Consider the following 230,686-nt stretch of genomic DNA (forward strand, 5'->3'; position numbering starts at 1 on the left):
GTTATGAAAAAATTATTGATTGTATTAGCGTTTGCCGGCATCTCGTTCACAGCCGCAGCGCAAGAAAATGAACCCGTACAGAAATACAGTGTCTCGACCAATTCCTTTTGGAGCAACTGGTTTATTCAAGCCGGCGGCGAGTGGCAAGCCTGGTATTCCAATCAGGAGCATGGCAACGGGTTGGCAAGAAGTCCGTTCAAAAAGTTCCGTTCGAACCCTGGCGTAGCTGTTGCAGTGGGCAAGTGGTTCACTCCGGGTCTGGGTCTTCGCACCAAACTGCAAGGCTTCTGGGGCAAAACCGTAGTAGACGAAAAATACAGCGGTGACAACAAGTTCTGGACACTCGATGAACACATCCTCTTCAACGTGAGCAACATGCTCTTGGGTTACAATCCCAAACGTGTTTGGAATGTGATTCCTTTCCTGGGCGGTGGAATCGGCCGTAGTATGACCTACAATTTCTACGCCATGAACCTGAGTGCAGGTATCCTGAACACGTTCCGCGTGAGCGATCGCGTTGCCGTGAACCTGGAATTGGGATGGAACCGCTACGAAGAAGATATGGACGGAGCTTCCTTCAGCAAGACGAACCGCCGCGGTTGGGAAATGAAAGACAACCTGCTCTATGCAGAAGTGGGTCTTACATTGAACCTCGGAAAAACGGGTTGGAACAAAACTCCCGACGTAGATGCTATCAAGGCTCTCTCACAGGCACAGATTGATGCACTCAATGCTCAGCTCAACGATGCCAATGCCGAGAATGCCCGCCTCCGCGACATGCTAGCCAATCAGAAACCGGCTGAAACTAAGACCGTAAAAGAGTTTATCACCACACCGGTGTCCGTCTTCTTCAACCTCAATAAGACCAACATTGCCTCGAAGAAAGATCTCGTAAACGTTCAGGCTCTGGCCAAATATGCTAAGGAGAATGGTTCGAGTATCAATGTTACTGGTTATGCCGACAGCGCAACAGGTAAGTCTGACTACAACCAACGCCTGTCTGAAAAGCGTGCTGAGACTGTAGCCAACGAACTGGTGAACATGGGTGTAAACCGCGATAAGATTACAACTGCCGGCAAGGGTGGCGTGAACGAACTCTCGCCCATCTCTTTCAACCGCCGCGCAACGGTTCAGATTGCAGAGTAACCCTCTCATCATAAAGAAATGCCATTAACTGTTGGAGGTGCTTCCGCAAGGGGGTGCCTCCTTCTTTTGTCATTAAGCCGTCAAGAGAGCAGTCGGTTGGAGGTATCTCCTACAGTCATTTCAAAATAAATTATTGAAGCGTGCCTTTTTGCCCCGTGACGAAAAAATAAATTATTTTAGCGTCAATTGGCACGCAGCGGCCGAAAAATAAATTATTTTTCCATGTCTTTTTACTCCGCGGTGGAAAAATAAATTATTTGAGCACCAATTGAGTCCCAGCGGCAAAAAAATAAATTACTATGACGTTTTTAGTTCTAAAAGACCGTCATAAATTATTTTTCCTGGCCTCATCTCCATTCATCTTTCTATCAGATTCAGCCTTGTCAGAAACATCAAGACTAACCGTCGGGATAGATTCTTTCATGGCATGCAGAGTAAAACAAAAGCGACGACTCTCCTTTTAAATGGAAAATCGTCGCCGATTCAGTTTGCTATCAATTGGAATAATTGCCAATTATCAATTCTCAACCATCAGTGATCAAATAGAATCGATGGTCTATTATCAATTGTCATTCTCAATTGTCGATTATTTTAGAACTCTGCCGACTTCGGTGTTCTGGGGAATGGGATGACATCGCGAATGTTCTGCATACCCGTAACGAAGAGGATGAGCCGCTCGAAGCCCAAACCAAAACCGCCGTGAGGACAAGTGCCATAGCGGCGAGTGTCAAGATACCACCACATATCCTTCATCGGGATCTGTCGTTCCTCGATTTGTGCTACCAGCTTATCGTAGTTTTCCTCACGCACACTACCGCCAATAATTTCGCCAATCTGAGGGAAGAGCACGTCAGTGCCCTGCACCGTCTTCCCGTCGTCATTAAGTTTCATGTAAAAAGCCTTAATGCCCTTAGGATAATCGGTCATGATAACAGGTTTCTTGAAATGTTCTTCTACGAGGAAGCGTTCGTGTTCGCTGGCCAAATCCATCCCCCAACTGATGGGGAACTCAAACTTCCGACCACCCTTCACGGCTTCTTCAAGAATGCGGATTCCGTCGGTATAGGTGAGGCGGACGAAATCTTCGCGCACCACACCTTCGAGACGGTCGAGCAATGTGGGGTCGATCATCTTGTTAAGGAACTCAAGATCATCCCGACATTTCTCCAATGCCCAACGCACGCAATATTTAATGAAATCTTCTTCCAGGTGCATCAAGTCGGCCAGTTCGATAAAAGCCACTTCCGGCTCTATCATCCAGAACTCAGCCAGATGTCGTGGCGTGTTGCTATTCTCTGCGCGGAAAGTCGGACCGAAGGTATATATCTGTCCAAGAGCCGTTGCACCGAGTTCGCCTTCGAGCTGTCCGCTCACCGTCAGACTGGTCATCTTCCCGAAGAAATCGTCCGAATAGATGATTTTTCCGTTCTCATCTTTCTCCAAGTCGTAGAGATTCTTCGTCGTCACCTGAAACATCTCGCCCGCACCCTCTGCATCGCTTGCGGTGATGAGCGGCGTGTGGAAATAGAAGAATCCGTGTTCGTGAAAGTATTGGTGAATGGCTATTGCCATATGATGCCGTATGCGCATGACGGCTCCGAAAGTATTGGTGCGCAGACGCAGATGAGCGTGCTGCCGCATATATTCGAAGCTCTGACCTTTTTTCTGCATCGGATAGTCGGTAGCACAACCGCCGTAGAGCGTGATGTCTCGGCATTGTATCTCGGAGCTCTGTCCCTGCCCCTGACTTTCCACCAACACACCCGTCGCACTGATACAAGCACCGGTAGTGATTTGTTTCAGCAGTTCGGCATCAAAGTGTGTCGGGTCTACCACCAACTGCACATTCTTAATGGTCGAGCCGTCGTTGAGGGCGATAAAATCCACCGCCTTACTGCTGCGATGCGTCCGAACCCATCCTTTTACGTTCACGTCTGCCCCGAAATCGGTGCGGCGCAATACGTCTACCACCTTTGTTCTCTGAAGTTTATCCATTCTAATTTTCATAAAAGGAGTGAGAAACGGTTGTTTTCATCGCACCTCATCGGACAACATCCAATCGGCACAGACCTTTGTCAAGGCGAGAAAACGCACCTCCTGAGGGATAAGCAGAGAAGGAATGAAGACAACTGCTCGTGGATGCCTACTCGCATACTGTTCTGCCAGGACTATCGTTGTGGCACTGCCCACAGCAGACCTTTGTCTTCATTCCTTCAACTCCCTTCCTCTTTCGCTCCTTGTTTAATTATTCAAAAGCACCCATTCTCAGCATATCCACCTCTTTTTCGGTGAGGAAACGCCAGTCGCCGCGACGCAGATTCTTCTTCGTGAGTCCGGCAAACTGCACACGGTCGAGTCGTACCACCCGATAACCCAAGTGTTCGAAGATGCGGCGCACGATGCGGTTCTTCCCGCTATGGATTTCGATACCCACCTGCGCCTTATCCTTTTCGTTGGAATATTCGATGGCATCGGCATGTATTTCGCCATCCTCGAGGGTGATTCCGCTGGCAATCTGCTGGCGGTCGTGTTCGGTGAGCTCTTTATCGAGGAACACATGGTAGACCTTCTTCTTCAAGAACTTGGGATGTGCCAGCTTACTGGCCAAGTCTCCGTCGTTGGTAAGAAGCAGAACGCCCGTGGTATTGCGGTCGAGTCGGCCTACAGGATAGATGCGTTCAGGGCACACACCCTTCACAATGTCCATCACCGTCTTGCGTTGTTGCGGGTCGTCGCTGGTCGTTACATAATCTTTAGGTTTGTTGATGAGTACGTATACCTTCTTTTCCAGCGAGACAGGTTGTTCGTGGAAGACGATTTCATCGCTGCGAAGCACCTTCGTTCCCAGTTCGGTCACGACGTTTCCGTTCACCTTCACCATACCGGCCTGTATGAATTGGTCGGCCTCCCGACGACTGCATATACCAGCATTGGCCAAGAATTTGTTTAAGCGAAGCGGTTCGTTCGGGTCGATATGTTCCTCCTTATATTCTATACGCTTCTTCAAGCTATACTTAGCATTGGGGTTATAGCCCGGCGTGCGCTGCTTTTGGTAGCCACCCGGCTGATAACCACCGCGAGGTTGATAGCCACCGCGGGGCTGATAGCCACCCGGCTGGTATCCCCCATGCGGTTGATAACCGCCGCGAGCGTTATTATTGTTATAGCCACCACGGGCGTTATAGGGCCGGGGTTGATAACCACCATGCGGCTGATAGCCACCTTCACCCTCAGCGCCATTATTGAAGTGTGGCCGATAGCCACCCTCTTGGCGCGGCTGATAGTTGGCTCGCGAAGTGTAGCCGCCCTCTTGTTTGGGTTGATAGCCACCCTCCTGACGCGGCCGATATCCGCCTTCAGGACGCGGTTGATAACCACCGCGAGGCTGATAGCCATTCTCCCCCTCGGCGTTGTTATTGTAGCGCGGACGGTACCCACCCTCCTGACGCGGCTGATAACCGCCGCGGGCGTTATAGCCACGAGGTTGATAGCCTCCATTTTCGTTGTTGTAGTTGTTGTACCGCGGGCGATAAGGCCTTTGTTGCGAAGCACCTGCACTTTGCAAACCCGCTCCGAAGCCCTCGGGACGGAACGCGCCCTCGTCGTCTCCACCATTATGGCGACCGGCCGAGTAAGCCCGCTGTGTGTGGATTCTTGGTCTTTGCGGTTTAGCACCGTCATTTCCATAGGTTCGGGAGTAGCTCCCTGCTGTTGCACTGTAGCCTTCACGGCTCTCCTCCGGCTGTCCTGCGGACGCCTCTTGAGGCTTCTTTTCCAATTCTGATTCCATAATTTACTTCTTTTTTAACCTCACGGTTTCGTGATGATTCTTTATTTTAGAGATGTAGGGATGAAAGATGCAAAGATGAAAGACCGTTTTTTCTTCTTTTCTTATCTCTCTTACGGCATTCCATTGATCAATTTTCCATCCCGATGATTTTATTTTTTCGCTTCAACACTTATATTCCCGTATAATTCCACGGAGTGATCGCCATCAGTTCCGCCTTCACCTCGTCGCTCACTTCCAGGCCCTGGATAAAGGCATGAATCGTTTCTGCCGTCATCTTCTCATGGGTTCGGGTGAGAGCCTTCAAGGCTTCGTAGGGATGCGGATAGGCCTCTCGGCGCAGAATCGTTTGAATAGCCTCGGCCACAACAGCCCAAGTATTCTCCAAATCGGCGGTCAATTTCTCCTCGTTGAGTATCAGTTTACGCAGTCCTTTGAGCGTACTTTGCACGGCTATCAGCGCATGCGCCATCGGCACTCCTATGTTGCGCAGCACCGTAGAATCGGTCAAATCGCGTTGAAGACGGCTCACCGGCAGTTTGCGAGCCAAGAACTGCAACATTGCATTGGCCACTCCGAGGTTACCCTCGCTATTTTCAAAGTCGATAGGATTCACCTTATGGGGCATCGCACTCGACCCCACCTCGCCGGCTTTTATCTTCTGTTTGAAGTAGTCCATCGAGATATACATCCAGAAATCGCGGTCGAGATCGATGAGGATGGTATTGATTCGGCGCATCGCATCAAAGACAGCACCCATGTGATCATAGTTGCTGATTTGTGTGGTGAACTGCTCTCGCACCAGTCCCAGCCGCTCGGCCACAAACCGATTGCCGAATTCTTTCCAGTCTACGCCAGGATAAGCCACACGGTGTGCATTATAATTACCTGTTGCCCCGCCGAATTTAGCCGACATCTTACAGGCTTTCAACTGTGCCAACTGCTCTTCCAAACGATAGACAAACACCTCTATCTCCTTGCCAAGACGCGTTGGCGAGGCCGGTTGTCCATGCGTTTTGGCCAACATCGGCACCTCTTTCCATTCCAGAGCATAAGCCTTCAGTTGTGTCACCAACTCTTCCACCTGCGGAAGATACACCTCCTGCAAGGCCTCTTTCAGCGAAAGCGGCACGCTGGTGTTATTGATATCTTGCGACGTGAGCCCGAAATGAACAAACTCTTGATAAGCCTCCAGTCCGCCAATAGCATCGAATTCTTCTTTAATAAAGTATTCCACGGCCTTCACATCATGATTTGTCACCTTCTCGATGTCTTTCACGCGCTGCGCCTGCGCCTCGTCAAAGTGGCGATAAATATCTCTCATACGTTCAAACAAACCGCAGTCTACCCCGGCAAGTTGCGGCAAGGGCAATTCACAAAGCGCAATAAAATATTCCACTTCCACGCGCACGCGATACCGAATAAGAGCATATTCTGAAAAATATCCCGCCAACGGAGCAGTCTTGTTCCTGTAACGCCCGTCTATGGGCGAGATGGCGGTAAGCAAATCAAGATTCATAGATCGATATATACTGATGAATTGCAAAATTAATGTTTTTTGCCGAGAGGTTACACCTTATTAGATATAAAGATATTTAAAAAACAAATTCCACAGGTTTTTTACCTGTGGAATCTCTTGTGTGGGCGTTGACGGATTCGAACCGCCGACCCTCTGCTTGTAAGGCAGATGCTCTAAACCAGCTGAGCTAAACGCCCGAGGCTTTCGTTTCAAAAGCGATGCAAAGGTATTGACTTATTTTGAAACCTCCAAATAAAAACAAATATTTTTTTCATTTTTCGGAAAAATATTTTTTCAACTTCCCTTTTCAGCATATCCTAGGACCCCGTTCTGCCCGCTTTATATAAAATAGGTATATAGGTTTTACAAATAAGAAATCGCCATCGTAACTATTTGAATATCAGCTTACTATCCTACCCGTTTCCAAAAGCTAAGAAAACAGTCTGCATTCTCTTAGCTTTTGCGCGCCAAAAGCTAAGAAAACAAACATCGAAAGCTAAGAGATCAAAAACACTTTTATCCATCAGGCAAAATCAACACTTCCTAAGAACGATTGATGGGGACAGAAACCGCATCGACATCCATCCGCAATTCGCCACCCAACCCTCCCCCATCAGGCGTTCTTTGCGAATAACTTTCGCCCGAATCACTATTATTAAATTGTGTAAATTCCTTTGGAACTTACGGCATAAAGGCTTACCTTTGCATCACAACCATCGCGCGGAAATAGCTCAGTTGGTAGAGCACAACCTTGCCAAGGTTGGGGTCGCGAGTTCGAGTCTCGTTTTCCGCTCCACATGACCTTTCGTCTGGGATGCCGCAATGGTGGAATTGGTAGACACGAGGGACTTAAAATCCCTTGGCCAGTAATGGCTGTGCGGGTTCGAGTCCCGCTCGCGGCACGCTTTCTAAATACTTTATTAATTATGAAGAGAAATCTAATCCTCACCTTTTCAGTTGTTTCCTCGTTGGCGTTGACCTCGTGCTCAAAGCTGGGTGCTTTGTCTGCCGATAACTTTACCGTAACGCCCACCCCGTTGGAAGAGATGGGTGGTAAGGTGCCGGCTACCATCGACGCAAGGTTCCCGGCCAAGTATATGAAGAAAAAAGCCGTTGTCACGGTGGTGCCCGAACTGCGTTTTGCCGGCGGACAGGTGGCAAGAGGCGAGAGCTCTACCTTCCAGGGAGAGAAGGTGATGGGTAACAACCAGTCTGTAGCCTACAAAGTGGGCGGACGCTACTCGATGAAGACTTCGTTCAACTATGTTCCCGACATGCAGAAGAGCGATCTCTATCTCGCTTTCGACGCACGCTTGGGTAAGAAAAAGGTGAATCTGCCGGCCGTGAAGGTGTCTTTCGGTGTGATTGCCACCTCACAACTCTATAAGCAAGCCCTGCTTAACGACGGTCTTTGCCTGGCTCCCGACACGTTCCAACGCGTAAGAGCTCAACGGCAGGAAGCTAACATCAAGTTCTTAATCAACCAAGCCAACCTCCGCAAGAGCGAATTGAAAAACAATTCGGTGACCGAATTTGTTCGGATGCTGCAGAAAATCAATGCCGACCGCGAGGGATTGAACCTCCGCAACGTAGAGGTGAGTGCCTATGCATCGCCCGAAGGTGGCTTCAATTTTAACGACAAACTGGCCAACAAACGCCAAAACACCGGCGAGGGCTACGTCAGAGATCAACTCAAACAGAACAAGGTGCAGGCGAATGTCGATGCCCACTACACGGCACAAGACTGGGAAGGCTTCCAAAAACTGGTTCAGGCCTCTAACATTCAAGACAAAGATGTGATTCTGCGCGTGCTCTCTATGTACAAAGACCCTGAAGAACGCGAACGCCAGATACGTAACATGAGTGCCGGTTTCCGCGAGTTGGCTACGGGTATCCTACCCGAACTGCGCCGCGCACGCCTCATCATCAACTACGAAACGATTGGTCGTAGCGACGAACAGATTCTGCAACAGTATGCAAGCGATGCTTCTCAGCTGAGCGTCGACGAACTGCTGTATGCCGCAACACTGGTGAACAATGACCGCGAGGCGATGGACATCTATAAGAAAACAGCCGAACTGTATCCTACCGACTATCGTGCACTGAACAATGCCGGCATCTTGGCCTTGCAAATGGACAATGAGAACGAGGCGCGCAGCCTCTTCCAGCGTGCTCTTTCAAAGGCCAACAACGCACCGGAGGCTCAAGCCAACCTCGGTCTTTTGGCTCTGAAAAACGGGAATTTGCAGGAAGCTGAAAACTTGATTGCCAAGGCTTCGGGTGCTAACGACTTCAACAAGGCCGTGGGTGCTCTCAATATCGCGAAGGGAAATTATGCTCTTGCAGAACAGAATCTGAAGGAGTATGACACCAATATGGCTGCTTTGGCTAAACTGTTGAACAAGAATTATGCGGGCGCAACGGCTACGTTGAAAGACGTGAAGAAGGCCGATGGACTCACTGATTACCTCCTGGCCATTGTCAATGCTCGCCAAGGCAACAACAGCGCGGCTGCTACGGCTTTGCAAAACGCCATCCGCAAAAATCCATCGCTGGCTTCTTATGCTGCCAACGATTTGGAATTCTCTAAAGTAAATCGATAAACCGGCACTGTAGGCAGGCTCTCTGGTCTGCAAACAGTCAAAATATTGCCAAGTTTTTGAGTCTCTATCCCATGTTGTTTTCTATGGTTCGATACATATTTTACACCCTGGCTGGAACTCAAAGGCTTGGCAATGTGTTTTCTTATATCTGCCTGAAAGCCGTTGTGGGCTTGCTGCTGTTTCTCTTCGTTCTGACTTCTTGCGGCGTAGACGGCCATCGATTCAAGGTGGAAGGTCGCTTTCTCAATCTCAATCAGGGCGAGTTTTACGTCTACAGCACAGATGGAGCGATAGACGGAATCGACACCATCAAACTCGAAGGCGGGCGTTTCGTCTACGAGATTCCCTGCACCCAACAGGGAACCCTTGTGGTGGTGTTTCCCAATTTCTCCGAGCAGCCGATCTTTACACAACCCGGAAAGAGCGTTGAAATGGAGGGCGATGCTTCGCACCTCAAAGAGATGACCGTGAAGGGTACGAAAGATAATGAATTGATGAACCGATTTCGCGAGTCGATTGTCAATGCCTCGCCTCCCGAAATGATGAAGTATGCCGAGATGTTTGCCAACGATCACGCCGCATCTCCCGTGAGCACATATTTGGTTCGCCGGTATTTCATCGCCACACCCACCCCCGACTACTCGAAAGCACTGCGTCTGGTGCAGACGCTTTTGGCAGCTCAACCGAAGAATGGGACGCTGGTTAAGATGAGGGAAGAATTGCAGGCTCTTGTCAAAATCAAAATGGGAAGCCCGCTACCAACCTTCTCTGGCATAGCGACCAGCGACGAAAAGGTGTCGCAAGCAGCTCTCAATAAAGCTCCCATTGCCGTTGTCAGCGTTTGGTCTACCTACAATCCAGAGAGCACTGAAATGCAACGTATGCTTCAATCGAAGTTCCGCACATCGAAAGGTAAGCTCAAACTACTGAGTATCTGCATGGATGCCAATCGTCGGGAATGCACCGACATGATGAAACACGACAGCATATCCTGGCCCAATATCTGCGATGGCCGAATGTTCGAAGGAACTGTCGCCAAGCAGTTGGGCATCTGTACCGTTCCCTATCACATTGTTCTGAAAAACGGGAAGATTGTGGCAAAGGGGCTCAACACCAAACAATTGCAAGAAAAACTCGAGTCGATGCTCTAAAAACACTCCGTCTGCCATGCTTGTAAAAACCTACTGCGCTGCGGTGAATGGCCTGGACGTAACCACCGTTACCATCGAAGTGAACCTCGTGAAGGGCATGATGTACCATTTCACGGGTCTTGGTGACGAGGCCGTTCGTGAAGGGCGCGACCGCATCTCGTCCGCCATTCAGTATAACAACATGCGCTTTCCACGAGCCGACATCACGGTGAATATGGCACCGGCCGACCTCCGTAAAGAGGGTAGTAGCTTCGATCTCCCGTTGGCCATAGCCATCTTGGCGGCCGATAGTCAGTTGCCCATCGAGCGACTGAACGATTATATGATGGTGGGCGAACTGAGTCTCGATGGTACGTTGCAACCCATCAAAGGTGCATTACCCATCGCTATCCGAGCTCGAGCCGAGAAATTCAAGGGACTTTTAGTGCCAAAGGTCAACGAACGCGAGGCAGCCGTGGTGAACCATCTTGATGTTTACGGCATGGAAAACATCGTCGATGTGGTGAATTTCCTTTCAGACAAGGCTACATTCGAGCCCACCATCATCGACACCCGCAAAGAGTTTTACGAACATCAATACCGCTTCGACCTCGATTTTGCCGACGTCCGCGGACAGGAAAACGTGAAACGCGCTATGGAAGTGGCTGCGGCCGGGTCGCACAATTTGATCATGGTGGGTCCGCCGGGATCGGGTAAGTCAATGATGGCCAAGCGTCTGCCTTCTATTCTGCCACCATTGTCGCTGGGCGAGAGTCTCGAAACCACACAGATACACAGCGTTGCGGGTAAATTGGGCAAAGGGATGTCGCTCATTTCGCAACGCCCGTTCCGCACTCCGCATCATACCATCTCCGAAGTAGCCCTTGTCGGCGGTGGCACAACGCCCCAACCGGGCGAGATTTCCTTAGCTCACAACGGTGTGCTCTTTGCTGACGAGCTGCCCGAGTTCAACAAAACGACACTCGAAGTGCTGCGTCAGCCGCTTGAAGATCGGCATATCACCATCTCGCGAGCCAAATACACGATCGAATATCCCTGCTCGTTCATGTTTGTAGCCTCAATGAATCCCTGTCCCTGCGGTTATTACGGCGATCCCACTCACCATTGTGTGTGCACGCCCGGGCAGATTCAGCGGTACATGAACAAAATTAGCGGTCCGCTGCTCGACCGTATCGACATCCAAATAGAGATCACTCCCGTACCCTTTAAAGACATCTCAAAGACGGCACAGGGCGAACCGAGCGCCGACATCCGAGAGCGCGTCATCCGTGCACGGCAGATTCAGGAAGAACGATACAAAGATATCAAAGGCGTTTACAGCAATGCGCAGATGAGCGAACGGATGATTCACCAGTTTGCCGAACCCGATGCCGCGGGCATTACTATGTTGCGCACGGCGATGGAACGCTTAAGTCTCTCGGCTCGTGCCTACAACCGAATTCTCAAAGTAGCCCGAACCATTGCCGATCTGGCCGCCTCGCCCACCGTTACATCCGACCATCTTGCCGAGGCCATCAGTTATCGAAACCTCGATCGGGGCGACTGGGCCGAACGTTCGCTCTAATTCTCCTGCTCAAAACCAAGCAACAAAAAAGAAGACTGCCGTCTTGCTATAAGCAGACGGCAGTCATCTTTATGTTTCATAAGGCTCTACAACTAAGAGAAGAACTGTGTTCCGTCTCCGTGTTCAGAACCTGATGCGAATTCTTTTCTTCTTTAAACCGGAACGTTGACACGTCCGTAGTTATACATCTTCAGTACGTTCACGCAATATTTATTAAACTTATTGCTCGTAACAATTTTCTTAACCATCTTTCTCATTGTTTCTTTCCTTTCTATTTTTATATGTTATCCTTTGACGGGTGGAGTGCATCTTCACACTCCGAAATCCTTGAAAACGATGCAAAGTTAGTGCGCACTGTTCACCCTCGCAATACTTCGGGGGCAGAAAGGTACATTTTCGGGCTTCTTTTTGACGCACGTCAACCTACTTGATTCACATCAATGGCGTGGCTTGACCTGTATCAATCAAAGGAATTGACTCATATCAATCCTCGCATTAGATTCGTCTCCGCAGTAAAGACAAACCTTGTCAGCCGCGTTGCATCACCTCGCGCAGTCGGCCGTATTCGTCAAACGAAGCGCGATGGGCCAAATAGAGCGTGACAATGAGCGAGAGCATCGGCGCACAGAACGTAATAAAAACGATGAGCATCTGATAGCGTACGGCAACATCAGGCGTAGCTCCACCGAGAATCTGACCGATCATCGTTCCCGGAAAACTCACCAATCCCATCACCGCCATATTGGCCACGCACGGAAGAAAGGCTTTCTCGATAGCCCGACGAATAAAGGGCGTAAGTGCCTCAAGCCGTGTTGCCCCGTTACCCAACAGATAATAGTAGAGCTGATGTTCACGTTGCAGCCCTTGATAGAAAGTGGTGAGCGAGAGAACATTGCCTCCAAGCATATTACCGAGCAAGATACCCATCAACGGAATGAAATAACGCGCATCAAACGGATTGTGCAAACCCAACACACCTACCAATGCATACAATCCCACGACGAGTGCCCCCGTCGCCAGTCCCACAGCCACGGGCATCAGCATCAGGCGAGCCCGTAGTCGAGTTCTACTTACTGCCGTACTGGCTGCAACCATCACCATCACACAGAACCACAGAAAATTTACCCAACCGTTGTTCAGCGAGAAGAGAAACTCCAGATAAACTCCGATGAGCGACATCTGCACCACCATTCGCAACGTAGAAATGAGTGTGGAGCGGATGAGCGAAACGCGGAATATGCGGAAGAAATAAATCGGAACAAGTACCAGTAAGAGTGCCAGCAAAAGTCGGAAAATAGAGATGGTTATCATTGTCGGTCAAGGTTTAAGATTCTGTCGCACTGCCCTGCAAAGGCTCTATCATGACTCACAGCTACTACTGTTGCCCCTCTTCGGGCTACGCCCTGCAAATATCCAGCAACCAGAAGCGATGTCTCCTGGTCGAGTGCCGAAGTGGGCTCGTCTACAAGCAGCAATTGCTTTTCGAGCATCGCCGCCGAGGCCAAAAGGATTCTCTGTCGTTCGCCGCCACTCAACTCTCGCAGTCCTTTGGTATAAAGTGTTTCCGGGATCCGTAGCTTCTCCCATTCGGTCATGAGCGCAGTTTTCGAGAATTTATGTTCGCGATTAGCGCGAAGCTGGTAAGGCAAGCCCACCAGTTCCTCTACCGTGTCGCAAGGCAAACCCGCTTCTTGTGGCACATAGGCCATCATGCTGCGCAGAAACTCGGCCGAGGATACTGTCATTTCCGTTCCGCCCCAACTGATATGCCCCTCGTCCAATGGTTGAAAACCCAATATACAGCGCAGCAATGAAGTTTTTCCACAGCCCGTCTCGCCCATGATGCAAAGCATTTCTGCACTGCCCACCATCTGCGTGAGACGATAGAAAAGTGTCTTTCCGTCTATGGCGAGTGTCGCATTCTTTAGTTCGAGTATCATACGTTTTCTCTTTCCTTATTTTTTCTTGCAAAAATACAAAATATCCGCAACACCCTTTGCAGATGTTGCGGACATTCGTCTTCATCGGTCTTTGTGCCAAAGCGTGTTTCGTGCTTCAGTGGTTAGCGCAATTGATGCCCCTTAAAGGCAAAGAAGGCGATGTAGAGGAAGCAAGGAAGACAAATCCAGTAGGCGTTTTGCGACCCGAAATGGTCTTTGAGGAGACCGAAAAGAACGGTTACGACTGCTCCACCAATCAATCCCATCGTAAGAACTGACGAACCCGACTTCGTAAATTTCCCCAAGTCCTGCATCGACAGCGGCCAGAAGGCAGGCCACATCAACGAACAACCCAAGGCGATAATACCGATGCTGAATACACTCGACGCGCCAGGCAGCAGCACCACCAAAAGCGTTCCGGCCAAGGCGATGAGCGTGCAGACCTGAAGAGCTCGAGTCTGCGACAGGTATCGGGGGATGAGAGCCACACCCGATAGATAGCCTATGCTGATGCACAGGGGCGTAATCCAGGAATAGTTCTCTGCGTTTTCAAGTCCGAGACTCTTGGCATAGTCTATCAGCGTGGCCAAGGCAATCGTCTCGGCACCCACGTAGAAGAAGATGGCCAGGGCTCCCAACACGAGATGCGGAAACTGGAAAACAGAACTCTTGCTGTTGGCGTAGGCCGACACCTCCGCATCTTCGGTGTTCGCAGAGGCCTCGCTCTCGTCTTCGCCTGCCGCTTTTACCTCGGGCAGCGGAGCCATCAACGACAACACCCCTAACCCGATGAACACGGCAATGATAATAAAGAAAGGTCGGTCGAGTTGACTCACCATCAAGTGTTCCCCTGCCACCCAGGTGATAAACAGCGGCGAGATAGGCCATGCCAGTTTGTTGGCAATGCCCATGATGCTGATGCGCTTGGCCGCGCTCTCTATCGGACCGAGAATGGTAATATAGGGGTTGATGGCCGTTTGTAGAAAGGCATTGGCCGTTCCGCAACAAAAAGAGGCAATCAGGAAAAGAAGAAAGCTCTCCTCTCGAGCCGAAATAATAAATACGCCGAACGAGAGGGCAAACATCAAAAAGGCCACTGCCATCGTGCGTTTATAGCCAATGGCTTTCACCAACTGCCCGGCAGGATAACCAAAGATGAGGAAGGGGATAAACGTTGCCCCAATCAGCAGGTAAGCTCCGGCCGATGGCACGTTGAGCGATTCCTTCAAAACAGGCACCAACAGGGAGTTGATCCCCAAGGCAAAACCACAAGAGAAGAACATCAAACCTAAGAAGGCAATAGGTACAAGATAGTTTTTGTTTTCAGACATAATTGTTATTGTTTTTATGGATAATCAATCTTATGATCGTTCATCGAGTTGCTTGATGAAAGCATCGATACCAATGATATCTACCCGCGGGAAGTCCACTTCCTTCAGAGCTTCGAAGTGCTTGTCTTCCGTCACGATAAAGCGTGCATTCGCAGCAATGGCACAGTCTACGAATTTATTGTCATCGGGGTCGGCAGCAATTAGGCCGAACTTGAAACAAGGCGTATAATGGAGCGTATGATCGCAGACATCAATTATCTTCATCACATAGTCCACAATTTCCGACCCCCAAAACCGACCGATAATCTCCGCATACTCCATCAGTATTTCATTAGAAACACATAGTTGATACGTTCCTTTCAGAAAAGATTGCCACACCTGATGGTAAGGGCTCTTTTCTGGCAAACACAGTATCAGGCAGTTCGTGTCAAGAACAATCCGTTCCATTAATTGCCGGTATGAATTCTGAGATGCTCACGTTTGATTTCTTCCAGCCTCTCAAGAGTTATCACTCCTCCATCCCAAAGCGCATTGAGCCTTTCGTTTAGTTTCTTTTGGTAGAATTCCATCAAAACACCCTTTAGCTCGTTGAGACTTTCTTCCGAATCATTCTGAGCGAACAACTTCAGCAGATACAATTGTGTAGGGTTGAGTCCCGCTTGTTTCTTGATCATCTTCTTATTTGCATTTATGGGCAAAGATAGCACATTTCTGCCTACTCGCCAAACCCTAAGAACTCATAGCAACTTTTTTATGTTGTGTCGGCAGCACGAAGCGTTTAGTCGTCAATAAGAAAAAGGAGCCACATCGCGTCCTTTCGGCGTAGATGTGGCTCTCTTTGTTTTGCATCGGCAAGTGGCTATTCCTTCTTCTTTTTCTTGCTGGGCTTTTTCTTCATCAGTTCGGCAGTCTTGGTAAACTGCACCTTGTTCACCAGCACATTGCGGCGTATGTTGTGCGAACTGTCTTTTTCGGTCTCGGCCTGAAACAGCACGCGCACCGCCTTAATGTTTTTGTCCACCGAAAAATCTTTTTCCGTCAAAGCGGGCAATGATCTGATGCCCACTTTAAAGGCTCCCAGCCCCTCGATTTTTACACGGTAGCCCTCCATCAGCAGAGTTCCCAGCACCTCCGAAAACTCGGTGAGCACAGCCAGCACATCGCTGCGTTTCATACTCGAGTTGCGTTCAATCACTTCGGCAATGTCGCGAAGATTTTTCGTACCGATGGGTTTTACATGCGCGTAAAAAGACCCTTTGTTTTTACTGCTCTCACGATTGTCTTGATAGAGCTTAATGATAACACTCATAACTTTAAATTTTTAATGAAACATAAATAAAAGATTAACACAATGATGCTCTGCCGTCGTCTGCCTGTCGGGACTTGCGCCCCTTTAGGTGGAATTGTGCCGGGCATCGTTTTCATTCGTTTTTGTTCTCTGCCTCCCTCTCCGCCAGTCTCGCTTCGTTCTGCAATTTGCGTTTAGGTTTGCATTTCTAACAAGTGCAAAGGTAGCACATCCCAGCAGCCATGTCAAGCTTTGATGGGATAGACTTAGGGATAGTTTTTGTATAGAGCTGATGCAGAGTAGGTTGGAAAGATAAAAGGGAGCATCTCCTACAAACGATGCGCTGCTTGCACCCTCTCCACACAGATACAATTCTCGTTGTAGACACCACACCTCCTTGTCCCGCTCATCCTCTTCCTTTCATCGGGAGATGCCCTCCTGGCACACGGGAGATGATCTCCCGATACGCAAGAGGTGGCCTCCTGCACATCGGGAAGCCACCTCTGTTTTCGTAAATGATAACTACGCACAGTCCTATCGCATAACGATTGATTTGTTGACAACTTATTCAGAACAGATGCCAAACACCCCTCACGCCAACAACCGCGTAGCGGTTGGTCTGTTGGTAGAGCAGGGTTGGCGAGTGAAACGAGCCTACCCTGTTTACGACGTGAAAAGAGAAAGCAAGGCCGTAGGTCTTAGTCTGTTTAAATCCCTTAAGTGAGGCGGGTCGGGGAGATGTTTTGCCCTCTTGAGTTAGAGGGATTTTCGATAAAAACAGACCAACCCCTACAGGGTTGTTATTGGTGAGTACCTCTTAGATAGGGTAGACTCGCTTCGCTCGTCAACCCTACCCTGTAGTGTACTGAATAAGTTGACACCTTTTCAACCAGAAAGGATTAAATTTTTATGTCTCAGTACACTGCATCAGAGAAAATTCTGTTATTACATCAGTATGTAAGAAGTGGTTTAACCTTGCATGAGTTCTCTTCTCGTCATGGTATCCCTTTAAGCACTTTCCATCGTATTTATACCGAATATGGCTCACCCGACGTCTCGTCAGTAGCATATCTTATGAAAAAAGAAGATATCCCCGTTCAGCTCGAAGAACTCCAAGCGCAGCTATTACGCGAGCGCAAGGCTCATGCAAAAGAAATCAAACGTCTTGAGAAAGAATTGGCCGTTGAAAAACTTTATGGTTTGGCCAACAAGACGATGATCGACCTTGCCGAGAAGAAATACAACATCCGTATACGAAAAAACTCCGCTGCCAAGTAATCAAGACCTTGTCGCAGGGAGAAGAAAGACAGGCTCTGGTAAGTCATCCTGTCAGTTTACTCTGCGGTTATCTTGGCATAAGTAGACAAGGGTATTACCGTCATGTGGATCGTTCTTTGGAGTTAGATGTCCTGCGTAGCAGCATCGTGTTCTATGCGCAGGAGCTCCGCACCTCTTTACCCAAGGCCGGCATACGCATCCTTTACGAGCTATGCCGTCGCAAGTATGCAGATAAGTTTACCATCGGTCGCGACCAATGTTATGAGCTTTTCCGCTCCAACGGACTATGCCTTCGCCGTCGCAAACGCCCAAGGACGACCAACTCCAATCACCACTACCACATTTATGAAGACCTTCTCAACACAACGCCCAAGCTACATCCGACTCGTTTCGGCGAGCTCTGCGTTACGGATATCACCTACGTAGCAACCTCTTCAGGCTGGGCTTATCTCTCCTTAGTAACCGATGCTGCTTCACGCCTGATCGTGGGCTGGTGTCTGCATCCAACCCTTGAGAGACAAAGTCCGATGAACGCCCTCTCTATGGGCATCGACTTCTACAGAAAGTATAATGTCGAACTCTCGCAGCTCATACACCATTCTGACCGCGGCGTGCAATACTGCGGCAACGCGTATGTCAACAAACTCAAATCTCTTGGTATACAAATCAGTATGACACAAACCGGAGATCCATTGCACAACGCTCTGCCCGAGAGAATAAACAATACGCTCAAGAACGGCTGGCTCTTTAGTACAGAAGATAAAAGTCTGCAACAGGTCAGGCGCCTTACAAAGAAGGCCATCGACCTATACAACACGTTTAGACCGCATCAGAGTCTATAGATGAGAACGCCAATGGAAGAAGTCGAAAGGTTGACGGCATAACTTCCTTGGCACACATTATTAATGTCAAACAATAAAAGAAGGAGGCAGAAACAACCACAACTAGAAAATAAAAGAGTAATTTTGCAATTAGAAGACAACTGTCAACTAATTATGTAGTTAAGAAAAAACGGCGACAAGCGTAGCTGAACTTAGCGAATAAGCTTGTCAAAGAAGAATTAAATTAAGAACCAAAGTTGTCAACTAATTCTAGGACATTGCAATCTTTTTGCAAAAACGTATATACTTTTTTGATAAAAGGTATATACTTTTTTTACTGAAATGTATATACCTTTTTATGGAAACCTATAAAGGTTTGCACGAAAAGGTTTATGTGCGTCGTAAAAATCTTATACGGGTTTATTTGTACATTCGGATTTTTTCACTATATTTGCATGGTACGACCTGGGTGTAAGTTCTGCGAAGTGTTCAGACAACCACACTTCTGTCGTGCAAAAACCATATAAAACACATAATATCATGGATTATTCTTTGAATAAGCGAAAGGTGAACATCGGTCCGAAGAAGGGCAAGGAAGTGTTCGTGGCAAGCCCGGTTTGCCAGAAACAGCGCATTTCGTTCGACAAACTCTGCGAGCGGATGGCGGAGGACAGTACGGTGGGCGACGCCGACGTGGCTGCCGTGTTCTACAAGTTCCGCAAGGTGCTCAACGAGTATTGCTCGAAAGGCTACATCGTCGATGGTGGTCCGCTCGGGACATTCCGACCCACGTTTTCGTTGAAAGCTGTGGAGAAAGAAGAAGATTTCAAGCCCGCGGAGTGCATCTCGAAGACGCAGATTCTCTTCACGCCTACGGTTGATTTCCGCCAACTGAAGAACGTGGAGTTCTACCGCGTGGCGAAGCGGACGAAAGATGGGAAGATGATCATCGGGGGTTAATACCCGCTGAAGACTTAAAAGCCTCCCTCTTGTTTTGATGCAGGAGGGAGGGGTTTATAAAATGTGTTGTTATTAAAACCAAATACTAAAAATATAAAGGAAACGATGGAAGATATTAAACATACGTATACCATACAATGGGTCGGACCATTGTCATACGAAGAGTATCGGGCGTATATCAAAAGAGATGACACCATTATGTCGGGTTATTTTAATTTCTATTATTTCGAGACTCAAAAAGACAAGCGGTATAGAAGGCACCGATATATGGGAATTCGCAAGAAAAATGATGGGATTGAGAAACGCTTGAATACACATCACGAGCATCTTAAGAGATTTATGGATTGTAAAGATGTTTGGATTTGGATAGGAAGTCTTGCTAATCCAAGTCTTCAAAAAGACAAGAACATAGATCTTATTGAGACTTTGTTTATCCGCGCATATAGGAATATGCTCACAGTGAATACCAGGAAGAAACGGATGAAGATCTCTTCATCTGTTTGTGTCATCAATATGTGGTTTAATCAAAATGATGAGATGCAGACCTATCGGGTTGAAAGGCCCTGCTTTGATGATGTCATTCTTTATTATCATGAAAAAAATCTGTTTAAACGTGGAAATTTATCAAGGATACGCTACGATGATGAATAAAGAGTAAATGTAGTTTTCCCGTCACCACGCGAGCCTTTCTTCTTCGACTTCATGAACGAAGCCGAGGAGCGCAAGCCAAAACCGATAGCGGAAGTCTGAAAGGAGTTTGACGCTTCCCCGCGCCCTTTTCTCTCTTCGCCGGACTCACACCTGAGAGACGGCTCCATTGTCGTACAGAAAGGTCAGGTGGGGTTTCTTTCTGACTTAAAGCGACATCCAACCTTTAACCCAATGGATTTGCCGTATGCCCAGCTCTCCCGTCTAAAAAGTTATATTGAGATACGGGAGTGCTATCATCGTCTCTATGACTACGAGGCGGAGAACCGGACAGAGGACAGGGAAGACCTCAGTAGGCTCAAGCACCTGTATGATGACTATGTTGCACGCTGGGGCTACTTCAATCAGAAGGCGAACACCGACATCATCAAGATGGATGCCACAGGCGTGGAAATGCTCTTCTTGGAACGCTCCGAGAACGGCAGGTACGTCAAGGCAGACATCTTTGATCATCCTACGGCATTTTCTACTACGGAACTGACCGTTGCCGCAGACCCGATGGAGGCACTGGGCGCATCGCTGAACAAGTACGGTACGGTGGAACCGAGATCGCCCGCCTCTTGTTGCTGACTGATATTGTCGTCGGCACAAGAGCCGATGGACAGACAGGCGATGCCGGCCAGCATGGCGGCAAGGCATCGATGAAGAATGGAATAGGAATGTTTCATTGTTATTATTCTTTATTGGGGGTAGCGCGCTTCGCCCTACCACATCTCACCGCTATGCGGCTGTGATCGACGGTGATGACCCGCGGTTGTTAGCGGAGAGGGCGTGAAGCGACTACTTACTACTTTACTACTTACTTCTTACTACCTTTACTACTTACTCCTCAATGGTCTCCTCCTCTTCCCAGAGCCATCCGCTCCAGGGTTTGGCACCGGCCACTTCCTCTTCGTCGGGGTCTAAGGGTTTGACACCGATGTTACCGCTGCCGCCCCCTCCGGGCTGCACCTGGGGACTGGCGGCCAGGAGGCCGGACTCCTGTTGCAAACAAATGATTTGAATTTGGGGCGAGCAGTAGGCTCGGCCGCTGACTTGATTTCTTCTCATAACACAATTAATATTTATAGATAAAACATATGGGGAAAATACGATCAATTATGCCTGTATGGGATAGACTGGGAATGCTCTCTGGGGCCAACAATCGTTGTGCGGCAGAGAGGAAACAGACCAAGACCTATGGCCTTGTTTCCTCTCTGTATGCTGTAAACAGGGTAGGCCCGCTGCGCTGGCCAACCCTGCTCTATCAACAGACCAACCCCTACAGGGTTGTTGCTTATCTTGAGCCGACGGATGGGTTCTGTGCATGATAGAATAGGCTACTTGTAGTAGGGGCTGTTTCTGAGCACGAACCGGCGTATGATTTTGTCTTTCGCTGCCGTGGGCAACGGGCACGAAAAGAGAAGCAAAGGGAACTCCGAAGAGCCCTTTGCTGGTAGGGATTGCGCTCGCTTCGCGCGCGCGTAGAGAAAAGTAAAAAAGTCTTACACTACCAATAGGTGCGCATATGGTGTGTATGTAAGGTAGCGAATTCCTGCGACACTACCAAACAATGGGCGTTAAAAGATGCAGAAAAGTTCGCCCTTTTCTGCTCCGCTACACCTTGTTGATATATACACGCACGTTGTTGCATAGTTCGTCTGAAGTCTCTTCTATTCTTCTGTCTAATACCTATACTACTGTCTACAGACAGCTACCTTTCTATATGAAAAGCGCGGCAAAGGTAAGCAATATATCCTAAACGGGCAAGAAAAGAAGCGAAAAAGGCCGACTTGGGATGCTGGAGAAGCAGGCGAAGAAAGGGAAAGGCAATAAAAAAAGCGATTCCCCCTTGTATGGGAGACCGCCTCTGTTTGAAACCTAAAAACAATGCTTTCTCTACGTAAACGGGGTAAAGGTTACTGCCTTTGATTCTCCCCCCCTCCGCCGAGCCCATTGCAGCAGATGCTGCAAAAGGGCGTTCATCAACAACTTTCTTTTTTTACCTTCTTAAACTTCCTATCGAAGCTTTCTCTTTCTTTTGTATTGGCTTTATGTCAAACCGTTATTGCTTTGAACTTGATATGTTGTTACCTTACTTCCAATCTTCTTTTTTCTCTTGCTATTTGTTTCCTGAAAACTTATGCTCTCTATTTTCGCATCTAACGTCTCTATCTCTGTTGTTATCCTTCCTAACACAATCTTTATTGCCTTGAACTGATACCTTGTCATTAAACACCTTTATGGGATTGACAGCCAAACAATCTATTCTTATCCTCTATATTCAAATATGTTTCTGTCTTGACCTCTCAAACTTTCACTACTGTTACTTTATTGCTTATGAGATATGGCTTCTTGGCCATTGACGATGCAAAGGTAGTCTTGTTTACAAGAAACGGCAATACTCTTTGGTCGGTTTTTCCACAAAACGCCTAAAGTTTTGACGTACATCAAGAAGATGTGTCCGCACACAGTTAAGGCGTATACGTTAAGAAAAGGGAAAAAGGGAAAGCTATCAACGGAGCAAGAAGCAGAAAGCAGCGCGGAACCTATTCTTATTGATCCACCCAACTGCCGAAAGCTTTGGCCGAGGCTCCAGGTACTTTCTGACCGGCACGATAGAAGGAGACGAGCGTGAGGCGATAGATAAGCATGGAGTGCCCGGGAATGCTCACTTTAGTGCTCGTGGCGGGGGCAACGACGCCACTACCCGCAGCACTGCCGAAGCCGAGCTGATAAGGGACGTAAACCATCCACTCGTCGCCCACACGCATGTGCAGCAAAGCGGTTTGCAGACCAGGCACAACGGCCGAAACAGCACGTTTGGCAGAAGATGCCGTAGCGATGTTGAACGTGCCGACGTAGGTTTGTTCGAACACTAATCCTTCAGCATGAGAGGTGGAGGGTCTGATGCGGCCTTGGAGGTGCACTCGCACAGAGTCGGTATAGAACGGTGTGGCGGCAGTACCCGTTCCGGCTTTCATCACTTTCACCACCACCTTATCGTAGCTGTGGGTAGCAACGGAGGCGTTGTAGGACCAGTGATTGAGGATCTTCCAGGTTTTGTCTGTAGCCGAGTCGGCCTTCGCCTGGTTATAAATACTGTCGAAGTGAGCTTCGTTAGCAGCTTGCCAGTTGAGATATTCGGTAGCGGAGTTGTCTATTTCGCTGCAAGCGATGAAAACAAAAGCCAGAAGGGCGGCGATGAATAAAAAGGGAGTTCTCTTCATTGTTATTGCAGTTTTTTAAGCAGAGCGGTGATGCTCACTTTGTCTTCAATGATGTTTTCAAGTTGGTCTATGTTCACGCGTTCTTGCTGCATGTTGTCGCGGAAACGCAACGTAACGCAGTTGTCGGTCAGCGTGTCGTGGTCGACCGTTACGCAGTAAGGCGTACCAATGGCGTCTTGTCTGCGATAGCGTTTGCCGATAGTGTCCTTCTCGTCGTAGTGCGTGTTGAACTTGAATTTCAAGTTGTTCACAATCTCGCGAGCCTTTTCGGGCAGTCCGTCTTTCTTCACCAACGGCATCACGGCCAACTTAACAGGGGCCAATGCGGCAGGCAGTTTCAGTACGGTGCGTGTTTCGCCGTTCTCCAATTTCTCTTCTTCGAAGGCATGGCACATCACCGAAAGGAACATACGATCTACGCCGATACTTGTCTCGATAACGTAGGGCGTGTAGCTTTCGTTGGTTTGTGGGTCGAAGTATTTGATGCTTTTGCCCGAGAATTTCTCGTGTTGCGAGAGGTCGAAGTCGGTACGCGAGTGTATGCCTTCCACCTCTTTGAAACCGAAGGGCATGCGGAACTCGATGTCGGATGCGGCGTTGGCATAGTGCGCCAGCTTTTCGTGGTCGTGGAAACGATAGTTTTCAGCACCAAATCCCAATGCTTGATGCCATTTCATACGCGTTTCTTTCCACTTGTGGAACCAATCGAGCTCAGTGCCGGGCGTAACGAAGAACTGCATCTCCATTTGCTCGAACTCGCGCATACGGAAGATAAACTGGCGTGCCACAATCTCGTTTCTGAACGCCTTTCCTATCTGTGCGATGCCGAAGGGCACTTTCATGCGGCCCGTTTTTTGCACGTTCAGGTAGTTAACAAAGATACCCTGTGCCGTTTCGGGGCGCAGATAAATCTTGCTGGCGGCATCAGACAGCGAACCCATTTCGGTAGAGAACATCAGGTTGAACTGACGAACGTCGGTCCAATTCTTTGTTCCGCTGATGGGGTCTACAATCTCCTCGTCCAGGATAATTTGCTTCAGCTCTTCCAAGTTAGGTCCTTGCATGGCCTGTGCATAGCGTTCGTGCAGTGCGTCGCGCTTGGCTTGATGTTCCAAAACGCGTGGATTGGTTTGGCGGAACATAGCCTCGTCAAAGCTGTCGCCGAACTTCTTGGCAGCCTTAGCCACCTCTTTATCTATCTTTTCCTCGTATTTGGCAATTTGGTCTTCTATCAGCACGTCGGCCCGATAGCGTTTTTTAGAGTCGCGGTTATCGATCAGTGGGTCGTTGAAAGCGTCCACGTGTCCGCTAGCTTTCCAGATGGTGGGGTGCATAAAGATGGCCGAGTCGATGCCCACGATATTCTCGTGCAGCAGCACCATGCTCTTCCACCAGTATTCTTTAATGTTGTTTTTCAATTCAACGCCGTTCTGTCCGTAGTCATAAACGGCTCCCAGCCCATCGTAAATGTCGCTGCTGGGAAATACGAACCCATATTCTTTGCAGTGCGAAACTATTTTCTTGAAAACGTCTTCTTGTGCCATTGTCTTTTTCTTATTTACTTATTTGTGGCGCAAAGTTACACATTATTTCCGATAGCGGACGATTGGGAAACGCAAAATAACCTTTCACAATGGGCATCCGAATGCTTACGAGTAACTCAGAACGATCTGTAATCCTCGTGGGGAACAACCAAAAGAGCGGAACAGACATGAACGTCCGTTCCGCTCTTTTAATAACAAAGCCCGTAGGGAGATTTATTTCTTGTTGGACTTGCTGGACCTATAAGGTTCCTCCTTGATGGCCTGCATGATTTTGGCTTCCAACTCTTCGCACAACTCAGGATTATCTTTGAGCAGGGCCTTAGAGGCATCGCGGCCCTGCCCCAGCTTCGAGTCGTTATAGGAGAACCATGAGCCACTCTTTTTAATAATGTCGTATTCCACACCTAAATCGAGAATCTCACCCACCCTTGATATTCCTTCGCCGAAGGGGAGTTCAAACTCGGCCTTCCGGAAGGGCGGAGCCACCTTGTTCTTTACTACTTTCACTCGCACCGGACTGGCTATAGCCACCTCGCCATCCTTGATGGGGGTACCCTTACGGATATCGATACGAACACTGGCATAAAACTTTAGGGCGTTGCCACCAGTGGTGGTCTCAGGACTACCGAACATTACACCAATCTTCTCACGCAGTTGGTTGATAAAGATGCATGTGGTGTTGGTTTTGCTAATGGTGGAGGTGAGTTTGCGCAGAGCTTGGCTCATGAGCCGGGCTTGTAGACCAACGTTGTTGTCGCCCATGTCGCCCTCGATTTCCTTTTTGGGCGTAAGAGCAGCTACTGAGTCGATCACCAAAATGTCGATAGCAGAGGAGCGGATGAGTTGGTCAGCTATCTCAAGAGCCTGCTCGCCGTTGTCAGGCTGCGAAATCCAAAGGTTGTCCACATCTACGCCCAGCTTCTCGGCATAGAACCGGTCGAAGGCATGCTCGGCATCGATAAAGGCTGCAATACCGCCGGCTTTCTGTGCCTCGGCAATGGCGTGGATAGCGAGCGTGGTCTTACCCGACGACTCGGGACCAAATATCTCAATAATACGACCGCGCGGATAACCACCCACACCTAAGGCAGCATCCAGTCCGATGCTACCCGTGGGAATCACCTCGATGTTAGTCACCTGCTCGTCGCCCATCTTCATGATGGCACCTTTGCCAAAGTCTTTCTCTATCTTGCTCATTGCTGCCTGAAGAGCCTTGAGTTTGGCTTCTTCAGGCAATAAGGGTTTGTTTTCTTCTTTTGCCATTGCTTTTTATTTTTAGGAGTAAAGTTAAAGAGTGAAGTCAAGGAGTAAAGGAATTAAAGAGTGAACCTCACTTCTTTCTTCCTAACTCCTTTCTCATCCCCGCTTACAAGTCCAAATTACCACCGAACTCTTCGTGCCAGGGAAGACCCTGCATGTTCAGCTGTTCCATGAAGGGATCGGGGTCGAAGTCTTCCACATTCCACACGCCCGGCTTGCGCCAAAGTCCCTTAAAGAACATCATCGCACCAATCATGGCCGGCACACCCGTAGTGTAGCTCACACCCTGCATACCCGTTTCACGGTAGGCATCTTGATGTTTGCAATTGTTATAGACGTAGTAGGTGAGTTCCTTGCCGTCCCTCACGCCACGGATGCGGCAGCCGATGGAAGTCTCACCCTCGTAATTGGCTCCCAGTTCCTGCGGATTGGGCAGTACAGCTTTAAGGAATTGCAGTGGAACGATGTTCACTTTCACCCGTTTGCCCGAACCATCGGCCAGCGGAGCCTCGTATTCCATCTCATCGATACGCGACATTCCGAGATTCTGTATCACGTCAAGGTAGGTAAGATACTGCTGTCCGAACGTCATCCAAAAGCGGGCCTGACGAATCGTGGGAAAATTTTTCACCAAGCTTTCCAGCTCCTCGTGATGCATAAGATAGCTCTCGCGCGGACCGATATTAGGATAAGTGATAGACTGATGCACAGCTAAGGGTTCGGTCTCGAGCCATTCACCATCCTTATAATATAGACCCTTTTGGGTGATTTCACGAATATTGATTTCGGGATTGAAGTTGGTAGCGAAAGCCTTATGGTGATTTCCGGCATTGCAGTCTACGATATCGAGATAGTGTATCTCGTCGAAGTGATGCTTAGCAGCGTAAGCGGTGTAGATACCGCTCACGCCCGGATCGAACCCACAACCCAGAATAGCCGTAAGACCAGCCTCTTCGAAGCGTTGTTTGTAGGCCCATTGCCAGGAGTATTCGAAGTGCGCCTCGTCTTTGGGTTCGTAGTTGGCCGTGTCTAAGTAGTTGCAGCCGCAGGCCAAACAAGCCTCCATGATGGTGAGGTCTTGGTAGGGCAGAGCCAGATTGATAACCAGTTCGGGTTTGAAATCGTTGAACAACACTTTGAGCTGTTCAACATCGTCGGCATCCACTTGCGCTGTCCGGATGTCCATGTCGTAACCTTTGGCATGAATGGCATCAACCATCTCATCGCATTTTTCCTTGCGACGACTTGCAATCATCAACTCATCGAAGTGCGCCCGGTTTTGTGCGATTTTAAATGCGGCCACAGTAGCAACGCCACCTGCGCCAATCATAAGAACTTTTCCCATATCGTTTTTATTATTTCTGTTTGATTCATTAGAGAAAGGAAGAGAGAGAATCATTCCGCGGGGATTTCGTCGGAGCGGATGCCCAGTGCGTTCATCAGCGAATAGCCCAGAATCTCCTGTCGGAAGCCCCCGCCTACAAGCGGTTGCATACCAAAGACGGTGATGCGTTTTTCGTCATCTATATTGCGCAAACCATGACGGATGTCATCACAAAAGGCCTTATTTTCAGTATCGGCCACGAGCATCACCCGCCGAACTTCTTTCTGTGTGCAAACGGTATGCAGGATGTCAAGCAGGAAATCTTCCTTGTTCACCATCTCTTCCACGGGAAGAACGCTGATAGCAAACTCGCCCAAATGGTCTTTGAAGGCCTTCCCGTCCAGCTGCGAAGCATAGTCGGAAGGCTGAAAGTTGTCCATTCTGTCCCGATCTTTTTCATGTACGAGAATCACCTGCACCTCGTTTTCGCCTTCGCGCAGTCCACCATCAAGAGCGATACAGTCGAGCCAACGAGCCAAATCGGCCGGTGGAATACGCCGACCGATGATGCGTTCGAAGTTGACAATGAGGTCGAACGTCACCCGATCTACATAATCTGCGTCTACGAGAATGACATTTTCACTCCATTTTCCTGTTGCCGTTTGTTTTTCCATTGCGTGCAAAGTTAGCAAGAACTTGCCGAAAAACGGCGATGACAGAAGCGGAAATTCACGTTCTTCGATAGGAAAGGAACACCCAGGTGTCAGTCTATCGTAATCTCGTCTACAAACACCCAGGCCGACTTACCCGCATTGGGATGCCAGGCCGGCATCTTGCGCTCGGAGAGCAGTTTGAAACGCACATAGCGAGCCTTTTGGGGCATGGGTAGCAACACATTGTCCGTATCGATATAATCGGCCTTATCGGCAGGCATCGGATCGGCAGGCAGGTCGTAGATGTCCTCGAAGTACTTACCATCTGTCGAAATCCAGATATACAGTCCACGGTGAGGCATGATCCATTGGCTGGGACTGACGAGCGTACGAATGCTGAATTGTCGCACCTCCATCTCTTTACCCAGATCGATAGTGAGGTCGAGATCGTTGTCGCACCAGCCCACCCATCTGCCTGAGTTGAAGAGAAGATTGCCTTGCAGCCCGTTGGTGAGCTCGCAAGGGCTATCGCCTGCATATTTCGCCGCAGGTGCCACGTTGAACTTGACGGGGCACATCGTGGCCTTACTCACCACCAACTTCTCCGTCGACTCCTGCGTAGTGAAGCCCGGATAGACAGCGATGGCGCGCAACAAGCACGAGCGATCCACCTCAAAAGGTGCCGCATAGAGCGGCGAGGCCTTCGTAGGCTTGCTCCCATCGAGTGTGTAATGAATCTGTGCTCCCTTCCGCGCGGCGAGTTCCACCTGCACGGCATGTCCTCGACTGGCCCCCTTTACACGGATATCCACGTTGAAAAGATGCTTCCCGTAACGATAGTGCAATTTGTCATAAAGGCTCAGCAACTGCGGTATACGATTGGCAAAGTCGTCGAAGTTCTTCTTTTCGGGCATTGTCCACTGCACTTCGCAGGCCGCAGCCAAGCGCGGCAACGCCATATACTGTACGTGCGGGAAGTTGTCCATATATTCTGTCCACAGATTGGCTTGCACACCGATGATGTGTTGCGCCTGTTGCGGTGTGAGTTCGGGTGAAACGGGGTTGAAGTCATAGGTCTTTTCGATAGGAATAAATCCGTTGAAAGCCAGCGGTTCCTGCTCGCGGTCTTTCGTAGGATAGTAGTCCAGGTAGAGGTGCGACACAGGACACATCACAGCATCATGTCCCAGCCGAGCCGCTTCCACGCCGCCCTCCATGCCACGCCATGACAACACGGTAGCATTGGGTGCGATGCCACCTTCGAGAATCTCGTCCCAGCCAGCCACACGGCGTCCGTGGGCGGTGATGAAGCGGGCCATCTCGCTCATGAAATAGCTTTGCAACCGTTCCTCGGCCGAGTGTTTCCCATCGGCTTTCAGGCCCTCTGCTTTGATTCGCGCCTGACATCGAGGACATTTCTCCCAACTTGTCTTGGGGCATTCGTCTCCGCCGATGTTGATATACTCGCCGGGGAAGACGTCCATCACCTCTGTAAGCACATCCTTAGCAAAGGTCAGCGTTTGAGGATTGCCAGCGCAGAGCACGTCATGAGCCACACCCCAGCTCTTAAGTACCTCGTAAGGACCGCCCGTACAGCCCAATTGCGGATAGGCTGCCAGTGCAGCCACCATGTGTCCGGGCATATCTACCTCGGGAATAACCATGATATGGCGATCGGCCGCATACTTCACAATCTCTCGGGCCTGCTCTTGAGTATAGAATCCGCCGTGAGGTTTCCCGTCAAACTGCCCCGTATTGCGTCCAATGACAGTCTCCTTGCGGAAGGCCGACACCTGCGTGAGCAGCGGATATTTCTTGATTTCGATGCGCCAACCCTGGTCGTCGGTGAGGTGCCAGTGAAAACGGTTGATGTTATGCAGGGCCAACATGTCGATGAAAGTCTTCACTTCGTCTACGTTAAAGAAGTGGCGAGCCACGTCGAGCATCGCTCCGCGATAGCCGAAGCGGGGATAATCGGTGATTTCTACAGCGGGAAACGTGAACGGTTGTGCCCCCGTCTGCAGTATCGCTTTACGCAATGTCTGGATGCCATAGAACGTTCCGGCGGCCGAAGCACCGGCAATGACGATGCGATCTTTGTTCACCGTCAGACGATAAGCCTCGGTATTGGCATGATTCAGACCGACTGACAGCGCGATGACGTTTTGTCCCGCCATCTCGGTGGTGAGAGCCGGACGGATGCGAGTGGCCGTTTGCAAATATTCGGCCAGCAACTGCGCATCGCGCTTCAACGTCTGGTTGCCTTGGGGATAGGCGATGCGCGTCTGAGCGTTGAGTGTAAATCCCTGACCGGTCTTCATATTGATTTCCTGCGGCAGCGGCACCACGCGGTAGTTGGCCGTCTGTTTCACGCCTTGTGCCAAGGATACGGCAGTGCCCAGCAACAAGGCGATGGCCGATAAGATGTTTCGTCTTTTCATTGTGATGTTTCGTTGTTTGGGTTTTGCTCGCAAAATTACATTTTTTTGTTCTATCGTCCAAATCCTCTTTCCACCTTATCTATATATATAAGCTCAAGTTCAACGTCAACTTCTTTTTCGTTAACAACTGCGACAGGGTTGTTTCCGATTAGGTGCGAGATAACGAATGGGCCTGGTGTCGTTCACGCACAAAATTTGAGTCGTATCTCGACGTATTCCCATCTCTTAGCTTTTGGCATGCGAAAGCTAAGAGAATGCAGGCCGTTTTCTTAGCTTTTGAAGTGCATTTTCTTAGCTTTTGCAAAAGGCTTCGAAACCCGTATCAGACACTTATCCAATCTATGCCTTTTCTCTTACATTCACTTTTTATTCGTAAGAGCGAAGTATTTTCTAAAGAAAAAGTGTTAGCTTTGCAGCCTGTTTTTACAGAGAGTTATCAACACATGGTTCAATCAAACAACATTTTCTGTATGAGAAGATTATTTACTCTATGCGCTTTGGCTCTGTGCTCACTGGCAGTCATGGCAACAACGTACAACGGCAAACTCACGGTGAGCATCAACGGCGAGGTGCAAAGCAGCAGTCAGGCGGCCATCGACGTGGCTGATCAAGGCAATGGGAAGTTCGATCTAACCCTGGCCGACTTCATTACCACCATCGGCGGAAACGAGATGCCGGTGGGTACCATCCGTATTGCTGCCGCCGGAACGGCGCAAACGGGCTATACGTTGCTCTCGGCCGACCAGAATATCACCATCGAGAACGGCAGCAATAGCGGTAAGATGTGGGTGGGTCCCACGCTGGGGCAGGTGCCGGTGAAGCTTTTGGCCAAGCAAACGGCGCAACAGCTGTATGCGGTCATCACGATTCAGTTTGGCGGAATGGACATCCGCGTGCAGTTTGGCGAGGGCTATCAGGTGCCGAATGCCGACTTCGAACGCTTCACTGCCAGCAACGGGGAGCCCGACCGCTGGCATTCGTTCATGAGCGTAACGGGTACATTCGCCTCTTCGGCTAAGGCCAACGCTGCCGTCAGCAGCACGGACACTCGGCCGGGCTCGACAGGAGAGAAGAGCTTGCTGGTGAAATCGCGTAGCATCGACTTTTGGTTCTTCAAGGTCATTGCTAATGGCACTGTGACGACAGGCAGACTGATGGCCGGCTCGTCGACAGCATCGAACACGAAAAACAACTCGTTCCTCGATCTGACTAAGACGGACAAAGATGCCAACGGCGATCCATTCTACACCGAATTCAGCGGTCGGCCCGACCGCATGGTTCTCTGGGTGAAATTCAAACAGGGCGAGAAAAAGGCCGATCACCCCTATGCCACAGTCAAGGCAGTGATTACCGACGGAAGCTATTATCAGTTGCCCGAGGACAAGACCTACACCAACAAAATGGCACAAGCCATCGAAAACAAAATCGCCGATACCCAGGGAGCATGGAAGAAGATCTCGATTCCATTTGACTATGTCAACAAGAACGTAACGCCTAAGGCGGTGCTGGTGACGATGTCTACCAATGCCGATGCCGGCGAGGGAAGCGGGTCGGACGAACTCTATGTAGACGACTTGAGTTTGGAATACGATTTCGGCGTAGATAAGATCACCCTCAAAGGCACCGAACTGCCGGGCTTTGCCGAAACGACCACTACCTATACCTACAATGGGACAACTCTCACGGCCAACGACGTGGAAGTGACGACGAAGGGAGCTGGTACGCTCGTGGCTAAGGAGGTGAAAGACGGGCAGGTGAAGATTCTCGTGGCTTCGGACGACTTGTTGCAGAGCCGGGTTTACACCATCAACGTGCCTACGAGCATCAAAGGAATTTCTTCTCACAACGCAGCGACAGGCAACGACCGAACAGAAGTGTTCGACCTCAACGGCATTCGCGTGAAGGGCACTCCTGGCAAGGGCATCTACATTATTAAAGATGAAAAGGGACAGACTCGCAAGGTGAGGTTGTAATTGGACGAATCAACACAACTGAAGTCTTCGATTCTATCCCTCGGACAAAATCTCAAATCAGTCCCCGATCCCTCTAAATGAGAGAATCCGGGGACTGTTTTGTTAATGAGTTGACCAATTGACGAGTCGGCAAGTCAACGAGGGCACAAGACCAGAATCCGCATCCATACCATTCCATACTCGCATCATCCTTTCGGTTCAACCTGTGGCGGGTTATTCGTTTTTAACCTATCCTCATCTAAACGGTCATCGTTTTCCTCCGTTTTTAGCCTGTTCTGCCAATACCGTAGGGCGAGCTGTTCGTCAATTCTCCAGTTTTCCTTTGCCATCAAGCAAAAAAGCAGTACTTTTACGGCCGACAATTCACATTATTACTAATATAAAATCTATGAGTTTAAAAATCGTTGTACTTGCCAAACAAGTACCAGACACGAGAAACGTGGGCAAAGATGCCATGACGGCAGAAGGCACTGTGAACCGCGCTGCCTTGCCCGCTATCTTTAATCCAGAAGACTTAAACGCATTGGAGCAGGCTCTACGCCTTAAAGAACAACACCCAGGATCTACCGTTGGTGTGCTGACAATGGGCCCTCCACGTGCAGGTGAAATCATTCGACAAGGGCTTTACCGCGGAGCAGACACTGGTTGGCTGCTCACCGATAAGCTTTTCGCTGGCGCCGACACGCTAGCCACATCCTACGCCTTGGCTACGGCGATCAAAAAGATTGGCGATGTGGACATCGTTATTGGTGGACGACAAGCCATTGACGGCGATACGGCACAGGTTGGACCACAAGTGGCACAGAAATTGGGCCTTAATCAAGTTACATACGCCGAAGAAATACTCAAGGTTGAGGATGGCAAGCTAACCATTCGCCGACATATCGACGGGGGTGTAGAAACTGTTGAGGCTCCCATGCCTTGCGTGGTGACAGTTAACGGAAGTGCTGCCCCATGCCGTCCTTGCAACGCTAAGCTGGTGATGAAATACAAAAACGCACGCTGCCCCATGGAACGCAACGGCAAAGAGCCACATCCCGAATTGTTCGAACTGCGTCCTTACCTCACGCTTAACCAATGGAGCGTGGCCGATGTGGATGGAGATGCAGCCCAATGCGGACTTAGCGGGTCGCCCACAAAGGTGAAGAGCGTGCAAAACATCGTGTTCCAAGCCAAGGAAAGCAAGACGCTTACGGCCGCAGATGCCGACATCGAGGCGATGATGAAAGAATTGTTGGACGAAAAGATTATCGGATAAGTGGACGAGTTAATATGTTCGGCGGCAGCAAAACAAAGAAACTCGAACACGTAAGAACTTTAAAAAAGACATGAACAACGTATTTGTATATTGCGAGATAGAAAACACCACGGTGGCCGAAGTGTCTCAAGAATTGCTGACCAAAGGTCGCAGTCTGGCCAACGAGCTGGGTGTGCAACTCCATGCCGTGGTTGCTGGCTCGGGCATCAAAGGCCATGTTGAAGCCCAGATTTTGCCTTACGGCGTAGATAAGCTCTTCGTCTTTGATGCCGAAGGGCTCTTCCCATACACGTCGGCACCACATACCGACATCCTCGTGAACCTCTTCAAACAAGAGAAACCGCAAATCTGCCTGATGGGCGCAACCGTTATCGGTCGCGATTTGGGACCGCGCGTTTCGTCGTCGCTTACTAGCGGACTTACCGCAGACTGCACCCAGCTGGAGATTGGCGACTATGACGACAAGAAAGCAGGCAAACATTACGAGAAACTGCTTTACCAAATTCGTCCCGCCTTCGGTGGAAATATCGTGGCAACGATTGTCAACCCCGACCACAGGCCACAAATGGCAACGGTAAGAAGTGGCGTGATGCAGAAGAAGGTGTTGGACAACAACTATAAGGGAGAAACCGTTTACCCCGACGTAGCACAGTATGTACAACCCGAAAGTTATGTGGTGAAGGTGCTCGACCGCCACGTTGAAGAGGCCAAACACAACCTCAAGGGTTCGCCCATCGTTGTGGCTGGCGGCTATGGCGTAGGCAGCAAAGAGGGGTTCGACCTGCTTTTCAAGCTTGCCAAGGAACTGCATGGTGAGGTGGGAGCAAGTAGGGCCGCCGTAGATGCTGGCTGGGCCGACCACGATAGGCAGATAGGACAGACGGGCGTTACCGTTCACCCCAAGGTCTACATCGCTTGCGGCATCTCTGGACAGATACAACACATCGCCGGAATGCAAGACAGCGGCATTATCATCTCTATCAATACCAACCCCGATGCACCCATCAACAAGATTGCAGACTATGTTATCGTGGGCACGGTAGAAGAGGTGGTGCCGAAGCTGATTAAGTATTATAAGAATAAGTAAGCAGAAAAGAAATCGCATAACTAAACAAAGCCCAGCCTCAGACTTTCCTCACAGATCGAGGCTAGTTTAAATTTGAAAACATGGCAAATTACTTTTCGGACTCTCCCGAGTTGGAGTTCCACCTTCATCACCCGTTGATGAAAAGAATTGTTGAGCTGAAAGAGCGCAACTTTGAAGATAAAGATAAATACGACGACGCACCCGTTGACCACGAGGATGCCATCGAAAACTATAAGCAACTGTTGGAAATAACGGGCGACATCACCGCTAACGTTATCGAGCCAAACAGCGAATCGGTTGACGAAGAGGGTCCACACCTCGTTGACGGACGTATGGTGTATGCCTCGAAAACGTTCGAAAACCTCGACGCCACGCGCAAAGCTGGCCTGTGGGGCATCTCTATGCCTCGCCGTTACGGAGGTTTGAACCTGCCAATAACGCCTTATTCGATGGCATCTGAAATGATGGCGACGGCCGATGCTGGCTTCCAAAACATCTGGAGCTTGCAAGACTGCATCGAAACGCTGTACGAATTCGGAAACGAAGAGCAACGTGAGAAGTACATCCCACGCGTTTGCCAAGGCGAAACGATGTCAATGGACCTCACCGAACCCGATGCGGGTAGCGACTTACAAAGCGCAATGCTTAAGGCTACTTATTCGGAGAAAGACGGATGCTGGCTTATCAATGGCGTAAAACGCTTCATCACCAATGGCGATTCAGACATCCACCTCGTTTTGGCACGTTCTGAAGCGGGCACGAAAGATGGTCGCGGACTGTCGATGTTTATCTACGACAAGCGTCAGGGTGGCGTTACCGTGCGTCATATAGAAAATAAGCTGGGCATACATGGTTCGCCTACGTGCGAGTTGGTGTACAAAGACGCAAAGGCCGAACTATGTGGCGAAACGCGTTTGGGCCTCATCAAGTACGTGATGGCACTGATGAACGGTGCCCGTTTGGGTATCGCAGCACAAAGCGTTGGCGTGTCGCAAGCCGCTTACACCGAGGGTCTGAACTACGCTCGCGAACGTAAACAGTTTGAAACAAACATCATCGACTTCCCCGCCGTGTACGACATGCTCTCGCGTATGAAGGCTAAGCTGGATGCAGGACGTAGCATTCTCTACCAAACAGCACGCTATGTTGACGTTTATAAAGCACTCGACGACATCGCACGCGAACGTAAACTGACGCCCGAAGAACGTACCGAACAAAAGAAATACATGCGTTTGGCCGATGCCTTCACACCGCTGGCAAAGGGTATGAACTCTGAATACGCCAACCAAAACGCCTACGATGCCATACAAATTCATGGTGGTTCGGGCTTCATCATGGAGTATAAGAGCCAACGTCTCTATCGCGATGCGCGTATCTTCTCTATCTACGAGGGTACAACGCAGCTGCAGGTGGTGGCCGCCATTCGCTATATCACCAACGGAACTTATCTCGGCATCATGAAAGAGATGCTCGAAGAAGAGGTGGCCGAGAACCTACAACCACTTAAAGAGCGTGTGGCCAAGTTGGTGGAACGCTACGAAGAGAGCGTGAACAACGTGAAAGAGTGTGGCAACCAAGACAGGCAAGACTTCCTTGCACGCCGCCTTTACGAGATGACTGCCGAGATTTTCATGTCGTTGCTCATCATTGCCGACGCCTCAAAAGCTCCCGAACTCTTCGAAAAAAGTGCCAACGTGTACGTTCGCATGACAGAAGAAGCCGTTATAGGAAGCCATGCCTTCATCGCCAACTTGAAGGTAGAAGACTTGGAAAGCTATAAGGCACGCTAAAAAGAACTCACCCCCAACTCCTCTACTAAGGGGAGAAGGGGGAATGATATGCCCTGTTTCTTGGGGTTTGAACTATCAGTTCACACAATGCTGAACAACAAAGGGGCGTGTTACCATTGATTGGTAGCACGCCCCTTTTTGTTTTTATCGACAAACAAAGTTTTTCTTTTGAGTTGTCAAGAGACTGCTTTACGATTCTCCGAATTAGCTCAATTCGTCGCGCCCTATCTGTTTTGAATCGCTCATCTATCCCTATACACCTTATTATATAAGATTGATCAGATACATCACGTTATTCATCAACTGGCGCACTCGTTAACAAAACAAGCCTTTGCCCCCTAACTTAGGAGGTTCACCCTGATCAACTCACCCACTCTATTCCTTTCTACACCAGATGTCCAATCAGCTCTTCCCTATCACCTGGCAACATATCGATAACAGGAATCTCAACCATGGTATAGCAACCAGGTTGCAAACGCATAGAAGCCCGAGCCACATTCACCAACACCTGAGCCGTTAATGCGGGATTATTGATGCTCATATCGAAAGAGAAATGTTGGTTTTGGGTCTTTCCGCTAACGCCTTTGCGCACCAAATGCACACCATGTCCCATGTCGCGAACCTCGTCTACAGAGCCAACGGCAAACACATGCGTCTCGTCGTTAGCAAAATATGGGTCGGCCTTTATCTCTGCAGTCACATCTTCCAGACGTGCGCCCTCTTCGAGTTCAACATACACCATCCGTCGATGAATGCCCTCACCTTGAGGAATCGTCATCGAGAGCGCATTCTTCACCCCTTTCTTACTGCGCACGCACACACTGTGCCCCATACTCATACCCGGACCGAAGTTCGTATAGGTCAAACCCTTAGGTGCCAAGCCCTGCATCAGCGTGCGAACGATAGAGTCCGACCCCGGATCCCAGCCCGCCGAGATCACGCTCACCCGTTGATGCGCCTTGCACACCGGCATCAATTCGGCCCGATAGTTCACAATACCCGTATGGATATCGTAGCTATCCACCGTGTTGATGCCCAGTTCCAGGCATCGTTTCGCATATTGGGGACACTCGCGTGTGGGCAAAGCCAATATCGCCACGTCCACATCGTGCAGGCAGGCGAGATCTTTCACCACCTCGTACGGGGCGAGTTCCATCGGTTTGTCTACTGCACCCTGTCGTCTAACAATGCCTGCCACCTCGAAATCGGGAGCTGCCTCCAAAGCCTGGATGGCATACTGCCCAATGTTACCGTAACCCACTACGGCTGCTCTAATCTTTTTCATATCTCTATTGTTTAAATTTTTATCCTGACGAACGTTGCAAAAGTACGCCATTCGGATGGAAAAAGAACACAGAAAAACCTTTTTTCTTGTAAAAAGACAGGAAAGAACAGGATGCAAGACGAAGGAAAATGCGAGTGTGCCAACTTTTTCCAACTGTTAAAACGGAGCGTTGGGAAAGAGCACATCCTTGCCGTATTTCAAAATTTTTCTTCCTACGGCAGCAAATATCGCATTCTCGCACAGTTTTCAAAAATAAAGATAAACATCTGATAATCAACCGTTTACATTTTAAAACATCTAATGAAAGAACTCGATACACCCTTTTGAGAAGTCAAAAAGACCTTTTTGGGCAAACAAAAGACATTTTTTGAACATGCAAAAGCTTAGTTTTTGCAAGGCCATCTCTTAGCTTTTACCTTCCGTTTTCTTAGTTTTCATCATTTTATCCCTTGTCTTTTGCATTTTCAAAGCGAGTTGGATCGATTTCAGACAGTTGATTTTCTCTCTTTCAAAGAAAAGGGCATGTTAAACCAACACTGATTTTTTAATCTTTTTTCGCACATCTGATTCATCAGAGATACAAAACGAGTATATTTCCTATCTGCTCTTTGAGCGATCATTTCGTTCTTTTCGAGACATGAAAGGCACCCAAAACAGGATAAAAAAAGAAAGTTTTACAGAAGAAGACAGATTCTTTTAGAGATTCCTTGCTCATTCTCCCGTTTTTCGGTATTTTTGCATCAAAACATTCAAACGGCACCTAAATGCCACGCGAATCTAATTCCGCATACGATACCCTCTTTAGAAGGTTCTACCCGCGGCTCTTCTTTTACGCGCAGAAGATAGTGGGTGAAGACGACGCCGAAGACGTTGTCGAAGAGGTGTTTGCAGACTTATGGAGGCGAAAGGACGAAGTCGAGTTCGGCGAAAAAGTTCAAGCCTTTCTCTATAGGGCTGTTTACACGCGTTGTCTCAACGTGCTCAGGCGTAGAAACGTAACGACTCGGCACTTGATCTGGGCCGACGAACTGAACGAAAAGCGACTGGAGATGCTCTCCTACAGCAATAGCGAAAGTCCATTCCACCGCCTGGCCAACGAAGATTTGCACCGCATCTTGAAACAAGCCATCGACGAACTGCCCGAGAAATGCCGGGAGGTGTTCCGCATGAGCTATCTCCAAGACATGCACAACGAGGAGATCGCCACCACGTTGGAGGTATCGGTGCGCACGGTAGAGGCCCATATCTATCGCGCGCTGAAGTATCTACGCGCGCGCTTAAAAGATGTAGACTAACGAAAGAGAAGAGAAAACCAGAGATGATGGAAAATCAACAGGGGCGTTAAGTGTTTCTCCCTTCGACCGTGTTCTATAGATAAACCCGAAGAAAAGACAAACGACAACAAATGATGATAGGGCGCATTGTAAGATGGATTACGGGTCGAAGCACCGAGAAAGATCTCGCACGCATCGACCAATGGCTCGAGAACGACGGCGAGAATGCCCGCACGCTGCTCGAGCTGGAGCAGATATACGACCATCTGCACAATGCCTCGATGCCTGCCCGACGCATCGATAAGGCCTTAGAAAGGGTGCACAGAAGAATTGAAGAGGAAGATCGCGCTGGGCGCAAGATCCGTTTTCTGCGCCATGTCTACCGCTATGCCGCTGTCGTTGCCGTACTGGTGGCTTCGGCTGCAGGCCTATGGCTGTGGCAGAAGAGCACACTTCCGGCCAGTCCTTGCTGCGAATACGTCTTGGTGAGAGCCACCGGTGATCATCCCCGAAAGGTGACGTTGCCCGACGGAAGCCGAGTATGGCTCAACCGAAATGCTGCCTTGCAATATCCCAAAAACTTTCAGGGACAGATCCGTAAGGTGACCTTGCGAGGCGAAGGCTACTTCGAAGTGGCCAAAAACAGACACAAACCCTTCGTTGTCGAGAACGAGGCCATGTGCGTAAGAGTGCTCGGAACGGTGTTCAACTTCAAGAGTAATGCCGCCGAAGGGAGCTCTACGGTGAGCCTGATTGAGGGTTCGGTAGAGGTGAAAAGTCATCAATCGGCCGACCAAATGGTACTCACCCCCGGTCAGCGGGCCAACATAGACCGACAAACGGGGCGCATCACCGTGGAGGAAACCGACCTGAATATGGACGTGATGTGGCACAGTGGCATCATCCGCTTTCAAAATGCCAACATCCGTTCTATCGCTTCCATCCTCGAAAAGGTGTATGGCGTGAAGATCGTCATCGATGAAGGGGTGGACGAACGGCGCACCTATTCGGGAGCCGTACCGAAAAAGGAACATGTGGATGCGGTTCTTCTGCTGCTGAGAAACACCTTACCGGTGACCTACCGGAAGGCAGGAGGCCGTTTCCACATCATGCCTTGACCACCCGACACACTACCTTTTGACAAAAGAAACAAAAACAATAACTAAAAACAATGACACGAAAAGAAAAACATGGGATGTGCAGCAAAAGGCTGTGCATGGCTCTGCTCTTGATGCTTTCCTTCGGATTCGGAGGACGGTGTCTGGCACAAATCACCCTGAAAATGCAAGGTGCGACTCTTGGTGCGGTGATTCAAAAAATCCAATCGCAACAACACTATCAGTTTTTTTACGACGATGCGCTCGCCCAACTCCCGGTAAATGCCATCGACGTCAACAACGAAAAGGTAGAAAAGGTGCTCGAACTCCTACTCAAAGGCAAGGGCGTGAACTATAAAGTGATAGACAACGTTGTCTATCTGAAGCAGAAAGAACGTAAACCTGCCGAAAAACAAGCGGCGGAAAAGAAAAAGATAACGGGCCGGGTGCTCGACGAGAGCGGACAGCCGATGACCGGTGTCACCATCAGCGTGAAGGGAACGACAGATCGTGCCGTGACTGACATCGACGGAAACTATACCCTCTACACGGCAGAAGGTAGTCCTGTGCTACTGTTTTCCTACCTCGGATATCGCTCGAAGGAAGTGAAGGCCGCCCATCTCACTACCGTCAACACCACGCTCGACGTCGACTCGAAGGCTTTAGATGAAATCGTGGTGACGGCCTTGGGCATCAAACGCGAAAAGAAAATGCTGGGATATGCCGTTCAAGACATCAAAAGCGAGGTGCTCAACACCACCGGCGACCCGTCGGTCACCAGTGCCTTAGAGGGCAAAGTGGCGGGTGTACAGATGAATACGGCCAGCACCGGACTGGGCGGCTCTACCAAAATCACTATCCGCGGCAACTCTTCGCTCACCGATAACAACCAACCGCTCTGGATCGTAGACGGTGTTCCCTTCAGCGACGAGCAGACTTCTACGGCCTCTGCCTATGGCGGCTACGACCGTGGCGGCACTTCTTTCGACATCAATCCCGAAGACATCGAATCCATCTCGGTGCTCAAAGGCCCCAATGCAGCGGCTCTATACGGATCGCGAGCAGGCAATGGCGTCATCCTTGTCACCACGAAGAAGGGCTCGCACAAAGGAGGTTTCGGCGTGAACTATAGCGGTAGTTTCACTTGGAGCAAGGTGGCGCAGGTTCTCCCGATGCAAAATCTCTACGGACAGGGCAGCAGCGGCAAGATCGGCTACCATCTCGACAGCAACGGCGACCCTATCGACATCAATAGCGAACAGGCCTTTGGGCCACGGTTCGACGGACACCAGGAAGTGGACTGGGCAGGCGGCAGAAAACCTTATCTCTACGATGGCGACAAACTGAGAAACTATTTCAAAACGGCTTTCTCGCAGTTTCACACCGTGGCCGTGGGCAATGCCACCGACAAATCTCACTTCCGGTTGTCTGTAGGCTTCAACGACAACAAAGGTTTGTTTAAAGACGAAACCTTGGACAAGCTCTCCATCGACCTGAATGCGGGCACGACGGTGAACAAATATCTCTCCATCGACGGTAAGGTTTCGCTCTCTCGGATGAAAGCCAGCAATCGACCGCTGGCGGGTTTGAATGGCGAAGTGGCGCAGCTGCTGCTCATTCCGGGCAATGTTCGCCTCGCCGACCTGAGAGATTACTGTACGTCCGACACTCATCTGCACCGCAACTGGTTCGGTCCCGACCAGCATTACTCCAATCCTTACTACGTGAGAAAACGCTTCCGCAACAGCGACGAACGCTGGAGAGCTTTCGGCTACTACAGTGCGAACCTCAATCTGGCGGCCTGGTTGAAGTTCAACGCCAAATATTCTTTCGACTATTATCGCACCCGCATTCAAACCTGCGACCTCGGACTGGCCGATCAGGCCATCACAACGCCCACGCAGTCGTGGCAGGAAAAACTCACCAACGACTATATGCAGCACAGCGAGGAAAACCATTTCGAACACAACCTCTCGCTGATGTTCATGGGCGACCAACTGCTTTCTGAGAAGTTCCGACTGGGCTACACGCTCGGTTCGAACACGATGTACCTGAAATACGAGTCGTTCAGCGGTGGCGTGGAAGACATGCTCGACAAAAACAACTGGATTTACAACACCGGTCGACGTTTAGTAGACGGCGGAAACAATGGTTATAACCGCGCTATGTACTCGGCTTTTGCCTCGGCACAGCTGGCCTTCGACGAATATCTCTCGCTCGATCTCACCGCCCGCAACGACTGGTCGTCCACCCTGCCCCGGCAAAACAACTCGTTCTTCTACCCTTCGGCGAGCCTCAGCTACGTGTTCTCCGACTTTATGAAGTCCACAGGCCATGCTCTGCCTGCCTGGATGACGTTTGCCAAGGCACGTTTGTCGCTGGCACAGGTGGGAAAAGACCCCAGTCCGTACAATCTTTACAACACTCGCAAGTTCGTTTTCGAAGGGGGCATCCGCAAACCGCTGGTCAACACCATCAAGATGAACAACAACCTGAAGCCCGAAATCAAAACCTCATACGAGGCTGGTGTTGATATGAAATTCCTCGACAACCGTTTGGGCTTCGACTTCACCTATTATTATAACGTCACCAAGAACCAATCGATGCTCGTCGATGCTGCTGCACCCTGGTCGCAGCAGTGGGTCAACGCCGGAAAAATCACCAACTCGGGCGTCGAACTGATGATCTACTCCACTCCCGTGAAGACCCGTCACTTCACTTTTAACCTCAACCTCAATCTGGCTCACAACCGTTCTATCGTCAAAGAACTGGCCGACGGCGTGAACAGAATCTACTTCAGCGGCGACCCGAATATGCCCGTGCGCGTCGGAGCTGTGGCCGGCGGCAGACTCGGAGACATCTATGCCAACAACCTCATCAAACGCGATGCCCGCGGAAACATTGTCGTAGATGCTCACGGACTGCCTCAACCCGAAACCGGAAACGGTAATCTCGAGCAACATCTCCTCAGTCATCCCATCGGAAACATTCAGCCCGATCTGCTCATGGCACTCACACCCTCGTTCGTTTACCGCGGCATCCACCTCTCGGCGATGTTCGACATCAAGGTGGGCGGCGACGTTGTATCCGTCTCCGAAGGCATGGCCACGGCTGTAGGAACCTCGCAGCGCACGGCCTATCGCGGTGAATACAAGGAAATCAACGGCGTGAAAGACTTCTACATGGTCGTTCCCGGCGTAAAAGAAGACGGATCGGTGAACGACATCCCCGTGAGCGCGCAAACCTATTACTCCACCATCGGACTCTATAAATCGCAGAAAGGCTACGCCGAAGAGTTCGTTCACGATGCCTCTTACATCAAGCTCAAAGAACTCTCCCTGGGCTACAGTCTGCCACAAACCCTTCTGCGTCGCACACCTTTTGCCGCCGTGAAACTCTCTTTCGTAGCACGCAACCTCTGCTTCCTGATGAAGCGCACGCCCGGAAACCCCGATGGCGGATACGACACCAGCATGTTCTCTCAAGCACTCGATTTCGCCGCTGTGCCCTACACCCGCACCTTCGGCCTCTCCATCGAAGCAAAATTCTGACGAACCTACCCCACTCTACACCGATATTAAAACAGAAAAGAAGATGAAACACCACTTCCTACTCCGCACCATCCTCTCTGCCACCGTCGTGCTCACGGCCGCCGGTTGCTACGACCTCGACGAACTGAGCCGAAGTCCTTACGAACTGCCCGACAAAGGCTCCTCCTCGCAAGAGAAACCCAAGGTAGAGGATAACACCAAATACGCCGACATCAACATCGACTTCGTCATCAGCAAAGAAGATTCGGCCGAACTCAAGACCAAACTCACCGACGCCCCCTCGCGCTTCCGCAACTTCCTTTACGAGGGCTACTACAACGACTACCAGCTCACCACCAACCTCACCCACGACATCTACGGCGGATTCGTCGCCAACAACCAACCCAAGCACGCCGGAAAAGCCCCCGACTACAACTACAGCGACGGATGGTCGGGCACCCGCTGGCGGCACTTCTACGACGAGCGAACCGGCGAATACCGCGACCTCCTGCGCGCCTTCAAGTTCAACCCCACCCCCGCGCGCTACCGCAACATGTTCTACATCACCCGCATCTACTACGTCTTCCTGGCCCTGGCCAACACCGACACCTACGGAGCCATGCCCTTCCGCGAGTACGTTCGTGCCCGCGTGCCGCAGACCAACAACGTGGCCTACGACACCCAGGCCCAAGTTTACGACGCCATGTTCCGCCTCCTCGAGCAAGCCACCGACAGCATCAACCCCGAAGACGCCACCCAATATAAAATCGACCGCGACGACATCTGCTACTTCGGCGACACCTACAAGTGGCTCCGCTTCGCCAACACCCTCCGTCTTCGCATGGCGCTGCGCATCTCCAACATCGACCCCGCCCGCGCAAAAACCGAAGCCGAAGCAGCCCTCAACAATCGGTACGGCCTCATGACCAGCAACGCCGATAACATGCAAACCGTACCCAAATACGCCCCGGCCGCCCTTGGCGGAATGGATGCCGGCGGAAGCGAAAACGCCCTGGCCATGTGCAGCGTAGCCTTCAACGGCGAAAGCGTCATGAGCTACGACCTCGAACAATACTACCGCAACCTCAGCACCGGCGGCGGAACCTACCGCATCAAAACCGGGCGCACCAGCTACCAAACCAAAACCATCGATCCCCGTTGCCTCGTCTGCTGGTATCGCGGCGGAATGACCAGCCTCACCCTGGCCGACTCCAAAGAAAGCCTCCGCGACGACTTCCGCGGCTGCCACCGAGGCGCACAAGCCCCCGACATCTCCATGAGCACCCTGGCCTACAGCCTCACCCGAACCCACGCCAAACCCAACTCGCGCGACCTCGACCCCAACTACTGGTTCAACTACGCCCGGCCCACCGTTTGGCTCAGCTACGCCGAAAGCCTCTTCCTCAAAGCCGAAGCCGTTCTGCGCGGATGGACGGCCGAAGGCCTCAAGCTCAGCGTCGAAGAATACTTCCGCGCCGGCATCCAAGCCTCGATGGACTATTACATGATTCCGCAGCCCTCGGCCCAGTCCTACATCAACGGGCTCAAGTCGCTCACCTCGGGAACCTTCACCAGCGGCAACCGCGAGCAAATCCTCGAAGCCATCATCACTCAAAAATGGATGGCCCTCTTCCCCAACGGCAACGAAGCCTGGGCCGAATTCCGCCGCACCGATTACCCCCGCCTCGAAAACCAACTCACCAACCGATCCGGAGGCGACATCCCCGAGGGAAAGACCATCAAGCGCATCTACTATCCCAACTCCGAGAACAGTAACCGACAATTCAGCCAGAACCCCGATCTGGTCAAATCCAATCGGCAGTCCGCCCGCCTCTGGTGGGACGTAGCCGACACCAACGACGATGCCGGGCAACATCTACAGCCCAACAACTTCCGATAAATCATCACCCACCTCGTGAACGGAACCACCGCATCGCGGTCCGTCTATCTCCCGGCAGGGTGAAGAGTCATCGCTCTTCACCCTGCCTCGATTTTATAGGTGAGAAACACCACCCCCACCATCTGTCCCTCTCCCTTATGATAAGAATAAAGATTTTTCTTTCGCTTTTCCCCTCTCCCATCACATTCCCATGCTTCCGCGCCGCGCAGAACCTGCTTCACAGTCTGTTCACCCGATTCCGCGCCGCGCAGAACCTACTCCACAGTCTGCCCACCCGCTTCCGCACCGCGCAGAACCTATTCCACAGTCTGCCCACCCGCTTCCGCGCCGCGCGGAACCTACTCCGCAGTCTGCCCACCCGCTTCCGCGCCGCGCAGAACCTACTCCACAGTCTGCCCACCTACTTCTGCGCCGCGCGGAACCTATTCCACAGTCTGTCCACCTACTTCCGCGCCGCGCGGAACCTATTCCGCAGTCTGCCCACCCGCTTCCGCGCCGCGCGGAAGCAGGAGAAGAACAAGCGAAAATAGAAAAATGAAGTGCAATAAGATTTTTTAACGCAAAAACACTTGACACGACTCCGTTTATTGCCTAAATTCGCAAAGTCTATCATCCGCAACACAATGCTGCGCCTGAAACACACTCTCATCAAATACCTCAACAAAACCCAATAGCTATGAACGAGAAAGATCTACTCAAAATGGTGATCATTGAACGTTGCAGCTACAAGCATTTCTCCAATGCGCTCCATGTGCAATATCATCGCGAGGCCTACCAACTCATTTCTGCTATCGATAAGAAGAAACTCCATCTTACGGATGGCCTTCTGCAATTATGGAAAAACCATATCGACTTAGAAATACAGCAAAACAATGAAGCTACTGGTTCTGTCCACACCGCTAAAATGGCTTCGATCGATGCCGAGCGTGATAAAGTGCTCGTGCACCTCTTCGGCTTGGTGCGCGCCATGATCTCCTCGCCCGAGAAGAGCCTCAGCGAAGCGGCCCAGCAGGTGCACATCATCTTCAAACCCTACTACGGTATTCATCGCGAGGGTTGTGAAGCCGAAAGCGGCCACATCGTCGGACTGCTGGAAGACACCCGCAAATGCCAGGCCGAACTCACGACGCTGGGGCTGGCACCCGTCATCGGAAAGCTCCGCGACTTGAATCAAGACTATGAACGAATAAGCGCGATACGCCGAAAAGAAATCGCTCAAGCCATTCTGCCCAGTGCTTCACAGGTTCGGCCCGATACCGACAAAGCTTTCGAGTGCGTTTGTCAGCATATACAAGCCGCCTACCTCTATGCCGCCACGGCAGACGACGAAAAACTCATTGCCGACATGGTGGCCCACCTCAACCAAACCTCGGCCGACTTTAATACCACCTATCGCGCCAGTGTGGCTCACCGAAAAATCGCGGCAAAAAAGAAGCCTCAAGGCGAGAAAAAGAAACCCCAGGAGGCTGCGCCCGATGCCCAGGAGTGGCGCAAGGCTCTTGAGCCGTTGCTCCGTCAGTATGAAGAGGAGAATGGCTTCTCGCCCGGCGCGCTGGCCTTAACCGGTCAGCAGAAAATCACTCCGCAGGGCGTGGCCTATGAGCTGAGCGTCAAAGACACGGGGCAAACGCTGTGGGTGGTTCAGAAAGAAGACCGAATATGTCGATATACAGATTAGATTTATAATTGCATTTAGGTTCCTCTCATCTGTATCCGTGTCGACATCAAAGGATGCAGGTTGGCTCTGCTGCCGCGAGGCAGCGAGAGGAATAGTCACAGCGATTGAGCGCAATCGCACGACACAGGGAGAAGAGCCCAGCTCGGCTTTATCCGTTTGAATTCGATTAAAATATAGCCTAAGAGCTGTCTACCTGTGCCACTGGCGGGAGAGCGACTTTGAAAAGAAGTTGCTCTCCCGCCTCCTTTTGTTGAGCGGCATGCCGCACAAAAAAAAGCCGCATCTGCATCCCGCAGACACGGCTTCCATCCATGATTGAATTTAAAGTATTATGAAAGATGTAAAATTTCTTCGATGGCTTTGTCTACCGCAGCCGGCAGAGCGTCGAGGTCTTTGCCGCCAGCTGTGGCATAATGAGGCTGACCGCCTCCGCCACCCCGGATGAGCTTGGCTGCCTCGCGCACGATGGTTCCGGCGTTGAGCTGATGGGCCTTGACGACGTCGTCGCTGAGCATGATGCTGAGCAGAGGTTTCTCGCCGGCCGTCGAACCGATGACGCACACCAATTGCTGGGGCATGGCCTCGCGCAGTTTGAAGACGAGGTTTTTGGCCTGGTCGGCTTCGATGGGCAGAACGGCTTTCACCACCCGCAGCTCGCCCACCGTCTGGGCATGTTCCAGGAGCTGGGCCTTGAGACGTTCCACAGCCTGGGCCGAAAGGCGTTCGAGGTCTTTGCGCATGGCGTCGTGCTCTTGGATGTAGCGTTCCACCACTGCCTTCAGGTCTTTGGCATTGTTGAAGAAGCTGCGCACATCGCGTAGCGTGTCTTCCAGCAGATAGATGGCCTCTTCGCAACGGCTGCCCGTGAGGGCTTCCACACGGCGGATGCCGGCGGCCACACTGCTCTCGCTCGTGATCTTGAAGAAGCCGATGCGCCCGGTGGAGGCGGCGTGGATTCCTCCGCAGAATTCGCAGCTGGGACCGAAGCGCACCACGCGCACCGTATCGCCATACTTCTCGCCAAAGAGGGCTACGGCTCCCATCTCGCGGGCTTGGTCCAGGGGCAGGTTGCGGTGTTCGTCCAGCGGCAGGTCTTGCCGGATGAGCTCGTTGACGAGCCGCTCTACCTGGCGGAGCTCCTCGTCGGTGACTTTCTGGAAGTGGGAAAAGTCGAAGCGCAAGGTGTCGGGCGAGACGAGCGAGCCTTTCTGCTCAACGTGCGGGCCGAGCACTTGCTTGAGGGCGTAGTCGAGCAGGTGGGTGGCGGTGTGATTGGCGGCGCTGGCGGCACGTTTGTCGGTGTCGACGCAGGCCATGAAGGGTGCCGAGGGGTTCTTCGGGAGGTTTTTGACGATGTGGATGCTTTGGTTGTTCTCGCGCTTGGTGTCGAGGATGTCGATGGTCTCTTCTTCATTGACGAGCACACCGCTGTCGCCCACCTGTCCGCCCATCTCTCCGTAGAACGGGGTGTGGTCGAGCACGAGCTCGTAGTGGCTGCTCTTCTTCTGGGTGACCTGTCGGTAGCGCAGGATGCGGCATTCGTACTCGGTGTAGTCGTAGCCCACGAAGGTTTGTTCGCCCTCGTGCAGCACGGTCCAGTCGGAGTTCTCGACAACGGCGGCGTTCCGAGCCCGCTGTTTTTGCTGTTGCATCTCTGCATCGAACTGCTGGGCATCGACAGAAAAGCCGTTCTCCCGACAGATCAACTCGGTGAGATCGAGGGGGAAGCCGTAGGTGTCGAAGAGACGGAAGGCTTGCCGACCGTCGAGGGTGGTTTTCTGCTCGGCTCTGAGTCGGCTCATCTCGTCGTTGAGTAGTCCGATTCCCTTCTCCAGGGTTCGCAGGAAGGAATCCTCTTCTTCTTTGATGACGCGACCAATGAGCTCGCGTTGGGCTTGCAACTCGGGATAGGCCTCGCCCATCTCCCGGATGAAGACGGGGAGAAGCTTGTAGATGAAGGCCGATTTCTGGTCGAGGAAGGTGTAGGCATAGCGTACGGCGCGGCGCAGAATGCGGCGGATGACGTAGCCGGCCTTGGCGTTGCCGGGCAACTGACCGTCGGCAATGGAGAAGGCTACGGCTCTGAGGTGATCGGCAACGACGCGCATGGCGACATCGATCTTCTCGTCCTTCCCATAGGATTTTCCCGAGAGGCGCGCGATTTCTTGTATGACGGGCTGGAAGATGTCGGTGTCGTAGTTGGAGGTTTTGCCTTGCAAAGCGCGGACGAGGCGTTCGAAACCCATGCCGGTGTCGATGACGTGCATGGGAAGTTTGTCGAGCGTGCCGTCGGAGCGACGATTGAATTGCATGAAGACGATGTTCCAGATTTCGATCACCTGGGGATGGTCTTTGTTGACGAGATCCTGTCCGGGCGTTTGCTGCTTCTCTTCGGGAGAACGGGAGTCGAGGTGTATCTCGGAGCACGGACCGCAGGGGCCGGTGTCGCCCATCTCCCAGAAGTTGTCGTGCTTGTTGCCGTCGATGATATGGGTAGCGGGTAGGTGCTTGGCCCAACAGGCAGCGGCCTCGTCGTCGCGGGCGATGCCTTCTTCTGGGCTGCCTTCAAAGACGGTGACGTAGAGGTCGGCGGGATCGAGATGGAGAACGTCGACGAGATATTCCCAGGCATAGTCGATGGCTTCGCGTTTGAAGTAGTCGCCGAAGCTCCAGTTGCCCAACATCTCGAACATGGTGTGGTGATAGGTGTCGTGGCCTACTTCCTCGAGGTCGTTGTGCTTACCGCTCACGCGCAAGCACTTCTGCGAGTCGGCGCGACGGCGAGGTTCGGGGTCGGCCGTGCCGAGAATGATGTCTTTCCACTGGTTCATACCGGCGTTGGTAAACATCAATGTGGGGTCGTCTTTAATCACCATCGGAGCCGAGGGAACGATTTTGTGGCCTCGCTGCTCGAAGAATCGCTTGTAGGATTCGCGTATTTCGTTCGCTGTCATCATCTTGTTTCTTATGATTTTCTTCTTGTGGTTGTTGTTTTTATGGATGCAAAAGTACGATATTTTTTCAGAATAGCCGTACTTTTGCAGTGGACAATGGGAAAGGAATCGCTCGTAGCTATGGGGACATGGCCCGATAGCCATTCTGCAAGCGTCGGTTGCCTATCTCTACTTGTCGATTCCCAATTCTCTATTGTTAATTCCGAATCCCTAACGGTCAATGATCAATTAAAAAAATGGTGCTCAAGACGGACAGAAACTTCAAGCTGTATTATTCGATTAAGGAGGTAGCCGAGATGATCGGGGTGAACGAGAGTACGTTGCGCTACTGGGAAACAGAACTCCCGCAGCTGAAACCGAAAACGACTGCGACCTCGAAGATCAGACAATACACCGAGCGAGACATCGAACTGCTTCGCAATATCTATACACTGGTGAAGATTCGGGGCTTTAAGATTGCCGCGGCACGAAAGATGATTCATGAGAATCGCGAAGGGACCGACCGAAGTAGCGAGGTGCTCAACACACTGGTCACTGTTCGCGAAGACCTTCAAGCCCTGAAACGAGAACTCGAAGGTCTGGTGTAGAGTTTTTAATGGACAAGTGAACGAGTTGACAAGGAGCTAAAATTAAAAAGATAGCCTCCTTGTCAACTCGTCATTTTATAAAGATCTTGCCAACTAAAAAGATCTTATCCATTCAGACTGGCCAAATACCGTTCGGCCTCGAGGGCAGCTTTGCATCCGCTACCGGCAGCTACGACAGCCTGACGGTAGACCGAATCGGCGCAATCGCCCGCCGCAAATACACCCTCGAGATTGGTTTTGGGCGTTCCGTCGAGGGTTTTGATGTAGCCCACCTCGTCCAAATCGAGCCATTCTTTGAAGATGTCGGTATTGGGTTTGTGACCGATGGCGAGGAAGAAGCCATCGATGGGCAAATCATAGCGTTGCTCGTCGGTCTGCCCCATTCGCTTGACGAGATGTGCACCCTCAAGACCATTCTCTCCGTAGAGGCCTAACGTGTTGTGTTCGTAAAGCACTTCTATCTTCTCGTTTTGCTCTACACGACGCTTCATCACGTCTGAGGCGCGCAGATAAGGCTTACGCACAATCATATACACCTTACTGCAAAGGCCCGACAGATAGATGGCCTCTTCGCAAGCCGTATCTCCGCCGCCAACAACAGCCACCACCTTCTTGCGATAGAAAAAGCCATCGCACGTAGCACAGGCACTAACACCCTGCCCACTATACTTCTCTTCGTCGGGCAAGCCTAAGTATTTGGCTGATGCTCCGGTGGCGATGATAACGGATTCGGCCTCGATTTCGAGTCCGCGGTCGGTTGTCAGGACGTAAGGTTTCTTGCTGAAGTCTGCCTTGACGAGTTCTCCGTCACGGATGTCGGCTCCGAATCGTTCGGCCTGTTGGCGCAGGTCGAGCATCATCTGATTGCCATCTACACCTTGAGGATAGCCCGGAAAGTTTTCCACTTCTGTGGTTTGCGTGAGCTGTCCGCCCGTTTGCATTCCGCAGTAAAGCACGGGATTGAGGTTGGCGCGGCCCGCATAGATGGCCGCAGTGTAGCCAGCCGGTCCACTGCCCACGATCAGACAGCGGGTATGTTCTCTTGTCATCATGTTGAATGGGATAAAGTTGATGGAATGGAAGGAAAGGAAATGAAAAAACGGAAAAGAAGGATGAAGGTTGACTTGCTAAAACAGCCACGAGACATTCATCCTTCTTTTTTCATTCTTCATCTCGAAACATGCCTTGTTTACAGCAATGCTTCGATTTGTTTTGCCACGTTCTTCAAATCTTCTGTGGGTTCGAAGCGGGCCACGACAAGTCCTTTTTTGTCGACAAGAAACTTAGTGAAGTTCCATTTGATGTCAGATTTCTCTTTATAGTCAGGGTCTTCTTTCGAGAGCATCTCTTCGAGCACCGGCGTGAGTTTGTGATTCGGGTTCCAACCGACAAAGCCTTTTTGTTCTTTCAGATACTGATACAGCGGATCGGCATCCTCTCCGTTCACCTTAATTTTCTTGAAGCGGGGAAACTCCGTGCCGTAGGTCAGCTTGCAAAACTCGTGAATCGACTCGTCTGTTCCCGGTGCCTGCTGCCCAAACTGATTGCAGGGAAAGTCGAGAATGGTAAAACCCTGTGCGTGGTATTTCTTGTAGAGGGCCTCCAACTCTTCATACTGCGGCGTGAAACCGCACTTCGTAGCGGTGTTCACGATCAGAATCACCTCGTTGGCATATTCTCTAAGAGAAACTTCGCCGCCTTTTCTGTCTTTAACAGAGAAATCATATACTGTTTTCATCTTCTGATTTTGATGTTTAAAAATTCTTTTCTTCGTTTTATTTCACTGTTTGCAAAGGTAGCAAATAATGCCCGAAACGGTCGGTGGCAACATCTTTATTTAACTTATTTAGGGAAATCCCCAACCGACTTAGGTATTGCCCTATTCACAAATAGACAAACAACCCCTACCTACCCATACCCGAATTGCTATCTTTGCAACAACAACCCAAAAACGAATCACAATGAAAAGGATGTATACGCTATGGGCTTTGGCCTTGTTGATGGTGGGAACAGCGTTTCTTACCGGATGTGAAGTAGACAACGGTTATGATGCCGATGATTTTTATTACGACCGATATGGCTGGTGGAACGACTCCTATCGCAACCCCAGCAGCGAGCTCCTGGCCATGGCGCAGACTTTGCGCGGACATTGGGAGGGCCGTTTGGAGGCACGAGGAAGGGATGCCGACGGCAACTATGGACAGAAAAGCTACTTCACCGACATGGAATTCGATCAGTATAACTCCAACGCTATCTATGGAAGAGGCGTACAAGCAGACTATCTGAGCTCAACCGACCGCAACCCGTTTACCAGGCGTTTCTCCTGGCACATCGACTCCTGGACGAAGGCCATTCATCTCGACTACGACAATGGCTACTCGATGACGATTGCCTGGACCGATTTAGACCTCACCGACAACAGTTTTTCGGGTACGATGAGAGGAGAAAACGAGACCGATCGCTTCAGCTTCCGTCGCTACACTTTGGCCAAAAAGGGATGGATTGACCTTGAAGAGGAGACCGATTCTCTGCCTACAAAATAAACCGAGGCAGACCGTTTGACACGACTTGTGTAGCAGATGGAACGCTCAACGACACAAAGCCTACCACCGTCATAGAACAGCTAAAACCGGCTTTGTAGCAGATTGATCATCAAAAATTTAGAAAGCTCTTCTCAAAAGCTAAGCTTTCGCACGTCAAAAGCTAAGAGAATGCAGGCCGTTTTCTTAGCTTTTGCTTTCCCATCTCTTAGCTTTTGGAAATCCGTCTTGTATCTTTCACAAAATGCACCCTAAACGATGAGGTGCCAGACGATGAAAAGTGCAAAGAAAAAGCCTTGTCGAAAAGCCGTCGAAACGGCCCCTTGACAAGGCTGCATTGGGGGCGTTCTACTTGAGTCCCCACAGATTCGTGTTCACCGAAGCAGCCTCCACCACACGCTCTTTGTCGTCGGGCAAGTTGCAAAAGAAGTCGATGCCGGTTTTCTTTTCCAGTTCTTGAATGCTCACGGCATACTTAGCCAGTTGCCGGTCGTTGTTTGCCTGGTGTTCCACCCAGAAGCCAAAAGCATTATAAACGCCGTTCTTGACACGCATAATGGCCATAAAGAAATATTGGGGAACAATCAGTCCTCGCCCCGTCTTGGTGTATTGTGCCTCGTTGTCTATCGTTCCGCCCTTGCACACATACAGCGTATCGCAGAAGCTGTAGCCGTTTCTTTTGGCGATTTCTCTCACGGCCGACTCCATATGCTCCCACACGCCGGCATTGAATTCATGATTTTGGGGCTGCATATTGGTCATAAAGAAGGTTTGATAGTTGGCCTCTGAGGTGTAAAGGCGGTCGTTAGAGGGACAGATATGCCCATGGTCGTAACCCGAACGCCAGTAAGGGTCTTGTGCAAAGCGAAGAGCCTCGGGCAGAAGCGGGTCTTGCGGATACTGATTGGTTGTAGACCGATAGCGTTTCACGCCCGATCCTTTCACCAGATTGCTTGGGTAGAGCTGATAACAGCTCCACCGCTGCGCCTTTTTGGCATCGTTCCACTCTACGGCATAATTCATTTGGCCGTCTGCCGTGTTGTGAATCAACACGCGATTGCCTGCTCCACGCAGTCGGGGGAACTCCAATCGTCCATATTCAGCTTGTTTTGCCGTGCTGTTGGCATTGGCATTGTTGCGCTTTGTGTCGGTTTTGGCCAGGTCGTTATCGCCTTTACAAGCTGCTCCTAACAAGAGGAGCGTCAGCAGAAAAGTTGTTTTCTTCATCCTGAATGATTGTTTTATTGAGATGGTTGTTTGTTTTTTATCCCGGGATGAGCCGCAAAAGATGCGTTATCGATATATAAAAAGTGCGTCCTTAACGTATATGCAACTACGCTAAAGGACGCACTTTGTGGGGTTCAATATATGCTTTAAGAAAAAGATATATTACTTTTTGATCTTACCATAGCGGTTCATGAAGCGGTCTACACGACCTGCTGTATCGACAAGCTTGCTCTTACCCGTGTAGAAAGGGTGCGAAGTGCTTGAGATTTCAATCTTTACCACAGGGTAAGTTTCGCCTTCAAACTCTACTGTATCATTTGTTTTGCAAGTAGACTGAGAAAGGAACATATCGCCGTTGGACATATCTTTGAATACGACGGGGCGATAGTTGTCGGGGTGAATACCTTTTTTCATCTTTATTTTTTGTTGTTTAATTGTTGATTCGGGCTGCAAAAGTACGAAGAAAATTACAGTTTGCCAAACATTCCTCTTGTTTCTTACTTCACCAACAGGTTCTTTAACTCCCACATTCCGGCCTTTGTCGTGGAACTTATATACTGAAAAGCAATGCGTAGGTTTTTCTTTCCAGCATACGCTGTGAGGTCGACGGTAGACTTCACAAAGGTGAAATCGGTATTGGTGGGATAGGTATCGGGCGTGAGCGTTACCCATGTGGCCGTCGAAGGCTTGCCGCTGGTGTAGTTTTCGGAGATCTTGATGAGTATCTCATCTTTCATTGTGCCGAAGAATTTGCCGGCCTGTTCGAAGCTGAGCGTGGCTGTTGTCACCTGACTTAGGTCGATTGCTGGAGAAATGAGCCAAGCGTCGGTGGCATAATTCACCTTTTTCACTGAGGCTGTGGCTTTCATATGCTTGTACCTTGTGTCGAAAGCCCACACGTGAGAAAGGGCTGCCGGCAGCGGCGTCTCATTCTCAATGGTAAATGCTCCTTTCGATTCGGCAAAGGTTTCGCTCAAAATGGCGTTTGCCAAAGCCTGGGGATCTACTCCATATCCCTTTGTGCCCATCTTGGCATAGCTGACTGCTTTCAGTCCTTTGACCCCGAGATAGGTGTCTAACGAGCCATAGAGCAGCACTTCGCTCTTGAGGGTGGCCTTATGATCTGCTAAGTTAATGCCGTTTCGAACGGCACCTATTGGCAACTGAATCGTTGCACATTTGCTCTTGTCGGTTTCGGTTGCATCGGCTGCAATCAGGATGTTGGTCTTCACAGTGCAGGTGTCCGACGAGAAGCGTGCTCCGCTTATCTCCCTCCCATAGACGTAACCCACGATGAAGCCTTTGACGTAAGCGTGTCCCGTTTTCTCTATCGAGAGCAGGTCTTTCACGGTATAAGGCTTGGCCACAGTTCCGTCTCCTTCGGGCACATAGGGTGTTGTTCCACCAGAATTTTCTTTCTTCCCGTTCAGCGAATACAGGTAAGACTTATTGGCTTCGCTCTCCGGTGTCTTGCCTTGAAAGTTGACAAACGAACCCTTTACCACAACTTCGTCGCCCGCTTTGATGGCGTCTTTGCTGGTAAACTTCTGATTGCCGAGTGCTTTGCTGCGATAGATGAGAAGCTGATTTTTATCGGTTCCGTCTACCGAAATATAGTAACTGGCATTGCCAAACTTATCCGTATCAATCTCTTTCACCGATACGACCTTGCCTTTTACAAAGATCTCACCCGTATTTTCACCGCCTTTCAGCGTCTTGATTTTCTCTAAAGCAGCGATCACATTATACGGATCGGCTTCCGTTCCCGTTCCTTCCTTTATGTCCGGGGTGGTTTCTTCTTTCTTATTGTTGGGGTTATCGTATGGTTCAGGTACGTCACTGCAACTTGTAAACACGATGGCCGATACAGCTAAGGCCAGAATTGAATAAAGAATCTTTTTCATATCGTTTTTCTGTTAATTACTTATTTCACTTGCTGAACATCGCTTTCCTGGCGGATAAGGATTTGCCAGGTATTGCGAAAACGGGTAAAGATGCCGGTGATGTTGACCTTTCCCTGTGGCAAAGGCAGAGCGGCAAAGTCGGCATAGGTGCTGGTGCGCACCACAATTTGCTGCGCGTTGTAACCCTCCAGCGCTCTATTCACACTATTGGCAGCATCTTTCTCCTGAGCTGTTGCATACATTTTCTTACCGTCGGCACCTGCAAACTTCACGCCTTTGATGGTCATCAGTCGGCCACTATGACTGGCCAGATAGTCAGCATCGGCTATTTTCGCCAGATTAAATTCCTCTGCCGTCACCTGAGAAGCATCCGGAACGCCGACGTAACTGAAGTGTTCGTTCCACAAATAACGGTTCATCCGGCTCACATAGGTCACTCCGCGTGCATTGGTAAAGGGCGTTCCGATTTGCGCTTGAAGGCCGTAGCTTCCCACATAAAGATCTTTCAAGTTGACCAATATCTCTTGTCCTACGGGCAGATACGAGAAAAGGCCGCCTTGTGCGATGCCAATCAAGATGCCGCCTGTACCATCCGAGAGGGCTATATTATTGTATATGTTGCCCTGAATGTCGTTTCCCGTGATGCGACCTTTGATCTGAATATCGGCATCTATCTTCTGATAGGCATTCGATGTGGCCGCAATCACATCTTTATAGTCCTGCTTCAACTGTGCAATCGTAACGACATGGGTCGCCTTGATGCTACTGTTGCCATAGGCGTCGCTACGATTCGGGTCGTTCCAGTCTTTGTCCATACAAGCTGTAAAGCTCATGCAGACAAGGGCGAAGAGTGTATATCCAATTTTTCTCATTGTTTTATCATCTTTTATTTCCTTATGAAACAAGTTCCGTTCCTTGGCAGAACGGGTCAGAATTTATAAGTAACGTTCAGCATTCCATTCGTTCCATAAGCATAGAACAACTTAGGATTGCGTGAGAATTTGTAAGCTCTGCCATTGCCCGAAGCGGTGAAGTCCGACCGGCTTTGTTCATAACCGCCCGTCACAATCTTACTGTTGTTCAGGATGTTGGTGAGCATCAGATTGATGGAAAGCGATCCATGCTTCAAGTAAATGTTCTTACCCACCGAGCCATCGAGCATGAATCCACCCTTGCCTTCTTCTTGCGGGATACGCAGAACGTTGCCTTCACTGTCTACATTGCCGCGTTTTTCGCCCACGCTCTTGTAGCGATGGTAGATCGACGGACTAAGATAGATGCGGTCATAGTAGTTTCCCGACAGGTCGACAAACCAGCCGTTCCGGTGGTAACTCAGGATGATACTGGTAGCAGTGAGGGGCGTTCCCGATTCGCGCATGTTTTTATTGAGCAGCACATCCTCTTCATAAGTCCCCTGTGTAGAGTTCAAATACTTCACGTGAGCATCGTTTGTGTTCTTCGCTTCGCTCACCGTTCCGATGAATTTCACGTCGAAAGCCGAGTTCACCTTGAACTTAACAGCTGCCTCCGCACCATAGTAAGCCTTTCGGTTACCCGTTATAGAGACGTAGGAGAACGAGTTGATGTCGTCGAAATAGAAGCATTGCCAGTCGGTTACATCGCTGATGCGACTGTAATAGCCACTCAAATTAACGTGGAGACGTGCCGACTGATACTGATAACCCAACTCACTGCTGAACATCCGCTCATTTTTCAGATTCTGGGCGAAATCGTTATTCATCTCAGGAGCTGCGAAAGACACATACGGTGTGGGTGCATTAAGCTGATAACCCGCCCCTAACGACAACGTATGTCCGCGTCCGATGCTGTAGGTAAGGCCTGCTTTCGCGCCTCCTTCGAGAAAACGCGCCGTGCCGCTTTTACCAAACGAGTTGTCGGCAAACAGTCCGTTGCGCATCTTTCCATTGCGTTGCATGCTCACTCCGCCTATCTTTCCGGCTGCCATCAGGTTGAAACGACCCATCAATCGACTGTAACTCGTCCAAGCCATCGCCTTGTTTACCAGCACGCGATAGTCGTAACCAAAGACATCTCCCTTACCAACCAGCGCGTTGCGGTTGTTCAAATCATACTGCACCTGGTCCGAATAAGGTGCATAAGTGCCAACGGCATAAGTGTTGATGTTATGATAAGAGGAGGCTCCTAACAAGTCTTCCATCGTTTGATAGTGCCGAGTGTTATTGGTGGCGAGTACATAACCCAAGTTCCAAGCCGACTTTTTATCGAGCTGTAGGTTCAGCGTCGAAGCCATCGAGAGCGTCAACGCGTTGTTGCGACGAGCCTGAACGAAGTACATTGCATCAGCTCCTTGCGCCGAAACGCTGCGATTGGCAGCATACAAACGGTCCCAATTCACTTGTCGGTTGGCCTTAGCCGCAGTAAGATAGCTGTAAGCCGTGTTCCAGTCGGCCAAGGCTTGATCGGTTCGAGCCATGCTGTTGGTTGCGTCCCACACATCATAATAGCTGCTGGGCAACATCTTCCAGTAGTCTGGTTGAGGATTATCACTATTATTATAGTTCAGCTTTGTGCTCTTATATAAACTGTATCTACCCAACAAGGACGTCGTCAGTTTCATCCTGTCGTCTATCTTCCAGTCCCACGTCAGCACAGCCGACGGAGCGAAATCGTTCACCACTCGCGAGTTGCGTTTTTTTTCCATTCAGGTATCCCCAGTAAGGGTTATACTGGTTGTCGTTAGCTATCCAGTAGCTCTCTTGTGTGGCTGCGCCCTGCGTTCCGCGTTCGGTGGGATTGCCCCAAGTGCTCAATGCCAACGAGTGTTGCGAGCGTGTGCCCAGCACTTTCTGAACACCAAAGAAGTAGGAGAGCGAATGATAGAACGTGCCCTCTACATATCCCTGATGCGCCCAGCGATAAGTCAGATTGGCCGAGAAAGCCCAACCCTGCTTATTCAGACCGCTGTTGAAGGTGTACATGCCACGGAGCGTATAGTTGCGGTTGGCCCCTCCGATGGCGATTCGGTGCCCGGCAGGTTGATTGGCAGGGCGAAAATCGTAGTTATTAGAGCCTGCCATACCGGCCATGGCAAAGGTATTCATCTCGAAAGGCAGAGCAAAATCGGCATTTCGGGTCTGCTGATTGAGTCCGCCCACTTGTGAAAAGCGAAACTGTCCGCTCTCCGCATCGTTCAGAGGGATGCCGTTTACATACACCTCATTGTATTTCTGATTGAACGCTCTGTATCTGAATCGCACCGGCGAGAAAAGATAACCCACCTGAGATGCGTAGAGATTGGTGCCCGAATTGATGATCGTGACGTTCTGCGTGCTATTTTCATTCTCGCCCAATTGAGACTCCGTGAAAGTAAATGCCGACTCATCTACTGCGACCGGCTGCTGTGTTTTGTTGTCTTTAGGTGTTTGTGCCTGTGCCAACGCCGAGCAACACAGCACCATCAGTGCCATTTTCAGCCTTGCTTGCATATTGTTTTTATTCTTTGTTGAGGGTAATCTTGATCTTCTTATTTGCAAAAGTAACGATTTTTTCTTGAAAACGCCCCTCTCCCCATTGATATAATGTATAGGAGAAGCGGCCGCATTCTGCTATCAATCGTCTGCAAACACGGGGTCGTCATAAGGCAAGAGAATGGGTTTCTGCGCCGATAGCTTCTGCCACTCTTGCGGAACGAACTGCCGATCCACCACTAAGCGGAAGAAATAGTCGTTCCACCAGTCATTGGTCATGATGAGATAGCCCTTTTGTCCATTGTCCGGGCCCCAGCTATTTTCCACTTTCCACTTCAGCGGCTTACCGTTGGCATCGAGGTCTACGGCCGTCAGCGTCATGGCATGTGTCGATCCGCTGTCGAAAGTGGCTATTCGGTCGGCCTTGTTCATGGGGAAAGTCGTATCGAAAAGCGTAGCATAGTCGAAATTGTTCAAAGCCAGAACGCCGCGATTGCGGTCAAGCTGCTTGCCCACATCAAACGAGCTGTACATTTTATGTCCTGCCTTGATCGAAGCGATGGCCAGCCGCGCCACATCCTCCATGGGCAGATTGAGGTATCGCCAGTTGTGTCCGTCGTAAGAATGTCTGTCGTGCGTCACCTCATACACCTTGTAATATTCGTGTCGTGGGTCGTTCATCACCATCATCGTGGTGGCATTGAGCGATCGGCCCACCGTCTTTTCGTAAAACTGTTTCGGCGTATACGTCTCTACAGGCGTCACCGCTTTACCAGCACTATTCTTGAAAGCATAGGCGAAACTCTTCACCGGCTCGCCCAAGGTGAGAGCCAACATTCGATAGACGGTGGCCAGCATCTGTGTCTTACGGGCCTTTATCTCGGCCGTTTTCTTACCGGCAGCCACCATGCGGCGCAGTTCCAAACCATATTCGCGCAGTTTCGACGACACCAATCTCGACATGCGGTTGGTGTTTTCCGAAGAAAACGTCTCGGGCATTACGCTCTTTGGCACCAGTCCATACTTCTCTGCGAGGTCGGCCACGCCACAGAACGTTCCGCCATCGTTGAGCGGATGCTTAAAAAAGAACTGCACTTCGGGGTCTCCGATGGGCTTTTTGGCACAGTTGACCACGGCTTGCAACATGAGATTGGCCTTCTCCAACTGATCCCAGAAGAAGAGGTAGGCATGCGAAAACTCCACCCGCAGCGAATCGTTCTTCAGAGCAAAGTCGGCACGGAGCACGTTCAAACCCGTAAACATCCAGCATCGACCCGAACTTTTCTGATTGTGTATGTTTTGTTTGGGCGTCTCCAGACTGAAGTAAGTGTCCACTTCGCCTCGACTCTCGGGCGTCCGTGCCAGTTCGTCGATAGAGTTGGCAGCAATGGCATTGACCAATGCGCGTTCGGCAGGTCCCTGTTTGCCTCTCTGCTGTATCGTTTCTAACATCTGCAACGATATTCCTCCTTCTTTGTTTTGGGCGTTTACGCTGCCGGCAATGGCCAAACAGAAGCCCCATATCAGTGCGTTCTTGTTCATGTGAGGTTTAAAATTGATAAGTTTGCACAAAGATACAAAAAACTTTTGATCAGCCAACGGAAAGCACGGAATAAGAGGGGACATCACAAAACAGGGCGAAAAGAATCACAAAGATTAACACTTTACACCTACTCGATTAACACTTCTCTTTTGCTCCATTTAGAAAATGAAATACGCAAAAGGGACATATTTATGTAAAAAGAAATCAACTATAACGAAGGAAAAGATGGTCTTTTGACAGTCAAAAGACCTGAGATTGAAACTCAAAAGACGGTCTTTTGATGATCAAAAGACCGTCTTTCCAAGCAAAAAACACATCCTTTTGCAGGAGAAAAGTCCTCCTTTTCTTCCCTTATCTCTTGCTACTGAATGTATAAAAGCTGATAGATTTTCTTTAATTCTATGATTATCAGAGACTTAAAGAATTTCCTGCAAAACCTCGTGAGACGGCGTTCTACGCGCCAAAGGCGGCAAACTTTTCGTAGAAACGATTCTCGTGCAGTTTTCAAAACTTATTTTTAACAATCCCGTTTCTCTGTTTGTTTATTTTAAGAAACCAGCTTCCAGCGTGCTTCTCTCTGCCTTCAGACGTTCTGTAAGTGACCTTCTATAAGTAGAAGGCACGCGTGCCCTTGCACGTATCGCCGTCTATAGACTTAGTTCAGCACCTCTCCGCCGATCTTTTCTGCCAGAATTTCTTCGGTGCCCCGCCTCACATCGCCATTCTTTGCTACGAGATAAAAGCCCGTTCCAGGGGTCCATTCTAAGCAAAACAGGTCCGTCGGACCGTTGTAACCATAGTGTTTGATGCGACTAAGCACCCAGTCGCGAGTTCGATTGCAGTGCATCAGCGTGCTGTCTACGATGGCTCCGTTATTCACCAGCAGGTAAGACTCCGCCATTTTCCCCACCTCCGACACCGTCACAGACCCGTTGGTTTCAAATCTTACGTCATCTACGTCGAACATAGAGAATACGCCTTTCTGTCTGAGTAGCAGTCGGAACTGTTCCATCTCTAAGCTGTTGCGCTTGAAAACTTTGAAGTTCAGTACGCCGTTCTTCACCAAATAAACGCTGTCGCCCTTGATGATGCGCCGCAACAGGGCCGAGCGCATACAGAAACGGATGAAGAGATTGAAGGCCGTCCACACGGCTAAGGCAAAGAGAATGTGCCAAACACGCATGTCGGGATTGTAAATCACGCCTCCGACAAGGGCACCGATCACAAACGCACTCACCGTGTCGAGCGGCGTGAGCTGTGCCATCTGCGCCTTTCCGGCCACGCGAAGAAAGAAAAGTATGCCCACCATGCCGGTGATTAGCTTGAGGGCGATGTCAAAATACTGCATTTAGGTGCTATTATTATTGGTGGAATGTATATATATTTCTGCCACTATCGACTATGCAAGCGTTGCTCCGAGACCTATCAACAGCAGCAACCATCTGTTGATAGAATATTTTTCCATTCGTTCTTGATGCCATCTCGGGTTTTCATCTCATTGAGAAAACCCGTTTGTAGGAGTTAAATACGTTTATGGTTGACTTTATTTTCGATCGGAATATAAGGATGCAGCCCGAACACGCGACAGGGTTTCGGGCGTCATTTGCAAGTAGTTGGCCACATAAAGCAGCGGTGCTCGTAGCACCACTTGCGGCATGAGTTTGCACAATTTGAGGTATCTGTCTTGCGCTGTTTCGAATCTTAAGAGGTCGGCATGCACTTGAGAGATAATCAGACTCTCTTCCAAGATCTTTCGAAACAGTATCTGAATGTTCACATTATGCAGTGCCACCTCTTCCAATCTGCGCTTAGGCAGAGCGTAGATAAGGGTAGGTTCGAGGGCTTCTACTTGTAGAAGGGAGGGTTTTTCCTGAAAAAGGCTCTCAATACACATAAAGATACTGCCTTCTACACCAATGTGTTCGGTCAGTTGTTTGCCATTTTTGAAATAGAATTGTCTGACCAATCCACGTTCGATATAATAGATATGCTGGCAGGTCTCTCCCTCTTTGAGAATCATTTCGCCCTTAGCGAACTTCATCGGCACAAGCACACTCTCGAGAATATCCAACTCGTCGTGCGTCATTGTGCTGTATTTGCGTGCCAATTCGCGAGCAATATCGCGGGTAGAGTTGCTAAGTTCTTTCATAAGGTAGACATCTTTACTGTTAGGTTCTTTATTATAATAGGTATCAATCCAGTTTGAGAACAGCGAGGAAAGCTTTCTGCGGAACCTCCACATTGCCGATTTGCTTCATGCGTTTCTTTCCTTTTTTCTGTTTCTCCAGCAGTTTTCGCTTCCGGCTAACGTCGCCTCCGTAGCACTTGGCGGTCACGTCTTTACGGACGCACTTCACCGTTTCGCGTGCCACGATTTTAGCTCCGATGGCCGCCTGAATGGCTATATCGAACTGCTGACGCGGGATAAGTTCTTTCAGTTTCTCGCACATTCTCCGTCCAAAGGTAGCCGCGTTGTCATGATGGGTGAGCGTTGAGAGCGCATCTACGGCTTCTCCGTTGAGAAGAATGTCGAGTTTGACAAGCCGAGAGGGCCGGAAACAATCGACATGATAGTCGAACGAGGCGTAGCCTTTGGAGATAGACTTGAGTTTATCGTAGAAATCGATGACAATCTCTCCCAGGGGGAGCATGAAATGCAGTTCGACGCGATTGCCGCTCACATATTCTTGATTGATGAGTTCGCCCCGTTTGTCGATGCAGAGCTTCATGATAGGCCCGATGAAGTTGACGTTGGTGATGATAGAAGCCCGAATATAAGGCTCCTCGATGTGGTCGATCAGGGTAGGATCGGGCAGTCCCGAGGGATTGTGCACTTCGCGTTCGTTGCCCAATTTGTCGTAAACCATGTACGACACGTTAGGAACGGTAGTGATGACGTCCATATTGAATTCGCGGTCGAGCCGTTCTTGCACAATCTCCATGTGCAAAAGGCCCAAAAAGCCGCAACGGAACCCAAACCCAAGAGCCACCGACGACTCTGGCGAAAACGTGAGCGAGGCATCGTTAAGTTGCAGTTTCTCTAACGAGGCACGCAGGTTTTCGTATTCGGAAGGATCAATCGGATAGACGCCGGCAAAGACCATGGGTTTCACTTCCTGAAATCCGGCAATGGCCGAGGCACAAGGCAAAGCCTTATGGGTAATGGTATCGCCCACCTTCACTTCCTTAGCGTCTTTTATTCCGCTGATGATATAGCCCACTTCGCCCGTGTGCAATTCCTGTCGGGGTATCATGTCCATCTTGAGCACGCCCACTTCGTCGGCCACATACTCCATACCGGTATTGAAAAACTTCACCTGGTCGCCCTTGCGAATCACGCCATTGAGCACTTTGAAGTAGGCGATGATGCCACGAAAGGAGTTGAACACCGAGTCGAAGATCAAGGCCTGAAGCGGCGCATTGTCGTCTCCCACGGGGTGTGGAACCCGTTCTACCACGGCCCGGAGGATGTTTTCCACCCCCTCGCCCGTCTTTCCGGAAGCCCGCAGGATGTCTTCTTTCTTGCATCCCAACAGTTCGACAATCTCGTCTTCCACCTCTTCGGGCATAGCACTGGGCATATCCACCTTATTAATGACGGGAATGATTTCCAAGTCGTGTTCAATGGCCATGTAAAGGTTGGAAATGGTTTGCGCCTGAACGCCCTGTGTGGCATCTACCACCAGCAATGCGCCCTCGCAAGCGGCGATGCTTCGCGACACCTCATACGAAAAATCGACATGCCCCGGGGTGTCGATGAGATTGAGAACATATTTCTCTCCCTCATGCGTATATTCCATTTGGATGGCATGACTCTTGATGGTGATGCCACGTTCTTTTTCCAGATCCATATCATCGAGCATCTGTCCGCCCGTCACTTGGATAGTTTTGGTGTATTCCAAGAGGCGGTCTGCCAGAGTGGACTTACCGTGATCGATGTGTGCAATGATGCAAAAGTTTCTGATATGATTCATGAAAGGGAGATCTTTTGAAATCGCAAAGTTACTGATTTCAATCGGGATTTCGCGGTGTTTTTTATAAATTTCGCAAAATGTAAGTACCTTTGCGCGCAAACAAAGATGGATATGAAACAGATTTTATTGGCCCTTTTGAGTGTCTTTGCCCTCGCCTCGTGCCATGAAAGCATCGAGGAGCGTGCCCAAAGAGAAGCAAAGGCCTACACGGAAAAGTATTGTCCCACGCCGGTGAACAATTTTACGCGCACAGATAGCGTTGTGTTCTACCCTGCGACAAAGACTTATCACTACTTCTGTACCTTTAATGGACGGATGGACAACGCCGAAATCATCGCTCAAAACGAAGCCGCCATTCGCGGACAGTTGCTGAAAGCCATCAGCGAGTCTACCGAACTGAAAGCCTACAAGGATGCCGGCTTCGTATTTGCCTATACTTGCCACTCTGAAAAGCATCCGCGCCAAGTGCTGTTCGAGGCGAGATACACGGCAAAAGAATATCAATAATCGCCCCCGAAGAGACTTTTCTGCAACCCAATAGAGCCATACGCCAGGGTTTGATTCGTACGAATGAAACCTAAAAGGCTCTTTGCCGTTCCTTAAAAGTGCGTTTTCTTTTGCCATTACCTTTGTCTTGACATAGAGAAGAGAGAAAGATTTGCAGCTCCACACATGGCCTTTTGAGAAAGAAAAACGGGAGTCGATATCCTGATCTCTTAGCTTTTGCATGTCATTTTCTTAGCTTTTGACGTGCAAAAACTAAGAAAATGACATGCAAAAGCTAAGAGTTGGGGAAACACTTTGTAAGAACCTGATTTTCAAAACGTTATACAAACAAGAAAAATCGGCGTTTTTCTTCGTCTCTTTTTCGCCCAAAGTGTCCGTAAAAAGGGGGTGGCCTTGGGTGAAAAGAGGACTGCGGAGAAGGGATGCAGAGAGGGGTTGTTTGACGAATAGGCTGGCAACAAAGGACGAGAACTGATTTTTTCTTTGTAACTTTGCAACAAATCGACAAAAAAAGCGTTCTCTCTAAAAGATGGGAAGACAGGCCTCGCCGGTCGTCCTCCTCCTTATCAATGCCCCCTTGACGACACTTCGACAAGGCAGAGGCGCGCAACTGACAATAGAACAATCCAACAACGCAAATGAAAAGATTCCTTCTCCTTGTGCTCTTCGCGGCACTTTGCTTGATCGACACGCAGGCCCAATCGACAATGACAGACAGCCAGGTGTTGCAATTCGTCATGAAAGAACACGAAGCTGGCACTTCCCAGTCGCAAATCATCACCAAACTGATGCAACGTGGCGTGGATATACAGCAGATTCGACGGGTGAAGAAAACCTATGAACGCGTGGCCAAGGACAAGGGACTGGGTCAAATAAGTGCCGGAACCGAGAAAGAAGCCAGCAACCGGATGCGGAAGAACAACGGGGAAACCAAAGCCGAGGCTACAACCAGTCACAAGGTGAAGGGTCAACAGGTCATCGATGGGGCGAAACCTTACTCCAAGACCCATCCGGAGTTCAAGCAGATGGAACAAGAACTGGACACATTTCTACCCGACTCCGTGGCTTTTGACGGGGAAGAGATGCCCAAGGTGCATCTTGATCAAAAGGAGAAAAAAGTGTTCGGCCGAGACATCTTCAACCGAAAGGATCTCTCGTTCGAACCGAACATGAACATTGCCACGCCGCAAAACTATCGGTTGGGCCCCGGCGATGCCGTTATCATCGACATCTATGGTGCCTCGCAGAAGTCGGAACAGCTGACGGTCTCGCCCGATGGCGATGTGACCATCGAGGGATTCGGCCCCGTTCAGGTGAGCGGACTCACCGTCGCAGAGGCCAATGCGCGGCTTCGGGCCACGTTAGGGGCACGTTACAGCAGTTCGCGCGTGCGACTCACCGTGGGGCAAACGCGTACGATCTTGGTGAATGTAATGGGCGAGGTGAAACTGCCCGGCACCTATACGCTCTCGGCTTTCGCAACGGTGTTTCACGCTTTGTATATGGCCGGCGGCATCAATAGTCTGGGTACGCTGCGCAACATCAAGGTGTATCGGCACAACAAACTCGTCACCGTGGTGGACATCTACGACTATATCCTCAACGGGAAACTCACGGGCAATGTGCGCCTGGCCGATAACGACGTGATTGTCGTTGGGGCTTACGACTGCATTGTCAACATCACCGGTAAGGTGAAGCGGCCTATGTACTACGAAATGAAACGCAGCGAGAGCGTGGGTACCCTGCTGAAATATGCCGGTGGCTTTACGGGCGATGCTTATACGAAGGCGGTAAGACTGGTGAGAAAGACGGGACGGGAATTCTCGGTGTACAACATCGGCGAGTTCGACCTCAACACGTTCCATCTCTCCGACGAAGACTCGGTGGGCGTCGACTCCATTCTGCCGCGCTTTTCCAACCGCGTTGAGGTGAAAGGGGCTGTGTTCCGCCCTGGCATCTATCAGGTGGGAGGAACGATTAATAGCGTTCGCACGCTGATAGAACATGCCGAGGGCCTTACCGAAGAGGCGTTTACGGCGCATGCTGTGATGCATCGCATGCGCCCGGACAGAACGTTGGAGGTGGTGCCCGTCGACGTGGAGGGGATCATGAGCGGTAAGACTGCCGACATTCCGTTGCAAAAAAACGACGTGCTGTTCATCCCCACCAAAGCGGAAATGATGCAAGAGCAAACGGTTACCATCCATGGCGAGGTGCAATATCCCGGCATCTATCGATATGCTGCCAACGAAACGCTGGAAGATCTCGTGCTGCAAGCAGGTGGATTGCGGGAGACGGCCTCTACGGTGAAGGTGGATGTGGCTCGACGCATCATCAATCCCAAAGCATTGACAACAGACTCGGTGATCTCGAAAACCTATACCTTTGCCCTGAAAGATGGCTTTATCATCGACGGTCAACCCGGTTTTACGCTGCAACCTTTCGACGAGGTGTATGTGAGAAAGAGTCCGGGATATAACGAACAGAAGAATATCGAGGTGACAGGACAGGTGATGTTTGCCGGCACTTACACTCTGACGAGCAAGAACGAACGACTGAGCGATGCCGTGAAACGGGCCGGAGGCGTGACCGATTTGGCCTATGTGCGCGGCGCACGACTGGAACGCCGCATCACACCCGACGAGCGTTTGCGTATGGAAACGGTGCTGGGCATCGTGCGGATGCAAAGCGGAAAGAAGGATTCGGTGGACGTCAAACAGCTCAATCTGGGCGATACCTATTACGTGGGCATCGAACTGGACAAGGCTTTAAAGGAACCTGGAGGCGATGCCGACCTGGTGTTGCGCGAGGGAGACAAGATTATCGTGCCCGAATATAACGGAACGGTGAGAATCAGCGGCAATGTAATGTATCCCAATACGGTGGCGTATGAGAAGGGAAAACGCCCGGCTTGGTATATCGATCAGGCCGGTGGATTCGGCAATCGGGCCAAAAAGGGTAACACCTATATTATATACATGAACGGAACTGTGGCTCGTGTGGGACACAATGCTAAGATTCGACCCGGCTGCGAGATTGTGGTGCCCACCAAACCCGAAAGCAGCGGCAAAGGACTTGCTCAATGGCTCTCCATCGGAACTTCCGTGGCCAGCATCGCGACTATGGTGGCCACAATCGCGAATTTGACGAAGTAAAGTATAGAGGTTAACATTCCAGTAATATAATGAGCAACAAGAATAAAACGATTGACATCGTCACCATAGCCCGACGTATCGGTAATAAAAAGAAACTGTTTCTCAAAGTGAGCATTATCACTTTCATCTTATCATGCGTTATCATTCTTCCCGTACCTCGCTATTATGTCTGCGAGGTGGAACTTGCACCAGAAATAGGTGTGGCTGAGGGTGGTAGCAGTCTCTCGGATTTGGCTTCTACATTTGGATTGAATATAGGAAGCGGTATCACTGGCGATGCCATTTCACCCGATCTCTATCCTGAACTACTTAAGTCGAACGACTTCATCTATAATCTTATCACTTGTCCCATAAAAACAACGGATGGTAAGATTTCGACAACATATTATGATTATCTGCTTAAACACCAAAAGAAGAATCCGCTGACGGCACCTATTCGCTGGATTGGCGGATTATTCCAGAAGAAAAAAGAAAGCAAGCCTATCAAAGCTATCAACAAGTTCAATCTTACAGAAGAAGAGTCTAATATCTTCGGTAAAATAAAAGATCATATCAGTTGTCAGATTGACTTGAAGACAAGGAAAATCACATTGTCGGTAGAAGACCAAGATCCTTTGGTTTCAGCCACTATGGCTGAACAGCTACGCAGAAAGCTGCAAGAGTTCATTACACGATACCGCACCAGTAAGTCGCTGCGTGATTTGGAGTATTACACCAAGCTGAGCCGACAAGCAAAGGCAGAATACGAGAAGGCACGGCAGAGATATAGCAGTTTCTCTGACGCCAATATGGATGCTATTCTCGTTTCGTATAACTCGAAAAAGGATGACCTGGAAAACGAAATGCAACTGAAGTATAACGCCTACACTGCGCTGAACACGCAGATGCAGACTGCAAGAGCCAAGGTACAAGAGACCACCCCAGCTTTTACTACGATCAAAGAAGCGTCGGTACCCTTGCTGCCTGCTGGCCCAAAGCGTATGGCTTTTGTGGCGGCAATGCTCATTCTCTCATGGATAGTGACTGCCTTTTACTCTTGTCGCGATCTGTTTGTAAATAGTTTCTTGCATGAGGAGTAAAAGATGGCAAAGGCATTATACTTATTGGCAGTACTATGCAGTATGGTCTCTCAGATACCTGCTATTCTAGATTCTGGGGGCGATCAATATCTCAAAGCTGTTTGGGTGTTGCCTTTTGTTTATCTGCTGCTCTCCAATCCTCGTTCTTATCTGAAGAACGAACTACTGTTCTTCTATTTTTTCGTTTTTATCTTCGCCTACTACTGTTTTGTATGTGAAATGTTTGCTGATGGGAAGTATTTTACTGAAGACTTGTACAATACTGCCATCTCATTATTGATGACGATTGTGTCATTCAATTTCTGGAAAAACCATGGAACCCATAACGTTCTGCAAGCTATTTGTCTCATCTTTGCGGTTTCAGGTACACTATTGGCCTTGAATGTATATGTCAATTTCCTGCAAGGCAGCAGCCTTACCTCGGCAACCTATACTTTTAGCGATAAGAACTCTGTTGCCCAAATTCTGCTTTGTTGTGCCACCTTTGTTTTGGTTTTCAGTCGGTCGCGTATCAGACTGACACTTTGGGCGAATCGTTTGCTAGCATTCATAATGATTCTCATTTTAATATTGCTACGTTCTCGAGCTACGTTTGTTAGTGGTCTTGTTATTATAGGCTATTATATTTTTAAATCGGAGAATAGGCGAGCACGCTACTGTTTTTTTATTACGGTTGCCATTGCCATGATTTACATAGCATCGCATACCAGTGCGTCGGACATCGTTTACAATGGTATTATCATGGGTGGACGTGATGCCAGTGACGTTAATGACGTCAGTTCGGGACGGGTCTTTCTAGTGATGATTGCGATCTCTCAGATTCCAGAACACCTCTGGGTTGGTATCGGTGACTATTACGTAGACTGTATGCCCATCAATATCTTGCTTCAATACGGAGTTGTGGGTCTGGTCATTGTCTTTACCTTTCTCTTCTATCTTTTCCGCATACTTAAACGACACCACAGAGCAGGGGGTATTTCCTCCATGGCCTACATCATCTATCTCTCATTTTTAGTAAATGCTCTTTTTGAAGCGCGGCCCCCATTCGGCCCTGGGGTGCGTAGTTTTACGCTTTGGATGTTGGTGGGTTTTGCTTTGGCTGAACTTTGCAAACGTACCGAAAGCAAAAAAATAACGGAACAACCTATTCTTCCTGTCATTAAAACTCTTAATTCATGAAATGGCTTATCCACAAAGTGAATATTCTAAGGCAGAGCAGTCTGGCTAAAGATTCGTTTTGGTCGGTCTTCGGTAATGGATTGGGTAATGTGTTGTTGTTGCTCACCAGCATGTTAGTAGCGCGTATGTTGGAGAAAGATCTTTTCGGCGAATATGGAATGGTGAAAAATACAATGTTTTACATCGCAGCTTTCTCTACTTTCGGATTGGGGTACACCTCGACTAAGTTCATTGCACACGCCATTGAAGAACGCCGAAATGATGTGTCGACCATCGTACAAGCAGCTACAATCATCACATTGGTTTCAGCTTTGGTTATGAGTGTGCTGTTGTTATTGTTTGCAGAGCAGCTGGCCCAATACATCCAGGCACCACAGCTGGCTCAGCCCTTTCGTTTTTTGGGACTCATTCTCATCGCTAAGGCTTTCTCAACCACACAAACGGGTATTCTCGCGGGCTATAAGGCCTTTCGTGCATTGGGGATAAACACCATTCTTTCGGGGATTGTGCTATTGATAGTTAGTTTGCCGCTTACCCATTGGATGGGCGTACGTGGAGCTTTGTTAGGTTTACTTTGCTCGCAATTGGCTTTGTGCCTGGCTAATGGTATTATTATCCGCCGTATTACAAACAAACAGAACTGTTCCCACGTAAATGATCTTTCGGTCTACATCAAGGATATTCTGCGTTTCTCGTTTCCTGTAGCACTACAAGAGCTCTCTTATACCATTTGCAATTGGGGGGCGATGTTGCTCATTACAAAATATGCTACGATTGGAGAGGTAGGTCTCTACTCTGCTGCTACGCAATGGGGAGCCATCATCCTATTTATCCCCACTCTCTTGCAAAGCGTCATTCTTTCTTATCTCTCAGGACTTACGCAAAACGAGCATAGCCACAACCGCATCTTATGGCGAATGATGTCGGTAAACTTGGTTTGCTCCATACTTCCTTTCCTTGGTATTTTGGCTCTCTCCGGAATCATCACCTCATTTTACGGTAATAGTTTCACCGGTTTGCGTATTGTTATCAATGTTTATGCGTTTGCCGCAATTCCGATATGCCTTACGAGTGTATTACAGGCCGATCTGTTGGCTAAGGGACATAATTGGATGCTCTTCGTACTACGTACAATACGCGATGTTGTGATTGTGGGAGTTGTATTTTGCCTATTTTCTAGTCATCCCGAGCAGAGCACTGCCCTCAATCTCTCACTAATCAATGTAGCTGCATATAGTTTGTCTGCGGTATCACTCTTCATTTTTCTGCAACATGTTTCAAAGAAAAGTTCAAATAGCCCAAGGTGATAACCCAACATTATCAAGAATAAGACGATGAATCCTATTGTTTCCAAACCGCTTTGTCTTATTACAAACATTGGTTCACACTACCGTTTCCCCATCTTCAGCGAGATGGCCAAAGCCTTTGCGTGCCATTTTTACTTGGGCGACAAAGTAGCAACACCAATAAAGAAGTTCGATTATACCCAGCTGGAAGGCTATCACCAAACATTGAAAAATGTTTATTTCGGTCCGTTCTATTGGCAACGTGGTTCGGTAAGGTTGCTTTTTAAGCCCTATCGTTATTACATCATTGATGGCGAGCCCTTCTGTCTTTCCTCATGGGCCATATTGTTATTAGCCAAGCTTACCCGAAAGAAAACTATTGCATGGACACATGGATGGTATGGCAGGGAGGGAACAATAAAAAGACTGGTAAAAAAGCTCTTTTTCTCCTTGCATTCCGCATTGATGGTTTATAGCGAATACGCCATTGCCCTGATGCAGAAAGAGGGAATACCCAGGCGAAAGATGTATTGCATTGCCAATTCGATGGATTCGGACAAAGAACGCGCCATACGAGAACAACTTGCTTGTAGCGACATCTACCGCCAACATTTCCGTAACGACAACCCAACTGTCATCTATTGTGGAAGAATTCAGAAAAGTAAAAGGTTAGAATTGCTCATAGATTGCGTTGCCCAATTGAAGCAAGAAGGCCACCCCATTAATGTTGTCTTCGTTGGTAAAGACGTTGAACAGGTTCATATCGACCAGTATGCCAAAGACAAGAACGTGGCTGATAGCGTTTGGATGTATGGCCCTTGTTATAACGATGAGGTGCTTGGGCAATTGTTCTACAATGCCCATGTCTGCGTTTCGCCTGGTAATGTAGGCCTTACAGCCATTCATTCGCTTACGTTTGGATGCCCCGTCGTTACCCATAACAACTTCGCTTACCAAATGCCAGAGTTTGAATCCATACGTCAAGGCGAAACGGGAACATTCTTCGAACAAGGCAATGCCAAGAGCCTGAAACAGGAAATAGAATATTGGATCTGCGCAGACGTAGGCAAACGCGAGCAAACCAGGCGGAAGGCTTTTGACGAAATCGACCGCAAATGGAACATTCATTATCAATTAGAAGTCATAAGAAAAGTGCTCAATGAAACCTAACTCCACCCTATACCAACGTCTGCGCGGCATTGCCCGAGAAGAAATACTGAACATTCTTGGTGCCTGGGCAACTCCAGCTCCAGGTATCCACATCTTAAACGGCCACAGAATAGCAACCGAAAAAGAGCCCGACACCTTTCGGAACTTACTGGAAAACCTGTCGCACGATGTATGTTTCATTCGAATAGAAGAGGCAGTAGAGTGCATTATGCGCAAAGAATGTCCCGACAAACCACTGGTAGCTTTCACGTTCGACGATGGTTTTATGGAGTGTTACGACATTTTCGCTCCTCTTTTGGAAGAGTTTGGCGTAAATGCTCTCTTCTTTGTCAATCCAAATTATGTGGAAGGGGACGACGCCTACATTGAATATTTCAACAACCACACAGTACTTACCGAGGGAAAACAGCCTATGCGTTGGTCGCATCTAAGCGAATTGGCCAACCGCGGACATATGATAGGGGCACACACCTTGGACCATTACATGATTAACACCGACGATGAAGACACGCTCCGTCACCAAATCGTAACTTGCAAAACAGTAATAGAACAACAGCTACAACAGCCCTGCCACTACTTTGCCTTTCCTTATGGAAAACTTACACATGCCAATCAGCGGTCAATAGACATCGCCTGTAAAGCTTATAAGTATGTCTTCTCGCAATCCGATTACAAACATTACTTCTCTTTTAATGGGAAAGTTCTCAATCGTAGGCATTTCGAACCTTTCTGGCCCATTCAGCACATTAACTATTTCATCAGTTGCAATAAAACCTACGAATGAAGAAGCTGCTACAAATCAACATCACTGCCAACTGGGGTTCACATGGAAAGATAGCAGAAGGTATAGGTAAGGCGGCTATCAAGCAAGGCTGGCAAAGCTACATCGCATACGGAAGATGGGCCAATCCCAGCGCATCCAATCTCTTCCATATCGGAAACAGATGGGATGAAATGCGCCATGGGTTGGCTTCACGACTGCTCGACAACCACGGCTTAATGTCTCAGAAGGCCACCAAGTCGTTACTGCAATTCGTCAGAAACGTCAACCCCGACATTGTACACCTGCACAACATACATGGCTATTACCTCCATTATCCACTGCTTTTTCAATACCTACGCCAACACGACATCCCCGTGGTGTGGACGCTGCACGACTGTTGGAGCTTTACAGGCCATTGCGCGCACTATGAATTTTGTGGATGTGAGAAATGGAAAACGCATTGTGCGGAATGCCCACAAAAGAAAGCATATCCTAAGAGTTGGCTGTTAGATCGCTCGTTTCGCAACTTCGAACAAAAAAAAGAGACCTTTCTTTCTCTCAACCACCTTACACTCGTACCCGTAAGCCAATGGTTACAGCATCAGTTACAGCAGTCGTTTTTCAAACATACGCCCATCCACCTTATATATAATGGTATTGATACGAATGTTTTTAGCAAGCAGACGGAAGTGAGCTGGGTGAAAGAGAAGTATGGCATCCCTGCCCATTGTGCCATCGTTTTGGGGGTTGCCTCCAACTGGTATCGAAAAGGTTTACCCGACTTTCTTCAGCTTGCATCACTCTTGCCCCCATCCATCCGTATCGTTCTTGTGGGTCTGAACAAACAAGAACAAAAGTTAGCTGCTCGCGCAGGCATTGTAGGCATTAGTCGCACAGACAGCCAACGCGAACTCTGCTCACTCTATTCGGCTGCCAGCGTTTATTTCAACCCCACTTGGGAAGACACTTTTCCCACAACCAATCTTGAGGCGATGGCCTGTGGAACACCTGTCGTTACTTACAATACAGGTGGAAGTCCCGAAGCCATTACGGCAGAAACGGGTGTCGTGATAGCGAAAGGCGATATACAAACAGCCGCCACTAAGATAGAACTCTTATGCCAACAACCTGCCACAACTTTCGAAGACGCTTGTAGACAGCATGTCGTTCGGCATTTCAATAAGGAAGAACGCTTTTCAGAATATCTCGAACTATACACCCAACTTCTCAAGAAAAACGAACAAGAAGGTGCATCCCATCAGGCCTTCACGACAAATACATGCATCAAAGCCTAAATTCCAATACCTTATAAAAATACTTCAGGCAGATCAGCAACGGGTGAGTGTAGAGGCCATTCTCTCTGCATGCACGCGCGTCCTCGCGCAATAGCGTCAGTCGGCTGCCCATATTCTTGGTGCTAACACCGCCTGTGCGCATCGTAACAAAGTCTATGTTCAGGTATTTTGCCCTAATGTTGAACCGCTTAAAAAGCCTGACCATCATCTCAAAGTCGCCGCCAATTTGATAATCCGTCTTGTACAGTCCAGCCTTTTCAAACACTTCTCTGCGTACATAGAATGAAGGATGAGCCGGCATCAGACCGAAGCGCAGCCACCAAGGGCGAAAACCTGCCGATGAATAATGCCGCACGCTATGCGTTAAGTCGGATTCGCGAACGAAATGCACGTCGCCATAAACAGCATCCAGCATCGGGTCGGAAAACGCTTGCGCCACTTTCTCCACCACATCTGTTGTCGTAAAGAAGTCGTCCGAGTTCAAAATACCCACCACATCGCCTGTAGCCATGCGCAAACCTTTGTTCATGGCATCGTAAATCCCGGCATCTTTCTCGCTCACCCAGCGCATTCTGCCCGCAAATCTTGGTTCAAATTCGCAGATAAGACCGATGGTGTTGTCGCTCGACAGTCCATCTACGACGATGTATTCGATGTCAGGAAAGGTTTGATTCAACACCGACTGCATGCAACTCGCTATCGTCGTGGCACTATTATAGGCCACTGTAACTACCGTTACCTTCATATATTCAGCATCAGAAGCATGCCGTCTTTTCTTTTATCTCACCTGTTTGTTTTCAAATAGCCCCACATTTGGATTGCATCACTTCATGTTGGTGTAGACGGTTTGCACGTCGTCGAAGTCTTCGAGCTTCTCCACCATCTTGTCAATCACCTCGCGTTGTTCGTCGGTCACCTCTTTCAAGTCATTCGGAATGTAGGTAAACTCGGCCCCGGTCACCTCGAATCCCTCTTCTTCCAAATGTTTTTGTATTTCTCCAAAGCTGGTAGGTGCACCGTAGATCGTGATTTCTCCCGTCTCGTCGTCCTCATCGTATTCGTCTTCTACACCGTAATCGATGAGTTCAAGGATCAATTCGTCCATGTCGAGTCCCTCCTTTTTCTTAAAGGTGAAAACCGATTTATGGTCGAAAAGGAACGAGAGCGATCCCGTCGTACCGAGGTTTCCGTTGAATTTATTAAAGACCGAGCGCACATCTCCCACCGTTCTTGTGGTATTATCGGTGAGCGTATCGACGAAGATCGCCACGCCGTGCGGGCCATATCCCTCATAAGTCACCTCCTTATATTCGCTCTGATCTTTGCCCATCGCATTCTTAATAGCCCGTTCGATGTTGTCTTTAGGCATATTTTCGTGCTTAGCATTGGCAATGATGGCCCGCAAAGTGGGATTGTTTTCCGGTTCCGGACCGCCGGCCTTCACGGCAATGGCAATTTGTTTACCAATCTTTGTAAATGTGCGGGCCATGTGTCCCCATCTTTTTAGTTTCGCAGCTTTGCGATATTCAAAAGCTCTTCCCATATTTAGTTGTTCCGTTTATAAGTGTCCATTTCCAACCATCGATTCTCGATGGTCCATTATCTCAACTCCGCTCCCAGCTTTTCTTTCAAGGCACGGATCAGTTTCTGCATGATGGCCTCAATCTGTTGATCTTTGAGCGTAGCGTTTTCGTCTTGCAGAATGAAGTTCACGGCATAGCTCTTCTTGCCCTCGGGAAGATTTTTTCCCTCATAGACATCGAAGAGCTCGACCCTTTTGAGCAATTTCTTCTCGGTTTGCATCGCCAGCGTCTCGATAGATTGGAATTCCACCTGCTTGTCAATCAGCAGTGCCAGGTCGCGACTCACAGCCGGGAACTTACTAATTTCGCGGAACTCCACCTCTTTTCGTCGCGCCACCTTCATCAAGGCCGACCAGTCGATATCGGCAAAGAACACCTGCTGGCTTAGATCGAACCGTTGAAGAAGAGAAGAAGCGACGAGTCCGAGCTCGGCTACGCGTTTGCCACCGCGGTTTTTGAAGACGAGCGACTGACTGAAAACGTTATCGTCTCCTCTCTCCGTAACGAGCATACCGGCAGCCACGCCCAAGCGTGCAAAGATGTTTTGCACATAGGCCTTTAGCTCTGCAAACGAAGAAGCCTCGTCGGCATGTGCCCAAGAGCCCTCAATGCGTTTGCCGGTGAGCCAGAGTCCGAGGTGCATCTCTTCCGTATAGGCACGAATCGGGCAGTCTTCGCCGGCCTTTTCGGGATGATAATGATAGCAATTGCCCAACTCGAAGAGTCGCAGATTGGCGTTTCTACGGTTCACGTTGCGCTGAATGCTCTCCAAACCGCCAAAGAGCAGCGTCTGTCGCATCATGCCCAAGTCGGCACTCAGCGGGTTCATCACCCTCACACACGTCTCTTCGGTATAATGGTTCAGCCCCTCGTAGTAGGCCACCTTTGTGAGCGAATTGTTCAGAATCTCATGAAATCCACAGCCCACGAGCTGTTCTCCCACCAGCGTTTCCAGCTGATGTTGCCGGTCTTCCTCGCTTGGAATGGTGAGCGAGCTCTTCAATTGCGTGGGAATCTCTACATGATTATAACCGTAGATGCGCAGAATATCCTCCACCACGTCGCAAGCCCGCTGCACATCCACCCGATAGGGCGGCACTTTGAGCAGCAACCCTTCCTTGTCTTCCCGTAGAATCTCCATCTCGAGCGTCGAGACGATGCGTTTGATGGTGTCGTTGCCAATCTGTTTGCCGATGATACGGTCTACATAGTCATAGGACAGACTCACTTCAAAGCCCTCGATGGGCTGAGGATAGACATCTTTTATCTCCATCGACACCCGTCCGCCGGCCAGTTCTTTGCACAAGATGGCCGCCTGTTTGAGGGCATATATCACGCCATTGGGGTCGATACCCCGCTCGAAACGGTAGCTTGCATCGGTGCTGAGGCCATGTCTGCGGGCACTTTTCCGAATCCACGTAGGATGAAAATAGGCACTCTCCAGCACCACATTACGCGTAGTGTCATACGTACCGCTGCCTTTCCCGCCAAACACGCCGGCGATACACATCGGCTCCTCTTCGTTACAGATGCTCAAATCGGTAGCGCCCAGCGTGTGGGTCTCGCCGTCTAAGGTCACAAACGGGGTTCCTTCGGGTTGCGTCTTAACGATGATGTGTCGCCCCGTCACCATATCGGCATCGAAACAGTGCATCGGCTGCCCGTAGGCCATCATGATATAATTGGTGATGTCTACGATATTGTTGATGGGACGCAAGCCAACGGTGCGCAATTTGTTTTGCAGCCACTCCGGACTCTCCTTTACCTCGCAGCCCATGATAGAAACGCAGGCATAACGTCTGCATGCTTCGGTGTTCTCTACGGTCACTTCGATGGGCAGATCGTGATTGTCCACCTTGAAGGCACTCTCGTCCGGCCGGTGAAGAGACGTGGAATAGCCATTCTGAACCAGCCAGGCATACAAGTCGCGGGCCACGCCATAGTGGCTCAAAGCATCGGCCCGATTGGCCGTTATATCGATTTCGATGAGCCAGTCGCTTTCCAACTGGTAATATTCGGCTGCGGGAGTGCCCACCTTTGCCTCGTCGGGCAGCACGATGATGCCCTCATGCGAGGAGCCCACCCCTATCTCGTCTTCGGCGCAAATCATGCCGAAGCTCTCCACGCCGCGCAGTTTCGACTTCTTGATGACAAACTCTTGATCGCCGTCATACAGCACACAGCCGAGATCTGCTACGATCACCTTTTGTCCGGCGGCCACGTTTGATGCGCCGCAGACGATTTGCGAAGGTTCGTTTCGGCCGAGATCGACGGTCGTCACGTGCAGATGGTCGGAGTTGGGGTGTGCTTCGCACGTCAGCACCTGCCCCACGAAGAGCCCTTTGAGTCCGCCTTTCACGGTTTGCACCTCTTCGATGCTGTCTACTTCAAGGCCACAGGAGGTCAATACGTCGGCTGTTTGCTGCGGGGTAAGGTCGAAATCGACATACTCTTTCAGCCATTTGTATGAGATATTCATGAGTTATAATATTGTATTCGCTATTGAAATGATGCGCAAAATTACGAAAAATCGGGCACTCTTACAAAAGAAAGAAAGTCTCTTTACAGCTTTTCTGCCATTTCCATATTGCGTTTCATATCCTTGACTGCGTCTTCCGAGCTCATCGACCACCGCTTGGATTCGGCTATTTTCTTTCGCTTCCTCTCCACGGCTTCTTTGTGAAATCGATTCAGATACTCCATGTCTCATTTATTTCTTCTACAAAAGTAAACGATATTTCTATGATCGCCAAATCCCTCATCCTGCAACTTCATACTGTGATGAAAAAGAAAAAGAAGAGATCTTTCTTTTCGCTCTTCCCATCTCTTAGCTTTTGCACCTCAAAAGCTAAGAAAATGCCATGCAAAAGCTAAGAAAATGGAAGCCGAAAGCTAAGAGATGGGATGACAGTTCCATTTCACCGACCCGTAAAAGAGAAAAGAATGGCGTGCCAAGATGTCAATTGATTGAGTGTAGACACGATTGGAAAGGTATCGTCTGCGTGACAATTGCTGGGTTCAGACTGAACCTTCAGGCAAAGAAAACGGCATTCAAACAATTCCTTCATAGGTGTTTGAATGCCGTCAAGGGCCTCTCTTAGAGGCACATTTCGCTTTCGCCTAATGCTGTACGTTGCATTGTCCTGCAACGTAACATTTTGTTCTGCAGATCATATTTGCAAATCCTTAGAAGGGGTTATATACATCTTCATCGTCAATTCTGAATACAGGCATAGCTATCCTTCGGACAGTCGGACGCTGTACAAATTGGTATGTTTTACCGAAACCAAAAGCAACTGCAACAGAATACGTATGACCACCGAGAGTAACGACTCCTGAAGCAGACGAAGAGGTCCAAAACTGCGCATAGAGTCCTACATACATAAACATTGTTTGCTCTTCAAAACGCCCTTGATAGGAACCGAAAGCAGGAAGGAAAAAATATTTGCTAAGGTCTGTCGGGAGCGTCGTGGGAAGACTGCCACTGTGCTCATATAAGTAGGTGTTATCCAAACCGGATAGATCCGTTCTGCGATCTTTCCCGTCGGGTGCTTCTTCGTGAAGGTTTTTTCCTGGATGTTCGGTTGCAATGGTGCTGAGCTTCTTCAGCCAAACGCCACCTGTATAAATTCTACCAAAGACCATATAAGCAATACTTTCATCCCAGCGGGCATCTCCATGCTGCATATACCACAATACCTCATTGGTGTTGGGTGCTTTTTGTGCACTTTGGGTGGCTTGCATGGGGAAAGTCGCTTCATTGTACCAACGACTGTCAGCAGAGCTCAGAGGCGCATAGGCCTTATTGGATTCTCCATCCTTCTTAGGTTGATAGCTCTCATAACCTTTCCAAAGATGTCGGCCAGAGAGTGCATCCCATAAATAATATTCCGGATGGTATTCCCTGATTTTCAATTGCTGGGTTATTTTTTTGTTCTTCCCCGCCGTGAATGTTACGCTCGGATAGGTCTTGGTAAGAACAAAGGTAGAATAGTCATTGGGATTGTAGAGCTTATATGATACAGTAAAGTTATGATAGGTACCTGGCGCAATAACCATCGTAGTTGCGTTTGCTGCCGGATTGGCTGCAAATTGAGGAATAGAAAAATTGCCTGGAGAACTAAGGGTCATGGTAATGCTACTCGAGGGATTCGTGATACCAGACAAATTCCCCGCATCATCAATGTCATAGGTCCCAGCCATGTGTTCATTGGCCTTTATGGTGATTTCTTGTAACTTAAATCCGGCTATCGTTGTCTGCGCGGTATAAGGTAGGAAAGTGGCATAGGCTGCTTTATGTTCCAGTTCGAATTCATATCTTCCAACTTTTCTCTTAGCTGTAGCCACGCCAAAGTCTCCGTTTGCCCCCATTTGATCAAAGGCATTGGGATAGTTCTGAGATTGCATGTCCCGAATTTGAACTTTATCTGGCGAACCGCTACCACCTGTGTAGCGCAAACTATATTGCGGTAAAGTGTAATTACCGGCAAAATAGAAGACGGCTTTTTCCGCTCGCTGCGCAGCACTGGGTGTATTGGAATTGGGCCTGAGCGATGCGCTAATGTTACTTTTACTACACGATTTCAACCTCGATGCCAGAGGAGCAGCGGGGTCGTTGATCCAAATGAGGTCACCAAGAGTCCAATAAAAATTAAGTCCCGAACCATCATATTCCGCCGTAGTGCGGCTTTTCGGAGTGGTCTCTTTCTTTTCCACCATAGCAAATGCGGTGAGTCCTGTGGTGTCGAAATCCTCTTGCTGCTCGCCTTTCTCTGCCGCATACTCGTTATTGGCGCAACTTGCAGCCAGTAAAATACTCAAGAGAAAGGTCGAAAGTTTAAAAAATACTTTTATCTTCATACGTTATCTCTGTTTTATTCTATTGTCAACTTTGTTTTACTTGGTTTCATTCTTCAAACTCCTCTTCGTCTTCTTCCTCAAAAAATCCCTGTCGGGCATTGAGTTCGTCGCTGTCATCGCCCACTTTCTTGTGACCTCCATTGTCACGAAACGAGAGTTCCATAAATCCGATATGATTTTCCATACCGATGATTTGAATTTCCGGCACTATGTATGTCCGGTTTGTTACTTGATTTTTACTCATATTAAATCTATTGAAATGATAAATTTTTGAAATTATTTTCTTGTTCCAATTCTCGCAGAAAAGACATAAAAAGAAAGACAAAGGGAACCCCGGAGAGCCCTTTGTCAATGCGGAATACACACGCTTTACGCGCGCGTAGAAAAACGTGAAAATATCTTACACTACAATAGGTGCGAATATTGTGTGTGTGTGTGTGTGTGTGTGTGTGTGTGTGTGTGTGTGTGTTAGCAAATTATTTATCTCTACCAAATATAAGGCGTTAAAAGATGCAGAAAAATTTGCTTTTTTCTGCCCTACCGTTATGCCTATATTTGTATGCACGCTACACATTATATAATATATCCTTTGTTCTGTTGCCTTTAAAGACGGCGACAAAGGTAGTAGAATCTTTTGATACAAACAAATTAACGTGCTATATTTTGCGTGTATTCTCTTATAAGGAAACAAAAACTCCTCCTGTCGCAGAGCGTATGCAGACAGGAGGAGAACTGTTGGGGCAACGTGAAAGAGCCTTTATTTCAGCTTCGGCAGATGCGAAAGGCCTTGTTCGATCTCTTCATCGGAGAGTGTGTAGTTGCGCAAATCGCCGCTAAGATACTGGTCGTAGGCCGTCATGTCCATCAGTCCGTGCCCCGAGAGCGAGAAGAGAATCACCTTCTGCTCGCCGTTCTCTCGGCATCGCCGAGCTTCACGAATGGCTGCCGCGATGGCATGACTACTCTCTGGTGCAGGGATAATACCCTCGGTACGCGAGAAGAGGATGCCCGCCTCGAAAGTTTCGAGTTGGGGAATGTCGACGCCGCGCATCAATCCATCTTTGAGGAGCTGCGAAACGATGACGCCGGCCCCATGATAACGCAGACCGCCGGCATGGATATGGGCCGGTCGGAAGTCGTGTCCCAGGGTGTACATCGGAAGAAGCGGCGTATAACCGGCCTCATCGCCGAAGTCGTATCCGAATCGACCGCGTGTGAGCTTAGGACAACTGGCGGGTTCGGCTGCGAGAAATTCGGTGGTTTTCCCCTCGAGAATGTTATGCCGCATAAAGGGGAAGGCCAATCCACCGAAATTACTTCCACCGCCAAAGCATCCAATCACCACGTCGGGATATTCGCCGGCCATCTGCATTTGTCGTTCGGCCTCGAGCCCAATAACCGTCTGGTGCAGCGTCACATGACTGAGCACCGACCCAAGCGTATACTTACAGTTGGGCGTAGTAGTGGCCAATTCCACCGCTTCGGAGATGGCCGTACCGAGCGATCCCTGGTGCATCGGGTCGCGCGTGATGATATCTTTCCCTGCCCGAGTAGACATCGAAGGCGAACCAGTCACCTCGGCTCCAAACGTACGCATCACAAGCGAACGATAAGGTTTCTGCTTCATCGAAATCTTTACTTGATAGACCGCCGCCGAGAGCCCAAACACACTGGCTGCATAACTCAGCGCGGCTCCCCATTGCCCAGCTCCTGTCTCTGTGGTCACGTTGGTCACGCCCTCCTGTTTGCAATAGTAACACTGGGGCAAAGCCGAATTGATTTTGTGCGAACCCAACGGATTGGTGCTTTCATTTTTGAAGTAGATATGCGCCGGCGTGTCGAGAGCCTCCTCCAAGGCATAAGCCCTCACGAGCGGCGTGGCGCGATAATAGCGATATTTGTCCTGCACCTCTTCGGGAATATCGATCCAGGCGTGTTCCATATCCAGTTCCTGCCGCGAGCACTCCTCACTGAAGATGTGCGCTAAATCTTCGACAGTAAGCGGTTCTTGGGTTGCCGGATTCAGCGGCGGAAGCGGCTTGGTAATCATATCGGCCTGAAGGTTATACCACTGTGTGGGGAGTTCGTTCTCCTGTAATAAGAATCTTTTTTGTTTGCTCATCTTCTTGTTCCTTTTACCTATGTTTGTTCTTTTTCTTGAATGAAAAAGGGAATGTGATGTTTCACATTCCCTTTAGCGGTGCGTACGAGATTCGAACTCGTGACCTCCTGCGTGACAGGCAGGCATTCTAACCTACTGAACTAACGCACCTTTATGGTGCAAGACGATGTTTTGAGCGGTGCGTACGAGATTCGAACTCGTGACCTCCTGCGTGACAGGCAGGCATTCTAACCTACTGAACTAACGCACCCTGAAAAACATCAGTCTTATTTGCGGTTGCAAAGGTAGGGAAAATTATTTTATCGCCAAAACATTGACTGCTTTTTTAGAGAAATAATTGCATGAAACAGGCATTTTCATGCTTGTCACCTGATAGAAACCAGTCGTGAAGGGTGGCAGTTTGTCGGAATCCCTGCTGAGCGAATAGCTGTAGGCAGGGTACATTGCGCTCCGAAGTAACGAGGTAGAGCTGATGAAGATGAAGCATCTTGCGGGCATAAGAAATGAGTTCTACCAAAGCTGCCGAAGCGTAGCCCTGTCGGCGATGGGGTTTCATGATGACGATTCCAACCTCGGCACGACTGTTTTGGGGAGAAAAACTGGTGAGATCGATGATTCCCACGGTTTCGTGGCACTCGTTTTCAATCATCAGTCGCACCTGTTTGTCGGTATAGATGTCGTTGGTACAACTTTCCACATAGGCATGCAGAGCGAAACGAGAATAGGGTACATTGGTGGTGCTGACGCCCCATAGTTCCGGATCGTTTTCGATTTTATAGAGCGCATCGAGGTCTTCGGGTTCAATGGCACGTAAAAAGATTTGGGGAGATTTCATTGGATGACTTCGCGATGAGTGATGAGGATTTCCGTATCGGGATTGAAGGTGCCGAGACTAACATTCTTCATCGGTTGGGAGGAGAAAAGACTGAGCATCCTTTCGTAGCTGAACGAAGACGTGTCATAGACCACGAAACTTTCTTTTTCGGGGAGACTTGCCAGCGAGAGATGCCCGTCAGGGAGCGACTCCTGAGTGCCCGAGACGAAATCGGCCTCCAGTCCCTTACTCTCGGCCAGCGCACGAGACTTTGCCAACATATCGTTGTCGCCGATGAAGAGATAGAATGGGTCGGGACGGCGTTTCATTCCCAAGGCCAGTGTTTTGCGCAACAGTTGCGTCTGAATGGAAAGCAGGGAAGTGAAAGCTTTGGTATAGATGGCGGCTTTGATAGGAAACGAGAGCCAGAAGCGCAGATGCTGATAATGTTTCCGAAAGAAGATGAGCATCGCCTGATAGAAAACGTGTACATAGCGAAAGGATGTTTTCTGGGTGCTCTCGCCCTTATAGTGAAGAATGCGACAGGGGAGGAACCAGTTCTCGAAGCCTGCTTTGAGAATGCGACAAGAGAGATCGATGTCTTCGCCATACATAAAAAAGTCTTCATCGAGGAGTCCGATGCGCTCAAGTACGCTACGTCGAATGAGGAAGCAGGCCCCGCTAACGACCTCGATCTGCGCAGCCTCGTCCCATGGTAGATAGCCCATGTAGTATTTGCCGAATCGCCGACTCCGAGGGAATCGTGCACAAAGGCCGCACATCTTGTAAAACGATACCATCGGACTGGGCACGCCGCGTCTCGACTCCATTGCTCGCTGCCCGTCGGCCCCGATCATCTCGACCCCTATCCCGCCAATCCGATCTCGTTGCTCTACAAAGGCAAGCATCTCGCGGATGACATTCTCGCCCACAATGGTATCGGGGTTGAGCAACAGAACAAATTTTCCTTGGCACTGCTTGAGCGCCACGTTATTGGCATGGGCGAACCCATTGTTGTGTGCGCTGGCAATGATCCGCACCTCGGGGAACCGCGCCTGGAGATAGGGCACAGAGCCATCACGCGAGTGATTGTCTACGACGAAGATCTCGGCATCCACTCCCTCGAGAGCTCTATGAAGTGCGTGGAGACATTGCTCCACATAATATTTGACGTTGTAGTTGACCACTACCACCGAGAGTTCCTTGCTCATCGCTCCGTCGATTTGTCTTGCGAAGTAAAATAGGCCGATTCTTTCTCAAACCGTTGCCGCGTAGGCCTCACAAAGAGGATACTCAGGAAGAGGATGATGCCGAGATAGCCGAAGGCCACGTTGAGAAAAGCATAGTAGAGCAGCGTATTGGCCACGAGCGGCAGAGCCAACAAACTCAGTCGCAAGACGGCCCGACGGGCATACCCGCCACGCCCGCCGCCCGGACGAATCAAAGCGAAGGCCACCGGAATGCCTCCTATGGTGAGCAACTGCATGAGTGTGGCCCAAAGGAAATCGGCTTCTTTCCCGTCAAGGAGCCATCCTGCGGGCAGCACATCGCTCTCGAAGAGCACCACGAGGGCGAAGGCTACGAGGACGGAGCCATAGAATTCTGTTTTCAGGAGTGTTTCTATTTTTTTCATCATCATTCGTTCATTGCGGTTCGGTTGAGAATGGATCGTCCCAGCGTCACCTCGTCGGTATATTCTATTTCGTCGCCCACGGAGATGCCGCGTGCGATGACACTCAGTTTCACCCCATAGGGAGAGAGTTTTCGGGAGATATAAAAGTTGGTAGTGTCGCCTTCCATCGTACTGCTCAAGGCGAGAATCACCTCTTTGATTCCGCCGTCTTTGACACGCTGTTCGAGCGAATCGATTTCGATGTCGCCGGGTCCCACGCCTTCCATCGGCGAAATGATCCCGCCCAAGACGTGGTAGAGTCCGTTGTATTGCTGGGTGTTTTCGATGGCCATAACGTCCTGCACGTTTTCCACGACGCACACGGTAGAGGCATCTCGCCGAGGACTGGCGCAGAGGTTGCACACATCGGTGTCGCTGATATTATGGCACACGCGGCAATATTTCACATCGGTTCTCAGACGATGCAGGGCCTGAGTAAAAGTTTCCACCTCGTCTACAGACATTTTGAGCAGATGCAACACCAGTCGCAGGGCCGTTTTTCGGCCGATGCCGGGGAGCAGACTGAATTCTGAAACGGCTTTTTCGAGAAGTGCGGAGGGATAGGGTTGTTCCATTGTTATTGTTGAGTCGTCCGAAAATTCAAGCCTCCTAAGTTGAGAGATGGAGGACTCTTAAATATATTTTTGAGCTTTCCGAACCCTCGGAAGCTATTTATTTGTGTTTGGAGAGGGAGGCGGAGAGATTCAGGAGCGACTTAGCGTTATCTATCGCTGCCTCGGAAACATTGCTACCGCTGAGCATTTTAGCGATTTCGACCACTCGGCCCTCGTCGTCGAGACGCAGCATGCGGCTCACGGTGCCATGATCGGTTTCCTGTTTCGTCACCTGGTAGTGGGCGGTGCCTCGGGCGGCAATTTGGGGCAGATGAGTGATGGCGATCACCTGCCGTTCGCCCTGGGCGATCTGTCCCATGATGTGGGCCATCTTCTCGGCCACGCCACCGCTTACGCCGGTGTCTATCTCGTCGAAGATGATGGTGGGCAGCTTGACGGCATGACTGACGAGGGCTTTGAGCGAGAGCATCACGCGAGCTATTTCGCCGCCCGAGGCCACTTCGCTCACGGGCAGCATCGGAGTGCTGCTGTTGGCACTGAAGAGGAAGGAGAGGCGGTCGTGCCCGGTGGCGGTGAGTTCTCGCTGGTCGATGGCGATTTGGAATCGGGCTTTGGGGATGCCCAAGTCGACGAGCATCCCCTGTAGGGCGGTTTCGAGGCGGGTGGCGGCTTCGCGCCGGGTGAGGGTGAGCTGTTGGGCCAGCTGTCGGCACTCGTCTAAGAGTCGGTCTACCTGCGCTTGGCATTCGCGGAGCTCCTCGTCGCCATGATCGATGCGTTGAAGCTGGCTGCGCAGGTTGTCGCGCAGGGCGAGGAGTTCGTCTACCGTTTCCACTCGATATTTTCGCTCGAGCGAGTAGAGGGTGTCGAGCCGACTGTTGATGGTCTCGAGGCGGGCGGGGTCGAACTCCACCTCGTCTACCTGCGAACCGAGTTCTCGTGCCAGATCTTTGAGCTCGATGTAACAGTTGTCGATTCGCTCGCCGGCTTCTTTTGCGCCGGGGTAAAGGGTCTCGATGTCGTGCAGTCGGGCGGCAAGGGTGCGCAGGGTGGAGAGCAGACTGGTGTTTTCGCCGTCCAGTTGATCGACGGCCAAATAGAGAGCGGCTTTAATTTCCTCGGCGTGCGATACGGTCTCGGCCTCCTGTTCGAGTTCTTCTTGCTGGCCGGCTTGCAACTGCGCTTCCTCAAGTTCGCCACACTGAAACCGGAGATATTCTTCGCGTTCGCGACTGTCGGCGAGTTGGGTTTCGAGTTCCCGCAGATGGGCCTGTGCAGCTTGATACTTGCTGAAGACCTGGCCATAGTCGGCAAGCTGCGGGGCGTTCTGGGCGATGAGGTCTACCGTGCCGAGCTGAAAGTCTTCCTTGCCCAGGAGCAGGTTTTGGTGCTGACTGTGGATGTCGACGAGCCGCTCGCCTAACTCTTTGAGCGTGCCCAGAGCTACGGGCACGTCGTTGACGAAGGCGCGGCTCTTGCCCGAGGCGTTGATTTCGCGGCGGAGGATGCAGTCGGCGGGGTCGTAGTCGATGTCGTTACGCTCGAAGAAGTCGGCCAGGTCGTAAGCCTCGATGTTGAAGTGGGCCTCGACGGTGCATTTCTCCGTGCCGTGCTTGATGGCTTTCACGTCGGCGCGTTGCCCCATCACCAGGCCCAGAGCTCCAAGGATGATGCTCTTTCCGGCTCCGGTCTCGCCGGTGATGACGGAGAATCCGGGCTCGAAGGGAATGTCGAGTTCGTCGATGAGCGCAAAATTCTTAATATATAGTTGTGTAAGCATTTTTCTGTTGTTTTTGTTGTTGAAAGAGGATTCCCCGCCGCGGGGAAACGACTGCCGGCACCCAGAGATGCTACTGAACTGTTCAAAACCGCCACGGAGACCAAAATGATGCTACTGAACTGTTCAAAACCGCCGCGGAGACCAAAATGATGCTACTGAACTGTTCAAAACCGCCACGGAGACCAAGATGATGCTACTGAACTGTTCAAAACCGCCACGGAGACCAAAATGATGCTACTGAACTGTTCAGAACCGCCACGGAGACCAAAATGATGCTACTGAACTGTTCAGAACCGCCACGGAGACCAAAATGATGCTACTGAACTGTTCAGAACCGCCGCGGAGACCAAAATGATGCTACTGAACTGTTCAGAACCGCCGCGGAGACCAAAATGATGCTACTGAACTGTTCAGAACCCATATCTGGAGAGAACGATCAACTGCAAGACATTCGTCTTCACTCCTCCTCACTCCTTTACTCCTTTCACTCCTTTACTCCTTTACTCCTTTCACTCCTCCAAAGCCCTCACTCCTTGATCTGATTCCAGGCGTTGCTCTGACTGGCGTTGAGGCGGAAAAGCAGGTCGTAGATCGATTCTTTCTCCTTCTGCGTACCCTTCCGCCGGTAGATCTGTACGAGTTCGTCGCGTTTATAATCGGTCCAAATCTGCGGCAACAGACTCAAAGGTTTGTTCTCATACGCCTTTTTCAAATCATCCAGTAGGGCAGTGGTGATGTTGGCCCGTCCACGCTCGGCGTTGTTGGCCATCTCGTCGAGCCCGTTGCGATAATAGTCGTACTGCAACCGGCGGAAGGGCTGCATGCCGCCATCGAGGTAATCGTTGATGAGGGCGAAGCGGTTGCGACTGTTCTCAAAGGCCTTCCAACCCGGGAAAGACAGCGTCTGCGCATTGTTCACCAACGTGAAACAGCGTTGCAGCACGTCTTCACCGCCCATAGGAGCGAAACTGTCAAGGTTGAGACCGATGAGGAGATAGGCGTAGTAGGCCACGAGAGCGGTGAGCTGATGGGAGAGGTTCTCTTCGTTGAATTCGAGTTGGTCGTAGGGTGAGAACTCGAAGTTGAAATCGGCATCGACGTTATTGTACAACACCGACGAATAAGCGGAGTTGTAAACGGGGCGATTGGCCTGTATCAGAGCCTTACAGGTGAAGAGATGGGACTGGCTGTCGTACTTCTGCACGGTGAGGTTGAAGTTGCAGACAATCCGTTCGTTCTCGCGAAACTGTAACGGTGTCCACTGCCGGGTGTTGACAAACTGCTCCAAGGTTTGTTGCAGCTGTTCGAAGATGCCCGTCTCGCTGGTCTGCACCTGCGTGTGGTTCACCGTCACCTTCGCCCGTAGCTCTTGCCCCAAGGCTCGCAGGGCGAGCAGGAGACCGAGAAGAAGTATCGTTGACTTGCGCATATCGGAAAATGCCGTGTGGGTTGTTCTACAATCGCGCGCAGAGCTCGTCGACAATGTCGCCGGCCACCTGCGTTTTGAGTTTCAGAGGGAAGGATCGTTGACCCGCCTCCGAGAAAATCGTCACCTGGTTGTAGTCGCCCCGGAATCCTGCTCCGGGGTTGCGCAAGGAGTTGAGGACGATCAAGTCGAGATTCTTTCGACGCCGTTTCTCCTGCGCGTTCTGCTCTTCGTTGTCAGTTTCTAAGGCGAATCCCACCAACACCTGCTCCGAACGTTTCCGACGACCGAGCTCGGCGGCAATGTCGTGCGTGGGAACCAATTCCAGAGCCAAGCTCTCGCCCTTTCGCTTGATTTTTCGGGCAGCAGTCTGAGCGGGTTTGAAGTCGGCCACGGCAGCGCAGAGGATGGCGGCATCTGCATCGGCAAAGGCTGCAAGACAGGCCTCGTACATCTCTTCACTACTCTCCACGTCGATGCGACGGATCGAGGGCGAACAGCTGATTGCCACGGGACCGGCTACGAGCGTCACCTCGGCTCCGCGAGACCGACATTCCTCGGCCAACGCAAAACCCATTTTCCCGCTCGAATAGTTACCCACGAACCGCACAGGGTCGATCCGCTCGTAGGTGGGCCCGGCCGTAATCAGTACGCGCCGCCCCTGTAAATCGCCCGCAGCTGTATCGGCTCTCATTCCGTCGGTAGTCGTGTTCTCGGCCGAATCGGTCGTCGCTTGCTCCACGGCAAAATATCGTTCAAGTTCGGCCACAATTCGACCGGGTTCTTCCATTCGCCCCTTCCCCAAGAGGCCGCTGGCCAGAAATCCGTCTTGCGGTTCGATGATGTGATGCCCCATCTGCCGGAGTCGGTCCAGATTTTTCTGCGTGGCGGGGTGGGCGAACATGTCTAAATCCATAGCCGGAGCCACGAACACCGGGGCTTTCATCGAGAGGTAAGTTGTGAGGAGCATATTGTCGGCAATGCCGGCGGCCATTTTCCCCAGGGTGCTGGCCGTGCACGGAGCGATGAGCAGGGCATCGGCCCAGAGTCCCAGGTCGACGTGTGAGTGCCAGGTGCCATCGTTGGCTGAGAAGAATTCGCTGACAACGGCTCTGTGCGTAAGGGCCGAAAGGGTGACGGGCGTTATAAATTCTTTGCCCGCCGGCGTGATAACGACCTGCACCTGGGCTCCGCGTCGCACGAGTTCGCGGATGATGAGGCATGATTTATAGGCGGCGATACTGCCCGTGATACCTAAAACGATGTTCTTTCCTTGAAGCATGACTGGGGGAACCTGAGAGGAGAATTATTGATTGTTGAACTCGCGGAGCCGGATTCGCGTGAGCACTTGCTTGGTGTTGTTGGTGAATTCCGCACCGAGCATCCAACTGTAATAGCCCGGGTCGCGTTGCAGCACCTCGGTCACGGCCATACCCTTGTATTTGCCGAAATTGAAGTATTCTTTTTTTATCACCCGTCCGTCGGGTCCCACCACCTCCTGTCCTTGGGCATCAAGAAGAGGTCGCCACACGATTCGACCGGCAAAATCCACGTTGTCGTCCGTCTTGGAGAAGTCCGATAGGAAGTCCATGTCGTTCTGTAGGCGTCGTTCTTCTTCCTCTTGATTCTCGGCCGAATATTTGTCGAGTTGCCCCATCAGAACGCGATAGGTTGCTTCAGCATCCTGGTCGGCTCGGTGAGCGGCGAAGTCGTCCGCCATCTTCCGTCCACAGTAGAATTGATAGGCAGCGGCCAGGTTTCGTCGTTCCATTTTGTGGAAGATGGTCAAGGCGTCGATGAGCCGGCAGGCGGAGAAGTCGAAGTCGATTTCTGCACGCAGGAATTCTTCGGCCAAGAGGGGCACATCGAAGTGATTGGAGTTGAATCCGGCAAAGTCGCATCCACGGAAGGCGGCGGCCAAGTCGGCGGCCAGTTCTTTAAACGTGGGGGCCTGGGCCACTTGTTCGTTGGTGATGCCGGTGAGCTGAACCACTTCTACAGGAATAGACTTGCCGGGGTTCACCAACAAGTCTTTTCGTTCTTCCCGTCCGTCGGGATGGATTTTAATGTAGGAAATCTGAATGATTCGGTCGTTGACAAGATCAAGCCCCGTTGTCTCCAGGTCGAAGACCACCAAGGGGCGTTTCAGGTTCAATTTCATTGTTTGTCTTTTTTGTTTGAGGTGGCTTTTCCACCTTTTCCGTTCCACGTAGGATGGAACGTTGTTTTCTTCTTTTTGCTGCTTCTGAAACGCTCAGAAAGCTTCCACAAGTCTCGCGGATCATTCTGAACATTTCAGAAGCAGCAGGGAGTCTCCGCAGCTCAATCGTTGAGAAGCATGGGCATGATGAGCATCAGCACGTCTTCGTCGGCTGGCTGCACGGCGGGAACAATGATTCCGGCGCGACTGGGGTCGGATAGTTGAATCACCACATCGTCGCTGTCGAGATTGTTGAGCACTTCGGAGAGCGAACCGCCCTTGAAGCCAATGTTCATCGGCACACCGGTGTAGTCGCACACAATGTTCTCTTTTGCACTCGTAGCAAAATCGACATCTTCCGAAGAAAGCTCCAGATTACCCATCTCTACGTGAAAACGAATGAGCTGACTACCTTCGCTGGCAAAGGGAAGCACACGACGCAAGGCGGAGATGAGCCCCTTACGATCGATGGTGATCTGATTGGGATTTTCCTGCGGAATCACTGAGTTGTAGTTGGGATATTTCCCCTCAATAAGCCGACACGAGAGCATCCCGTTGGGGAAGGAAATCTCGGCATTGCGCTCGTCGAACTTGATTTCCACCAACGTAGCATCCTTTTGCAACATGTTTCGCAAGAGCGTGGCGGGCTTCTTGGGTAGGATGAACGAGCGAGCCTCGGATGACTTGATGGCCTTGTTCCGATTCCGGACCAACTTGTGCCCGTCGGTAGCCACAATGGCGAGCCCGTCGGTACTTAGGTCGAAGAAAACACCGTTCATCACCGGTCGCAACTCGTCCTGTGCCGTAGCGAAGAGCGTGCGCACGATACTGTTGTAAAGCACCCCCGACTCTATTTGAATACTTCCCGCCGTGCCTTCCATCTCTTTGCCCTTGGGATATTCCACCGCACTCTGAGCCGTGAAATTGTAAACGCCGTTCTGATAGTTGATGCGTACGGCCAGGGAATTGAGATCGATGTCGAAAGAGAGGGGCTGCTCGGGCAACTCGCGCGTGGCATCGAGAATCGTTCTGCTGGGAATGGTGAACCGCCCGTTGCCATCGCACTCGTCCAACGGCAAGGTCGTCGTCATCAACGTCTCACTGTCACTGGCAGTGAGAGTCAACACGCCATCGGTCACCTCGAAGAGAAAATTGTCGAGAATAGGTAAAGTGGTCTTACTGCTTAACACCTTGGCAAGATTCTGCAATCTGCCGCTGAGGGCTGAACTTGAGATTGAAAATTTCATCCGTATCTATACTTTATGAGGTTGATTTTTCTTCGCAGTCCCGCTCCGGTTTCGCCCATCTGCAAAGGCTGACCGGAGCGGAGATTTTGCTTGCACAAAAATACGAAAAACATGCCTTACGCCAAAAAAAAAGATTGAAAAGTTTAGTTTTCAGAACTATTTTACTAATTTCGCGGAAGCGATTCGGCAGCCCTCCCTGTTGCCCGCACATACGAAAGATTATTCAATCAAATTCATTTTATAAAAACAAAAACACAATGGACATACAAGGTAAAGTCATTGTAGCACTCCCCGAGAGAACGGGCGTATCGGCCAGAGGCGAGTGGAAAGTGCAGGAATACGTCATCGAAACGCACGAGGCGTATCCGCACAAAGTGGTATTCTCTGTCTTCGGGGCCGACCGACTGGCAAGATTCAACATACAAGTAGGCCAAGAAGTGATGGTTTCTTTCGACATCGATGCTCACGAGTATAACGGAAGATGGTTCAACAGCATCCGCGCATTCGAAGTGCGACAGGTAGACCCGGCCCAGTTCGGTGCACAACCCACAGCGGCTCCGGCTCCCAATGCCATTCCGCCCCAACAGCAGGCCGCACCCACAGCCGGATTCGAAGCTCCCGCTCAGGAATCGTCCGAAGAAAGCACAGACGATCTCCCCTTCTAATCCCCGGTCCAAGCGTCCTCTTCCAAAGAAGTCACAATATCCTACTTCCGCCCCACAACAGGCCGTAGTAGGATATTTACTTACCCAGCATCGCTATCCTCGTCACACCTGCTGTAAAACACCATTGAATCCTACTCCCCCTTATTTCACGATCCTACGATGAAACATCTTTTCCAACTACTCCTCTCCGCAAGCCTCTTCCTCCCTCTTGCCATCACCAACGCACAGCGCGCCACCTCACCCGTCGTCGCAACAGAATCAAAGACGGAGAAACCATCCCAGCACATTCAGACAGCCGACAACATCCATGCCTTCATCACCGCGGCCAACACGCTAACCACAACAAAACTTCTCTTAAAATCCGCACGAGTGCTGCACGTCACCCCGAAAGAAGTCTACCTCCAAGACGCTACCGGCTGCGTAGGCATCAAATGGAAAACCGCCCCAACTCTTCTCCCAGGCGACCAACTCGACGGATTCATCCTCGGCAAATTCCTCCGGAACATCGTTCCCCTCATGCTCCCCGAAGACGAAAGCCTCGCAACCCTCCACATCAGCCATCCCGGAGAAAAGCCCATACCCAAAGAGCTATCGCCCGACGACGTCGAACCCTATGGCTGCCGATTCGCCAAACTCGTCAACGCTCTCGTAACCACTGTCGACAAAAAGAAAAACAGCTATAACCTAAAAGTTGCCGGACACCGCATCAAAATCCGCTTCCTCTTCAAAGGCCAATTGCCATCGTTCCATGAAGGCGACCGTCTCTCCCTCACCGGACTCCTCACTCGCATGAAGCAAGATCCCCTCGACATCTCGCTCTTCTCCCCGCAAGACCTCGTCCGAGAACTCACCTGGAGCGACCGCCGTTCCGATAACCCCATCGAGCCCTGCACCGACACGCAAGTCTCTCTCCACCGAAACCTAAAAGCCCATCGCTGGAACACGCTCTGCCTACCCTTTTCGCTCAACGAGACCCAACTGCTTCAAACCTTCGGACCCTTCACCCTCATGCAGTTCAGTCATGCCACGGGCAACACGCTTTATTTCTCTCCGACAAGAGAGATCGAAGCCGGGAAACCCTACGTCATCCAGGTAGCCCAATCGCTGTCCGTCCTCACCTTCCCTCATGTCTCCATCACTCCCATAACCGAGCAAACCGTTTCTCACAACCAATGCGCCTTTATCGGAACATACGCTCCTCACAGTCTATCCACCGACCGCTCCGAACAATTCCTCCACCAAAACCGTCTCTCTCCTCCCCTCCCCACCGACCACAAGATCCCCGGCTTTCGCGCCTACTTCCGGTTCTCCGCTCCATCCGCACCCGCCAAAACCTTACAAATCCTCTTCCAGTCGAACACCACTCCCATCCATCTTCCACTCATCGCTCCTTCCCCCTCTCGCGTCTACGGAATCGACGGGCGTCCTCTTCCCGACAATTCCCTCCCCTCGGGTCGCATATATATAAAAGACGGTAAAAAATACATCCAACCATAACACACCCATCCCTCGATCCGATCGATCTCCATCAAAACCAAATCACACCAAAATCCATCAAAACTCAATCACAACAGATTCTTTCAAAAACCAAATCACATGAAAAAAAAATATTCCTCACCCCAAATCCTCCTCATTCCTCTCACCCCCGCATCCGCCCTCAATGCGGGTAGTCCCTTGGGATTCTCTGCGGGAAGCGAGCAAAAGGGAGCCTCTCAAGCCGATTCAAAAATCTTCGACGATTGGGAAGAGGAGGATGCCTCCTCCTCTCCTACCTGCTCGGAATCCTTCTCTGACATCCAGCAGCCGCTCTAAATTCTTCGGAAAACCATTCCTGATTCCACTGGGTTACTGAGTCACTCAATTTCATCAAATTACTCTCCGCGGCGTTACTGAGTCGCTCAATTGCACCAATTTGCTCTCCGTGGTGTTATTGCGTCGCTCAATTGCATCAAATTGTTCTCCGTGGTGTTACTGAGTCGCTCAATTCCATCAATTTGGTCTCCGCGGCGGTTTTGAGCCACTCAGCAACTCGATGTCGTCATTTCTCTATCAACTCTTCTGATTTTCAGATCTCTACAAAGCACCTTTCATTTCCTTAGCTTTTGCATTGCGTTTCCTTAGCTTTTGCACGCCGTTTTCTTAGCTTTTATCATGCGTTTTCTTTGTCTTGGCATCTCACTGCTCCTTGTCAACTCGTTAACTTATCTCCTTGTCAACTAAAAAAGGAGGATGCTCCCGCTTCAGGGGGCATCCTCCAAGGAGGGTTTTTGAAAGGGGGCGGCCTCCTACTCTCCCGCATTGCATTGCAGTACCATCGGCGCAAGCGGGCTTAACTGCTCTGTTCGGAATGGGAAGAGGTGGAACACCGCCGCAATAGCCACCCAAAAGGGGTTGGCGCATTGTACAAGCTAAGATGCATGAGTCTTCATCGAGATGCTATATTAACGATTGCCTCTCTCATGCCATTCGGCATCCATCAGGGATGACGAAATACACAATTTCTGATGTGGCGGAGGATGGGGTAGAAAAGAAGCTTTCGGGCAATTAGTAGCACTCGGCTTTGGCGTCGCCGCCTTTACACCTGTGCCCTATCGACGTCCTCGTCTTGAACGGCCCTGATGAGGAGCTCTTATCTTGCGGCCGGCTTCGCACTTAGATGCTTTCAGTGCTTATCCGATCCAGACTCGGCTACCCGGCGGTGCACCTGGCGGCACAACCGGTAGACCGGAGGTCTGTCCATCACGGTCCTCTCGTACTAGTGACAGAGCCACGCAAAGCTCCAACGCCCACGATAGATAGAGACCGAACTGTCTCACGACGTTCTGAACCCAGCTCGCGTGCCACTTTAATGGGCGAACAGCCCAACCCTTGGGACCTTCTCCAGCCCCAGGATGTGACGAGCCGACATCGAGGTGCCAAACCACCCCGTCGATGTGAGCTCTTGGGGGGGATCAGCCTGTTATCCCCGGAGTACCTTTTATCCTTTGAGCGACGGAGTTTCCATACACATCCGCCGGATCACTATGCCCCAGTTTCCTGCCTGATCGGCATGTCTGCCTCCCAGTCAAGCACCCTTTTGCCATTGCACTCTATGAGGTCGGTTACCAATCGACCTGAGGGTACCTTTGGAAGCCTCCGTTACGCTTTTGGAGGCGACCACCCCAGTCAAACTGCCCACCAAGCGATGTCCCCACAATAAGCGGGTTAGACCTCGGACAGCCAAAGGGCCGTATTTCAAGGATGGCTCCACACAGGCTGGCGCCCATGCTTCAAAGCCTCCGGCCTATCCTACACATCGGATGGCCAAGGTCAACGCTAAGATGCAGTAAAGGTTCACGGGGTCTTTTCGTCCCATCGCGGGTAATCGGCATCTTCACCGATACTACAATTTCACTGGGATCATGGTTGAGACAGTGTCCGGATCATTACACCATTCGTGCAGGTCGGAACTTACCCGACAAGGAATTTCGCTACCTTAGGACCGTTATAGTTACGGCCGCCGTTTACCGGGGCTTCAATTCAATGCTTCCCATTGCTGGTGACATCTCCTCTTAACCTTCCGGCACCGGGCAGGTGTCAGGCTGTATACTTCATCTTTCGAGTTCGCACAGCCCTGTGTTTTTGTTAAACAGTTGCCTGGACCTATTCTCTGCGCCTCATATTGCTATGAGGACCCCTTATCCCGAAGTTACGGGGTCAATTTGCCTAGTTCCTTAACCATGAATCTCCCAACGCCTGAGTATATTCTACTCGACTACGTGTGTCCGTTTACGGTACGGGTACCACAGAGATGATGCTTAGCGGATTTTCTCGGGAGTTTGATTACCCACGCTATTGCCTTTCCCCGAAGGGAAGGGCATACTTTCGGAGTTCAACTCGGAAGGTGGATTTGCCTGCCTTCCTCTACATCTACGTCCTTCAACGGAGCAGTCCGTCGCTCCGCGGTGGTGTCACGCCTCCGTCTCCGCGTCGCTCCCTGAGGTAGTTGCGGAATATTAACCGCATCTGCCATCGGCTTCGCCGTTCGGCTGAGCCTTAGGGCCCGACTAACCCCGGGGTGATTGACATTGCCCGGGAAACCTTAGTCTTACGGCGGGAGGGAATCTTACCCTCCTTATCGTTACTTATACCTACATTTGCTTTTCCATGCGCTCCAGAAAGGGTCACCCCTCGCATTCTACGCACATGGAATGCTCCCCTACCGATACTTTTAATTTACATTACTATCCCGCGTCTTCGGTGTTTGCCTTATACCCGATTATTATCCATGCACGTCCCCTCGACCAGTGAGCTGTTACGCACTCTTTGAATGAATGGCTGCTTCCAAGCCAACATCCTGGCTGTCACCGGGAACATACTTCGTTAGACTAACTTAGGCAAAACTTCGGGACCTTAGACGGCGGTCCGGATTCTTCTCCTCTCGGGGACGGACCTTAGCACCCGCCCCCTTACTGCACAGCTTCTGTCCACAGGCATTCGGAGTTCGTCAGGTCGCGATAGGCGGTGAAGCCCTCTTGACCTATCGGTCGCTCTACCTCCTGAGGAGAACACTGCACGCGGCACCTAAATGCCTTTCGGGGAGTACGAGCTATCTCCAAGTTTGATTGGCCTTTCACTCCTACACACATCTCATCGGGAAGCTTTTCAACGCTTATCCGTTCGGACCTCCATCCCGCGTTACCGGGACTTCATCCTGGACATGTGTAGATCACTTGGTTTCGCGTCTACCACTACCAACTTAAACGCCCTATTCAGGCTCGCTTCCACTACGGATTCAAGTCTCATGACTCTTAACCTTGCTGGTAACGGTAACTCGTAGGTTCATTATGCAAAAGGCACGCCGTCACTGCTAAAAGCAGCTCCGACCGCTTGTAGGCGCATGGTTTCAGGAACTATTTCACTCCCCTCATTGGGGTGCTTTTCACCTTTCCCTCACGGTACTATTTCACTATCGGTCTCACAGGAGTATTTAGCCTTACCGGATGGTCCCGGCAGATTCACACAGGATTTCTCGTGTCCCGCGCTACTCAGGATACCGCTATGTCTTAATTGTCTTCGAATACGGGATTATCACCCTCTATGATCTCTCTTTCCAAAGAGTTCTTCTCAACAAATAAGTACAACAACGCGGTCCTACTACCCCGGCATTGCAAAAATACAACACCGGTTTGGGCTTTTCCCACTTCGCTCGCCACTACTAAGGGAATCATTTAATTATTTTCTTTTCCTCGGGGTACTAAGATGTTTCAGTTCCCCCGGTTTGCCTCACTACCTTTGCAGTGATACCTGTCCTTCTAACAGGTGGGTTGTCCCATTCGGAAATCTGCGTATCAATGGCTATTTGCACCTACACGCAGCTTATCGCAGCTTATCACGTCCTTCATCGCCTCTGTGAGCCTAGGCATCCGCCATGCGCCCTTATCTCGCTTCTTTAAAAAGTACTACCTTAAATAAAATCAAGATAGATACCCATACTTCAGCTACATCATCTATTATAGGCAATCATTTGCCTCGTCTATTCATGCAGTCTTGCTTGTATCAATATGCCAAAGAACTCATGCGATATATACACATCGCAAAGTGGAGAATAACGGATTCGAACCGTTGACCTCTTGCATGCCATGCAAGCGCTCTAGCCAACTGAGCTAATCCCCCTAAACAGGGTTATCCGAAAAGTCCGAATACATTTCCTACATACACATTATTAATGTATAACAGTATCCTATCAGGTAATTTTCTTCAAGAATATTATTCTATAATGACATTTAAATCATTCACCCTCCATCGATACACATTATTTATAATAGTGTTTTTAAGATCCTCCTCTACCTCATATTATTCATATGAATGAGCTGTCTTACAGTCTTCACATCACCCTATCGAGTCAGATGTAGTCCCAGGCAGACTTGAACTGCCGACCTCCACATTATCAGTGTGGCGCTCTAACCAACTGAGCTATAGGACTCAGGAGGCTTAACAAAATCTATAACCTAAAGACTCTGAGGAACCTATCGGGAAAGAAAGACAATAGTAGAGGCACAAGAGCTAAGAACAAACAAAACCCAAAACCATCTCAAAAAAGATGAAGGTAAGCCCATCCAGAAAGGAGGTGTTCCAGCCGCACCTTCCGGTACGGCTACCTTGTTACGACTTAGCCCCAATCACCGGTTTCACCCTAGGCCGACCCTTGCGGTCACGGACTTCAGGCGCCCCCGGCTTTCATGGCTTGACGGGCGGTGTGTACAAGGCCCGGGAACGTATTCACCGCGCCATGGCTGATGCGCGATTACTAGCGAATCCAGCTTCGTGGGGTCGGGTTGCAGACCCCAGTCCGAACTGAGGCGCGCTTTCAGGATTAGATGCTACTCACATAACACCAACTCGCTGTACGCGCCATTGTAACACGTGTGTAGCCCCGGACGTAAGGGCCGTGCTGATTTGACGTCATCCCCGCCTTCCTCACACCTTGCGGCGGCAGTATCTACAGAGTGCCCGGCATTACCCGATGGCAACTATAAAAAGGGGTTGCGCTCGTTATGGCACTTAAGCCGACACCTCACGGCACGAGCTGACGACAACCATGCAGCACCTCCGCAGCAGTCCCGAAGGACCTCATCATCTCTGAATCGTTCCGCTGCAGTTCAAGCCCGGGTAAGGTTCCTCGCGTATCATCGAATTAAACCACATGTTCCTCCGCTTGTGCGGGCCCCCGTCAATTCCTTTGAGTTTCACCGTTGCCGGCGTACTCCCCAGGTGGGATGCTTAACGTTTTCACTTGGTCACTGATATAAAAATACCAACAACGAGCATCCATCGTTTACCGCGTGGACTACCAGGGTATCTAATCCTGTTCGATACCCACGCTTTCGAGCATCAGCGTCAGTTAAGCTGCAGTAAGCTGCCTTCGCAATCGGAGTTCTTCGTGATATCTAAGCATTTCACCGCTACACCACGAATTCCGCCTACCTTCAGCATACTCAAGCCCCCCAGTTCGCGCTGCAAGTCAGATGTTGAGCAACTGAATTTCACAACACGCTTAAAAGGCCGCCTACGCTCCCTTTAAACCCAATAAATCCGGATAACGCCCGGACCTTCCGTATTACCGCGGCTGCTGGCACGGAATTAGCCGGTCCTTATTCATGCAATACCTGCAATAACCCACACGTAGGCTAATTTATTCTTGCATAAAAGCAGTTTACAACCCATAGGGCCGTCGTCCTGCACGCTACTTGGCTGGTTCAGGCTTACGCCCATTGACCAATATTCCTCACTGCTGCCTCCCGTAGGAGTCTGGACCGTGTCTCAGTTCCAGTGTGGGGGACCTTCCTCTCAGAACCCCTACCGATCGATGTCTTGGTGGGCCGTTACCCCGCCAACTAACTAATCGGACGCATCCCCATCTATTACCGCAAAACCTTTAGTCTACTGCTGATGCCAATCGAAGACCACATACGGTATTAGTCCGACTTTCGCCGGGTTATCCCGTGGTAATAGGTAGGTTGGATACGCGTTACTCACCCGTGCGCCGGTCGCCATCATCGGTTGCAAGCAACCAACATGCTGCCCCGCGACTTGCATGTGTTAAGCCTGTAGCTAGCGTTCATCCTGAGCCAGGATCAAACTCTCCATTGTAAAAATGACGTTCGCATTTAAAATGCATTTCCCGATTGGACTATACCTATAAAACAATAGAAAGCCTTACAGCTCACATCGCTTTATTAAAAGATGCTATCAAGCACCCAGGTCTCATCGTCCATATAAAGTAACGCCCAAAAAGGCGTCACCCGCTCTTGTACTACTACTGTCTATCAATACTTTCAATGAACTCTTTTCAATACGCTCCCAAAGCTAAAAAATAACCCGAAAGCGGATGCAAAGGTAAAACAAAAAACAACCACACACAAGAAAACACAAAGAAAATATTTTATAACTATCTATGTTTTTATAATTATTTACAACACAAGACCAAAAGAACAACATACACCTTATATATATTATACAACCAAAAGAAGAACATGAAAAATCAATCAACGCCGATTCAGCAACCAGCAAACCACACAATCCATGAAAGTCGATAATTGTTCATCGACCATCCTCACATGAAAAGATATCGCATCAGCCCTCATCCATCCGTCACAAAACGCCCTTAAAACCCGCCATGTAGCCTCCTCACCATCAACCATTTACAAAACCTACCCTCATCTCTTAGCTTTTACACCTCAAAAGATAAGAAAACGACAGGCAAAAGATAAGAAACCAAACGGCAAAAGATAAGAGATGGAGGTTCGAAAGATCAATTTTGCATCCCGATCTCTTTTTCTTTTATTAAACAGGAGAAGTTTTCTGTTAAGATAAAAGAAGCATTCTACTATAGTAAAAATGAGTTGAACTAAAATAAAAGGAGAATTTAGCTAAAATAAAAAGAGATTTTCACTTCAAACAAAACGAGGATTTGAAGGTAGGAGAAATGGGAGAGCATGTTAAAAGAGAGGAGTTGGTGTATTAAAGAACATTAAGGAGTTGGACTTTGAAATCAACTTTATCCACCTTTGCAGCAACAAAAAAGAATGCTTCCGTTTAGTCTAACAGACAAAACTAAGTTTGTTTGAGCTTTGGCGTGACAAGAATACGCACTTTTAGGATGCAAAAAGATGTGTTTTCTGCTCGGAGAGACGGTCTTTTGAGGAACAAAAAAGAATTGATATGAGAAGAATGATTGGCGTGTTGGTGCTGTTTGGCGTGGCATCGATGACATGGGGAAAAGGAGGTATCACCGGTAACGGACTAAGGATGCCTCTGCTTTTTGGCAACGGTATGGTGGTGATGCGGAACGAACCTTTCCAAGTTTACGGAACGGCAAACGCCTTACAGCAAGTGTTTATCGAGATCAACGAACAGAAGCGGCAGACACCGACGAAGAATAACGGGCGAGGAGAACGGGCGACGACCCAACAGAACAAACGAATAGCGGTCGAGCCGGGCGGGCGGAAGCAGTGGGTGCGAGCCGACCGGAACGGCCATTGGGCGGTAGAATTTCCGCCCTTAGAAGTGGGAAAGACGTATGTGCTCACGGTGACGGCGGGGCAGCAGAGGCAGCAATTCAGGGAGATTGTGGCCGGCGAGGTGTGGATTTGTTCGGGGCAATCGAACATGGCGTTTCCGCTTTCGCAGGATGCCGATGGACGGGCCATGCTGGAGCAATCGGCCGACAGTCTTTTGCGTTTTTTCCATCTCACGCCGCGCTGGGAGACCAACGATGTGACATGGAGCGAGACGGTGCTCGATTCGGTAGACCGTGGACTTTACTTCGCCACCGAGGGTTGGCAAAAGAGTTCGCCACAGACGGCAGGTAGGGTATCGGCCGTGGCCTATTATTTCGGAAGAATGCTGCGCGACAGTTTGCACGTGCCCGTTGCGCTGGTGATGAACGCCGTGGGCGGGAGCACCACCGAGGCGTGGATCGACCATGCGACGTTGGCAAACGGATTTCCCCAGTTGCTCGACGATTGGGCCGACCGGCATCTTCTCGTGATGGACTGGGTGACAGCCCGCCTACGCAAGAACACCGAGCGCAGCACTCATCCTCAGCCCCGTCATCCCTACGCCCCGTCTTACCTTTATGAGACGGGCATCGAGCCATTGGAGAAATTTCCGATAAGCGGTGTGATTTGGTATCAAGGCGAGTCGAACGCGCACAACATCGAGGTGCACGAGCGACTCTTTCCGCTGCTCGTCTACTCGTGGCGCGCCCACTGGAACCGCCCTCGTCTGCCTTTTCTCTTCGTGCAGCTCTCCAGCCTCAACCGCGCCACGTGGCCGGCGTTTCGCGACAGTCAGCGTCGGCTTTCCCGCGAAATTCCCTTCACGGCGATGGCGGTGAGCAGCGACGTGGGCGACTCGCTCGACGTGCATCCCCGGCAGAAACGCCCTGTAGGCCAACGTCTGGCCCGGCTGGCTCTGCACGACGTCTACGGATGCAAGCAGATGACGCCCGCCGGACCGATGGTTGAACGGGCTGTGAGAGACGAGCGAGGCGTGACCGTCTTCTTCCACTGGGCCGACAGCCTGCACACCTCCGATGGCTGTCCGCTACGCACGTTCGAATTGGCCGGCGAAGACGGAGTGTTTCATCCTGCCCAGGCCATCCTGCGTGGGTCCACCATCTGGGTACATGCACCCGAAGTGCCGCGCCCGATGTGGGTGCGATATGGCTGGCAACCCTTCACACGAGCCAATCTGGTGAACAAAGACGGTCTGCCCACCTCCACTTTTCAGATGGGCGTAGAGCTCTGAACGGCCTCTGCCTTCGAATCATCCTCAAAGGCAGAGGCCTTCTCGTTGCAAGAGCCATTGCTTGCGTTCCAGGCCACCGGCATAGCCCGTCAGGCTCCCATGGGCGCCCACTACGCGGTGGCAAGGCACGATGATGGCCACCGGATTGCGTCCTACGGCCTGCCCCACGGCTTGCGCAGAAATAGTTTTCATGTTTCGTTCCGCGGCCAGTTGCCGAGCCAATTCGCCGTAGCTGACGGTAGAGCCATAGGGAATAGCTTGCAGCAACTGCCACACGCGGCATTGGAACGGCGTTCCGTGCAAGCGAAGTGGCGGAAGAACGCCTGGGCACTCGCCCCGGAAGTATCGATCGAGCCAAATGCGGGTCTGGGAGAAGATGGGCAAGTGCGGCTGGAGACGAGACGTAGGAGGAAAGCATTCGTTGTCTGTCGGATCTTCGAACAACAGGTGAGTGAGTGCAGTTCCGTCGCTCATCAGGTGAAGCATTCCGAGAGGAGAAGGATAAAGATCGTTAACATTCATTTTTTTCTTACCTTAATAATATGGCCTACAAAACTACATCACTTTTCAGAATCGCATCGGTTTTTTGCCTTTAAAAATGATCCTTTCTTTTGATCACCCTCCAATTTAACTCTAAAAATGCCGCAGTTTAGGAGGCAAAAACTTTTTTCATGCACAAAATGCCGCAGTTTGGGACTCAAAAAAGTTTTTCATGCACAAAAGGTCGCCTTTTTGGGCTTAAAAAATCTTTTCTGATAGCATGCTCAAGAAAACAGGGGGCTGATAGGGGAAGATGTTGTTGAAGAAATATTCGCAGATGGAAAGATACCTAAAAGGGAGGATTTTTGTTTTACGGTCGCATTTGTGACTGATGGGAAATGGGAGAGAACTGTAATTTTGGCGACCAATTGTAAGAAAGATGATGTCGTTTTTTTCGTCTTGCCCCCCAAAAGGAAAATGCTACAGACTGAAGCGTCTGGCGTTGCTGGCAGTGAGTGTGGCGGTCTGCGCGCAGGCGCAAGGGACCGACTCGCTGGTCGTGGCTCGACGAATGGCAACGGATAGCACGGCACGGCAGACACGGCCCATCCTCCTGCGCGAGGTACAGGTGTATGGACAGCTGCGGCTCACAACACCGACGGCGGCGCAGGCTGCGGGCGAACTGCGGAGAATCGCCGGTAGTACGTCGTTGGTGGAGATGAGACCCGACGTTGGGCGACTCTCTACGCTCAAGGAGGCCCTGAGGATGCAGCCGGGCGTGATCATTCAGGAGTTTTTCGGACTGAACGATCAGCCTCGACTCAACATTCGTGGATCGGGCATACAGAGCAATCCGCAGCGACGGGGCGTGTATCTGTTGCAGGATGGGATTCCGGTGAACTTCGCCGATGGGTCGTATGTCATCGGTGTGCTCGACCCGATGACGGCCCAATACGTCGAGGTGCTCAAGGGAGCCAATGCGCTCAACTTCGGCGCCAGCACGCTGGGGGGCGGCATCAACTTCGTGTCGGCCACGGGGACGGAAGACGGTCGGCGGGGGGCTGCACGACTCAAGGTCGAGGGCGGGAGCTATGGATTCCGCTCGGTGGCGGCTTCGGCAGGAAAGAAATGGGGGCGATGGGATGCGCATGCCGATGCTTCGTATAGCGGACAGGAGGGCTTTCGGAGGTATAACCGGAACGACCGCGTGAGTCTGTCGGTGAACATCGGCAACATCAACGAACGGGGAACGGTGGAGCATCGCACGTATGGGGCTTTTACGTATTTGAAGTTTCAGTTCCCCGGTCCGCTCAATCTACAGCAGGTGATGGAGAATCCTCGAGAGGTGAGCGCAGGTGTAGACTTGCCTTTCTCGATGGGACCGGACGTGCTGCGCGACCGACCACGACGACGAACGCGGATGTGGCGACTGGCACACCGATCGGGCGTGAGGCTCGGGCCGCAATCGAACGTGGTGCTCTCGGCTTATTATCAATCTGCCGACGACCAATTTGTGTTTCCTATTACTATCTCTATCCCGCATTCGCTGCACAACGATGGCGGTGTGACGCTGAGCTATCGACTCGCTACGGGGCGGCATCGCATCCGGGGCGGTGTGCTGGCTTCGTATGGAAAGATCGACCGGCGAACGTATATCAACCGCGACGGACGGGAAAGCTTGGTGTTTGCCCACGATGACTTGCGGGCGAAGAATCTGACGCTTTTTGCCGAGGAGGATCTGAGGTTGACACGGGGCCTGAATGTGGTGGCGGATGTGCACTGGGTGTACAACGAACGCAACAGTAGGGATGTTTTTCCGGAGGGAGATTTGCGGCCGTGGTTCAGTCAGATGACAGGCAAATACCGCTATTTCTACTCGCAGAACATCTCGCTGCGTCAGCGATGGCGGGCTTTCAATCCGCGGTTGGGCGTAGTGGGGACGCTCGATTCGAGGGGAGAGGTGCGACTGTTTGGTAATGTGAGCAGGAGCTATGAGCCGCCTACGTTCGACGAACTGGTGGGCACGGAGGTGGGTCCGAACATCCATACGAGTCCGAAACGACTCTTCGCCATCGAACTGGAGAAGCAAACGGCTACGACGGTGGAGGTGGGCTCGACGGGTAGAAGCGGCAGATGGTCGTGGAATGTGGCGGGCTATTGTTCGTGGGTGCAGAACGAACTGCTCGAGGTGAAGGATTATGTGCGCGGCATCAAACGCACCGAGAATTATCCCCACACACTGCATCAGGGCGTGGAGGCGGGCGTGAACGTTACGATTTTCGACCGTCCGTGGGGATGGAATGCGGGCCGGCTCACGCTGGGCGGGGTGTATAACTACAGTCGGTTCCGATTCAGCGGCGGGCGATATGCTGGCAAACAGTTGGCGGGCATTCCCCGTCACTTCGCCACCGCAACGGCAGACTATGAACATCCGTGCGGTGCAAGCGTGTCGGCCTCGGTGGAATGGAAACCCGGAGAAACGCCTATCGATCACACAAACACGCTCTTTCAACCGGCTTATTCGGTGTGGAACCTGCGGGCGACCTATCGACTCAACGCGCATCTGAGCTTCTATGCCGAGTTGAAGAATGTGGCGGATCGGCGATATGCCTCAAGCTATATCATCAGCGACGAGATTCATCATCCGCCCATGCCTTTCCCCAACTTCACGGCTCGGCAGATGACGTTCTTTATTCCGGGTCAGCCGCGGTGTGTGTTCGGGGGATTGACGTGGAAGATATAAGACAGGATGAACTCTTTTCACTCCTAAAATTAAAAAACTAACAACAATGACCGAAAAGAAAATGAACATGGAGCAAGGCCACTGGGTGCTTGCCAAGTTAGGAAAACGCGTGTTGCGGCCGGGCGGACAAGAGCTCACGAACCGGATGCTGGAGGCTATGAACATCACAGAGACCGACGATGTGGTGGAGTTTGCTCCGGGATTGGGCTACACGGCTCGACTCACCGTGGCGCGGAAGCCGCATTCGTACACCGCCGTCGAGCTGAACGAGGAAGCCGCCGAACGCGTTCGGAAGAACGTGAGCTATCCCGCGATGAAGCTCGTCGTGGCCAATGCCGCTCAAACGGGTCTGCCCGACGCCTGCGCCACGAAAGTATACGGCGAGGCGATGCTCACCATGCAGAGCGCACCGCAGAAGAATGCTATCATCAAAGAGGCGGCCCGACTGCTCCAACCGGGCGGACTCTATGGCATTCACGAGATCGGCATCTATCCAGACGAGGTCTCGTCGGAGGTGAAACGCGCCATCGAGAAAGATCTGGCCATGGGCATCAAGACCAATGTGCGCCCACTCACACTTCACGATTGGCAGCAAGTGCTGCAGGAGAACGGTTTCGAGGTGATGCAGGTGATCCAAAATCCGATGCACCTCTTGGAGTGGCGGCGCGTGGTGGCCGACGAAGGATGGGGCGGACTGCTGCGCATTCTCTGTCGACTGCTGCGTCATCCCTGGGCACGGCGGCGCGTATTGGAGATGCGTTCCATCTTTCGCAAGCACGAGCGTCACATCAACGCCATCTCGATCGTGGCGCGCAAACGGGGCGAGGGAGCCAAGAAGGAAGAACGATGAGCCAACTGTTGCAGGCATGGCAGATGGTGATGATCACGGCGAGTCTGCTGCTGACGGTCTCGTGTGGCGAAGATCTGCGTTCGCCCGACTACGATCGAGCCGATCAGCTTCTGCCCCGCCGCCGGGAATACACCGACTCCGACCTCCACACCCGTCCGTTGGCCGAGGAGATGGCTGGCGTGTTCGATTCGCGTCTGTCGATGATCTACTACGACGCCCAACGCACAACGCCGCAGCTCTACTTCACCGCCGGACAACAAGATGTGCTCCTGAGCGTGAACCGCAACGGCTCCATTCATCTCCACATCGACCGATTCCACACCCAGTTCATGCCACTCCACCTCACCGTCGACATTGATGTGCTGCTCGAAGCCGCCGCCACCGACACCATTCGCCTATCCGGTCATGACGGAAAGGTGAGAACCGACGACGGCGGAAAGACCATCGGGCTGCCTCTTCCCGAAAGCGACGACGCCCAGCTCACGGGCTTCTATCTCCGCTCCAGTAGGCAACTGCACGTCCTCGTCGATCTCATGCTCCCCATCCCCATGAAGATGCGGTGCGAAGGGAGTCGGCCATAGGAATCGTTCAACACAGTAACCGTTTTTGATGAGAACGAAACAAAAACAGCAACACGGTCGTCGTTTTCGCCAGAACGGGCAAAAGACAAGCCTCCCCGTCCATCATTCTCGGCAGAATGGGAGACAGATGGGCCTTCTCTGTCACTGTTTTTGGTAGAGAAAGAGAAAAACAAACTTTCCCAACATCGGGAAATCCTAAAAATAACAACATCAATTCAACCCGTATATCGGGATTATCAAAAAGAAAATGAAAGCAATCACAACCCCCAAGGCATGGCTCGTAGCAATGCTGCTCGTGCTGTGCGCAGGCGCATTCACCGCCTGTTCGAATGACGACAACCACACTTCCGCCGACGCCACCCAGCTCATGGGTCTCTACGACGTCACCATCACGCCCTCCATCGGTCAGCAAAAGATGGCCCAGGGCTCTCACACGCTCTACGCCGAACTCACCGTCGAGGGTCGGCATCGCCTGCGGATACACTGGGAAAAGTTCAATGCGCCGATGTTTGGAAAGGACGGTCAACTGAGCACCACGCAACGAATGCCCTTCGACATGACCGTAGACCTCGTTCTCGAACTGCAAAAGAACAACGACGGCGAGGTGACAATGCAATCGGTGAGCGGTCGATTCAAAGCCGAGCCTCATGCCGGCACGCCCGTAGACCCATCGAAACTGCCGGGCGGCATCGCCATTCCCAATCCGAAAGGTTTTGAAACCGATCGCGCCACTGCCACTGGACGCTACAAAGACGGGCGGCTCTGGCTCAGCGTTTCGCCTCAGATTCTGCCCATTACTATTATCGTAGAGGGCACAAAGAAACGGAATTAGTACGCCTCGGACCCGTCGGACGGAAACAAGCCTGAAAGCCTTTGCACGACGACGACTTGCCCACGGCGATGCAAAAGCTAAGCTTTCGCACCCCGATCTCTTAGCTTTCGCAAGTCAAAAGCTCAACTTTTGCAAGTCGTTTTCTTAGCTTTTGCGCAGCCTTCGCTCGACGCGCTGAAAATCAACGATCCATTCATCAAAATAATCCTTTTTAAAAACAACATGCAAACCCTACACAACCCTCCCCTCGGCCATCGCCATTGGCCGCTTGCTTTGCTGCTGGGCCTGTTGCTCTTAGGCTGGAGCGGCTGCACCACCACCGAGCTCGACGAGAACGAACGGGCCTTGGTGGCCAAACAACAGCTCACCGAGAAGTTCGATCAACTCTTTGAACAGGCTTTCACCGACCCCGAGAATGCCGACAAAGCTTTCCAAGAACTCACCTTCAACGATCTTATCTCGGGCGACAAAAATCTGCTGGCCGACCAAGAAGTGCGCGTCTTCCAAACCTTCGTCAGCGTGGCCGTGAGACTCAATCGCGACCTGCGCACCTTGAAAGAGAAGATGGCCCGCGGCACGCTCTTCGACAGCTACATCGCTCGCAACGAAGTGATGATGGCGGCGCGCAGCACTCTTTACGAACTACCCTACCGTGTGCGTAGCGGTAAGAAATATGAACGCGTGCGGCAACTCGTGGCCGAGATGGACGCACAAAGCCGGAAAATCATCGACGACAGACGCGCAGCTCTGCCTCCTGCTCCTGCCGAACTCACGGGCACGGAGTGGTTCTGGCGGCTCCCTCTCACGCAGGATCTGGAGCTGACTATGCCCGACCTGCTCGCAGGAGCTTACAAAGGACTGAAGGATGTGCAGTTCGACTTCATCCTCCAACCCGACTATACGATGAACACCAAGCGGTTCTTCCTGCTGCCGTCTCAATCGGATGGACTGGAGGTATACGACGCAGGCGGCGACTGGAGTCCTGAAAAGGCCGAAGAACCGACCCTGCGCTATGCCGTGTACGACGGGAAAATCTTCTTCCGCATTCCCCTCAAAAACAACGCAGATATGGTGACCGGAAAGGGCGGAGTGGAACGGGAATGGTACTATGAGTTCAGCTATCGCAAAGTGGGCAACAAGCTTATCCTGTCGCAACCGCGCATCGGCAACTTCATTGTGATGATACAAGTCGTTACCAACAGCGACACCGAGAACTTCAGAAACAATTATCCCGTACAGTTCCAAGAAATCACCCTAACACCCAAACCATGAGACTTTCACACCTATCGGCTCGCATCGCGCCTGCTATGTTCGTAGCCCTGCTGCTGGCATCGTGCATCGGACGCGAGTTCGACGACAACGATCTCTATCGCCATGCACAGGCCACAGAGATGGCGGCAGACAACGGCAGACTGCTCTCCAAAATCTTTATCCTCGACGAGAGCAAGGCCTATGTGTGGTTCGACGTGAACAACGAGGTGGCCAACTTCTCCAAACCCGAACTCGTTCTGCCCTTGGAGGAGAACAGCGTGCGCAGCACTCGCCGCATCCCTCTGCGCGGTCTTCTCTACGAATACCGAGCTGAGACGGGCGAACTCACCTTCAAGCGCATTCCTGCCAGATTCGTTCAGATGGGCAGCGAGACGCTCTCTATCACCTTTTTTCTCCATCAAACCGAGGGAACGGGGGCTCTTCTGCCCGGCGGCAAAACGCTGCCCGGAACGAAGAAGGCCTTCAAGTTGGAACTCAAACGCGCCGTCATCGATGGCGACGGGCAGGCCTTGGAGATAGGTCGGAAGGTGTATCGCGGCGGTCGTTCGTACAAATTGCTGCCCTTTACGGCTCAACTCACCCTGATTAACTGATACTGCGATGAAGAATCTATCCTTCATACTATGGTTAGCCCTCTGGGTGGACCCGACGAAAGTTCTCGCACAGACTTCTGTTGCAGATACCACTCGCACGCATAAGATAAAAGAGGTGGTGGTGAAGGCCGACCGCCGACAAAAGAAAATCGGAGCCATCGTGCAGTCGGCCGAGCAACTACGTGTAGAAATGCCTGCCGATATGAACGATCTCGTGCGCTATATGCCCTCGGTGGGCGTGTCGATTTCGGGTTCACGCGGCGGCATGCGCGGTTTCGCTATCCGAGGGGTCGAGGCCAATCGGGTGGCTGTCAGCATCGACGGAATCCTGCAACCCGAGATTCAAGACAATGTAGTGTTCAGCTCGTATGGCCTTTCCAACGCCTCACGAATCGACTTCGACCCTTACTTTGCCTCGTCGGTAGAGATACAACGAGGGGCCAACTCGTTTGTATCGGGTACGGGTGCACTGGGCGGAACAGTAAACTATACCACCAAAGAGGCCCGCGACCTCATCGGCGAAGGTCGGCATTGGGGTGCGTTCGGGCATGTGGGTTATAACGGAAAAGAAAATCTGCGTACCTATCTCCTGGGTGGAGCCGTGCGCTGGAAAGGCCTCGAGGCTCTCTTGATGGGAGCTCGGCGCGATGGAAATCAGCTTCGCAACTTCGGCTACGGCAAGCTCACACGCAATGTCACCTCTACACAGGTAGACCCGATGACCTTCCATCAGCTGGCCTGGCTGGGCAAACTGACTTATCAACCCAATGACCGCCACCGGCTGGACTTCACGTTCTATGCGATGAACAGGAAGACTGATGCCGAGATTTGGACGCTCGAACCCATCGATGCTTTCACAGCCGACGGCAAGCCTTACTACTATTCGCACGACCAATCGCTATGTCGGTCTTACTCGTTTTCTTATCGATGGTTGCCCGCAAAGGGGATTGTTCGTAAGTTGACGGCGAAGTTGCATCATCAGGAATCTTTCCTCGATGCCAGCACCTGGACGGAGTATTACCGTCCCAACTTCGACCTTGTGAACAGCGACATGACACTGCTCTACGAGGGAAAACGCGACAAATATCGCGGACAAGACACACACGACGGTTTCGCTCGGTTGAGTCTGGACAGTCGGGTGTTCGACCTCGGCCTCGCCGGTCGGCATCTCTTCAACTTCACAGCCCTCTCCATGCTGCGCAAAAACACCACACGCAACGTGGATGTAGAGAATCCTGTGGCGGCAGATCCTATCTATGGTTACACCGTTCGTATGGGCAGAGTGTATCACCTGGGCGAGGCGATGGGCACTTTTGCACAAGCCTACTCGTTCCTGAACCCCATTCGCCGACTCAACATCGGAGCGGCTGTGATGGACGATATCAGCTTCGGACGCAAACTAACGGTGAAACTCGGAGCACGATACGACTTCTTCCGCACCACAGACGATGCCGGAGATAACGCTCGAAGCCGCGGATACATCGACTATCTGCTGCAAAACGTGCAGGGGGCAGCTATGGATTTCTCGCCCATCCGCAACACCGAACGGGGCGTTTCGTTCCTGGCCATCGCCTCGTATGCCCACAGCGAGTGGCTCAACGCATCGTATAAGTTCTCTACCGGCTTCCGCGTGCCCAACACGGAGGAGAAGTTTTTCCAGTATTATAGCACGTGGCCATCGTTCGTCGTACTGGCCAACAGAGACCTGAAGCCCGAGAAATCCTACAACCACGAACTGGAACTGACGGGCCGAGGCAGCGGTCTGGGCTATATGCTGAGCCTATATTACAACCAATATTCCGACTTTATTGAGCTGAAACAAGGGGTGCTCACCGTGAACGAACCGCTGATGCAGCACCCGAAGCGGCTGGCTTATGTGAAGAATGTCAACCGCGAGTCGGCTCATCTCAAAGGCTTCGATGCTGCGGTGCAGGTATATCCGAGCGAATGGATAGACGGATTGCGCGGACTAATGGTGTCTTCCGCCTTCAGTTATGCCGATGGCAAATCGTCGTCGGGCATGAGTATGCTGGGCATTCAGCCTCTCACGGGCAACGTCGGACTGGAATATACGGGGAAGAACGCTCGCTGGCAGGTGAATGCGAAGATGAATCTCTACTTTGCCAAGCCCGTGGCGCAAACTACGTTCTGGGACCGAGACGCATCGGGAAGAGACCTCATTCGTCGCTATCCGGCCTCGTTGATGGAGAATGCTTACATCTTCGACCTCTTCGGTTACTATAAGTTCGGTCGGCACATCACACTGCGTGCCGGGGTGTACAACCTTTTCAACACACGCTATCACCGGTGGGACGACCTGCGACAACTCACCAATCCGGCTCTGCTCTCCAACATCAACCTCTTCTTTCAAGACGGACGTAAATCGCTAAGTCGCTTTACTCGCCCCAAGCGATATGCTTCGGTGGCACTCGAAATAAAAATTTAAACCTACTCCAAACGATATGAAGAAAATATATTCTTTAGTCATCCTTGTAGCAACCTTGTTGCTCTCGGGCTGCGATCAGCGCAACACCATCGACGTGTCGGACATCAACAGCGTGCCCGACCTGAGCAATCCTGTCGTGCAGAAGCTTACCAACACGATGTGGTATAAGTCTGCCAACATCAATTACAACAATTTCATTTGGAACACCGTACGCTTCCAGGCCAAGACTTCTGCCGCCATGGAGGGCATTCTCTACACTACGGCCTGGGTGGGAATGGAACTTCGCCGCGACGGAACATCGACGCTGCTCTTTAAACCGCCTTTCAACAAATACAGCTATGTGACTTGTCAGGGGCGATGGGCGGTGTCTACGACCGACGAGAACACCGTTGTCTTAGACAGCAAAACGCCCGTTGGCTACGTCAATATGAAAATTAAAGTGCGCGACATTCAGGCCAAAGACAATGTCAGCACCGTGGCAACGTATGTCGATTTGGGCGACAAGATGATGGTGGTAGACTTTATGAACTCATCGTCTTACTACGACGACGATACCAATGGCGAACTGCCCGACTTCAAGAACGTCGTTTCTTCCTGGTTCGAAACCATGCCCGTGAGCACCGCCCAACTGTCTGCCGACGAGTTTTCCAACACCGCTTGGTCGATGTCGAGCTATAAAGACGAGATCAAAGACTTGCTGGAAAATCCCGCACAATGCGCCATCCGCACGACTTATGTGAACGACTTGCTGACCAAAACCCCGGCTCTGCTCTTCGGAGCGCAGTTCGCATTCGGCGCAGACGGCACGGCCTACATCGATGTTCCCTCGTATATCAAAGCCTCGGCTTTCTTTTCTTTCCAAGAGCAATTGGGCGAACAGCAAATCGTGGCACGAGGCAAATGGCGCATCTACGGCAATAAAATCATTGTCGAAACCAACGAACTGCCTGCCATCAGCATGGCCGAGGCGATGTTCAGTCTGAAAATCCAAAATCCACAAACCGAGTTCCTGCCCATCAAACAGGAGGGGCAGGGCGTCAAGGTGTGGAAAAATTACTTCTATGTCATCGAGGTTATCAAACGCACCGCCAAGGGAATGTGGGTACGAATCAGTTCCGAGCAGGAAACCCACTACCTCTTCTTGCTCAAACAGGACATGCCCGACGAGACCAAGACCTGGGGCGTAAGAGAAGCCGTTAAAAAACTGAACTAACTTTTTTAAGCTGAAGATAAAGATGAAAAGACAAATAAGCACTTGGGCGGCTCTGCTGCTCACCGGCGTTTTCGCTGCCTGCGAGAAGGGCGACTTGCTCAATGTCACCACGCAAGACTTAGACCTAAACGAAAATACAGCCGAGTATCAAGAATATATTAAAGAAAGAATCACCGACTATTCTAAGCTCTTCCGTTTTGAAGAGGCTTACCGAACCCTGCCCAAACTCATCGATCCTAAGGCCAAGGCCGAGGCCATAGACGTCATCAAGAGCTATCATGCGCGGGCTTTGAAAGAGGGTTGCGGCTACATCCTTGCCTCGGGCGACACGCTGTTTCTTCGGGTGAAAGACGAAGACGAGACGCCTGCCTTGCAGAGAACCGCGCTCGGCACGTTTGTAGACTATCCCAGTTTGAAGAACACCAACAAGGAGGTGAAGTTCTGGGGACTGGCCAACTTCCCGGCATTGGAGGATCTCTACCTCGACCAATGCTTCGTTTCCGAAGTGTTGGACTTGGACAAGCTCTCACACTTGCGCCGCCTCACCATCAAGGCCGAGAAACAGACGTTCGACTCTTGGTTCATCAACCGCACCTTCAAACCCATCGATCTATCCGGCTACGATCTCTCTAAGAACGCGCAATTGCAGAACTTGCTGCTCACCGGAACCGACATCACCCATCTCAAAGCTCCGTCGCACGCTCTGCGCAACATCGAACTCAAGAACGGCATCTACACCGCTGACGTGCTCAATCGGGTCAAGTCCCAGCGGTTGTACATCGAGGACTCTGACTTCTCGGGCGAAAATCTCGTGATAGACAACAACCACATCGATCGCCTATCCATCCACACCAACACGGCCGAGCATAAAGGGCCGAAGCTCGTAGACATCAGCGGGACGCGCATCAAGCGGTTTTACTTCAGCGATAGCGGCGAGAAGAACATCACCGCCGAGAAGATTGTTCTCAACCATTCGTTAGACTCCCTACGGCTTCATGGTGGCGCCTGGCGTATCGACGCCCCTGCGAGCCAAGTTCAGATCGAGGGCTTGAAAGCCAACAGCGGCTTGAAATCGTTGTCCTTCAACTCGCTCTTCGTCTTGCTCCGGCCCACCGACATGCCGCTCTCCTTGGAGGAAATCGAGATGGGAGGGTCGGGTGTTGGAGAGTATCCCTCCAACACGGTGTTCGACTTCCGCCCGTTCACCCATCTGAAAACGCTCAACTTCGACCAGCTCATCACCCCGAATCTCTACCTGCCCACCGGTCTGGATTCGCTCCATATCCGCACCACGCAGGCCCTCAAGCCGCTCCAAGAGCTCGACCTGAGCCATATCCATCTGCGCGCTTTGTTTTTGGAAATCGGTTCGTTATATCTCTCTAAAAGAGACCTTACGCAGATGAACCGCCCCTTAGACAAGGTGGTTCTGCCGGCAACGCTCGAGCGATTGGAGGTGAACAGCGTCAGTACCGAGGTGCTCGACCTGAGCCGATGCTCTAACTTAAAATATCTCAGCATCAGTGCCGAATATAACACCGACGAGCGATATGTCAAGAAGATCATTTTCCCCGCGAATCTCAAGCAGAGCAATTTCAAAGGAGAATACGACTTCCTCGTATGGGTAGACAAGCAGAAAGTAGAACTGGTGAACTATCCCTCGTGGGTGGTCACCCGCGAAGGACGCGCTGACACGGCGCACTAAAGACCGAGCTCTACGCACCGATCATCTTCAAAAAACAAAACGATATGAACACAAACGTATGGAAAAAACCTCTGGCTGCCCTCTTCTTCGTGGGTAGCCTGCTCGGGGCTTCGTGCTCGAGCGACGAGCCCAACGACGCTCCCTTCCCCGAACCCAAAGTCCAGGTGAGCGTCGACGCCCCGACCGGCACGGCGCAGATTGCCGTGAGTAGCACGCCCGCCGGAGCCACCGTGCAACTGGTTTACGACACGCCGCGCGGACAGATGGCCGCCAAAGGCACGGCCGATGCTCAAGGCACCTGTCGCCTCAGTATAGAACAGCTTGCGGGCTACGAGCAAAACCTCAAGCTCGTCGTCACCCAAGGCGAAACCTCTAAGCGACTCGTGCTCGACAAGATTCCGGCAAAAGCCGAAACGCTGACTGAGGCTCAAATCGCAACCGGCCTCAAGAAGCACACTTGGAAGTCGGTGGCGAAGGGTTCGCGCGTACTGATTACGAACAGCAGCATCCGTCCCTACAGTCTCTTGGCCACCGTGGCGCAAAAGTATTTCACCTTTGCCGACGGCGGAAAATTCACCTTCGAGGTCACCTCGCCTCAACAGTTCAAACACGAAACGGGCACTTGGACGCTCTCCGCAAAGCGTCTCGACATCCGCACGGCCATCCCGCTGGGAGCGATACAACTCAAAAACGTGCGCATCCAGTCGCTCTCCGACACGCAGCTCGCCCTGCTCGCCGAGATCGAAGATGGCCTCTTCCTCCTCCGTTTCGAGGCTCAATAACAGGGCCTGCCCTCAAAAAGCGGATGTGCCACTGTAGCCTACAGTGACGCCACGGAGATCAAAATGAGGCTACTGTACCCTACAAAACCATCATCCGAGACCCAAATGGCGTTACTGTAGCCTACAATGACGCCACGGAGACCAAAATGAGGCTACTGTACCCTACAAAACCATCATCCGAGACCCAAATGGCGTTACTGTAGCCTACAATGACGCCGCGGAGACCAAAATGGGGCTACTGTACCCTACAGTAACACCGCGGAGACCCGAATAGGGTTACTGAACTGTTCAAAACCGCCACGGAGACCCGAATGGCCTTACTGAACTGTTCAAAACCGCCGCGGAGACCAAAATGGCCTTGCTGAACTGTTCAAAACCGCCACGGAGACCAAAATGGCCTTACTGAACTGTTCAGAACCGCCACGGAGGCCCAAATGGCCCTACTGAACTGTTCAGCGACCTCGCTCTCCCCGATTTTGCCCCGCAAAAGCAGAGAATCTCACCATTTGTAAGTATTGCACGAGAAAGGAATGTTGCCTATCTTTGCTGCCTCAAGCCAACCTACATGGATCCACTCATCCTCGATTCTCTACAGAAATCTACCCTCTTTGCCGGAATGTCCTCCGCCGAGATAGAAGCCGCACTGCATGCGGTGGACTTCTCGATGAAGGAAATTCCGGCAAAGAAGGTGTATAGCTATCAAGGAAAACTATGCGACGAAGCCGTTGTCATCCTGCAAGGAGAACTGATGGCACGAATGTCCGAAGCCAACAACCGAGCCCTGACCGTCGACTATCTCAAGAGCGGCAGTCTCATCGCCCCCGCTTTCCTCTTCGCTCAAGACAAAGCTACGCCGGTAGACCTCAAGGCCGTGAACGGCGATGTGCTGCTGCTTTGCATGTCCATCGCCGGATTCCGAAAGCTGATCGACCGCAACCGCACCGTCCGTCGCAACTTTCTGCAACTGCTCTCCTCCATCAATCTCTTCCTGCTCCACAAAATCAAAACCATCTATCTGGCTCCTCTGCGCCAGCGATTGGCGCAATATCTCCTACTCATGGCCCGTAAACACGGATCGAACACCATTCCCCTGCGCCACTCGCGACAGGAACTGGCCGACTTCTTCGGCGTGCAAAAGAGTTCGCTCATTCGTACCTTGGCCGAACTCGAAGCCCAAAACGCCATCTTCGTGCGCAGAAAAGAAATTGTCATTCTCGACGACAAACGGCTCCGCAGTCGATCGTCCGGCCACCCGAACGTGATTCCATAGACAACCGTTCGCGATCCACTCTGAATCATTCATTCTATAAACAGTCCACCGCTTTTGATCAACCGCAAACCGTTCCCCCTGAAAACGAAAAACCGGACGCACCCTGTGGCGCGTCCGGTTTTTGTTGAATACTTCCCTGCGGGAAATTTAGTCGAGTTGAGCAAGCTTGTTGTCAGAACCCAACACCTGTTTGATTTTGTGCTCATAGAGCTCTGTCATTAGATCGCGAGCCGGACCGCAGTATTTGCGCGGGTCGAATTCGGCAGGCTTTTCTGCAAACACCTTGCGAACGGCAGCCGTGAAAGCCAAACGCGAATCGGAGTCGATATTGATCTTGCAAACGGCACTCTTGGCAGCTTTACGCAGCTGCTCTTCGGGGATACCCACAGCATCGGGCAGCTTGCCACCGTATTGGTTGATCATGTCGACATACTCCTGGGGAACCGACGAAGAGCCGTGGAGCACGATGGGGAAGCCGGGCAGCTTTTCCATGATGGCGTCGAGCACGTCGAAAGCCAAAGGAGGAGGAACCAAACGACCGGTCTTCGGGTCGCGGGTGCACTGCTCGGGAGTAAACTTATAGGCTCCGTGAGACGTACCAATCGAGATGGCCAACGAGTCGACACCCGTTTTTGTCACAAAGTCGATCACCTCTTCGGGCTTCGTATAGTGCGATTCAGCTGCTACGACGTCGTCTTCTACGCCGGCCAAAACACCCAATTCGCCTTCTACGGTTACATCAAACTGATGGGCATAGTCTACCACTTTCTTCGTCAGAGCCACATTCTCGTCGTAGGGAAGCGACGAACCGTCGATCATCACCGAAGAGAAACCTGCATCGATACAGCTCTTGCAAGTCTCGAAGCTGTCTCCATGGTCGAGGTGAACCACAATTTCGGGATGGTTGCAGCCCAGTTCCTTTGCGTACTCTACAGCGCCCTGTGACATATAACGGAGAAGAGTGGGGTTGGCATAGTTGCGTGCACCTTTCGAAACCTGCAAGATAACAGGTGACTTCAAGTCGGAAGAAGCCTTGATGATGGCCTGCAACTGCTCCATGTTGTTAAAGTTGAATGCCGGGATGGCATAACCGCCATTGATGGCTCTCTTAAACATCTCGCGGGTGTTTACCAAGCCTAATGATTTGTAATCTACCATAACACTATATTTTTAAATGAATAATGCCTTTATTTATACGGACGCAAAATTAACGTTTTTAATCGGGCAGTGCAAAACCTGGCCCCTTTTTTTGCCCGTCTCCCTGAATGAATTAAACTTTATTGCATCTTGTCGGGCTGTCGTTTTCCCGTTTTGTCATATGCATATAGCAGTTGGCGCATCGTCAAAAACGGAAAGTCTCCCCCGTTCAGAAGCCGTCATATTCAGAATGCATACAGCAACGGCAATACAAACACCATGACAATGCCAATGGCAAGTTGCAGAGGCAGACCCACCTTCACATAATCCATAAAAGTGTATTGCCCGGCTCGCATCACCAAAGCATTAGGAGGCGTGGAGAACGGAGACGCAAAACACATGCTGGCCCCCAGCGTAACAGCAAAGAGAAAGGCGTAAGGGCTAACACCCAACTCGGTAGATGCCGACAGCGCAATGGGCGACATGAGTACCGCCGTAGCTGTGTTGCTGATGAACATCGTGAGCAACGACGTGGTGAAATAGATGCCGGCCAGCAACGCCGTGGGGCCCATCGACCCGAATATATCCACCAACGTATGCGAGATCAGGGCCGAAGTGCCCGTCTTCTCTAAAGCTATCGACATGGGCATCATCGCCGCAATGAGCACGATGCTTTCCCAATTAATCGTTTTATAGGCTGCCTCCACATTGCGAAAACAACCCGTGAGCACCATCAATAGGCCTGCAATGATGACAGCCGTTACCGGAGCAATGGGGATAAAGTCGAACACCATCATCGCGATCATCAACAACATAATGCCACCTGCCAGCGGTGCTTTGTAGTTGAGTGTCACTTTCTGTGCCTGTTCTTTGGGTTGACCCAACACCACCCAGTCGTTCTCGCCTGCCAGTTGTCCGATGTTGGCCCACGAACCCTGCACGAGCAGCACATCGCCCGAGTGAAGACGCTCTTCGGAGAGATCTTTCAAGATGTAATCGTTGCTGCGACGAATACCCAGGACGTTGATGTTGAACCGCTCACGCAGTTCCGAATTCTTGAGTTTCGTACCGTTGAGCTGCGCCGTAGGTATGAGCACAATCTCTGCGATACCGATGTCGTAGAAGTCGATGCCCGTGTCGTCGAGCCGCTCCAGTTGCATCTTGTTGGCAAAACTCTCCATTCGTTCCTTATCGCCGGTGACATAGAGGATGTCGTCGGCCTGAAGAAGACTGTCGGGTTTGGGCACGCTCTGCTTCACATTGCGGATGAACCGACCGCTGCGGGCAGCCTTTCTCCTGATCTCCATGATAGAGATACCGTAGCGGTTACGCAGGTCGAGCTCGGCGATAGTCTGTCCGGCAACGGGCGATTGAGCCCCGATGCGATACCGCCTGAGCTGATGTTGCAAGCTATACTCTTCCACCAACTGTTCCAAAGTCTTACCGTTACTTTTCGTCCGCTTGTCCTTCTGCCGCGTCTTTCCTAAGAACAAGCGCGAGAGCGGCAGCAAGACAAGGATGCCAATCGTGATCACGATGATGCCGACGGGAAAGAACGAGAAGAACGAAAGCGGCTGATAACCGGCTCCGGTGAGTGTCTCCTGAATCACAAGGTTGGGTGGCGTACCGATCAAGGTGAGCATTCCGCCCAGACTACTGGCAAAGGCCAAGGGCATCAGCAGTCGTCCGGGATGACTCCCATTCTGAGCTGCCATACTCACAATAATAGGCATCATCAAGGCCACCGTTCCCGTATTGCTCACAAAAGCCCCAATGGCCGAGGTGGTGAGCATCACCAAAAGAAACATACGCAGGTCGTTTCCTGCGGCCAACTTCATGATTTTCTGACTCGCCACCTTAGCCAATCCGGTTTGAAAGATAGCTCCTCCCACCACAAAAAGCCCCACCATCATGATGACCACCGACGAAGAGAACCCTGAAAGGGCTTCTTCGGGCGTAAGAACATGAAACATCAATAACGCCGCCAAGGCGCAAAGAGCTACGACATCTGCCCTGATGCGACCGATGATAAACATGGTTACCGTGAGAATAAGGATGATGAATGTAACGACCATACCTAAATATTATAAAAAAAAGAACGATTTTACAGCCTCTCGATCCACCCGATTGAAACTGTTATCCTAAATGAAAACGTTGTAAAGTTACGCAAAACATTCCGATTTTCGCCGAAAAACGGAGTATAGAAAGAGATTATTAAAATCTTTTAAGGTAGCACATGAACCCACCGACAACCATGGTTTAGAAACCGACCCTATCCAACAGGAAACCAATCCTACCCAACAAAACGGTCGGATTTGCATCCAATACGCCATCAGAAGCCACAAAATCCAAACATCTTTTAGACAAAACCGCTTGTAGGTTCTGTCCAAAAGATGTTCCCATTTTACCCTCTTGCAGAGGGCATTCTCTGTGTTGACAGAGAAAAAAGGTCTAAAGTCTATCTTCCCAAACGAGCTTTCAGCAACGCCGGAATCTCGCTTGTCTCGCGTGCCACGGGTATTCCGGCAGCTTCGAAGGCAGCCACCTTCTCTTTCGCCGTGCCCGAACCGCTGGAGATAATGGCTCCGGCATGCCCCATCTGTTTACCTTTCGGAGCCTCGCGCCCCGAGATAAAGGCCACAACAGGCTTGGTGACATGCGCCTTGATGTATTCGGCGGCACGCTCTTCGGCATCTCCGCCAATCTCGCCAATGAGAGCAATGCTATCCGTAGCAGGATCGTTTTCGAACATTTCGAGCAAATCCTGAAAGTAAAGGCCCACAATAGGGTCGCCACCAACGCCCACAGCGGTAGACTGTCCCATGCCGTTCTGCGTCAGATTATACACCACTTCATAGGTAAGCGTCCCGCTTCGACTGATCACCCCGGTGCCTCCTTTCTTGAAAATACCCGTGGGCATGATACCCACCATGCTCTCTTCGGGCGAGATGAGTCCGGGACAGTTGGGCCCAATCAGCTTAGCTCCCTTCTCTTTGATGTAATGATAGGCCTCCACCACATCGAGAGTGGGCACACCTTCGGTGATGCAGACAATCAGTTGGATGCCAGCATCGGCGGCTTCCATCATCGCATCTTTGGCAAAAGCTGCCGGAACGAAAATCACCGACGTATTGGCCTGTGTTGCTTTCACGGCATCACGCACGGTGTTGAACACCGGAATCCCGCTCACCTCTTGTCCCGCTTTGCCCGGAGAGGTGCCTCCTACGACGTTGGTGCCATACGCTTTCATCTTGGTGGCATGGAAACCACCATCGCGACCGGTGATTCCCTGCACGATAAGCCTTGTATTTTTGTTGATTAGAATACTCATTTTAGGATGTTTTTAGTTGATAAGTGTATTGTTCACTGCTATTTGATGCACACACATCGCAGCGTGTGGCACGCGCGCTTTGTTGCCTCTGCTCAATAGCCTGCAGCCGCAACAGCCTTCTTACCGGCCTCGGCCATGGTTTGTGCCACGATGAAGTGGGTGCCTTTCAGCAGTTCACGGCCTTCGGCCTCGTTGGTTCCCGTGAGACGAATCACGATGGGCATATCGGTTTTGAGCTCTTGAAAGGCCTCGATCAGACCTTTGGCCACATCGTCGCAACGGGTGATTCCGCCAAAGATGTTGATGAGAACCACACGCACATGTTCATCGGCGAGCAGCAGTTTCATGGCCTCGACAATCTTTTGCGGGTTAGAACTACCTCCGATATCGAGGAAATTGGCCGGATTTCCGCCATAAAGTTTAATCATATCCATCGTTGCCATGGCCAGTCCAGCACCGTTCACCATGCATCCGATCTCGCCTCCGAGGTTCACATAGCTAAAGCCCTTGTCTTTGGCGGCCTGCTCTTTCTTCTCGTCTTCGGTAGGTTCGAACATGGCGAAGATGTCGGGATGACGATAGAGTGCATTGTTGTCGAAAGTCATCTTGGCATCAATGGCCTTCAGCTGGCCCTCTTTTGTGAGCACCAACGGGTTGATTTCGGCCAACGACGCATCTTTTTCCACAAACAAGCGGTAGAGTTTTTGGAACAGCGGAGCCGCTTGCTTCACCTGTGCCATATCGTCGAAGAGTTTGAAAGCAGCCTCGCGCGCCTTGAAATCGGGTAGTCCGATAGAAGGGTCGATAGGAACTTTGAAGATTTTATCGGGCGTTTCGCGCGCCACCGTTTCGATGTCCATCCCGCCTTCTCGGCTCATCATGAGGATGGCTCCTTTCGATTTACGGTCGATCACGATGCTCACATAATATTCGGCAGCAATATTCACGGCCTCGCCCACCAGCACACGGTCTACGGTAAAACCTTTAATATCCATGCCCAGGATAGCCTCAGCATGCTGTTTCACCTCCGTTTCATCGGCAGCCAGCTTCACTCCGCCTGCCTTTCCGCGTCCGCCGGTGTGCACCTGTGCCTTCACCACGCACCGTTCAACGCCCAATTCGCGGTAGGCCTCTACCGCCTCTTGTGGTGTTCTGCAAAGGATGCTCCGGTCTACAGGCACGCCATAACTCGCAAAAATGCCTTTTGCTTGATATTCATGAACTTTCATAGCTTGATAATTGTTTAGTTGTATATCAGTTCTATGTGCAAATATAGTTTTTTTGTTTTTACCCTTGTCGCTCTCCTTGCTGTTAATTTTATTTTTATACTTTCTTTAACAGAAACTTCATCGACAAGCGATTGCTATACCTTATTATATAGATCGCCCTTGAAAAAGCAGGAGAACAGGTAGACAGAAGAAACTCTTTCCCAACGCACTTACATCTTTCTTCAACAGCTTTGCAAAGCCTTACTCCCTACTACTCCCCTCCTTACTACTTACCAGTCTCCTCGTTTTGATACGACTTTTGATAGACCGCACGCTACCAGGACTAATAGCCAGGATATCACCCACTTCGGTTTCGCTTTTGTTCATTCGCCCCGTAGCGATGAGGAATAAGTATTGGCGTGGCGAAAGATTGCTATACAGCTGGTCGAGTTGGGCCACATAATCGGGATCGATGAACTTAAAGTAGGCCAAAAAGTCGAGAAAATCTTGTCCGCTCCAATGAATGGTATTGTGATTCTGAACAATACTCTCGTAAAGCAGCTTACCATTGCTCAGCGTTTGCACCTCCTTGTCCTTCATGTTGTCCACCCGTTGCCGCAGAGAAGTCTGCTCTTTGTGCGCCTCGTGTTGTGAAAGAACGTTCTCATCCAGCCGACCGTTGCATTCGTTCAGCAGCAGATGTTTTTCCAAGAGCGTGCGTCGGGCCCTGGTCACCTTATATTTATGGTAAAGCATCAGCACAAGAACCGAAAGGACAAAAACCAAGAATAACGCCCCGAAATAGAGTTTGTACTGTTTGATTTGCCTTTCGCTCTCAGCCTTGTCATAGCGGCTTTGAATCTCGTAGATGTTGTTTTGTTGCCATTCCCTTTGCTGTCGTTCCTTGAATTGCAACAACGTGTCGGCAATTTGTGCGGCTCCGCGATAGTCGCCCGTGCTTTGTCTCAGCCGGAAAAGGTTGTAGAGAGCCTTCTCCTGCGTGTAAGCATCGGGACTTCCCAAGGCCTTTCGCAGCAGTTCGTAAGCCTTTCGGTGCTCGCCTCGTTGGATATAGAGATCGGTCAGAATAGCGTAGGTATAACTGTCAGGGCGTTCTTTCAGAGCCTTTTGTATGTAAACCGCAGCACGAACCGAGTCTTTGCGCTGATTATAAGCATCGCTGATATTGGCCAGCAGCACCGATTGATTGTCGGAACTGAGATATTGATAATATTGCAAGCTCTTCAAGAGATAAGTCAGATTGCTATCAGGCTCTGCCAGTCCGCTGTAAGCATTGGCAATATAGGTCAAACTATAGGCAATCCACATCTTATTACCCGTCTGTCGGCCCAAGTTACAGGCCAGGCGGGCATACTTCAGTGCCGTGTTATAGTTTTTGTTGAGCAAGTTGACATAGCAGATGGTGGAATAGATTTTGTGTTGCAGCACCGCATTGTTACTGCCTCGCACGGTGTTTTCCGCCTTTTTCAGCAGCGTGATGGCCGCCATCGTATTGTTGCGGTAAAAAAACTGGATGACACCTTTATAATAATACGCGCGCGCGAGCTTGTCTTTCGGTCCCTTTTGCTCGTAGTAGAACATCGGGTAGTCGATCGAATCGTTGTTGATGGGCAAGCGTTTGCGATAGCAAATTTCTGTCTTCAGCAGGGTATAGTAGGCCACTTCCGCACGGTCTTCTTGCGGAACGGTGGGCAGAGAGTGTAAATAGAGGTAGGCAGCATCTACATTTCCCTGCACAAGCAGCGAGTCGATTCTTTCGAGTTGCCCCTGAACGGCCTCTCCACATCCGCATAACAAAAGGGCGAACGAGAAGAGTAGCAGGGTTACTGTTTTAGAGATATAGGTCATTTCTTGTTGGTTTCGTTGACAGATGCATGGCCTACAGAGCCACGCGGGAGTATCTTTTGGTAGCCCCTTTTAGCAGATAAAACTATTGCAAGGCAGTAACAAAATTAAGAAAAATATATTGTTTTACCTCCTTTTTTGAAGAAAAAGTGAAAAAACAATGCCAAAAGGGCTGTTTCATGAATAGGAATACCACACGCTATATCCTGTTTTTGTCTGAAAAACAACAGTAGACAGATGCCTCACGCCTCTTTTCGGGATATTATTTTACAAAAAAATGCCCCCGAAAAGCGATTATTCGTGTAAAAAATGCTTTGTGTTGATTTCAAACGGGTATGGTTCTGGAAAGAAGGCATGCTACAAACTGTTTTACGATCACTTAGCTTTTAGAATGCAAAAGCTAAGAAAACGACGTGCAAAAGCTAAGAAAATGCAAGACGAAAGCTAAGAGATGAGAATTCATTTTGTAAACCAATGTTTTTCATTGAGTTACAGAGCTCGTCCAACTGTCTCTGCAAACATCCTCTATTCATAGTGAAAACAGATAGGGGAAAAGTGCGGCGGCCCTTCCCACTCCACTAAAACTGCAGGTCGGCAACATTCAATTGCCTGACCACTCCGCTAAAAGCTACGGGTCGGCAACATTCAATTGCCTGACCACTCCGCTAAAAACTACGGGTCGGCGATTGATAATTCTCGTCATGACAATGGGCAAATTCACTTACTTTTTGTTCGCTCGACTAAATAAAAGCGTTGCAAATTGACACCGAAACAGATTTCAACAATCTCTCGCAATACCTTTGTTTATCGCATTGTTGCACTGCAACACCTTAAAAAAGAATAAGATTCGAAGTTTGGAAGTAAACATAAAATAATCTATATTTGCAAAAAGCAACCCCTAAATGACTATCCACCGAAACATCGTGAGTTAAATATATAAAAGTACTAACTCGAAAATTGTAATACCTATGCAAAAAAGCTTATCAACATCATGGCAGGTATTTGTCGGGATCGCACTCTTGCTCCTGGTCAATATCCAGAGTTATGCACAAAAGCCAGAAGACGGAGGCGACATCGCTATCGAAGGTGTCGTGGTAGACAATGGCACAAACGAACCCATTGTCGGTGCCACTGTGAAAATGAAAAACGGGCCACGGGGCACCGTTACCTCTTCCACCGGTCGGTTTAGGCTGGAGGGTTGCAAACCCACGGACGTGATTCAAGTGTCGTTCGTCGGCTGTAAGCCACGTTCCTTCACCGTGGGTAAGAAACGAAACTTCACTATCTATCTTGAAGACGACGCCACACAGTTGGACCAAGTCGTGGTGACGGGATTTCAGAAACTGAAGAAAAACAGTTTCACCGGTTCGGCAACAGTAGTGACGAGCGACGAGTTGAAAAAGGTGAACGTGAAAGATGCCGTTAAAGCTCTTCAGGCTTTCGATCCCTCTTTCCGCATCATCGACCGGTCGGGATTCGGTTCCGACCCCAACCAACTCAACGAAATCAACATCCGCGGAGCCTCTAACATCCAACGACAAGAGTTCGATGCCAACGGACAGGCACTGACCCGACGCACCAATCTGCGCGACAATCCCAATATGCCTATCTTTATGCTCGACGGATTTGAAGTGAGTGTGCAGAAGATTTACGATATGGACATCAACCGCATCCAGAGTATGACCATCTTGAAAGATGCCGCTGCAACGGCACTCTATGGTTCGCGGGCGGCCAACGGCGTTGTGGTAGTAACCACTGTTCCACCGAAAGTGGGCGAGATTCGTATCGACTACAACACCAGTGTCGAACTGACGTTCCCCGATCTTTCTGACTACAACCTGACCAATGCCGCCGAAAAGCTACAGGTTGAGAAAGATGCAGGGCTGTATACCGCCAACGACCCTCACACACAGATCGATAAGGACATCGAATTCAATAAAAAACTCAATGAGGTGCGCCGTGGTGTCAACACCGACTGGCTGTCGCGCCCGCTACGCAACGTAGGCAACTGGCGCAACGACATTTCTCTTTCGGGTGGTGTCAACTCGCTGCGCTACATGATCAACCTCAACTATAACAAGAACGGAGGTGTGATGAAAGGCTCTTACCGCGACCGTTGGGGAGCAGGAATGATGATCGACTATCGCCTGAACAACTGGTTGCAGATTCAGAATCAGGTGACCTTGAACCGCACCACCTATCAAAATTCGCCTTACGGAGACTTCTACAACTATAGCTCTTATATGCCTTACGAGGCCATTTACGGCGAAGACGGCAGTTTGTTGCGCGCCTTGCCCATGACGGGTAAAGCCAATCCGCTGTGGCAGGTGCAAAACCTGTATAACTATTCGGGCAGAGGCGGCATCACCGATATTACCGATAACTTTGCGGTGAACCTCTATTTTACACCTACTTTCTATCTACGCGGAACGTTTAGCGTGAGCCAAACGCAGACGGAAACAAGCGATTTCAAAGACCCGAAAGACCTTTCCTTCCAAAATGTCTTAAGTACGAAGAAAGGATCGCTCAAAATATCCAAAGACGATCAGCTGAAATGGAATGCAAAAGCCGAACTGCATTTCAATCAGCGACTGAACGAACACTTCTTCAATCTTACCGGAGGTGTAGATCTTCAGGAAACGATCACCCATCCTGTGGGCTATGAATATCGGGGCTTCAGTCTGGGTACGCTGAGCAATCCCATCTATGCGGCTACTCAAGAAGGAAAAACGGGTGATACCAAACAAACGGTAAGAACGGTCGGTTTCCTTGGTGCTGTGAACTATACATTCCAGGAAATCTACCTGTTGGATGCTTCTTTCCGCCTCGACGGCTCTTCTCAGTTCAGCTCGAACCGACGTTTTGCCCCCTTTGCATCCATCGGTCTGGGTGTGAACCTGCACAACTACAAGTTCATTAAGAATCTTCCGTGGATCAATACCCTGCGTGTCAGAGGAACTTACGGTAGTACGGGTAAAGTGAACTTCTCGCGTTTCGATGTGATTAGCAGCTACCAGGTAGACACTTCTTCGTGGTACTACACGGGGCCCGCTACCCGCTTGGCCACCATGGGCAACCCCAATCTGACGTGGGAACTGACCAAGACGCTCGATTTAGGTTTCACCATCGAACTCTTTAAGAAGCGCTTTTATCTCGAGGCAGCCTATTATCACAAGGCCACCGACCGCACAATCGATCAGATTGGTATTCGTCCTTCTTCGGGATTCACCTCTTATAATGGAAACGTGGGCGGCGTATTGAACAAAGGTTTCGAACTCAAGACCAACGTAACGGTGTATAGTAGCCGCGACCTCTCTGTGGTGCTCAACGCTAACCTCGGAGCCAATAAGAACCGAATCACCAAACTCAACGACGCCATAGAAGAGTATAACGAGAAAATTCGGAAAAATAACAGAAGCGAATATGGCCACACCGGCGGTTCGTTGCCTCCTGTCTTATATTATGTTGGAGCCTCTACCTCTGCGATCTATGCCGTTCCCTCTCTGGGAATCGACCCGGCAACCGGTACCGAGCTCTTCCTCAAGAAAGACGGAACCGTGACCAAAGAATGGAACTATAACGACATGAAGGTGTGCGGAGACGCCAATCCTGATGCACAAGGTACCTTCGGCATCAATGTGGCTTACAAGGGTTTCTACCTCAACACGACGTTCCTGTATGCATTTGGTGGACAATACTATAACAATACCTTGATCTCGAAGGTGGAAAATGCCAATATCAAAGATAGAAACGTTGACCGCCGCATCATCACGCAGCGTTGGAGAAAGGTGGGTGACGTGTCTCCCTACTACGGAATCAGAGAAAATGCCACCACAAACGCTACGTCGCGCTTCGTACAGAACGACAATTATGTGCACTTTAACAGCGTGGCACTGGGCTACGACTTCGGAAAACGAATCACCTCTAAACTCAAACTCAGTGCGCTCTCGGTGTCGTTCAATGCCTCCGACCTTGCCAAATGGAGCACCGTGCGGGTAGAACGCGGACTCTCTTACCCTTATGCGCATACCTATAGCATCAGTATTCACGCAAGTTATTAACTGTTTCACTTTAAACAACTACGAGTTATGAAACGTACAATATATTCAATCATCCTATCGTCTGCTCTCGCTGCCATGCTCATCAGCTGCAACGACTGGCTTACAGTGCCTGTAGATGGAAGGTCTACGTCACCGGAACTGTTTGAAACTGGCGACGGATACCGCTCTGCTTTGAACGGTCTGTACAAGGGAATGGTGGATAACGCTCTCTATGGAGAGAACTTGCAATATGGCGTTATCGACTTCTTCTCTAATCAATATCGGTTGAATCTTTCTCAACAGGAACTCGGAAGCACGGCCTTAATTGCTGCCGGAAAACGCGATTTCAAAGAGAAAACGCTGCAACCCATCATCAACGCTATTTGGTTGAAGGCTTATAACAATATCGCTGCTACCAATAATCTGATTCAACACATTTCGTCTGAAAGCCCAAGTAAGTTCAAACGTGGGCAAGAAGAGAAGGACGTGATTCTCGGAGAGGCCAAAGCCATAAGGGCTTTCTTGCATTTCGACATGCTAAGGCTCTTTGCACCGGCCCCGATCGGCGACGATGGGAAGGTCTATATCCCTTATGTGAGCGATTTCCCGAATGTTCTTGCCGAGCATATCTCTGTGAAAGATGCCCTCCAAAAGGTAATAGCCGATTTGGAAGAGGCACGCGATTTGCTGAAACCTTTCGACACTTCGGACACTGGAATGAGTGCCAACGCATCAGGGAAAACCCGGTTCTACAATCAACTTGAGTCTGGAATGGAAGGCTATGCCAAGCCGGAAGAGATCGATGAGTTCTTTTATGGCCGGGGTTATCGCCTCTCCTATTGGGCCGTAATGGGTCTTTTAGCTCGGGTTTATCAGTATAACGGCGGCTTCGATGCCTCTTTCTATGCCAAAGCTAAGGATTGTGCAGAAGAGGTTTTCAAAGCAAAGTGCACCGGAATGCAGGGAGCTTCTTACACACCTTTCCAGAATGAACGTTTCGATTTCGCATGGACCGAACAACCAGAACAGATGATGGACGTCCGGATGATCGATAACTTGCTCTTCGGTTTGTATCGAGACAACGACGGAGAGAAGTTGATCGGTGCAATGGAAAGCCAATTTCCACGTGCCATTAAGAGCCCTGGAAACTATAATCTCTGTGTGGTGAACGTCAATGGACAGGACATTTTCAAAACAACCGACGGGATAGACGAGGCCGAAAACGATATTCGCTCGAAGCGTCTTCTGTATATTCCCACTGACGGCTACCAGATTTTGATGTCCGTCAAATGGTATGTCAAAGAGAAAAATACGGCAGAACGCGACAAAACACTCAACATCTTCCCGCTGTTACGCACCTCAGAGCTTCGCTATATCATTGCAGAGACTGAAGCAAGGAAGGGTAATTTCACGGAGGCTTACAAGATATTGAACGATATGAGAGACAGACGCGGACTTCAAGGACATAAATTGCCGGTTCAAACTACCTTCGATGCGTTTGTGAAAGACTTGGTGCGCGAGGGTCAACGCGAATGGATCAGCGAGGGACAGCTCTTCTATCTCTATAAAAGACTCAATGCTGGCGTGAAGCGCGACGACGGAACAACCGTTCCTTTCTCAAAAGAAGAATGCGTTTTGCCTATTCCTACAGAAGAAAATCGATAACCCTAAACGACAAAAGATTATGAAACAACTGTTATATCTGCTGCCTTTGGCGGCATTCTCACTGCTTTCGTCCTGTCAGGAGGAAGCTTTGAAAACCTTTGGGGACGAACATTACATCTATTTCGATAAGTTTTATAAAAACGCTTCTGCACCAGGTAAAGAGACTGCGGACTCTACTCTCGCCTCATTCTTCTTCTTTACCGACGACGTCAACACAATAGACGTTCCTGTAGTGGTGCATATGGCAGGACGGGATTTGGCTCACGACGAGACCTTTCAACTCAAAATGATTCCCGAAATGACTACGGCCACGGCTAACGAATATAAATTGGACGACCATTATACCTTCCGTGCACGTCCGGCAGCTGAGGGAGCGACCAACCGAAGCGATACCATCATCATCAAGATGTTCCGTTCTGCACGCCTTGGCAGTATGCCTCACGGTGTGAAACTCACTGTAGAACTCGTGCCGATGGGTGGTTTACGATTAGGACAAACCGAGCGTACGCGGGCCATTTTGGTGCTGACACGCGACGCGATCAAGCCTAAATGGTGGAACAGAGAGGTCACCGACAACCTCTTAGGCGAATATTCGAGTCGCAAATACAAGCTCTTCTTAATGAATGTAGACAAGAAAGCCAAGTTCAACGGCGATCTTATCCGCACAGCTCCACACAAAGCGATAGAGCTGGTCATGCAGTTTAAAAAGTGGTTGGCCGACCATCCCGCCGAAGCCGTTGAGGAAGATGGAAGCAAGATGACCGTTAAAGTATAACCGTTAAAAATCAAACATTATGGGAAAGATAAAATATTCCATTGTAGGATTGCTGATACCGTTGTTAGGTGCATGTTTCAGCGATGATGGTAATTACAACTACGAGTCGCTCAAACCGCCCACATGGCTGAGAGATGTTGTGGCTCGGCCCATTCAGATCGTGGTTCGTGAAGGTGGAAAGGTGAGAGTAGACGGCTCGAAATACTTCAACTGGGGAACGATGGATTCCTTACAGCGAAGCCAGGAAGTGCGTTACGAATGGCGTTATAACGGAAAACTGTTCTGCGAAGAGCTCAAAGCTGAAATTCCCTACGAGGAGTTTATGCGCAAAGTGGGCGAAGAAGAGATTCCAACACACTATCAAAGCGGTGATTTCTCTATCATCGAGAAGTCTTCGGGTGTGTCGTTCAAAGGTAAAATCACCTTCTTCTTCTATCCCAGAATCGGCGAAGCCGACTTCATCGTCTACTCCGAGAAGTCCACTTCCACGCCCAATATCGGTACGCTTTCCGTTTTACAGTTAGGTTATAAGCGCGATAACAACGGTCGGTTCACCATTCCCGACTTTGCATTAAGGCCGCATGAGTCTGCCGACATCCCCGGAACGCCTAAACAACTGGACGTAGCCGTCGCTTTAAATGTAAGTGCCATCGGCTCAGTGACGGCCATTACCGAGGAGGGAGACGCCTCTGTGTTCAATGCCAGCAACCTAAAAAAGGTGTGGGACATGAGCGAACTCTTTGCAGACGGCACTCCGCCGAACTTCAAGGTGAGCTCTCGCAAAGACCAAGAAGTGGGCGGTTCCGAATCACCAGCTTTCACTTGGGTGGCCACACAAGACGGACGGGTGTTTACACGAAAGTTTTCCAAGAACTATTTAGGTGGAAAGTTCATCACCGAACCCTACTATCTGGACGAGAAAGGCTATAAGATCACCAAGTTCGGACACACTTGTTGGGGCATTACCAACATACCTTGTTACGACGAAAAGAACCGCCGTGTGGTGGTGGCCACTTCCTTAGAAGGCGAGTGGGGCAGCTATCGCAGCTTCATGACCACGCTTCATCAGGATGGATGGACCGGCGTACCGGTGATGGAAATGCCGGCCGACACGAAGGTCTACTTCATCACCTGCATGGACGGAGCCCAGTATTGGGACCGCAACAACAGCTGGTTCCAGGTGTATTACAACACGGGTGGCAAGTCGATGGTCGGCACCTTCACGATCGACAACCGCGGACGGCGACTCAACACGCCGAATGCCTACTTCATTCCTTATGAAGTAACCGGGCATTTATTCAACGATGACACCCGTTTCCTCGTAGCTGCCGGAGAACGATTGGCCTACAGTTCGTCGAAGGCTTACACCGATCTCTTCTCCGAAGGCACAGAGGTGTATGCCATCAAGAGGCAGACTTGGCCGGGAATGGTAGACGTATCGATCAGCAAACTACCTCTGACCGGCATCACGTCGAAGATTACTTTTATGACCTACGACCGTGACGACTATTATCTCAGCACCTCCAACTACCAGCATCTCATTATCGGTTGCGAGAATGGAGACATCCTTATCTATAATGCAGAAGAGCTGGCTGTGCCGCAGTTCCTCAAAAAATATAATGTAGGCGGAAAGGTTGTTGCCGTGAAGCAGTTAGGCCTTGTGCGGGCAACCGTAGATATGTATTAATCATCTTTTTAACGAGGCGGCGGCAAATCCATGCCCATCATGCATTTGTCGCCCCTCTTCAACGTATTCACAGATAGAAAATCAAAACATGGTTTCAAAGAAATTGATCGGCAGCATCATGATGTTGCTCATGTCGGTGTTTGCCCTTGAGGTGGCAGCCCAGAACGAAAAAGTAACGCTCAACGTCAGTATCAACGCGCCAAAGACCGGTGCTCCTCTGCTCACGCTAAAGAAATCGCCCGAGTGTAAGAGCTATTGCCTCGCCCTTTTCACGTCAGACATCGCCGGAATCATTAAAGACGAGGTGGTGAATGGCTATTTCACGGGGCAGAAAAAGCCGAAATTCTTAGAAGACGTAAAGGGAAAGAAACTCGTCGACTATGGATTGGTGGTGGTTCCTGAGAAAGAATACACCCTGATTTGCTTAGGTTACGACAAAGACGGCAAGCCCGGTACAGTGCAACGCGTCCATTTCACGGCTCCCCGCCCGCAAGGCTTCTCCTCTCCGCAGGTGATGTGCCAGGTAACGGCTTTGGGACCGGACAGCGTCACCGTGAAGTTCACCCCCAATGCAGACGTGGCCGGCTATGCGCTTTGTCAGTTTGAGGCAGGCACCATCGACAAAACCGTGCAGGAACACGGACCGATGATGGGCTTCTCCAATGCCTACGACATGATTAAGCAGTTCAGCGGAAAAGACTATACCACCGAGAAAAGCTACACCTGGCGAGAGATGATTCCCAACACGGGCTACGAACTCTGCGTGCTGCCTTGGGACAAGAACGGCATTTTCCAGGAAATCACCAAGGTGCCTGTTACTACTCAGAAGCTGGGAGGCCCTGGCGAGGCGACGGTAGACATCCAGATAGGCGAGTTTGGTGGCAGCAAAGCTACCGGATACTTCCAATTGGTGATCTATACGCCCAACGATCAAGCTGCGCTTCACCGTGACATCATCATCACCGAAGAGGCCTTCAACAAACCTGATATGGGTAATATCGGCGTCATCAAGATGCTTCAGGAAGAGCATCCCAAAGATATTTACTGGAATCAGTACCGAGTGGACAAAGCACAATGGAACGCAACGCCCAACACCACTTACTATGCCTGCTCGCTGGCCAAGAATGTAGACGGCAAATGGGGTGCGTTGAAGAAGGTGAAGTTCACCACACCGGCTGCCGCTAAGTAATTTCTACGCCGGGTCCGGACCGTTTTCCGCATCCTTTGAGACAAACGCTTGCCTCCTGTCTTTGTCCGTTCTTTAGGCAAAGGCGAAGCAAATCGGTTTGCAAAAGCTTAGCTTTCGCATGACGAAAGCTAAGAGATGGCACGCTAAAAGCTTAGCTTTTACAGTGCGAAAGCTAAGCTTTTACGTTCTCCTTTGTAAGCATCTGATTATCAAGAGACTTGCGAAAGGGAGCACAAAGCGGGAAGATGCCGTTCGACCGGCTTCTTTTTTATTTCATTATGAACCCCTTTTGACAATGAACAACCTAAGAAAAAATCTCCTGGGACTTTTGCTTCTGATTTCTTGCAGCATGGCTGCGCAGATGCAAGCACCTCCCATTCCCGTAGACACGGCTGTGCGTATCGGCACACTCGACAACGGATTGAAATATTATATCCGCCACAACAACTGGCCCGAACACCGTGCCGACTTCTATATCGCGCAGCGTGTAGGGTCTATTCAGGAAGAGGAGAGCCAACGCGGACTGGCTCACTTCCTCGAACACATGTGTTTCAACGGCACGAAAAACTTCCCCGGCAACGACCTCATCCGCTATTTGGAGACGCTGGGAGTAAAGTTTGGCGGCGACTTAAACGCTTATACCTCTATCGACCAAACCGTTTACAACATCTCCAACGTGCCCACCACACGGCAGAGTGCGCTCGATTCGTGCTTGCTCATCTTGCACGATTGGGCCAATGCGCTCACTCTCGACCCCGCAGAGATCGACAAAGAGCGCGGCGTGATTCACGAAGAGTGGCGCGAACGCACAGGGGCCAGTTCGCGAATGCTGGAGCGAAACCTGCCCACACTGTACTCCGGGTCGAAGTACGGCTCGCGTTTCCCCATCGGCTTGATGAGTGTTGTCGACAATTTTAAGCCTAAAGAGTTGCGCGATTATTACGAGAAATGGTATCATCCCTCCAACCAAGGCATCATCGTTGTGGGCGATATCGATGTCGATCACACCGAGCAGATGATTAAAAAACTGTTCGGGGGGATTCAGAATCCTGCCGATATGGCCGCGATTGTAGACGTTCCCGTGCCCGACAACGAGGAGCCTATCGTGGTGATAGACAAAGATAAAGAGCAACAAAACAGCGTAGTCGAGGTGTCGTTCAAGCACGAAATATGGCCCGATTCGCTGAAGAAGAATGTAGACTATCTCCTGGCCAACTATGCCAAAAACATGGCCTTGGGTATGCTCAACGATCGTTATGCCGAGGCTTCGCAGAAAGCCGATTGCCCGTATCTGGGGGCATCGGCAGGCGATGGATCGTTCATCTTCGCCAAAACCAAGGGGGCTTTCACCATCGCAGCCAGTCCCAGAGACATGGCCGGCACGGCAACGGCCCTGCAAGCTGCCCTCGTAGAGGCGCACAGAGCAGCCGAATTCGGATTCACACCCACCGAGTACGAGCGTGCCAAGGCCAATCTGCTGAGCGGATTGGAGAAAGCGTTCAACGGCAGAGACAAACGTTCTAACAGTTCGTTTGCCGACGACTACAAGGGGAATTTCCTCTCGCAAGAACCCATTCCTGCCTTTGAGGATTATTATGAAATCATGAAACAATTGGTGCCCAACATCCCGTTGCAAGACATCAACGCCATCCTGCCGCAACTTTTGCCCAAAACCGACCGGAATATGGTGGTGGTTTGCTTCAACAACGAGAAAGAAGGGGCCGTCTATCCCACAAAGGAGGCTTTACTGGCAGCCGTTCATGCCGCACGAGAGGCAAAATTGACGCCCTACGTAGACAATGTGAAAAACGTGCCACTGATGACCAAACTGCCCAAGCCCGGCAAGATTGTGAAAGAGAAAAAGAACGTGGCTTTGGGCTATACGGAGCTAACTCTCTCTAACGGAGCTACGGTGATACTCAAGAAAACCGACTTTAAGAAAGATCAGGTGAACTTCGCTGCCAGTGCCTATGGTGGCAAATCGCTCTACGGACCGGCAGATTATATGAACCTTGCCGTGTTCGACGACATTGTTGGAATCAGCGGATTGGGCGGCTTCCCCAGTATGGAACTACCCAAGATTCTGGCCGGTAAGATTGCCGGTGTGCGCCTTTCTATCGGCGATAAGTACATGGGCATGTCGGGTTCGTCTTCCCGACGCGATGCCGAAACGATGTTGCAGCTGACCCATCTCTACCTCTCGGGCGGCATTACCAAAGACAACGAGGCTTATGCCAGTTTGATGGAGTCGTGGAAAACAGCTCTCAAGACGCGCCATCTCTCTCATGACATCGCCTTTAACGACTCGCTTGCGGCTACAGTCTATGGGCATAACCCGCGCCTGCGCCCTGTGCTCGAGGCCGATTTGCCTGCCCTTAGCTACGACCGAATCCTGAAGATAGCCCGCGAACGCACGGCCAATGCGGCAGCATGGACGTTCAGTTTCATCGGCGACTTCGACGAAGCGCAACTGCGAAGCCTCATCTGTCGCTACATCGGTTCGCTTCCGCGTCAGCCCAAGATAGTGAAAGGCCATTTGGTCAGCTCGTTCCAAAAAGGAAAAATCGACAATATCTTCTACCGAAAGATGGAAACACCCAAGGCCATGGCTTGCGTGATGTGGCACACTACACATGTGCCCTACAGCGTGGAGAATGCCATTCGGGTAAACATGATTGGTCAGGTGCTGAGCATGGTCTATCTGAAGAAGATTCGAGAGGAGGCCAGTGCGGCTTATTCTTGCGGTGCTGAGGGCGGTTCTACCATCGAAGGCGATTATCACGACTATTCTGTCTTGGTGACTTGTCCGATGAAACCCGAGAAAAAAGACACGGCTCTACAGATTATTTACCGTGAGGCCGAGGAGATGACACGCTCTTGCGACGCTGAGATGCTCGACAAAGTGAAAGAGTATATGCTCAAGAGCGTCACCAGTGCAGAGAAAACTAACGCCTACTGGAGCGGCGTTATCAACATGTATCGTCGGCATGGCATCAACTTGCACAACCGATACAAGGACATGATTAAGGCGCAAACGCCGCAAGACCTCTGCACGCTGATGAAGCAGATTCTGGCCGATGGCAATTGCATCTCGGTGGTGATGCTACCGCAAGAAGAAGGAGCCGCATCTCAACGTGCTTCTCAACAAGCCCGATAGACACGGCTATTAGCTGACACGCAACACCGAACAAACACGTTCCCATTTAGCTCAACGACATCGTTTTATCTCTGTTCGTTTGGCTGAATGGGAACGTTTAAAATGGACAATTGATCAAATCGGTAAAGTGGAATAGACCAACCCCGATGGGGAAGTTATCGAGGGGCATCGCTGCAACAGGGCAAACGCGCTTCACTTGCCAACCCTACCCTACCAACAAACCAACCTTTACAGGGTTGTTTTTTATTTGAACAGACGTACCACTCCCCTCCTCACATCTTCTTCATTCTCTCTGTCCTACTCCTTATTTCTTTCTTTACTCCTTACTACTCCCCTCCCTACTTCCTACTACCCCTCTCCTTACTGCTTACTACTTCTCTTCTTACTCCCTACTACCCTCTCCTTCCTACTTACTACTCCTCTCCTTACTCCCTACTTCTCCCCTCCTTACTACTAAAAGCTAAGCTTTTGCAATCCATTTTCTTAGCTTTCGCCGTGCGTTTTCTTAGCTTTTGCACCTCATTTTCTTAGCTTTTGCAAAACAGTGGATAACGAAGCCTATTTTGAGGACTTTTCTTTCGTGTCCGAAACACTCTGAGAACTCATTTTAACGGGTAGAATTTTCGATGACCTTCAAATGGCGAAAGATTCCAGCGGAGACTCTGAATGGGTAAAAATAAGAGGGTAAATCAACTCCATTAATTTCCAAAACTGAAAACATCGAATAAGCTTCAAAAATAAAAAGTTTCCCGTTTTAAATTTCAATCAATTGATAATCAGGCAATTAACAAATATTAATCATGAAAAAGTTATCCAAAAAGTACATCGTATCATTATTTGAAGTAACTTTGCAGAAGTAATCCGAGACAGAACGGATCAAGAGAAAGCAACAGTCAACAATCTAAAATTTTAGCGAAATGATACAAACGGTGGTAAAACGCGATGGCCGCATCGTGGGCTTCAACGACCAGAAAATAATGGCCGCTATCCGCAAGGCAATGCTCCATACAGACAAGGGCGAAGACGAAAAACTGGTTCAACAGATTACAGACCGCATCGGATTTGCCGGTAAAGCGCAAATGACGGTGGAGGGAATACAAAATCTCGTGGAGATGGAGCTGATGAAAAGCAGTCGGAAAGACGTGGCGAAGGCATACATTGCCTACCGCAATCAGCGCAGCATTGCCCGAAAGGCGAAAACGAGAGATATGTTTCTCGAAATCATCAACGTGAAAAACAATGATGTGACGCGCGAAAATGCCAACATGAACGCGGATACACCCGCGGGAATGATGATGAAATTCTCGAGCGAAACGACCAAGCCCTTTGTCGACGACTATCTTCTTAGCGAGGAAAGCAGGGAGGCCGTGAAGCATAACTATCTGCATATACACGACAAAGATTATTATCCCACAAAGTCGCTCACCTGCTGTCAGCATCCGCTGGACAACATTCTCGATCACGGTTTTACGGCTGGCCATGGCTCTTCTCGGGCAGCCAAGCGCATCGAGACGGCCAGTGTGTTGGCGTGTATCTCGCTGGAAACAGCGCAAAACGAGATGCACGGCGGACAAGCCATTCCGGCTTTCGACTTCTATTTGGCCCCTTACGTCCGATTGAGTTTTATCGAAGAGCTGAAGGCACTTGAGGAGCTCAACGGTGAGAGCTATGCTGCGCTCTATGACCAACCGCTGGACGACTATCTCAAACGCCCGCTCGAGGGACTAAAAGGCGAAGACCGCATCGTACAGCATGCCATCAACAAAACGGTGGCAAGGGTGCATCAGGCCATGGAAGCCTTTATCCATAACATGAATACGATTCACTCACGGGGAGGGAATCAAGTGGTTTTCTCGTCGGTCAACTATGGTACGGACACGTCGGCAGAGGGGCGTTGCGTGATGCGCGAACTACTGAACAGCACCTACGACGGTGTGGGCAACGGCGAAACGGCTATCTTCCCGATTCAGATTTGGAAGAAAAAGCGGGGCGTGAACTATCTGAAGACCGATCGCAACTATGACCTCTACCAACTGGCTTGCAAGGTGACGGCACGGCGTTTCTTCCCCAACTTCCTCAATCTCGATGCCTCTTTCAATCAGAGCGATGCCTGGCGGGCAGACGATCCTAAGCGTTATCTTCATGAAGTGGCCACGATGGGTTGCCGCACGCGGGTGTTCGAGAATCGGTTCGGACCGAAAACGTCGGTGGGTCGAGGCAATCTCTCGTTCTCTACCATCAACATCGTTCGCTTGGCTATCGAATGCCGAGACACAGACAACCGCGAAGAGCGCATCAATCGTTTCTTCGCCAAACTCGACAACATGCTCGACATCACGGCTCATCAGCTCGTCGATCGCTACAACTTTCAGAAGACGGCCTTCGCCAAGCAGTTTCCACTGCTGATGAGAAGCCTTTGGATAGGCGCAGACAAACTCGGGGCGGACGAAAGCATCGAGTCGGTCATCAATCAAGGCACACTTGGCATCGGATTTATCGGACTGGCCGAGTGTCTCAAAGCTCTCCTGGGCGCGCATCACGGCGAGAGCGACGAGGCTCAGCAACTCGGTCTGAAGATTGTCGACTACATGCGGCAGCGGTGCAACGAGTATTCGGAAACCTATCAGCACAACTTCAGTCTGCTGGCCACACCGGCTGAAGGACTGGCCGGTAAGTTTACGAAGCGAGACCGCAAAGACTTCGGCGTACTCGAGGGCATTACTGATCGCGATTATTATACCAACTCCAATCACGTTCCTGTGTACTACAAGTGCAGCGCGCGGCATAAAGCCGAGGTGGAAGCCCCCTATCATGCAATGACCAGCGGCGGACACATCTTCTATGTCGAGATAGATGGCGACGCAACACACAATCCCCAGGCTATCATGAGCGTGGTCGATATGATGGACCGCTACAATATGGGCTACGGAAGCGTCAACCACAACCGCAATCGATGCATGGACTGCGGCTATGAGAACGCCGATGCAAAGCTGGAACAGTGTCCCCAGTGCGGCAGTCGACACATCGATCGCCTACAACGTATCACTGGCTATCTCGTGGGAACGACTGATCGTTGGAACAGCGGTAAACTGGCGGAACTCAACGACCGAGTGATTCATCGCCTATGACCGCGATTCGTCTGCTTTCCATCGTCGAAGATACGATGGTGGATGGCCCGGGATTCCGCACGACCATCTATTGCGCGGGTTGTGAGCATGCCTGTCCGGGCTGCCACAACCCGCAGTCGTGGGATATGCAGGGAGGTCGCGACGTGCCGATAGCCGAAATTATGGCCGTCATTCAGTCCGATCCCTTTGCCAATGTCACCTTTAGCGGCGGCGATCCGATGTTTCAACCCGAAGCCTTTACGGTCTTAGCGCGAGAGATTAAGCTCAAGACGAAGAAAGATATATGGTGTTATACGGGCTTCACGTTCGAGAATTTGCTGACAGATGCTCGCCGCCGACCGCTTCTCGAAGAGATCGACGTACTTGTAGACGGGCCTTTCGTCCGCTCGCTTCGCGACCCATCACTCCCCTTCCGCGGCAGTTCTAATCAGCGTTTGATTGATGTTCCCGCCTCACTCCACGGCCCACTCACGCTCTGGCAGGGCTAATCTCCTCTTTTTCTTCATCGAACACGTTCCCCTATTTGACAGAATGGGTGCGAATATACCTATATATAAGGATGCAAAAAAGGAGAGACGGGGAGGGGCGAATCGGCATTTAGTTGTAACTTTGCATACAGATTCTGCGGGGCTTCGACGGCAGAGACCTCCCGGTTCGGAAGACGATGACCGACCAATTATCGGGATGCAGCACACTCCCGACAAGCGGTGTATGGACAGCTTTCGATGGTCGACAGTAGAATAACAGACGGAGGCTGAAGCACAAACCGAAGAAGACGGATGCGGCTTGAAGAAGAAAGAAGCAGAAGAGTTTAGAAACCGATTAGCAGGAGGAACATACAGTGGCAACCCATTCTCAACACATCCCGGGCATTTTGTCGGCGGCAAAAGGCCTTTTGGGCAAACGCGACGCGAAAGACGTCAAAGAATTGCAGGAAGATTTCCTCAAAACGCTGTACGAACGGGGCGGAAGTCTGTCTTTAGAGGAGGCCCATCGGGAGGCCGAAGGGCTGAATGTCAGTGCAGAAAGCCTGGCTGCGATGGTGGGCGCACTGATTTTAAACGGCGAACTCACCGCCGACCGCCGACTACAGCTCACCGATGCCGGACGAAAGCATGCTCTTAAACTCATCCGAGCCCACCGCATCTACGAGCAATATCTGGCCGAACATTCGGGCTATGCTCCGCCCGAGTGGCACGAACGGGCCCATCGCATGGAGCATCGCATGAGCGAGGCCGAACGGGAACGCATTGCCTCGCTCCTGGGCAACCCGCTCTTCGACCCTCATGGCGACCCAATCCCCACCCCTTCGCTCGAGATTCCGGCACAGGAACGGAGCGGAAAACCGCTCGCGGCACAGTCGTGGTGGCGCATCCTGCATGTAGAAGACGACGACCGGGCACGCTTTGTCGAAATTACCGACAAGGGACTCACCAAAGATTCGATCCTCTTTATCACTCATATCGACAACCTCGGCTTCACGTTCCGCTACGAAGGCGAGCGGTTCTCATTGCCTATTGACGCGCTCTCGGCCCTCAATCTCGAAGCAATGACGACCGAAGAGGCTGCGCTTTGTCCTGAGACAAGGGCTCGAAGACTGGTGCATCTCGAGACGGGAAAGACGGTGAGAATCGTCGGACTGTCGCCCTCCTGCCGCGGAGCTCTACGCCGCCGACTGATGGACTTGGGCTTTGTTCGTGGCAGCAGGGTAAGCATCGACATGGCAAGTCCGTTGGGTAATCCCGTAGCCTACGTGGTTCGGGGCACCGTTATCGCCCTCCGGCACGATCAAGCACGGTATATTCTCTTCCAATCCGACGAAGAGGGGCAAACGGAAACACCCCTCTCCGCACCCGAATCGACACACGAACGATAAGAAACGCACAATGAATCCATCCTCCCATATCAACCCCTGCGCTGCTTGTCCGCAGGCAGCGATGCACAGTTTGCAACGTCGCGGAACGCAGGCCGGTGGCGAACGCTATGTCGTGGCCCTGGCCGGAAACCCCAATACGGGTAAGAGCACTGTCTTCAATGCCCTTACCGGACTGAAACAACACACTGGCAACTGGCCCGGAAAGACGGTGGGAAAGGCTGAGGGCTTCTTCAACTACGAGGCAGAAACCTACCGCATCGTCGATCTTCCCGGCACTTATTCGCTCTCATCCACCTCGGAAGATGAGGAGATAGCCCGCGACTTCATCCTCTTCGGTCAGCCTGACGTCACCGTGATGGTGGCCGACGCTACACGTTTGGAGCGCAACATGAATCTGATTCTCCAAGTGCTGCAAATCACCGACAAGGCCGTGCTCTGCGTCAATCTGCTCGACGAGGCCCAACGTAACCACATCGACATCCATCTCAATGCTCTTTCGCGTCGATTGGGAATCCCTGTCGTGGGCTGTTCAGCTCGTTCGGGGCGAGGCATCGACGAACTGCTGTCGACGATTCGCGCCGTGGTCACGGGCCAGTATGTGTGCCATCCGCACCGTGCCAGTCGACTTCCGGCAGCAACAGCGGAAAAGGTGGCGGTGCTCACGCAACGCGTTCGGCAGACCTATCCCGACCTCTCCAATGCCGAATGGATTGCTTTCCGCCTCATGGAGAATGATCCCAGCGTATGCGAACGCTTCGGCAATGAAACACTCAACGCCCTGGCCGAGGAGATTCACCTCCAAATCAGCAACAACTTTCACGACCAATGGATGGAAGACATCTACGCCCAGGCCGAGGAAATCTGCCACGAGGTGGTGACACAAGCCGGAGAACGAGGCCGACTGCCGCTCGATGTCAAGCTCGACCGCATCCTTACGCATCGCCTCTGGGGCTTTCCGATTATGATTTCCTTGCTGGGCGTGGTGTTTTGGCTCACAATCATCGGCTCGAATTATCCCTCCGACTGGCTCAATCGTCTCCTTGTGGGATTCGTTCATCCTGTCCTGCGCGAGACTTTCGTCGATTTGCACGCGCCATGGTGGGTTACGGGACTCTTCGTCGACGGCATCTACCTCTCCACGGCTTGGGTCGTATCGGTGATGCTACCGCCGATGGCCATCTTCTTTCCGCTTTTCACGCTGCTGGAAGACTTCGGTTATCTGCCGCGTGTGGCTTTTAATCTCGACGAACTCTTCCGCCGTTCGGGTGCACACGGCAAACAAGCCCTGACAATGAGCATGGGATTCGGTTGCAATGCTGCAGGAGTGGTCTCCACACGCATCATTGACAGTCAGCGCGAACGGCTCATTGCCATCCTCACTAACAACTTCTCGCTCTGCAACGGTCGCTGGCCCACGCAGATTCTTTTGGCTACGCTCTTCATCGGGGCCGCCGTTGCACCTCAATACAGTAGCATCGTGGCCTTAGTGGCGGTGATGTGTATCGTGCTTTTGGGTGTTGGAGCGATGTTCGGCAGTTCGTGGCTGCTCTCACGCACGCTTCTTCGCGGCGAGGTGTCTACCTTCCACCTCGAACTTCCGCCCTATCGGCCACCGCAGTTTTGGCAAACGCTCTACACCTCGCTCATCGACCGCACACTCATTGTTCTTTGGCGTGCTGTAGTTTTCGCGGCTCCGGCCGGCGCTATTATCTGGCTTTGCTGCAACATCGAAGTGAGCGGTGTAAGCATTGCCCAGCATCTCATCGGTTGGTTTGAGACGCCTGGTTGGCTCATGGGCCTCAACGGCGTTATCCTTTTGGCTTATCTCCTGGCCATTCCGGCCAACGAAATCGTGATGCCCACCATTCTTATGCTTACCCTTTTGACGCTGGGACAGAGCGATGTGGCTGCGGCAGGCGTACTCATGGAGGGCACCGAAGCACAAACCCGCGAGATTCTGACGATGGGCGGTTGGAATCTACTCACGGCTCTCTGCCTGATGGTATTCTGCTTGCTACATCATCCCTGCTCCACCACCCTCTATACCATTTATAAAGAGACTCACAGCGCGAAGTGGACTACCGTTGCCGCCCTCTTGCCTCTAACCTTGGGCATCGCCGCCACTATGCTCCTCGCCTTTGTATGGCGAATGGTGTGAGAAACAACGATGGCAATTGAGGCCAAATGAAATCCGGCAATACAATCGCGCCAGTACGATTCGATGAAATGAACTCCAGCAGTGCAGTTGTACCGGTATAACAAAAAAGAGAACTGATCGCATGGTGTGCGATCAGTTCTCTTTTTTGTTGATCCTTCGTTTAACCGCCTTATAAGTTTGTGCGGCCCCTTCGTCCTACTCGCCCAACAGTTCCAAAGCCTTTCGAACAGTGTGATTTTCTTCATTCATCACCTGGAAATACTCGCTCATATCCCACAGGTCGCGGGCCACAAGAGCCTTGATTTGATTCTTCACCAGGGGCAACGTGCGTTCCCACTCGGCCTTATCTTTCGGTCGCAGCTTCTGTTGTTCGGCCTCAGCCAGCAACTCGTCCACCAAGCTTTGCGGCACTTCGTATCGCCGATAAAAGTCGGAAAAAGCGGGATAGAGCCGTTTGAGCGTCTTGCGCTGACGGTCTACGTAGCGCAAGGTGGTATTGATGAGGATGCTCTTGGCGGCCAATTGTCGGTGGAAACGAGTGAACTGCGTCGTGTCTAACGGCACGAAATAATCCGGCATGATACCTCCGCCGCCATAAACGGTTCTTCCTCGGCGCAGGGTTTTAAACTTCAGCGAATCAGGCAGATGAATACTATCCGCGCTATAGAGTTCGCCGTGCTGGTATCGGGCATCGATCTCGCGCTCATAGCTGGCTGCATCGCCCTTGGTGTAGGGCTTTTGAATGCATCGACCGGTAGGAGTGTAATAGTGAGCGATGGTGAGACGTATCATACTTCCATCGTTCAACTCGATGGGACGCTGAACCAATCCCTTGCCAAAACTACGCCGCCCCACCACCTCGGCTCGGTCTTGATCTTGCAATGCACCGGTAACAATCTCGGCTGCCGAGGCCGAAAACTCGTTGATCAGCACCACGACGCGCCCCTCGAGCAGGTGTCCGTTGCCATGAGCAAAGAACGCTTCGCGCCGAACACTGCGTCCTTGCGTGTAGACAATGAGATCATCGCGCTGCAAAAACTCGTTCGCCACTTGCACGGCAGCCTGAAGATATCCGCCGCCATTGTCCTGTAGGTCGAGAATCAGGCGGTTGGCACCCTTCGATTGCAGGGTGGAGAGGGCCTGCATGAACTCCTCATAGGTGGTGGCTCCAAAACTGCCGATACGGATATAGCCCACTCCGGGCCGAATCAAATAGGCTGCATCGAGGGTTTTGACGGGGATTTTGTCGCGCGTAACGACGAAGGTGAGCACACCGCCGATACCTCTTCGCAAGATGCCGAGCTTCACTTTCGTTCCCTTTGGTCCGCGCAGACGGCGCACCATCTCGTCGCGCGACATCTTCACGCCGGCAAAAGCCGAGTCGTTCACCATCACAATGCGGTCGCCAGGCAGCACACCCACCTTCTCCGAGGGGCCGTTACTGATGGTCTGAATCACGAGAAGCGTGTCTTGCACGATGTTGAACTGCACGCCGATGCCCTCGAACGAGCCTTGTAACGATTCGGTCATGGCCTTCGTTTCCCGAGCCGAGGTGTAGGTAGAATGCGGATCGAGCTTCTCTAACATGCCTCGAATGGCGTCCTCGGCCAGTTTATTCTCATCCACCGGCTCGACATAGAGACGGCTGATGGCCATCTCCGCTATCTCCAATTTGCGCAACGGACTGTCTTTTCCGGTGTCGACTCGTAGTTGTGCCATGGCCGTTTGCCAGGTCCAAGCGGCAAGAAACGCCAGCATCAAGTGTTTTCTTTTCATTATGTTGTTTAGGTTGAGGGCTGCATCAGGCAGCCTATGAATAGTAATTTCTTTGAATATGGCCCGACGCAAGGGCCCGAAAGCCTTTCTCAAGAACACCTCTCGGCAGGCGGTGCGCACAGAAAGCATCCAACTAAAACAGATCGTCGGTCTCTACGACATCCTCTTCTACGACGAGGTTTTCGATGATGAAATTCTGCCGTTCCATGGTGTTCTTGCCCATATAATACTCCAACAGCTTCTGCACTTGGTCGTTTTTGTGGAGCGTTACCTGTTCGAGCCGCATGTCAGGCCCGATGAAATGAGCGAATTCTTCGGGCGAAATCTCGCCCAGACCTTTGAATCGGGTGATCTCCGGGTCGGGTCCGAGCTCGCGAATAGCCGTCTGTCGCTCCTCGTCGCTGTAACAATAGCGAGTGATGAAGTCGGTTTTGCGTTCGCCTTTGCGTAAAGAGGCATCGGCTTGGGCCAGCACTTGCCGGTCTTTGATTTTCGTTCGGCGGTTGCGCACTCGGAAAAGCGGAGTCTGAAGCACGTACACGTGTCCCTTTTTAATCAGTTCGGGGAAGAATTGCAGAAAGAAAGTGATGATGAGCAGACGGATGTGCATACCGTCAACATCGGCATCGGTAGCTACAATCACCTTATTGTAGCGCAGCGTATCGAGACCTTCCTCGATGTCGAGAGCAGCCTGTAGAAGGTTGAACTCCTCGTTCTCGTAGACCACTTTCTTAGTGAGTCCGAACGAGTTGAGGGGTTTTCCGCGCAGTGAAAACACCGCTTGGGTGTTCACATCTCGACTTTTGGTGATGCTTCCGCTGGCCGAGTCGCCCTCGGTAATAAAGATCGAACTTTGTTCTTTTCGGTCGTTCTTGGCATCGCTGTAATGAATACGGCAGTCGCGCAACTTGCGATTGTGCAGGTTAGCCTTCTTAGCTCGTTCGCGAGCTATCTTCGTTACGCCGGCCATCGCTTTGCGTTCGCGCTCATTCTCATCGATTTTGCGTTTCAATTCTTCAGCAACGTCGGCGTGGATATGGAGATAGTTGTCCACCTCCTTTTTGATAAAGTCGCCCACATATTTGTTAACGCTCTCTCCATCGGGACTCATCGTGAGCGAACCGAGCTTGATTTTGGTCTGACTTTCAAACATCGGCTCTTGAATATTGATGGCGATGGCAGCGACCAGTCCATTTCTGATGTCGCCATATTCATAGTTTTTGCCGAAGAACTCTTTGATGGTTTTGGCGATATGCTCTTTGAACGCACTCTGATGGGTGCCGCCTTGCGTGGTGTGTTGCCCATTTACGAAAGAGTAATACTCCTCTCCGTATTGGTTGGTATGTGTGAAAGCGATCTCAATGTCCTCTCCCTGCATGTGGATGATGGGATAGAGCCCATCATTGGTCATGCGATCGTTGAGCAGATCCTCCAGACCGTTGCGACTGATGATGCGTCTTCCGTTGTAAAGGATGGCCAGTCCGGCATTGAGGTAGGTATAATTGCGCAGCATCGTCTCGACAAACTCAGCCTTGAAACGATAGTTCAAGAAGAGCGTTGCATCGGGTTCGAAGGCGATAAAGGTACCGTTCTCGTCGCCAGAGTCTTCTGTCACGTCGCTGACGAGCTCTCCTCGCTCGAAGATGACACAGCGAACCTTGCCCTCACGGTAAGATCGGGCCTCGAATTTGAGGCTCAATGCGTTGACAGCTTTCAAGCCAACGCCATTCAGGCCGACGCTTTTCTTAAACGCCTTCGAGTCGTATTTGCCGCCGGTGTTGAGCATACTCACGGCCTCAACCAGTTTTCCTTGCGGAATTCCGCGACCGTAGTCGCGCACGCAGACACGCAGTTCGTCTTCGATGTCTACCTCGATGCGTTTTCCGGCGTTCATTTTGAACTCGTCGATCGAGTTGTCCAGCACTTCTTTCAACAGCACATAGATGCCGTCTTCGGCCTGCGAGCCGTCGCCGAGCCGTCCGATGTACATACCAGGACGCGTTCGCACGTGCTCCATGTCGGAGAGATGGCGGATATTTTCTTCGTTATAAATGGCCATGATGAGTAGTTAAGGATGAAAAACGAGAACAGGCGGTGGCTTGGACGCCTACCGTTGCACGTCTGTTTACACAATCGACTTCTTATAACAAGCCCGCCGTTTGTGAATGATGGGGTCGAGAGCCTCCCACTGACTTTGCACTTTCAGGTTGGTTTCCATCTCTACTTGCGTCTCGCCCCATTTGAAACCGTAGGCCTGATAGCGCGGAATGAGATCGGCAAAGAGCAGAGAGTTGACGCCTTTCGAACGATATTCGGGCAGCACGCCCACCAAGAGCAAGTCCACCACCTCGGTTTTGTGCCATTTGATGGCTCTCAGCACGTGCCACCAGCCAAAAGGCAGCAATCGTCCGCGTCGACATTTCTGCAAGGCCCGCGAGAGAGAAGGTATCGTTATGCCCACGCCCACGAGCTTATTGTCTGCGGCCGTATCCTCGATGAGCGTAACGAGGTCCAGATCGGCCATGGGAAAATACATCTTGACATACTGATCGATTTGTCGTTGCGAGAGGTCGGAGAATCCGTAGAGGTGCGAATAAGTGATGTTAATGAGGTCGAAGATACGCTGTCCGTAGCCTCTTTCGAAAACATCTTTCTTGGTGAGCTTTTTGATTTTCAGGCTATAGCGTTGTTGAATCATCGCCGCAATCTTGGCATATTTCTCCGGAACGACATCGGGCACATAGAGTTTGTTTTCGATATAGGTGTTGTCCACCTCATAGCCCTCAAGAGCGGCGATGTGTTGGGGGTAATATTCGTAGTTATAGATGGTGGGCATGGTTCCCAACTGGTCGAAACCCCAGGTGAGCATGCCTTCCGGATCCATATCGGTGAAGCCCAGTGGTCCCACCATCTCGGTCATCCCGTGTGCGCGTCCATAGTCTTCCACGGCTTGTAGCAAAGCGGCCGAGACCTCTTTGTCGTCTATAAAGTCGATCCATCCAAAGCGAACGCTCTTGCGTTGCCACTTTTGATTGGCCCGATGGTTGATGATGGCCGCCACACGCCCCACCAACCGACCCTCTTTATAGGCCAAAAAATACTCTGCCTCGCAGAAGTCGAAAGCTGCATTCTTATCTTTGCTCAGCGTTTTCACTTCATCGCTATAAAGGTTAGGCACATCATAGGCGTTGCCTTGATAAAGGTCGTAGTGCAATTCGATGAACGCTTTCAGGTCGCGCTTCGAACAAACCTTTTTAATTTCTACTGATGACATTCTATATATACAATGTGTTTGGTGCTTGAAACGTGCAAATTTACGATAAATCGGCCACATTTCAAAATAAAACATTGCCTTTCACCCCCGGCCTTTCCTTTTCGTTGGTCGATAGCCACCTATGAATGGAATCTCCCTACTTCTCTCCTTATTTTTCAAAAGCTTAGCTTTTGCATTGCGTTTTCTTAGCTTTTGCATTGCATTCTCTTAGCTTTTGCACGTCAAAAGCTAAGAGATGGAGGAGGAAGGGGGAAAGGAGGCTGTCGTAAGGAGAGGAGGAGTACGTGGGTTGAGATAACCAACCGAATGGGGATGGGCCTGTTTTCACCATCAATGATCTTAAAGGGGAGACGTTGTAGATCGACATGAGCATGATGATACAAAGAAGAAGACTGAGCGCATGGCTCAAAACAGTCTTTCTCATTTCTGTCGGCAACGCAATGATACAAAGAAAAAAGACCGGGTGCATCACTGCAGCCGGCCTCCAAAAAAATTAGAGAGTTATAAAAAAATCAAGTTGTTTCGTTGTTATAAGTACCTGTCTCTGCCCGGCCATCCCTATCTTCTCTGCAGCATAGGCAAGAGCTTTTGCAGGGCAGGAGTTGGTTTTCGCACCTGATGCTATCTTCATATCGACGGAAGAAAAGCCTCGTTTTCGTTTGGCCTCATGCCCGTTTTACTTTTCGTTTTCTTTCCCGTTCACTGCCGGCAGATGATGTTCATCCCCTGTTCCACCGCTTCCATGTTGAGCGGAATGAGGTGATGGTGTCGCTCGGGCAGGGTTTTAAAGAGTGCCTTTTTGAGTCCATCTCTGCTCACCACAGGGCAAACTTTGAGCAATCCGCCCAGGACAATCATGTTGAACACCTTCGGATTTTTCATCTCCGCCGCCTTGTTCATCGCGTCCATGCTATAGATGGCGATGTCGGTGCGGGTGGGTGGACGCATGATTCCATTCCCATCGTATATCAGGATGCCGCCCGGTTTCACCTTGGGTTCGAACTTATCGAGCGAGGGTTGGTTGAGAACGATGGCCACATCATATTTGCTCAAGATGGGCGAAGAGATGCGTTGATCGCTCACAATCACGGTCACGTTGGCCGTTCCGCCACGTTGCTCGGGGCCATAGGCCGGCATCCAGGTCACCTCTTGGCCTTCCATCAGTCCCGAATAGGCGAGAATCTTTCCCATCGAGAGCACCCCTTGACCGCCGAATCCGGCAATGATGATTTCTTGTTTCATTCTTTTGTGGTGTCCTTTAAGTCGCCTTTGGAGTAATGGTCGAACAGGTTTTCCTGCATCCAACGATTGGCTTGGACGGGCGTCATCTTCCAACCGCTGTTACAAGTAGAGACGATTTCGATCAGGGAAGAGCCCTTTCCGGCCATGGAAGCTTCGAAAGCTTTTCGCATGGCACGCTTGGCTTTGTTAATAGAGGCCACCGTGTCGACGCTCTGACGGGTGACATAGCACGTGCCTTGAAGCCTTGTGGCAAGGTCGGTGATGTCAAGCGGGTAGCCATGCAGCTGTGGGTCGCGCCCCGAGGGGCATGTGGCTGTGGGCTGATCGAGAAGCGTTGTGGCCGACATTTGTCCTCCTGTCATACCGTAGATGGCGTTGTTGACAAAGATGATGACGATGTTGTCGCCACGATTCAGCGAGTGAATGGTCTCACAAGTGCCGATGCAGGCCAAGTCTCCATCGCCTTGATAGGTGAAAACCAGTCGGTCGTTCCACAGTCTTTTCACGGCTGCGGCCAAGGCCGGAGCCCGTCCGTGGGGCGCTTCTTGCCAGTCGATGTCGAGATAACGATAGGCAAACACGGCGCAACCAACGGGACAGATGCCCACCGTTTTTTCTTCCATACCCATCTCTGCCACCACTTCTGCAATGAGTTTGTGCACCACTCCGTGCGAACAACCCGGGCAATAGTGCATCGTGGTGTCGTTCATCAACGCGGGTTTGGCATAAACCAAATTGTCGGGATGGATGATTTCTGTCGCCATTAGAACTTCTCCTTCATTGCATTTACGATTTCCTCGGGCTCGGGAACGATGCCTCCCAGTCTACCGAAGTGTTCCACTCGCTCGCGTCCGTTTACTGCCAGGCGCACGTCTTCTATCATCTGTCCGGCGTTGATCTCTACAACGAGTACGCCTTTCCTTCCTTCTGCGGCGGCGTTGAGGGCCTTTGTGGGGAACGGCCACAAGGTGATGGGGCGAAAAAGGCCTACTTTCAGTCCTTCTTCCCGGGCCAATTCGATGGCTTTTTCTGCGATGCGCGAGGCACTTCCGAAAGAAACGATGATGTATTCGGCATCCTCCAGTTGTTGCGTGTCAAAGCGCACCTCGTTGTTTTTGATGCATTCGTATTTCGCTTGCAGAGCCAGATTGCGCTGTTCCATCACCTCTGGTTTGAGCTCCAACGAAGTGATGATGTTGGGACGACGGTCTTTCGTTCGACCGGTTGTTGCCCACGGACATTCTTTTCGTATCTCTTCCTCCGTTCTACGAGGCTTCATCGGCGGTAGGATCACCTTTTCCATCATCTGTCCAATCACCCCATCGCTCAAGATCATGGCGGGATTGCGATACTTAAAAGATAAGGTGAAAGCCAGATCGACGAAGTCTGCCATCTCCTGAACTGAGTTCGGGGCCAGCACAATGACATTGTAGTCACCGTTTCCACCACCTCTTGTCGACTGAAAATAGTCGCCTTGAGAGGGTTGAATCGTACCTAATCCCGGGCCACCTCTCTGCACATTGACAATCAATCCGGGGATTTCGGCTCCTGCCATGTAAGAGATGCCTTCCTGCATCAGGGCTACGCCGGGGGATGAAGACGAGGTCATGACTTTCTTTCCCGAACCTCCGCCGCCGTAAAGCATGTTGATCGATGCCACTTCGCTCTCTGCTTGCAACACCACCATTCCCGTTGTTTCCCACGGTTTCAGGGCGGCCAGCGTCTCGATAATCTCACTTTGAGGAGTGATGGGATAGCCAAAGTATCCGTCTACACCACAACGAACCGCCGCATGGGCTATCGCTTCATTGCCTTTCATGAGGCTTACGTCTTGTTCTGTCATTGTGTTTCACTCCTTCACTTTCATCCGATAAACGGTGATACAACCGTCCGGACACACTGTTCCGCATGCTGCGCAACCTACACATTGTTCTTTTCGAACAGCTTCGGCATACGCATATCCACTTGCATTCACCTTTTTCTGAGCCAGTTCCAGCACTTCATACGGGCAGGCTACAACGCAAAGGTCGCAGCCTTTGCACCTGTCTGTGTCGATAACAACGGCTCCTTTTATCTTATTCATCTTGTTCTTGCTCTGAGAGAAAGTGCCTTTGCCCGTATAAAAGGGCCATTCGGGCGATGCATCCTCCCGTTAAGGATTGCGCGAATCCTTGTCGTAATAGTTCAGAATATCGTTGATCATCTGCTTAGCATGCACCGCCGGACTGTCTGCGTCGAGTTCAATGGCTTCCGAGTAACATTCTAATGCTTTCTGCCAATTGCCCTGTCGGCGATATTCATTGCCTTGCTCGTAATACTCTTCACTGCTCATTGTATGTAGGCCGATCGGTGGAGAGCAGTTCAAGGCTCCTCTCACGCCCGTTCCTTACTAATAATAAGTGTGTTTGGCAGCTGCCAATGTGTTGGTCATCAGCGAGCAAATGGTCATTGGCCCCACACCTCCGGGAACCGGAGTGATGAATGAACACTTGGCTGCCACCTCGTTATACTTCACGTCTCCGTTGAGTCGGAATCCTCCTTTATGACTTTTGTCTTCCACACGGGTTGTTCCCACGTCGATGACAACGGCTCCTTCTTTCACCATGTCTGCCGTAACAAAGTTGGGTTGACCGATGGCGGCGATGAGAATATCGGCTTCGCGGCACTCTTCTTTCAGCGATGGCGAATGAGAATGGCAGATCGTGACTGTGGCATCTCCGTATTGCTTCTGCAACATCAGCTGAGCCATAGGTTTTCCTACGATGTTGCTCCTACCGAGAACGACGCATTTCTTTCCCGAAGTCTTAATGCCGTATCGCTGAAGCAGCGTGATGATGCCCAGCGGCGTTGCGGAAATAAAACACGGAAGACCGATAGCCATCCTTCCAACATTGATGGGATGAAAGCCGTCTACATCTTTTCGGTAGTCGATGGCTTCGATGATCTTCTGTTCATCGATATGTTTGGGCAGAGGCAACTGCACGATAAAACCATCCACATCTTCGTCTTGGTTGAGCCGATGCACGCAGTTGAGCAGCTCGGCCTCGGTGATATCGGCCTCGAATCTTATCAAAGAAGACTTGAAACCGCACTGCTCGCAGGCAATCACTTTGTTTTTGACATACGTCTCCGACCCACCGTCGTGCCCCACCAGCACTGCTGCCAGGTGAGGTTGCTTCTTTCCGTCGGCCATGAGGCGTCTCACTTCTTCCGCTATCTCTGCCTTGATGGCAGCAGCGGTGGCCTTTCCGTCGATCAACTGCATGTTTTCTTTTCTGATTTAGAGTTGAGGCATACCGGGCATTCCTTTCATTTTGCCCATCATACCGGCCATTTTGGCCATGCTATTACCTGTGACCATCTTCATCATCTTGCGAGTCTGGTCAAATTGTTTTATCAATCGGTTCACCTCTTGCAGACTTGTGCCGCTACCTTTAGCGATACGCTGTCGCCTGCTACTGTTGAGGATCTCGGGAGAGGTACGCTCTTTGGGAGTCATACTCTTGATGATGGCCTCTATCCCCTTAAAGGCATCATCGTTGATGTCCACATCTTTGATGGCTTTTCCCACGCCCGGTATCATCGAAGCCAAGTCTTTGAGGTTTCCCATCTTCTTGATTTGCTCGATTTGACCGAGAAAATCGTTGAAGTCGAACTTGTTTTTCTGAATCTTCTTTTGCAGACGGCGTGCCTCTTCCTCGTCAAACTGTTCTTGAGCACGTTCTACCAGCGAGACGATGTCGCCCATTCCGAGGATGCGGTCGGCCATACGAGCGGGGTGGAACACGTCGATGGCTTCCATCTTCTCGCCCGTCCCGACAAATTTGATGGGCTTGGCCACTACGGTGCGTATGCTCAGAGCGGCTCCACCGCGTGTATCGCCGTCGAGCTTGGTGAGCACTACGCCATTGATATCCAATCGTTCGTTGAATTCGCGTGCTGTATTCACCGCGTCCTGACCCGTCATAGCATCGACCACAAACAGTGTTTCGTCGGGCGTGACAGCCTGCTTCAATCGGAAGATCTCGTCCATCATCTCCTCGTCCACCGCCAAACGGCCTGCCGTATCGATAATCACGACATCGTTTCCTTTGGCTTTGGCTTCACGGATAGCGTTGTGGGCAATCTCTATCACGTTTTTGTTGTCGGGCTCGCTATAAACCGGCACACCCACCTGTGCAGCAACTACGTCCAACTGATCGATGGCGGCCGGACGATACACGTCGCACGCCACCAACAAGGGTTTTCTGTTCTGCTTGTTTTTCAGCAGATTGGCGAGTTTTCCGCTAAAGGTTGTCTTTCCCGAACCTTGAAGTCCAGACATCAAAATGATGGCGGGGCGACTGGTCAGATTCAGATCTACGCTCTCGCCGCCCATGAGTTCGGCCAGTTCGTCGTGAACAATCTTCACCATCAACTGCCCCGGTTTCACGGCCGTGAGCACATTCATGCCCAGGGCTTTCTGCTTAACGGTGTCGGTAAAGCTCTTGGCCACCTTATAATTAACGTCGGCATCGAGCAACGCGCGGCGGACATCCTTAAGGGTCTCCGCAACGTTTATCTCGGTGATCTTTCCTTCACCTTTCAGTATTTTGAAAGACCTTTCCAGTCGGTCGCTCAAATTCTCGAACATATAGAATGTGCTTTCTTGTCTTTATATTGTAGTGGTGCAAAGATAAGGATAAATGGACCAAACTATCCTTCTCGGCGTTTAGTTTTAAGAGATTTTAAATACTATTTTACAGATTCTGCTCATCCTGCTGTGCTCTGTGCAGAGATTTGCAAGGGGATGGCTTCTTTCGCGGTCTGACAAGAGGGCGGGGAGGAATGAAAATCGACTCCTTCTGTCCTCTTGTTTTCCGCATCATGAGCGGTTGGAGTCTGGAGATGGTTTTGCCGAGAACGGGGGTTCTTTTTAGTCTTTCTAAAGGATTGATGATCAAGCTCTTACAAACCCGTTTACAAAAGCTAAGAAAACGAGGTGCAAAAGCTAAGAAAACGCACGGCGAAAGCTAAGAAAATGGATTGCAAAAGCTTAGCTTTTAAGTAGTAAGGAGAGAAAGAGTAAGGAGTAAGGAGAGAGGTAGTAAGTAGTAAGGAGGGGAGAAGGAGGGTGTAAGATGAGGAGGAGTAAGTAATAAGGAGAGGAGAAGTAGGGAGTAAGAGGAGAAGGAGAGGAGGAGTAAGGAGGGGAGAAGAAAGTCTGTCGAGACAGTCAATTCATCCCGTCAAAATGGTTGATAATTCCAGATCAACGTAAAAATACTCACTTGTAGGTATTTCTAAAACAAACAATATTCGTAATTTTGCACCGAAAATGTACAAAAAAAAGAATTCGAACATGAATATCAACTTTTCTCTTTCTCCTCCGTTTTCTCTTCTTACCGTGAAGAGAGTGTTCTTATTGCTGCTTCCGCTTCTCGTTTGTGCTTGTAATCAAGAAATCGTAGGCAGGCTGCCACAAATCAATCCGGGGGTTATTGAACTCTCCGCCACTCAACCCGAAGGGTATTTTCAAGTATCTCCGCGCGACTATGAAATGTGTCTATTTAGCGTGACTCCTAATGAAGGAGGGAAAATGGAAGAGTGTAATGTTTACGACAAACTGGGAAAAGGAACGCCGGTTGTTGTGGAGTTTCCTGCTGGATATAAGGCTACGATATATAGTAAGGATAAAAGACTGGTAAAAATCGACCTGGGCTTTATGATGATAGAGAAAGTGGGTAGAGGCAAATATCGAGTGGAAAGGGTGCCCAATTCTAAGGTAAAATATCCCTTTACTGCGATGTTTGGATTCATGGAAGATGGTATTTCAAGTGCAACAATCATATTTAAATAAAAAGAATGAGTATGAAAAAAATATTTTTATTTTTGTCCTTTTCGGTTCTTCTTCTCGCTTGTAGCAAGGATGAACCCAACAATCGGAAGACTGGTGATCAAGGAAATGTCACCACAGGACAGTCTGTTTTTCAGGTGAACAAAGAAGATATAGAGAAGGTGGTGACTGCCTTTTTGAAGCAACCGGCGTCTTCAAGACAAACAGGGGCTGTGCCAACAATCGTTGCCATCGACTCGTTGAAAACCGGAGAAGAACTTTCAAGGAATGCAAAAGGGGGATATTTCCCTCAAAATCTTTTGTATTTCGCCCGGTTGACGGATGGGTCTACCGTTGTATTGGCTGCCGACAAGCGGGCAGAACCTGTGTATGCGCATTTCAACAACTTGGAGTTGAAGTTCGACAAGAATGGGCGTCTCACCGCACAAGCCGATATGCCGGAGCCTTGGCTCTTTCTGATCGGTACGGCAGCAGCATCTGTTTTAGACAAAGTGGAGACGAAAACCACGATTAATACGCATTGGGATGTATCGAAGACGAGAGCTTCTTCTGCCGACGACGAAGTGCAACCCTCTAAATGTAGCGTGACTTGGGGACAGGGCTATCCGCTCAACATGCTGTCGCCGGCCTCTAATGGAACGTATACAGACCGGGGAAGGGCTGCCGCCGGCTGCGTTCCTATTGCCATAGCACAGGCTCTCACGGTGTTGAAGGCCGATTTTACCGTGTTTAAGGGATATGAACTGAAGACCTCTTGGGCCAGTTTGAAAACGAAGAAAACGAACACGGCGTTTTGGAATCAAGATGAAAAGGACGATATGGCCCATATTGTGAAACGGATTGCAGAACATATCGGCGTATCATATCAAGACAATGGGAGTGCCGGAGCCTATACGAAAAGGGCCATGGACTTCTTTCTCCGCTATTTGGGAGGTGCGTATGGACGCGACGAAAACTGGGACAATGTGGCACCCAACATGAAGGATAACTCTCATGGTCTTTCATTTTTGGCGGGTCCCGAACAAAGCAATGGCTCGCTTTGGAAGAAACTGGGACTCCCCATCTCGGAGACCTCGGAACATTGTATGCTGCTGGATGGATATATAAAGAAGAATGGCGAAACGCTCTTTTATGTGAATTTTGGATGGAGTGGCAAAGGTAATGGTTACTATCTCTGCGATCACAAAATGTGGAAAGAGAACTCGCAGGGACAATATGACGTACAGATGCAGGTGTATAACTTCCATCTGGATACCGATTACGACGATTTCTAAACCCCGGTTGCAAGACAAACGATGGGTCGACAACCCAAAAAGAACCCCGTCGAAGCAGTGCTTCGACGGGGTATTTCTTTTTGTTTAATGCTGTCGACTCGTGGCATCACGGTAGGAGAAACTTCTTTTTCTCGCCGCAATAAGATGCCCTACCGAAACGGGACGACTCCATGTTGTTCCATAAAAAAAGGGCTCCGCTGAGCCCCACAATCTTTAATTAACCTTAAATCTAATACTATGAAAAACACGTAGCAAAGATACGGATTCTTGACTATTGATCCAAATAAAACGAATGAGTGAGGCTTGTTTTTATATTTTATTACACCTACGCATTCGTTTTTTAATTTATTTACACGTTAAGTTTCTCCCTGCAAGGGGTGTCTCAAGCGTATCTAGAGCCTGACGGATGTCGGCGAGGATGTCTTCCGGATCTTCTATACCGACGGAGAGCCGGATCAGATCGGGTGCAACGCCGGCTTCGCGCAGCTGTTCGTCGGAGAGTTGGCGGTGGGTATGACTGGCTGGGTGCAGCACACAGGTGCGAGCGTCGGCCACATGGGTAACAATGGCGATGAGCTTCAGGGCGTCCATCCACTTGATAGCTGTTTCTCGATTGCCTTTCAGACCAAAAGAAAGCACTCCGCACGAGCCATTGGGCAGATATTTCTGTGCTTTTTCATAGTTGACATCCTCTTTTAAGCCGCTGTAACGCACCCAGGCCACACGCGGATGGGCCTGAAGAAACTCTGCTACCGCCTGTGCATTGCGGCAGTGTTGCGGCATACGCAGGTGTAATGTCTCGAGGCCGAGGTTGAGAAGGAAAGAGTTTTGTGGAGCAGGGATAGAGCCTAAGTCGCGCATGAGTTGTGCCACCATCTTGGTGATATAGGCCATCTTGCCAAACGTTTGGGTGTAGGCGATGCCGTGATAGGAGGCATCGGGGGTACAGAGCCCGGGATAGCGTTCGGCGTGTGCTTCCCAGTTGAAGTTGCCACTGTCTACAACGACACCGCCAACAGCTGCAGCATGTCCGTCCATATATTTTGTAGTAGAATGCGTTACGATGTCGCAGCCCCAACGAAAAGGATTGCAGTTGATGGGTGTGGCAAAGGTATTGTCGACAATCAGCGGTACGCCGTTGCGGTGTGCCAAACGGGCGAACTTCTCAATATCGAGCACGGCGCAACTGGGATTCGAGATCGTCTCGCCGAACAACGCTTTGGTGTTGGGTTGAAAGGCAGCTTGCAGTTCTTCTTCATCGGCATCGGGAGCGACAAAGGTGCAGCTGATGCCCAATTTCTTGAGCGTAACGCCAAAGAGATTAAAGGTTCCGCCGTATATTTCGCTTGAGGCGACGATGTGATCGCCGGCCTCGCAGAGATTGAAGATGGCATAAAAGTTGGCTGCTTGCCCGCTCGACGTGAGCACAGCTCCCACCCCACCCTCAAGGGCAGCTATCTTTCGGGCCACGGCATCGTTAGTGGGATTTTGCAGTCGGCTATAGAAATAGCCCTCTTTCTTTAAATCGAAGAGCATCGCCATTTCTTCTGAATTATCATATTTAAAGGTGGTGCTTTGAATGATGGGCAGCACGCGAGGCTCACCATTCTTGGGTTCCCAGCCGCCTTGTACGCATAATGTCGATTTTTTCATTGTTGTTGATCTGTTGTTTATTCTTTTTGCTTTCGTCTATCGATGAATCTTTCCAAACAATTGTTTCGTTCGATGGTCCTATGACATCCTCATGACAACGACTAACCCTGTTGCGATGATGGCGGCAAAAGCACGGCTCCCTCGCTCTTCATCCCGTCCATCAAGATGCGCAGGGGCTGCGGGAAACGAACGTGCCGCACATGATCGGTCTCTTCAACGGCAGGCATGGCATCGAGAAGAGATTTGTGAAAGAGTCCGTCGCCGGTGTTACCGTCTACGGTGAAATAGCCCACCCCGAAGCTGGTGAGGTTTTGAAAGAAGTGCGTTCCTTGACTCGGGTCTACGCGATAGTTCTTCAAGGCCACCTCTACAATGAGTCGGGCGGCACTGATGTGAGGCCATTTCACGGGGATGCCGAGCCAGAAATCGCTCGAACCCCAACGCCCCGGTCCGACGAGAATATAATTAGTGCCGGCCTCGAGGAAGCGTTGGTTGAGACGTTCCACCTCGTTGGCCACGCTGTAATTATCTGCGGCCGAGAAGTTTTCGTCGTATTTCACATACACGACATCGGTCACATCGTCGCTGACGCCATGCCCCAGCGAGTTGTGCGACCTGATGAGACAAGCCTCATCGGGAATGCCGGCCACGTCTTCGTCGAGCATCTGCTTCGAGTCGACAATGGGACGGATTTGCAGAAGATTGAATTCGCCCGTTCGGTCGGCATTCACGTTGCAGGCGAACTCGATTTCCACGGGTCTCTTCATCGCCTCCTCGCCATAGCGCATGGCCATCTGCATGAGTTCGGGAAGCGGAAAGACGCCCTGCTGAAGCACGCCGCAGAAGGAGATGATCTTTCGTCCGCCGTCGTAAAGTCCGGGGCGTATCACCTGGTCGGAAGCATCGTAGGTGGAAGCCATAAAAGTCAGCGAGCCGTCGTTCTCGGCCTCCTTCACCTTGAAAGGAAGAAGATTAAAACCATCGTCCACCTGAAAATCGTTCTCAACGTGCGCCATGTCGAGGGCATAGAATTGTGTTTGCGTCTCGCGCAGAGCCGTCTCCAGTTCGCTCGTTTGCAGCACCTGGTGGGGGTGATACGGACTCACGCGCAGCGTCTGACCGCCATCCACGATATATTTTCCCAGTCCCAGGGCCAGATTAGCAATGCCATCTTCGGCCTGTTCGTCGCCCACGGGATAATAATTGATGGAACGTAGCACACCGCTGATATTGGGATAGAATCGGTCTTCATACCGCTTACCTACTACCGCCTGGAGGATGACAGCCATTTTCTCTTGATCGATGACGTTGCTCGTGGCCGACATATAGGCTTTCGAATCCTTATAGAACACCGAGGCATAAACGCTCTTGATGGCTGCTACGACCATCCGCAGCATCACCTCGCGGTCTTCGTTATATGGAATCATGTAGGTGCTGTAGATACCGGCGAAAGGCTGATAGTGGGCATCCTCGAGCAACGAACTCGATCGCACTGCTATCGGCGTTTTCGTAGCCTCGAAGAAGGTGAGAAAGTCTGGCGCGAGCGCATCGGGCAACTGTGCTCGCAAGAAATGTTCGAGAATCTCTTCGTCGCTGGCATCGCTCAAGGCCACTTGATAGAGATTGTTTTGCTCCATAAACTGATCGAAGAAATCGGTGCACAGCACCACCGTTTTGGGAATGTGCACCTTAACGCCGGGAAATCGATTGAATTCGGGATGCCGCTTGATGACGTTGTCGAGAAACGCCAGTCCGCGTCCTTTCCCACCCAGCGAACCCTCTCCGATACGAGCGAAGTGGGCATAGCGGTCGAACTTCATTCGGTCGAACACCGCCACGACACCGATATTCTTCATGTGGCGATAGCGCACAATGGCGTCGAAGATGATTTGTCGATGCGCATCTACATCTTGCAGTTTGCGCCACGTTACCTCCTTCAGGAAAGCCGAAACGGGAAAGATGCCGCGCGCCGAGAGCCATCGGCTCATGTGGTTTCGCCGGATGTGGTAGAGCATCGAGTCGTAGGGAATCTTGAAAATACTGTCTTGCAGTTCTTTGAGCGAAGCCACTCTGGCCACCTCCTCGTGGGTTTGGGGATTGCGGAAGATGAAGTCGCCGAATCCCATGTGTTCTTCCATGAGTCGGCGCAGATCGAGGCTCATCTTCTTCGAGTTTTTATCCACGAACCGAAAGCCCTCTGCCTCGGCCTTCGCGCGATTCTCTGCCTCGGCACTCTCTAAGATCAGCGGAACATATTCGTCGCGCTTCCGAATCTCGCGCAGCAGCTTCAGTCCCGCCTCAGCATCTTTCCTCCCGTCCTTGGGAAACCTTACGTCGCTGATCACACCCAGCAGATTGTCGTGATAACGGTCATAAAACGCCATCGCCTCCTCATACGTTCGGGCCAGCACCACCTTAGGTCGCCCGCGCATCCTAAGCGTAGCAGCGTGACGATTCAAAGCCTCGGTGCTGATGCGTTTGCTCTGTGCCAAGATAAAGCTATAGAGATTGGGGAGGATGGAAGAATAGAACCGAATACTATCTTCCACCAGCAGAATCATCTGAACGCCGGCCTCGCGAATATCGTGTTCCACGTTCATTTTGTCTTCGATGAGTTTGATGATCGATAGGATCAGATTCGTATTGCCGAGCCAGCAGAAGACGTAATCGAAAATACTCAAGTCTTCGTTTTCCATTCTTTTGGTGATACCGTGCGAGAAAGGTGTCAGCACCACGCAAGGGATGTCGGGGAATTTATTTTTCACGGCATGGGCCACGGCAAAGGCATCGTTATCCGCATTGCCCGGCATACAGATCACGAGGTCGACGTTCATACTCTGCAACACCGTCTCGGCCTCTTCGATGGTGCTCACCTGACGGAACGTGGGCGGATAGCGCAATCCCAGCTCCACGTACTCGCCATAAATCTTCTCATCGATGCGTCCATCGTCCTCCAGCATAAAGGCATCATAGGGATTTGCCACGATGAGAACGTTGTAGATGCGTCGTTTCATCAGGTCGATGAAGGTCACATCTTTGAGCAGGATGTCATTCCATTGCTGTGGGATTTTGCTGTCCATGCCAAGTTGATTTTTCAGAAGTAGAACCTCACGCCGCCCAGAAGACTCAGGCGCACGAAGCCGAAGATTCCAGTGCTACGGGAGTAGTAATTGCTCTCTCCGGGGAAAATGAGCGTCAGCGAATTGGCCTCCAGGCCCAATCCGACGTGTTCCGTCAGCCGATATTCCGCGCCCACGTGCGACTGAAAGGCCAGACCCGATCCGCTCTGTCGCTCCCTCCGTTCCTCCATGCGATAGTAAGAGAAACCGATGCCCAAGCCCGCATAGAAATTCCATCGCCGAGGTGTACGCAGACTGTAGGAGGCCATCGGAACGACACTCCACTCATCGAGTGTGGTGATGCCGTCGAACGAAGTGTTCGAATAAGTAACGGCCAAGCCCGCGCCGATGCCCGCTTTCCAGTAGTGGAACATAGCAGCCGACACATCTCCGGCCCAATGCAGCTGATGACTACCCGTCCAGGTGTCCACCTCCGAAACGATCAGCGAGGCCCCCGCGCTCAGTCGCACCACCTCATACGCCCTACGCAGCCCCTGCCAGCTGTTGCCTTCCCGTCCAACGCCCCGTTTGGCGAGAGACACCTGTGCAGGGAGGGCCTCCGCCTTTGTCGAAACAGCAGTCACAGGAGCTGCCACCCGTTCCTCGCGGGTTTCTCCCCGAACCGGCAACGCCCAAACGGCGAAGCTCCAAGCAAAGATCATGGAGAGAGGAATCAAATTCAATTTCTTCATTGCTATTCTTATTAGTGATGGCTGCAAATATAGAAAAAACCGGGCGGAATGCCACTGCTCCCGTCCGATTTTCTTTCTGCCACCGTCTGCCCCTTAGCCCTGCGGTTCAGATCAGTCCTAGCAGTCGTAAGATCGTCGGAGTGAGCAGTGCCGTAAAGATACCGTTGAGGGTAATGCCCAAACTGGCAAAGGCCCCATACTTATTACTCACGCTCATGGCCGTAGACGCCCCCACGGCATGCGAAGCCGCCCCCATCGACAAGCCTTGCGCTATCGGACTGTTGATATGTCCCAGGGCCAGCGTCTTAAATCCGATGATGGCCCCCAAAATCCCGGTGATCACCACCACGGCAGCCGTGAGCGAGGGGATGCCCCCTAAGGCTTCGGTCACTTCCATGGCAATCGGTGTCGTAACCGATTTACTGGCCATTGAGATGACCACCACTTTCGACGCTCCGCAGATTTGGGCAATCATCACCACGCTCACGATGCCCACCAAGCAACCCACGAGCTGTGAGAGCACAATGGGGAACCATAGTTTTTTGATGGCTTCAAACTGTAAGTAGAGCGGAACGCCCAGAGCCACGACGGCGGGTTTGAGCCAAAAGTCGATGAGACGGCCGCTCTCTTCGAATGTTTCGAAAGACACACCCGTGAGCTTCAGATAAGCAATGAGCAGAACGATCGCCACGAGGATGGGATTGAGCAACACCCAGCCCTTGCGGTACTGCAACCGTCGCACATAATAGAAAACGGCAAACGTAAGGGCAAGAATGATATATTGATTAGCAAAAATTTCCATCATCGTGCCTCCTGCTCTCTTTTGTGCTCCTTCCGCTTGTGGCGGGCGATGTGCAACTCTAAGATCTTCCGCTCAGTCTTAATCACCAACTGATGCATATGCCCGGTCACCACCAACACCAGCACGGTGCTGCCCACGGTGGCGGCGACGATGGGCCACAGCTCGCGGCCGATGACGTCGAGATAGAGCATCAAGGCCACGCCCGGCGGAACGAAGAAGAACCCCAGGTTGGCCAAGAGAAACTGCGAGAGTTTTTCGACCCACTCCAGTTTGACGATGCCCATTTTCAGAAAGCTGGCCAGAAGCAGCATCCCGATGATGCTCGAAGGCAACTTGATGCCGGTGGCCCACACAATCACTTCGCCCAGGGCCAGACAGCCGAAGATGATAAAAAACTGTTTTGCCATTCCAATCCTCTGTTGTTTGCGATATATATAATAAGGTGTAACCTTTACCCCTCGATTTTCCTTCCACTCGTGCTTGCAGCATCTCTTCTGCTTGCGTTTTCGGGTGATGCCATGCAAAGGTAAGCCTTTTCTCACGGGCCGACAAGCATTCGCACTGAAAACTCTCCGCCTCTTCTGCAAGATCCTGCTCATCGAAAGCCGATCCACTTACTTCCGCGCGGCGCGGAAGTAGGTGGACAGACTGTGGAGTAGGTTCCGCGCCGCGCAGAAGCAGGTGCGCAGACTGTGGAGTAGGTTCTGCGCGGCGCGGAAGCGGGTGCGCAGACTGCGGAGTAGGTTTTGCAAGTTGCGGAAGCAGGTGCGCAGACTGTGGAATAGGTTTTGCAAGTTGCAGAAGCGGGTGCGCAGACTGCGGAATAGGTTTTGCAAGTTGCGGAAGCAGTAGAAAAAGGTTCAGATGGAAGAAAAACGTCGATAAACGTCTATCACGTGGCCGTCGAACAGCTGCCGATCTACGAGGCAGGCCTCCTCGGGGATCGGCGCGGCTTTCGTCCCGCCGGGAACGGTGAAGGGCGCAGTTTCGATGCGCAGCTCATCCCACAGTCGGCGTTCGAGGAAGCTCTGATGGGTCTTCGCACCGCCCTCCACCACTAACGATTGCACGCCATCACGATACAACGTTTCCAAAAGTTGGTCGAGGGTCTGCTCGTGAGAGAGCACTAAGCGACGCGGATGAGGCCCCCACCAGTGACGTACGTTCAGAGCGGGATGTTCGCGTTCCTCGGTGATTCTTCCCACAAGGATGGCGTCGGTCTCTGTGCGCAACTTGTGCGAGAGCATCTGCGTGAAGGGCGTCGAGATGGACAGCGGGCGGAACAGATGGTCGAGAAAGCCGTTGGCCGTCTGCGCCCATTTCAAGAGGATATACGGCCGGCGATGCTCATGAAAGGTGAAGAAACGGCGGTTCAGCTCGCGACAGTCGGCCTCGAGCACGCCCACCCTCACGTCGACACCGGCGTTGCGCAACTTCCGAATGCCCCGACCCTGCACCTGCGCAAAGGGATCGACGCAACCCACGACGACGCGCGGCACACGCTTGCGGAGGATGAGGTCGGCACAGGGCGGCGTCTTGCCCTGATGCGAGCAGGGCTCGAGACTCACGTAGAGCGTGGCCTGCGGCAGCAGGATTTCGTCTTCGGGACGAACGGCGGCAAAGGCATTCACCTCGGCGTGGGCTTCGCCACAACGTATATGGTAGCCCTCACCCAGGATTCGCCCCTGGTAGACGATCACCGCGCCCACCATCGGATTGGGTTTGGCCGTGAGCAGCGCGTTGGAGGCCAGCGACAGGCAGCGGCGCATCCATCGCTCGTCGTCCTGATCGGCGGTCGGTTTCGGTTGGCTGTCGATCGGGGGTGCGGCATCGAAAAGATCGGTTCTTTCCCACTGGCTATCGACTGTCGATCTCTCACTCCCTACGGAGAAGGCGCTCCCGCGAACAGGAGAGGGCCTTCCGCCGCCATCGGAGACGGAGGATGAGGGTGTGCCCGGCGTATTTCCGGGCAGTTGGGCTTTGCTTTTTCCCATTTTTCTTTTTATTTTTGCAGATATGACCTATCCTGAATTGTGGCGCAGACTGCTGCCGATGTATGAAGAGGGCGAGGCGAAGGCCATCGTCCGTTTGGTGTTGGAAACGCGCTTCGGGCTGTCTCTCGCCGATATTTGCGCGGGCAAAGTTACGCATTTATCGCAAGACGATGGGCGCGAACTCGAAGATTTGATGCAGGGGCTCGCCCTCGGCCGTCCCGTGCAATACGTCTTGGGAGAGGCGCTCTTTGCCGGTCGCACCTTCCGGGTGACGCCCGACGTGCTCATCCCCCGCCCCGAAACGGAGGAGCTTTGCCAATGGGTCGTTCAAACGCTTTCTTCCACTCCGCTCTCCCACCCTCGCATCTTAGACATCGGAACGGGTAGCGGATGCATCGCCATCACGCTGGCACAAAGTCTCCCCTCGGCACTGGTATGCGGCTGGGACATCTCGAAGGGGGCTCTGGCCGTGGCACGAGAGAACGCCGACAGATGGGGCTCGGCCGTGGAATTCGTGCGCCAGGATGCCTTGCACGCACCGACGGACAAGAACCGTTGGGACGTCATCGTGAGCAATCCGCCCTACATCTGCCACCAAGAACGGGAGGCGATGGCCGCTCATGTCTTGGAGCATGAACCGCATTCGGCTCTCTTCGTGCCCGATGACGACCCGCTGTTGTTCTATCGCTCCATCGCCCGCTATGCGCTCTCGGCCCTCGGGATCGGCGGACAGCTCTTCTTCGAAATCAATCCGCTCTACGCCGAAAGCCTGCAAAGGATGCTCGAAGAGATGGACTGGAGACGGGTCGAAACTCGACACGACGCTTTCGGTCGGCAGCGTATGATGCGAGCAGAACGGCCGTAGACTGAGGGGCTGGCATTCGATTCTCTTAAAGATTTCGATCGCTATGAAACTGAAAGGAAAAGAAGATTGACTGAAAATTCGCTCTCCATGGAACTGAAGAAAAAAGAAATCACCGAAGAACAAACCCGATCCCGACTCGCCGCTCTATGCTCCCGGGCCGAACATTGCACCGGCGAAATGCGCACAAAGATGCGGCAATGGGGGCTCGCTCCCGAGGCACAAGAACGCATCGTGAGCTATCTCGTCGAACATCACTATGTGGACGACGAACGATTTTGTCGATATTTCGTGCGCGACAAGATTCAATTCAATCGCTGGGGTCGCCGCAAAGTGGAACAGGCTCTCTATGCCAAACAGGTATCGAGGGAGGTCTTCGGACCGATCCTCGACGAATACGAGGAGGAGAGCTACGCCGAAGTGCTCCGCCCCTTGCTCGAAAGCAAACGCCGAAGCATCAAGGCCGCCAACGAATACGAACGCCGAACAAAACTGATGCGGTTTGCACTGGGCCGCGGTTTTACGATGGATGTGATTAAAAGATGCATGAACGATGCCGACCCGTGGCCCGATGATTAGCGTTTGGAGGCGATGGGCCGACTTGCTTTCGCCCCGCTCCTGCGCCGGCTGTCACTGCCGACTGGCTCCGGGCGAAGACTTTTTCTGCAGTCGCTGCCACCTGGAAGTCCCCCGAACGTATTACCATCTCTCACCCTACGACAACGAGATGGCACGCCTCTTGTGGGGACGCGCATCTGTGGAGCGGTGCACGGCGTTCGCATTCTACACCAGTAAGTCGAACATATGCCGCCCGCTGTATCGACTGAAATATGGCCATCATCCCGAGGTGGGCGTCGCCTTGGGCAGACTCGTTGCTCAAGAACTCCATCCAACAGGTTTCTTCGAAGGAGTCGATTTCCTCCTGGCCATGCCGCTGACCCAAAAACGAGAACGGCACCGGGGCTATAACCAATGCGAAAAGTTGGCGGAAGGCATCATCGACATCACCGGATTGACCTTGCTGCGCGGGGTGGTCGTACGCGTCAAAGACACCGAAACACAGACGCACAAAAAAGGTCGGGAACGCATCGAGAACGTAAAGAATGCTTTCGCACTGGCCGAGAATGCCTCAGAATTGATTCATCGCACGCTCCTACGTGCTCAAAAACAGTCGGCTTCACCGGCAGAACGCCTTACTTCCCTGCTCAACACCCTCTCTTCCCTGATCCGACACCCCTCTTTATCCTTCCTAAAACCATCTTTATCCTTTCTAAAACCATCTGCCTCGCCACCCCACCCCTCGGTGCCTACAGGACTTCACTTCCTCTTGATTGACGATGTGATCACCACCGGCTCCACCCTTTGCGCCTGCATGCAAGCCCTGAAAAAACTCCCTGGCGTCAAAATCAGCGTTCTCACCGTGGGTTTTTCCTCCTCGGCTTGCCCCTTGGGCCCTCCACCGGTAGAAAAAACCACATCTGCAGAAGCAGCAGACAAAACACCGTAAACGTCTTTTTCTCAAGTGCCTACCAAGATCTCTCCCCTTTGATCGCCCCCTTTTGCTGCTCAACTCCGCCATCCATTAGCGGTGAAAACGCAATGCTGTGGCAGATTGCAAGAAGAAAAATCAAAATTTAAGCTTATTTTACTTGGAGCACAGGCAAATAAATTCTATATTTGCAGCATCCAATTGACAAATTGTAAGTTTACTAACCCACCAATAAAAAGATTACAACCATGGAAGTGGAGAAAATCATGCAAGAACTGGAGCGTAAGCATCCAGGTGAGCCTGAATTCCTTCAGGCAGTCAAAGAAGTGCTCGTTTCAATCAAGGATGTGTACAATCAGCATCCAGAGTTTGAAAAAGCAAAACTCATTGAACGGATGGTAGAACCTGAAAGGGTCATCACATTCCGCGTTCCTTGGACAGACGACAAGGGAGAAGTGCATGTCAACATCGGTTATCGCGTGCAGTTCAACGGCGCCATCGGTCCGTATAAAGGCGGTTTGCGTTTCCATCCATCCGTTAACCTCTCTATTTTAAAGTTCTTAGGCTTTGAGCAAACATTCAAGAATGCCCTTACGACGTTGCCGATGGGCGGCGGAAAGGGCGGTTCCGACTTTGCCCCCCGCGGACGAAGCGATGCCGAAATCATGCGGTTCTGCCAAGCCTTTATGACCGAACTATATCGCCACATCGGCCCGAACGAAGATGTGCCCGCAGGCGACATCGGCGTAGGCGGCCGCGAAATCGGCTATCTCTTCGGAATGTATCGCAAACTGACACACCAGTTTGAAGGCGTTCTCACAGGCAAAGGCTTGGAATGGGGCGGCTCCATCTTCCGTCCCGAGGCCACTGGTTACGGCGCACTCTACTTCGTCAACCAAATGTTGCAAACCAAAGGCATCGACATCAAGGGCAAGACGGTAGCCTTGAGCGGCTTCGGCAACGTAGCCTGGGGTGCAGCCAAGAAAGCAAACGAACTGGGAGCAAAGGTCATCACTCTGAGCGGACCTGATGGTTACATCTATGACCCGGAAGGAATCAGCGGCAAGAAAATCGATTATATGCTCGAGCTTCGCAACAGCGGCAACGACATCTGCGCACCTTATGCAGAGCAGTTCCCGGGTGCTCAATTCTTCGCCGGTAAGAAACCGTGGGAGACGAAGGCAGACATCTATCTGCCATGTGCCACCCAAAACGAGCTGAACGGTGCCGATGCAGACAGCATCTTGGCGTTTAAGCCCGTCTGCGTGGCCGAGGTTTCAAACATGGGCTGCACGGCAGAAGCCGCAGAAAAGTTCGTAGCATCGAAGACGTTGTTCGCTCCTGGTAAGGCGGTTAACGCTGGTGGCGTAGCCACGTCGGGCCTGGAGATGACGCAAAACTCCCTCCGTTTGGGTTGGACCGGAAAGGAGGTAGACGAGCGTCTGCACCACATCATGTCGTCCATCCACGAGCAGTGCGTAAAATATGGCACTGAAGCAGATGGTTACATCGACTATGTGAAGGGTGCCAACATCGCTGGATTTATGAAGGTGGCCAACGCCATGATGGCGCAAGGCATCGTATAGACAGAGCGCGGGCCGGCAGACAAGAGACCGAAGGAGTGGCAATCCAAGTCTCTGTAAATAGGCATCATAGGGCCCGCAGCTTCTATCACTCATAAACAAAACAACGTGACGCATTTCAGAAACGTATTGTTTATAGTACTCCTCACAACAGGCTTTATCCCTTTGTATGCACAACAAAGGGGTAAAGCCTCTTTTTATTCTCGGCGGGCAACTGGTGCACGCACCAGCAGCGGCGAACGGCTGCATCACGACAGCCTGACATGCGCCCACCGCACACATCCCTTCGGCACCTTGCTCAAAGTGAAAAACCTCTCTAATGGTAAAGAGGTAGTGGTGCGGGTGACCGATCGCGGTCCTTTCGGACGAGGCAGAATCATCGACCTCTCCTGGGCTGCGGCCAAGGCTTTGGGCATGCTCTCGCAAGGAGTTGCAGCCGTAGAAATTGTTCCGGTCAGGCCTACCACCATCCCCTTCAAAGACGATGCACCTACCGAGATACCTCGAATGGAATTCGACCTCGTAGAAAATGATTATCCCGACAATGCATTCTGGAAGAAAGAGGAAACAGAGAAGGCTGCGAAGAAAGACGGGAAGACGGTGGGTAAGAAAAGCGAAGCGGGCAAGCCGGAACAGTTGCCACGCCAACCTTCCTCGGGGAAAGAAAAAGAAATAGTCAATAAAAACAACCCCACCTCCATCGAGACGACAAACCCGAAGAGAGATTCCCTTCATAAAAAGGCCATCACCCCCAAGCGGCGAATGGCGAAAAAACACAAGTTCAGTAAGAAAAGACGAAGGAAATAAATAACGTTCCACACGTACAAACTGAACAAAAATCGAACCTCGAATAAAAAAAAAGAGATGAGTTGATCTCTTTCTTTCCCTATCATCCCTCTCCCATCAACCACCATCCCAAGCCTCCCTGGCGTCAAAACTTAGCTTTTGGCTCGTATTTTCTTAGTTTTTAGGATGCAAAAGCTAAGAAAATACGAGCCAAAAGCTAAGAGATGGGAAGGGGGTTGGTAAGAGGCCGATTAACAGTACTCTTTTAAGATGTAAGAGGTGGCTTCCTCATATTCAGGAAACCACCTCTTAAGCTTCAGGAATCGTTCTCTCGAACGAGAGCAAACCGTCTCTCTCTTCATGACAGGGAAACGCCCTACTCCCGGCAGTGTCTAATATGCTGCGTCTTCCCAGGGTCGTTCTTCAAACTGCGTTTCGTCTTCTTCGTCGAAGAAGTCGCCCTGCTTGGCGTCACCCTCGCTGATGGAATGGTGAGAGTTGACGGGAAACTGTTGCTGAGCCAGGTCGCCATCGGTTGTGAGACGGATGATGTGGCTGAGGGGCGTGGTGTATGTTTGTTTGCTTGTCATTGTCTGATTGCTTTTTTACTTATACTTTACTACTTATTCCTTGACTACTTTCTTTCCATTGACAATGTAAATGCCGCGGGTGGGATGAAGAACGCGACGACCTTGCAAGTCGAAGTAGACGTCTTCTTTACTCGGCTGGACTGCGGAACCAACGGAGCGGATGCTGGTAGTTTCGGGCGTGGAGAAGTCGATCACGAAGCTCTTGGCCGAACCGATGGCGGTGCTGGGGAGTCGCAATCCGGCTTTGTGCGCCTTGAGATGGATAGAGTTGATGTCGTGCCCGGTCTGCCTGTAGAAGCCCTGTCCGTCGGGACCGCTACCGAAGAGGAAGTATTTGTAGCCCGCAGCGTTGAGGGTTTGCTCGGTGGCCGTGCCCACAAGCAGATTCTTAGCAATGGTAACGGGTGTTCCGGTCAGGTTGGCCTTGTAGGCATAGGTATGTCCGGCCGTGCCTTTCAATATTACAGCTTGCCCGGCGGGGATGATGCTGCCGGCGGCAAAGGCCTCGGTCTTGGCTTGATATTGCCCGCTTTCCTTTTTCACCTCGGTGATGACGTAGGCCGTACAACCTGCCGGTACCTCGAAGTTGTCATTAACCAAATAATAGGTGGCATAGCCACTGGCCCCAATTGTCACTTCACCATAATACTTACTGGCGAAATCAGACCATTTCTCAGCTTGGGAATATGCCGTAGCAGCATCAGCGGGAACAAAAATCTTTTTAATTTTTGGAAAATAGAAACCGGAAGAAGCCGTGGTTGGGGGAGTAGCATTCTTTATGCGAAGAGTCTCAAGATTCATTAAAGAAGCATAATCCAGTGAATTCACTGCTGCCGGTAAGGTCAATTCTTTAAGTCCGATGAGTCCAATAAGACCGAGACTCGTTAGCGTTTCAGGAAAGATAATTTTACTGATTGCGTCATTCATTCCTCCAAAGGCATCTGTTAGAGTGGTTACTTTAGTACGTGACAAATCCAAGGTTACTTCACTCAAACTGTAGCCAGAAATCTCTACAAAAGAACTCTGACCCACAGTTTCTAATGTTGATGGAAAATAAATACTTTTAAAACCACCAAGAAACGTTAGAGAGAATGTTTTTAATGTTGTAAGTCCCTCTGGAAAAACAATCTTCCACTCGTCTCCAGCTAAACTTAGTCCAACATACGATGCTATCATCTTTATAGAATATTGATTTCCTCCATACATCACAGTTGCCGGCACATTGAATGTATCAATCCCTAAGCTTGTCATTTGTGAACCATACTTGTCTGTACTTTGAGGATTCACTTCTCCATCTGCCGTGGTGAGCATTACATACCTTTTGCTGGTATCGGTAATTTTATAATAAAGCCGAATACCATCAGAATTGGGCACCATGAAATCGTAAGCAGTTTGCGCATGGAGTAAAATTGCTACCATGCATCCTAAAAAGACTAAAATGATTTTCTTCATATTCTTTTGTTTTTATCGTTGAATGTTTAACCTGAATCATCTGTTGCTATTTTCTTTCCGCCCCTTAACTAAAAGGCACAAAAAGAGAAACAAAGAGAACTCCTGTGAGCCCTTTGTTGATGGGGGTTGCGCTCGCTTCGCGCGCGCGTAGGAAAAAGCAAAAAAGTGTTACACTACAATAGGTGCGAATATTGTGTGTGTGTGTGTGTGTGTGTGTGTGTGTGTGTGTGTGTGTGTGTGTGTGTGTGTGTGTGTGTGTGTGTGTTAGCAAATTATTGGGCACTACCAAATATAATATGTTAAAAGATGCAGAAAAATTCATCTTCCTCTGCAACATCGTTACACCGATATGTCTGTATCTGCTACACATCATATTCTCACGTTCTTCTGTCTTCTGCCTAAAAGTCTATCGCTCTATCTTGAGGCTTAATCGTTCTAACCTCTTAAAGAGCAGGCCTGTAAGACGGCGACAAAGGTAATACTATCTTTTGAAACAAGCAAACTTATGCACTTCATTATGCAGAAAGCTCGACTTTTCTCCGCTTTTTCGTTGCTATTCTCTTGCAAAATGCTGGCAACAAAAAACGTCTCTACCCCTTTGAGGGTAGAGACGTTTCATACATTTGTCAACCAGCCTAGACTATTCTGCCTTTGCTTCTTCTGCAGTCTCCGCCTTGGGAGCTTCTTCTACAGGAGTTGCCTCAGTAACAGGAGCCTCTGCCTTAGGAGCAGCCTTACGACTACGACGTGTCTTCTTGGCTTCCGCTTTCGGTGTCTTAGCCATGTTCTCATCAAAGTCTACAAGCTCGATGAAAGCGATTTCAGCAGCATCGCCCTTACGAACACCCAACTTGATGATACGAGTATATCCGCCGGGACGGTCGCCCACCTTTGCTGCTACTTCTTTGAAGAGCTCTGTAATGGCATACTTGTTTTGCAAGTAACGGAAAACCACACGACGCGAGTTGGTGGTATCATCCTTCGAGCGTGTGATCAGCGGCTCTACATATTTCTTTAAGGCTTTGGCTTTGGCAAGGGTCGTAGTGATTCTTTTGTGCATGATCAGCGAAATGGCCATGTTAGCCAACATAGCATTACGGTGAGGTGCAGTACGACCCAAGTGGTTGAATTTCTTATTATGTCTCATTGTTCAATTTTCTTTTATGACAAGATGGATGCGGGAGAAAAGCTTGTACAGCCTACATTCTCACTGCTCGCTTTTAATCCTTGTCAAGTTTATACTTTGCAATATCGGTTCCAAAAGACAGATTCAGACCCTCGAGCAAATCATCAAGCTCTGAGAGCGATTTCTTACCGAAGTTACGGAACTTCAAGAGGTCGGTCTTGTTGTATTGCACAAGGTCGCCCAGTGTTTCCACGTCGGCCGCTTTCAGACAGTTGAGCGCACGAACGCTGAGGTTCATATCCACCAACTTGGTCTTCAGCAATTGTCGCATGTGCAACACTTCCTCATCAAACTCTTCGTTGCCATCGACTTCGGGACTCTCAAGAGAAATCTTTTCGTCGGAGAACAACATGAAGTGATAGATAAGAATCTTAGCGGCCTCTTTCAGTGCATCCTTCGGACTAATGGAACCATCCGTCGTAACGTCAATCACCAGTTTGTCGTAGTCGGTCTTCTGCTCAACACGATACGGCTCAACGGCATAACGCACATTACGGATTGGGGTGTAAATGGAATCGATGGGGAGTACATTTACATCAGTGCAGAATTCTCGATTCTCGTCAGCAGGAACGTATCCACGCCCTTTGTTAACGGTAAGATCAATCTGCAATGAAGCTTTGGCATCTAAATGACAAATCACCAAATCAGGGTTTAACACTTCAAATCCAGTCAGATACTTACCAATATCTCCAGCTTTGAACTCTGTTACGTTCTCTACCGTGATACTAACTTTTTCGTTCTCGAATTCTTCTACTACTTGCTTGAATCTTACTTGTTTCAAATTCAAGATCATGTTGGTTACATCTTCTTTCACACCTGGCACTGAAGAGAATTCGTGCTCAACCCCGGCAATACGCACGGTGTTGATAGCGAAGCCTTCAAGAGATGAAAGAAGAATGCGACGGAGGGAATTACCTATGGTAACGCCAAACCCTGGCTCAAGAGGACGGAATTCGAACCTGCCGAATTTGTCATTGGCCTCCAACATTACAACTTTATCAGGTTTTTGAAATGCTAATATCGCCATTAACTTAATGATTTATTTAGAGTACAACTCAACGATTAACTGTTCCTTAATGTTCTCAGGAATGTCGGCACGCTCGGGCTTATGCAGGAATTTTCCACTTTTAGAAGCATCATCCCACTCAATCCAAGGGAACTTGCTGTGGTTAAAGCCGGCAAGTGCTGCCTCAATTACTTCGAGCGATTTTGCCTTCTCGCGAACACCGACAATCTGTCCGGCTTTCACTGAATAAGAGGGAATGTTGACAACCTTGCCATCAACGACGATATGCTTATGGCCTACAAGCTGCCGTGCTGCTGCGCGGGTAGGAGCTAGACCCAAACGAAATACGACGTTATCCAAACGACTTTCGAGGTTCTGCAACAATACCTCACCGGTAATACCCTCGGCCTTTGCTGCTTTTTCAAACATATTGCGGAACTGACGTTCCAATACGCCGTAAGTGTATTTAGCCTTTTGCTTCTCTGCCAACATGACACCGTACTCTGAAGTCTTTCTGCGACGGTTGTTGCCATGCTGTCCAGGAGGGAAGTTTCTCTTGGACAAAACTTTGTCTGCACCGAAGATGGGTTCACCAAATCGGCGAGCAATTTTAGATTTCGGACCTATATATCTTGCCATTTTCTTTTATACTTTAATATTGTTGAATCTTTAACTGCCAATCGGAGTTCATTTCAAATCCGATCTTACCGCGTAATTAAACACGACGACGTTTAGGAGGTCGGCAACCATTGTGAGGCAACGGCGTAACATCAATAATCTCAGTTACTTCGATACCAGCACCATGTACGGCGCGGATCGCACTCTCACGACCATTCCCAGGTCCCTTTACGTATGCCTTCACCTTACGCAAGCCAAGATCGAAAGCCACCTTCGCACAATCCTCTGCTGCCATCTGGGCTGCATAGGGCGTATTCTTTTTTGAGCCGCGGAAGCCCATCTTACCAGCAGAAGACCAAGAGATAACCTGACCTTCGCTGTTAGCCAAAGACACAATAATATTATTGAAAGAACTATGAACATGAAGTTGTCCAAGAGCATCTACTCTAACATTTCTTTTTTTTGCTGCTATTTTCTTTGCCATAATCTTCTTTTAGTTTAAAAGTTTTAAGTCTGCAAGTTTTAAGTTTAGGAATAAGTTCTAAAATAGGAGAATAAGATTCTCGACATCCAGAAACTAACGCCTCGTCTCTCAACTTTCAACTCTCAACTAAATTTTACTTAGTAGCTTTTTTCTTATTAGCAACAGTCTTCTTCTTTCCCTTACGGGTACGAGCATTATTCTTCGTGCTCTGCCCACGAACTGGAAGACCATTACGATGACGAACTCCACGATAACAACCAATATCCATCAGTCGCTTGATATTCATCTGTACCTCAGAACGGAGGTCACCTTCTACTTTGAATTCAGCACCGATAATCTCACGGATCTTGGCTGCCTGGTCGTCGGTCCACTCGCTGACTTTCAGGTCGCGGCTTACACCTGCCTTGTCCAATATCTTTGCTGAACTACTTCGACCTATACCATATATATAGGTCAATGCGATTTCGCCACGCTTATTTTGGGGCAAATCTACTCCAACAATTCTTATTGCCATTTGTTAATGATAAAATGATTGATTTAAAATAAAAATTTCTCTTTAACCCTGACGCATCTTATACTTCGGGTTTTTCTTGTTGATAACGAACAAGCGACCCTTACGACGGACAATCTTACAGTCAGGTGTACGTTTCTTCAATGATGCTCTTGTCTTCATATTCTTATTGAATTATTTGTATCTAAACACGATTCTACCCTTGGTAAGGTCATAGGGACTCATTTCCACTTTTACCTTATCACCAGGCAATATCTTGATATAGTGCATTCTCATCTTGCCAGAGATGTGAGCTGTTATGGGACATCCATTTTCCAACTCTACGCGAAACATCGCATTTGATAACGCTTCAACGATTGTTCCATCTTGCTCAATAGCAGATTGTTTTGCCATATTATTTCTTTTCTTTTTCTGTAAGTTCTATTTCCTCAAACGAAGATAAAATTTCTGCTTGGCCTTTTCTAATAGCAATCGTATGCTCAAAATGTGCGGCCGGCTTTCCATCCAAGGTTCTGATAGTCCACTTATCAGGCATTAACCCGATATGCCTATCTCCCATTGTAATCATGGGTTCAATGGCAATGCACATTCCTTCCTTTAAAAGAATTCCGTTTCCCCTCCGACCGTAATTCGGTACTTTGGGTTCTTCATGCATCTCCTTTCCTATCCCATGACCCGTCAATTCGCGGACAACGCCATAGCCACGGCTCTCGCAATATTGCTGAATAGCATATCCAATGTCACCTAAATGATTTCCTGCAACAGCCTCTTTAATGCCAAGATACAAAGCCTCTTTTGTTACATCCAAAAGCTCTTTCGTTTCTTTAGCAACTTCACCTACACAGAAGGTATAACAACTGTCACCATTATATCCAGCAAGAAGTATGCCACAGTCAACAGAAATGACGTCACCCTCTTTTAAGATCTGATTCTCCCGAGGGATTCCATGCACCACTTCTTCATTGATCGATGTGCAAATGCTTGCAGGAAAGGGCTCTCCAAAAGGATTAGGAAAATTCTTAAAAGTAGGGATTCCTCCATGATCACGGATAAATTCATCCGCAATTTTATCCAATTGGAGAGTTGTCACACCCGGTATGACATGTTTTGCCAATTCTGCCAAGGTTTTACCAACAAGTTGGTTCGCCTCACGCATTAAGCTAATCTCATCTTCAGTCTTTAGAAAGACCTTCATTACTTAAGCTAAGAGCAGAAAGTCAATAGGCAGAAACGACACCGTTTCCACGGGTATGTCCCGAATTAAGCAATCCATCGTAATGACGCATCATCAGATAGCTTTCAATCTGTTGTAATGTATCGATAACAACTCCTACCAAAATTAAGAGCGACGTTCCTCCAAAGAATTGGGAGAAGGCTTGTTGTACATTCAGCAGACCGGCCAATGCAGGCATCACCGCAATAAATGCAATGAACAAAGAACCTGGTAGAGTGAGACGAGACATCACCGTATCAATATACTCAGCCGTATCTTTCCCCGGTTTAACGCCAGGAATAAAACCATTGTTACGCTTCATATCTTCCGCCATCTGAGTCGGATTCAGAGTAATTGCCGTATAGAAATAAGTAAATGCGATAATCAATACCACATAAATTATATTATACAAGAGACTCCGGTTATCCATCAGAGACTGCACCACATAACTTGCATTTTCAGACTGATACCTTACGATAGCCAAAGGAATAAACATCAGAGCCTGTGCAAAGATGATAGGCATCACGTTAGCTGCAAACAGCTTCAGAGGCACATATTGACGTGCGCCACCATACTGCTTATTACCAACAAGACGCTTTGCATATTGAACAGGAACTTTCCGTGTACCTTGTACTAAAAGAATTGCAGCACAAACGATTCCGTATAAGATGAGAATCTCAACGATAAACATGACAAGTCCACCACCCGTTATCGCCGTAAAGCGAGAGCCTACTTCCTGGATGAAAGCTTGTGGCAGTCGGGCAATGATACCCACCATGATGATCAATGAAATACCGTTTCCCACTCCCTTGTCGGTGATACGTTCGCCCAGCCAAAGAACGAACATACTTCCCGCTGCGAGAATAATGGTGGCTGGAATCATAAACACCGACCACGAGATACCGGAAGCCAAAGCTCCCTCGGCTTGCATCTTGAGGTTGACAAGGTAAGACGGTGCCTGAAACAGTAGAATAACTACTGTCAGAGCACGCGTATACCAGTTTATCTTCTTCCGTCCGCTCTCACCTTCCCTCTGCATTTTTTGAAAATACGGAACTGCTACAGCCAAAAGCTGCATCACAATGGAGGCTGAGATATAAGGCATGATTCCCAACGCGAAGATAGACGCATTAGAGAATGCACCACCGGAAAACATATCCAAAAGCGACATCAAGCCACCAGAGGTCTGGGACTGCAGTTTTTCCAACATTCCCGGATTGATACCCGGAAGGACCACAAACGATCCAAAACGATAGATAGCTACAAATAGTATGGTTATGAGGAGTCGCTGGCGCAAGTCCTCAATTCTCCAACAATTCTTCAGTGTCTCGATAAACTTTTTCATTGATTTAGATTATAGTTGTGTTACCACCAACTGCCTTGATTGCTTCTTCGGCAGTTTTAGAGAATGCATTGGCTTCAACAGTGAGAGCGACCTTCAATTCGCCATCACCAAGAATCTTAACGAGGACCCTACCTTTCAACAGACCTGCCTCTTTCAATTCCACCAAACCAATTTTATGAAGTCCTTTCTCCTCTGCCAAAGCCTGGAGTGCGGATAGATTAATTGGCAAATACTCCTTATGGTTGATATTTTTGAAGCCGGCTTTAGGAATACGACGCTGCAAAGGCATCTGTCCTCCTTCAAATCCAATCTTTCTTTTATAACCAGAACGAGCCTTAGCACCTTTATGTCCACGAGTAGAAGTGCCTCCCAATCCAGATCCCGGACCGCGACCGACACGACGACGTGAATGTGTAGAACCCTTAGCTGGTTTCAAACTATTTAATTTCATAATTGTTCTAATTTGATAAAATTGATTATTCAACAACGTTTACCAGATGGTGAACTTTTTTAATCATACCACGGATGCTTGGAGTATCTTCCACTTCAACAACCTGAGAAATCTTACGGAGCCCCAAAGCCAAAAGTGTACGCTTTTGGTCTACCGGATATCCAATTCTACTCTTAACCTGTTTGATTTTTATTGTTGCCATGTAATTATACTCTTTATCCGTTAAATACTTTTTCCATGCTAACACCACGTACGCCAGCAATCGTATAAGCATCACGCATCCGACTCAAGGCCTCGATGGTTGCCTTCACCAAGTTATGAGGGTTGGAAGACCCTTTCGACTTAGCAATCACATCTGTGATACCACTACTCTCAAGAACGGCACGCATAGCACCACCGGCTTTAAGTCCGGTTCCGGCTGCGGCTGGCTTAATCAGCACCTTTGCACCTCCAAAAGAAACTTCCATTTCATGGGGAACAGTACCTTTGAGCACAGGAACCTTTACAAGATTCTTCTTTGCGGCCTCTACTCCTTTAGCGATAGCCGAAGTAACCTCACCGGCTTTACCCAAGCCATATCCGATAACTCCGTTACCATCACCGACAACGACAATTGCAGCGAACGTAAAGGTACGACCACCCTTGGTTACTTTTGTAACACGGTTGATAGCCACCAAGCGATCTTTCAATTCAGCGTCACTATTTACTCTTACTCTATTCATTGCCATAATCGTTTAAAAATTAAGTCCACCTTTACGGGCTGCATCAGCCAGCTCTTTCACACGACCGTGGTAAAGATAACCATTACGGTCGAAAACAACAGCGGTGATACCGGCAGCCTGTGCCTTCTGTGCAACCAACTCGCCGACTTTCTGTGCCTGTTCTTTCTTAGGCATCGTTTCCAAGCCCAGCGAAGAGGCCGAAGCAAGAGTGGTACCGGTGAGATCGTTGATGATTTGAACGTAAATCTGCTTGTTCGAACGGAACACGCTCATGCGAGGACGCTCTGCAGTACCATTGACGCTCTTGCGAATTCTATATTTGATTTTAATTCGTCTTTCTACTTTCTTTGTTGTCATAATCGTGTAAATTTAAAGTTACTTAGCTGCAGCAGTCTTACCAGACTTCCTACGAATAACCTCACCCTGGAACAAAACACCTTTTCCTTTATAAGGTTCAGGCTTGCGGAAAGAACGAATTTTAGCACAGATGAGACCCAGCAACTGCTTGTCGCAGGACTCCAGGATAAGAAGCGGGTTCTGATTTCTCTCAGATTTGGTTTCCACTTTCACCTCACTGGGCAGCTGAATAAAGATGGGATGCGTGTAACCCAAGGAAAATTCGATAATATTTCCCTGGTTGGAAACACGATAACCCACACCAACAAGCTCCAAAACCTTTTTGTAACCCTCGCTCACACCAACAACCATGTTGTTGACCAGCGAACGATACAAGCCATGGAAAGCCTGCTTTTGTTTGATATTTACCGGGCTATTTTCATCTACAGTAAAGATGATCTGACCATCTTCGATGTTCATCTTGATGGAAGCATCTACCTTTTGGGAAAGTTCACCCTTAGGTCCCTTTACCGTTACAAGCCCATTATTCTGCGATACAGTAACTCCAGATGGAATGACAATTGGCAAATTTCCTATTCTTGACATAATTCAATCCTCCAATTAATAAACATAACAAAGAACTTCACCACCGATTTTCAAGTCGGCAGCTTCCTTGTTGGTCATTACACCTTTAGATGTGGACAAAATTGCGATGCCCAATCCGTTAATTACTCTCGGCATGTCTTTGTAACCTGTGTACTGACGCAAACCGGGAGTAGAAACGCGTTTCAAGCTTGTGATAGCGTTTGCTTTTGTTACCGGGTGATACTTCAAAGCCACTTTGATGACACCTTGCGGGCCTTCCTCTACGAACTTATAGTTCAGGATGTAACCCTTTTCAAAGAGAATCTTCGTGATCTCTTTCTTCAAATTAGACGCAGGCACCTCAACCACGCGATGATGTGCCATGATTGCGTTTCTGAGTCGAGTCAGATAATCTGCTATTGGATCTGTCATAAATAAAAATGTTTAATTGATCGGGATTTTCCCGACAATATTAAATAATTTCTGTTCTCAAATGCTGGAATGTCGACACGCTCGATAGGTTATTAGCCCTGAGGTTGTTCTATACGAACAAGCTCTCCTTGCGATTCTACATTCTCGTCTCTTTTCACCTCAAATTCGGAACAAACCTTTCACGTCGATTCAGACAAGATTTTCCCAACGTTACATTTCCGTTTTCCAATCTCTTTGTTTTTCGCATCCCATCTCTTAGCTTTTACGATGCAAAAGCTAAGAGATTGCATCCCTAAAGCTTAGCTTTCGCAAACGGGTTTCCAATCATCTGATTTTCAACCCTATAAGAGATCGATTCGAGTTCGACTGTTTTGGCTATTCCAACCCTATCGGCATAGAGAGAACTACCAGCTTGCCTTCTTCACGCCGGGAATCAAACCGGCAGATGCCATCTCGCGGAATTGAATACGCGAAAGACCGAACTGACGGATATATCCTTTCGGACGACCGGTGATTTTACAACGATTGTGAAGACGAATGGGGTTGGCATTCTTCGGAATAGACTGCAACTTGCGAGCGGCCTCGTAAGCTTCAGCATAATCGTCAGAGGTTGCAATAATCTTTTTCAGAGCCGCACGCTTCTCAGCATAACGAGCAACCAGTTTTGCACGCTTTACCTCGCGAGCTTTCATTGATTCTTTTGCCATATTGCTTAATCGTTTTTAGCGTTTTTGAAAGGAAGACCGAAAGCTTTCAACAGCGCATAGCCTTCCTCGTCGGTATGGGCTGTTGTAACGAACGTGATGTTCATTCCTTGAATGCGATCGATTGAATCGAGGTTGATTTCAGGGAAAATGATCTGTTCTGTAATTCCCAATGTGTAGTTTCCACGACCGTCGAACTTACTTTCGATACCTTTAAAGTCGCGAATACGAGGAAGCGCAACACGGATGAGCTTTTCAAGGAACTCATACATACGCTCACGACGCAACGTCACCATTACACCGATAGGCATCTTCTTGCGAAGTTTGAAATTCGCGATGTCTTTCTTAGAGTAGGTGGCAACTGCTTTCTGACCGGCGATAGAAGAAATCTCATTGATGGCAACATCTATCATCTTCTTATCTTGAGTGGCATCACCAAGTCCTTGATTGATGACAATCTTCTTCAGAACCGGTACCTGCATCGCTGAGGAATAGTTAAACTGCTTTTGCAATGCCGGGGCAATCGTCTCAGCATATACTTTCTTTAACTGTGCTGTATTCATTATTTTATCACCTCCCCAGATTTCTTTGCGATGCGTACTTTCTTTCCATCATCTGTTTTCTTAATGGCTATACGAGTAGCCTTACCACTCTTCGGATCTATCAAGCTCAAGTTCGAAACGTGAATAGGAGCTTCCTGCTTAACGATACCTCCCTGAGGATTCTTTGCAGATGGCTTTGTGCTCTTAGATACCATATTGATACCTTCGACAAAAGCACGCTCCCGTTCTACCAAGACTTTGAGCACCTTACCTTTCCGACCTTTGTCTTCGCCGGCCAGAACGATAACCTCGTCACCTTTTTTAATATGTAACTTACTCATTACTTTCTGTTTATTAATTATTTAAAGAACCTCAGGTGCCAAAGAAACAACTTTCATGTTGACTGCACGAAGCTCACGGGCTACCGGACCGAAGATACGGCTGCCACGAATTTCACCGGCATTGTTCAACAATACACATGCATTGTCGTCAAAACGGATGTAAGAGCCGTCAGCACGACGTATCTCTTTTTTCGTGCGGACAATCAAAGCCTTCGATACTGCACCCTTTTTCAAATCACTTGATGGGATAACGTTCTTGACTGCAACGACAATCACGTCACCAACACTTGCATAACGGCGGCGGGTTCCTCCAAGCACACGGATGCAAAGAGCCTCGCGTGCACCGCTGTTATCGCATACTGTAAGTCTTGATTCTGCTTGTATCATAATTTACTTAGCCTTTTCAATTATTTGAACTAATCTCCACCGCTTGGTTTTACTCAAGGGACGGGTTTCCATGATAAGAACCGTATCACCGATATTGGCTTCGTTCTTCTCGTCATGAACATGGTATTTCTTTGTCTTCTGAACAAATTTACCATAGATAGGATGCTTTTCCTTGAACTTAGACGCAATAACAATGGTTTTATCCATTTTGTTGCTGACAACAACACCCTGTCTTACTTTTCTTAAATTTCTTGCTTCCATCTGGACCATTATTATTTGTTAAGTTCTCTCTGACGAAGTTCTGTCTTCATACGCGCTATATCACGACGAGCATTCTTAATCTTTGATGGATTCTCAAGAGGAGTGGTGTTGTGACCTATCTTCATCTGACTGTAAGCAGCCACAGCATTCTCCAACTTCTCTGCCAAATCTTTAGCGGAGAGTTCTTTCAATTCGTTCATCTTCATAGCTTAAGCGTTTTTATCGTAATCACGTCTAACAACAAACTTTGTCTTAACAGGAAGCTTCTGTGCTGCAAGGCGAAGAGCCTCTTTAGCAATGTCGAAGCTAACTCCTTCTACTTCAAAAAGAATGCGACCAGGTGTTACCGGAGCTACCCAACCTGCGGGATCTCCCTTTCCTTTACCCATGCGGACGTCAGCAGGCTTACGGGTAATGGGTTTATCCGGGAAGATGCGAATCCATACCTGGCCTTCACGTTGCATATAACGGTTCACGGCTACACGGGCCGCTTCTATCTGTCGACTGTCTATCCACTTTGCTTCAAGGGTCTTGATGCCAAATGAACCGAAAGCCAATTGTGTCCCTCTACCGGCGTTGCCTTTGTTGCCACGGCCGTCTTGCGGTCTTCTATATCTTACTCTTTTGGGCTGTAACATAATAACTTCTTACTTTTAGCGGTTATTGTTTCTCTTACGATTACCACGACCAGAGCGACCACCTGCATTGTTGGAACGAACTCCACCCTGTTTATCCTGAGCAAAGTTGGGGGCTAAGTCACGTTTGCCGTAAACTTCACCACGACAAATCCAAACCTTAATACCCAAAAGTCCTACCTTGGTCAAGGCCTCTGCCTGACAGTAATCAATATCTGCACGGAAAGTATGAAGTGGCGTGCGCCCTTCCTTATACATTTCCTTACGCGCCATCTCGGCACCGTTGAGACGTCCGGTGATTTGAATCTTAACACCTTCAGCTCCTGCACGCATCGTATTCTGAACTGCCATCTTGATAGCACGGCGATAAGCAATCTTACCTTCTACCTGACGAGCGATGTTATTAGCAACGATCGTAGCATCGAGATCGGGTCTTTTAACTTCAAATATGTTGATTTGAATATCCTTATTGTAGAGTTTCTTCAACTCTTCTTTCAGTTTGTCAACATCTTGTCCACCTTTACCAATGACGATTCCAGGACGAGCCGTACAGATGGTGATGGTTACGAGCTTCAATGTACGCTCGATAATGATGCGAGCTACATTTGCTTTTGCCAAACGCTCGTTCAGATACTTGCGTATCTTCATATCTTCAACGATATTCTCGCCGAAGTTCTTTCCACCAAACCAATTAGAGTCCCAACCACGGATAATACCAAGACGGTTGCTTATTGGATTAACTTTCTGTCCCATTCTTTATTCTTTTTCGTCGTTAGTTTTGGCATCAACAAACAATGTAACGTGATTAGAACGCTTGCGAATTCTGTAACCGCGTCCCTGTGGAGCGGGTCTCATGCGCTTCATCGTTACGCCTTCGTCTACGAACACTTTGCTTATATAAAGTTCTCCTTCGTCTGCCTTGCGCTCATTCTTTGCTTCCCAATTGGCAATCGCCGAACGCAGCAATTTCTCTACATCCGCTGCAGCTTGCTTTTTGGAAAATCTCAATACGCCAAGAGCGCGGTTTACCTCCATACCACGAACCATGTCTACTACGTAGCGCATCTTACGCGGAGAAGAGGGAACACCTTTGAGTTTTGCAAAATACAATTTTTTAAGGGCCTCTTTTCTTGCTTCGGCCGCTATATGTTTTCTTGCTCCCATTATTATTCCTATGATTAAATGGTTGTCCCTTTACTTTCTGTTACCAGAATGGCCGCCAAAACGACGCGTGGGAGAGAATTCACCCAACTTGTGACCAACCATATTCTCGGTAATGTAAACAGGGATAAATTTATTTCCGTTATGAACTGCAACAGTATGCCCCACAAAGTCGGGGGAAATCATTGAAGCTCTGGCCCACGTTTTAACAACGCTTTTCTTGCCACTCTCATTCATTGCGAGAATTTTCTTTTCAAGAGAAACGTTGATATATGGACCTTTTTTTAATGAACGACTCATAATTTACTCTTTAATTATTTTTTAGCTCTTTCAATAATATACTTGTTAGACTGCTTTTTGGGTGTGCGTGTCTTGAGCCCTTTAGCATACAAGCCCTTACGTGAGCGTGGGTGACCACCGCTTTGACGGCCTTCACCACCACCCATCGGGTGATCAACAGGGTTCATAACAACACCGCGGTTGTGCGGACGACGACCTAACCAACGAGAACGTCCAGCCTTACCAGACTGTTCCAAAGCGTGGTCAGAGTTGCCTACACTACCTACCGTAGCCTTACAAGCAGAGAGCACCTTACGAGTCTCTCCCGAAGGAAGCTTAATAACACAATAACTGCCCTCACGAGAAGTCAACTGAGCAAAGTTACCAGCCGAACGAACGAGAAGCGCACCTTGGCCGGGACGTAATTCAATATTATGAATCACGGTACCGACGGGGATGTTTGCAAGGGGGATTGCATTTCCTACTTCAGGAGCAGCCCCTGCACCCGACAGCAAAGTCGCCCCAACTTCAAGTCCATTAGGAGCAATAATGTAACGTTTTTCACCATCTGCATAATACAGCAATGCAATACGAGCCGAACGGTTCGGATCGTATTCAATTGTCTTTACTACAGCTGGAACACCATCTTTCTCACGTTTAAAATCGATCAAACGATATTTTCTCTTATGACCGCCACCCATATAGCGGACAGTCATCTTACCGGTATTGTTTCGACCACCGGTTGAGCGTTTGCCGTAAACGAGAGACTTCTCTGGCACGGATGCAGTAATATCCTCGAACGTGCCAATAATCTTGTGTCTTTGTCCCGGGGTTACCGGTTTTAATTTACGTACTGCCATTTTCTATATTAAATATTGCTGTAAAAATCAATTTGGTCGCCGGCCTTCAGTGTAACGATAGCCTTTTTGAAGGCATTCTTTTGTCCCTTCACCAATCCGGCCTTTGTATAACGGCTCGAACGTTTGCCAGCATAACGCATTGTATTGACATCCAACACCGTAACGTGATATAAGCTTTCGACTTCGCTCTTAATTTGAAGTTTGTTTGCTTCAGGACGAACGATAAAGCCATAACGAGCCTCTGCGGCTTTTGTCTTGACTTCACCTTTCACCTTATAACTTCTTTCAACAGAAGACTTGTCTGTTATCTTGGTCATCTTCTCGGTGACCAATGGTTTTATGATAAATCCCATAATCTTTTTGTCTCCTTATTTATTTAAGACTCCATCGATAGCCTCCAACGACTTTTCAGTCACAACAAGCACATCTGCATTCAAAACTTTGTAAGCATTGAGTGCATGTGCCGTCATCACCTCTGAACGTTGCAAGTTACGAGCCGACAAATATACATTTTTATTCACACTTGGCAAAAGAACAAGCGTCTTCTTACCCTCAACTTTAAGATTCTTAGTGATATTTACAAAATCTTTTGTTTTGGGGGCTGTCAAATCGAAATCCTCAACGACAACAATCGCATTTTCCTGGGCCTTATAAGATAACGCCGACTTACGGGCGAGGAGTTTTACTTTCTTGTTCAGCTTGAAACCATAATCACGAGGTTGAGGACCAAACACACGTCCACCACCAACGAGCACAGGCGAATTGATGTCACCACGACGTGCACCGCCGCCGCCTTTCTGACGACCGAGTTTGCGAGTAGAACCGCTTACCTCGCTTCTCTCTTTGGACTTGGCAGTACCTTGACGCTGGTTAGCGAGATACTGCTTCACATCGAGATAGAGAACGTGGTCATTAGGCTCAATACCGAAGATGGCTTCGTTCAACGTAACCTTTCTTCCGGTCTCCTGACCATTGATATTTAATACGCTAACTTCCATTATTTCTTAATTAAAAGGGTTGAACCATTGCATCCAGCCACACTTCCTTTCACGAGGATAAGGTTGTGTTCAGGAATCACCTTTAACACTTTCAGGTTCTGAGTTGTCACTCTATCACCTCCCATTTGGCCTGCCATGCGCATACCCTTAAACACTTTAGCGGGATAAGAACATGCACCGATAGAGCCCGGTTTACGAGCGCGGTCATCCTGGCCGTGTGTACTCTGACCTACACCACCGAATCCATGACGTTTAACAACTCCTTGGAAACCCTTACCTTTAGAGGTTCCTACCACGTCTACAAACTCTACACCTTCAAAAAGGTCTACCGTGAGGGTATCACCGAGATTGTATTCGGTATCAAATTTGAACTCGGCCAAGTGCTTCTTCGGTGTTGTACCTGCTTTTTTGAAGACTCCTGCCATCGGCATTGTAGTTCTGCTTTCTTTAGCTTCACCAAAAGCGAGTTGCACTGCTTCATAACCGTCTTTCTCTACGGTCTTTACCTGGGTTACAACACAAGGACCAGCTTCGATAACAGTGCACGGAACATTCTTACCGTCGGCACTGAAAACGGATGTCATTCCGATTTTTCTTCCAATTAATCCTGGCATTTCAATAATATATTAATAAAAATAAAATTGTTGATCAGTTGATCTGTTATAGAACAGACTCTAATTTACGAGAATCTTGTTTGCCAACAAACGCCTGTCGTTCAATCGACATAACATTTCGGCTCATAGGCCCAAGTATGGCTCTCACGAGCCCATCTGTCTTACACCTTAATCTCTACCTCTACGCCACTGGGCAATTCAAGTTTCATCAGCGCGTCTACCGTCTTTGCTGTTGAGCTATAGATATCGATCAAACGCTTGAAATCTTGCAATTGGAACTGCTCACGCGACTTTTTGTTGACGAACGTACTACGGTTCACCGTGAAGATACGCTTATGTGTAGGCAATGGAATAGGGCCGCTAACGATGGCTCCAGTGGTTTTCACTGCTTTCACAATCTTCTCTGCTGACTTGTCTACCAACTTGTGATCGTAGCTTTTCAGCTTAATTCTGATTTTCTGACTCATATCGATAATTTTGTTTTAATGATGTATATAAAAGAATGGAGTACATCGCTTAAGAGTCATTCGCTAAGCGATGCCCCATCCTTTTGATTTCTTGTTATACCAAATCTGTGCGGCCTTTCACTTCTTCAAGAACTGCTTTTGCGATAGAACTTGACAGCGGAGCATGGTGATCGTATTCCATCGAACTGGTTGCACGACCCGAAGTAATGGTACGCAGGGCGGTAACATAGCCGAACATCTCTGCCAAAGGTACTTGGGCTTTCACGATGCGTGCACCGCTACGGGCCTCGTCCATACCTTCCACCTGACCACGACGCTTATTCAAGTCGCCGATCACATCACCCATGTTCTCCTCTGGAGTAACAACTTCTACCTTCATGATAGGCTCCATCAGTACAGGACCTGCTTTCGGACAAGCATTCTTATAAGCGTTGATGGCTGCCAATTCGAACGAAAGCTGATCGGAGTCTACCGGGTGGAACGATCCATCGGTCAAAGTCACCTTCAGATTTTCCATCGGATAACCACCCAACACACCGTTCTTCATTGCATTTTCAAAACCTTTCTGTACGGAAGGAATGAACTCCTTGGGCACGTTTCCGCCCTTCACCTCGTTGATGAACTGGAAGTTGCCCTCTGTATAGTCTTCATCCTTAGGTCCAACGGTAACGATAATATCGGCAAACTTACCACGACCACCACTCTGTTTCTTGTAAACCTCACGCAGAGTGACAGGTTTCGTGATGGCCTCTTTGTAGTTCACCTGAGGTTTACCCTGGTTACACTCTACCTTGAACTCGCGTTTCAGACGGTCGATGATAATATCGAGGTGCAATTCGCCCATACCCGAGATAATGGTCTGTCCGCTCTGCTCGTCGGTACGAACGGTAAACGTGGGGTCTTCCTCGGCCAATTTCGCCAATCCGTTATCCAATTTGGCAACGTCTGCCTGGCTCTTAGGTTCAACAGCGATAGAGATCACCGTGTCGGGGAACGACATCGACTCGAGAACAATCGGTGCATTCTCGTCGCAAAGCGTATCTCCCGTGCGAATATCCTTAAAGCCTACGCCTGCACCAATATCGCCGGCATCAATCGACTCCATAGGAATTTCCTTGTTAGAGTTCATCTGGAACAGACGACTAATACGTTCTTTCTTACCCGAACGAGCGTTGTAGACATACGAACCGGCCGTTACCTTACCCGAATAGACGCGGAAGAACACCAAACGGCCCATGAACGGGTCGGTAGCAATCTTGAAAGCGAGCGCCGAAGTAGGAGCTTCTTCAGACGGTTTGCGTTCTTCTTCCTCCTCGGTATTGGGATTGGTACCAACGATCGCCACCGTATCCAACGGAGAGGGCAGGAATGCACAAACATAATCGAGCAGCGGCTGAACACCTTTATTCTTGTAAGAAGAGCCCAACACCATCGGTGTGAGATCCATCGAGATGGTAGCTTTGCGAATAGCCGCCATCAATTCTTCTTCCGTAGGCTCCACGCCTTCGAGATACTTCTCCATCAATGCATCGTCGAAGTTAGCAGCATTCTCAATCATTTTGTCACGCCACTCTTTGGCTTCATCCAGCAGATCGGCAGGAATCTCTTCGATGCTGTATTCGGCTCCCATAGTTTCGTCGTGCCACAAGATAGCTTTCATCTTGATGAGGTCAACAACACCCTTGAAGTTTTCTTCTGCACCAATGGGAATCTGCACCGGACAAGGGTTCGCTCCCAAGATATCCCTCATCTGTTGCACGGTTTCAAAGAAGTCGGCACCAGAGCGGTCCATCTTGTTCACGTAACCGATACGCGGCACGTTATATTTGTCTGCCTGACGCCAAACCGTCTCCGACTGAGGCTGAACACCGTCTGCAGCCGAATAAGTAGCAACTGCTCCGTCGAGAACACGCAGCGAACGCTCCACCTCGGCGGTAAAGTCGACGTGTCCCGGAGTGTCGATCAGGTTGATTTTGTATGATTTGTTATTGTAATTCCAGTTACATGTGGTTGCAGCAGACGTGATGGTGATGCCTCGTTCTTGTTCTTGTGCCATCCAGTCCATCGTAGCGGCGCCATCGTGCACCTCGCCTATCTTGTGGGTCTTTCCCGTATAGAACAAGATACGCTCCGAAGTAGTGGTTTTTCCGGCATCGATGTGTGCCATGATGCCGATATTGCGTGTCAAATGTAAATCGCGATTTGCCATTGTCTTTATACCTATTATATATATTAGAATCTGAAATGAGCGAATGCGCGGTTTGCTTCTGCCATGCGGTGCATATCTTCCTTACGTTTGTAGGCACCGCCTTGATTGTTGAAAGCATCCATAATCTCGGCAGCCAATTTGTCGGCCATACTCTTTCCGCCGCGTTTGCGTGCATAGGAGATCATATTTTTCATCGAGATACTCTCTTTACGATCGGGGCGAATTTCGGTAGGAACTTGGAAAGTCGCACCACCGATGCGCCGACTCTTCACTTCCACCTGCGGAGTAATATTGTCCAGAGCCGTCTTCCATATTTCAAGGGGAGACTTTTCCTCTTTTTCCATCTTCACTTTCACCACATCGAGGGCGTTGTAGAAAATCTGATACGAAGCATTCTTTTTGCCATCGTACATCAAGTGATTAACAAACTTGGAGACCTTCTGGTCGCCGAACACGGGATCGGGAAGGATCACGCGTTTCTTGGGTTTTGCTTTTCTCATTTTATTTTGAAAAATAAAGTCTGCATGGGGTTGTCATTGTTCTTCAACTTCCGCTCTCGGAGGTTTACTCAACCTTTTATTAACAAATCACCAGCAAAACAATGAATAATGATTGGGGCTTTCAAGTGACCACCCTACTTTTTGTTTCGGGCAAAGGATTTTAAGCAAGTGAGACCCGGCAAATTCTCTCGCCACAGTCCTGAAGTGCTTGCAAGGGCAAGACTTACCGACTAAAGTGCTCACAAACTTAAAAACCTGCCTGAACGTTTCTTTTACTTCTTGGCTGCCTTCGGTCGCTTAGCACCGTATTTAGAACGGCGTTGCGTACGATTGGCCACACCAGCAGTATCCAACGTTCCGCGAACGATGTGATAGCGAACACCGGGAAGATCTTTCACACGACCACCGCGAACGAGCACGATGCTGTGCTCTTGCAGATTGTGACCTTCTCCCGGAATGTAGGAGTTCACTTCCTTTTGGTTGGTCAAACGAACACGGGCAACTTTACGCATTGCCGAATTAGGCTTTTTAGGGGTGGTTGTATAGACGCGCACACAAACGCCACGACGCTGCGGACATGAGTCCAATGCCGGCGATTTGCTCTTGTCGACAAGCACCTTTCTGCCTTTTCTTACCAATTGTGAAATAGTAGGCATAATTTTACTTTTAAATTTATATATTCTTTTTTCGTTATTATCTACGACATGAAACTGCACGAGAAGTGCATTTCGGGGTGCAAAGTTACGAACAATTATCGGCACTACCTAATATATAGGCAAACGGAATCCCGCTCACCTCTTTGTTTTAACAATATATAACCACCATTATTTTAATTTACCAACCCATCTTTCTCTTTTCGAGAGAAAAGAAAACTTTTATCCATCGCCGGCCTCTCAGAAAACGCCCTCTACCCTATCCTTTTTTCACACACAAGAGTCTGCCTTTTGTATACGTTTTGAATCGGGCGATTCGAAACGTGTTGAGCCCCTATATATAATAAGGTGGAAATTTCACCCACCCCATTTCGTCTGATCATCTGAAAAAGATGGTTTTGCAAAAGCTAAGAAAACGCATCGTAAAAGCTAAGAAAACGCAACATCAAAGCTAAGAGAATGACATTCAAAAACTAAGCTTTTGAAAACACATCGGCAACCTATTGAGTATAAGCATGTTATCTTCCACATTTGAGGAAAAGAATTTCCACGCCAAGTCAACCCAAGGAGGAGAAGATGAAAAAGCATGATTTTCAAGCAATTTTTATTTTTATTATCAAATGTCTCTTCAATCCCCCGTGAAAAGAAAAAGAATCATTATCTTTGTAGCGTTATCCTAACATCCAACAAAAGATGAAACCAACTACCTTATTTGCAGCATTATTATGTTGCACAGCGAGCATGGCCCATGCTCAAAAAATGACCAAAGATGCCAAGTATCGCCGCAGTTCTCTTTACACCATGATGATAGAGGATAGAAAAATGACGGGAGGTGCCGAGGCGATTGTGGTGAACACCTTCAGCAAGATGCCCACTCCCGACAAGTATGACGACCACTGTGTAGGAGCTCGTATCGCAGAGATCGACGGTCTAACAATTAGCGAAGCAGACCTGAAAGCGGCGGCAGAGCTGACCGGAAAGGGTACAAAAAAGGGCTTAGGAGGCCTGATGAAGGCGGCCGGAAAACAGGTGGCTGCTCCCGAAGAAAAGGGGAAACTGAGCGACAACGAGTACATTGCGCGCCTGATGAAGTATTTTGAGCAGAACCATACGGCCAATAAAATGATTGCCAAATGGTATGGCGTAGAAGACCTGAACCAAGCTAACACCTATCAGTTTGGTTTCAAACTCATCAAAGAGCGCGGCCTTCAGAATGCCAGTAAAGAGGATTTAGACAAGGCTACACTGGTAAAAGGTGGTGTCGATAAGATTGTAAGTGCTGCGGCTTTAGAGCTGATTCCCAACACGTTTGTCATGGTGACGCGCTATTCTTACCTACCCGCCGAAGAGCTGATGGCGCAAATTTCGGCCTACACCAACGCCATTGGGGCGTACTTAGGCGGTATTGGTTCTCTTGCAGGAACGGCCACTTCGCTGGCAGGCTCTACGCTAAAGGGCTATTTTGTCAAGACCACCAGCTATCTTTTTCAGTTGGATTGGGATAAAGAGACACAGGATGCTTTCGAGATGGCCTATGCCGACCAATCGCCGCAGAAGCTCATCGATGAGGGGAAATATCGACTGAAATATGTCGGGAAGACGTGGGATTATGCACCGGCTACCCTCAAAGTAACCCTCAACAACAATCATGACAGCAGGCTGATCGAACGGGCCACGGTGCGGGCCACGGATGGAGCGATGGCTAAACTGCAAAAGAAATATGATGTCTTCAAGACGATGTCGCCTCTGCACATCAAAGGCGATCAGATCATTGCCTATATCGGCAAGAAAGAAGGCTTGAAAGGCGGCGAAAAATTCGATGTCTTCGAGTTGATACAAAAGGAAGACGGCACCACCGAATACAAAAAGACGGGCGACATAACCGCCATCAAAGGTAAGGTGTGGGACAACCGTTATGGCACCGACATCCAATCGGAGGATGCCGCAAGCGACGGCGATGAGAAAGCTGACACCGACGAACAACTGGAATATACCTTGTTTAAAGGCAATGCAAAGAAACTCATGGACGGTATGCTAATTCGTCAGGCGAAATAGAAACATAACATTTTTATCCATCAACATATGGAGGAGGGCTCTCATGCGCTTTTTCAATGTATTTCGATCCAAATCTACAAGCAGTATGAAAAGAATCTTATTTTCTCTGGTTTTTCTGTTGTCTCTGGGCTGGACGGCCTATGCCGGCAACAAGGTAGACAAGAAAGAGTATCTCTATGAAATAGAGTCGTTCGAAGGAAATGTGCCCGCACAACAGGGATATTGCATCATCAAGGTGTGGAATTACGGCAGACGTGAAAAGATAACCACCAACTCTTGCATGGAAAACGCTGTGCATGGCATCATCTTTAAAGGGTATGCCGGACTGGGGAAAACGGCTTCCGACAAGGGGAAAAAGGCTCTGGTGCCCGAAGGCTACGAAGCCCATAAGGCTTATTTCGACAACTTCTTTAACTCGGGACAGTATCTACAATATGTGCAACTGACCAATAAAGGGGAGCTCTTGGCCGGAGATGTCATCAAGATGCGTAAGGGTGGCTACAAAATTGGCATGGTGGTGATGGTGAACTATGATGCCTTGCGCAAACGATTGGAAAACGATAAAATCATCAAGGGGCTGGATTTCCTCTTCTAATTGAATGAATATGAAAAGAATATGGCTATTATTTGCTGCCCTCTGCTGTGCGGTAGGGGCTTTCTCACAAGCTAAGAAACCCACCTTGATGGTGGTTCCCGGAGATGTGTGGTGCAACGAAAATGGGTTTGTGAAGCATTTTGATAACATGGGAGAAAACCAAGTTGTGCCCGACTATGTGAAGGCTTTTCAGAATAGTGGAGAACTGAAAGTGGCCGTTACGACCATCGGTAGCATGATGCAACAACGGGGATTCCCACTCAAAGACATGGAACAGACGGTGAAGTCGCTGGCCAACGCCTCGGCCGAAGATATGGCAACGACTTCTAAAAATGGAGAGGGCCTGGCCGAATCGCCTTTAGATCTACTCAAGAAACGCGCCAAAAGCGACATCATTCTCGAACTGTATTGGAAGGTGAATAAAATCGGTATGCGCAAGTCGCTCACCTTTAACCTGCGCGCTTTGGATGCTTACACCAACAAACAGGTGGCCGCCCTATCGGGAACGACAGAGCCTACCATCAGCGAAACAACAGAACTGATGTTGCAAAGTGCGGTAGAAGGGGGGATGGACCAGTTGAACAGCGAACTGATGACCTATTTTACCGACATGGCCAATAAGGGTCGCGAGGTAGCGTTGAACATCAAAGTATGGAACGACTCGCCCAAAAATCTTGAAGACGACTTAAACGGTGGCACGCTGGCCGACTTCATTGAAGAGTGGGTGAGCAATCACACCGTCAATAAAAGTTTCTCCCTGCTCGATGCAACGGAGAATATGATGAACTTCGAACAGGTGCGCATCCCCCTGTATCTGCCTGGCACTGAGGTGGCCTTAGACACCCGACGGTGGGCCAAAGATCTGTCTAAAGAACTGTCTGCCAAAGGGATTGCCAACAAACTGATGATGAAAGGACTGGGAGAAGCAACGATTGTGATAGGAGGAAAATAAAGATGAGAAGCAGGTTAATGATAATCGTATGGCTCGGTTTAATGGGTTGGATGGGCTCTGCAAAGGCCCAAATCCATCTGACTCCTTATGTTGAAAGCGGCATAAGCGGGACGGACGAGCGTGTATTAGATATGGTGTTGGCCCGATTGAACAACATTCTCACAACAGGAGAAGGCATTAGTGCATCGGAAAACGGGCGGTTTGTGCTGGCTGCACAATTGAATGTGACGGGCAAAGAGGTGCTATCCACAGCCCCGACAAAGGTGGTTTACGAGGTGGAAATGCACTTGGGCATCGGCGATGGCATCGATGGCAAATGCTACTCTTCCACTTCGCAAACCCTCAAAGGAGTGGGACGAACAGAAAGTCAGGCACTGGTCAACGCCGTTAAGCAGCTTCCGACTCAATCGGAGAAGGTGCAATCGTTAGTGAGAAACGCGAAAACAAAGATTATCACTTATTATAATCAGCACGCTCCAGCCATCATGGCCAAAGCTCAAGCGTTGGAGGCGGCCGGCAAATTCGATGAGGCTCTTTTCGAATTATCTGCCATTCCGCAGGAATGTGTTCATTTTAAGAAGGCTTTCGCCCAAATGAATACTCTCTATAAGAAGATGGTCTATGCCGATGCAGAAAAGACTTTGATGCAGGCTAAGGCTTTGTGGGCTGCGGCACAGACTGAAGAAAATGCCTTGATGATTGCCGAGATGCTGGGCGACATTTCTCCTTCAGCAGCTTGTTATCCGCAGGTAAAGGCCTTCGTTGCCAGTGTGACGAAACGTCGCCAACAGGTGGAAGACCGACAGTTCGACGCCGAAGTAAAGGTGGAAATGGCGCGTCTGAAAGCGATTGAACATGTAGCGGCTGCCTATGCGAAGAATCAACCGCGGGTGACTTATCATATTCACCGTTGGTGGTAATCAACAAAAAACGGCATCTAATGGTGCCGTTTTTTGTTCTTTTTCGTTCCTCGAAAATGCCTTTTTTTTGCCATGCCCATGCTCAAGTAGGCTTGGCAGGGTTCATTTGGCTTGACTAAAGTATGGATCTCCCCTGCTACAGGGTTGAGAACTGTCGCTCTCGATCGATGCGATCTAAGAGTGCGTCGCTCGTTCCCGTCATGGTTTTTCGACAAAACATCTTTCCCGACTGCTGCAAAACGGGCCAATCTTCTTCCGTCAGCACTTTGATAACGGGATCGTAGTCGATGTAGGTGAGCGGTGTCAAGGCTGCCAGAGAGGTATAACGGCCTTCTTGCAACAGACAACGAGAGGCAAACCGACTGTTGAAGGCGACGGTCTGAATAAAGGTTTCGTCGGGACAGAAGGCCGTAGAAAAGTAGTTGACGAGTCTCTTATTCGTGTCCCACTCGTGCAGCACATAAGCGGCCAACTCGCCAGAGATGCCCCACCACGAGGCTCCTTTATGCAAATGATATTCAACCCCTTGACTGCGAAACGATAGGGGCTTGCGAAAGCCGGCCCCATAGATCAACCATTGAAGGGCCACACGCAGTTGGTTGGCCATCGTTCCCGGCTTCCAGGGGTGCGCATTGAGCCATCTGTATCGACGATAGTTGGCTGCGGCCGTGCCTTGATGGGTCATACGGATGCCTTGCAAGAGTTCTCGGTCGCCCAGATGGCTGAAGAATTCGACGATACGAGCATTGCTCCAAAGCGGATAATCCAGTCCGCTGATGGCGATGAGGCGATGAAAAGGACCAGTGGAAAGAGCCTCACGAATCAGTTCCATTTGATATTCTACTTGTCGAATGCTGCCCCACACCACGTTGATACGCCGGCGAAGCAGATGCACACGGGGGTCTTCGGCCAACGGAAGAAAAGGGGTGAGGTCGGTTTTCAGGTCAACATGGATGAAGAAAGCCGCGTCTTCGGGCAGACTTTTTACTAATCGGGCCAAATGAACGGGATCGGTATGGGCAGAAATGAGAAAGGCAAGGGTCACCGTTTCCTGATTTTTTGAAGAACAAAAGAGGTGCACTCGTCGAGTATCTTCACACGGGCCAGGCGCATCACGACATAATAAAGCAGGACCGAAAGAAGGATGCGCGCAGTGAGAAGCAGTATCAACGAGGAGATGGAACGGGTGAGCAGACCCGTGAGCACCATCACTCCGAGAGCCGAAAGGGCGAAAGGAAGAATGTCGCTGAGAAACGAGAGGAGGGTGTAGCCTGTGAGTCGGCGTGTGAACGCATGCCAAACAAAGAGCCAAAGCAAATTGAGTGCGGTGTAGGTCATCACCATCGTGCGGATGCCCAACGGCCAAATGGCAAGCATCAACACGATCTGAACGACACCGAGACAGAATGTGCAGCCGAAGAAAATGTTGGAACGCCCCTTACTGAGAATCATATTCGAGAGCAATGTGCAGAGTGGCATCACTGCACCGCTGATGCAAAGGATCTGCAGGAGAGGCACGCTGACGAGCCATTTCTCGGTCAGAGCCAGCACGATGAACTCTTTGGCCACAAGTGCCAAACCAAAAAGCAACGGAAAGGAGATGAATGCCGTGAAGCGCATCATCTTGCGAAAGGCTTGCAACTGTCGGCCCTGGTCTCCGTTCAAATCTACCAAAACGGGTTGCGCCACAATGTTCACCATTCCCTGAACGAGAGAAAAACATTTAAAATTCCATTGATAAGCCTGATTGTAACTCCCCGCATCCTGCACTGAGAAATATCGTCCGAGCAGGATATTGAGGATGTTATTATTGATGTGCGTGGTGATGGCGGTGGCCAGAATCTTGCACGAGAAGCGAAACATCTTGCGCACCGGTGCGAAATCGATGTGCTTTGTGGGTCGCCAAGGCGAATAATGCCAAAGCAAAAGCGTGTTGGTGGCCGTAAAAACGATGGTCTGTGTGGCAAGGGCCCAATAAGAAAAGCCCATCCAGGCCATGGCGGCACCGATGATGCTTGAGAGCAACACGGCTGTCATTCCTGTTTGAGCTTGCTGTTTGGTGTTGAGGTTCTTGAAGAGATAAGCTGCCTGCGCCGTTCCCAAACACGAAAAAAGAATATTGAGAAAAGCGTATCGGCAGAGCCATACAAGGGCGGACTGGCGGTAATAGGCGGCAATGAGCGGTGCGGAAAAGAAGAGCAGGGCATAGAGTCCCACGCCCATGAAGACGTTGAACCAAAACACGGAGTTGTAGTCTTCATGCCGGGGATGCGCCAGATTGGCAAGGGCCGCCGTGAAACCGCTGTTTTGCAAGGCTACGGCGATCAGCGAAAAGATAGTGATCATGGCAATCATGCCATAGTCGGAAGGTGAGAGCAGACGTCCCAAGACAATGCCGAAGACGAGGCCAACGCCCTGCTGCACGCCGTTGCTCATACCTCCCCAGAAGAGTCCTTTAGCTGTTTTTTCTTTTAACGACTCCATCTTTTCACCTGCAAAAGTTGCCTTTCCTCTTCACGTCGCCTCTTTGTTGGTCTATGCCTCGCCCTTCCCGCCTATGTTGAAAGGAGCAATGACGCGCGCTTCGGCCTCGGGCATCTGAATCTTTCCAAACTCCTGTTCGTACTTATAGATGTTCTCTTGCAGGGCATGAAGCAGTCGTTTGGCGTGTTCGGGCGCAAGAATCACTCGGCTGCACACCTCAGGTTTGGGCATACCAGGCAGGATTCGAGCGAAATCTACCACAAAATCGCTATGCGAATGGGAGATGAGCGCGAAGTTGGAATACACACCCGAGGCAATCTCGGGCTTCAGTTCCAATTCAAATGGAACGGGGTTCTCTTGAGTGTTCATATTTTTTAGTTGTTAAGTTGACGAGGTAATTAGGTGACGAGGTGATAAGTTGATGAGGTGATAAGTTGATGAGTTGACAAGTTTACAAGTTAACAAGTTAACGAGGAAGTTTGTTTTTAATGAACGAGTCGACAGAAAGGTAACTTCCTTATCAACTCATTAACTTGTTAACTTGTTAACTCGTCAACTTGTTAACTTATTAACTCGTCAACTCGTCAACTCGTCACCTCTTCAATCTACATTTTCTTTTTTCTCTTCGTTTTAAACTTATCGAAGCCCAAACCGTAGACGCCGATCACCGCACTTTGCGAGACGAATGCGGCAGGATCGATCTCATTGATAATCGAAAAAATGGTCGATGCCTCCGTCTGTCGGGCCAGCACGAAAAGCATTTTTACTTCTTTGCCCGAGTAAAACCCCTGTCCGCTGATGGTGGTACAACCACGGCGTGCGCTCACGTTGATAGCATGTCCGATATCCTCGTATTTCTCAGAGATGATGAAAAACTGCACCGACTGCCGCATCATATTCACGATTTTATCCACGCAGATCGACGACACGAAGAGAAAGACATATCCGTAGAGCACCTGTTCCCAGTCGCGCAGCACAAGATAGCTCGTCGTCACCACCGAGATGTCTACCAGCAGGATGAGCTTCCCCAGCGAGATGTCATAATATTTATTGATCATCGCCGCAATCACATCCGTACCGCCCGAGCTTCCATTGCAAGCCAGTCCCAGTCCGACGGTGCTTCCCAAGCACGCCGCCCCCAGCACAATAGCCATAAACGGCTGACCCTGCAACAACGTCGAGCCCTCCATCCAGTGTTGGCCCATCGCACTAAAAATCGTAAACATCACCGCAGCATAAAGCGTTTTCAAACAGAATCGCCATCCCAGCACTTTCAACGCGATGAGCAACAGAAGGATGTTGGCCCCCAGGAACGTCACCTGCACCGGAATCTTTAATCCCCAATACAAGATGGAAGCCAGTCCGGGCAGTCCGCCCGTCGTCACATGATTGGGCAAAAGGAAGATCACCCAGCCCAAACTACCTATCAACATGGCAATGGTCAGCAACAGATAGTCTTTCAAAACGGTGTATTTTCTTAGATTCAGCATAGAAATATGGATTGATGCGGCAAAGTTACAAAATTGAATCGAAAAAATGAGTTAGTTGACGAGGGGTTCCAGTTAACAAGTTGACAAGGGGTTTAGTTGACGAGTGAACAAGTTGACGAGTTGACAAGGAAGCAACCTTCCTGCCAACTCGTCAATCAAAAAGCAAATCTACTCGTTAACTTGTCAACTCGTTAACTTGTTAACTGGAACCCCTTGTTAACTCGTCAACTAACAAGCTAATGTCTTAACTCCTTTTCACTCCTTCACTCCTTAACTCCTCCTACGGCTCCGCCCCCCACGGCGCGAGGGTGCCGTCGGCGCGGAGTGTGGCCCAGGTCCACACCTTTGTGCGAGTGTTGTAGAATTTAAAGCGGCGATCTTTGCCCGTGCCCACCACTTCGCGGGCGAAGGAGAGAGAGCCGGGACGATCCCCAATCTCTTTCTCAAAGGCAGGGATGAGCGGAGTGAGCATCTTTTCTATTTCGTCCAGTTCTTTTTCCTTCTCGGGATCCTTTCCGGGTTCTTTGCCAGGATTGGGCGTCTTTCCGCCGCCACCAGGATTTCCGCCGGGATTTTTCCCGCCACCATCGGGCTTTTTACCGTCGCCGGGATTACCTCCGCCAGGATTGCCACCAGGCTTTTTCCCGCCGCCGTCGCTGGGATGCTTTTTCTTTTGGGCATCGCTGGACTTATGACTGGCTTTAAAGTCGGCCGTAATTTTATTCATCTCCGCGGCCAGCGAGTAGATCAGCAGCCGATCGGCCTCGACGGTAGAGAAGAGGTAGCTGCCCTGAATGTGCTGAACGACGAACTCGAGTGCCTCGTCCGTTTTGGGGCGAATGGCCGTGGCGCTGGGCCGTTTGGCCTCGACGGCTTCATGCCGGCGAGTGGCTCCCAGCTGTTCAAACTCGCCGTTCACCGTGCGCAGCTGCGAGAGCACGGCCGTGAGCCCCAGCGTGGTGAGATCGGCGGTGCATTTCTTGGCATCTTCAAACATCCCGGCGATGTGCCCGCTTTCGGCCTCGAGAGCCTCGTTCTGGATGCCGGCGTAGGGCTTGAAAATCACCTCCGCGCGCTGGGCAGCCTCTTGTATAGCCGCCACGGGCGAGAGTTTTTGGATGCGAATCACGCCGAAGAAGTTCGTCAGCAGCCGGTCGCGCTCGGCATCGAGTTTCACCAGCCGAGCGGTGTGCACCGATTGCGTGGCCTCTTTGTTGAGTTCCACCTCCTGATCGATGGCCTCGCGCCATTCTGCCAGTACGGCATCCGTCAGCTTGAGCTTCTCTTTGTCTACCGCCACCACTTGGTCGTAGAGCCGACGATGGTACTGCATGTGCATCACATTGGAAAATCGGGCGCAATTGCCGCCTTCAATTTTCACGAACCTGGGTAATTTGTTCTTTTCCATGTTCTTGTTTTTTTAAAGGGTTAAAAAATGGTTTAACTTTCAAAGCAGCTCAAGGCCGCCATGTCGTAAACAAGTTTGTCAAAAGTGTATTTTCTATTTTAAGGGATGTTATTGAGCGGCTCAATAGCGTCGTTTTGGTCTCCGCGACGTTACTGAGTCGCTCAATTTCATCATTTTGGTCTCCGCGGCGTTACCGAGTCGCTCAATTTCATCATTTTTGTCTCCGCGGCGTTACTGAGTCGCTCAATTTCGCCATTTTTGTCTCCGCGGCGTTACTGAGTCGCTCAATTTCGCCATTTTGGTCTCCGCGACGTTACTGAGTCGCTCAATTTCGCCATTTTGGTCTCCGTGGCGTTACTGAGTCGCTCAGTAGCCCTTAGAAGTGCACAAAGGGTAGCACGTAGATGCTGGCCGTATTCTTGGGCATGGCATCAGCTTCCGCAGTTGCTCCCACGGGGCCGGACGGAAGTATCGTCGTTACAAACTTTATTGCGATGGGCATGTTTTGTCCAAGAGCGGAATTATTGGCAGTGGAGGCCGTCCACAAAAAAGTGTCAGCAGGAAGCAGGCCGCCCGCATCGGTAAATGCAGAAAACAGCTTATCAATGTGTCCACCTGTAGAACCAAGAGAGAATCGTGCATCATCAGTTCCTGGATTGGCAACATGATAACCCCATTTGCCAGAACTTGCACTAAAGCTTGGACTATCCAAAAATTGATTGTAGAGGCCATGGTTTTCATCATCCCAATATCCTGTCATTTCTCCTAATGCAGGAATGTACCATTTGCCAATACCAGAGGCGGGAGTAATGCTGCTTACCGAATAATGGGCTGCCCAATGGAATGCCGGATATTGTGTTGATTCGTCTGCTCGTTTCTTATCGTCCACGGTGCTTGTTTTATCCCATGTCAGTTCGTAACCATTCGTTTCCATCATGGTTCCACTTTGAGGAGGACCTGGTACAATCAAGCTTTCGCTGGCCACTTTGTTTCTCGGCCCATCGGCTACACCTGCTGCCACCAAATCTTCCCATAACCAACTTGTTGGCGACACCGAAAGGGCGGCTGCCGTACCCGGTCGGTTTTTCATTTTCTCCCTGGTGAGAATGCCTACCGGAATTCGCGAGCCTTTCTCGGCAAGAGTTCCGTTAGTGCCGTCGTTGAAGAGATAGATAACATGCGGACGTGGCTTGAGACTGATCGTGTAGGATTTGTTGCGGTCTAAAGCCTGAAAGCTCCCGTTACGCACTTTGTTGCCCGTCATATCTATCCCTTTGTAGAGTTCGCCACCGTTGAAAGACAGTTGTAATTCGTTGACAAGCATGCTGGGGCGAACGTAGAGATAGTCGGTAAGCCAACGATGGGCTTTTACGTAGGTTTTATCCATCTCGGTAAGAGTGGCAGGCATAGTGTAGGGAATGGGGACGATGCTACCCGACTCGCTGGTGATGAGGTTGCCTGTTAGGTCGTACTTATTCGTTATTTGATGTGCTGCGACAGAGGTGATATTGAACGAAATGTTATCGGTGGTTTCTGTATAAGCCGCGATCTTGAACCGAACGCGGGCCGCAAGATGCTTCATTTCAAACTTGATTTTTCGGTCGGTGTTGGTAAGAGCCTTTACCGTTTTGCCTATCATTGGATTTTTGGTTCCGCTGGTAAAGGATAGCGAGGTGCCGTTATCGGTCACGCCGTCGCTGATGCACACAAAGGTATAGGTGGTTCCGCTGGCCAACTGTAGACGCGATCCGGGGTCTTTTATAAATACACCGCCTTGCATCTTACCAGTTAGTTTTTTATTGGCCCCCGGAATGCGATTAACACCGGCTGCATCCATCGCATAAATGGTATAACGCCCCTCGGACATATCTACAGCGCGAGTCTCGGGTTCCTCGTCTTCTTCAATACTCATTTCAGCCACAAGTCCGTTGCCCATGTCTACCATTGTTGGTTTGATTGCGTTCCAAGTGGCGCGAGTTGCCGAATTGGCGGATTCATACTTTTCGGTAGTAATGGTAAACGTTACTTCGTCTCCAAAATCAACCAACTGCTCTTGATTTGCTATACTCTCGTCGCTGCTACATGCAGACATTAAGCCTGCAAATAACAATAAGGCGAAGCCACTGTTTCTAATAATTGTCTTCATCATCTTTCAATTTTTTGTTTTACTGTTTTTAAATAAACTACCACTTGTCTAAGCGGTCCTGCCATCCTGGGGCAATCTCTTCGTCTTCCTCCCATTCTTCTTCCTCAGAACCTTGTTCGTCAAGTTCACCCGAAACACATATAAAGTCCTCGCTCTCTAAAGGAATTATACGGCACCATGGTGCGGTGTACGGTTGCCCATTGGGTAAACCTTGCAGAGTAAACTCTCTAGCAGGGCGTTGTTGTTCTTGTCTGTTCATAAATCTCTAATATTTAAAAGGTGAAAAATCGGCGTTGTTTCTCTTTCCGCCCCTTGGCTCATGGGCACGAAAAAAGAAGCAAAGGCCGCTCCGAAGAGCCCTTTGCTTATGGGGGTTGCGCCCGCTTCGCGCGCGCGTAAGAGAAAGCTAAAAAATCTTACACTACAATAGGTGCGAACATTGTGTGTGTGTGTGTGTGTGTGTGTGTGTGTGTGTGTGTGTGTGTGTGTTTAAGGTAGTCATTTTCTGGGAGACTACCAAAGAAAAGGCGTTAAAAGATGCAGAAAAGTTCGCCCTTTTCTGCCCTCCGCTCTGCCGATATGTCAACACATTTTGTTTCACGGGGGCAAAGGTAGAGAATAAAATCGGGATGGGCAAACAAACGGAGGAGATTTCTCGCCGCCGGAATATTCAATATAGAATACTCAGTATCGAATGTTCAGTCCATACTGTAGGTGTGCACACTAGCCCCTTGTGCCGCGGGCAGATAGTTGATGCCCCACCAACACATCTGCAACAACACGAAACACGCCAGTAGCATATACAAAGCCGGCTTGATGCTACCGGGACGCGCCCTACGAAAATGCACGTAGGCCAAATAGGCCATCCACGTAGCGGCAGCCCAGGTTTCCTTCGGGTCCCACGCCCAATAATGCCCCCAAGCCTCTTTGGCCCACAGCGCACCCATAAGCATGCCCAGCGTCATAAACGACAGACCTACGTAGACGAGGTTGTCGCTGATATCGAGTTCGTCGGCAGTGGGTGCCTCCTTCTTGAAAAACAGTAGATAGACGGCCATCACCGCGGCGGCTCCCAGCAAAGCGTAAGCAAACATATAGACAATGACGTGGGGTGCAAACCACGCACTTTGCAATGCCGGCATGAGGGTTTTGTTGTGTATCTCGGGTTTCAGCAGATTCACACCGATGAATACGGCAGAGAGCAAAGTGCTGAAAGAGAGAATCCACTTGTAACGCCAACGCACGAAAACGGCCACACCGGCAAAGGGCAAGAAGAGCGAATACCACAGACGGGTTTCGCCCATGGTGCGCAACGGTGGACGTTCGAGCGACATCCAAAGGGCTATGATAAAACTGAAAAACACCAACAGTCCGGCCACGGTGGCAGCAACGGCCGTGCGGTTTTTACCTTTCCAGGCGGCCAGGGCTCCGGCTGCCCAAAGCAACACACTGGCGATGGCGAAGAAGATAAAATGGTTCCAAGTCATTCTTGCAGTCCTTTCTCTGTTTCAGGGTTTGCCTTCGAGACGACGACGGAAGAAGATTTCCGGCGTTGCAGCGATAAAAACATACACACGGCTCCCAACATCATCATCCCCAATCCGGCGTAGACGAAAGGTAACCACGGGTCGCTCACCAGTTCGAGCACGCTCGTCTCGCTCCATCTTCCCATCTGCGTGTCGTAAGACAGCTGGTAGATCTTCCATCCCTCGATGCTCAGCGGCCGATTCACCTCGATGCGTTCGACGGCGTGAAGACCAGCTTTCGTCATTACCTCCACGGTGGAAACATATCGTTGCGGCTCGCGTTCGGGCATGGCGATGCACACTTTTCCATCGAGTGAGAGCACCTGATAGGGAAAGTGATAGCTGCCGCAGGTGGTCCAACCCGTCTTTTTCAGTCGGCCATCGGGCGATGTAGCCGTGATGTTCACCGCGCAAACAGCTCCCGAAGAGTGCCAAGGCAGATAGTTAGTAGTATCTCTCGTCATGAGCGGAGCCGCCTCGTCAAGTCGCTGATTCAGTCGAATGTGCCATCCCATCAGACTACCCGACCGAAAAGCGCTATCTAACAACAACGTCGCAGGTTTCTCCTTGGGAATCGGACTCCCCGTCTTTGCGTCTACCAACATCAACTTGGGCGGATATTCCTCGATGGTAAACCGTTTCAGTTGCATAGCGATGGGCAGGCTGTACACCTTCCCGTTATTGTCAGTAGCCCGCCATTCGGGCGACGAGAGGTGAACAGTCATCTTCAATCGTCGCATATCGGCGTTGCCCAAGGTGGCACAAAGCAGCACAACGAGCAGTCCGGTGTGGTTGAGCAAGAAAGGAACGTCGCGCCACCGAAAGTGAACCAATCGGTGAATCGTTGCCTGGGCCACGATAACCGACAGCCAAAGATACACCCATACGAAAGCCCATTGCGATAGCATCTTCGACAATCCGAGTGGATCGGCCGAGGGATGTCCCTCGGGAACCTGTCGCGTCAGTCCCATGATGACCGTTAACACCACGGCATAGACCAACGCCGGAACGGCCGATGCATAGGACGTGACGAAGCGAAAGGCATAAACGCGCCCCCGAAGGGCATACATGGCCATCATTGCCAACCAATAGACGGCCAGCAAAACGATGTTGACAGGAAAGGCAAAGGCCTCCCAATTGATTCCGCCGACAGAGATCTACAACAGCAGACCCACAACCACCAGTCCGCCACCGATGAGGAAACCTTCTGTCAGTTTCCAAGGTTTATTCCACATACTTCAATCAATAGCAACCCGACTATTCACAACAAAGGAGAGAAACGCCCAGAGAACAGTCACCGCAACAGCCTGTGCGGCCCCTCCTCTTCAACGCGTTTCTCACCTTATTATATAAATATCGTGCAGCTCCTTATTTCTTTCTTCTTTATTGATCGCCTTCGATAGGCACTTAAGGCTTTAGAGAGAGCGTATTTCCTTCTTGCCTCTAACCTCTCTTGATGGCCTCGATGAGACCCGCAAGATGCATAAAAAGCACAGCTCCTTACAACTCATCTCCCTTTACTGCCTTTACTACAACATCTTAAATCTCGACCGACCGGCCCGCAGCTTGTGCCTTTTTCACCCACTGCGGTACGACCGTCTTGAGGAATTTCTCCTTATCGGCGTGACGTTTCTTCATGTCCAAACCGATGTAAGCCTGGGCTTTCTCTTTGGTGGAGATGTCGGGCATGGGCACATCTCCCGTGAAACCGTGTTGTGCCAGCACCTTCGAGATTCTCAATCGAGCCTGATTGGCATAGTCCAAACTATGCGAAAGGATGCGTATCACCTCTTGTGGAGCATGGAAAGAAGCTCCATGGGAAGCCACAGCAAAGTCCCAACGCCACTGACTCTTCCGCAACAACTTCAGCACCGGCTCCATTTCCTTCGCCGAAGCCCCCTTGTCCCAAGCAAACTTCGCCTCGATATGCGCCGTAGCCAGTTCCTGTTCGGCTCGGTTTCTGATCTCGTTGCACTTGCGTTGACGTTCGTAAACATTCTGCCGAAGCGTCTCTGCGCTCTGCCGATGACACGTTTGACAAGTGCGTTCGATATGCGCCAGCGGACTCATAATGTGGTGATCAGTGTATTTCACACCACCTTCGTTGATGTAAGGCATGTGACAATCGGCGCAGGAAAGCCCACGTTGCCCATGAATACCCATTTTATGAATCTCGTAACCAGGGTGCTGTGCTTTCAAGATAGGAGCCTTACTGAGCGCGTGAGTGTAGTCGGAATAGTTTTGTGCATCGAAATACCGTTCGATGGCCTCTACCGTCATACCGCTGTCCTGGGGGAAAGTGAGATAGTTGGTACCCTTTTTAAAATAGTATTCGGTGTGACATTGTGCACAAACCAGCGATCGCATCTCCTGATGTGAAGCCTTGTTCACATCCTTCCCCACCCGTTGCCAAGCCTCGTAAAGGGCCGGACGGGCCGGTCTTAAATCCATCGTCTTCGAGTCGTGACAGTCCGAACAGCCTACGCTATTCATCACCTGATCTCCCCACTTCGACCATTGGGCCTGATAGAAAGCCCCCACGCCATGTTCTTTCATCAGTCGCGGAACGTCCGGACCCTTACAAGTCCAACACGTGCCGGGCTGCGGTTCCTTTCCTTCCGTTACGCCGGGAGCTCCCGTTCTCAGAATGGCGCGCATGTCTTCCACGGCATGATGGTGTCCGCGCGGTGTGTTATATTCCCACGAAAAAGCATAGCCCGCCCACAAAATCACCATATTGGGGCGTTGGGCCAACACGTCTACCGCGTTCGAACTATTAAATTCGCTCTTGAAAGTAGTGTCTGCCGTCTGCCGCCATGTTTCGTATTCGCGAGGAAAATCGCCGGCAAACTTCGAGTTGTCGGTAACGATTCCCTCCATCTTCACCTTTCGATTGTTGAAGATACTCACCACCTCAGCCCTGCGTTCGAGCAGAGAAGAGACCAGCAGTCCAAGGATAAAGACGACAACCATCGAGCCGCCGAAGAGCATCCAGCCCTGCCAACGTTTTAATTGCTTTGCCATATATCTTTTCAGTTTTTAGTTTCGTTGATTGGGATTCTTTCATTTTCGCCGCCCCAGCATGCCTTGCAGCCAGTCGGGCACAGGCGATTTGGGTAGTGGAACATCGGCTCCCGGTGTGGATGAGAGCGAATTCACCCCTCCATGGGGCACGTTTCGGTGGCAATCCCAGCAGGCCATACCCTCGCCCCGCTTAGCCATCATGTAATCGATGCGCCCCGTTCGCACAAATTCTTGGTTGAGTTGCGTGTGGCAACGGATGCAATTGTCCATAATCACCCCTGCACTGGCATCTTCGGCCGTGATGGCCTGCCGTTCATTGAAGGTGATAAACTTGCGCACATGGTTCATTCCGTCTTTCGCTTTAAAGAAATATTTAGCGAAGATATTGTTGTGTGGAACGTGGCAATCGTTGCAAGTGGCATCGCGTGCATGCGAAGAATGCATCCACGTGGCATAATAAGGTGTCATGATGTGGCAGTTGACACAGGCCGAAGGGTCGTCGGCCAGGTAGGTATGCATCCTGAGCAGATACATGAACAGTCCGCCCAAGCCCACCACCAAGCCTCCCATCACCAGCAAAAACATCTTTTGCCGGTAGGTCAATGCAGCCAAAATGGCATTCAGCTTCTCTTTTATCATGTTCGCCATCTTCTTTTTCGCAAAAATAGAGTTTATTTTTCTTCCTTCCAATAAAAATCGAGAGATTCTTTAACAGAACGCAAACATTTAACGTCTATTAAGCCCTTGATTTAACACACATTCCATTTCCAGCTCCTTACAAATAAGGATTTTACGATTTATACAAGCCGATAAATTGACGAAAAGTAAGAAAACGAGCGCTTCGACCTATGTTATACCTTATTTAACGTGAGTTCGACGAATTCAGAACAATGCAAGCTGTGTATCAATGGTCCTTTGTAAATTGATACACGGTTTCTTTGGAAACAGGCAATAGGCAGCAATAGCCCCTAATAAGTTGACGATGAAATTGTCAAAGCATCTATTTCCTGAGTGTTCCACTTGTGCAATGTTCTTAAGTTCATCATTCACCGTTTCTATAATGGCTCTTTTTCTGAGTAAAAGTCTGTCTGAAACACTCATTAAAGCTCCTTTCATGTTACTTTTCAATTTGGTAATAAGTTGTATTCCGTCAACGAAAAGCCTTTGAAAGAGGTTCTTGCTGATGTACCCCTTGTCACCGAACAGCTTACCATATATAAAATCTATGAATGCTTTGTACTCCAAAGGCTTACGGTCATCAACATCTCCCGGCGTTATCATAAAGTTGAGAAGTTCTCCTTTCTCATTGCAAATCAAATGCAATTTGAAACCGAAGAACCAACCCATAGAGCATTTTCCTCTTTGGGCTATGCCTTTGAAAACTTTGTGAATATGTATTCTTTGGTTCTTGCAGACATGCAATGATGTACTGTCAACAAAGCTTATGCCCGTGCATTTTCCCAACAGGACTTTCTTGATAAACAAGGTTAAGGGTACGGCTACATCCCTTTCCAATTCTACTAAACGGTTATAAGAAACAACATTGGGAAACAGATGGTGAAGATGCTTGCATACTTTTTCAAGATAGAAATGTTTAAAGCAGCGATAACCGGAGTCGTGGAAAAGAATCATTATCAGCATGACTTCGGCCTTTGACATCGTGGAACTGCGATGATATTTTCTTTTCCCGGCAGGTTTTAGCGTATATTTTGCCGTCATAGCATCAAAAAACTTGCAGAAGTCGTCTGCCATACAAAATATTTCAGTAATTTTGTCTTCGGTGATCATAGCGATTTTTGTTTGTAATTATTTGAATGTTAACACCTTAAAATTACAACAAATTTCGCTAATCACCAAATCTATAGACACTTATAATTCATCGAACTCACGTTATTTTATCATCTTTTGAATCATCAATTCCAGCTCTTCCGATTTAGGTCCCACGACCTGTTGTGGCAATCCCTTTGCGGGAATCATATATAAAGTAGGTAAAGCTCCGATGCCCAAATCCTTGGATAATTGTTGTTCTGTATCGTAATTGACTTTGAAGAATCGAATCTTTCCCTTATACTTTTCTGCTAACCGGTTGAGTAAAGGAGAGAGCCGTTTGCAAGGAACACACCATGTTGCCCAGAAGTCTATCACCGTGGGAACAGAGTCTTTATAGGCAAATTGATGATGGGTGGTATAGTCCCAGATATGATTCAAGAAGTAGGTTCGCCCTATTTCCTCCACCTTGCCATCCGTCATTATCGGTTGCTTTTCGACAGATGCGTCATAAGACGGCGCAGAAGAGTCGAAAGATTGGAAGTAAACGGCCGATTTAGTAAAGTCTATTGAAAGCAAGCCATGCCGCAACAGATCGCGCCCAAGATAAGAATGAGCGGGCTGATTCGTTCTGACCGACACGGTCTGAATTGACGTGTTAGCGATTCGGATTGTGCAAGAATCCCCCTTCCCGACACGTTGTAGGTCATCGGGCGTCAGACAAAGAAGCGAAGAAAAATCCAATGAAATGGGCAAAGCGTAATCCTTTCCATCAATAGAAACAGGTATCTTTACCTCCTTTTCTGGTTCTGTAAGCAATCTAATCCGATTGCTCAATTTAATAAAACCGGGTCTGTAAGGGCTGGAAAAGGTTAGTTTGTGTTGCTTGGAATCGATTGTCAAGATTACATTCCGCAGCATGTCAAGTCCCAATACTCCCACAACCTTACTCGTTCGGAAGGCCAACGGCCTCGTCGTATATGGAAAAATCCGTTCGTGGGCATACAGACTCTGCCCCAAGACGAGGGTGTGCGGAAGGGCGGGAGTAGCCTCTTTAGGAAGTGTTTCGCTAAACAAAGCCGTTTCTTTGGACACACTTAACACGAACAAAGCATCCCGACCATCCATTTGCAAAGTAACGGCTATGGAACCGTCATCCAACTGCTGATAGTCATAAGTTTCCTGAAGAGAGTTGGCCGATTGAGCAAACACGCTCGAATGTGTCGACAACAAACCGACCAAAAGGAAAAGAATAAACTTGAAAACACGCATAATCATTTGTTTAACGCCGATGAACAGGAATATCGAACTTCCGATTCCCTCGCTTCATCGTAATGATGGTTTCTGACGAAACAAGCCTATCGAAGATGTCAGAAATCGTTGTTTCACTCAACAGAAGGCGAGTAATATCTTTCCCATTGACGGCAACAACCTCATCACCGATGTTTAATCGGTCAGTCAGAGGTTCCCAAACCGCGGTTATTTCAAACCTTCCGTGGGCAGGAAGAATACTCACATCCCAGATGGGAGCTGCCTTCGCGAGATCCGCGGAAGCCTCTTCGTAGGGCTGAAAATAAAACCGTCCACGAGGATAATCAATCGTTACGACACCGTATTTCAGCAATTCCGCGCCGAGTATTGTTGGCACATTGGGGGCGACAAGGCACGTAGCATTCTGAAAAGACTTACCACCCAGCGCGAATTCGCCCAGCTTAACCTGCTTCAAAGGCTTGGCTTCACCCAGCCCTTCAAGGCCTGCGCCCAACGTTCCTCTACCCTTCCGAACGACCGTTGCGGCCTGGGTCTGCGCTAAAAAAAGGTAATCCTTTTCGCTCATCGTAAGCAATTCGGGCACTCCTGTGTCGAACATGACCTGCACGGACGCGCCTGAAAACGACAAAGGAAAGTTCACATGCCACGTCTCCGAATAAGCTAACGGAATGCCATCGCTTAGCTTCAGTCCCTTCGGACGATAAGGATAATAGAGGCGCAACTCACCTTTTGCCCCGTCCAAAGCCATGACAACATCCTTGAAGGCGTCACCGCCGAGGATTCCGACTACACCCAGTTCCCGAAATCCCTTGATATCGGGTAGCGCAATCGTAGTAAGCGACAGTTTCAGATTACTTCCAATCTTCACCTCGGGCAACCTTCCCATCGAATACATATTGGCCTTGCCGTTCATGTCGGCCGTCACCTTGCTGGCTCCGGTCAGCTGTCCTCCCATCGCCTTTGCCTCCTCCCAAATGGTAGCGGTCTGCCCTCCGGTGTCCAAGATGTATCTGTATACCACCTGATTGACCGTGACAGGAACGATGATGCGTCCATATTTCATTTCATACCGTATCGTGTCGGCATACCGTTTGGTCGAAAGATCTTGCGCGACAAGCCTCAACGGCAACAGCAGCAAGACGACGGAAAGAATATAATTGCGGCCTTTCATTTTTTCGATTGCTCGCGTTTGATGGCTTCCTTTACGGCATTTGCCACATTGACAATGCCTCCCGAAAGGCAGAGATCAGAATATAGGAACAGGTCTTGAACCTTACGGTCGTTCACCACCATCGTCTTTTCAACCTCCATATCGTTCGGTTTCGTTGCGGTCTCGTTGAGCAATCGGCGCACATCACCAGCCTTCAGCGAGGGGAAGTAGGCTCTTATCAAGGCGGCAGAGCCTGCCAACGACGCAGCGGCCATGCCCGTTCCGGTAGCCAATCCGTAGGTGTTTGCCACGCCGGCCGTATAGATTTCCTTCCCCGGAGCATGGATATCCAGTTCTTTCCGACCGAAGTTCGCACTCAGCGAAGGTTTGCCTTCCTTGTCGCTCGGAGCCACAATCATCAGGTTGCCGAGTTCATGTCCGGGAATCATGAAGCGATTCGGATAATACAATGTGTGCCCCAAGTCCTGTGAACTCTCAGTAACTGGCGCAATCACAAGTACGTCCTTCTGCTCCGCATAGCGCAAAGCGTCTGCTATCCAGCTACGTTCTGAAGCAGGAAACAACGTGTTTTGAGAAGGCAAAACGACAACTTTCGCCCCATGATCGACCGCGTATCGCATGGCCAAAGCCACGTCTTTGAGATACGGATCGCCGGCGGTCGCAACACGCAAAGGCATGACAAGCGCTTCGTTACAAATGCCGTCGCCGCCGATTCGGTTATCTCTCACACCGGCAATGATACTCGCCTCCATGGTTCCGATGTTGGCATCTTCCGTCAATAGCTGCCCATTCCCGTAACGGGTGTCGCGAATATCATTCGGTTTATCACCCACAATTTCCTTTCGGTTGTCGTCACCATGCTTCTGAAGATACGCTTCATACGCCTGCTGAGCCTGACGGATAGGTGTTCCTTGCATTTCTACCTCATATATCTTTTTCCATGATTCCGTCTTGGCAATAGGAAAACTATAGCCTAATATCATGAAAGACATATCTGCCAACGAATCCTTTGGCGCGTTCTTATCATAGAGAGTCTCGAACTCTTTTAGCGTTATCTCTTGACCGGGAAAGCGCTGGCGGAGTTTCGCGTCAAAGATCTTGGTATAGTGGCGCACGACTTTGGCTGCCAGAATGCCTGCGTATCGTGAGGCGAGTGGCGACTCATACACAATCGTATCACGATAATATCGGTATTCTTTCATATTCCGTGGCGCATCTACCTGCACCATCTCGTCGCCGTCGAACTTATAAAACCGCTTGCCATCAGACACATAGTCGGCATATTTCTCACGCAATCTGAAATACTCCCGGTCACCTTGATTCAGGGTAAAGTTCATCGAACGATTTGTGCCCGCCTTGTCTTTACCTCCCAAGAAGTTCCAACCGACAATGTCGTCTACCAGTCCATTACCGTCGTCATCGCGCCCATTAAGTTTCTCTCTTTGGTTTTTCCAGACCTTACCTTTCAAATCCTCGTGGCTCACATCCAGGCCGGAGCCTATCAAGGCCACGACGACGCGCCGGGCTTTACGCCCTTTCAGCAATTGATAGGCCTCGTTCGCCCCCACTCCATAGACCTTATCAGCCGTAGGAGACAGGTTATACCAGTCAAGATCACTTTGTTTATATTCCTGTGCCTTCATCGTTTGCGTCATCGAAGGCGCAAACAATAAAAGCATTATCGATAGGATTGCGTTATTTACGTTCATGTGTTTCATTTTCATCCTGCTCCTCTAATCGAAGCATCCTTTATGTTTATTCTTGATTCCGATACCTTCTGCCAGCACTTAATCACTCATATTACCGATACGCTGCAAGTCTACATTGAATTGTTCTTTGAAATACCTAATGACAATATCATACTTCCGTCTTACCAATTCATGACTCAGGACTCCATCCGAAGCCTCAAGTTTGGCCAGCGGAGTAGACACAATAGTCTTCAAATAGTCGAACCAATCCTCACGCTCGCTGCTCTTATGAGCGCTATTTAAGAATCCTTCTGCCAATGAACCCTCAATATTAGAGCCGTAAGCAGATACCGCGGTAAAAGCTTGAGGAATACTTTCGCGCGCAGTTCCCTTGTTTACATCGGGATAGATACGTCGTAATAAGAGCGTACACATATCCTGTCTGAATTGGTCTTTCTGTTCTTTGGTCATCTGCGGAAGCTCGCTGCTTCCCCAATTCACCGCAAAATACTCGTAGCCTTCAAAGGCATTGATACGCTTGTAGTCCTCTTCTGTGGGTACTTCGGTATATCCACCTTCCAGATAAAAGAGCTTTCCGCAAAGCAGAATGCGCAAGGGTAAATGCTTTTTCAGGAACTCGGTAGGGAATAAATCTAAGAACTGCGTCTTCAATAAAGACACTTGTTCCCCCACCTGTGCTTCTTCCGGCAACGCGTAAAGATAGCCCTCATCCTGCATTCTGTTCTTGCTCCACAGGAAACTTTGTGTAGATCCCCATGCAAAATCAGTATCGCTAAATTTATAAAGCAACAAGGAACCTGTCTTATCATACACCTCCCGAATTGTTTTATCATAAGGATGATTACCTTGAGGCAGGGTGTGCGGGCCTACGATTTCTTCAGAACCATTGGTTGGTTTGACCGGATCTTCATTTCCACAGGCGGCCAATGTCAACGCCAAAGCTATATATAAAATACTCTGTTTCATATCTTCGTCATTCTTATTTATCTAATTCAGGATTCCGTTCTCTCACTTCGCGAGGGATAGGCAGCACATATTTGCTACTGTTCTTTTCCAAGCGAACGGTCTGTACCTGCCCTTTTACAATCGAGAAAGTATGCTGGAGCGCGGGCATTCCCAATCGCCGCAAGTCAAACCAGCGATGATCTTCAAAACTGAACTCAAGTCTTCGTTCATCCAAGCAGGCTTTCAACAGTTCCTCTCCATCCATTATATCCAGCTTTACATACGGATCTGTGAAGCGTGCCTCACGCAATGTATTGAGATCGTTCAACGCCAACCTACGCATTTCTTCATCTTTGGTAAGCAGATACTTACGAGCATAAACCTCAGCTCTGTTCAGATAAGCTTCCGCCACACGCATTCCTTTGGTAGGATTCTGGATAACATTATCACTTTTACGGCCTACCAACAGATGCTTTTCAGGGAAAAAACCATTCATAACAAGGTAAGCATTGTAGTAAGCCTCACGCCGAATGTCGTTGGAAGCATACTTGTTTTCCAGTTCCTTGCTCACGGTGAAGGCCGGTAGCTTACCCGGATCGATATAAAAGTTTACTCCCATGAAATATGCCGAATACTCGCCGTTGACCGAATAGCCCCAGATCAATTCCGGACTACCGCTGTTATACACTCCTCCTTTTGATATATCATACATTACGATGCCCTGCCAATCGTCATACGAATAGAATTGACGAAGCTTCAAAAGCGTGGGCTTACGTTCTATAACGGAAGAACTGTATTTGATAACCTCGTCCCATTTGCCCTCATAAAGATATACCCGAGCCAACAACATGTCGACAAACAACGGCGATACGGTGTACACGTTATGAGTTATCGGGCCATTCTTGGCAAAGAGGTTACGTGCTTCAAGAAGATCTTTTATGATTTGTTCGTACACTTCAGCCACGCTACTGCGCTTCGGGAACTCATCTTTCACCGTAGACTTCAGAACAAGTGGCACGCCGGGAGCCGCGTTGGCCTCTGTATTCTCCGTGTTGTAAGGTGGCGCGTATGCGTTGACAAGCATGAAATAGTAGAAAGAGCGCAGACTCAAAGCCTCGGCCTTGATACGTTCTTTTGCCTGTTCGGAACCCGTGACCAAAGGTAACTGATCAATGACAACATTACATCCATTGATCCAATGATAGAGATTCTGCCATGAATTATACCATGGCACATTGTTTTTCTGCAGCTGTTCAAACATGTCTTCAGCCCAAGTAAAAACCGGTCCACCACCAAGAAGCATCGTTTCCTGACCTGTGGCGTCGGAGTAATTGCTTTCTACATTATCTGTCAACAACTCAAGATAAGGAAAGATGGGCGTACGAGAAGCATAACCCTCACCCAACAGCAGTTCTTCCAAATCGGTTGTAGTACTTGGTCTTACCTCGTCTTGACTGCTTTCCGTAAGAAAATCGCTACAAGCCGTCAATAACAAGGCTATCGATAACGCACCTAAGAATATGATATTTTTCATTGAAGCCATCATTAAAATTACAAACTAAAATTCAAAGTAAGACTATAACTCGGCGTAATCGGCTGAGAGCCGGTAGCTACTTCGGGGTCTACGCCGTTATAATCTTTGCTTACTATGATAAACGGATTACTAATAGCACCGCTGACAGAGAGGTTTTTCAACATCATCTTGCTTGCGACTTTCGCGGGTACTGTATAGGACAAAGAGATGTTATTACACCGTAAGAAAGAGGCATTTACCACCCGTGCCGTAGAATAATTGTACATTCGGTGACGATACTCCGTTGATCCATCAGGCAAATTCACCAGCGGTATGTTTCGATAAGGGATGGTAGGAATCTGGGTATGCGCCTCATCACCGGGCTTCTGCCAACGCCGCACCATGTCTTTAGACAAATTGGAATAGGCCGAAGGTGTGCTGTTATTCAAATAATCTTCGTCAAACAAATCTGTAAGGAAGCGCTTTCCACCGAGCGCAATACTGAAAGATGTAGACAAAGTCAATGTCTTCCAACGCAACACGGTCGACATACCACCCGAGAAATCAGGCTCCGTTGTTCCGGCATAGGCCATATAGGTTGTAGCGTCGAACGGATTAGCACCTTCCTCTTTGGTTGGAATCTTAAACAAAGGATACCCTCCTTGCGAGTCAAGTCCCGTAAAATTCCATGCCCAAAAGGCTCCTACCGGATAACCTTTCTTATGAACGGATCCTCCCGCTGCGGCTCTCCAATTCTGATTTTCGGCGATAGTGGATCGTATTTCGTTGAAATTCTTTGCCGTGTTAAGCGAAAAACTCCACACCCAATCCTTAGTTCTCACAGGCGTTACGCTTGCCGTCAACTCGAAACCTCGGTTGGTCATGCTGCCACCGTTGATTGGCATGAACAAAACTCCATACTCATAAGGCACGGCTTTAGAAACAATCATGTCCGAAGTATGCTTCGAATAATATTCCGCACTGAAGGCAATACGGTTTTTCAATACACCGAAATCAATACCGAGGTTGATACTTTTCGTCTTTTCCCAGCGCAGATTGTCATAAGGTAATGACTTTATCTTCAGGATATAACGTCCTGTTCGGATATCAATAAACTCACGACCACGCCCTAACTGCGCTATCAAGTCAGGGCCACAGTTCTCTACCACATTGCCCTGCCAACCGTATGAGCCACGCACATTGAAATCACTAATCCACGACAGATGCTTAATCCATGGTTCATTGATGATGTTCCAACGGGCACCGACAGACCATACGGGCAGGAAACGGTTGCGTTCGTCCTGCCCAAAACGGTTGGACGCGTCCGAACGGACACTGGCCGATAATATGTAACGTTCGGCATAGCTGTACATTCCTGTGGCAAACAGGCCGACAGTATTGATTTTACGGTCGATAACGGAGTTAGAGAAGTTATCGTATAGTTCATTGGCTATCAAATTGGAACTATTCAACGGGTCTACAATTTGACGTGGCGGCAACATAATAGATTTACCCCGCTGACGAAAATAACCATAAACGGTCGTATTATATCCGTCGTATTTATTGCTGCGCATTTCACCTCCGGCCATGAAACTCAGTCGATGTACATCGTTTAAAATCTTATTATAAGATAAGGTAGCACGCAAAGTATAGTTCTTGTTACGGCTTTCCGTTGTGTTCAACTCGCCTCCATGCGGCAAACGAGACTTCTTATATTCCAGGTCTCCAGGCCCATAAAGCCCGAACTCATAGCCTCGCAGATTGGTGATAAAAAAGCTCCGCTCATCGGCATACGACTCTCCAACCACGTTGGAGGTGTTGTATCCGAGCAGACCTTCGAAGCGTAAGCCTTCAGCGATCATCCATCTCAGGTTGGCAGAGAGTGCCATAGTGTTCGTCGTATTGGTATTTCCGGTATTATTAAGTTCATTGATGATATTATACATTCTGCGGTTGGCATCCTGTGTTTTAGCATAATAAAACAAGGAACCATCTTCATTGTATGCCGGAATAGCACGATTTATCGTTCGGGCATAGTAGTAAGGATCTACGCGGAAGAAACCATGGGTCTCATGAGAAGCCGCATTCAAGCGCACACCCAAACTCACCTTACTACTGATTTTGGTATCAATGCTCACCGAAGCGCTATAATTTTTCGAATCATTACCTTTGGATATACCATTAGTAAACGAACCATTAAGTGATGCATAGTAATTCATATTGCCCGATCCTCCACTGAGACTTACACCATGATGATGGCTCATCGAATTGCGAAACAACTCTTTAAACCAATCTGTATTGTTGGAACGTGCCTGTCTTACCCCATCCACAAATTGCTGATAGGTAATCTCTTTACGCAAATATTGCCCTAAAAGTCCTTCATATCCGATTCGTTCGAGGGGGCGATTGGCCTCACTGATAAGTCCTCTTCGATAAATTTCACTTGAAACATCGATACGTTCCGAGGAATTCATCAGATTCATCCGGCTGTAGTGTATACGTGGAGTGACGGATATACCACCGCTGTAATTCACCGAAATACGTCCGCTCTTACCTTGCTTGGTTGTAATAACAATGACACCATTGGCCGCTTTCACGCCATACATCACTGTCGCTGCGGCATCTTTCAATACAGAAATCGTCTGAATATCATTCGGACTTAACCACGAGATAGAATTACCTACGAAATTCTTAATCATATCGAAATTGTCCTGATTGATATTGCCCAAAGCATCGAGGTCGCGCGTTTTAAATGGCAGCGGGTCTTCTTGAATGATACCATCGACCACCCACACCGGTTCCTGATTACCCAACAGAGTAGACGTTCCACGCACGCGTACCTTTGGAGTGGCACCTACCAATCCGCTCGTATTCAACACACTCGTACCCGACAGCTTTCCCTGCAACATCTGTTCGATACTCTTTTGTCCGTCATAGAAAAGATCTTCTATCTGTACTGTGTTGGCCGAACCGATCATTTCGTTTTTTCTAATGCGCTGATAACCGGTAACGATGACCTCGTCGATGAGCGACACGTCGTCGGCCATCGTCACATGGAGCATTTCCTCACCGCGCCATGCCACCGTCACAGCCTTCATGCCGGCATAAGTAAATTGCAGAACAGGACGCTTCGTATAGGTTTCTATCCTAAAAAAGCCTTCCAGATTGGTCTGCGCGCCTTCCGATGTCCCTTTAATAAAGACGGTAACTCCGGGCAAAGGCTCTCTCATATTTTCGGATAAGACCTTACCTTGAATCACGACCTTGCCTTTTCCCGCCTGATTTCCGGACAAACCACTTTGCGACAAGCCGTCTGAGGCTCCGCCCGTTTGGGCAGATGTCTGCGTGATATTGATAAACTTACCATTCACGGAATACCTGAAAGGCTTGTTTTGCAGCAAGAGAGAAAGGACTTTCTCTACCGTTTTGTTTTTTAGTTGTACGCTAACCGTATAACCTTGCACCTCATCATACGTGAACAAGACCTTGAATCCGGATGCTTTTTCAACTCTTTTCAGCGCGTTGGCCAATGATTCATTACGACATTCCACCGTAATTTTGTCGGTCAACGATTGTGCTTCAACAGCAGCAACGTTTCCCCAAAAAGCAAACAACGCCACAACAATCCTGCAAGCAAATCTACTCAACGCTTGCCGTTTTTTTAGTTTATAACTCATAAATGATGTATTTTAAGGTATCACCTATAGGATTAACGACCCAAATGAAATATCGGGCATTAGTTTTTCTCTCTTTTTTTAGAAAGAACGATTTTGTTATCTTTCAACTCGGCTTCGATATAGCTGAACGCGTTCAGGTTTTTCACAACCTGCGATATATCGGCATTGCGGTCGGCAATGAAGTGAAGACGATAGCTCATCAAGGAGTTATCGCAGATCTCAATGCTCACATTATACCATCTGCCGATTTCCTTCAGGATGTCAATCAGTGGCAGATTGTCAAAATAAAAATAACCGTCTTTCCACTGAATGTAATACTCCGTATCGACACAGGTCACGTTAAATCCTTCGTCATCGCTTAATGTCGCGTCTTCGCCGGGCTTTAATACGACTTTTTGACGGCTCGTTTTATTGCTTATCGCCACCGAACCCGACACCAAAGTCACATGATTGTCCGAGCCGGGATAAGCTTTCAGATTGAACTCTGTGCCCAATACACGGGTCAGAATCCTATCGGTTTCTACGATAAAAGGATGCCGGGCGTCTTTCTTCACTTTAAAATAAGCTTCCCCTTTCAGTTTTACTCGCCTTACATCGCCCGAGAAACGAGCCGGAAATATCAACTTACTCTCCGCATTGAGCGTAACACTTGTGCCGTCGGAAAGAATCAGTTTATATGCTTTCCCACGAGGTGTAGACAACATTCGCACCCCCTCCGCACGCGTCGAGGTATGTGAAAAATCGGCCCGTTCGTCATCAATCACCACCCCTTCGTCGTGATAGGCGAGTTCAATATCCTTCATCTGTTCGTCGGCTTTGCCCAACAAAATCTTCTGCGGGCGGTCTTCGGCCACGAAAGCCATCAGATGATCGGTAGCCGGCCGACCATCTAAATAGGAATGAATGCCCCATACCATTGCGACAACGGCAGCCGCCGCGGCGGCAACATACAACAATCTGCGGCGATAAGAACTCCGTAAACGGCGGGGCGCAAGCTCGGTAGCGCAAAAATGTTTCCAAGCTTTCGCTGTGTCAGGAGCTGGACTTTTCTCTCTAAGTCTTGCACAACGATAGCTCCACAACAAACGATACGCATCCTGCGAAGCTTTGTCAGACAGCAACGCGCCTATTTCGTCACCCGTCAACTCGTCCCAGTTATCTATCCGATTCACCACCTCGTGCTCTTCAGTAGCGTCCGTGTTCTGATGTAAATTATCAATATCCATGTTCATTATATAATATAACGATTATCGATTCTTTTTGGTTATCTTCCGGTTTGCATATTCTATAGAAAAAGATTCACGCAATAATCGCAAACCTTTCATGACATGCTGCTTCACGCCACTGATTGAAATATCGAGCAAGGCCGCAACTTCCTTATAGGTATGTCCCTCATAAAAACATTGATCCATTACAAAACGTGTACGTGCAGGCATTCTTTCCATCATTCGATCTATCAATTCCAGGTATTCCTCTTGCTTATCCGAATCCCATTCTATGCTGTGCCGGCTCATATCGAGGAAGAACTTTACATAGGCCGACTCTACCTTGGAATGTTTCAAATAGTCCAGGCAGCGATTATAGACACACTGCCGCAGATAAGAAGCGCCATATCGATTATGTGAGTAGGAGAAATCTTCCCACGCACGAGTAAAGACATCGTTTACCACATCTCGGGCCACTTCTGAATCATGCACTATATAAAGGGCATTATAATATAAAGGGGAATAATTTTCTTTGAATAATTTTTCAAATGCGCGTTCCCGGTCACGTACTCCCATAACTATGCTCTTTCTTAACTAAAATACATTTACAAAGATAGTGATAAATCTATAAATTAACGTGAGTTCGACGAATTCTCGTTATGTTAATAACATCTTGAACATGAACGATAGCCTTCACTTCGTGCAGAACTTAAAGATGTGCGAGAGTAGTTTCCACGCCACAATGCAGGACAAGATGTTCGTGAATGGTAACAAGAACCTGTAGGAGTGATGTATACAACCCGACCTACCTTAACAGAGCGGGTAGTTCTTTTCTTATGGACACTTGGCTTACGGGCTTTCGAACGCTTACAAGCTTTCCTCCCCTTATACTTCATTTGCGTCTGCAAACTAATGTTTTCTGTGCGGGTTGTAGATGTCGTTTCATACGTAAAACTACTTGTGCCTATTAGTGTTGCCACGAAGAGAAGAACAGAAAATAGATGTCTCATAATTTTGTTTATATTTGTTATTAATAACGTGAGTTTGATGAATTATAAGTGTCTATAGATTTGGTGATTAGCGAAATTTGTTGTAATTTTAAGGTGTTAACATTCAAATAATTACAAACAAAAACCGCTATGATCACCGAAGACAAAATTACTGAAAATCGCTGTAATATTTGCATAAAATCAGCAGTTTAACGCAATTGGGCTTGATTATTAAGGATATACGGCGCAAGCCGCAGAAAATCCGTCAACTGCAACGAGGCAGTAATATGCGGATTATTGCGACAGAAAGGTTTTCAAATCGTTACCCGAAAGCAGGGTAACCGCCTCCACCCAAAAGGAGAAAAACTGCGATTTTTCGTGCATCCGTTGCTGTTGCTTCATTGCTCCATATTTTGCATAGCAGAGTTAGGCTCTTTCATGTTTAATTTTGCAACCAAAAAGAAAAGGCAATGGCAAGAAGCACATTCAAGGTGCTGTTCTATGTGAACGGCAGCAAGGAGAAAAACGGTATCGTCCCCATCATGGGACGTGTTACAATCAACGGCACGGTGGCACAGTTCAGCTGCAAGCGCACCATTCCGAAGGAACTTTGGGACGTGAAGGGCAACAGGGCTAAAGGCAAGAGCAAGGAAGCCATCGCCACCAATCTCTCGCTCGACAACATCAAGGCGCAAATCATCAAGCACTACCAACGGCTTTCCGACCGTGAGGCGTTCGTCACGGCAGAGATGGTGCGCAATGCCTATCAGGGGCTGGGCAGCGAGTACGACACCCTGCTCAAATCCTTTGACAGGGACTGCGCCTCCCTGCTCAAGCGTGTAGGCAAGGACAGGAGCATGGGAACATACAAGGTGATGCTCAGGGCAAGGAACAACACGGAAAAGTTTATCCGCTACAAGTACAACCGCAGCGATATGTCGATGCTCGAACTCACCCCCGACTTCATCAGGGACTTCGCCGTGTACCTCAGCACGGTGAAAGGAAACAGGAACGCCACTATCTGGCTGAACTGCATGTGGCTCAAGGGCGTGGTGATGCGTGCGCACTTCAACGGCAAGATACCCAGAAATCCGTTTGCTCAGTTCCATGTCAGTCCGAACACGAAGGAGCGTGAGTTCCTTACGGAGGACGAGCTGAAGACGCTGATGTCGCACGAGTTTGCCGACAGCCACTCCGCCTTCGTGCGTGACTTGTTCGTCTTCGCCTCCTTCACCGCCCTTTCGTTCGTGGACTTGAAGGAACTCACCACCGATGAGATAGTGGAGGTGAACGGCGAGAAGTGGATAGTTGCGAAAAGACACAAGACGCATATTCCGTTCCAAGTGAAACTGCTTGATGTCCCCCTGCAAATCATTGACAGATACAGACCGTTCCAGAAGGACAACTCTATATTCGGGGACATCAACTACTGGACGGTCTGCAAGAGGCTCAAGAAGGTCATGAGCGAGTGCGGCATCACAAAGGACATTTCCTTCCACTGCGCAAGGCACGGCTTTGCGACATTGGCACTCAGCAAGGGCATGCCCATCGAGAGCGTGAGCCGCGTACTCGGACACACGAACATCGTAACCACGCAACTCTATGCGAAAATAACCACCGAGAAACTCGACACCGACCTCTCCATGCTCGGCAGCAAGCTCAACGCATCATTCGGCAATATCAAAATGGCATGACAATGAAAGGAGAAGACATAAACGGCAATGCCCGTCGGATAATCACGATGGACGAACACGGGAACATCACCGTACCTAAAGGGGAAATATGGATGGGCGAGTATGAGATTGCCGACCTGTTTGGCGTGTTCGGGCATACTATCCGCACGCAGGTCAAGGAAATATACAAGTCTGGGCTGCTGCATCCCTGCACGGCAGAGAGGAACATCAAGATAGCGGAGGGGCACTGGCTTGATGCGTACAGCCTTGAAATGGTCATAGCCCTTGCGTTCCGCATCAAGTCGCAAAGGGCAAAAAGGCTTCGGAAGCATGTCGTCGCAATGCTGACCGAACGGCACGAAAGGTTTGTCATGCTCCTTCCTGAACAGACAGGCAGTCCCTGCTGAAACACCTTGACAGAGGTTTATAGAGGTTTATCCCCATCGACACAAGGGGATAAACCTTTTTCTTTTTGGGTGGTTGAAGGGCAGGGATAATAGTCAGGAACGAGTCGTATAGGACTGCCGGGAAAAGAAAAACATACCGAACACAACTTCTTTTATTTTGATGAATTGATGAATATTGATATAATATGATTGAATATCAAGCGATTGCAGGTTCATCAACATATCATCAGACGCTTGCGAACGATGAAAGGAAAAGGGATTTTCCCTTTTTCAGCAACCCTCGACAAATCCTACCAAATTATCCTCCTATTCCCTCAAATCTTGCTCTGCACCTCCCAGCTTCCCCTGTTTTTATTCCGTTCCGTTTTTCTTTCACCGTTCCGCGCCATTCTTCACAAGTAGTTTTCGGAACGATGTCCGTAACTTTGCACGATGCTATATATCAATCATTTAAGCAAGAAAGAAATGGATAAGAAAAACAATGACGGGCTGCTGGAAGATATGCCCGAAAAAAGAAAAAAGGACGGGGCTTTCGTCCGTGTGGGCACAACGCTCTACAAACTTGCAGACATGCCTCTCATCGGAGGTGGTTTTGTAAGGAAGCGCATCGTATGGAACAACGAGACGCTCCGTCAGGACTACGGCAGGGACTATCTGGCGACCGTCCCGAAGTATGACGGTTTCTGTACCGTCCCCGACCATGTGAACTATCAGCCCGTAGTAGGCAGTTTCCTCAACCTCTACGAGCCGACGGGACATCAGCCGAAGCAAGGCGTGTTCCCCCATATCAAGGCATTGGCAAGGCACATCTTCGGAGGACAGTACGAACTTGGCATGGACTACCTGCAACTGCTCTACCTGCATCCCATAGAGAAACTGCCCATCCTGCTGCTCGTATCAGAGGAACGCAACACGGGCAAGAGCACGTTCCTCAACTTCCTCAAAGCCCTCTTCGGGGGCAATGTAACCTTCAACACCAACGAGGACTTCCGAAGTCAGTTCAACTCGGACTGGGCAGGGAAACTGCTCATCCTCGTGGACGAGGTGCTTCTCGACCGCAGGGAGGACAGCGAGCGGCTCAAGAACCTCAGCACCACCCTTTCCTACAAGGTGGAGGCGAAGGGCAAGGACAGGGACGAGATTTCATTCTTCGCCAAGTTCGTACTATGCTCCAACAACGAACGTCTGCCCGTCATAATCGACACAGGAGAGACACGCTATTGGGTGAGGAAGGTGGGGAGGATAGAAAAGGATGACACGGACTTCCTGCAAAGGGTAAAGGAGGAAATACCCGCCTTCCTCTATTTTCTCCAGCACCGCACGCTCTCCACGAAAAAAGAGAGCCGCATGTGGTTCAGTCCCGAACTCATCCACACGCAAGCCCTGATCAGGATTATACGGAGCAACCGCAACAGGACGGAAGTGGAGATGGCGGAAACCTGCCTTGAAGTCATGGACTGCATGAAAGCGGACGCTTTCTCCTTCTGCATCAACGACATGCTCCTTCTGCTGAACTGCGCAGGCTGCAGGACGGACAGGACGCAGGTAAGGCGTATCGTGCAGGATATATGGAAACTCACTCCTGCCGAAAACACGCTCACCTATACGACCTGCCAGCCGAGCTATGACAACATGCGCCCATATACGGAGATTAGGCGCACGGGGCGTTTCTACACCATCGGCAGGAAGCAGTTGGAGGAAATGCAGGGATAGAGGAATCGGAAATGATGAAACTCCACTTTGACAAGCGGCTTGATGAGGGCATGATGAAAGCATATTATGTTGATTTCCAGATTATTGGAACGACATTCATCAATTCATCAGAATTTTCATCACTCCGACTTCGGTGGGAAACGGCAGTGGCATTACAGGCTGAAACGGAACAGGCAAGACACGCTGATATAAGCAACAGAAAAAGGCAGTCACGGCAAGCCGTGCATTCTGTATTTCCAAGCATGCAGAGTATTCAGATATTCGGGTGCAGTCCAAGTATGCCTTCGGAGAAACAAGTCCAATCGGCAGCACCGATGGAGAAACCGTGGGGACTTCAGGTTATAAGGGAAAGAAGTGGCAGGGGCAAATGCCCACGTGGTAAGCACGGTACGGATATTTTCAAAAGAGAAAATACCGTAGCTTATTAGGGGATTTTCTTAACGCTTCACTCCGTGTCCGCTAAAAATCCTCCAATAAGCCAACAGGGTTGCACCCCTCTGGACACCCCTGCCGAGCCTGTCGGCATGAAGGAACGGGCAAGCCGAAACACATTTCATTTTTCTTCTCACCGATAAAATCAGAAATATAAAAGACAAAAGACGACAACTATAAAACGATAACATCATGGGATATTGTGTATTGCATTTGGAAAAGGCAAAGGGAGCTGACAGCGGAATGTCGGCACATATCGAGCGCACCATTGTGCCAAAGAACACAGACCCAACGAGGACGCATCTAAACCGTGAGTTAATAATGTTTCCCGACGGCGTGTGCAACCGCACGTTAGCCATACGCCACCGCCTTGACACGGCGGGACTGAAACGTAAGATTGGAAAGAACCAAGTGCAGGCAATACGAATTGTATTGAGCGGCACACACGAGGACATGGCAC

General features: G+C 49.9%; 192 protein-coding genes, 7 tRNA genes, 3 rRNA genes and 3 pseudogenes (1 of these 205 cut by a window edge). 75 read left to right on the forward strand and 130 right to left on the reverse strand.

Translation table 11 applies throughout. The features are described from left to right. Nucleotides 1-3 precede the first annotated feature (3 nt). Nucleotides 4-1,146: an OmpA family protein gene (locus J5A66_RS08300; protein ID WP_211790167.1), complete on the forward strand. Its 1,143-nt coding sequence runs from the start codon at nt 4-6 to the stop codon at nt 1,144-1,146. A 591-nt stretch (nt 1,147-1,737) separates the two neighbouring features. On the opposite strand, the gene asnS is transcribed toward J5A66_RS08300, so the two are convergent. The 4 genes from asnS to J5A66_RS08320 all read right to left on the reverse strand — a co-directional run bounded on the left by asnS (nt 1,738) and on the right by J5A66_RS08320 (nt 6,649). Next, nucleotides 1,738-3,141: an asparagine--tRNA ligase gene (gene asnS, locus J5A66_RS08305; RefSeq protein ID WP_211790168.1), complete on the reverse strand. Its 1,404-nt coding sequence runs from the start codon at nt 3,139-3,141 to the stop codon at nt 1,738-1,740. Nucleotides 3,142-3,391: 250 nt separating this feature from the next. After that, nucleotides 3,392-4,936, reverse strand: coding sequence for a pseudouridine synthase (locus tag J5A66_RS08310; protein WP_211790169.1), 1,545 nt, complete (start codon nt 4,934-4,936; stop codon nt 3,392-3,394). A 169-nt stretch (nt 4,937-5,105) separates the two neighbouring features. Further along, nucleotides 5,106-6,452 (reverse strand): adenylosuccinate lyase, encoded by a 1,347-nt coding sequence (gene purB / locus J5A66_RS08315; protein ID WP_211790170.1) that lies wholly within the window; start codon nt 6,450-6,452, stop codon nt 5,106-5,108. 122 nt (nt 6,453-6,574) lie between these two features. Next, nucleotides 6,575-6,649, reverse strand: a tRNA-Val gene (locus tag J5A66_RS08320). A 523-nt stretch (nt 6,650-7,172) separates the two neighbouring features. On the opposite strand from J5A66_RS08320, the gene J5A66_RS08325 reads away from it, so the two are divergent. From J5A66_RS08325 to J5A66_RS08345, 5 genes are all read left to right on the forward strand, one after another. Continuing rightward, nucleotides 7,173-7,248, forward strand: a tRNA-Gly gene (locus tag J5A66_RS08325). Nucleotides 7,249-7,268: 20 nt separating this feature from the next. After that, a tRNA-Leu gene (locus tag J5A66_RS08330) sits at nt 7,269-7,354 on the forward strand. Nucleotides 7,355-7,378: 24 nt separating this feature from the next. Next, nucleotides 7,379-9,055 (forward strand): lipopolysaccharide assembly protein LapB, encoded by a 1,677-nt coding sequence (locus tag J5A66_RS08335; RefSeq protein ID WP_211790171.1) that lies wholly within the window; start codon nt 7,379-7,381, stop codon nt 9,053-9,055. An 83-nt stretch (nt 9,056-9,138) separates the two neighbouring features. Continuing rightward, complete coding sequence (locus J5A66_RS08340) at nt 9,139-10,206, forward strand: DUF4369 domain-containing protein (RefSeq protein ID WP_211790172.1); 1,068 nt, start codon at nt 9,139-9,141, stop codon at nt 10,204-10,206. A 16-nt stretch (nt 10,207-10,222) separates the two neighbouring features. Next, entirely contained in the window at nt 10,223-11,770 is a 1,548-nt protein-coding gene (locus J5A66_RS08345; RefSeq protein WP_211790173.1) for a YifB family Mg chelatase-like AAA ATPase, read from the forward strand. 528 nt (nt 11,771-12,298) lie between these two features. On the opposite strand, the gene J5A66_RS08350 is transcribed toward J5A66_RS08345, so the two are convergent. The 6 genes from J5A66_RS08350 to J5A66_RS08375 form a co-directional block, all read right to left on the reverse strand. Then, entirely contained in the window at nt 12,299-13,081 is a 783-nt protein-coding gene (locus J5A66_RS08350; RefSeq protein WP_211790174.1) for an ABC transporter permease, read from the reverse strand. After that, entirely contained in the window at nt 13,078-13,710 is a 633-nt protein-coding gene (locus tag J5A66_RS08355) for an ATP-binding cassette domain-containing protein (protein WP_211790175.1), read from the reverse strand. Before J5A66_RS08355 ends, J5A66_RS08350 begins: the two co-directional genes overlap by 4 nt. Before the next feature lie 122 nt (nt 13,711-13,832). Beyond that, nucleotides 13,833-15,041 carry an MFS transporter gene (locus J5A66_RS08360; protein ID WP_211790176.1) on the reverse strand — a complete coding sequence of 403 codons (1,209 nt, stop codon included), beginning with the start codon at nt 15,039-15,041 and terminating at the stop codon, nt 13,833-13,835. Nucleotides 15,042-15,071: 30 nt separating this feature from the next. After that, complete coding sequence (locus J5A66_RS08365) at nt 15,072-15,488, reverse strand: putative toxin-antitoxin system toxin component, PIN family (protein WP_211790177.1); 417 nt, start codon at nt 15,486-15,488, stop codon at nt 15,072-15,074. Further along, nucleotides 15,488-15,715 carry a hypothetical protein gene (locus J5A66_RS08370; protein WP_211790178.1) on the reverse strand — a complete coding sequence of 76 codons (228 nt, stop codon included), beginning with the start codon at nt 15,713-15,715 and terminating at the stop codon, nt 15,488-15,490. Before J5A66_RS08370 ends, J5A66_RS08365 begins: the two co-directional genes overlap by 1 nt. Nucleotides 15,716-15,900: 185 nt before the next feature. Beyond that, nucleotides 15,901-16,350 (reverse strand): HU family DNA-binding protein, encoded by a 450-nt coding sequence (locus tag J5A66_RS08375; protein ID WP_211790179.1) that lies wholly within the window; start codon nt 16,348-16,350, stop codon nt 15,901-15,903. A 556-nt stretch (nt 16,351-16,906) separates the two neighbouring features. Here J5A66_RS08375 and J5A66_RS08380 point away from each other — a divergent pair. From J5A66_RS08380 to J5A66_RS08410, 7 genes and pseudogenes are all read left to right on the forward strand, one after another. After that, entirely contained in the window at nt 16,907-17,053 is a 147-nt protein-coding gene (locus J5A66_RS08380; RefSeq protein ID WP_211790180.1) for a hypothetical protein, read from the forward strand. A 350-nt stretch (nt 17,054-17,403) separates the two neighbouring features. Then, a complete protein-coding gene (locus J5A66_RS10205) occupies nt 17,404-17,607 on the forward strand; it encodes a hypothetical protein (RefSeq protein WP_249109957.1) in 204 nt (67 codons plus the stop codon). Nucleotides 17,608-17,615: 8 nt separating this feature from the next. After that, entirely contained in the window at nt 17,616-18,449 is an 834-nt protein-coding gene (locus tag J5A66_RS08390; protein WP_211790182.1) for an IS3 family transposase, read from the forward strand. Between the two features lie 519 nt (nt 18,450-18,968). Beyond that, on the forward strand, nt 18,969-19,388 hold the full coding sequence (locus J5A66_RS08395; RefSeq protein WP_211790183.1) for an HU family DNA-binding protein: 420 nt from the start codon (nt 18,969-18,971) through the stop codon (nt 19,386-19,388). A gap of 105 nt (nt 19,389-19,493) precedes the next feature. Beyond that, nucleotides 19,494-20,039, forward strand: coding sequence for a hypothetical protein (locus tag J5A66_RS08400; protein ID WP_211790184.1), 546 nt, complete (start codon nt 19,494-19,496; stop codon nt 20,037-20,039). 21 nt (nt 20,040-20,060) lie between these two features. After that, nucleotides 20,061-20,639, forward strand: a pseudogene (locus J5A66_RS08405) (DNA methylase); the annotation flags it as partial. A 20-nt stretch (nt 20,640-20,659) separates the two neighbouring features. Then, a complete protein-coding gene (locus tag J5A66_RS08410) occupies nt 20,660-20,830 on the forward strand; it encodes a hypothetical protein (protein WP_211790185.1) in 171 nt (56 codons plus the stop codon). A gap of 88 nt (nt 20,831-20,918) precedes the next feature. Here J5A66_RS08410 and J5A66_RS08415 read toward each other — a convergent pair whose 3' ends face one another. The 7 genes from J5A66_RS08415 to J5A66_RS08445 form a co-directional block, all read right to left on the reverse strand. Further along, nucleotides 20,919-21,146: a hypothetical protein gene (locus tag J5A66_RS08415; RefSeq protein ID WP_211790186.1), complete on the reverse strand. Its 228-nt coding sequence runs from the start codon at nt 21,144-21,146 to the stop codon at nt 20,919-20,921. 1,484 nt (nt 21,147-22,630) lie between these two features. Beyond that, a complete protein-coding gene (locus J5A66_RS08420) occupies nt 22,631-23,305 on the reverse strand; it encodes an FKBP-type peptidyl-prolyl cis-trans isomerase (protein WP_211790187.1) in 675 nt (224 codons plus the stop codon). 2 nt (nt 23,306-23,307) lie between these two features. Then, nucleotides 23,308-24,849 carry a glycine--tRNA ligase gene (locus J5A66_RS08425; RefSeq protein ID WP_211790188.1) on the reverse strand — a complete coding sequence of 514 codons (1,542 nt, stop codon included), beginning with the start codon at nt 24,847-24,849 and terminating at the stop codon, nt 23,308-23,310. A gap of 213 nt (nt 24,850-25,062) precedes the next feature. Further along, nucleotides 25,063-26,112, reverse strand: coding sequence for a recombinase RecA (recA, locus tag J5A66_RS08430; RefSeq protein ID WP_211790189.1), 1,050 nt, complete (start codon nt 26,110-26,112; stop codon nt 25,063-25,065). 103 nt (nt 26,113-26,215) lie between these two features. Then, nucleotides 26,216-27,454, reverse strand: a complete 1,239-nt coding sequence (locus J5A66_RS08435) for a saccharopine dehydrogenase family protein (RefSeq protein ID WP_211790190.1) — start codon at nt 27,452-27,454, stop codon at nt 26,216-26,218. A 50-nt stretch (nt 27,455-27,504) separates the two neighbouring features. Next, complete coding sequence (locus J5A66_RS08440; protein WP_211790191.1) at nt 27,505-28,107, reverse strand: DUF6621 family protein; 603 nt, start codon at nt 28,105-28,107, stop codon at nt 27,505-27,507. A gap of 89 nt (nt 28,108-28,196) precedes the next feature. Continuing rightward, nucleotides 28,197-30,527, reverse strand: a complete 2,331-nt coding sequence (locus J5A66_RS08445) for a glycoside hydrolase family 20 protein (RefSeq protein ID WP_211790192.1) — start codon at nt 30,525-30,527, stop codon at nt 28,197-28,199. A gap of 470 nt (nt 30,528-30,997) precedes the next feature. Between J5A66_RS08445 and J5A66_RS08450 the strand changes: the two genes are divergently transcribed. The 4 genes from J5A66_RS08450 (at nt 30,998) to J5A66_RS08465 (ending at nt 36,635) form a co-directional block, all read left to right on the forward strand. After that, a complete protein-coding gene (locus J5A66_RS08450; protein ID WP_211790193.1) occupies nt 30,998-32,500 on the forward strand; it encodes a calycin-like domain-containing protein in 1,503 nt (500 codons plus the stop codon). Nucleotides 32,501-32,888: 388 nt separating this feature from the next. After that, nucleotides 32,889-33,758 carry an electron transfer flavoprotein subunit beta/FixA family protein gene (locus J5A66_RS08455; protein ID WP_018968067.1) on the forward strand — a complete coding sequence of 290 codons (870 nt, stop codon included), beginning with the start codon at nt 32,889-32,891 and terminating at the stop codon, nt 33,756-33,758. 70 nt (nt 33,759-33,828) lie between these two features. Further along, nucleotides 33,829-34,845, forward strand: coding sequence for an electron transfer flavoprotein subunit alpha/FixB family protein (locus J5A66_RS08460; RefSeq protein WP_211790194.1), 1,017 nt, complete (start codon nt 33,829-33,831; stop codon nt 34,843-34,845). A gap of 80 nt (nt 34,846-34,925) precedes the next feature. Continuing rightward, nucleotides 34,926-36,635: an acyl-CoA dehydrogenase family protein gene (locus tag J5A66_RS08465; RefSeq protein ID WP_211790195.1), complete on the forward strand. Its 1,710-nt coding sequence runs from the start codon at nt 34,926-34,928 to the stop codon at nt 36,633-36,635. 385 nt (nt 36,636-37,020) lie between these two features. Here J5A66_RS08465 and J5A66_RS08470 read toward each other — a convergent pair whose 3' ends face one another. Further along, entirely contained in the window at nt 37,021-37,920 is a 900-nt protein-coding gene (locus J5A66_RS08470) for a diaminopimelate dehydrogenase (protein WP_211790196.1), read from the reverse strand. 764 nt (nt 37,921-38,684) lie between these two features. Here J5A66_RS08470 and J5A66_RS08475 point away from each other — a divergent pair. The 6 genes from J5A66_RS08475 to J5A66_RS08500 all read left to right on the forward strand — a co-directional run bounded on the left by J5A66_RS08475 (nt 38,685) and on the right by J5A66_RS08500 (nt 47,399). Continuing rightward, nucleotides 38,685-39,215 (forward strand): RNA polymerase sigma-70 factor, encoded by a 531-nt coding sequence (locus tag J5A66_RS08475; RefSeq protein WP_211790197.1) that lies wholly within the window; start codon nt 38,685-38,687, stop codon nt 39,213-39,215. Nucleotides 39,216-39,325: 110 nt separating this feature from the next. After that, a complete protein-coding gene (locus J5A66_RS08480) occupies nt 39,326-40,312 on the forward strand; it encodes a FecR family protein (protein WP_211790198.1) in 987 nt (328 codons plus the stop codon). 53 nt (nt 40,313-40,365) lie between these two features. Continuing rightward, a complete protein-coding gene (locus J5A66_RS08485) occupies nt 40,366-43,842 on the forward strand; it encodes a SusC/RagA family TonB-linked outer membrane protein (protein ID WP_371742854.1) in 3,477 nt (1,158 codons plus the stop codon). 43 nt (nt 43,843-43,885) lie between these two features. After that, nucleotides 43,886-45,721, forward strand: coding sequence for a SusD/RagB family nutrient-binding outer membrane lipoprotein (locus J5A66_RS08490; protein ID WP_211790199.1), 1,836 nt, complete (start codon nt 43,886-43,888; stop codon nt 45,719-45,721). 137 nt (nt 45,722-45,858) lie between these two features. Then, a complete protein-coding gene (locus J5A66_RS08495) occupies nt 45,859-46,251 on the forward strand; it encodes a hypothetical protein (RefSeq protein ID WP_211790200.1) in 393 nt (130 codons plus the stop codon). A gap of 146 nt (nt 46,252-46,397) precedes the next feature. Continuing rightward, nucleotides 46,398-47,399: a DUF6261 family protein gene (locus tag J5A66_RS08500; RefSeq protein ID WP_211790201.1), complete on the forward strand. Its 1,002-nt coding sequence runs from the start codon at nt 46,398-46,400 to the stop codon at nt 47,397-47,399. A gap of 329 nt (nt 47,400-47,728) precedes the next feature. Here the strand turns inward: J5A66_RS08500 and alaS are convergent, their stop codons facing one another. Next, nucleotides 47,729-50,356: an alanine--tRNA ligase gene (gene alaS, locus J5A66_RS08505; protein WP_211790202.1), complete on the reverse strand. Its 2,628-nt coding sequence runs from the start codon at nt 50,354-50,356 to the stop codon at nt 47,729-47,731. A 233-nt stretch (nt 50,357-50,589) separates the two neighbouring features. Here alaS and J5A66_RS08510 point away from each other — a divergent pair, with 233 nt between their 5' ends. Next, nucleotides 50,590-50,940: a MerR family transcriptional regulator gene (locus J5A66_RS08510; RefSeq protein ID WP_211790203.1), complete on the forward strand. Its 351-nt coding sequence runs from the start codon at nt 50,590-50,592 to the stop codon at nt 50,938-50,940. Nucleotides 50,941-51,044: 104 nt separating this feature from the next. Here the strand turns inward: J5A66_RS08510 and trxB are convergent, their stop codons facing one another. Both trxB and J5A66_RS08520 read right to left on the reverse strand, forming a co-directional pair. Continuing rightward, nucleotides 51,045-51,992 (reverse strand): thioredoxin-disulfide reductase, encoded by a 948-nt coding sequence (trxB, locus tag J5A66_RS08515; RefSeq protein WP_211790204.1) that lies wholly within the window; start codon nt 51,990-51,992, stop codon nt 51,045-51,047. 137 nt (nt 51,993-52,129) lie between these two features. Then, nucleotides 52,130-52,678, reverse strand: a complete 549-nt coding sequence (locus J5A66_RS08520; RefSeq protein ID WP_211790205.1) for a glutathione peroxidase — start codon at nt 52,676-52,678, stop codon at nt 52,130-52,132. Between the two features lie 223 nt (nt 52,679-52,901). Between J5A66_RS08520 and J5A66_RS08525 the strand changes: the two genes are divergently transcribed. Next, the gene (locus J5A66_RS08525) at nt 52,902-53,483 is read left to right on the forward strand and encodes a hypothetical protein (RefSeq protein ID WP_211790206.1); all 582 of its coding nucleotides are present in this window, start codon (nt 52,902-52,904) and stop codon (nt 53,481-53,483) included. Nucleotides 53,484-53,828: 345 nt separating this feature from the next. Here J5A66_RS08525 and J5A66_RS08530 read toward each other — a convergent pair whose 3' ends face one another. The 9 genes and pseudogenes from J5A66_RS08530 to lepA form a co-directional block, all read right to left on the reverse strand. Beyond that, complete coding sequence (locus J5A66_RS08530; RefSeq protein WP_211790207.1) at nt 53,829-54,707, reverse strand: DNA/RNA non-specific endonuclease; 879 nt, start codon at nt 54,705-54,707, stop codon at nt 53,829-53,831. Between the two features lie 162 nt (nt 54,708-54,869). Then, nucleotides 54,870-55,121, reverse strand: coding sequence for a type B 50S ribosomal protein L31 (locus J5A66_RS08535; protein WP_211790208.1), 252 nt, complete (start codon nt 55,119-55,121; stop codon nt 54,870-54,872). A gap of 83 nt (nt 55,122-55,204) precedes the next feature. Next, nucleotides 55,205-56,611 (reverse strand): DUF6359 domain-containing protein, encoded by a 1,407-nt coding sequence (locus tag J5A66_RS08540; protein ID WP_211790209.1) that lies wholly within the window; start codon nt 56,609-56,611, stop codon nt 55,205-55,207. A gap of 20 nt (nt 56,612-56,631) precedes the next feature. Next, the gene (locus J5A66_RS08545; protein WP_211790210.1) at nt 56,632-57,483 is read right to left on the reverse strand and encodes a DUF5689 domain-containing protein; all 852 of its coding nucleotides are present in this window, start codon (nt 57,481-57,483) and stop codon (nt 56,632-56,634) included. Nucleotides 57,484-57,539: 56 nt separating this feature from the next. Next, nucleotides 57,540-60,078: pseudogene (locus J5A66_RS08550) on the reverse strand (TonB-dependent receptor). A 123-nt stretch (nt 60,079-60,201) separates the two neighbouring features. Next, nucleotides 60,202-61,602 carry a C1 family peptidase gene (locus J5A66_RS08555; RefSeq protein WP_211790211.1) on the reverse strand — a complete coding sequence of 467 codons (1,401 nt, stop codon included), beginning with the start codon at nt 61,600-61,602 and terminating at the stop codon, nt 60,202-60,204. A gap of 656 nt (nt 61,603-62,258) precedes the next feature. Next, nucleotides 62,259-62,951, reverse strand: a complete 693-nt coding sequence (locus J5A66_RS08560; protein WP_211790212.1) for a DUF421 domain-containing protein — start codon at nt 62,949-62,951, stop codon at nt 62,259-62,261. Between the two features lie 195 nt (nt 62,952-63,146). Continuing rightward, on the reverse strand, nt 63,147-63,752 hold the full coding sequence (locus J5A66_RS08565; RefSeq protein WP_211790213.1) for a Crp/Fnr family transcriptional regulator: 606 nt from the start codon (nt 63,750-63,752) through the stop codon (nt 63,147-63,149). A 43-nt stretch (nt 63,753-63,795) separates the two neighbouring features. Next, nucleotides 63,796-65,577, reverse strand: coding sequence for a translation elongation factor 4 (gene lepA, locus J5A66_RS08570; protein ID WP_211790214.1), 1,782 nt, complete (start codon nt 65,575-65,577; stop codon nt 63,796-63,798). Nucleotides 65,578-65,688: 111 nt separating this feature from the next. Between lepA and J5A66_RS08575 the strand changes: the two genes are divergently transcribed. The 8 genes from J5A66_RS08575 to J5A66_RS08610 all read left to right on the forward strand — a co-directional run bounded on the left by J5A66_RS08575 (nt 65,689) and on the right by J5A66_RS08610 (nt 76,011). Beyond that, nucleotides 65,689-66,084: a hypothetical protein gene (locus tag J5A66_RS08575; RefSeq protein WP_211790215.1), complete on the forward strand. Its 396-nt coding sequence runs from the start codon at nt 65,689-65,691 to the stop codon at nt 66,082-66,084. Between the two features lie 638 nt (nt 66,085-66,722). Then, nucleotides 66,723-69,239: an SLBB domain-containing protein gene (locus J5A66_RS08580; protein WP_211790216.1), complete on the forward strand. Its 2,517-nt coding sequence runs from the start codon at nt 66,723-66,725 to the stop codon at nt 69,237-69,239. 29 nt (nt 69,240-69,268) lie between these two features. Beyond that, nucleotides 69,269-70,318, forward strand: coding sequence for a chain-length determining protein (locus J5A66_RS08585; RefSeq protein ID WP_211790217.1), 1,050 nt, complete (start codon nt 69,269-69,271; stop codon nt 70,316-70,318). A gap of 3 nt (nt 70,319-70,321) precedes the next feature. After that, the gene (locus J5A66_RS08590) at nt 70,322-71,497 is read left to right on the forward strand and encodes an O-antigen ligase (protein WP_211790218.1); all 1,176 of its coding nucleotides are present in this window, start codon (nt 70,322-70,324) and stop codon (nt 71,495-71,497) included. Then, complete coding sequence (locus J5A66_RS08595; protein WP_211790219.1) at nt 71,494-72,804, forward strand: oligosaccharide flippase family protein; 1,311 nt, start codon at nt 71,494-71,496, stop codon at nt 72,802-72,804. The genes J5A66_RS08590 and J5A66_RS08595 overlap by 4 nt, the downstream gene beginning before the upstream one ends. 27 nt (nt 72,805-72,831) lie before the next feature. After that, nucleotides 72,832-73,953 carry a glycosyltransferase family 4 protein gene (locus tag J5A66_RS08600; RefSeq protein ID WP_211790220.1) on the forward strand — a complete coding sequence of 374 codons (1,122 nt, stop codon included), beginning with the start codon at nt 72,832-72,834 and terminating at the stop codon, nt 73,951-73,953. Next, on the forward strand, nt 73,943-74,737 hold the full coding sequence (locus tag J5A66_RS08605; protein WP_211790221.1) for a polysaccharide deacetylase family protein: 795 nt from the start codon (nt 73,943-73,945) through the stop codon (nt 74,735-74,737). The genes J5A66_RS08600 and J5A66_RS08605 overlap by 11 nt, the downstream gene beginning before the upstream one ends. Beyond that, nucleotides 74,734-76,011 carry a glycosyltransferase gene (locus J5A66_RS08610; RefSeq protein WP_211790222.1) on the forward strand — a complete coding sequence of 426 codons (1,278 nt, stop codon included), beginning with the start codon at nt 74,734-74,736 and terminating at the stop codon, nt 76,009-76,011. The genes J5A66_RS08605 and J5A66_RS08610 overlap by 4 nt, the downstream gene beginning before the upstream one ends. Here the strand turns inward: J5A66_RS08610 and J5A66_RS08615 are convergent. The 18 genes from J5A66_RS08615 to dnaN all read right to left on the reverse strand — a co-directional run bounded on the left by J5A66_RS08615 (nt 76,001) and on the right by dnaN (nt 94,290). Beyond that, nucleotides 76,001-76,756 (reverse strand): glycosyltransferase family 2 protein, encoded by a 756-nt coding sequence (locus tag J5A66_RS08615; protein ID WP_211790223.1) that lies wholly within the window; start codon nt 76,754-76,756, stop codon nt 76,001-76,003. The genes J5A66_RS08610 and J5A66_RS08615 overlap by 11 nt on opposite strands. Nucleotides 76,757-76,834: 78 nt before the next feature. Then, nucleotides 76,835-77,554 (reverse strand): YebC/PmpR family DNA-binding transcriptional regulator, encoded by a 720-nt coding sequence (locus tag J5A66_RS08620; RefSeq protein WP_211790224.1) that lies wholly within the window; start codon nt 77,552-77,554, stop codon nt 76,835-76,837. A 56-nt stretch (nt 77,555-77,610) separates the two neighbouring features. Next, nucleotides 77,611-80,073 (reverse strand): phenylalanine--tRNA ligase subunit beta, encoded by a 2,463-nt coding sequence (gene pheT, locus J5A66_RS08625; protein WP_211790225.1) that lies wholly within the window; start codon nt 80,071-80,073, stop codon nt 77,611-77,613. Nucleotides 80,074-80,156: 83 nt separating this feature from the next. Beyond that, nucleotides 80,157-80,297 carry a hypothetical protein gene (locus J5A66_RS08630; RefSeq protein WP_211790226.1) on the reverse strand — a complete coding sequence of 47 codons (141 nt, stop codon included), beginning with the start codon at nt 80,295-80,297 and terminating at the stop codon, nt 80,157-80,159. Between the two features lie 483 nt (nt 80,298-80,780). Further along, nucleotides 80,781-82,454, reverse strand: coding sequence for a hypothetical protein (locus J5A66_RS08635; protein ID WP_211790227.1), 1,674 nt, complete (start codon nt 82,452-82,454; stop codon nt 80,781-80,783). Between the two features lie 46 nt (nt 82,455-82,500). Continuing rightward, on the reverse strand, nt 82,501-82,638 hold the full coding sequence (locus tag J5A66_RS08640; RefSeq protein WP_211790228.1) for a hypothetical protein: 138 nt from the start codon (nt 82,636-82,638) through the stop codon (nt 82,501-82,503). A gap of 573 nt (nt 82,639-83,211) precedes the next feature. Continuing rightward, on the reverse strand, nt 83,212-84,576 hold the full coding sequence (locus J5A66_RS08645) for a TrpB-like pyridoxal phosphate-dependent enzyme (protein WP_211790229.1): 1,365 nt from the start codon (nt 84,574-84,576) through the stop codon (nt 83,212-83,214). Nucleotides 84,577-84,652: 76 nt separating this feature from the next. After that, nucleotides 84,653-84,726: transfer RNA gene (locus J5A66_RS08650), tRNA-Asp, on the reverse strand. Between the two features lie 26 nt (nt 84,727-84,752). Continuing rightward, nucleotides 84,753-84,826 (reverse strand) — tRNA-Asp (locus tag J5A66_RS08655). A gap of 75 nt (nt 84,827-84,901) precedes the next feature. Next, nucleotides 84,902-85,411 (reverse strand): GNAT family N-acetyltransferase, encoded by a 510-nt coding sequence (locus tag J5A66_RS08660; RefSeq protein WP_211790230.1) that lies wholly within the window; start codon nt 85,409-85,411, stop codon nt 84,902-84,904. Further along, entirely contained in the window at nt 85,408-86,601 is a 1,194-nt protein-coding gene (locus J5A66_RS08665; RefSeq protein ID WP_211790231.1) for a glycosyltransferase family 2 protein, read from the reverse strand. Before J5A66_RS08665 ends, J5A66_RS08660 begins: the two co-directional genes overlap by 4 nt. After that, nucleotides 86,598-87,029: a hypothetical protein gene (locus J5A66_RS08670; RefSeq protein ID WP_249109958.1), complete on the reverse strand. Its 432-nt coding sequence runs from the start codon at nt 87,027-87,029 to the stop codon at nt 86,598-86,600. Before J5A66_RS08670 ends, J5A66_RS08665 begins: the two co-directional genes overlap by 4 nt. Further along, complete coding sequence (recR, locus tag J5A66_RS08675; protein WP_211790232.1) at nt 87,026-87,637, reverse strand: recombination mediator RecR; 612 nt, start codon at nt 87,635-87,637, stop codon at nt 87,026-87,028. Before recR ends, J5A66_RS08670 begins: the two co-directional genes overlap by 4 nt. A gap of 97 nt (nt 87,638-87,734) precedes the next feature. Continuing rightward, nucleotides 87,735-89,417: a DNA repair protein RecN gene (gene recN / locus J5A66_RS08680; protein ID WP_211790233.1), complete on the reverse strand. Its 1,683-nt coding sequence runs from the start codon at nt 89,415-89,417 to the stop codon at nt 87,735-87,737. Nucleotides 89,418-89,943: 526 nt separating this feature from the next. Continuing rightward, on the reverse strand, nt 89,944-90,846 hold the full coding sequence (locus J5A66_RS08685; protein WP_211790234.1) for a DUF4835 family protein: 903 nt from the start codon (nt 90,844-90,846) through the stop codon (nt 89,944-89,946). A 25-nt stretch (nt 90,847-90,871) separates the two neighbouring features. Continuing rightward, on the reverse strand, nt 90,872-92,125 hold the full coding sequence (coaBC, locus tag J5A66_RS08690) for a bifunctional phosphopantothenoylcysteine decarboxylase/phosphopantothenate--cysteine ligase CoaBC (protein ID WP_211790235.1): 1,254 nt from the start codon (nt 92,123-92,125) through the stop codon (nt 90,872-90,874). Nucleotides 92,126-92,149: 24 nt separating this feature from the next. After that, nucleotides 92,150-93,004: a 3'-5' exonuclease gene (locus J5A66_RS08695; protein ID WP_211790236.1), complete on the reverse strand. Its 855-nt coding sequence runs from the start codon at nt 93,002-93,004 to the stop codon at nt 92,150-92,152. A 161-nt stretch (nt 93,005-93,165) separates the two neighbouring features. Further along, nucleotides 93,166-94,290, reverse strand: a complete 1,125-nt coding sequence (gene dnaN, locus J5A66_RS08700; RefSeq protein ID WP_211790237.1) for a DNA polymerase III subunit beta — start codon at nt 94,288-94,290, stop codon at nt 93,166-93,168. A 257-nt stretch (nt 94,291-94,547) separates the two neighbouring features. Between dnaN and J5A66_RS08705 the strand changes: the two genes are divergently transcribed. The 3 genes from J5A66_RS08705 to J5A66_RS08715 all read left to right on the forward strand — a co-directional run bounded on the left by J5A66_RS08705 (nt 94,548) and on the right by J5A66_RS08715 (nt 96,767). Beyond that, on the forward strand, nt 94,548-94,955 hold the full coding sequence (locus J5A66_RS08705; RefSeq protein WP_211790238.1) for a DUF3127 domain-containing protein: 408 nt from the start codon (nt 94,548-94,550) through the stop codon (nt 94,953-94,955). Between the two features lie 159 nt (nt 94,956-95,114). Next, the gene (locus J5A66_RS08710; RefSeq protein ID WP_211790239.1) at nt 95,115-96,452 is read left to right on the forward strand and encodes a hypothetical protein; all 1,338 of its coding nucleotides are present in this window, start codon (nt 95,115-95,117) and stop codon (nt 96,450-96,452) included. A 99-nt stretch (nt 96,453-96,551) separates the two neighbouring features. Continuing rightward, complete coding sequence (locus J5A66_RS08715; protein ID WP_211790240.1) at nt 96,552-96,767, forward strand: hypothetical protein; 216 nt, start codon at nt 96,552-96,554, stop codon at nt 96,765-96,767. Between the two features lie 460 nt (nt 96,768-97,227). On the opposite strand, the gene rrf is transcribed toward J5A66_RS08715, so the two are convergent. The 5 genes from rrf to J5A66_RS08740 all read right to left on the reverse strand — a co-directional run bounded on the left by rrf (nt 97,228) and on the right by J5A66_RS08740 (nt 102,587). Then, nucleotides 97,228-97,340, reverse strand: a 5S ribosomal RNA gene (rrf, locus tag J5A66_RS08720). 139 nt (nt 97,341-97,479) lie between these two features. Beyond that, nucleotides 97,480-100,388 (reverse strand): 23S ribosomal RNA (locus tag J5A66_RS08725). Between the two features lie 148 nt (nt 100,389-100,536). Continuing rightward, a tRNA-Ala gene (locus J5A66_RS08730) sits at nt 100,537-100,610 on the reverse strand. Nucleotides 100,611-100,846: 236 nt separating this feature from the next. After that, a tRNA-Ile gene (locus J5A66_RS08735) sits at nt 100,847-100,920 on the reverse strand. A 137-nt stretch (nt 100,921-101,057) separates the two neighbouring features. Then, nucleotides 101,058-102,587, reverse strand: a 16S ribosomal RNA gene (locus tag J5A66_RS08740). Together the 16S, 23S and 5S rRNA genes with 2 tRNA genes alongside form the textbook arrangement of a ribosomal RNA operon. Nucleotides 102,588-103,658: 1,071 nt before the next feature. Between J5A66_RS08740 and J5A66_RS08745 the strand changes: the two genes are divergently transcribed. Then, a complete protein-coding gene (locus tag J5A66_RS08745; protein WP_211790241.1) occupies nt 103,659-105,248 on the forward strand; it encodes a sialate O-acetylesterase in 1,590 nt (529 codons plus the stop codon). A gap of 24 nt (nt 105,249-105,272) precedes the next feature. On the opposite strand, the gene J5A66_RS08750 is transcribed toward J5A66_RS08745, so the two are convergent. Beyond that, nucleotides 105,273-105,770 (reverse strand): methylated-DNA--[protein]-cysteine S-methyltransferase, encoded by a 498-nt coding sequence (locus tag J5A66_RS08750; RefSeq protein WP_211790242.1) that lies wholly within the window; start codon nt 105,768-105,770, stop codon nt 105,273-105,275. Between the two features lie 397 nt (nt 105,771-106,167). Here J5A66_RS08750 and J5A66_RS08755 point away from each other — a divergent pair, with 397 nt between their 5' ends. The 11 genes from J5A66_RS08755 (at nt 106,168) to J5A66_RS08805 (ending at nt 120,012) form a co-directional block, all read left to right on the forward strand. Continuing rightward, nucleotides 106,168-108,471, forward strand: coding sequence for a TonB-dependent receptor family protein (locus tag J5A66_RS08755; RefSeq protein WP_371742855.1), 2,304 nt, complete (start codon nt 106,168-106,170; stop codon nt 108,469-108,471). A 46-nt stretch (nt 108,472-108,517) separates the two neighbouring features. After that, nucleotides 108,518-109,321 carry a class I SAM-dependent methyltransferase gene (locus tag J5A66_RS08760; protein ID WP_211790243.1) on the forward strand — a complete coding sequence of 268 codons (804 nt, stop codon included), beginning with the start codon at nt 108,518-108,520 and terminating at the stop codon, nt 109,319-109,321. After that, nucleotides 109,318-109,902, forward strand: a complete 585-nt coding sequence (locus J5A66_RS08765) for a hypothetical protein (protein WP_211790244.1) — start codon at nt 109,318-109,320, stop codon at nt 109,900-109,902. Before J5A66_RS08760 ends, J5A66_RS08765 begins: the two co-directional genes overlap by 4 nt. 247 nt (nt 109,903-110,149) lie before the next feature. After that, nucleotides 110,150-110,734 carry a hypothetical protein gene (locus J5A66_RS08770; RefSeq protein ID WP_249109959.1) on the forward strand — a complete coding sequence of 195 codons (585 nt, stop codon included), beginning with the start codon at nt 110,150-110,152 and terminating at the stop codon, nt 110,732-110,734. A 222-nt stretch (nt 110,735-110,956) separates the two neighbouring features. After that, complete coding sequence (locus tag J5A66_RS08775) at nt 110,957-112,006, forward strand: hypothetical protein (RefSeq protein WP_211790245.1); 1,050 nt, start codon at nt 110,957-110,959, stop codon at nt 112,004-112,006. Next, a complete protein-coding gene (locus J5A66_RS08780) occupies nt 112,003-112,599 on the forward strand; it encodes a hypothetical protein (RefSeq protein WP_249109960.1) in 597 nt (198 codons plus the stop codon). Before J5A66_RS08775 ends, J5A66_RS08780 begins: the two co-directional genes overlap by 4 nt. A 7-nt stretch (nt 112,600-112,606) precedes the next feature. After that, nucleotides 112,607-115,045 carry a TonB-dependent hemoglobin/transferrin/lactoferrin family receptor gene (locus J5A66_RS08785; protein WP_211790246.1) on the forward strand — a complete coding sequence of 813 codons (2,439 nt, stop codon included), beginning with the start codon at nt 112,607-112,609 and terminating at the stop codon, nt 115,043-115,045. 16 nt (nt 115,046-115,061) lie between these two features. Next, a complete protein-coding gene (locus J5A66_RS08790; protein WP_211790247.1) occupies nt 115,062-116,258 on the forward strand; it encodes a hypothetical protein in 1,197 nt (398 codons plus the stop codon). Between the two features lie 22 nt (nt 116,259-116,280). Further along, nucleotides 116,281-117,960, forward strand: a complete 1,680-nt coding sequence (locus J5A66_RS08795) for a hypothetical protein (RefSeq protein ID WP_211790248.1) — start codon at nt 116,281-116,283, stop codon at nt 117,958-117,960. A gap of 44 nt (nt 117,961-118,004) precedes the next feature. Continuing rightward, nucleotides 118,005-118,742, forward strand: a complete 738-nt coding sequence (locus J5A66_RS08800) for a hypothetical protein (RefSeq protein WP_249109961.1) — start codon at nt 118,005-118,007, stop codon at nt 118,740-118,742. A 565-nt stretch (nt 118,743-119,307) separates the two neighbouring features. Continuing rightward, the gene (locus J5A66_RS08805) at nt 119,308-120,012 is read left to right on the forward strand and encodes a Crp/Fnr family transcriptional regulator (protein WP_211790249.1); all 705 of its coding nucleotides are present in this window, start codon (nt 119,308-119,310) and stop codon (nt 120,010-120,012) included. Between the two features lie 147 nt (nt 120,013-120,159). Here the strand turns inward: J5A66_RS08805 and J5A66_RS08810 are convergent, their stop codons facing one another. The 5 genes from J5A66_RS08810 to J5A66_RS08830 all read right to left on the reverse strand — a co-directional run bounded on the left by J5A66_RS08810 (nt 120,160) and on the right by J5A66_RS08830 (nt 127,557). After that, nucleotides 120,160-121,170: a class II fructose-bisphosphate aldolase gene (locus J5A66_RS08810; protein WP_211790250.1), complete on the reverse strand. Its 1,011-nt coding sequence runs from the start codon at nt 121,168-121,170 to the stop codon at nt 120,160-120,162. Nucleotides 121,171-121,394: 224 nt separating this feature from the next. Next, nucleotides 121,395-123,224: an SLC13 family permease gene (locus tag J5A66_RS08815; RefSeq protein WP_211790251.1), complete on the reverse strand. Its 1,830-nt coding sequence runs from the start codon at nt 123,222-123,224 to the stop codon at nt 121,395-121,397. A gap of 383 nt (nt 123,225-123,607) precedes the next feature. Then, entirely contained in the window at nt 123,608-124,480 is an 873-nt protein-coding gene (gene sucD, locus J5A66_RS08820) for a succinate--CoA ligase subunit alpha (protein ID WP_211790252.1), read from the reverse strand. A gap of 92 nt (nt 124,481-124,572) precedes the next feature. After that, complete coding sequence (gene sucC, locus J5A66_RS08825) at nt 124,573-125,709, reverse strand: ADP-forming succinate--CoA ligase subunit beta (protein WP_211790253.1); 1,137 nt, start codon at nt 125,707-125,709, stop codon at nt 124,573-124,575. 240 nt (nt 125,710-125,949) lie between these two features. After that, on the reverse strand, nt 125,950-127,557 hold the full coding sequence (locus J5A66_RS08830; RefSeq protein WP_211790254.1) for a hypothetical protein: 1,608 nt from the start codon (nt 127,555-127,557) through the stop codon (nt 125,950-125,952). Nucleotides 127,558-128,522: 965 nt separating this feature from the next. Here J5A66_RS08830 and J5A66_RS08835 point away from each other — a divergent pair. From J5A66_RS08835 to feoB, 10 genes are all read left to right on the forward strand, one after another. Further along, nucleotides 128,523-131,615: a SusC/RagA family TonB-linked outer membrane protein gene (locus J5A66_RS08835; protein WP_211790255.1), complete on the forward strand. Its 3,093-nt coding sequence runs from the start codon at nt 128,523-128,525 to the stop codon at nt 131,613-131,615. Nucleotides 131,616-131,642: 27 nt separating this feature from the next. Further along, complete coding sequence (locus J5A66_RS08840) at nt 131,643-133,259, forward strand: RagB/SusD family nutrient uptake outer membrane protein (protein WP_211790256.1); 1,617 nt, start codon at nt 131,643-131,645, stop codon at nt 133,257-133,259. Nucleotides 133,260-133,278: 19 nt separating this feature from the next. Continuing rightward, the gene (locus J5A66_RS08845) at nt 133,279-134,034 is read left to right on the forward strand and encodes a DUF4843 domain-containing protein (RefSeq protein WP_211790257.1); all 756 of its coding nucleotides are present in this window, start codon (nt 133,279-133,281) and stop codon (nt 134,032-134,034) included. A 19-nt stretch (nt 134,035-134,053) separates the two neighbouring features. After that, nucleotides 134,054-135,721, forward strand: coding sequence for a hypothetical protein (locus J5A66_RS08850; RefSeq protein ID WP_211790258.1), 1,668 nt, complete (start codon nt 134,054-134,056; stop codon nt 135,719-135,721). Nucleotides 135,722-135,809: 88 nt separating this feature from the next. Further along, nucleotides 135,810-136,910 (forward strand): hypothetical protein, encoded by a 1,101-nt coding sequence (locus tag J5A66_RS08855; protein ID WP_249109962.1) that lies wholly within the window; start codon nt 135,810-135,812, stop codon nt 136,908-136,910. Nucleotides 136,911-137,205: 295 nt separating this feature from the next. After that, nucleotides 137,206-140,067 (forward strand): pitrilysin family protein, encoded by a 2,862-nt coding sequence (locus J5A66_RS08860; protein ID WP_211790259.1) that lies wholly within the window; start codon nt 137,206-137,208, stop codon nt 140,065-140,067. Between the two features lie 917 nt (nt 140,068-140,984). After that, a complete protein-coding gene (locus J5A66_RS08865) occupies nt 140,985-143,195 on the forward strand; it encodes an anaerobic ribonucleoside triphosphate reductase (protein ID WP_211790260.1) in 2,211 nt (736 codons plus the stop codon). After that, nucleotides 143,192-143,683, forward strand: a complete 492-nt coding sequence (gene nrdG / locus J5A66_RS08870; protein ID WP_211790261.1) for an anaerobic ribonucleoside-triphosphate reductase activating protein — start codon at nt 143,192-143,194, stop codon at nt 143,681-143,683. The genes J5A66_RS08865 and nrdG overlap by 4 nt, the downstream gene beginning before the upstream one ends. Nucleotides 143,684-144,036: 353 nt before the next feature. Beyond that, entirely contained in the window at nt 144,037-145,071 is a 1,035-nt protein-coding gene (locus J5A66_RS08875) for a DtxR family transcriptional regulator (protein WP_371742856.1), read from the forward strand. A gap of 10 nt (nt 145,072-145,081) precedes the next feature. Further along, the gene (feoB, locus tag J5A66_RS08880) at nt 145,082-147,229 is read left to right on the forward strand and encodes a ferrous iron transport protein B (protein ID WP_211790262.1); all 2,148 of its coding nucleotides are present in this window, start codon (nt 145,082-145,084) and stop codon (nt 147,227-147,229) included. A 195-nt stretch (nt 147,230-147,424) separates the two neighbouring features. Here feoB and J5A66_RS08885 read toward each other — a convergent pair whose 3' ends face one another. The 10 genes from J5A66_RS08885 to ffh form a co-directional block, all read right to left on the reverse strand. Beyond that, on the reverse strand, nt 147,425-148,948 hold the full coding sequence (locus J5A66_RS08885) for a S41 family peptidase (RefSeq protein WP_211791494.1): 1,524 nt from the start codon (nt 148,946-148,948) through the stop codon (nt 147,425-147,427). Nucleotides 148,949-149,138: 190 nt separating this feature from the next. Beyond that, the gene (locus J5A66_RS08890) at nt 149,139-151,064 is read right to left on the reverse strand and encodes a DNA topoisomerase IV subunit B (protein WP_211790263.1); all 1,926 of its coding nucleotides are present in this window, start codon (nt 151,062-151,064) and stop codon (nt 149,139-149,141) included. Nucleotides 151,065-151,130: 66 nt separating this feature from the next. Continuing rightward, nucleotides 151,131-152,279: an N-acetyltransferase gene (locus J5A66_RS08895; protein WP_211790264.1), complete on the reverse strand. Its 1,149-nt coding sequence runs from the start codon at nt 152,277-152,279 to the stop codon at nt 151,131-151,133. A gap of 699 nt (nt 152,280-152,978) precedes the next feature. Then, nucleotides 152,979-153,521, reverse strand: a complete 543-nt coding sequence (locus J5A66_RS08900; RefSeq protein WP_211790265.1) for a 2-oxoacid:acceptor oxidoreductase family protein — start codon at nt 153,519-153,521, stop codon at nt 152,979-152,981. Then, the gene (locus tag J5A66_RS08905) at nt 153,518-154,285 is read right to left on the reverse strand and encodes a thiamine pyrophosphate-dependent enzyme (protein WP_211790266.1); all 768 of its coding nucleotides are present in this window, start codon (nt 154,283-154,285) and stop codon (nt 153,518-153,520) included. Before J5A66_RS08905 ends, J5A66_RS08900 begins: the two co-directional genes overlap by 4 nt. Beyond that, nucleotides 154,285-155,364: a 3-methyl-2-oxobutanoate dehydrogenase subunit VorB gene (locus J5A66_RS08910; protein WP_211790267.1), complete on the reverse strand. Its 1,080-nt coding sequence runs from the start codon at nt 155,362-155,364 to the stop codon at nt 154,285-154,287. The genes J5A66_RS08905 and J5A66_RS08910 overlap by 1 nt, the downstream gene beginning before the upstream one ends. Nucleotides 155,365-155,370: 6 nt before the next feature. After that, the gene (locus J5A66_RS08915; RefSeq protein WP_211790268.1) at nt 155,371-155,604 is read right to left on the reverse strand and encodes a ferredoxin family protein; all 234 of its coding nucleotides are present in this window, start codon (nt 155,602-155,604) and stop codon (nt 155,371-155,373) included. Between the two features lie 69 nt (nt 155,605-155,673). Beyond that, entirely contained in the window at nt 155,674-155,853 is a 180-nt protein-coding gene (locus J5A66_RS08920) for a tetratricopeptide repeat protein (protein ID WP_211790269.1), read from the reverse strand. Nucleotides 155,854-155,910: 57 nt separating this feature from the next. Continuing rightward, complete coding sequence (folD, locus tag J5A66_RS08925; RefSeq protein ID WP_211790270.1) at nt 155,911-156,786, reverse strand: bifunctional methylenetetrahydrofolate dehydrogenase/methenyltetrahydrofolate cyclohydrolase FolD; 876 nt, start codon at nt 156,784-156,786, stop codon at nt 155,911-155,913. A gap of 15 nt (nt 156,787-156,801) precedes the next feature. Beyond that, nucleotides 156,802-158,154: a signal recognition particle protein gene (gene ffh, locus J5A66_RS08930; RefSeq protein ID WP_211790271.1), complete on the reverse strand. Its 1,353-nt coding sequence runs from the start codon at nt 158,152-158,154 to the stop codon at nt 156,802-156,804. 708 nt (nt 158,155-158,862) lie between these two features. Here ffh and J5A66_RS08935 point away from each other — a divergent pair. Together J5A66_RS08935 and J5A66_RS08940 are read left to right on the forward strand one after the other, a co-directional pair. Further along, nucleotides 158,863-159,360, forward strand: coding sequence for a hypothetical protein (locus J5A66_RS08935; protein ID WP_211790272.1), 498 nt, complete (start codon nt 158,863-158,865; stop codon nt 159,358-159,360). Nucleotides 159,361-159,371: 11 nt separating this feature from the next. Then, on the forward strand, nt 159,372-160,631 hold the full coding sequence (locus J5A66_RS08940) for a C10 family peptidase (protein WP_211790273.1): 1,260 nt from the start codon (nt 159,372-159,374) through the stop codon (nt 160,629-160,631). A 345-nt stretch (nt 160,632-160,976) separates the two neighbouring features. On the opposite strand, the gene J5A66_RS08945 is transcribed toward J5A66_RS08940, so the two are convergent. The 7 genes from J5A66_RS08945 to ribD form a co-directional block, all read right to left on the reverse strand. Continuing rightward, a complete protein-coding gene (locus J5A66_RS08945; protein WP_211790274.1) occupies nt 160,977-162,284 on the reverse strand; it encodes an O-acetylhomoserine aminocarboxypropyltransferase/cysteine synthase family protein in 1,308 nt (435 codons plus the stop codon). 101 nt (nt 162,285-162,385) lie between these two features. Further along, nucleotides 162,386-165,364, reverse strand: a complete 2,979-nt coding sequence (locus J5A66_RS08950) for a PEP/pyruvate-binding domain-containing protein (protein ID WP_211790275.1) — start codon at nt 165,362-165,364, stop codon at nt 162,386-162,388. A gap of 14 nt (nt 165,365-165,378) precedes the next feature. Beyond that, nucleotides 165,379-166,095, reverse strand: a complete 717-nt coding sequence (locus J5A66_RS08955; protein ID WP_211790276.1) for an acyloxyacyl hydrolase — start codon at nt 166,093-166,095, stop codon at nt 165,379-165,381. 106 nt (nt 166,096-166,201) lie between these two features. Further along, entirely contained in the window at nt 166,202-166,900 is a 699-nt protein-coding gene (locus J5A66_RS08960; RefSeq protein ID WP_211790277.1) for an LrgB family protein, read from the reverse strand. Next, nucleotides 166,897-167,304 (reverse strand): CidA/LrgA family protein, encoded by a 408-nt coding sequence (locus J5A66_RS08965; protein ID WP_211790278.1) that lies wholly within the window; start codon nt 167,302-167,304, stop codon nt 166,897-166,899. Before J5A66_RS08965 ends, J5A66_RS08960 begins: the two co-directional genes overlap by 4 nt. Before the next feature lie 207 nt (nt 167,305-167,511). Then, entirely contained in the window at nt 167,512-167,733 is a 222-nt protein-coding gene (locus J5A66_RS08970) for a hypothetical protein (RefSeq protein WP_211790279.1), read from the reverse strand. Nucleotides 167,734-167,757: 24 nt separating this feature from the next. Next, the gene (ribD, locus tag J5A66_RS08975; RefSeq protein WP_256438748.1) at nt 167,758-168,714 is read right to left on the reverse strand and encodes a bifunctional diaminohydroxyphosphoribosylaminopyrimidine deaminase/5-amino-6-(5-phosphoribosylamino)uracil reductase RibD; all 957 of its coding nucleotides are present in this window, start codon (nt 168,712-168,714) and stop codon (nt 167,758-167,760) included. 199 nt (nt 168,715-168,913) lie between these two features. Between ribD and prmC the strand changes: the two genes are divergently transcribed. The 5 genes from prmC (at nt 168,914) to J5A66_RS10210 (ending at nt 173,632) form a co-directional block, all read left to right on the forward strand. Beyond that, entirely contained in the window at nt 168,914-169,756 is an 843-nt protein-coding gene (prmC, locus tag J5A66_RS08980) for a peptide chain release factor N(5)-glutamine methyltransferase (RefSeq protein WP_211790281.1), read from the forward strand. A gap of 87 nt (nt 169,757-169,843) precedes the next feature. Beyond that, the gene (locus J5A66_RS08985; RefSeq protein WP_211790282.1) at nt 169,844-170,332 is read left to right on the forward strand and encodes a regulatory protein RecX; all 489 of its coding nucleotides are present in this window, start codon (nt 169,844-169,846) and stop codon (nt 170,330-170,332) included. Next, nucleotides 170,307-171,260, forward strand: coding sequence for a ComF family protein (locus J5A66_RS08990; RefSeq protein WP_211790283.1), 954 nt, complete (start codon nt 170,307-170,309; stop codon nt 171,258-171,260). Before J5A66_RS08985 ends, J5A66_RS08990 begins: the two co-directional genes overlap by 26 nt. A 230-nt stretch (nt 171,261-171,490) precedes the next feature. Further along, entirely contained in the window at nt 171,491-172,828 is a 1,338-nt protein-coding gene (gene gdhA, locus J5A66_RS08995; protein ID WP_211790284.1) for an NADP-specific glutamate dehydrogenase, read from the forward strand. Nucleotides 172,829-172,933: 105 nt separating this feature from the next. Beyond that, nucleotides 172,934-173,632, forward strand: a complete 699-nt coding sequence (locus J5A66_RS10210) for a septal ring lytic transglycosylase RlpA family protein (RefSeq protein WP_249109963.1) — start codon at nt 172,934-172,936, stop codon at nt 173,630-173,632. A gap of 371 nt (nt 173,633-174,003) precedes the next feature. Here the strand turns inward: J5A66_RS10210 and J5A66_RS09005 are convergent, their stop codons facing one another. From J5A66_RS09005 to rpsL, 35 genes are all read right to left on the reverse strand, one after another. After that, nucleotides 174,004-174,201, reverse strand: a complete 198-nt coding sequence (locus J5A66_RS09005; protein WP_249109964.1) for a transcriptional regulator — start codon at nt 174,199-174,201, stop codon at nt 174,004-174,006. Between the two features lie 33 nt (nt 174,202-174,234). Then, complete coding sequence (locus J5A66_RS09010; protein ID WP_211790285.1) at nt 174,235-175,128, reverse strand: leucine-rich repeat domain-containing protein; 894 nt, start codon at nt 175,126-175,128, stop codon at nt 174,235-174,237. A 1,165-nt stretch (nt 175,129-176,293) separates the two neighbouring features. Beyond that, nucleotides 176,294-176,800 (reverse strand): 50S ribosomal protein L17, encoded by a 507-nt coding sequence (gene rplQ / locus J5A66_RS09015; RefSeq protein ID WP_211790286.1) that lies wholly within the window; start codon nt 176,798-176,800, stop codon nt 176,294-176,296. A gap of 73 nt (nt 176,801-176,873) precedes the next feature. Beyond that, complete coding sequence (locus J5A66_RS09020; RefSeq protein WP_211790287.1) at nt 176,874-177,866, reverse strand: DNA-directed RNA polymerase subunit alpha; 993 nt, start codon at nt 177,864-177,866, stop codon at nt 176,874-176,876. Nucleotides 177,867-177,878: 12 nt separating this feature from the next. Then, on the reverse strand, nt 177,879-178,484 hold the full coding sequence (rpsD, locus tag J5A66_RS09025) for a 30S ribosomal protein S4 (protein ID WP_211790288.1): 606 nt from the start codon (nt 178,482-178,484) through the stop codon (nt 177,879-177,881). A 76-nt stretch (nt 178,485-178,560) separates the two neighbouring features. After that, entirely contained in the window at nt 178,561-178,947 is a 387-nt protein-coding gene (gene rpsK / locus J5A66_RS09030) for a 30S ribosomal protein S11 (RefSeq protein ID WP_025815525.1), read from the reverse strand. Nucleotides 178,948-179,080: 133 nt separating this feature from the next. Next, nucleotides 179,081-179,461: a 30S ribosomal protein S13 gene (gene rpsM / locus J5A66_RS09035; protein ID WP_211790289.1), complete on the reverse strand. Its 381-nt coding sequence runs from the start codon at nt 179,459-179,461 to the stop codon at nt 179,081-179,083. 42 nt (nt 179,462-179,503) lie between these two features. Beyond that, a complete protein-coding gene (gene rpmJ, locus J5A66_RS09040) occupies nt 179,504-179,620 on the reverse strand; it encodes a 50S ribosomal protein L36 (RefSeq protein ID WP_009160995.1) in 117 nt (38 codons plus the stop codon). 12 nt (nt 179,621-179,632) lie between these two features. Beyond that, complete coding sequence (infA, locus tag J5A66_RS09045; protein ID WP_009160996.1) at nt 179,633-179,851, reverse strand: translation initiation factor IF-1; 219 nt, start codon at nt 179,849-179,851, stop codon at nt 179,633-179,635. A gap of 1 nt (nt 179,852) precedes the next feature. Next, the gene (map, locus tag J5A66_RS09050; protein ID WP_211790290.1) at nt 179,853-180,653 is read right to left on the reverse strand and encodes a type I methionyl aminopeptidase; all 801 of its coding nucleotides are present in this window, start codon (nt 180,651-180,653) and stop codon (nt 179,853-179,855) included. Between the two features lie 22 nt (nt 180,654-180,675). After that, the gene (gene secY, locus J5A66_RS09055) at nt 180,676-182,016 is read right to left on the reverse strand and encodes a preprotein translocase subunit SecY (RefSeq protein WP_211790291.1); all 1,341 of its coding nucleotides are present in this window, start codon (nt 182,014-182,016) and stop codon (nt 180,676-180,678) included. Nucleotides 182,017-182,020: 4 nt separating this feature from the next. Beyond that, entirely contained in the window at nt 182,021-182,467 is a 447-nt protein-coding gene (gene rplO, locus J5A66_RS09060) for a 50S ribosomal protein L15 (protein ID WP_211791496.1), read from the reverse strand. Between the two features lie 25 nt (nt 182,468-182,492). After that, nucleotides 182,493-182,669, reverse strand: coding sequence for a 50S ribosomal protein L30 (gene rpmD, locus J5A66_RS09065; RefSeq protein ID WP_211790292.1), 177 nt, complete (start codon nt 182,667-182,669; stop codon nt 182,493-182,495). Nucleotides 182,670-182,682: 13 nt separating this feature from the next. After that, complete coding sequence (rpsE, locus tag J5A66_RS09070; RefSeq protein ID WP_211790293.1) at nt 182,683-183,195, reverse strand: 30S ribosomal protein S5; 513 nt, start codon at nt 183,193-183,195, stop codon at nt 182,683-182,685. Nucleotides 183,196-183,201: 6 nt separating this feature from the next. After that, nucleotides 183,202-183,546 carry a 50S ribosomal protein L18 gene (gene rplR / locus J5A66_RS09075; RefSeq protein ID WP_211790294.1) on the reverse strand — a complete coding sequence of 115 codons (345 nt, stop codon included), beginning with the start codon at nt 183,544-183,546 and terminating at the stop codon, nt 183,202-183,204. An 18-nt stretch (nt 183,547-183,564) separates the two neighbouring features. Next, on the reverse strand, nt 183,565-184,131 hold the full coding sequence (gene rplF, locus J5A66_RS09080) for a 50S ribosomal protein L6 (RefSeq protein ID WP_211790295.1): 567 nt from the start codon (nt 184,129-184,131) through the stop codon (nt 183,565-183,567). A gap of 15 nt (nt 184,132-184,146) precedes the next feature. Next, a complete protein-coding gene (rpsH, locus tag J5A66_RS09085; protein ID WP_211790296.1) occupies nt 184,147-184,542 on the reverse strand; it encodes a 30S ribosomal protein S8 in 396 nt (131 codons plus the stop codon). 404 nt (nt 184,543-184,946) lie between these two features. Next, entirely contained in the window at nt 184,947-185,249 is a 303-nt protein-coding gene (gene rpsN / locus J5A66_RS09090) for a 30S ribosomal protein S14 (protein ID WP_211790297.1), read from the reverse strand. Between the two features lie 5 nt (nt 185,250-185,254). Then, a complete protein-coding gene (gene rplE / locus J5A66_RS09095) occupies nt 185,255-185,809 on the reverse strand; it encodes a 50S ribosomal protein L5 (RefSeq protein ID WP_211790298.1) in 555 nt (184 codons plus the stop codon). After that, on the reverse strand, nt 185,809-186,129 hold the full coding sequence (gene rplX, locus J5A66_RS09100; protein WP_211790299.1) for a 50S ribosomal protein L24: 321 nt from the start codon (nt 186,127-186,129) through the stop codon (nt 185,809-185,811). The genes rplE and rplX overlap by 1 nt, the downstream gene beginning before the upstream one ends. A 21-nt stretch (nt 186,130-186,150) precedes the next feature. Beyond that, nucleotides 186,151-186,516 carry a 50S ribosomal protein L14 gene (gene rplN, locus J5A66_RS09105; RefSeq protein ID WP_009161008.1) on the reverse strand — a complete coding sequence of 122 codons (366 nt, stop codon included), beginning with the start codon at nt 186,514-186,516 and terminating at the stop codon, nt 186,151-186,153. A gap of 3 nt (nt 186,517-186,519) precedes the next feature. Next, the gene (rpsQ, locus tag J5A66_RS09110) at nt 186,520-186,786 is read right to left on the reverse strand and encodes a 30S ribosomal protein S17 (RefSeq protein ID WP_305792202.1); all 267 of its coding nucleotides are present in this window, start codon (nt 186,784-186,786) and stop codon (nt 186,520-186,522) included. Between the two features lie 2 nt (nt 186,787-186,788). Then, nucleotides 186,789-186,983, reverse strand: coding sequence for a 50S ribosomal protein L29 (rpmC, locus tag J5A66_RS09115; RefSeq protein WP_211790301.1), 195 nt, complete (start codon nt 186,981-186,983; stop codon nt 186,789-186,791). Between the two features lie 3 nt (nt 186,984-186,986). Further along, nucleotides 186,987-187,415: a 50S ribosomal protein L16 gene (gene rplP / locus J5A66_RS09120; RefSeq protein WP_009161011.1), complete on the reverse strand. Its 429-nt coding sequence runs from the start codon at nt 187,413-187,415 to the stop codon at nt 186,987-186,989. Nucleotides 187,416-187,430: 15 nt separating this feature from the next. Next, the gene (rpsC, locus tag J5A66_RS09125) at nt 187,431-188,165 is read right to left on the reverse strand and encodes a 30S ribosomal protein S3 (RefSeq protein WP_211790302.1); all 735 of its coding nucleotides are present in this window, start codon (nt 188,163-188,165) and stop codon (nt 187,431-187,433) included. Nucleotides 188,166-188,168: 3 nt separating this feature from the next. Beyond that, nucleotides 188,169-188,576 (reverse strand): 50S ribosomal protein L22, encoded by a 408-nt coding sequence (gene rplV / locus J5A66_RS09130; RefSeq protein WP_211790303.1) that lies wholly within the window; start codon nt 188,574-188,576, stop codon nt 188,169-188,171. Nucleotides 188,577-188,606: 30 nt separating this feature from the next. Beyond that, entirely contained in the window at nt 188,607-188,873 is a 267-nt protein-coding gene (rpsS, locus tag J5A66_RS09135) for a 30S ribosomal protein S19 (RefSeq protein ID WP_009161014.1), read from the reverse strand. A 14-nt stretch (nt 188,874-188,887) separates the two neighbouring features. Continuing rightward, entirely contained in the window at nt 188,888-189,712 is an 825-nt protein-coding gene (rplB, locus tag J5A66_RS09140; protein WP_211790304.1) for a 50S ribosomal protein L2, read from the reverse strand. 8 nt (nt 189,713-189,720) lie between these two features. Further along, on the reverse strand, nt 189,721-190,065 hold the full coding sequence (rplW, locus tag J5A66_RS09145; protein ID WP_211790305.1) for a 50S ribosomal protein L23: 345 nt from the start codon (nt 190,063-190,065) through the stop codon (nt 189,721-189,723). Between the two features lie 15 nt (nt 190,066-190,080). Continuing rightward, entirely contained in the window at nt 190,081-190,710 is a 630-nt protein-coding gene (gene rplD / locus J5A66_RS09150) for a 50S ribosomal protein L4 (RefSeq protein WP_305792203.1), read from the reverse strand. Continuing rightward, nucleotides 190,710-191,324: a 50S ribosomal protein L3 gene (gene rplC / locus J5A66_RS09155; protein ID WP_211790306.1), complete on the reverse strand. Its 615-nt coding sequence runs from the start codon at nt 191,322-191,324 to the stop codon at nt 190,710-190,712. Before rplC ends, rplD begins: the two co-directional genes overlap by 1 nt. A 161-nt stretch (nt 191,325-191,485) precedes the next feature. After that, on the reverse strand, nt 191,486-191,791 hold the full coding sequence (gene rpsJ / locus J5A66_RS09160) for a 30S ribosomal protein S10 (RefSeq protein ID WP_211790307.1): 306 nt from the start codon (nt 191,789-191,791) through the stop codon (nt 191,486-191,488). A 94-nt stretch (nt 191,792-191,885) separates the two neighbouring features. After that, on the reverse strand, nt 191,886-194,000 hold the full coding sequence (gene fusA, locus J5A66_RS09165) for an elongation factor G (RefSeq protein WP_211790308.1): 2,115 nt from the start codon (nt 193,998-194,000) through the stop codon (nt 191,886-191,888). A gap of 23 nt (nt 194,001-194,023) precedes the next feature. Then, a complete protein-coding gene (gene rpsG, locus J5A66_RS09170) occupies nt 194,024-194,500 on the reverse strand; it encodes a 30S ribosomal protein S7 (protein WP_211790309.1) in 477 nt (158 codons plus the stop codon). Nucleotides 194,501-194,772: 272 nt separating this feature from the next. Beyond that, nucleotides 194,773-195,156 carry a 30S ribosomal protein S12 gene (rpsL, locus tag J5A66_RS09175; protein ID WP_009231178.1) on the reverse strand — a complete coding sequence of 128 codons (384 nt, stop codon included), beginning with the start codon at nt 195,154-195,156 and terminating at the stop codon, nt 194,773-194,775. Between the two features lie 756 nt (nt 195,157-195,912). Here rpsL and J5A66_RS09180 point away from each other — a divergent pair. From J5A66_RS09180 to J5A66_RS09195, 4 genes are all read left to right on the forward strand, one after another. Further along, entirely contained in the window at nt 195,913-197,208 is a 1,296-nt protein-coding gene (locus tag J5A66_RS09180; RefSeq protein ID WP_211790310.1) for a hypothetical protein, read from the forward strand. A gap of 85 nt (nt 197,209-197,293) precedes the next feature. After that, nucleotides 197,294-197,803, forward strand: a complete 510-nt coding sequence (locus J5A66_RS09185) for a hypothetical protein (RefSeq protein WP_211790311.1) — start codon at nt 197,294-197,296, stop codon at nt 197,801-197,803. A 10-nt stretch (nt 197,804-197,813) separates the two neighbouring features. Continuing rightward, nucleotides 197,814-198,755: a DUF6175 family protein gene (locus J5A66_RS09190; protein WP_211790312.1), complete on the forward strand. Its 942-nt coding sequence runs from the start codon at nt 197,814-197,816 to the stop codon at nt 198,753-198,755. Nucleotides 198,756-198,757: 2 nt separating this feature from the next. Beyond that, nucleotides 198,758-199,675 carry a hypothetical protein gene (locus tag J5A66_RS09195; protein ID WP_211790313.1) on the forward strand — a complete coding sequence of 306 codons (918 nt, stop codon included), beginning with the start codon at nt 198,758-198,760 and terminating at the stop codon, nt 199,673-199,675. A 136-nt stretch (nt 199,676-199,811) separates the two neighbouring features. Here J5A66_RS09195 and J5A66_RS09200 read toward each other — a convergent pair whose 3' ends face one another. The 19 genes and pseudogenes from J5A66_RS09200 to J5A66_RS09290 form a co-directional block, all read right to left on the reverse strand. After that, a complete protein-coding gene (locus tag J5A66_RS09200; RefSeq protein WP_211790314.1) occupies nt 199,812-200,720 on the reverse strand; it encodes a beta-1,6-N-acetylglucosaminyltransferase in 909 nt (302 codons plus the stop codon). Then, a complete protein-coding gene (locus tag J5A66_RS09205) occupies nt 200,717-202,159 on the reverse strand; it encodes a lipopolysaccharide biosynthesis protein (protein WP_211790315.1) in 1,443 nt (480 codons plus the stop codon). The genes J5A66_RS09200 and J5A66_RS09205 overlap by 4 nt, the downstream gene beginning before the upstream one ends. A 51-nt stretch (nt 202,160-202,210) precedes the next feature. Further along, complete coding sequence (locus J5A66_RS09210; RefSeq protein WP_211790316.1) at nt 202,211-202,528, reverse strand: DUF3467 domain-containing protein; 318 nt, start codon at nt 202,526-202,528, stop codon at nt 202,211-202,213. Between the two features lie 236 nt (nt 202,529-202,764). Then, complete coding sequence (locus J5A66_RS09215; protein ID WP_211790317.1) at nt 202,765-203,649, reverse strand: YitT family protein; 885 nt, start codon at nt 203,647-203,649, stop codon at nt 202,765-202,767. 280 nt (nt 203,650-203,929) lie between these two features. Beyond that, entirely contained in the window at nt 203,930-205,057 is a 1,128-nt protein-coding gene (locus tag J5A66_RS09220) for a DUF6261 family protein (protein WP_211790318.1), read from the reverse strand. 376 nt (nt 205,058-205,433) lie between these two features. Then, entirely contained in the window at nt 205,434-207,206 is a 1,773-nt protein-coding gene (locus J5A66_RS09225; RefSeq protein ID WP_211790319.1) for a fimbrillin family protein, read from the reverse strand. Nucleotides 207,207-207,901: 695 nt separating this feature from the next. Next, the gene (locus tag J5A66_RS09230) at nt 207,902-208,690 is read right to left on the reverse strand and encodes a cytochrome c biogenesis protein (RefSeq protein ID WP_211790320.1); all 789 of its coding nucleotides are present in this window, start codon (nt 208,688-208,690) and stop codon (nt 207,902-207,904) included. Next, nucleotides 208,687-209,964 (reverse strand): annotated as a pseudogene (locus J5A66_RS09235) (cytochrome c biogenesis protein ResB). Before J5A66_RS09235 ends, J5A66_RS09230 begins: the two are co-directional and overlap by 4 nt. 304 nt (nt 209,965-210,268) lie before the next feature. Continuing rightward, nucleotides 210,269-211,753 (reverse strand): ammonia-forming cytochrome c nitrite reductase, encoded by a 1,485-nt coding sequence (gene nrfA, locus J5A66_RS09240; protein WP_211790321.1) that lies wholly within the window; start codon nt 211,751-211,753, stop codon nt 210,269-210,271. A gap of 39 nt (nt 211,754-211,792) precedes the next feature. Then, the gene (gene nrfH, locus J5A66_RS09245) at nt 211,793-212,392 is read right to left on the reverse strand and encodes a cytochrome c nitrite reductase small subunit (protein ID WP_211791498.1); all 600 of its coding nucleotides are present in this window, start codon (nt 212,390-212,392) and stop codon (nt 211,793-211,795) included. 243 nt (nt 212,393-212,635) lie between these two features. Further along, a complete protein-coding gene (locus tag J5A66_RS09250; RefSeq protein ID WP_211790322.1) occupies nt 212,636-213,541 on the reverse strand; it encodes an IS982 family transposase in 906 nt (301 codons plus the stop codon). 102 nt (nt 213,542-213,643) lie between these two features. Next, nucleotides 213,644-214,798, reverse strand: a complete 1,155-nt coding sequence (locus J5A66_RS09255) for a thioredoxin domain-containing protein (protein WP_211790323.1) — start codon at nt 214,796-214,798, stop codon at nt 213,644-213,646. 4 nt (nt 214,799-214,802) lie between these two features. After that, complete coding sequence (locus tag J5A66_RS09260) at nt 214,803-215,963, reverse strand: retropepsin-like aspartic protease (protein ID WP_211790324.1); 1,161 nt, start codon at nt 215,961-215,963, stop codon at nt 214,803-214,805. After that, nucleotides 215,960-217,672, reverse strand: coding sequence for a S8 family serine peptidase (locus tag J5A66_RS09265; RefSeq protein ID WP_211790325.1), 1,713 nt, complete (start codon nt 217,670-217,672; stop codon nt 215,960-215,962). Before J5A66_RS09265 ends, J5A66_RS09260 begins: the two co-directional genes overlap by 4 nt. Nucleotides 217,673-217,750: 78 nt before the next feature. Continuing rightward, nucleotides 217,751-218,638, reverse strand: a complete 888-nt coding sequence (locus J5A66_RS09270; protein WP_211790326.1) for a putative zinc-binding metallopeptidase — start codon at nt 218,636-218,638, stop codon at nt 217,751-217,753. Between the two features lie 13 nt (nt 218,639-218,651). Further along, on the reverse strand, nt 218,652-220,151 hold the full coding sequence (locus tag J5A66_RS09275) for a RagB/SusD family nutrient uptake outer membrane protein (protein ID WP_211790327.1): 1,500 nt from the start codon (nt 220,149-220,151) through the stop codon (nt 218,652-218,654). Nucleotides 220,152-220,168: 17 nt separating this feature from the next. After that, nucleotides 220,169-223,807 (reverse strand): SusC/RagA family TonB-linked outer membrane protein, encoded by a 3,639-nt coding sequence (locus J5A66_RS09280; RefSeq protein ID WP_211790328.1) that lies wholly within the window; start codon nt 223,805-223,807, stop codon nt 220,169-220,171. Nucleotides 223,808-223,866: 59 nt separating this feature from the next. Beyond that, complete coding sequence (locus J5A66_RS09285; RefSeq protein WP_211790329.1) at nt 223,867-225,033, reverse strand: FecR family protein; 1,167 nt, start codon at nt 225,031-225,033, stop codon at nt 223,867-223,869. A gap of 21 nt (nt 225,034-225,054) precedes the next feature. Continuing rightward, a complete protein-coding gene (locus J5A66_RS09290) occupies nt 225,055-225,588 on the reverse strand; it encodes a sigma-70 family RNA polymerase sigma factor (RefSeq protein ID WP_211790330.1) in 534 nt (177 codons plus the stop codon). A gap of 883 nt (nt 225,589-226,471) precedes the next feature. Here J5A66_RS09290 and J5A66_RS09295 point away from each other — a divergent pair. The 6 genes from J5A66_RS09295 to mobV all read left to right on the forward strand — a co-directional run. Then, nucleotides 226,472-227,695 (forward strand): site-specific integrase, encoded by a 1,224-nt coding sequence (locus J5A66_RS09295; protein ID WP_023925058.1) that lies wholly within the window; start codon nt 226,472-226,474, stop codon nt 227,693-227,695. Beyond that, nucleotides 227,692-228,081, forward strand: coding sequence for a hypothetical protein (locus tag J5A66_RS09300; RefSeq protein ID WP_023925057.1), 390 nt, complete (start codon nt 227,692-227,694; stop codon nt 228,079-228,081). Before J5A66_RS09295 ends, J5A66_RS09300 begins: the two co-directional genes overlap by 4 nt. A gap of 185 nt (nt 228,082-228,266) precedes the next feature. Further along, the gene (locus J5A66_RS09305; protein WP_139047713.1) at nt 228,267-228,554 is read left to right on the forward strand and encodes a hypothetical protein; all 288 of its coding nucleotides are present in this window, start codon (nt 228,267-228,269) and stop codon (nt 228,552-228,554) included. Further along, nucleotides 228,547-229,794, forward strand: a complete 1,248-nt coding sequence (locus tag J5A66_RS09310) for a primase-helicase family protein (protein ID WP_023925056.1) — start codon at nt 228,547-228,549, stop codon at nt 229,792-229,794. The genes J5A66_RS09305 and J5A66_RS09310 overlap by 8 nt, the downstream gene beginning before the upstream one ends. A gap of 11 nt (nt 229,795-229,805) precedes the next feature. Next, nucleotides 229,806-230,222 carry a hypothetical protein gene (locus J5A66_RS09315; RefSeq protein WP_023925055.1) on the forward strand — a complete coding sequence of 139 codons (417 nt, stop codon included), beginning with the start codon at nt 229,806-229,808 and terminating at the stop codon, nt 230,220-230,222. 196 nt (nt 230,223-230,418) lie between these two features. Then, nucleotides 230,419-230,686: the 5' end (the start) of a MobV family relaxase gene (mobV, locus tag J5A66_RS09320; RefSeq protein ID WP_023926653.1), read on the forward strand. Its footprint extends 1,094 nt past the window's final position; 268 of the gene's 1,362 nt are visible here — the first part of the coding sequence; it begins with the start codon at nt 230,419-230,421; its stop codon lies beyond the right edge, outside the window.

The sequence above is a fragment of the Prevotella sp. oral taxon 475 genome (assembly GCF_018127805.1).
In the GTDB taxonomy this organism is placed as follows: Bacteria; Bacteroidota; Bacteroidia; order Bacteroidales; family Bacteroidaceae; genus Prevotella.

Excerpts from the sequence above, each read along its gene's own strand:
- J5A66_RS08810 (WP_211790250.1), bottom strand. The coding sequence starts at position 121,170 with ATGGTAGATTACAAATCATTAGGCTTGGTAAACACCCGCGAGATGTTT.
- rplX (WP_211790299.1), bottom strand. The coding sequence starts at position 186,129 with ATGAGTAAGTTACATATTAAAAAAGGTGACGAGGTTATCGTTCTGGCC.
- J5A66_RS08860 (WP_211790259.1), top strand. The coding sequence starts at position 137,206 with ATGAACAACCTAAGAAAAAATCTCCTGGGACTTTTGCTTCTGATTTCT.
- rplP (WP_009161011.1), bottom strand. The coding sequence starts at position 187,415 with ATGTTACAGCCCAAAAGAGTAAGATATAGAAGACCGCAAGACGGCCGT.
- J5A66_RS09260 (WP_211790324.1), bottom strand. The coding sequence starts at position 215,963 with ATGAAAGGCCGCAATTATATTCTTTCCGTCGTCTTGCTGCTGTTGCCG.
- rpsE (WP_211790293.1), bottom strand. The coding sequence starts at position 183,195 with ATGGCAATGAATAGAGTAAGAGTAAATAGTGACGCTGAATTGAAAGAT.
- J5A66_RS08755 (WP_371742855.1), top strand. The coding sequence starts at position 106,168 with ATGATGTCGTTTTTTTCGTCTTGCCCCCCAAAAGGAAAATGCTACAGA.
- J5A66_RS08815 (WP_211790251.1), bottom strand. The coding sequence starts at position 123,224 with ATGGTCGTTACATTCATCATCCTTATTCTCACGGTAACCATGTTTATC.
- rplW (WP_211790305.1), bottom strand. The coding sequence starts at position 190,065 with ATGGGATTTATCATAAAACCATTGGTCACCGAGAAGATGACCAAGATA.
- asnS (WP_211790168.1), bottom strand. The coding sequence starts at position 3,141 with ATGGATAAACTTCAGAGAACAAAGGTGGTAGACGTATTGCGCCGCACC.
- J5A66_RS08450 (WP_211790193.1), top strand. The coding sequence starts at position 30,998 with ATGAGAAGATTATTTACTCTATGCGCTTTGGCTCTGTGCTCACTGGCA.
- rpsN (WP_211790297.1), bottom strand. The coding sequence starts at position 185,249 with ATGGCAAAAGAATCAATGAAAGCTCGCGAGGTAAAGCGTGCAAAACTG.
- J5A66_RS08840 (WP_211790256.1), top strand. The coding sequence starts at position 131,643 with ATGAAACGTACAATATATTCAATCATCCTATCGTCTGCTCTCGCTGCC.
- J5A66_RS08665 (WP_211790231.1), bottom strand. The coding sequence starts at position 86,601 with ATGAGCAAGGAACTCTCGGTGGTAGTGGTCAACTACAACGTCAAATAT.
- J5A66_RS08865 (WP_211790260.1), top strand. The coding sequence starts at position 140,985 with ATGATACAAACGGTGGTAAAACGCGATGGCCGCATCGTGGGCTTCAAC.
- pheT (WP_211790225.1), bottom strand. The coding sequence starts at position 80,073 with ATGAATATCTCATACAAATGGCTGAAAGAGTATGTCGATTTCGACCTT.
- J5A66_RS09185 (WP_211790311.1), top strand. The coding sequence starts at position 197,294 with ATGAAAAGAATCTTATTTTCTCTGGTTTTTCTGTTGTCTCTGGGCTGG.
- J5A66_RS08530 (WP_211790207.1), bottom strand. The coding sequence starts at position 54,707 with ATGAAGAAAACAACTTTTCTGCTGACGCTCCTCTTGTTAGGAGCAGCT.
- folD (WP_211790270.1), bottom strand. The coding sequence starts at position 156,786 with ATGCAGTTGATCGACGGAAAGGCCACCGCTGCTGCCATCAAGGCAGAG.
- J5A66_RS08695 (WP_211790236.1), bottom strand. The coding sequence starts at position 93,004 with ATGAAATTGAACCTGAAACGCCCCTTGGTGGTCTTCGACCTGGAGACA.
- J5A66_RS08780 (WP_249109960.1), top strand. The coding sequence starts at position 112,003 with ATGAGACTTTCACACCTATCGGCTCGCATCGCGCCTGCTATGTTCGTA.
- J5A66_RS08380 (WP_211790180.1), top strand. The coding sequence starts at position 16,907 with ATGCCAAACACCCCTCACGCCAACAACCGCGTAGCGGTTGGTCTGTTG.
- fusA (WP_211790308.1), bottom strand. The coding sequence starts at position 194,000 with ATGGCAAATCGCGATTTACATTTGACACGCAATATCGGCATCATGGCA.
- J5A66_RS08955 (WP_211790276.1), bottom strand. The coding sequence starts at position 166,095 with ATGAAGAAATTGAATTTGATTCCTCTCTCCATGATCTTTGCTTGGAGC.
- J5A66_RS08520 (WP_211790205.1), bottom strand. The coding sequence starts at position 52,678 with ATGAAAACAGTATATGATTTCTCTGTTAAAGACAGAAAAGGCGGCGAA.
- J5A66_RS08600 (WP_211790220.1), top strand. The coding sequence starts at position 72,832 with ATGAATCCTATTGTTTCCAAACCGCTTTGTCTTATTACAAACATTGGT.
- J5A66_RS09190 (WP_211790312.1), top strand. The coding sequence starts at position 197,814 with ATGAAAAGAATATGGCTATTATTTGCTGCCCTCTGCTGTGCGGTAGGG.
- feoB (WP_211790262.1), top strand. The coding sequence starts at position 145,082 with ATGAATCCATCCTCCCATATCAACCCCTGCGCTGCTTGTCCGCAGGCA.
- J5A66_RS08340 (WP_211790172.1), top strand. The coding sequence starts at position 9,139 with ATGGTTCGATACATATTTTACACCCTGGCTGGAACTCAAAGGCTTGGC.
- J5A66_RS08565 (WP_211790213.1), bottom strand. The coding sequence starts at position 63,752 with ATGAAAGAACTTAGCAACTCTACCCGCGATATTGCTCGCGAATTGGCA.
- J5A66_RS08620 (WP_211790224.1), bottom strand. The coding sequence starts at position 77,554 with ATGGGAAGAGCTTTTGAATATCGCAAAGCTGCGAAACTAAAAAGATGG.
- J5A66_RS08440 (WP_211790191.1), bottom strand. The coding sequence starts at position 28,107 with ATGGAAAAACAAACGGCAACAGGAAAATGGAGTGAAAATGTCATTCTC.
- dnaN (WP_211790237.1), bottom strand. The coding sequence starts at position 94,290 with ATGAAATTTTCAATCTCAAGTTCAGCCCTCAGCGGCAGATTGCAGAAT.
- nrfH (WP_211791498.1), bottom strand. The coding sequence starts at position 212,392 with ATGATAAAAGAGAAGCTGAATGCCATTTTGGCTGCATTGACCTACCGG.
- J5A66_RS08525 (WP_211790206.1), top strand. The coding sequence starts at position 52,902 with ATGAAAAGGATGTATACGCTATGGGCTTTGGCCTTGTTGATGGTGGGA.
- J5A66_RS08855 (WP_249109962.1), top strand. The coding sequence starts at position 135,810 with ATGGTTTCAAAGAAATTGATCGGCAGCATCATGATGTTGCTCATGTCG.
- J5A66_RS08765 (WP_211790244.1), top strand. The coding sequence starts at position 109,318 with ATGAGCCAACTGTTGCAGGCATGGCAGATGGTGATGATCACGGCGAGT.
- J5A66_RS08960 (WP_211790277.1), bottom strand. The coding sequence starts at position 166,900 with ATGATGGAAATTTTTGCTAATCAATATATCATTCTTGCCCTTACGTTT.
- J5A66_RS08585 (WP_211790217.1), top strand. The coding sequence starts at position 69,269 with ATGAGCAACAAGAATAAAACGATTGACATCGTCACCATAGCCCGACGT.
- J5A66_RS09020 (WP_211790287.1), bottom strand. The coding sequence starts at position 177,866 with ATGGCGATATTAGCATTTCAAAAACCTGATAAAGTTGTAATGTTGGAG.
- J5A66_RS08710 (WP_211790239.1), top strand. The coding sequence starts at position 95,115 with ATGAAACATCTTTTCCAACTACTCCTCTCCGCAAGCCTCTTCCTCCCT.
- J5A66_RS08965 (WP_211790278.1), bottom strand. The coding sequence starts at position 167,304 with ATGGCAAAACAGTTTTTTATCATCTTCGGCTGTCTGGCCCTGGGCGAA.
- J5A66_RS08835 (WP_211790255.1), top strand. The coding sequence starts at position 128,523 with ATGCAAAAAAGCTTATCAACATCATGGCAGGTATTTGTCGGGATCGCA.
- secY (WP_211790291.1), bottom strand. The coding sequence starts at position 182,016 with ATGAAAAAGTTTATCGAGACACTGAAGAATTGTTGGAGAATTGAGGAC.
- J5A66_RS09180 (WP_211790310.1), top strand. The coding sequence starts at position 195,913 with ATGACCAAAGATGCCAAGTATCGCCGCAGTTCTCTTTACACCATGATG.
- J5A66_RS08760 (WP_211790243.1), top strand. The coding sequence starts at position 108,518 with ATGACCGAAAAGAAAATGAACATGGAGCAAGGCCACTGGGTGCTTGCC.
- J5A66_RS09265 (WP_211790325.1), bottom strand. The coding sequence starts at position 217,672 with ATGAACGTAAATAACGCAATCCTATCGATAATGCTTTTATTGTTTGCG.
- J5A66_RS08370 (WP_211790178.1), bottom strand. The coding sequence starts at position 15,715 with ATGATCAAGAAACAAGCGGGACTCAACCCTACACAATTGTATCTGCTG.
- rpsD (WP_211790288.1), bottom strand. The coding sequence starts at position 178,484 with ATGGCAAGATATATAGGTCCGAAATCTAAAATTGCTCGCCGATTTGGT.
- rplE (WP_211790298.1), bottom strand. The coding sequence starts at position 185,809 with ATGAATACAGCACAGTTAAAGAAAGTATATGCTGAGACGATTGCCCCG.
- J5A66_RS08985 (WP_211790282.1), top strand. The coding sequence starts at position 169,844 with ATGGAACTGAAGAAAAAAGAAATCACCGAAGAACAAACCCGATCCCGA.
- J5A66_RS09250 (WP_211790322.1), bottom strand. The coding sequence starts at position 213,541 with ATGATCACCGAAGACAAAATTACTGAAATATTTTGTATGGCAGACGAC.
- J5A66_RS08445 (WP_211790192.1), bottom strand. The coding sequence starts at position 30,527 with ATGAAAAGACGAAACATCTTATCGGCCATCGCCTTGTTGCTGGGCACT.
- J5A66_RS08635 (WP_211790227.1), bottom strand. The coding sequence starts at position 82,454 with ATGAAGATAAAAGTATTTTTTAAACTTTCGACCTTTCTCTTGAGTATT.
- J5A66_RS08845 (WP_211790257.1), top strand. The coding sequence starts at position 133,279 with ATGAAACAACTGTTATATCTGCTGCCTTTGGCGGCATTCTCACTGCTT.
- J5A66_RS09280 (WP_211790328.1), bottom strand. The coding sequence starts at position 223,807 with ATGAGTTATAAACTAAAAAAACGGCAAGCGTTGAGTAGATTTGCTTGC.
- J5A66_RS08475 (WP_211790197.1), top strand. The coding sequence starts at position 38,685 with ATGCCACGCGAATCTAATTCCGCATACGATACCCTCTTTAGAAGGTTC.
- J5A66_RS09290 (WP_211790330.1), bottom strand. The coding sequence starts at position 225,588 with ATGGGAGTACGTGACCGGGAACGCGCATTTGAAAAATTATTCAAAGAA.
- J5A66_RS08470 (WP_211790196.1), bottom strand. The coding sequence starts at position 37,920 with ATGAAAAAGATTAGAGCAGCCGTAGTGGGTTACGGTAACATTGGGCAG.
- J5A66_RS08910 (WP_211790267.1), bottom strand. The coding sequence starts at position 155,364 with ATGACAGAACAAGACGTAAGCCTCATGAAAGGCAATGAAGCGATAGCC.
- J5A66_RS08350 (WP_211790174.1), bottom strand. The coding sequence starts at position 13,081 with ATGATAACCATCTCTATTTTCCGACTTTTGCTGGCACTCTTACTGGTA.
- J5A66_RS09215 (WP_211790317.1), bottom strand. The coding sequence starts at position 203,649 with ATGCTGAATCTAAGAAAATACACCGTTTTGAAAGACTATCTGTTGCTG.
- J5A66_RS08850 (WP_211790258.1), top strand. The coding sequence starts at position 134,054 with ATGGGAAAGATAAAATATTCCATTGTAGGATTGCTGATACCGTTGTTA.
- J5A66_RS08535 (WP_211790208.1), bottom strand. The coding sequence starts at position 55,121 with ATGAAAAAAGGTATTCACCCCGACAACTATCGCCCCGTCGTATTCAAA.
- J5A66_RS08800 (WP_249109961.1), top strand. The coding sequence starts at position 118,005 with ATGAACACAAACGTATGGAAAAAACCTCTGGCTGCCCTCTTCTTCGTG.
- recR (WP_211790232.1), bottom strand. The coding sequence starts at position 87,637 with ATGGAACAACCCTATCCCTCCGCACTTCTCGAAAAAGCCGTTTCAGAA.
- J5A66_RS09210 (WP_211790316.1), bottom strand. The coding sequence starts at position 202,528 with ATGAACACTCAAGAGAACCCCGTTCCATTTGAATTGGAACTGAAGCCC.
- J5A66_RS08365 (WP_211790177.1), bottom strand. The coding sequence starts at position 15,488 with ATGGAACGGATTGTTCTTGACACGAACTGCCTGATACTGTGTTTGCCA.
- J5A66_RS08400 (WP_211790184.1), top strand. The coding sequence starts at position 19,494 with ATGGAAGATATTAAACATACGTATACCATACAATGGGTCGGACCATTG.
- J5A66_RS09225 (WP_211790319.1), bottom strand. The coding sequence starts at position 207,206 with ATGATGAAGACAATTATTAGAAACAGTGGCTTCGCCTTATTGTTATTT.
- rplN (WP_009161008.1), bottom strand. The coding sequence starts at position 186,516 with ATGATACAAGCAGAATCAAGACTTACAGTATGCGATAACAGCGGTGCA.
- J5A66_RS08885 (WP_211791494.1), bottom strand. The coding sequence starts at position 148,948 with ATGGCACAACTACGAGTCGACACCGGAAAAGACAGTCCGTTGCGCAAA.
- J5A66_RS08790 (WP_211790247.1), top strand. The coding sequence starts at position 115,062 with ATGAAGAAAATATATTCTTTAGTCATCCTTGTAGCAACCTTGTTGCTC.
- purB (WP_211790170.1), bottom strand. The coding sequence starts at position 6,452 with ATGAATCTTGATTTGCTTACCGCCATCTCGCCCATAGACGGGCGTTAC.
- J5A66_RS08575 (WP_211790215.1), top strand. The coding sequence starts at position 65,689 with ATGAAACAGATTTTATTGGCCCTTTTGAGTGTCTTTGCCCTCGCCTCG.
- rpmC (WP_211790301.1), bottom strand. The coding sequence starts at position 186,983 with ATGAAGATGAACGAATTGAAAGAACTCTCCGCTAAAGATTTGGCAGAG.
- rpsS (WP_009161014.1), bottom strand. The coding sequence starts at position 188,873 with ATGAGTCGTTCATTAAAAAAAGGTCCATATATCAACGTTTCTCTTGAA.
- J5A66_RS08775 (WP_211790245.1), top strand. The coding sequence starts at position 110,957 with ATGCAAACCCTACACAACCCTCCCCTCGGCCATCGCCATTGGCCGCTT.
- J5A66_RS09005 (WP_249109964.1), bottom strand. The coding sequence starts at position 174,201 with ATGACAAGCAAACAAACATACACCACGCCCCTCAGCCACATCATCCGT.
- rplD (WP_305792203.1), bottom strand. The coding sequence starts at position 190,710 with ATGGAAGTTAGCGTATTAAATATCAATGGTCAGGAGACCGGAAGAAAG.
- ffh (WP_211790271.1), bottom strand. The coding sequence starts at position 158,154 with ATGTTCGAGAATTTGAGCGACCGACTGGAAAGGTCTTTCAAAATACTG.
- gdhA (WP_211790284.1), top strand. The coding sequence starts at position 171,491 with ATGGAAGTGGAGAAAATCATGCAAGAACTGGAGCGTAAGCATCCAGGT.
- infA (WP_009160996.1), bottom strand. The coding sequence starts at position 179,851 with ATGGCAAAACAATCTGCTATTGAGCAAGATGGAACAATCGTTGAAGCG.
- nrfA (WP_211790321.1), bottom strand. The coding sequence starts at position 211,753 with ATGGCAAAGCAATTAAAACGTTGGCAGGGCTGGATGCTCTTCGGCGGC.
- J5A66_RS08805 (WP_211790249.1), top strand. The coding sequence starts at position 119,308 with ATGGATCCACTCATCCTCGATTCTCTACAGAAATCTACCCTCTTTGCC.
- trxB (WP_211790204.1), bottom strand. The coding sequence starts at position 51,992 with ATGATGACAAGAGAACATACCCGCTGTCTGATCGTGGGCAGTGGACCG.
- map (WP_211790290.1), bottom strand. The coding sequence starts at position 180,653 with ATGAAGGTCTTTCTAAAGACTGAAGATGAGATTAGCTTAATGCGTGAG.
- sucC (WP_211790253.1), bottom strand. The coding sequence starts at position 125,709 with ATGAAAGTTCATGAATATCAAGCAAAAGGCATTTTTGCGAGTTATGGC.
- J5A66_RS09315 (WP_023925055.1), top strand. The coding sequence starts at position 229,806 with ATGATGAAACTCCACTTTGACAAGCGGCTTGATGAGGGCATGATGAAA.
- rpsH (WP_211790296.1), bottom strand. The coding sequence starts at position 184,542 with ATGACAGATCCAATAGCAGATTATCTGACTCGACTCAGAAACGCAATC.
- J5A66_RS08950 (WP_211790275.1), bottom strand. The coding sequence starts at position 165,364 with ATGGACAGCAAAATCCCACAGCAATGGAATGACATCCTGCTCAAAGAT.
- J5A66_RS09310 (WP_023925056.1), top strand. The coding sequence starts at position 228,547 with ATGGATAAGAAAAACAATGACGGGCTGCTGGAAGATATGCCCGAAAAA.
- rplO (WP_211791496.1), bottom strand. The coding sequence starts at position 182,467 with ATGAAATTAAATAGTTTGAAACCAGCTAAGGGTTCTACACATTCACGT.
- J5A66_RS08490 (WP_211790199.1), top strand. The coding sequence starts at position 43,886 with ATGAAACACCACTTCCTACTCCGCACCATCCTCTCTGCCACCGTCGTG.
- sucD (WP_211790252.1), bottom strand. The coding sequence starts at position 124,480 with ATGAGTATTCTAATCAACAAAAATACAAGGCTTATCGTGCAGGGAATC.
- J5A66_RS08935 (WP_211790272.1), top strand. The coding sequence starts at position 158,863 with ATGAATATCAACTTTTCTCTTTCTCCTCCGTTTTCTCTTCTTACCGTG.
- J5A66_RS08540 (WP_211790209.1), bottom strand. The coding sequence starts at position 56,611 with ATGAAAAAGATTCTTTATTCAATTCTGGCCTTAGCTGTATCGGCCATC.
- J5A66_RS08355 (WP_211790175.1), bottom strand. The coding sequence starts at position 13,710 with ATGATACTCGAACTAAAGAATGCGACACTCGCCATAGACGGAAAGACA.
- rpsC (WP_211790302.1), bottom strand. The coding sequence starts at position 188,165 with ATGGGACAGAAAGTTAATCCAATAAGCAACCGTCTTGGTATTATCCGT.
- J5A66_RS08605 (WP_211790221.1), top strand. The coding sequence starts at position 73,943 with ATGAAACCTAACTCCACCCTATACCAACGTCTGCGCGGCATTGCCCGA.
- J5A66_RS08895 (WP_211790264.1), bottom strand. The coding sequence starts at position 152,279 with ATGTCATCAGTAGAAATTAAAAAGGTTTGTTCGAAGCGCGACCTGAAA.
- J5A66_RS08945 (WP_211790274.1), bottom strand. The coding sequence starts at position 162,284 with ATGAAAAAATCGACATTATGCGTACAAGGCGGCTGGGAACCCAAGAAT.
- J5A66_RS08360 (WP_211790176.1), bottom strand. The coding sequence starts at position 15,041 with ATGTCTGAAAACAAAAACTATCTTGTACCTATTGCCTTCTTAGGTTTG.
- J5A66_RS09255 (WP_211790323.1), bottom strand. The coding sequence starts at position 214,798 with ATGATTATGCGTGTTTTCAAGTTTATTCTTTTCCTTTTGGTCGGTTTG.
- recA (WP_211790189.1), bottom strand. The coding sequence starts at position 26,112 with ATGGCAAAAGAAGAAAACAAACCCTTATTGCCTGAAGAAGCCAAACTC.
- J5A66_RS08345 (WP_211790173.1), top strand. The coding sequence starts at position 10,223 with ATGCTTGTAAAAACCTACTGCGCTGCGGTGAATGGCCTGGACGTAACC.
- J5A66_RS08460 (WP_211790194.1), top strand. The coding sequence starts at position 33,829 with ATGAACAACGTATTTGTATATTGCGAGATAGAAAACACCACGGTGGCC.
- J5A66_RS08830 (WP_211790254.1), bottom strand. The coding sequence starts at position 127,557 with ATGACCTATATCTCTAAAACAGTAACCCTGCTACTCTTCTCGTTCGCC.
- J5A66_RS08480 (WP_211790198.1), top strand. The coding sequence starts at position 39,326 with ATGATGATAGGGCGCATTGTAAGATGGATTACGGGTCGAAGCACCGAG.
- rpsG (WP_211790309.1), bottom strand. The coding sequence starts at position 194,500 with ATGAGAAAAGCAAAACCCAAGAAACGCGTGATCCTTCCCGATCCCGTG.
- J5A66_RS09270 (WP_211790326.1), bottom strand. The coding sequence starts at position 218,638 with ATGAAACAGAGTATTTTATATATAGCTTTGGCGTTGACATTGGCCGCC.
- J5A66_RS08595 (WP_211790219.1), top strand. The coding sequence starts at position 71,494 with ATGAAATGGCTTATCCACAAAGTGAATATTCTAAGGCAGAGCAGTCTG.
- J5A66_RS09195 (WP_211790313.1), top strand. The coding sequence starts at position 198,758 with ATGAGAAGCAGGTTAATGATAATCGTATGGCTCGGTTTAATGGGTTGG.
- rplC (WP_211790306.1), bottom strand. The coding sequence starts at position 191,324 with ATGCCAGGATTAATTGGAAGAAAAATCGGAATGACATCCGTTTTCAGT.
- rpsQ (WP_305792202.1), bottom strand. The coding sequence starts at position 186,786 with ATGGTCCAGATGGAAGCAAGAAATTTAAGAAAAGTAAGACAGGGTGTT.
- J5A66_RS08500 (WP_211790201.1), top strand. The coding sequence starts at position 46,398 with ATGAACGAGAAAGATCTACTCAAAATGGTGATCATTGAACGTTGCAGC.
- J5A66_RS08900 (WP_211790265.1), bottom strand. The coding sequence starts at position 153,521 with ATGAAACAAGAAATCATCATTGCCGGATTCGGCGGTCAAGGGGTGCTC.
- rpmD (WP_211790292.1), bottom strand. The coding sequence starts at position 182,669 with ATGGCAACAATAAAAATCAAACAGGTTAAGAGTAGAATTGGATATCCG.
- J5A66_RS08705 (WP_211790238.1), top strand. The coding sequence starts at position 94,548 with ATGGACATACAAGGTAAAGTCATTGTAGCACTCCCCGAGAGAACGGGC.
- rplF (WP_211790295.1), bottom strand. The coding sequence starts at position 184,131 with ATGTCAAGAATAGGAAATTTGCCAATTGTCATTCCATCTGGAGTTACT.
- J5A66_RS08375 (WP_211790179.1), bottom strand. The coding sequence starts at position 16,350 with ATGAGTGTTATCATTAAGCTCTATCAAGACAATCGTGAGAGCAGTAAA.
- J5A66_RS08300 (WP_211790167.1), top strand. The coding sequence starts at position 4 with ATGAAAAAATTATTGATTGTATTAGCGTTTGCCGGCATCTCGTTCACA.
- J5A66_RS10205 (WP_249109957.1), top strand. The coding sequence starts at position 17,404 with ATGAAAAAAGAAGATATCCCCGTTCAGCTCGAAGAACTCCAAGCGCAG.
- J5A66_RS08395 (WP_211790183.1), top strand. The coding sequence starts at position 18,969 with ATGGATTATTCTTTGAATAAGCGAAAGGTGAACATCGGTCCGAAGAAG.
- J5A66_RS08425 (WP_211790188.1), bottom strand. The coding sequence starts at position 24,849 with ATGGCACAAGAAGACGTTTTCAAGAAAATAGTTTCGCACTGCAAAGAA.
- rpsK (WP_025815525.1), bottom strand. The coding sequence starts at position 178,947 with ATGGCAAAGAAAATAGCAGCAAAAAAAAGAAATGTTAGAGTAGATGCT.
- J5A66_RS08905 (WP_211790266.1), bottom strand. The coding sequence starts at position 154,285 with ATGGCGACAGAAATCATCCATCCCGACAATTTGGTTTATGCCAAACCC.
- J5A66_RS08555 (WP_211790211.1), bottom strand. The coding sequence starts at position 61,602 with ATGAACAAGAACGCACTGATATGGGGCTTCTGTTTGGCCATTGCCGGC.
- J5A66_RS09205 (WP_211790315.1), bottom strand. The coding sequence starts at position 202,159 with ATGGAGTCGTTAAAAGAAAAAACAGCTAAAGGACTCTTCTGGGGAGGT.
- J5A66_RS08545 (WP_211790210.1), bottom strand. The coding sequence starts at position 57,483 with ATGAGAAAAATTGGATATACACTCTTCGCCCTTGTCTGCATGAGCTTT.
- J5A66_RS08685 (WP_211790234.1), bottom strand. The coding sequence starts at position 90,846 with ATGCGCAAGTCAACGATACTTCTTCTCGGTCTCCTGCTCGCCCTGCGA.
- alaS (WP_211790202.1), bottom strand. The coding sequence starts at position 50,356 with ATGATGACAGCGAACGAAATACGCGAATCCTACAAGCGATTCTTCGAG.
- nrdG (WP_211790261.1), top strand. The coding sequence starts at position 143,192 with ATGACCGCGATTCGTCTGCTTTCCATCGTCGAAGATACGATGGTGGAT.
- J5A66_RS08750 (WP_211790242.1), bottom strand. The coding sequence starts at position 105,770 with ATGAATGTTAACGATCTTTATCCTTCTCCTCTCGGAATGCTTCACCTG.
- J5A66_RS08310 (WP_211790169.1), bottom strand. The coding sequence starts at position 4,936 with ATGGAATCAGAATTGGAAAAGAAGCCTCAAGAGGCGTCCGCAGGACAG.
- J5A66_RS09300 (WP_023925057.1), top strand. The coding sequence starts at position 227,692 with ATGACAATGAAAGGAGAAGACATAAACGGCAATGCCCGTCGGATAATC.
- J5A66_RS08415 (WP_211790186.1), bottom strand. The coding sequence starts at position 21,146 with ATGAGAAGAAATCAAGTCAGCGGCCGAGCCTACTGCTCGCCCCAAATT.
- coaBC (WP_211790235.1), bottom strand. The coding sequence starts at position 92,125 with ATGCTTCAAGGAAAGAACATCGTTTTAGGTATCACGGGCAGTATCGCC.
- J5A66_RS09230 (WP_211790320.1), bottom strand. The coding sequence starts at position 208,690 with ATGACTTGGAACCATTTTATCTTCTTCGCCATCGCCAGTGTGTTGCTT.
- J5A66_RS08770 (WP_249109959.1), top strand. The coding sequence starts at position 110,150 with ATGAAAGCAATCACAACCCCCAAGGCATGGCTCGTAGCAATGCTGCTC.
- J5A66_RS08420 (WP_211790187.1), bottom strand. The coding sequence starts at position 23,305 with ATGAAGAGAACTCCCTTTTTATTCATCGCCGCCCTTCTGGCTTTTGTT.
- J5A66_RS08645 (WP_211790229.1), bottom strand. The coding sequence starts at position 84,576 with ATGAGCAAACAAAAAAGATTCTTATTACAGGAGAACGAACTCCCCACA.
- J5A66_RS08640 (WP_211790228.1), bottom strand. The coding sequence starts at position 82,638 with ATGGAAAATCATATCGGATTTATGGAACTCTCGTTTCGTGACAATGGA.
- J5A66_RS09295 (WP_023925058.1), top strand. The coding sequence starts at position 226,472 with ATGGCAAGAAGCACATTCAAGGTGCTGTTCTATGTGAACGGCAGCAAG.
- rplR (WP_211790294.1), bottom strand. The coding sequence starts at position 183,546 with ATGACAACAAAGAAAGTAGAAAGACGAATTAAAATCAAATATAGAATT.
- rpsJ (WP_211790307.1), bottom strand. The coding sequence starts at position 191,791 with ATGAGTCAGAAAATCAGAATTAAGCTGAAAAGCTACGATCACAAGTTG.
- J5A66_RS08990 (WP_211790283.1), top strand. The coding sequence starts at position 170,307 with ATGCCGACCCGTGGCCCGATGATTAGCGTTTGGAGGCGATGGGCCGAC.
- J5A66_RS08510 (WP_211790203.1), top strand. The coding sequence starts at position 50,590 with ATGGTGCTCAAGACGGACAGAAACTTCAAGCTGTATTATTCGATTAAG.
- J5A66_RS08485 (WP_371742854.1), top strand. The coding sequence starts at position 40,366 with ATGACACGAAAAGAAAAACATGGGATGTGCAGCAAAAGGCTGTGCATG.
- J5A66_RS09285 (WP_211790329.1), bottom strand. The coding sequence starts at position 225,033 with ATGGATATTGATAATTTACATCAGAACACGGACGCTACTGAAGAGCAC.
- J5A66_RS08495 (WP_211790200.1), top strand. The coding sequence starts at position 45,859 with ATGATAAGAATAAAGATTTTTCTTTCGCTTTTCCCCTCTCCCATCACA.
- J5A66_RS08560 (WP_211790212.1), bottom strand. The coding sequence starts at position 62,951 with ATGCAGTATTTTGACATCGCCCTCAAGCTAATCACCGGCATGGTGGGC.
- J5A66_RS09010 (WP_211790285.1), bottom strand. The coding sequence starts at position 175,128 with ATGAATGACGCAATCAGTAAAATTATCTTTCCTGAAACGCTAACGAGT.
- lepA (WP_211790214.1), bottom strand. The coding sequence starts at position 65,577 with ATGAATCATATCAGAAACTTTTGCATCATTGCACACATCGATCACGGT.
- J5A66_RS09275 (WP_211790327.1), bottom strand. The coding sequence starts at position 220,151 with ATGAAAAATATCATATTCTTAGGTGCGTTATCGATAGCCTTGTTATTG.
- J5A66_RS08630 (WP_211790226.1), bottom strand. The coding sequence starts at position 80,297 with ATGGAGTATCTGAATCGATTTCACAAAGAAGCCGTGGAGAGGAAGCGA.
- prmC (WP_211790281.1), top strand. The coding sequence starts at position 168,914 with ATGACCTATCCTGAATTGTGGCGCAGACTGCTGCCGATGTATGAAGAG.
- J5A66_RS08940 (WP_211790273.1), top strand. The coding sequence starts at position 159,372 with ATGAAAAAAATATTTTTATTTTTGTCCTTTTCGGTTCTTCTTCTCGCT.
- J5A66_RS08590 (WP_211790218.1), top strand. The coding sequence starts at position 70,322 with ATGGCAAAGGCATTATACTTATTGGCAGTACTATGCAGTATGGTCTCT.
- J5A66_RS08785 (WP_211790246.1), top strand. The coding sequence starts at position 112,607 with ATGAAGAATCTATCCTTCATACTATGGTTAGCCCTCTGGGTGGACCCG.
- recN (WP_211790233.1), bottom strand. The coding sequence starts at position 89,417 with ATGCTTACACAACTATATATTAAGAATTTTGCGCTCATCGACGAACTC.
- J5A66_RS08465 (WP_211790195.1), top strand. The coding sequence starts at position 34,926 with ATGGCAAATTACTTTTCGGACTCTCCCGAGTTGGAGTTCCACCTTCAT.
- J5A66_RS08670 (WP_249109958.1), bottom strand. The coding sequence starts at position 87,029 with ATGATGATGAAAAAAATAGAAACACTCCTGAAAACAGAATTCTATGGC.
- rplV (WP_211790303.1), bottom strand. The coding sequence starts at position 188,576 with ATGGGAGCAAGAAAACATATAGCGGCCGAAGCAAGAAAAGAGGCCCTT.
- J5A66_RS08715 (WP_211790240.1), top strand. The coding sequence starts at position 96,552 with ATGAAAAAAAAATATTCCTCACCCCAAATCCTCCTCATTCCTCTCACC.
- J5A66_RS08795 (WP_211790248.1), top strand. The coding sequence starts at position 116,281 with ATGAAAAGACAAATAAGCACTTGGGCGGCTCTGCTGCTCACCGGCGTT.
- J5A66_RS09305 (WP_139047713.1), top strand. The coding sequence starts at position 228,267 with ATGATTGAATATCAAGCGATTGCAGGTTCATCAACATATCATCAGACG.
- J5A66_RS08580 (WP_211790216.1), top strand. The coding sequence starts at position 66,723 with ATGAAAAGATTCCTTCTCCTTGTGCTCTTCGCGGCACTTTGCTTGATC.
- J5A66_RS08435 (WP_211790190.1), bottom strand. The coding sequence starts at position 27,454 with ATGGGAAAAGTTCTTATGATTGGCGCAGGTGGCGTTGCTACTGTGGCC.
- rplQ (WP_211790286.1), bottom strand. The coding sequence starts at position 176,800 with ATGAGACATAATAAGAAATTCAACCACTTGGGTCGTACTGCACCTCAC.
- rplB (WP_211790304.1), bottom strand. The coding sequence starts at position 189,712 with ATGGCAGTACGTAAATTAAAACCGGTAACCCCGGGACAAAGACACAAG.
- J5A66_RS08335 (WP_211790171.1), top strand. The coding sequence starts at position 7,379 with ATGAAGAGAAATCTAATCCTCACCTTTTCAGTTGTTTCCTCGTTGGCG.
- J5A66_RS08890 (WP_211790263.1), bottom strand. The coding sequence starts at position 151,064 with ATGGCCATTTATAACGAAGAAAATATCCGCCATCTCTCCGACATGGAG.
- J5A66_RS08745 (WP_211790241.1), top strand. The coding sequence starts at position 103,659 with ATGAGAAGAATGATTGGCGTGTTGGTGCTGTTTGGCGTGGCATCGATG.
- J5A66_RS08615 (WP_211790223.1), bottom strand. The coding sequence starts at position 76,756 with ATGAAGGTAACGGTAGTTACAGTGGCCTATAATAGTGCCACGACGATA.
- rpmJ (WP_009160995.1), bottom strand. The coding sequence starts at position 179,620 with ATGAAGACAAGAGCATCATTGAAGAAACGTACACCTGACTGTAAGATT.
- J5A66_RS08455 (WP_018968067.1), top strand. The coding sequence starts at position 32,889 with ATGAGTTTAAAAATCGTTGTACTTGCCAAACAAGTACCAGACACGAGA.
- rpsM (WP_211790289.1), bottom strand. The coding sequence starts at position 179,461 with ATGGCAATAAGAATTGTTGGAGTAGATTTGCCCCAAAATAAGCGTGGC.
- J5A66_RS08660 (WP_211790230.1), bottom strand. The coding sequence starts at position 85,411 with ATGAAATCTCCCCAAATCTTTTTACGTGCCATTGAACCCGAAGACCTC.
- J5A66_RS09220 (WP_211790318.1), bottom strand. The coding sequence starts at position 205,057 with ATGGAAAAGAACAAATTACCCAGGTTCGTGAAAATTGAAGGCGGCAAT.
- J5A66_RS08915 (WP_211790268.1), bottom strand. The coding sequence starts at position 155,604 with ATGAATAAGATAAAAGGAGCCGTTGTTATCGACACAGACAGGTGCAAA.
- J5A66_RS08610 (WP_211790222.1), top strand. The coding sequence starts at position 74,734 with ATGAAGAAGCTGCTACAAATCAACATCACTGCCAACTGGGGTTCACAT.
- J5A66_RS08920 (WP_211790269.1), bottom strand. The coding sequence starts at position 155,853 with ATGAGCAGTGAAGAGTATTACGAGCAAGGCAATGAATATCGCCGACAG.
- rpsL (WP_009231178.1), bottom strand. The coding sequence starts at position 195,156 with ATGCCTACTATTTCACAATTGGTAAGAAAAGGCAGAAAGGTGCTTGTC.